General features: G+C 47.5%; 196 protein-coding genes, 2 tRNA genes and 2 pseudogenes. 69 read left to right on the forward strand and 131 right to left on the reverse strand.

From position 1 onward, the window contains the following. Nucleotides 1–373: 373 nt before the first annotated feature. Both MHN33_RS14670 and MHN33_RS14675 read right to left on the reverse strand, forming a co-directional pair. Entirely contained in the window at nt 374–1,303 is a 930-nt protein-coding gene (locus MHN33_RS14670; protein WP_239398820.1) for a porin, read from the reverse strand. A gap of 142 nt (nt 1,304–1,445) precedes the next feature. Continuing rightward, nucleotides 1,446–2,294: a LysR family transcriptional regulator gene (locus MHN33_RS14675; RefSeq protein ID WP_239398822.1), complete on the reverse strand. Its 849-nt coding sequence runs from the start codon at nt 2,292–2,294 to the stop codon at nt 1,446–1,448. A gap of 86 nt (nt 2,295–2,380) precedes the next feature. On the opposite strand from MHN33_RS14675, the gene MHN33_RS14680 reads away from it, so the two are divergent. Further along, a complete protein-coding gene (locus MHN33_RS14680) occupies nt 2,381–2,758 on the forward strand; it encodes a DUF413 domain-containing protein (RefSeq protein ID WP_125717175.1) in 378 nt (125 codons plus the stop codon). A 43-nt stretch (nt 2,759–2,801) separates the two neighbouring features. On the opposite strand, the gene rarD is transcribed toward MHN33_RS14680, so the two are convergent. Then, nucleotides 2,802–3,707 (reverse strand): EamA family transporter RarD, encoded by a 906-nt coding sequence (gene rarD, locus MHN33_RS14685; RefSeq protein ID WP_239398824.1) that lies wholly within the window; start codon nt 3,705–3,707, stop codon nt 2,802–2,804. Between the two features lie 150 nt (nt 3,708–3,857). On the opposite strand from rarD, the gene recQ reads away from it, so the two are divergent. The 5 genes from recQ (at nt 3,858) to MHN33_RS14710 (ending at nt 10,022) form a co-directional block, all read left to right on the forward strand. After that, the gene (recQ, locus tag MHN33_RS14690) at nt 3,858–5,672 is read left to right on the forward strand and encodes a DNA helicase RecQ (protein WP_239398826.1); all 1,815 of its coding nucleotides are present in this window, start codon (nt 3,858–3,860) and stop codon (nt 5,670–5,672) included. Between the two features lie 24 nt (nt 5,673–5,696). Then, a complete protein-coding gene (locus MHN33_RS14695) occupies nt 5,697–5,999 on the forward strand; it encodes a DUF3630 family protein (protein ID WP_239398828.1) in 303 nt (100 codons plus the stop codon). Between the two features lie 152 nt (nt 6,000–6,151). Further along, nucleotides 6,152–7,843: a ShlB/FhaC/HecB family hemolysin secretion/activation protein gene (locus MHN33_RS14700; protein ID WP_239399128.1), complete on the forward strand. Its 1,692-nt coding sequence runs from the start codon at nt 6,152–6,154 to the stop codon at nt 7,841–7,843. A gap of 57 nt (nt 7,844–7,900) precedes the next feature. Then, complete coding sequence (locus MHN33_RS14705; RefSeq protein ID WP_239398831.1) at nt 7,901–8,467, forward strand: mechanosensitive ion channel domain-containing protein; 567 nt, start codon at nt 7,901–7,903, stop codon at nt 8,465–8,467. Between the two features lie 319 nt (nt 8,468–8,786). Next, nucleotides 8,787–10,022: a tetratricopeptide repeat protein gene (locus MHN33_RS14710; protein WP_239398833.1), complete on the forward strand. Its 1,236-nt coding sequence runs from the start codon at nt 8,787–8,789 to the stop codon at nt 10,020–10,022. Here MHN33_RS14710 and MHN33_RS14715 read toward each other — a convergent pair. After that, on the reverse strand, nt 10,019–10,606 hold the full coding sequence (locus MHN33_RS14715) for a DUF6151 family protein (protein WP_239398835.1): 588 nt from the start codon (nt 10,604–10,606) through the stop codon (nt 10,019–10,021). The two genes, MHN33_RS14710 and MHN33_RS14715, sit on opposite strands and share 4 nt — an antisense overlap. 164 nt (nt 10,607–10,770) lie before the next feature. On the opposite strand from MHN33_RS14715, the gene yeiP reads away from it, so the two are divergent. Then, on the forward strand, nt 10,771–11,343 hold the full coding sequence (gene yeiP / locus MHN33_RS14720; protein ID WP_046006170.1) for an elongation factor P-like protein YeiP: 573 nt from the start codon (nt 10,771–10,773) through the stop codon (nt 11,341–11,343). A gap of 190 nt (nt 11,344–11,533) precedes the next feature. Then, nucleotides 11,534–14,197: an ATP-binding protein gene (locus MHN33_RS14725; protein WP_239398837.1), complete on the forward strand. Its 2,664-nt coding sequence runs from the start codon at nt 11,534–11,536 to the stop codon at nt 14,195–14,197. 33 nt (nt 14,198–14,230) lie between these two features. Here the strand turns inward: MHN33_RS14725 and rimI are convergent, their stop codons facing one another. The 5 genes from rimI to guaB all read right to left on the reverse strand — a co-directional run bounded on the left by rimI (nt 14,231) and on the right by guaB (nt 18,566). After that, nucleotides 14,231–14,704 carry a ribosomal protein S18-alanine N-acetyltransferase gene (rimI, locus tag MHN33_RS14730; RefSeq protein ID WP_239398839.1) on the reverse strand — a complete coding sequence of 158 codons (474 nt, stop codon included), beginning with the start codon at nt 14,702–14,704 and terminating at the stop codon, nt 14,231–14,233. After that, complete coding sequence (locus tag MHN33_RS14735) at nt 14,701–15,012, reverse strand: hypothetical protein (protein WP_239398842.1); 312 nt, start codon at nt 15,010–15,012, stop codon at nt 14,701–14,703. Before MHN33_RS14735 ends, rimI begins: the two co-directional genes overlap by 4 nt. Before the next feature lie 107 nt (nt 15,013–15,119). Then, nucleotides 15,120–15,196 (reverse strand) — tRNA-Trp (locus MHN33_RS14740). Between the two features lie 148 nt (nt 15,197–15,344). After that, complete coding sequence (gene guaA / locus MHN33_RS14745; RefSeq protein WP_046006173.1) at nt 15,345–16,919, reverse strand: glutamine-hydrolyzing GMP synthase; 1,575 nt, start codon at nt 16,917–16,919, stop codon at nt 15,345–15,347. A gap of 177 nt (nt 16,920–17,096) precedes the next feature. Further along, complete coding sequence (gene guaB, locus MHN33_RS14750; RefSeq protein ID WP_239398844.1) at nt 17,097–18,566, reverse strand: IMP dehydrogenase; 1,470 nt, start codon at nt 18,564–18,566, stop codon at nt 17,097–17,099. Nucleotides 18,567–18,697: 131 nt separating this feature from the next. Here guaB and xseA point away from each other — a divergent pair, with 131 nt between their 5' ends. Further along, nucleotides 18,698–20,062, forward strand: coding sequence for an exodeoxyribonuclease VII large subunit (xseA, locus tag MHN33_RS14755; RefSeq protein ID WP_239398846.1), 1,365 nt, complete (start codon nt 18,698–18,700; stop codon nt 20,060–20,062). Here the strand turns inward: xseA and MHN33_RS14760 are convergent. The 3 genes from MHN33_RS14760 to MHN33_RS14770 form a co-directional block, all read right to left on the reverse strand. Continuing rightward, a complete protein-coding gene (locus MHN33_RS14760; protein ID WP_239398848.1) occupies nt 20,059–20,709 on the reverse strand; it encodes a hypothetical protein in 651 nt (216 codons plus the stop codon). The genes xseA and MHN33_RS14760 overlap by 4 nt on opposite strands. Before the next feature lie 28 nt (nt 20,710–20,737). Continuing rightward, nucleotides 20,738–21,559, reverse strand: a complete 822-nt coding sequence (gene cysE / locus MHN33_RS14765) for a serine O-acetyltransferase (RefSeq protein ID WP_239398850.1) — start codon at nt 21,557–21,559, stop codon at nt 20,738–20,740. A 201-nt stretch (nt 21,560–21,760) separates the two neighbouring features. Further along, nucleotides 21,761–24,634 (reverse strand): M16 family metallopeptidase, encoded by a 2,874-nt coding sequence (locus MHN33_RS14770; RefSeq protein WP_239398852.1) that lies wholly within the window; start codon nt 24,632–24,634, stop codon nt 21,761–21,763. A gap of 301 nt (nt 24,635–24,935) precedes the next feature. On the opposite strand from MHN33_RS14770, the gene MHN33_RS14775 reads away from it, so the two are divergent. Next, nucleotides 24,936–25,892 carry a hypothetical protein gene (locus MHN33_RS14775; protein ID WP_239398854.1) on the forward strand — a complete coding sequence of 319 codons (957 nt, stop codon included), beginning with the start codon at nt 24,936–24,938 and terminating at the stop codon, nt 25,890–25,892. A gap of 60 nt (nt 25,893–25,952) precedes the next feature. Here the strand turns inward: MHN33_RS14775 and gpsA are convergent, their stop codons facing one another. From gpsA to MHN33_RS14795, 4 genes are all read right to left on the reverse strand, one after another. Next, a complete protein-coding gene (gene gpsA / locus MHN33_RS14780; RefSeq protein WP_239398856.1) occupies nt 25,953–26,960 on the reverse strand; it encodes an NAD(P)H-dependent glycerol-3-phosphate dehydrogenase in 1,008 nt (335 codons plus the stop codon). 3 nt (nt 26,961–26,963) lie between these two features. Then, entirely contained in the window at nt 26,964–27,443 is a 480-nt protein-coding gene (gene secB, locus MHN33_RS14785) for a protein-export chaperone SecB (RefSeq protein WP_138551382.1), read from the reverse strand. 71 nt (nt 27,444–27,514) lie between these two features. Continuing rightward, the gene (grxC, locus tag MHN33_RS14790; RefSeq protein ID WP_239398858.1) at nt 27,515–27,769 is read right to left on the reverse strand and encodes a glutaredoxin 3; all 255 of its coding nucleotides are present in this window, start codon (nt 27,767–27,769) and stop codon (nt 27,515–27,517) included. 8 nt (nt 27,770–27,777) lie between these two features. Continuing rightward, entirely contained in the window at nt 27,778–28,209 is a 432-nt protein-coding gene (locus MHN33_RS14795; protein WP_138545406.1) for a rhodanese-like domain-containing protein, read from the reverse strand. Between the two features lie 285 nt (nt 28,210–28,494). On the opposite strand from MHN33_RS14795, the gene gpmM reads away from it, so the two are divergent. The 5 genes from gpmM to MHN33_RS14820 all read left to right on the forward strand — a co-directional run bounded on the left by gpmM (nt 28,495) and on the right by MHN33_RS14820 (nt 33,720). Beyond that, the gene (gene gpmM / locus MHN33_RS14800) at nt 28,495–30,039 is read left to right on the forward strand and encodes a 2,3-bisphosphoglycerate-independent phosphoglycerate mutase (protein WP_239398859.1); all 1,545 of its coding nucleotides are present in this window, start codon (nt 28,495–28,497) and stop codon (nt 30,037–30,039) included. A 3-nt stretch (nt 30,040–30,042) separates the two neighbouring features. Continuing rightward, nucleotides 30,043–31,182 (forward strand): peptidoglycan DD-metalloendopeptidase family protein, encoded by a 1,140-nt coding sequence (locus tag MHN33_RS14805; protein WP_239398860.1) that lies wholly within the window; start codon nt 30,043–30,045, stop codon nt 31,180–31,182. A gap of 38 nt (nt 31,183–31,220) precedes the next feature. Further along, nucleotides 31,221–32,438 (forward strand): S41 family peptidase, encoded by a 1,218-nt coding sequence (locus MHN33_RS14810; protein WP_239398861.1) that lies wholly within the window; start codon nt 31,221–31,223, stop codon nt 32,436–32,438. 24 nt (nt 32,439–32,462) lie between these two features. Continuing rightward, nucleotides 32,463–33,212, forward strand: coding sequence for a divergent polysaccharide deacetylase family protein (locus MHN33_RS14815; protein ID WP_239399129.1), 750 nt, complete (start codon nt 32,463–32,465; stop codon nt 33,210–33,212). A gap of 88 nt (nt 33,213–33,300) precedes the next feature. Further along, on the forward strand, nt 33,301–33,720 hold the full coding sequence (locus tag MHN33_RS14820; RefSeq protein WP_239398862.1) for a CBS domain-containing protein: 420 nt from the start codon (nt 33,301–33,303) through the stop codon (nt 33,718–33,720). Nucleotides 33,721–33,763: 43 nt separating this feature from the next. Here the strand turns inward: MHN33_RS14820 and pepB are convergent, their stop codons facing one another. Further along, a complete protein-coding gene (pepB, locus tag MHN33_RS14825) occupies nt 33,764–35,059 on the reverse strand; it encodes an aminopeptidase PepB (protein WP_239398863.1) in 1,296 nt (431 codons plus the stop codon). Nucleotides 35,060–35,140: 81 nt separating this feature from the next. Here pepB and sfsA point away from each other — a divergent pair, with 81 nt between their 5' ends. From sfsA to MHN33_RS14865, 8 genes are all read left to right on the forward strand, one after another. Further along, nucleotides 35,141–35,848, forward strand: coding sequence for a DNA/RNA nuclease SfsA (sfsA, locus tag MHN33_RS14830; protein ID WP_239398864.1), 708 nt, complete (start codon nt 35,141–35,143; stop codon nt 35,846–35,848). Nucleotides 35,849–36,108: 260 nt separating this feature from the next. Continuing rightward, nucleotides 36,109–36,552, forward strand: coding sequence for an RNA polymerase-binding protein DksA (gene dksA, locus MHN33_RS14835; protein WP_046006190.1), 444 nt, complete (start codon nt 36,109–36,111; stop codon nt 36,550–36,552). Nucleotides 36,553–36,570: 18 nt separating this feature from the next. Then, on the forward strand, nt 36,571–37,515 hold the full coding sequence (gene gluQRS, locus MHN33_RS14840; RefSeq protein WP_239398865.1) for a tRNA glutamyl-Q(34) synthetase GluQRS: 945 nt from the start codon (nt 36,571–36,573) through the stop codon (nt 37,513–37,515). Between the two features lie 272 nt (nt 37,516–37,787). Continuing rightward, a complete protein-coding gene (gene pcnB / locus MHN33_RS14845) occupies nt 37,788–39,149 on the forward strand; it encodes a polynucleotide adenylyltransferase PcnB (RefSeq protein ID WP_239399131.1) in 1,362 nt (453 codons plus the stop codon). Continuing rightward, entirely contained in the window at nt 39,146–39,655 is a 510-nt protein-coding gene (gene folK, locus MHN33_RS14850) for a 2-amino-4-hydroxy-6-hydroxymethyldihydropteridine diphosphokinase (protein ID WP_239398866.1), read from the forward strand. The genes pcnB and folK overlap by 4 nt, the downstream gene beginning before the upstream one ends. Nucleotides 39,656–39,710: 55 nt before the next feature. Then, entirely contained in the window at nt 39,711–40,505 is a 795-nt protein-coding gene (gene panB / locus MHN33_RS14855; RefSeq protein ID WP_239398867.1) for a 3-methyl-2-oxobutanoate hydroxymethyltransferase, read from the forward strand. Further along, nucleotides 40,505–41,359 carry a pantoate--beta-alanine ligase gene (gene panC, locus MHN33_RS14860; RefSeq protein ID WP_239398868.1) on the forward strand — a complete coding sequence of 285 codons (855 nt, stop codon included), beginning with the start codon at nt 40,505–40,507 and terminating at the stop codon, nt 41,357–41,359. The genes panB and panC overlap by 1 nt, the downstream gene beginning before the upstream one ends. A 79-nt stretch (nt 41,360–41,438) precedes the next feature. Beyond that, nucleotides 41,439–41,681, forward strand: coding sequence for a hypothetical protein (locus MHN33_RS14865; RefSeq protein WP_046006195.1), 243 nt, complete (start codon nt 41,439–41,441; stop codon nt 41,679–41,681). A 244-nt stretch (nt 41,682–41,925) separates the two neighbouring features. Here the strand turns inward: MHN33_RS14865 and MHN33_RS14870 are convergent, their stop codons facing one another. The 3 genes from MHN33_RS14870 to phoB all read right to left on the reverse strand — a co-directional run bounded on the left by MHN33_RS14870 (nt 41,926) and on the right by phoB (nt 45,045). Continuing rightward, on the reverse strand, nt 41,926–42,894 hold the full coding sequence (locus MHN33_RS14870; protein ID WP_010383461.1) for a phosphate ABC transporter substrate-binding protein PstS family protein: 969 nt from the start codon (nt 42,892–42,894) through the stop codon (nt 41,926–41,928). Between the two features lie 76 nt (nt 42,895–42,970). Further along, the gene (gene phoR, locus MHN33_RS14875; protein ID WP_239398871.1) at nt 42,971–44,299 is read right to left on the reverse strand and encodes a phosphate regulon sensor histidine kinase PhoR; all 1,329 of its coding nucleotides are present in this window, start codon (nt 44,297–44,299) and stop codon (nt 42,971–42,973) included. A 56-nt stretch (nt 44,300–44,355) separates the two neighbouring features. Continuing rightward, nucleotides 44,356–45,045 (reverse strand): phosphate regulon transcriptional regulator PhoB, encoded by a 690-nt coding sequence (phoB, locus tag MHN33_RS14880; protein WP_010383464.1) that lies wholly within the window; start codon nt 45,043–45,045, stop codon nt 44,356–44,358. 41 nt (nt 45,046–45,086) lie between these two features. On the opposite strand from phoB, the gene MHN33_RS14885 reads away from it, so the two are divergent. Next, nucleotides 45,087–45,299, forward strand: coding sequence for a hypothetical protein (locus tag MHN33_RS14885; protein WP_239398873.1), 213 nt, complete (start codon nt 45,087–45,089; stop codon nt 45,297–45,299). 190 nt (nt 45,300–45,489) lie between these two features. On the opposite strand, the gene MHN33_RS14890 is transcribed toward MHN33_RS14885, so the two are convergent. The 8 genes from MHN33_RS14890 to MHN33_RS14925 all read right to left on the reverse strand — a co-directional run bounded on the left by MHN33_RS14890 (nt 45,490) and on the right by MHN33_RS14925 (nt 55,075). Continuing rightward, entirely contained in the window at nt 45,490–46,443 is a 954-nt protein-coding gene (locus MHN33_RS14890; RefSeq protein WP_239398875.1) for a porin, read from the reverse strand. A 444-nt stretch (nt 46,444–46,887) separates the two neighbouring features. Then, nucleotides 46,888–47,952 (reverse strand): class II fructose-bisphosphate aldolase, encoded by a 1,065-nt coding sequence (gene fba / locus MHN33_RS14895; protein WP_239398877.1) that lies wholly within the window; start codon nt 47,950–47,952, stop codon nt 46,888–46,890. Nucleotides 47,953–48,148: 196 nt separating this feature from the next. Beyond that, the gene (locus MHN33_RS14900) at nt 48,149–49,327 is read right to left on the reverse strand and encodes a phosphoglycerate kinase (protein ID WP_239398879.1); all 1,179 of its coding nucleotides are present in this window, start codon (nt 49,325–49,327) and stop codon (nt 48,149–48,151) included. 31 nt (nt 49,328–49,358) lie between these two features. After that, the gene (epd, locus tag MHN33_RS14905; protein ID WP_239398881.1) at nt 49,359–50,372 is read right to left on the reverse strand and encodes an erythrose-4-phosphate dehydrogenase; all 1,014 of its coding nucleotides are present in this window, start codon (nt 50,370–50,372) and stop codon (nt 49,359–49,361) included. 157 nt (nt 50,373–50,529) lie between these two features. Beyond that, nucleotides 50,530–51,147, reverse strand: coding sequence for a 3'-5' exonuclease (locus MHN33_RS14910; protein ID WP_239398883.1), 618 nt, complete (start codon nt 51,145–51,147; stop codon nt 50,530–50,532). Continuing rightward, nucleotides 51,144–52,982, reverse strand: a complete 1,839-nt coding sequence (locus tag MHN33_RS14915) for a DUF294 nucleotidyltransferase-like domain-containing protein (RefSeq protein ID WP_239398885.1) — start codon at nt 52,980–52,982, stop codon at nt 51,144–51,146. Before MHN33_RS14915 ends, MHN33_RS14910 begins: the two co-directional genes overlap by 4 nt. 93 nt (nt 52,983–53,075) lie before the next feature. Beyond that, complete coding sequence (locus tag MHN33_RS14920; protein ID WP_239399132.1) at nt 53,076–54,800, reverse strand: sodium:solute symporter family protein; 1,725 nt, start codon at nt 54,798–54,800, stop codon at nt 53,076–53,078. Nucleotides 54,801–54,811: 11 nt separating this feature from the next. Then, a complete protein-coding gene (locus MHN33_RS14925; protein WP_239398887.1) occupies nt 54,812–55,075 on the reverse strand; it encodes a DUF4212 domain-containing protein in 264 nt (87 codons plus the stop codon). A 366-nt stretch (nt 55,076–55,441) separates the two neighbouring features. On the opposite strand from MHN33_RS14925, the gene MHN33_RS14930 reads away from it, so the two are divergent. Beyond that, nucleotides 55,442–58,870: a PAS domain-containing hybrid sensor histidine kinase/response regulator gene (locus tag MHN33_RS14930; RefSeq protein ID WP_239398889.1), complete on the forward strand. Its 3,429-nt coding sequence runs from the start codon at nt 55,442–55,444 to the stop codon at nt 58,868–58,870. Between the two features lie 46 nt (nt 58,871–58,916). Here MHN33_RS14930 and MHN33_RS14935 read toward each other — a convergent pair whose 3' ends face one another. After that, a complete protein-coding gene (locus MHN33_RS14935; RefSeq protein ID WP_239398891.1) occupies nt 58,917–59,951 on the reverse strand; it encodes a sensor domain-containing diguanylate cyclase in 1,035 nt (344 codons plus the stop codon). 151 nt (nt 59,952–60,102) lie between these two features. Then, entirely contained in the window at nt 60,103–61,731 is a 1,629-nt protein-coding gene (gene panP / locus MHN33_RS14940; protein WP_239398892.1) for a pyridoxal-dependent aspartate 1-decarboxylase PanP, read from the reverse strand. Nucleotides 61,732–62,044: 313 nt separating this feature from the next. Between panP and MHN33_RS14945 the strand changes: the two genes are divergently transcribed. Then, a complete protein-coding gene (locus MHN33_RS14945) occupies nt 62,045–63,943 on the forward strand; it encodes a GGDEF domain-containing protein (protein ID WP_239398893.1) in 1,899 nt (632 codons plus the stop codon). A 43-nt stretch (nt 63,944–63,986) separates the two neighbouring features. On the opposite strand, the gene MHN33_RS14950 is transcribed toward MHN33_RS14945, so the two are convergent. The 7 genes from MHN33_RS14950 to rph all read right to left on the reverse strand — a co-directional run bounded on the left by MHN33_RS14950 (nt 63,987) and on the right by rph (nt 70,074). Beyond that, a complete protein-coding gene (locus MHN33_RS14950) occupies nt 63,987–64,652 on the reverse strand; it encodes a methyltransferase domain-containing protein (protein WP_239398894.1) in 666 nt (221 codons plus the stop codon). Nucleotides 64,653–64,759: 107 nt separating this feature from the next. Beyond that, nucleotides 64,760–65,527 carry an ABC transporter permease gene (locus MHN33_RS14955; protein ID WP_239399134.1) on the reverse strand — a complete coding sequence of 256 codons (768 nt, stop codon included), beginning with the start codon at nt 65,525–65,527 and terminating at the stop codon, nt 64,760–64,762. 2 nt (nt 65,528–65,529) lie between these two features. Next, the gene (locus MHN33_RS14960; protein ID WP_239398895.1) at nt 65,530–66,450 is read right to left on the reverse strand and encodes an ABC transporter ATP-binding protein; all 921 of its coding nucleotides are present in this window, start codon (nt 66,448–66,450) and stop codon (nt 65,530–65,532) included. 75 nt (nt 66,451–66,525) lie between these two features. Next, nucleotides 66,526–67,143, reverse strand: coding sequence for a flavin prenyltransferase UbiX (locus MHN33_RS14965; protein ID WP_239398896.1), 618 nt, complete (start codon nt 67,141–67,143; stop codon nt 66,526–66,528). Between the two features lie 4 nt (nt 67,144–67,147). Further along, nucleotides 67,148–68,497, reverse strand: coding sequence for a UDP-N-acetylmuramate:L-alanyl-gamma-D-glutamyl-meso-diaminopimelate ligase (gene mpl, locus MHN33_RS14970; protein ID WP_239398897.1), 1,350 nt, complete (start codon nt 68,495–68,497; stop codon nt 67,148–67,150). 193 nt (nt 68,498–68,690) lie between these two features. Continuing rightward, nucleotides 68,691–69,335 carry an orotate phosphoribosyltransferase gene (gene pyrE, locus MHN33_RS14975; protein WP_239398898.1) on the reverse strand — a complete coding sequence of 215 codons (645 nt, stop codon included), beginning with the start codon at nt 69,333–69,335 and terminating at the stop codon, nt 68,691–68,693. Between the two features lie 25 nt (nt 69,336–69,360). Beyond that, complete coding sequence (gene rph, locus MHN33_RS14980; protein WP_010383487.1) at nt 69,361–70,074, reverse strand: ribonuclease PH; 714 nt, start codon at nt 70,072–70,074, stop codon at nt 69,361–69,363. A gap of 226 nt (nt 70,075–70,300) precedes the next feature. On the opposite strand from rph, the gene MHN33_RS14985 reads away from it, so the two are divergent. Together MHN33_RS14985 and MHN33_RS14990 are read left to right on the forward strand one after the other, a co-directional pair. Then, entirely contained in the window at nt 70,301–71,161 is an 861-nt protein-coding gene (locus MHN33_RS14985; RefSeq protein WP_239398900.1) for a YicC/YloC family endoribonuclease, read from the forward strand. Between the two features lie 149 nt (nt 71,162–71,310). Next, a pseudogene (locus tag MHN33_RS14990) lies at nt 71,311–71,646 on the forward strand (tyrosine-type recombinase/integrase); the annotation flags it as partial. A gap of 77 nt (nt 71,647–71,723) precedes the next feature. Here MHN33_RS14990 and MHN33_RS14995 read toward each other — a convergent pair. After that, nucleotides 71,724–73,382, reverse strand: coding sequence for an AAA family ATPase (locus MHN33_RS14995; RefSeq protein WP_239398902.1), 1,659 nt, complete (start codon nt 73,380–73,382; stop codon nt 71,724–71,726). Between the two features lie 1,112 nt (nt 73,383–74,494). Here MHN33_RS14995 and MHN33_RS15005 point away from each other — a divergent pair. Beyond that, the gene (locus tag MHN33_RS15005) at nt 74,495–74,800 is read left to right on the forward strand and encodes a helix-turn-helix domain-containing protein (protein ID WP_046006216.1); all 306 of its coding nucleotides are present in this window, start codon (nt 74,495–74,497) and stop codon (nt 74,798–74,800) included. A 5-nt stretch (nt 74,801–74,805) separates the two neighbouring features. After that, on the forward strand, nt 74,806–76,146 hold the full coding sequence (locus tag MHN33_RS15010; RefSeq protein ID WP_239398904.1) for a HipA domain-containing protein: 1,341 nt from the start codon (nt 74,806–74,808) through the stop codon (nt 76,144–76,146). 137 nt (nt 76,147–76,283) lie between these two features. Here MHN33_RS15010 and MHN33_RS15015 read toward each other — a convergent pair whose 3' ends face one another. Together MHN33_RS15015 and MHN33_RS15020 are read right to left on the reverse strand one after the other, a co-directional pair. Beyond that, nucleotides 76,284–77,291 carry an SEC-C metal-binding domain-containing protein gene (locus MHN33_RS15015; RefSeq protein WP_239399136.1) on the reverse strand — a complete coding sequence of 336 codons (1,008 nt, stop codon included), beginning with the start codon at nt 77,289–77,291 and terminating at the stop codon, nt 76,284–76,286. 49 nt (nt 77,292–77,340) lie between these two features. Further along, on the reverse strand, nt 77,341–77,802 hold the full coding sequence (locus tag MHN33_RS15020; RefSeq protein ID WP_239398906.1) for a hypothetical protein: 462 nt from the start codon (nt 77,800–77,802) through the stop codon (nt 77,341–77,343). 340 nt (nt 77,803–78,142) lie between these two features. On the opposite strand from MHN33_RS15020, the gene MHN33_RS15025 reads away from it, so the two are divergent. Beyond that, nucleotides 78,143–78,745 carry a DUF4377 domain-containing protein gene (locus MHN33_RS15025; protein ID WP_239398908.1) on the forward strand — a complete coding sequence of 201 codons (603 nt, stop codon included), beginning with the start codon at nt 78,143–78,145 and terminating at the stop codon, nt 78,743–78,745. 184 nt (nt 78,746–78,929) lie between these two features. On the opposite strand, the gene MHN33_RS15030 is transcribed toward MHN33_RS15025, so the two are convergent. From MHN33_RS15030 to MHN33_RS15045, 4 genes are all read right to left on the reverse strand, one after another. Next, nucleotides 78,930–79,676: a hypothetical protein gene (locus MHN33_RS15030; RefSeq protein WP_239398910.1), complete on the reverse strand. Its 747-nt coding sequence runs from the start codon at nt 79,674–79,676 to the stop codon at nt 78,930–78,932. Nucleotides 79,677–79,681: 5 nt separating this feature from the next. Beyond that, entirely contained in the window at nt 79,682–80,554 is an 873-nt protein-coding gene (locus tag MHN33_RS15035) for an ABC transporter ATP-binding protein (protein ID WP_239398912.1), read from the reverse strand. A 461-nt stretch (nt 80,555–81,015) separates the two neighbouring features. Further along, entirely contained in the window at nt 81,016–81,552 is a 537-nt protein-coding gene (locus MHN33_RS15040; RefSeq protein ID WP_239398913.1) for a hypothetical protein, read from the reverse strand. Between the two features lie 3 nt (nt 81,553–81,555). Beyond that, complete coding sequence (locus tag MHN33_RS15045; protein WP_239398914.1) at nt 81,556–81,849, reverse strand: helix-turn-helix transcriptional regulator; 294 nt, start codon at nt 81,847–81,849, stop codon at nt 81,556–81,558. A gap of 304 nt (nt 81,850–82,153) precedes the next feature. Here MHN33_RS15045 and MHN33_RS15050 point away from each other — a divergent pair, with 304 nt between their 5' ends. The 6 genes from MHN33_RS15050 (at nt 82,154) to MHN33_RS15075 (ending at nt 89,087) form a co-directional block, all read left to right on the forward strand. Next, a complete protein-coding gene (locus MHN33_RS15050) occupies nt 82,154–83,326 on the forward strand; it encodes a MerR family transcriptional regulator (protein ID WP_239398915.1) in 1,173 nt (390 codons plus the stop codon). Between the two features lie 110 nt (nt 83,327–83,436). Next, complete coding sequence (gmk, locus tag MHN33_RS15055; protein ID WP_239398916.1) at nt 83,437–84,060, forward strand: guanylate kinase; 624 nt, start codon at nt 83,437–83,439, stop codon at nt 84,058–84,060. A 164-nt stretch (nt 84,061–84,224) separates the two neighbouring features. Next, nucleotides 84,225–84,500 (forward strand): DNA-directed RNA polymerase subunit omega, encoded by a 276-nt coding sequence (gene rpoZ / locus MHN33_RS15060; RefSeq protein WP_046006224.1) that lies wholly within the window; start codon nt 84,225–84,227, stop codon nt 84,498–84,500. 240 nt (nt 84,501–84,740) lie between these two features. Next, the gene (gene spoT, locus MHN33_RS15065; protein ID WP_046006225.1) at nt 84,741–86,843 is read left to right on the forward strand and encodes a bifunctional GTP diphosphokinase/guanosine-3',5'-bis pyrophosphate 3'-pyrophosphohydrolase; all 2,103 of its coding nucleotides are present in this window, start codon (nt 84,741–84,743) and stop codon (nt 86,841–86,843) included. Between the two features lie 10 nt (nt 86,844–86,853). Next, the gene (locus tag MHN33_RS15070) at nt 86,854–87,246 is read left to right on the forward strand and encodes a RidA family protein (RefSeq protein WP_010383501.1); all 393 of its coding nucleotides are present in this window, start codon (nt 86,854–86,856) and stop codon (nt 87,244–87,246) included. A 230-nt stretch (nt 87,247–87,476) separates the two neighbouring features. Continuing rightward, the gene (locus tag MHN33_RS15075) at nt 87,477–89,087 is read left to right on the forward strand and encodes a FapA family protein (protein ID WP_239398917.1); all 1,611 of its coding nucleotides are present in this window, start codon (nt 87,477–87,479) and stop codon (nt 89,085–89,087) included. A 42-nt stretch (nt 89,088–89,129) separates the two neighbouring features. Here the strand turns inward: MHN33_RS15075 and asnA are convergent, their stop codons facing one another. Beyond that, complete coding sequence (gene asnA / locus MHN33_RS15080; RefSeq protein WP_239398918.1) at nt 89,130–90,125, reverse strand: aspartate--ammonia ligase; 996 nt, start codon at nt 90,123–90,125, stop codon at nt 89,130–89,132. Nucleotides 90,126–90,304: 179 nt separating this feature from the next. Here asnA and asnC point away from each other — a divergent pair, with 179 nt between their 5' ends. Genes asnC through recG form a run of 3 tightly spaced genes read left to right on the forward strand, consistent with a single transcriptional unit; the run spans nt 90,305 to nt 93,602 of the window. Next, nucleotides 90,305–90,763 (forward strand): transcriptional regulator AsnC, encoded by a 459-nt coding sequence (gene asnC / locus MHN33_RS15085; protein ID WP_010383506.1) that lies wholly within the window; start codon nt 90,305–90,307, stop codon nt 90,761–90,763. Nucleotides 90,764–90,816: 53 nt separating this feature from the next. After that, entirely contained in the window at nt 90,817–91,515 is a 699-nt protein-coding gene (gene trmH, locus MHN33_RS15090; protein ID WP_239398919.1) for a tRNA (guanosine(18)-2'-O)-methyltransferase TrmH, read from the forward strand. Nucleotides 91,516–91,517: 2 nt separating this feature from the next. After that, nucleotides 91,518–93,602: an ATP-dependent DNA helicase RecG gene (gene recG, locus MHN33_RS15095; RefSeq protein WP_239398920.1), complete on the forward strand. Its 2,085-nt coding sequence runs from the start codon at nt 91,518–91,520 to the stop codon at nt 93,600–93,602. An 18-nt stretch (nt 93,603–93,620) separates the two neighbouring features. Here recG and MHN33_RS15100 read toward each other — a convergent pair whose 3' ends face one another. Then, a complete protein-coding gene (locus tag MHN33_RS15100; protein WP_239398922.1) occupies nt 93,621–94,016 on the reverse strand; it encodes a VOC family protein in 396 nt (131 codons plus the stop codon). A 14-nt stretch (nt 94,017–94,030) separates the two neighbouring features. On the opposite strand from MHN33_RS15100, the gene MHN33_RS15105 reads away from it, so the two are divergent. Beyond that, the gene (locus tag MHN33_RS15105; protein WP_239398924.1) at nt 94,031–94,306 is read left to right on the forward strand and encodes a ribbon-helix-helix domain-containing protein; all 276 of its coding nucleotides are present in this window, start codon (nt 94,031–94,033) and stop codon (nt 94,304–94,306) included. 134 nt (nt 94,307–94,440) lie between these two features. Then, nucleotides 94,441–95,124, forward strand: a complete 684-nt coding sequence (locus MHN33_RS15110) for a hypothetical protein (protein WP_239398926.1) — start codon at nt 94,441–94,443, stop codon at nt 95,122–95,124. 115 nt (nt 95,125–95,239) lie between these two features. Here MHN33_RS15110 and galU read toward each other — a convergent pair whose 3' ends face one another. The 6 genes from galU to rplU form a co-directional block, all read right to left on the reverse strand. Next, entirely contained in the window at nt 95,240–96,115 is an 876-nt protein-coding gene (galU, locus tag MHN33_RS15115) for a UTP--glucose-1-phosphate uridylyltransferase GalU (RefSeq protein WP_239398928.1), read from the reverse strand. A gap of 209 nt (nt 96,116–96,324) precedes the next feature. Beyond that, nucleotides 96,325–96,699: a DUF3718 domain-containing protein gene (locus MHN33_RS15120; RefSeq protein WP_125717107.1), complete on the reverse strand. Its 375-nt coding sequence runs from the start codon at nt 96,697–96,699 to the stop codon at nt 96,325–96,327. Between the two features lie 77 nt (nt 96,700–96,776). Beyond that, nucleotides 96,777–97,268 carry a type 3 dihydrofolate reductase gene (gene folA, locus MHN33_RS15125; RefSeq protein ID WP_239398930.1) on the reverse strand — a complete coding sequence of 164 codons (492 nt, stop codon included), beginning with the start codon at nt 97,266–97,268 and terminating at the stop codon, nt 96,777–96,779. Between the two features lie 90 nt (nt 97,269–97,358). Then, a complete protein-coding gene (cgtA, locus tag MHN33_RS15130; RefSeq protein WP_239398932.1) occupies nt 97,359–98,507 on the reverse strand; it encodes an Obg family GTPase CgtA in 1,149 nt (382 codons plus the stop codon). Between the two features lie 195 nt (nt 98,508–98,702). Beyond that, the gene (gene rpmA, locus MHN33_RS15135; protein ID WP_010383519.1) at nt 98,703–98,960 is read right to left on the reverse strand and encodes a 50S ribosomal protein L27; all 258 of its coding nucleotides are present in this window, start codon (nt 98,958–98,960) and stop codon (nt 98,703–98,705) included. Between the two features lie 19 nt (nt 98,961–98,979). Then, nucleotides 98,980–99,291, reverse strand: a complete 312-nt coding sequence (gene rplU / locus MHN33_RS15140) for a 50S ribosomal protein L21 (protein ID WP_010383520.1) — start codon at nt 99,289–99,291, stop codon at nt 98,980–98,982. A 358-nt stretch (nt 99,292–99,649) separates the two neighbouring features. Between rplU and ispB the strand changes: the two genes are divergently transcribed. Then, nucleotides 99,650–100,621: an octaprenyl diphosphate synthase gene (gene ispB / locus MHN33_RS15145; RefSeq protein WP_239398935.1), complete on the forward strand. Its 972-nt coding sequence runs from the start codon at nt 99,650–99,652 to the stop codon at nt 100,619–100,621. A gap of 269 nt (nt 100,622–100,890) precedes the next feature. On the opposite strand, the gene MHN33_RS15150 is transcribed toward ispB, so the two are convergent. Both MHN33_RS15150 and mutY read right to left on the reverse strand, forming a co-directional pair. Beyond that, nucleotides 100,891–101,163 (reverse strand): oxidative damage protection protein, encoded by a 273-nt coding sequence (locus MHN33_RS15150; protein ID WP_239398936.1) that lies wholly within the window; start codon nt 101,161–101,163, stop codon nt 100,891–100,893. Nucleotides 101,164–101,197: 34 nt separating this feature from the next. After that, nucleotides 101,198–102,256 carry an A/G-specific adenine glycosylase gene (mutY, locus tag MHN33_RS15155; protein WP_239398937.1) on the reverse strand — a complete coding sequence of 353 codons (1,059 nt, stop codon included), beginning with the start codon at nt 102,254–102,256 and terminating at the stop codon, nt 101,198–101,200. Nucleotides 102,257–102,386: 130 nt separating this feature from the next. On the opposite strand from mutY, the gene trmB reads away from it, so the two are divergent. The 5 genes from trmB to arcA all read left to right on the forward strand — a co-directional run bounded on the left by trmB (nt 102,387) and on the right by arcA (nt 107,360). Next, nucleotides 102,387–103,112: a tRNA (guanosine(46)-N7)-methyltransferase TrmB gene (trmB, locus tag MHN33_RS15160; protein WP_239398938.1), complete on the forward strand. Its 726-nt coding sequence runs from the start codon at nt 102,387–102,389 to the stop codon at nt 103,110–103,112. Between the two features lie 48 nt (nt 103,113–103,160). Next, a complete protein-coding gene (locus tag MHN33_RS15165) occupies nt 103,161–104,198 on the forward strand; it encodes a methyltransferase (RefSeq protein WP_239398939.1) in 1,038 nt (345 codons plus the stop codon). Between the two features lie 188 nt (nt 104,199–104,386). Then, nucleotides 104,387–106,009 (forward strand): ATP-binding protein, encoded by a 1,623-nt coding sequence (locus tag MHN33_RS15170; RefSeq protein ID WP_239398940.1) that lies wholly within the window; start codon nt 104,387–104,389, stop codon nt 106,007–106,009. Between the two features lie 5 nt (nt 106,010–106,014). After that, the gene (locus tag MHN33_RS15175; RefSeq protein ID WP_239399138.1) at nt 106,015–106,533 is read left to right on the forward strand and encodes a YfiR family protein; all 519 of its coding nucleotides are present in this window, start codon (nt 106,015–106,017) and stop codon (nt 106,531–106,533) included. A gap of 107 nt (nt 106,534–106,640) precedes the next feature. Further along, nucleotides 106,641–107,360: a two-component system response regulator ArcA gene (gene arcA / locus MHN33_RS15180; RefSeq protein ID WP_239398941.1), complete on the forward strand. Its 720-nt coding sequence runs from the start codon at nt 106,641–106,643 to the stop codon at nt 107,358–107,360. A gap of 7 nt (nt 107,361–107,367) precedes the next feature. Here arcA and arcB read toward each other — a convergent pair whose 3' ends face one another. Continuing rightward, nucleotides 107,368–109,695 (reverse strand): aerobic respiration two-component sensor histidine kinase ArcB, encoded by a 2,328-nt coding sequence (arcB, locus tag MHN33_RS15185; protein ID WP_239398942.1) that lies wholly within the window; start codon nt 109,693–109,695, stop codon nt 107,368–107,370. A gap of 271 nt (nt 109,696–109,966) precedes the next feature. Between arcB and folE2 the strand changes: the two genes are divergently transcribed. From folE2 to MHN33_RS15205, 4 genes are all read left to right on the forward strand, one after another. Continuing rightward, on the forward strand, nt 109,967–110,887 hold the full coding sequence (gene folE2 / locus MHN33_RS15190) for a GTP cyclohydrolase FolE2 (protein ID WP_239398943.1): 921 nt from the start codon (nt 109,967–109,969) through the stop codon (nt 110,885–110,887). Nucleotides 110,888–111,031: 144 nt separating this feature from the next. Further along, entirely contained in the window at nt 111,032–111,622 is a 591-nt protein-coding gene (locus tag MHN33_RS15195) for a DUF2726 domain-containing protein (RefSeq protein ID WP_239398945.1), read from the forward strand. A 126-nt stretch (nt 111,623–111,748) separates the two neighbouring features. Continuing rightward, nucleotides 111,749–112,456: a 5'-methylthioadenosine/S-adenosylhomocysteine nucleosidase gene (gene mtnN, locus MHN33_RS15200; protein ID WP_239398947.1), complete on the forward strand. Its 708-nt coding sequence runs from the start codon at nt 111,749–111,751 to the stop codon at nt 112,454–112,456. 88 nt (nt 112,457–112,544) lie between these two features. Further along, the gene (locus MHN33_RS15205) at nt 112,545–113,408 is read left to right on the forward strand and encodes a cobalamin biosynthesis protein (protein ID WP_239398949.1); all 864 of its coding nucleotides are present in this window, start codon (nt 112,545–112,547) and stop codon (nt 113,406–113,408) included. Nucleotides 113,409–113,465: 57 nt separating this feature from the next. Here the strand turns inward: MHN33_RS15205 and tyrS are convergent, their stop codons facing one another. Beyond that, a complete protein-coding gene (tyrS, locus tag MHN33_RS15210) occupies nt 113,466–114,665 on the reverse strand; it encodes a tyrosine--tRNA ligase (protein WP_239399140.1) in 1,200 nt (399 codons plus the stop codon). A 162-nt stretch (nt 114,666–114,827) separates the two neighbouring features. On the opposite strand from tyrS, the gene MHN33_RS15215 reads away from it, so the two are divergent. Further along, complete coding sequence (locus tag MHN33_RS15215) at nt 114,828–116,165, forward strand: peptidoglycan DD-metalloendopeptidase family protein (protein WP_239398951.1); 1,338 nt, start codon at nt 114,828–114,830, stop codon at nt 116,163–116,165. Between the two features lie 61 nt (nt 116,166–116,226). Here MHN33_RS15215 and MHN33_RS15220 read toward each other — a convergent pair whose 3' ends face one another. Together MHN33_RS15220 and radA are read right to left on the reverse strand one after the other, a co-directional pair. Next, complete coding sequence (locus tag MHN33_RS15220) at nt 116,227–117,144, reverse strand: hypothetical protein (RefSeq protein WP_239398953.1); 918 nt, start codon at nt 117,142–117,144, stop codon at nt 116,227–116,229. A gap of 14 nt (nt 117,145–117,158) precedes the next feature. After that, entirely contained in the window at nt 117,159–118,529 is a 1,371-nt protein-coding gene (gene radA / locus MHN33_RS15225) for a DNA repair protein RadA (protein WP_239398956.1), read from the reverse strand. Nucleotides 118,530–118,665: 136 nt separating this feature from the next. Here radA and MHN33_RS15230 point away from each other — a divergent pair, with 136 nt between their 5' ends. Then, a complete protein-coding gene (locus tag MHN33_RS15230; protein WP_239398958.1) occupies nt 118,666–121,170 on the forward strand; it encodes a PilZ domain-containing protein in 2,505 nt (834 codons plus the stop codon). Between the two features lie 44 nt (nt 121,171–121,214). Here MHN33_RS15230 and ampE read toward each other — a convergent pair whose 3' ends face one another. After that, complete coding sequence (gene ampE / locus MHN33_RS15235) at nt 121,215–122,099, reverse strand: beta-lactamase regulator AmpE (RefSeq protein ID WP_239398961.1); 885 nt, start codon at nt 122,097–122,099, stop codon at nt 121,215–121,217. Between the two features lie 11 nt (nt 122,100–122,110). Continuing rightward, on the reverse strand, nt 122,111–122,647 hold the full coding sequence (gene ampD / locus MHN33_RS15240; protein ID WP_239398963.1) for a 1,6-anhydro-N-acetylmuramyl-L-alanine amidase AmpD: 537 nt from the start codon (nt 122,645–122,647) through the stop codon (nt 122,111–122,113). Between the two features lie 189 nt (nt 122,648–122,836). Here ampD and nadC point away from each other — a divergent pair, with 189 nt between their 5' ends. The 7 genes from nadC to yacG all read left to right on the forward strand — a co-directional run bounded on the left by nadC (nt 122,837) and on the right by yacG (nt 129,428). Continuing rightward, on the forward strand, nt 122,837–123,676 hold the full coding sequence (gene nadC / locus MHN33_RS15245) for a carboxylating nicotinate-nucleotide diphosphorylase (RefSeq protein ID WP_239398965.1): 840 nt from the start codon (nt 122,837–122,839) through the stop codon (nt 123,674–123,676). A gap of 399 nt (nt 123,677–124,075) precedes the next feature. Then, a complete protein-coding gene (locus tag MHN33_RS23895; protein ID WP_275442833.1) occupies nt 124,076–124,531 on the forward strand; it encodes a prepilin-type N-terminal cleavage/methylation domain-containing protein in 456 nt (151 codons plus the stop codon). A gap of 54 nt (nt 124,532–124,585) precedes the next feature. Continuing rightward, nucleotides 124,586–125,818 (forward strand): type II secretion system F family protein, encoded by a 1,233-nt coding sequence (locus MHN33_RS15255; RefSeq protein ID WP_239398967.1) that lies wholly within the window; start codon nt 124,586–124,588, stop codon nt 125,816–125,818. A gap of 19 nt (nt 125,819–125,837) precedes the next feature. Next, on the forward strand, nt 125,838–126,713 hold the full coding sequence (locus tag MHN33_RS15260) for an A24 family peptidase (RefSeq protein ID WP_239398969.1): 876 nt from the start codon (nt 125,838–125,840) through the stop codon (nt 126,711–126,713). 4 nt (nt 126,714–126,717) lie between these two features. Continuing rightward, nucleotides 126,718–127,329, forward strand: a complete 612-nt coding sequence (gene coaE / locus MHN33_RS15265; protein WP_239398971.1) for a dephospho-CoA kinase — start codon at nt 126,718–126,720, stop codon at nt 127,327–127,329. A gap of 108 nt (nt 127,330–127,437) precedes the next feature. Further along, nucleotides 127,438–129,114: a type IV-A pilus assembly ATPase PilB gene (gene pilB / locus MHN33_RS15270; RefSeq protein ID WP_239398974.1), complete on the forward strand. Its 1,677-nt coding sequence runs from the start codon at nt 127,438–127,440 to the stop codon at nt 129,112–129,114. Nucleotides 129,115–129,185: 71 nt separating this feature from the next. Beyond that, nucleotides 129,186–129,428 (forward strand): DNA gyrase inhibitor YacG, encoded by a 243-nt coding sequence (gene yacG, locus MHN33_RS15275; protein ID WP_010383557.1) that lies wholly within the window; start codon nt 129,186–129,188, stop codon nt 129,426–129,428. A 60-nt stretch (nt 129,429–129,488) separates the two neighbouring features. Here the strand turns inward: yacG and MHN33_RS15280 are convergent, their stop codons facing one another. Next, entirely contained in the window at nt 129,489–129,998 is a 510-nt protein-coding gene (locus MHN33_RS15280; RefSeq protein WP_239398976.1) for a Spy/CpxP family protein refolding chaperone, read from the reverse strand. A 208-nt stretch (nt 129,999–130,206) separates the two neighbouring features. Between MHN33_RS15280 and MHN33_RS15285 the strand changes: the two genes are divergently transcribed. From MHN33_RS15285 to MHN33_RS15295, 3 genes are read left to right on the forward strand one after another with little or no spacing between them, the layout of a single operon-like run. Then, complete coding sequence (locus MHN33_RS15285) at nt 130,207–130,893, forward strand: response regulator transcription factor (protein ID WP_239398979.1); 687 nt, start codon at nt 130,207–130,209, stop codon at nt 130,891–130,893. Between the two features lie 31 nt (nt 130,894–130,924). Next, nucleotides 130,925–132,274, forward strand: coding sequence for an ATP-binding protein (locus tag MHN33_RS15290; RefSeq protein ID WP_239398981.1), 1,350 nt, complete (start codon nt 130,925–130,927; stop codon nt 132,272–132,274). Next, a complete protein-coding gene (locus MHN33_RS15295; protein WP_239398984.1) occupies nt 132,264–133,274 on the forward strand; it encodes an alpha/beta hydrolase in 1,011 nt (336 codons plus the stop codon). Before MHN33_RS15290 ends, MHN33_RS15295 begins: the two co-directional genes overlap by 11 nt. Here MHN33_RS15295 and MHN33_RS15300 read toward each other — a convergent pair. Next, nucleotides 133,235–134,125: a cation diffusion facilitator family transporter gene (locus MHN33_RS15300; protein WP_343224846.1), complete on the reverse strand. Its 891-nt coding sequence runs from the start codon at nt 134,123–134,125 to the stop codon at nt 133,235–133,237. The two genes, MHN33_RS15295 and MHN33_RS15300, sit on opposite strands and share 40 nt — an antisense overlap. Before the next feature lie 194 nt (nt 134,126–134,319). Between MHN33_RS15300 and trmL the strand changes: the two genes are divergently transcribed. Next, nucleotides 134,320–134,784: a tRNA (uridine(34)/cytosine(34)/5-carboxymethylaminomethyluridine(34)-2'-O)-methyltransferase TrmL gene (gene trmL, locus MHN33_RS15305; RefSeq protein ID WP_239398986.1), complete on the forward strand. Its 465-nt coding sequence runs from the start codon at nt 134,320–134,322 to the stop codon at nt 134,782–134,784. Nucleotides 134,785–134,834: 50 nt separating this feature from the next. On the opposite strand, the gene raiA is transcribed toward trmL, so the two are convergent. The 45 genes from raiA to MHN33_RS15530 all read right to left on the reverse strand — a co-directional run bounded on the left by raiA (nt 134,835) and on the right by MHN33_RS15530 (nt 187,913). Then, a complete protein-coding gene (gene raiA / locus MHN33_RS15310; RefSeq protein WP_239398989.1) occupies nt 134,835–135,191 on the reverse strand; it encodes a ribosome-associated translation inhibitor RaiA in 357 nt (118 codons plus the stop codon). Between the two features lie 207 nt (nt 135,192–135,398). Continuing rightward, nucleotides 135,399–137,513, reverse strand: coding sequence for a YjbH domain-containing protein (locus MHN33_RS15315; RefSeq protein WP_239398991.1), 2,115 nt, complete (start codon nt 137,511–137,513; stop codon nt 135,399–135,401). A gap of 288 nt (nt 137,514–137,801) precedes the next feature. After that, the gene (locus tag MHN33_RS15320) at nt 137,802–139,751 is read right to left on the reverse strand and encodes a nucleoside-diphosphate sugar epimerase/dehydratase (RefSeq protein ID WP_239398993.1); all 1,950 of its coding nucleotides are present in this window, start codon (nt 139,749–139,751) and stop codon (nt 137,802–137,804) included. Between the two features lie 420 nt (nt 139,752–140,171). Beyond that, nucleotides 140,172–140,957 carry a formyltransferase family protein gene (locus MHN33_RS15325; protein WP_239398995.1) on the reverse strand — a complete coding sequence of 262 codons (786 nt, stop codon included), beginning with the start codon at nt 140,955–140,957 and terminating at the stop codon, nt 140,172–140,174. A 56-nt stretch (nt 140,958–141,013) separates the two neighbouring features. Further along, a complete protein-coding gene (locus tag MHN33_RS15330) occupies nt 141,014–141,580 on the reverse strand; it encodes a sugar transferase (RefSeq protein WP_239398998.1) in 567 nt (188 codons plus the stop codon). A gap of 2 nt (nt 141,581–141,582) precedes the next feature. Then, a complete protein-coding gene (locus tag MHN33_RS15335; RefSeq protein WP_239399000.1) occupies nt 141,583–142,266 on the reverse strand; it encodes a PIG-L family deacetylase in 684 nt (227 codons plus the stop codon). An 8-nt stretch (nt 142,267–142,274) separates the two neighbouring features. Continuing rightward, complete coding sequence (locus MHN33_RS15340; protein ID WP_239399002.1) at nt 142,275–143,498, reverse strand: glycosyltransferase family 4 protein; 1,224 nt, start codon at nt 143,496–143,498, stop codon at nt 142,275–142,277. An 11-nt stretch (nt 143,499–143,509) separates the two neighbouring features. Then, nucleotides 143,510–144,658, reverse strand: coding sequence for a UDP-N-acetylglucosamine 2-epimerase (non-hydrolyzing) (gene wecB, locus MHN33_RS15345; RefSeq protein ID WP_239399004.1), 1,149 nt, complete (start codon nt 144,656–144,658; stop codon nt 143,510–143,512). A 3-nt stretch (nt 144,659–144,661) separates the two neighbouring features. Continuing rightward, entirely contained in the window at nt 144,662–145,777 is a 1,116-nt protein-coding gene (locus tag MHN33_RS15350) for an NAD-dependent epimerase/dehydratase family protein (protein WP_239399006.1), read from the reverse strand. Nucleotides 145,778–145,796: 19 nt separating this feature from the next. After that, the gene (locus MHN33_RS15355) at nt 145,797–146,813 is read right to left on the reverse strand and encodes a polysaccharide biosynthesis protein (RefSeq protein WP_239399008.1); all 1,017 of its coding nucleotides are present in this window, start codon (nt 146,811–146,813) and stop codon (nt 145,797–145,799) included. Next, nucleotides 146,800–148,092: a hypothetical protein gene (locus tag MHN33_RS15360; protein WP_239399010.1), complete on the reverse strand. Its 1,293-nt coding sequence runs from the start codon at nt 148,090–148,092 to the stop codon at nt 146,800–146,802. The genes MHN33_RS15355 and MHN33_RS15360 overlap by 14 nt, the downstream gene beginning before the upstream one ends. A gap of 75 nt (nt 148,093–148,167) precedes the next feature. Continuing rightward, nucleotides 148,168–148,902: a 3-deoxy-manno-octulosonate cytidylyltransferase gene (locus MHN33_RS15365; RefSeq protein ID WP_239399012.1), complete on the reverse strand. Its 735-nt coding sequence runs from the start codon at nt 148,900–148,902 to the stop codon at nt 148,168–148,170. A 3-nt stretch (nt 148,903–148,905) separates the two neighbouring features. Next, on the reverse strand, nt 148,906–149,565 hold the full coding sequence (locus MHN33_RS15370; protein WP_239399014.1) for an HAD-IA family hydrolase: 660 nt from the start codon (nt 149,563–149,565) through the stop codon (nt 148,906–148,908). After that, a complete protein-coding gene (locus MHN33_RS15375) occupies nt 149,549–151,171 on the reverse strand; it encodes an aldolase catalytic domain-containing protein (RefSeq protein WP_239399016.1) in 1,623 nt (540 codons plus the stop codon). Before MHN33_RS15375 ends, MHN33_RS15370 begins: the two co-directional genes overlap by 17 nt. Before the next feature lie 6 nt (nt 151,172–151,177). Then, nucleotides 151,178–152,428: an O-antigen polymerase gene (locus MHN33_RS15380; protein ID WP_239399018.1), complete on the reverse strand. Its 1,251-nt coding sequence runs from the start codon at nt 152,426–152,428 to the stop codon at nt 151,178–151,180. Beyond that, nucleotides 152,428–153,777, reverse strand: coding sequence for a surface carbohydrate biosynthesis protein (locus MHN33_RS15385; RefSeq protein ID WP_239399020.1), 1,350 nt, complete (start codon nt 153,775–153,777; stop codon nt 152,428–152,430). Before MHN33_RS15385 ends, MHN33_RS15380 begins: the two co-directional genes overlap by 1 nt. 9 nt (nt 153,778–153,786) lie before the next feature. Beyond that, complete coding sequence (locus tag MHN33_RS15390) at nt 153,787–155,469, reverse strand: ABC transporter ATP-binding protein (RefSeq protein ID WP_239399022.1); 1,683 nt, start codon at nt 155,467–155,469, stop codon at nt 153,787–153,789. 133 nt (nt 155,470–155,602) lie between these two features. Continuing rightward, nucleotides 155,603–156,742 carry a polysaccharide pyruvyl transferase family protein gene (locus tag MHN33_RS15395; protein ID WP_239399025.1) on the reverse strand — a complete coding sequence of 380 codons (1,140 nt, stop codon included), beginning with the start codon at nt 156,740–156,742 and terminating at the stop codon, nt 155,603–155,605. 470 nt (nt 156,743–157,212) lie between these two features. Further along, nucleotides 157,213–158,445, reverse strand: coding sequence for an N-acetyl sugar amidotransferase (locus tag MHN33_RS15400; RefSeq protein WP_239399027.1), 1,233 nt, complete (start codon nt 158,443–158,445; stop codon nt 157,213–157,215). Further along, the gene (gene hisH, locus MHN33_RS15405) at nt 158,435–159,094 is read right to left on the reverse strand and encodes an imidazole glycerol phosphate synthase subunit HisH (protein ID WP_239399029.1); all 660 of its coding nucleotides are present in this window, start codon (nt 159,092–159,094) and stop codon (nt 158,435–158,437) included. Before hisH ends, MHN33_RS15400 begins: the two co-directional genes overlap by 11 nt. Further along, nucleotides 159,091–159,849 (reverse strand): imidazole glycerol phosphate synthase cyclase subunit, encoded by a 759-nt coding sequence (locus tag MHN33_RS15410; protein WP_239399031.1) that lies wholly within the window; start codon nt 159,847–159,849, stop codon nt 159,091–159,093. The genes hisH and MHN33_RS15410 overlap by 4 nt, the downstream gene beginning before the upstream one ends. Next, on the reverse strand, nt 159,836–160,996 hold the full coding sequence (gene neuC / locus MHN33_RS15415) for a UDP-N-acetylglucosamine 2-epimerase (protein ID WP_239399033.1): 1,161 nt from the start codon (nt 160,994–160,996) through the stop codon (nt 159,836–159,838). The genes MHN33_RS15410 and neuC overlap by 14 nt, the downstream gene beginning before the upstream one ends. Continuing rightward, the gene (locus MHN33_RS15420; protein ID WP_239399035.1) at nt 160,986–162,032 is read right to left on the reverse strand and encodes an N-acetylneuraminate synthase family protein; all 1,047 of its coding nucleotides are present in this window, start codon (nt 162,030–162,032) and stop codon (nt 160,986–160,988) included. The genes neuC and MHN33_RS15420 overlap by 11 nt, the downstream gene beginning before the upstream one ends. Then, a complete protein-coding gene (locus tag MHN33_RS15425; RefSeq protein WP_239399037.1) occupies nt 162,025–162,714 on the reverse strand; it encodes an acylneuraminate cytidylyltransferase family protein in 690 nt (229 codons plus the stop codon). Before MHN33_RS15425 ends, MHN33_RS15420 begins: the two co-directional genes overlap by 8 nt. Before the next feature lie 35 nt (nt 162,715–162,749). Further along, nucleotides 162,750–164,981 (reverse strand): polysaccharide biosynthesis tyrosine autokinase, encoded by a 2,232-nt coding sequence (locus MHN33_RS15430; protein ID WP_239399039.1) that lies wholly within the window; start codon nt 164,979–164,981, stop codon nt 162,750–162,752. 14 nt (nt 164,982–164,995) lie between these two features. Continuing rightward, nucleotides 164,996–165,430, reverse strand: a complete 435-nt coding sequence (locus MHN33_RS15435) for a low molecular weight protein-tyrosine-phosphatase (RefSeq protein WP_239399041.1) — start codon at nt 165,428–165,430, stop codon at nt 164,996–164,998. 12 nt (nt 165,431–165,442) lie between these two features. Beyond that, a complete protein-coding gene (locus MHN33_RS15440; protein WP_239399144.1) occupies nt 165,443–166,558 on the reverse strand; it encodes a polysaccharide export protein in 1,116 nt (371 codons plus the stop codon). 462 nt (nt 166,559–167,020) lie between these two features. Further along, nucleotides 167,021–167,497: a transcription/translation regulatory transformer protein RfaH gene (gene rfaH / locus MHN33_RS15445; RefSeq protein ID WP_239399043.1), complete on the reverse strand. Its 477-nt coding sequence runs from the start codon at nt 167,495–167,497 to the stop codon at nt 167,021–167,023. A gap of 145 nt (nt 167,498–167,642) precedes the next feature. Next, on the reverse strand, nt 167,643–168,809 hold the full coding sequence (locus MHN33_RS15450) for a nucleotide sugar dehydrogenase (RefSeq protein WP_239399046.1): 1,167 nt from the start codon (nt 168,807–168,809) through the stop codon (nt 167,643–167,645). A gap of 476 nt (nt 168,810–169,285) precedes the next feature. Continuing rightward, entirely contained in the window at nt 169,286–170,029 is a 744-nt protein-coding gene (locus MHN33_RS15455) for a glycosyltransferase family 2 protein (RefSeq protein ID WP_239399048.1), read from the reverse strand. A 4-nt stretch (nt 170,030–170,033) separates the two neighbouring features. Beyond that, entirely contained in the window at nt 170,034–170,984 is a 951-nt protein-coding gene (locus MHN33_RS15460) for a sugar transferase (RefSeq protein WP_239399050.1), read from the reverse strand. A 323-nt stretch (nt 170,985–171,307) separates the two neighbouring features. Next, entirely contained in the window at nt 171,308–172,156 is an 849-nt protein-coding gene (locus tag MHN33_RS15465) for an ATP-grasp fold amidoligase family protein (protein ID WP_239399052.1), read from the reverse strand. Then, the gene (locus tag MHN33_RS15470; protein ID WP_239399054.1) at nt 172,153–173,337 is read right to left on the reverse strand and encodes a glycosyltransferase; all 1,185 of its coding nucleotides are present in this window, start codon (nt 173,335–173,337) and stop codon (nt 172,153–172,155) included. The genes MHN33_RS15465 and MHN33_RS15470 overlap by 4 nt, the downstream gene beginning before the upstream one ends. 68 nt (nt 173,338–173,405) lie before the next feature. Further along, the gene (locus MHN33_RS15475; protein ID WP_239399056.1) at nt 173,406–174,542 is read right to left on the reverse strand and encodes a hypothetical protein; all 1,137 of its coding nucleotides are present in this window, start codon (nt 174,540–174,542) and stop codon (nt 173,406–173,408) included. A gap of 25 nt (nt 174,543–174,567) precedes the next feature. Beyond that, a complete protein-coding gene (locus MHN33_RS15480; protein ID WP_239399058.1) occupies nt 174,568–175,548 on the reverse strand; it encodes a glycosyltransferase in 981 nt (326 codons plus the stop codon). Beyond that, nucleotides 175,532–177,010, reverse strand: coding sequence for an oligosaccharide flippase family protein (locus tag MHN33_RS15485; protein WP_239399061.1), 1,479 nt, complete (start codon nt 177,008–177,010; stop codon nt 175,532–175,534). The genes MHN33_RS15480 and MHN33_RS15485 overlap by 17 nt, the downstream gene beginning before the upstream one ends. Nucleotides 177,011–177,019: 9 nt before the next feature. Then, nucleotides 177,020–178,300 (reverse strand): polysaccharide pyruvyl transferase family protein, encoded by a 1,281-nt coding sequence (locus MHN33_RS15490; RefSeq protein WP_239399063.1) that lies wholly within the window; start codon nt 178,298–178,300, stop codon nt 177,020–177,022. A 7-nt stretch (nt 178,301–178,307) separates the two neighbouring features. After that, on the reverse strand, nt 178,308–179,573 hold the full coding sequence (locus MHN33_RS15495; protein WP_239399065.1) for an ATP-grasp domain-containing protein: 1,266 nt from the start codon (nt 179,571–179,573) through the stop codon (nt 178,308–178,310). Then, nucleotides 179,570–180,631, reverse strand: coding sequence for a DegT/DnrJ/EryC1/StrS family aminotransferase (locus MHN33_RS15500; RefSeq protein WP_239399067.1), 1,062 nt, complete (start codon nt 180,629–180,631; stop codon nt 179,570–179,572). Before MHN33_RS15500 ends, MHN33_RS15495 begins: the two co-directional genes overlap by 4 nt. Continuing rightward, nucleotides 180,628–181,491 carry a glucose-1-phosphate thymidylyltransferase RfbA gene (rfbA, locus tag MHN33_RS15505; protein WP_239399069.1) on the reverse strand — a complete coding sequence of 288 codons (864 nt, stop codon included), beginning with the start codon at nt 181,489–181,491 and terminating at the stop codon, nt 180,628–180,630. The genes MHN33_RS15500 and rfbA overlap by 4 nt, the downstream gene beginning before the upstream one ends. Next, a complete protein-coding gene (gene rfbB, locus MHN33_RS15510; protein ID WP_239399071.1) occupies nt 181,488–182,552 on the reverse strand; it encodes a dTDP-glucose 4,6-dehydratase in 1,065 nt (354 codons plus the stop codon). Before rfbB ends, rfbA begins: the two co-directional genes overlap by 4 nt. Nucleotides 182,553–182,599: 47 nt before the next feature. Further along, nucleotides 182,600–183,517 carry a Wzz/FepE/Etk N-terminal domain-containing protein gene (locus MHN33_RS15515; protein WP_239399073.1) on the reverse strand — a complete coding sequence of 306 codons (918 nt, stop codon included), beginning with the start codon at nt 183,515–183,517 and terminating at the stop codon, nt 182,600–182,602. Between the two features lie 27 nt (nt 183,518–183,544). After that, nucleotides 183,545–186,160: an SLBB domain-containing protein gene (locus MHN33_RS15520; protein ID WP_239399076.1), complete on the reverse strand. Its 2,616-nt coding sequence runs from the start codon at nt 186,158–186,160 to the stop codon at nt 183,545–183,547. 115 nt (nt 186,161–186,275) lie between these two features. Then, complete coding sequence (locus MHN33_RS15525) at nt 186,276–187,076, reverse strand: DUF481 domain-containing protein (RefSeq protein WP_239399078.1); 801 nt, start codon at nt 187,074–187,076, stop codon at nt 186,276–186,278. 21 nt (nt 187,077–187,097) lie between these two features. After that, the gene (locus tag MHN33_RS15530) at nt 187,098–187,913 is read right to left on the reverse strand and encodes a mechanosensitive ion channel domain-containing protein (RefSeq protein WP_239399080.1); all 816 of its coding nucleotides are present in this window, start codon (nt 187,911–187,913) and stop codon (nt 187,098–187,100) included. Nucleotides 187,914–188,100: 187 nt separating this feature from the next. On the opposite strand from MHN33_RS15530, the gene MHN33_RS15535 reads away from it, so the two are divergent. Then, nucleotides 188,101–188,176, forward strand: a tRNA-His gene (locus MHN33_RS15535). Between the two features lie 840 nt (nt 188,177–189,016). Here MHN33_RS15535 and MHN33_RS15540 read toward each other — a convergent pair. The 5 genes from MHN33_RS15540 to secA form a co-directional block, all read right to left on the reverse strand. Next, entirely contained in the window at nt 189,017–190,318 is a 1,302-nt protein-coding gene (locus tag MHN33_RS15540; protein WP_239399082.1) for a sugar MFS transporter, read from the reverse strand. A gap of 260 nt (nt 190,319–190,578) precedes the next feature. Next, nucleotides 190,579–193,164 (reverse strand): family 20 glycosylhydrolase, encoded by a 2,586-nt coding sequence (locus MHN33_RS15545; protein WP_239399084.1) that lies wholly within the window; start codon nt 193,162–193,164, stop codon nt 190,579–190,581. Nucleotides 193,165–193,339: 175 nt separating this feature from the next. Beyond that, complete coding sequence (locus tag MHN33_RS15550) at nt 193,340–195,409, reverse strand: M13 family metallopeptidase (protein ID WP_239399086.1); 2,070 nt, start codon at nt 195,407–195,409, stop codon at nt 193,340–193,342. 40 nt (nt 195,410–195,449) lie between these two features. Next, complete coding sequence (gene mutT / locus MHN33_RS15555) at nt 195,450–195,857, reverse strand: 8-oxo-dGTP diphosphatase MutT (RefSeq protein WP_239399088.1); 408 nt, start codon at nt 195,855–195,857, stop codon at nt 195,450–195,452. A 76-nt stretch (nt 195,858–195,933) separates the two neighbouring features. Continuing rightward, nucleotides 195,934–198,642 carry a preprotein translocase subunit SecA gene (secA, locus tag MHN33_RS15560; RefSeq protein ID WP_239399090.1) on the reverse strand — a complete coding sequence of 903 codons (2,709 nt, stop codon included), beginning with the start codon at nt 198,640–198,642 and terminating at the stop codon, nt 195,934–195,936. Between the two features lie 431 nt (nt 198,643–199,073). Here secA and MHN33_RS15565 point away from each other — a divergent pair, with 431 nt between their 5' ends. Beyond that, nucleotides 199,074–199,559 carry a DUF721 domain-containing protein gene (locus tag MHN33_RS15565; protein ID WP_239399092.1) on the forward strand — a complete coding sequence of 162 codons (486 nt, stop codon included), beginning with the start codon at nt 199,074–199,076 and terminating at the stop codon, nt 199,557–199,559. 38 nt (nt 199,560–199,597) lie between these two features. On the opposite strand, the gene lpxC is transcribed toward MHN33_RS15565, so the two are convergent. The 16 genes from lpxC to mraZ form a co-directional block, all read right to left on the reverse strand. Then, complete coding sequence (gene lpxC / locus MHN33_RS15570) at nt 199,598–200,521, reverse strand: UDP-3-O-acyl-N-acetylglucosamine deacetylase (RefSeq protein WP_239399094.1); 924 nt, start codon at nt 200,519–200,521, stop codon at nt 199,598–199,600. 96 nt (nt 200,522–200,617) lie between these two features. Further along, nucleotides 200,618–201,832: a cell division protein FtsZ gene (gene ftsZ, locus MHN33_RS15575; protein ID WP_239399096.1), complete on the reverse strand. Its 1,215-nt coding sequence runs from the start codon at nt 201,830–201,832 to the stop codon at nt 200,618–200,620. Between the two features lie 20 nt (nt 201,833–201,852). Continuing rightward, entirely contained in the window at nt 201,853–203,088 is a 1,236-nt protein-coding gene (gene ftsA / locus MHN33_RS15580; RefSeq protein ID WP_239399098.1) for a cell division protein FtsA, read from the reverse strand. Continuing rightward, nucleotides 203,085–203,864, reverse strand: coding sequence for a cell division protein FtsQ/DivIB (locus tag MHN33_RS15585; protein WP_239399100.1), 780 nt, complete (start codon nt 203,862–203,864; stop codon nt 203,085–203,087). The genes ftsA and MHN33_RS15585 overlap by 4 nt, the downstream gene beginning before the upstream one ends. Before the next feature lies 1 nt (nt 203,865). After that, nucleotides 203,866–204,774, reverse strand: coding sequence for a D-alanine--D-alanine ligase (locus MHN33_RS15590; RefSeq protein ID WP_239399102.1), 909 nt, complete (start codon nt 204,772–204,774; stop codon nt 203,866–203,868). Continuing rightward, a complete protein-coding gene (murC, locus tag MHN33_RS15595; RefSeq protein ID WP_239399145.1) occupies nt 204,771–206,180 on the reverse strand; it encodes a UDP-N-acetylmuramate--L-alanine ligase in 1,410 nt (469 codons plus the stop codon). The genes MHN33_RS15590 and murC overlap by 4 nt, the downstream gene beginning before the upstream one ends. A 38-nt stretch (nt 206,181–206,218) precedes the next feature. Continuing rightward, a complete protein-coding gene (gene murG / locus MHN33_RS15600) occupies nt 206,219–207,283 on the reverse strand; it encodes an undecaprenyldiphospho-muramoylpentapeptide beta-N-acetylglucosaminyltransferase (RefSeq protein WP_239399104.1) in 1,065 nt (354 codons plus the stop codon). Continuing rightward, complete coding sequence (ftsW, locus tag MHN33_RS15605) at nt 207,280–208,455, reverse strand: cell division protein FtsW (protein ID WP_239399106.1); 1,176 nt, start codon at nt 208,453–208,455, stop codon at nt 207,280–207,282. The genes murG and ftsW overlap by 4 nt, the downstream gene beginning before the upstream one ends. Beyond that, the gene (gene murD, locus MHN33_RS15610) at nt 208,449–209,774 is read right to left on the reverse strand and encodes a UDP-N-acetylmuramoyl-L-alanine--D-glutamate ligase (RefSeq protein ID WP_239399108.1); all 1,326 of its coding nucleotides are present in this window, start codon (nt 209,772–209,774) and stop codon (nt 208,449–208,451) included. Before murD ends, ftsW begins: the two co-directional genes overlap by 7 nt. Before the next feature lie 22 nt (nt 209,775–209,796). Next, nucleotides 209,797–210,879 carry a phospho-N-acetylmuramoyl-pentapeptide-transferase gene (gene mraY / locus MHN33_RS15615; RefSeq protein WP_239399110.1) on the reverse strand — a complete coding sequence of 361 codons (1,083 nt, stop codon included), beginning with the start codon at nt 210,877–210,879 and terminating at the stop codon, nt 209,797–209,799. Then, complete coding sequence (gene murF, locus MHN33_RS15620) at nt 210,873–212,276, reverse strand: UDP-N-acetylmuramoyl-tripeptide--D-alanyl-D-alanine ligase (RefSeq protein WP_239399112.1); 1,404 nt, start codon at nt 212,274–212,276, stop codon at nt 210,873–210,875. The genes mraY and murF overlap by 7 nt, the downstream gene beginning before the upstream one ends. Next, nucleotides 212,273–213,763, reverse strand: a complete 1,491-nt coding sequence (locus MHN33_RS15625; RefSeq protein WP_239399114.1) for a UDP-N-acetylmuramoyl-L-alanyl-D-glutamate--2,6-diaminopimelate ligase — start codon at nt 213,761–213,763, stop codon at nt 212,273–212,275. Before MHN33_RS15625 ends, murF begins: the two co-directional genes overlap by 4 nt. After that, nucleotides 213,753–215,567 carry a penicillin-binding transpeptidase domain-containing protein gene (locus MHN33_RS15630; protein WP_239399116.1) on the reverse strand — a complete coding sequence of 605 codons (1,815 nt, stop codon included), beginning with the start codon at nt 215,565–215,567 and terminating at the stop codon, nt 213,753–213,755. Before MHN33_RS15630 ends, MHN33_RS15625 begins: the two co-directional genes overlap by 11 nt. Beyond that, the gene (ftsL, locus tag MHN33_RS15635) at nt 215,564–215,884 is read right to left on the reverse strand and encodes a cell division protein FtsL (RefSeq protein ID WP_239399118.1); all 321 of its coding nucleotides are present in this window, start codon (nt 215,882–215,884) and stop codon (nt 215,564–215,566) included. Before ftsL ends, MHN33_RS15630 begins: the two co-directional genes overlap by 4 nt. Further along, entirely contained in the window at nt 215,884–216,819 is a 936-nt protein-coding gene (rsmH, locus tag MHN33_RS15640; RefSeq protein ID WP_239399120.1) for a 16S rRNA (cytosine(1402)-N(4))-methyltransferase RsmH, read from the reverse strand. The genes ftsL and rsmH overlap by 1 nt, the downstream gene beginning before the upstream one ends. Before the next feature lie 21 nt (nt 216,820–216,840). Then, nucleotides 216,841–217,299 (reverse strand): division/cell wall cluster transcriptional repressor MraZ, encoded by a 459-nt coding sequence (gene mraZ, locus MHN33_RS15645; protein WP_040644569.1) that lies wholly within the window; start codon nt 217,297–217,299, stop codon nt 216,841–216,843. A 444-nt stretch (nt 217,300–217,743) separates the two neighbouring features. Between mraZ and MHN33_RS15650 the strand changes: the two genes are divergently transcribed. Continuing rightward, nucleotides 217,744–220,731, forward strand: a complete 2,988-nt coding sequence (locus tag MHN33_RS15650; protein ID WP_239399122.1) for an EAL domain-containing protein — start codon at nt 217,744–217,746, stop codon at nt 220,729–220,731. Between the two features lie 259 nt (nt 220,732–220,990). Here MHN33_RS15650 and MHN33_RS15655 read toward each other — a convergent pair whose 3' ends face one another. Together MHN33_RS15655 and MHN33_RS15660 are read right to left on the reverse strand one after the other, a co-directional pair. Beyond that, nucleotides 220,991–221,311, reverse strand: a complete 321-nt coding sequence (locus tag MHN33_RS15655) for a hypothetical protein (RefSeq protein ID WP_239399123.1) — start codon at nt 221,309–221,311, stop codon at nt 220,991–220,993. Nucleotides 221,312–221,590: 279 nt separating this feature from the next. Further along, nucleotides 221,591–222,052 (reverse strand): annotated as a pseudogene (locus tag MHN33_RS15660) (transposase); the annotation flags it as partial. A 102-nt stretch (nt 222,053–222,154) separates the two neighbouring features. Between MHN33_RS15660 and MHN33_RS15665 the strand changes: the two are divergent. Then, a complete protein-coding gene (locus tag MHN33_RS15665) occupies nt 222,155–222,361 on the forward strand; it encodes an EAL domain-containing protein (protein ID WP_343224847.1) in 207 nt (68 codons plus the stop codon). A 297-nt stretch (nt 222,362–222,658) separates the two neighbouring features. Here MHN33_RS15665 and MHN33_RS15670 read toward each other — a convergent pair. Then, nucleotides 222,659–223,237, reverse strand: a 579-nt coding sequence (locus MHN33_RS15670) for an integrase core domain-containing protein (RefSeq protein WP_239399126.1), incomplete at its 5' end; no start/stop codon positions are given.

Below are 223,237 nucleotides of genomic sequence, written 5' to 3' on the forward strand. Positions count from 1 at the left end.
CCTGGTTAGTTACCGCAGCCTTGCTGCGAAGTGGAGCGCCATATTAACCGCTTCACTTTTAAAGTCAACTAGAAAATTTAATTTTTCTTAATTAAGCTTTCCGTTTGGCTTTCCCGTCACTTGGCGCCTTGCTTTTCAGCGTTGTGCCCCGTGTCGGTGGATGCGCATTATAGGGAAATCGAAACCCAGCGCAACCCCTTTTTTGAAGAAAAGTGAGAAAAACGGCGCATTTGGACGTTAATTGTACGAAATAGGTGTTTTTTGACATAAAACACCGCTAAACCAGCCTGATTTCAGGTCCATAAAACGCAAAAAGGCCAGTCAGAGCGTTCCGACTGGCCTTTATCAATCTGGTTTTAGGTCGTTTATAGACTTAGAACTTGTATTCGATACCTGCACCCAGGTAGTCTTCTTCTACACCATTGTCTTCATCAACACTTGAGTAGAAGGCGTAAAGCTTTGCAGCTTTGCTCAGCTTGTGGTCGATACCCACAGAAATACCATCAACCTTATCGCCCTTATCAAAGTCGATAACCTGATATTGCAGCTTCAGGGTATTTGCGCCGAAACCGTATGCTGCGTTTACCATATAACCGTCGGCCTCATCAGAGCCATCAACTTTCTCTTGCATCTGGTACATTGCGCCCAGTTTAAAATCTGCCACTTTACCCTGAACAGAAAAACGTACTGCATCATAGCCTTTTACTTCGCTGTCAGTTGCAACCGCGGCATAGAAGTTGGTTTTTTTCAGTTTAGCGTCACCATAAGTGAGCGCTGCTGAATAACCATTTTCACCATCTGTGCTGTCTTCTGCGATGAAAGTACCGAGTACTTTGAATCCATTGAAGCTGGCTGACTTGTAAGAGATAGAATCGCCAAGACGGTTTTCACCTTTAAACAGGTTCTTGATATCCGCTTCCAGGTCATTAAACAAGTCCAGCTTACCTTGTGACTGTTTGAAAGCCGTATCATTACGACCGATAACGATTTCACCAAACCCGCCTTTTAAACCCACATACTGGTTACGTGCCGTAATGTTGTCGTCTTCACCTTTTGAATCGGCATCAGATACGTCAACCTGGAACTCTAGTTTATAGATAACTTCAAGGCCAGAATCTAGTTTTTCTGCCCCTTTGAAACCAAAGCGTGATGCGTTGCTTTTCACCTCAGTGAATGAACCTTCACCTTCGTCTGAACTTTGTACAGACAAATTCGCTTTACCATATACATCAACATCAGCGTAAGCGCTTGCAGACAAAGCACCGAAAAGAGAAACAAATAATGCTGATTTAGATAATTTCATGTGTATTTCCTCAAGTATCACAACACGTAATTTTTTAGACAGGCGCAGTCTGCCAGCGATAAGTGACAGAAATATTACACACAAAATAAAACTGACATTAAATTGTCAGCTGACCATCATAAATAATTCAATAATCTGTAACCTAATCAGGTAAAGACGCCAACAGGCTGGCAATCGTTTCTATCTGCTCCAGTTGATCATTGTCCTTGTGATAAGCAACATAAATCTCCCGCGCATTCTGCTCCACCGATTCGATATGGAACAGCTGTTTCTTCTCTATTGATTCAACCGCCAGCGCACGGGGGATAAATGCGCAGCCCCCACACTGCATGATAAGGTCCAGCGCAATGCGGCCGGTACTGGTTCTGAAATAAGGCGGCGTGCTGCCAGTGAACTGTTTTGCATGCCACAATGAAAAGGCCGTTCCCCAGTCTACGTAAACATATTGCTTATCAAAAAAGTCTTCGCTTGTCGTTTGCGCCATTGTACTGACCGGGATGATGGCCAGGTGCTTAATTTGTTTGACCACCAGCTCATCCACTTTGGGTGGATCAAATAACACGGCAATATCGAGCGTGCGCTCCAGTAACAGACGCGTACTCTCCTGCTGGGCTTTGACTTCAGCCACCAGCGATACCCCGGGCATGGCGGCCACGATATGGTTAATCCCAAACTGTAAAAACGCGTCCCAAATGTTCGGGGTACCCGCCAGGGACAGCTGTTTATGCATGTTATTAGCCAGTGCCACGTCGACTTTGGCCCGCTGCATCCCGGTTAAGATCATATTGGCATGGGGTAACAAACGTTCGCCCGGCGCAGTCAGCTGAATATTATTGCGCTGACGGATAAACAAATTCACGCCAAGGCTTTGTTCTAACTGGCGGATCCGGAAGCTCACAGCGGATTGAGTAATGTATAAATTCTCGGCTGCACGACCAAAGTGACGGGTCTTTACTACTTCGACAAATGTTTTTAATAGATCTAGGTCCACATAGCCCCCTTACGATAAAAAAAACTCGTTTAATTATTTCCACACTATGGTCCATACTCCTGCCAAACAATGCTGAGGATTTCACCATGAGTCAAAATTTAGCGACCCTGAAAGAAGCTTTTGCTACAACAAAACACTTCTATGATGATATTAACTTTCCCCGGGGGTTTTCACGAAGCGGACACTTTACCCTGCAAGAGTCTGATATTCTGGAAAACCATGGTGCGTTACTTAAGAGCTTATACACTAAAGCCTGTGATCCGCAAAATGAATTTCAGCAACACTTTGTGGAGGTGATGGGGGGATTAGGAAGCCCGGAAAATGCCATGGAAAAGACCTGGGCCAAATACCTTAAACTGACAACCTGCAAAACCAAGTTTCATACTTTGTTTGGCCGCTCTAAGGTCAATGCAAATAAAGAAGAAGTCGAAGCGGTAGCCACAGAGGCAGACGACGACCTGTAAAACATCACAAGGAGCACAGGCAGTGCCTGTGCTCCCACCTTTATCATGCCGCAGCAAGACGACGCTGCGCCATACTCGCCCGATAAGAGTCAAAGCTAAATAGCGCTAACGCTGACCAGATAAACGCGAACGTTAACACCCGCTCTGCACTAAACTCTTCGCCATAAAACACCACAGCCAGCATAAACATCAGACTGGGTCCAATGTACTGAAAGAATCCCAAAGTAGAATAAGGGATGCGTTTTGCAGCCGCGGTAAAGCATAATAACGGCAAAGTCGTCACCACACCGGCGCTGATCAACAGCAGGTTGGTGAGCCAGTCATTCAGCATCATATTGCTGGTGTCGCTGGGTGTTAGCCACCACCAGTAACCTAATGCAATGGGCAGCAGAATCACGGCTTCAATCAGCAAACCGGGTAAGGACTCCACCGCCATGGTCTTGCGCAGCAATCCATAAATTGCAAATGACCCGGCTAAAGAAAAGGCGATCACTGGAAACGAACCAAAGCTCACCAATTGCAGCACCACCCCGACAAGGGCCAGCGCAACCGCAAACTGCTGGCGAGGACGCAGGCGCTCGTGTAAAAACAGCATGCCTAACAGTACATTGAGTAGGGGATTGATATAGTAGCCCAGGCTGGCATCCAGCATATGGCCATTATTCACAGACCAGATAAACAAGCCCCAGTTAAATCCCAACAATAAAGCCGTAACCGTCAGCATCAGCATCAATTTAGGCTGGCGCAGTACCGCAATGACTTTATGCCAGTTCAGCTTAACCGCGATGATCAAGGCGATAAAGAGCACTGACCAGACAACCCGATGGATAAGAATTTCAAGCGCATCAACCTGATCCAGTGATTTAAAATAGATGGGGGCCAGTCCCCACATCAAAAACGCTAAAACGGCAAAGGTATACCCCTGCTTCGTTTCACTACTCGTTCCCATTCATTTCTCCCAAGCACAACATAAATTGGCCTTCTGATTGTTCCCACAGATGCCAAGCGCGCAGTATACCGCAAACTGTACCCGCCAGTATGATTTTCCTGTGATCAAAAACAAAAGACATCTGACGTAAAACCCACTAAAATGCGCTCGATGGAAAATCTTGCAACTCACTCAATCGACACACCGCACGGCGTACTGAAAGAAGTTTTTGGCTACAGTGACTTCCGTGACGGGCAACTCGACGTCATTCAGGCGTGCCTGGACGGGCGCGACAGCTTAGTATTGCTGCCGACAGGCGGTGGCAAATCTTTGTGTTACCAGGTACCCGCTTTACTCTTACCCGGCACCTGTATTGTGGTCTCTCCCCTTATCTCTTTGATGCAGGATCAGGTTGCCCAGCTCAAGGCGCTAGGTATCTCAGCCGAGTTCATCAATAACAGCATTGACCGGGCACAGCAACAAGCCATTTATCAGCGTTTGCATCAGGGCGAGATCAAGCTATTGTACGTCGCACCAGAGAAAGTACTACAAAGTGAGTTCATAGAGCGTCTGAGCCACCTGAAGCTAGGTTTGTTTGCGATTGATGAAGCCCACTGCGTATCGCACTGGGGGCACGACTTCAGACCGCATTACTGCCGTCTGCATGAATTAAAACAACGCTTTGCCACAGTGCCTATGATGGCGTTGACGGCAACGGCCGATCTGGCCACCCGCAGTGACATTGTCACCCAGCTCGGCCTGCATACTCCGTTTATCCACACAGGCAGTTTTGACCGACCGAATATCCGCTACACCATCGAAGAAAAGTTCAAACCCCTGTCACAATTGATGCGCTACCTGCGTACGCAAAAGGGGCAAAGTGGTATTGTTTATTGCTCCAGCCGTAAGCGCGTTGATGATATCTCAGAAAAGCTGGTTGAGGCCGGCTTTAACGCCGCAGCATATCATGCCGGCATGACCAACGAGCAACGCCAGTTCGTGCAAAATGCCTTTGCCCGCGATGACATTCAAATTGTTGTGGCGACCGTAGCATTTGGTATGGGGATTAATAAATCGAACGTGCGTTACGTGCTGCATTACGATATCCCCAAGAGTATCGAGGCATATTACCAGGAAACCGGACGCGCCGGACGGGATGGCCTGGCAGCGGAAGCCATCATGTATTTCGACCCCGCCGACATTGGCCGGGTAAAACGCTTTTTTGAAGACATTGAGGACGAACACCGTCGCAGAGTTGAAGAGCAGCGTTTTAACTCAATGGCCAGCTTTGCCTCGGCACAAACCTGTCGCCGCCAGATCCTGCTCAACTATTTCAGCGAATATCAGCGTGAACCCTGCGGTAACTGCGACATTTGCCTGAACCCACCAAAGCGCTTTGACGGCACTTTGGTCGCTCAGCAAGCATTGTCCTGTATATACCGGGCTGAGCAGCGTTTTGGATTGGGCTACATTGTCGATGTCCTGCGCGGTGCCAACACTGCCCGGATCCGGGACAATCAGCATCACACACTGAGCACCTATGGCATAGGCAAAGAACACAGTAACGAATACTGGCTGAGTATCTTGCGACAACTGATCCATCACGGACTGGTCGCACAGGATATCACCCAGGGCGCGGCACTGCGCCTGACCGAAGGTGCCCGCTCGGTACTGCGCGGTGAGTATGCGTTGCAACTGGCGCAGCCGCGACTTGAAGCCAAGCACGTTTATCAGGATAAACTGGCACAGTTCAATTACGATAAAAAGCTGTTTGCCAAGCTGCGTAGCCTGCGTAAAGAACTGGCTGATCAGGACGATGTACCGCCCTATGTGGTATTCAGTGATAAAACCCTGGCGGAAATGGCCCAGTTGCTCCCGACCAACGACAGCGAGTTCCTGAAAGTCTCTGGGGTTGGCTTTACCAAGCTCAGCAAATATGGTGCGCCCTTTATGCAGCTGATCCGCAATTACCTCGACACCGATTAACCCGATATACCAAGTGGAGTCACAGTGACAACGCACATTGATCACCTGGCAGATCAGGATACGATCCTGATCACCCCCTCAGCACTGCCTGACGCGGATGAATTTGAACTGTGGGGGCAAGTTTTCTTGCACCTGGATGGCCTCTCTTTGCTGGAATTTCACCAGGGCGCCGACCGCCACCAGTGGCGATTTACCTGTGCAGGTCACCCCTATAATCTCAACTTTGAACACTACAGCGAGAGTATCTGGATCGCGCCGGAAGGCCTTGGTGCAACTGAACATTTGCCTAAGCTGGTTACATTATTACGGTTAAATTTACAACAATAATATAGACTTAGTTGAGCAGCTGTGGCTAACATAGGCCATAATAAAAAGTACGTTAATTAACGACAGGCTGTTCTATGGGTTGGGTTGTTCGCGCTTCGATACTCACAATTCTCACATCGGTGGCTGCCACCTCTGCGCCGATTGCGGCGAGCATGCCCGTGAGTGCATCTGAGCACTGCGGCAACAACCGCACCAATGCACCTGAGGACAATAACCTCCACCGCCAACTCGACAGCGAAGATCCCTTACCGGAATTACAAAATGCATCCGTGGTCAGTATTGAGCTCAAGCAATTAAATGTCTTTGATACCTCTTTACCTGAGGAAGACAATGCCGTGTTTCGTTTTGCTAACCGGGCTCACATCACCACCAAACCTGAGGTGATCCGCAATTTGTTGTTGTTCACTCAAGGTGGTGACTATGATCCCAAACTGCTGCGAGAGTCAGAGCGACTACTACGCCAGCAACCCTATATTTATGATGCCAGAATATTTGCCGAGCAAACCTGCGACGGAGAGGTGGCTGTCACCGTCGTGACGCGCGACCTCTGGACATTGCTGCCCGATATTAGTTTTAGCCGTAGCGGCGGTGACAATTCCAGCCGCCTCGGCTTTCGCGAGTCCAACCTGCTGGGCTATGGCAAACGTCTGTCACTCACCCATATTTCCGACCCCGATCGCAGTGGTTATCTGTTTGTCTATGATGACCCTCAAATATTATCAAGCCGCTATCAGGGACGCCTCGAATACGCAGACAACGATGACGGCAAAGTCCACTACATTGGCATTGAATACCCATTTTTTTCTATTTCCACTCCCTACAGTTATGGCGTCAGTAACTTAAGCAATCGCCGGGTTGAATCATTTTACAACCTGGGGGAAGAGATCTCAGAATACGAGCAGCTGAGTGAAGTCTCTAACCTCTACATTGGCCGCTCTTTTGCACTCAACAACGACTGGACGCGTCGGCTGCTGCTGGGCTATCAGGATGAAAAGCAAGAGTTCGCCCGCCTTCGAAATACCACCCTGCCCATCGCTGAAAATCGCACGCTCCGTTATCCCTATATTCAGGCACAATGGTTTGAAGATGCTTATATTAAAGTGCGTAACTTTGATTCTATCTACCGCACCGAAGATTTAAATTTGGGTTGGAATATTAACGCCCTGCTTGGCTACTCCGACGCAGCACTCAGTGATGACGACAGCCGCTGGATTATGTCATTCAATGCACACAAAGCACACTTCACCTCACAAAACAGTTTGCTGCGCTTTGCCTTTAACCTGCACGGATACTGGAACAAGCGCCAGGGCGAAGCAGAAAACCTGCTGCTAAGCTCGCGGGTACAATACTACCTCAATACCAGCTTGCGCCAGTCCTGGTACGCCCAGCTTGAAGTACAATATGGCAAACACCTCAGTGCCGACCAGCAGATCACCCTGGGCGGTGAAACCGGTCTCAGAGGGTATCCGAGTAATTACCTGCAGGGCAACCGTCGGATTTTACTCAATCTGGAAAAGCGCTATTACTGGGAGTACGATTTACTGCAATTGTTTAAAGTAGGCGGCGCAGCCTACTTTGATATTGGCCGGGTTGATGGCCGCCCCTTAGCGCCTCCTTTACCAGGTAGCCTCGACGAGCCACACACACTGACTCCCCAACAGCGACATGCATTAGCACACCAAATCCAGGGTCAGTTTTTAAAAAACATCGGCCTGGGGTTGCGACTGGCACCAAGTCGGGCAAATTCCGGTCTGGTCCTGCATCTGGATGTTGCCACACCGCTCGATGGCCCTGACAACATTGACTCAGTGCAATGGTTATTTACGGTTAAAAACCGCTTTTAACTGGTTAAATTTCCCTGATATCATCCCATTTTATTTGCATACAGACGGATATGCCATATGTCAGACACCCTTACGACATTTTTACTCGCTGAGTACAAACTGATCGTCACCCTGCTTTTTATTTTCCTCTTTCCTCTGCTCCTTAAACTGGCGATCAAAGTGCTACATAAGATCACCCGAGGGAAAATCGACCTGCACCGTCAGCAACGCGCAGAACTGCTGTTAAAAGGCCTGGTTGGTGCAGTATTACTGTGTCTGTTGCTGGTTTTCTGGGGCATTGAATTGCGTGGACTGCTGGTGCTGGGGTCTTCCTTATTTGCCATGCTGGGTGTCGCTATGTTTGCCGCCTGGTCTTTACTCAGTAACCTGACCGCCTTCCTGATCATGTTTGTGCAGAATGACTATCGCCTTGGTAATTGGGTCAGGATCATTGACGGCGCTAACTTCATTGAAGGCTGTATTGTAGAAATGGGACTAATGAACGTGGTACTTCGTCACGTCGACGGGCATAAAGTGGTCTACCCGAACAACCTGTTTGTCACCCGTCCGGTGTGGGTACTCACCGAAGCCCCGGTCAAGCCAAAACAAATTACTGAGCGGCGGGTGCTTGGTCCTAAAAAATAACCATCTGCGCCGGTTGTCATATAAGGGTGACATGGCGCATGATATACAATACCAATTCACTTAAATACACAATCAATGTGAGGGGTTAAATCTACCCCGTTCTGAGCCAGACGTTTCTCACTCAGTGGTCTGGTTATCGCTGTGGCGCCCTCGCTTCAAGGTTCGCTATTTTATTATGCGAATTGGGTTAATTTTCAAATTGAACAAGGAAGGAATGATGAATACCCCCAAATTGTGTGCTCTCTTAATCGCGGGCATATTGATACTGTCAGGTTGTAAAAGCTTAGTTCAGAAGGGCAACAAGTTATACGAAGCGGGTATGTATGATCAATCTGCTGAGTTTTACCAACAAGCACTGGCCGAGGATCCTCAGGATATCGAAGCACGCCAGGGGCTAACTTTAGCGCGTAACAAAATCATCGATCGAGGGCTGATTGATGTGCGTATGCTGCGCCTGTCAGGCAACCAAACCGGTGCGGCCCTCAAGTTGGAGCGCTTATTACGTAATCAGGTGAGCTGGCACATTGAACCTGTCGGCCCCATGGCCGAAACTCAAAATGAAGAATTGCGTTATGCAAATAGCTGGCTGCAGCAAGAAGCATTGTCGCTGTCGCGCTCCGCGTTTCCTGATCCATTTCGTTACTTTGAAATGCGCTATGCCTTTTTGATTGCCAACGCCAGACTGGGCAACACCTTCGCCCAATATCAGGCCCAGTTACAGGAAAACGCTGAGCGACAATGTCACAAACTTAAAGCGTCACAGGGTCAGGATCGCCTCTTTTTGCAACGTTTTTATCGCAAGTACTGTCAGGCCTGGAACATTACCAGTTCCGCAGACACACAGGTGAACGACAAAGCCCTGTACTCCGGGATCCGTATTACGCCAGAACTTACCGTACGTCTGCACGAAACCAGTACGCAAAAACACCGCCTGGAGACCGTCTTGTCTCAGCTAAATGAAGTCTTTCGGGACAGCCTGTGGTATCACCCACAAGGGGGCGAGCAATTCACACTCAGCGTCCGTGCTACCTTCAAGCACTCTCGGGATGCGAAGTTGGTGAACAGACAGAAACACTATACATTAGAGCAAGCGCGGCCCAACCCGGCCGAGCCAGGTTCTTTTATGAAGACTGAGGTGACCAAAACCTATCAGTACCCGGTTACTGAGTTTACGGAATACTTCAGTCTGGACATGATGTACCAGGGTCGTCTTGGTGGCCAGCAAATAGAGCACAAGGTCGATGATAGCCAGGTGCATTATACGCATAGCCATTATGCAGACTTTCCTGATCTGGATCTGGCTCCGCAAAAAGCGCAGTTTCTGGACGTCAGCACACGCTTAGACAAACAGTTGTCCGAGCTGCGTAACCAGTTTAAAGCCGATCTTGACAGCGTCTGGCAACAATCCTACTGTGAAGACAGGCTCGGGGCAGCCAATGGTGAGCATGTATTGCGCTGTGCCAAACTCGCACCACATCACGAATACGTCAATAACTGGTTTAATCAGCACTTTGGGTTGAATTATCAGGCGATGTCGAGCCTTTATTCGCTCTAATCGTTATCCACAGCAGTGCCGGACGCAAGCTGTTGTGGCATCACCCGCGGCTCACCGTTGACAAAGAATGCAGAAGGCGTGTTTTTGCCGCATAACTTCCAGGCCAGCAACTTTGCAATCAGGCGCAAAACCATCGCCTTGTGCGAGCGTGCGCCTTTGAGTTCATCTGGCACTCGACCTTGTGCATCGCGACAATAGACACTGCCAGAGCTCGGGCCCACCTGCTCATCCAGTGACCCAAGCACAAAGCTATGCACTACTCCGACCATAGGCCAAAAGGCACTAAAACAATTGCCAACAGGGGTATTGCAGCACTGGGTGTACCAGCGATAGACACCCTGCCTGGTCATTTGCAGACATGCCAGCTGGGCATGCCCCTGTAAAATAGTGACATGGGCCGGAGGTACCTGATAGATATCAGTGCCCCCGAACTCGTTTAGACAGTCCGTCCGCTCCAGGTGCTGTAAATAAGCCCGACAATCCTTACAATAACAGATCAGGCGATTTCCTTGCCAATGAGGATGCGCCGCGATGCGTCCGCTTACCTGACCACATCGGCAACCCAACTTAATTCCTTCAACCATGACTCACTCCGCTCATACTTTAATATATCTAACCAACTTCCCTGTGTTCAGTGTCTTTCCTGCAGGCCTAGCATGCGGAACCAGCAGATTGGGAACACAGTACTTGGCGAGATACCGACTTCATGCTAACTTCTCGCTCAGTTTAGACTAACAGGAAGCATTTTATGCCTAAAGCCAGTGAAATTAAAAAACACGCCGCGATTGATTACAATGGTCGCGTCATGATCGTCCGAGACATTGAACGCTCAGTACCACAAGGCCGTGCTGGCGGCAGTTTGTACCGTATGCGGATGTACGATGTGGTCAATGGCGGTAAAGTCGATGAAACGTTTAAAGCCGAAGAAATGCTGCAACTGGCAGATCTGACGCGTCGTCCTGCGATGCTGTCTTACATCGATGGCGAAGAATATGTGTTCATGGATGAGGAAGACTATACTCCTTATCATATTCACAAAGACTCGATCGCTGAACAGGTGCTGTTCATCAACGAAGAAACTAAAGGCCTGCTGATTGTGGTCGTAGAAGGCACACCGGTCTCACTTGATCTACCTTCAAGCGTTGAGCTGGTAATTGAAGAAACGGCGCCGTCAATCAAAGGCGCTTCAGCCAGTGCCCGCACTAAGCCGGCAACCTTAACAACTGGCCTAGTGGTACAAGTACCGGAGCATATTTCCAGCGGTGATAAAATTAAAATCAACACTGCGGAATCTAAGTTTATGAGCCGCGCAGACAGTTAAGTCTGTGGTGCCCGCAGCATTTGCTGTTGGGCACCAAATTTGGGTAAACAGAGTTCAACCAATTTATGAGATAGCATAGCCGTTTTGTGCAAAAATCGGTAACATAACCCACAACAAGACATTAATCGGACACGTTTGTGGTCATACTGGGGTGTTTCACCACCAAGTTGATAGATGGAATTGAACACGGATGAAAACAAGTAAGCTGAGTATCAGGCTGTTATGGTATATCACTCCTTTGGTGATACTGCCATTGCTATTGCTCGGCGGCTTTACGCTAACCAATGTCACCAGCTCGACCCAGAAGCAGGCGAAACTCATCGTCAGTCGCTTCGTTGAACAGCAACAACAGAAAATGTTCAACTACATGGAAATCTATCAGTCCACAACCAAACTGCTGTCTACCTCTCCGGTACTTAGTGACTTTTTAACTCTGCCAGAAAAAGAAAGCCTGGAAAAAACCCAGCGCTTAGGCGCACTCATGGATGTGTTTGCCAGTTACAGCGAAGCTTATCCGGATATCCTAAGCATTAATCTGGTGAATGAACATGGTCAGAGCCACGCTTTCTATGCCAGTAACCTCAACCGTGCACCTCAGTCTTATCCTTTCTTTGCCCAGGTCAGGCAAAGCAATTTGCGCCAGCAACAGTTTATGCAGGCATCGAGTAATGGTGGGACACAGCTATACTTTGTTCAGCAAATCTATGGGGTGGATTTCAGCCTTAACCGCCCGCAACGCGAAGGCTATATTATTGTTCAGGTTGCTCCGTCGCTCATCAGCAGCAGTATTCTTGAAGCCCCCTATGACAATACTTTAAACCTGCTGGTGTCGGCATCAGGTGAGGTGTTATTCAGCTCTGACAGCCATTTCAATCAAAGCTTTTTGAGTGTCGAGGAGATGGCTCAAATCAATACTCTGGCTGATAAAGGTAAACTGGACTCTCTGGTGTTACCATCCATTGATAACCTCAGACGGATGACCTACAGCGCGCAGCTCAGTGGCGGTTATTATTATATCTCGACCATTCCCAAAACCATTCTTTATCAGTCTGGTAAAGCCATCAGTTTAACCACGGCCCTGATAGTGATTCTGTCAGTAATTACGCTCCCTATCCTTATCTTTATTGTAGTCAGGAACCTACTTCTGACCCCAATCGAGCTACTTGGTGAAGCCAGTCACCGGGTCGGCGATGGCGACTTATCTGTTGCATTACCGGCGCACGACGATGACGAGGTGGGTATCTTGTTTGATGATTTTAATCATATGATCAAACAGATCCGGGATTTCCAGGGAGAGCTGGAAGACTACAAATTACACCTGGAAGAAAAAGTAGAAAACCGCACCCGGGCATTGGAAGAAATGAACCAGCAACTGGAGGTGGCGATTGCAGAAGCCGAGCAGGCCAGTCAGTTAAAGAGCCGTTTCCTGGCCAATATGAGCCACGAAATACGCACTCCGTTGACCGCCATTATGGGGTTCACCGAGCAGATGTTGCACTACCCCAGTGCCACCAACTCAGCCCTGCATTTAGATACCATCTTACGTAACTCCAAGCACTTACTAGAGTTAATTAATAATATTCTGGATCTGTCTAAAATCGAGGCCGAAAAGCTGGCCGTTGAGCAAGATCCCATTGAGCTGCTCCATTTACTCAAAGACGTGGAGTCGATCATTGCGCCTATGGCGGAGCAAAAACAGCTCGCTTTCACGCTTCACTATGCCTTGCCACTGCCTCAGCAACTGTACAGTGATGAAACCCGGCTCAAGCAGATCCTGCTTAATATCGCAACAAACGCGGTTAAATTTACTGAGACTGGCAGTATTGAGATCAACGCCCGTTACCGTTCAGACACCGCCCGATTCGAATTTGAAGTCAAAGACAGTGGCATTGGTATGTCGCAGGGCGAAATGTCGCGGGTATTTAAGCCTTTTGAACAAGCCGATTCAACCACCACCCGACGCTTCGGCGGCACCGGGCTGGGTTTGTGTATTTCCAAAAACCTGGCACAGTTGCTGGGTGGTGATGTCAGTGTAGAGAGTGCCCAGGGAGTAGGCAGTCGCTTTATAATTACCGTCGCAGCCAACCACCCGGCAACAGAATTTGCCTGGATTGAGGATCAGGCCCAGCTGACACATGATCACGTAGTGTCCGCACAGCAACTGGACCAAACTCAGTTAGAAGCCGACATACTGCTCGCCGAGGACAATCCGGATAACCAGGAACTGCTGACCTTACTGCTCGGAGCCTGGGGGCTCAGGCCAGATATTGCCAAAAATGGCGCCCAAGCCGTGGAGATGGCACTGGTCAACGATTACGACCTGATCCTGATGGATATGCAAATGCCGGTTATGGGCGGCCTGGAAGCCACAGAAATGCTGCGCCATGCAGCTTACGATGGCCCTATCATTGCACTGACCGCCAATGTGATGAAACATGACATAGACACCTATCTGGCGGCAGGTTGCGATGCAACACTGGCCAAACCCATTGACCGAGAAAAACTCGGTGCGGTGCTGCTTAAATATTTGCAGCTGGAAGAAGACAAAAACTCCCAATGGAACTCACTATTACAAAGTGAAAAATACTTACAGATCAGCAGAAACTATGTGGAAAAGCTACCCGACCAACTGACTCAGCTGGAGCAGCTGTTTGGGGATCAGGAATGGGAATCGCTCAGAGCACTGGCACACAGCCTTAAGGGCAGTGCCGGATGCTTTGGCTTTAGCAACATCCACAGTGCAGCCGGCGATCTGGAGACATGCCTGCGAGAAGACAACCCCACCAAGTGGGAATATGCAATGCTGACGCTCACACAAGCCATCAGATACACCCTGGAACAGGAGCAAGCCTGACTTTATTAGGTTGCAAGCATGCGCTCATCGCTTTCAGTCACTCACAAGTTCAGGGTCAAGCAGTACTTTTCCCATTAACAATGCATCTTCTTTACCCTGCGCCGTGGGGTAGTAATTTTTACGCACCCCCATCTCAGTAAAGCCCGCTTTATGGTATAAACCAATGGCAGCCTCATTGCTTATTCGCACTTCTAAAAAGATATTTTCAGCCTTGTCTTGCTCACACCTTGCCATAAAGTGCCCCAGCAGCTGCCAGGCCAGACCCTGTCCCTGACAAGCAGGTGCAATGCAAATATCCATCAGGGTAAAGTCCGGACCAGCCCGCTCACCGACATAAAAGCCAACCAGTTGCTCACCCCGATACAGGGCGGCATTAAAGTAGCGCCCGCTTAAGCAGGATTGCATGGTCTTACTGGTCCAGGGGTGTGTGTGACAGGCCTGCTCAATATCCATAATCTGTTGCAGTGGCAGCGTTGCCAGATGGTCCGCATGAATAGAGACAGTCATGATTGTCCACGCCAGATCTGTTGCCACAAGGCACGCTTTTGCGTCGCGCTCAGTGATGCTTCCGGTATAACCAGATGTGCCTGCTGCGCGCGTTGGGTCCAGCTCAGAGGCTCACCAGCAGCAACGCTGAGTTCGCTGACATTGGCAGCCAGGCAAAGATCCTGTTGTAACTGCGCGCTCAACGTTAGTACCGCCGCTGTGGGTTCAACTGCCTGAGGTGCAGACGCCGTGGGCTGCGGATTAGGATCAAAAGCCGATTTGAGTTTAAGTGGCATTATACCAAGTAACTGAGCCTGAGCTGCGTGCATGCAAAAACACCGGAAAAATTAAATGCTGTGGATTCTAGAATATGCGTGCAATGACTGCAATCTGAATTGTATTAAATATGGGAATAATCAGAAAATAAGAAAGGAAGTGGCAGGGGCGGCAGGACTCGAACCCGCAACCATCGGTTTTGGAGACCGCTGTTCTACCAATTGGAACTACGCCCCTGCAATGTCGACGCATTATAATGAGCAATTCGAAAAGGTAAAGAGAAAATATCAACTTTCTGACCGTTTGCTGTTTTTATCAGCAAAAAGGGCGAATAGTTACTCTATTCGCCCTTTTCTTAACCTATATCAGGTTACCTGATACGTGTTTATTCCCACTCAATCGTCGCAGGCGGTTTACCTGAAATGTCGTACACCACGCGAGAAATGCCGTCGATTTCGTTGATGATGCGGTTTGACACCTGACCCAGGAACTCATACGGCAGGTGTGACCAGCGTGCCGTCATAAAATCGATGGTTTCTACACAGCGCAGCGACACAACCCAGTCGTACTTACGTGCATCACCCATCACACCGACTGAGCGTACTGGCAGGAATACAGTGAAGGCCTGAGACACTTTGTGGTACAAATCAGCCTTGTGCAGCTCTTCAATGAAGATAGCGTCGGCACGACGCAGCAGGTCACAGTACTCTTTCTTGATTTCGCCCAGAACACGTACACCCAGACCAGGACCCGGGAATGGGTGGCGGTATAGCATGTCGTACGGCAGGCCCAGTTCCAGACCAATTTTACGTACTTCGTCTTTAAACAGCTCGCGCAGCGGCTCTACCAGACCAAGCTCCATATCTTCCGGCAAGCCACCTACGTTGTGGTGAGACTTGATCACGTGCGCTTTACCTGTGGCTGACGCCGCAGATTCGATCACGTCCGGGTAGATGGTGCCTTGTGCCAGCCATTTCGCGTTAACACGCTTGCCCGCTTCTTCGTCGAATACTTCAATGAAGGTATGGCCAATCGCTTTACGCTTGTCTTCCGGGTCGTCAATCCCTTTGAGGGCATTCAGGAAGCGGTCTTCCGCATCAACTTTAATGATGTTCAGGCCAAACTTATCGCCGAACATATCCATTACCTGCTGGCCTTCGTTAAGACGTAGCAGACCATTATCCACGAATACACATGTCAGTTTGTCGCCGATGGCACGGTTGATCAGCATAGCCACGACAGATGAATCAACACCGCCAGACAGGCCCAGGATCACTTCATCGTCACCTACCTGCTCTTTAATACGTGCAACCGCATCTTCAATAATCTGGCTTGGTGTCCACAGTTTTTCACAGCCACAGATATCCGTCGCAAAGCGCTCCAGCAGACGTAGACCTTGTTGCGTGTGCGTTACTTCCGGGTGGAACTGCACGCCGTAGAAACGTTTCTCTTCCCAAGACATGGCTGCATGCGGACAGGTTTCTGTTTTTGCAGAAGTGATGAACTGCTCAGGGATCTCGATGACCTTGTCGCCGTGGCTCATCCACACATCCAGTTTGCCGATGCCGTCTTCGATGTGATCTTCAATCGCTTCAAACAGGGCACAGTTACCCACTTTTTCAACTTTCGCGTAACCAAACTCTTTCTTATCCGAGCTGTGTACTTTACCACCCAGCTGCGACGCCATGGTTTGCATGCCGTAACAAATACCAAGCACAGGCACTCCGGCATTGAACACATATTCAGGCGCGCGCGGACTGCCTTCTAAAGTCGTAGACTCCGGGCCACCTGACAGAATGATACCCTGCGGATTAAATTCACGGATCTGCTCCTCGGTTACATCCCAGGCCCATAGCTCACAGTAAACGCCGATCTCACGGATCCGGCGGGCGATCAATTGAGTGTATTGAGAACCAAAATCTAAGATCAAAATACGGGAATCATGGATGTCTTTGCTCATTGATAATCTCGTTTGTTAGGAAGCGATAAAATTAGTAAAGCACAACAACAGTGCATTACCTAAATGACCGGGCAAGTTTGCCTGCCCAACGCATAATGTTTGTCTGTGCCTTGCCTGAAGGCAGACACTAAAATTAAGAAGGGCCGGCAACCGCCAGCCCATTTTTACCCGCCGGGATTAGCCCATGCGGTAGTTTGGAGCCTCTTTAGTGATCTGTACGTCATGGACGTGCGACTCACCCATACCAGCAGAGGTTACGCGGACAAACTGGGGTTTAGTGTTCAGCTCCAAAATGGTGCCGCATCCTGTCAGGCCCATGGCACTGCGGATCCCGCCCACTTGCTGGTGAATAATGGTGGCGATTGGGCCTTTGTAAGCCACGCGGCCTTCAATGCCTTCCGGAACCAGTTTTTCAGCAGAATTGCTTTTCTGGAAGTAACGATCTGATGAACCTTCTTTTTGGTTCATCGCGCCCAGTGAGCCCATACCGCGGTATGACTTGTAGTAACGACCCTGATACAGCTCAACTTCACCCGGTGCTTCTTCAGTCCCTGCCAGCATAGAGCCAACCATCACACAAGATGCACCTGCAACCAGGGCTTTAACGATGTCGCCAGAGAAACGAATACCGCCGTCAGCAATGACCGGAATGTCACGGCCTTTCAGGCCATCAACCGCATCCGAAATTGCCGTGATCTGAGGCACACCACAACCGGTTACGATACGTGTGGTACAGATAGAGCCAGGACCAATACCCACTTTAACCGCATCAACACCGGCGTCAGCCAGGGCTACTGCACCTTCAGCTGTGGCCACGTTACCCGCAACAATTTGCAAGTTCGGGTACGCTTCGCGGGTTGCTTTGACTCTGTCAATAACGCCCTGAGAGTGACCATGCGAAGTATCAATAAGTAGTACGTCAACGCCCGCAGCAACCAGCGCAGCAATACGCTCGTCGGTACCGGCACCCACACCAACCGCAGCACCTACGCGAAGACGGCCTTGCTCATCTTTACACGCGTTTGGTTTTTCCTGTGCTTTTTGGTAATCCTTAACGGTGATCATGCCTTTGAGTTTGAAAGCGTCGTCGACCACAAGGATTTTTTCAATGCGGTGTTCGTGCATCAGACCCAGGATCTCTTCGCGTGATGCGCCTTCTTTTACCGTCACCAGATCCGACTTTTGCGTCATCACAGAGGACACAGGCTTATCCAGTTTGGTTTCAAAACGCATATCACGGCTGGTGATAATACCTTCCAGCAGGTTGTTCTCACCCACGACCGGGAAGCCTGAGAAGCCGTTTTCTTCAGCCAGCGCCAGGGTATCGGCAATGGTTTTGTCCGCGGTCACAGTAACCGGGAAAGACACAATCCCCGCTTCGTACGCTTTTACTTTGCGTACATTGCGCGCTTGCTCTTCAATGGTCATGTTTTTATGGATGAATCCAAGGCCGCCTTCCTGTGCAAGTGCAATTGCAAGGCGCGCTTCAGTGACTGTATCCATAGAGGCAGAAACTAATGGCAAATTAAGTTCAATACCACGAGTCAGGCGGGTTTTTAAGTTCGCAGTGTGTGGTAGAACAGTCGAATGAGCGGGTACTAAAAGTACGTCGTCAAAGGTAAGGGCTTCTTTTGCAATTCTTAACATGTGTGCGGCATCTCTCAAGTGAAACTGAGTATAAGGAATTGCGAGCGCATTTTATCAGCGTTCCTTATGCGAGTAAATAAAATTTAGCAAAAATATGCTAGAGTATTCGTGAATTTTTTATGGAGCTGAGTATGTCGTTGCCACAACAAGAAAAAGTTTATTCGGTCTCGCGCCTCAATCGTGAGATCCGCAGTTTGCTGGAACAGGGGTTCGCTTCTTTACAGCTGACCGGCGAGATCTCCAACTTTGTCGCCCCGGCGTCCGGGCACTGGTATTTTTCTCTTAAAGATGACAAAGCCCAGGTAAAGGCAGCCATGTGGCGTGGCAACAACCGCTACTGCCGCTACCGGCCACAAAATGGTGAGCAGGTACTGGTTCAGGCCCGGGTGTCGGTGTATGAACCACGCGGTGACTACCAGCTGATCGTCGAACAGATGGCTCCGGCAGGCGAAGGGCTGTTAAAACAACAGTTCGAAGCACTCAAGCTGCGCCTGGCGGGCGAAGGCTTGTTCAGCAGCCAGCATAAACAACCCCTGCCTGCGCGCATCAACCGGGTGGGCGTTGTCACCTCCCCGACCGGCGCGGCGATCAGAGACATTCTGTCGGTCCTGAAACGCCGGGCACCGCAGCTTGAGGTGGTGATCTACCCAACCCAGGTGCAAGGTCAGGAAGCCCATCACCAGATTGGGGCACAAATTGCGTTGGCAAACAGCCGCAATGATGTGGATGTGCTGATCGTTGGCCGCGGCGGTGGTTCACTGGAAGATCTGTGGTGTTTTAACGAAGAAGCCGTGGCCAGAGCCCTGTTTGCCAGTCAGCTGCCGGTGATCAGCGCCGTCGGCCACGAGATAGATACCACCATCAGTGACTATGTTGCCGATTTGCGTGCACCAACGCCTTCTGCCGCGGCGGAGCTGGTCAGCCCCGATGGCGCGGAAATTCTGGCTCAGTTGCGCCAGCAAAAACAGCGTCTGACGGGAGCCATGCAGCGTTATGTATCCCAGCAAGGGCAGCAACTACACAATGTACACCAGCGCCTGTTACTGCAACACCCGCAAACTCAGCTGATGCAGCAGGCACAAAAAGTGGATGAGCTCAGCAGCCGTTTACACCGGGCAATGAGTCACCAGCAACATCGGGCACAAAGCCATGTTGCACTGACGCGGCAACGCTTAGCGCAATTTCATCCAGAGCAGAAACTGCGTTATGCCAGAGCGCATCTCGACGGCCTGAGAGATAAACTCATTCGCGCGATGCAGACCTCACAACAGCAGCACCAGCAACGCCTGGCGTTACTGGCGGCCAGGCTCGACAGCGTCAGTCCGCTGGCCGTTTTAGCACGTGGCTACAGCATCACTAAGTCTGGCGAGAAAGTGGTAAAATCCACTCAGGATGTAACTGCGGGCGATATACTCACTACAGAATTACACGATGGTCGTTTGCAAACCCAGGTTATAGATATCAATCCAGACAACCCAAATGGTGAAGACAGTTAATACTCTGTGGCCAGCTCACGCATACTTTTGGTGCTAAAATGCACCTGCATGCCGCGTGCTGTTTGCTGCGCGGCGCTGACCTTAAAGTACTTTATCCAGGCGCTGTTAAAGAGGCTGTCGTTCAGACGTTGCCATTGCATGGTATCAACATCCTCGCCGCGAGGTGTAAAACTGAGCTGGCAGATATGTCGCTTGCAACCATAACTGGCGTAGCTGAAATAAGTGCTTAAGTCGCTGGTATAAAGAAAGTCGCCAAGCTGTAGTTCAAGTTCGTCAGCCCAGACAGGGTCACGTGTTTCCGTGCGAAAAATATCAGCAAGCTGGTGATTAATATTACCGGATGAATTGGGCTTAAGCACTGCAGAGGTTGGCTCGGACGCTGCCCTGACTTGCTCACGAGCTGTTGCCAACTCGTCTTGCAACAGTAATACCTGCTGCTCCAATGCGCTCAACTCTGTACTGTTGTGCAGAGCGGCAGTTGCGTGCTCTGGTACTTCAAATGTAGCCTCGAAGGCTGAGTGTTGATGGTCGACTTGGGTAGGTTGTGAGGGGGTGTCTGCCATCTCTGAAGCTATCCACCATGTTAATGGGGCAGCCATCACCGCCCCCAATAACATCCAGCACAGTTTTTGGTTCAGGTTATCCATCTGTACCACCCCGCTGGTCACTCAGATACTACAGCATGGCGCTGGTATGGGATTCATTGCGGGCAACCAGATCTTCATCCAAAAAGTTCTGATCCATCGATTCGGCCGGGCAAGCACACGGCGGTTTGCCCACCACTTTGGCAGGTACCCCTACCACAGTAGTGTGTGGCTCAACGGCTTTAAGGACCACTGAACCGGCACCGATACGTGCCCCCTCGCCTACTTCAATATTGCCCAGAACTTTCGCCCCCGCTCCAATCAGAACGCCGGCGCGTATTTTCGGGTGACGATCCCCTTGTTCGTTACCGGTACCGCCTAAGGTCACCGACTGTAAAATAGAAACATTATTTTCGATTACCGCAGTCTCACCAATGACTATACCAGTCGCATGGTCAAACATAATGCCATGGCCGACTTGACAAGCAGGATGGATATCAACACCAAATACTTCGGATGTACGACTCTGGATAAAACGTGCGAGCTCTTTTCTGTCTTGTCGCCATAAGCAATGGGCGAGTCGGTGTGCTTGTATTGCATGAAAGCCCTTAAGGTTTGAGATAACGTTAAGATAGCTATCGGCAGCCGGGTCACGATCTTTAACCGCTTTAATATCATGCGCGACATGCGTGAGCATCCGGTCACAATCCACAAAGGCCTGATCGAACAGCTCACGAATGGTGAACGCAGACACCACGGCGTCTGCCAGCTTGTTCGCGACGATAAAGCTTAATGCCGCACCCAGACATTCGTGATTTAAAATACTTGAATAAACATGGGTGGCGAGCAGCGGCTCGCGGTCTACTAGTTCGGTCGCTTCCCGACGAAGCTTTTGCCAGATCTCGTGTCTCATATACTGCACTATTTCAATTATTCCAAGGCCTTTGCCTATCTTACCCTGCAACTCAAAAAATTAGCAGTGATAGTCAACGGCTTCTTGCATCAATTTGTTATTAATTATAACCCGAAATGGTGAACTGGGGTGCAGAGCCTGACGGATCAACAGATCCGCCGGGCCGATCACTGAGTCCAGCAATGGGACTCAGTCTGAGGGCTACTTAAATACCTCTGTTGCATTCATCACATCGATGTTCGCACCAGGAATTGCCAGCTTGTAGTTGGCAATTTGCTTATCTTCATCAATCAGCACTTGAGGCTTTTCAGCATTATAATGCATTGGTGACTCTGTCTGATTCACTAAACGTGCTTTCATGTCATCCGCATCACCCGTTACAAACACATAGTGAATATTGTCACTTTGCAAGTTTTCACGGATCACCCGGTTAACGTCTTCCACACTCAGCGAAGCCAGTTGATCACGCACATAGCTGACAAACTCATCAGTGTTATAGAACTGACTATCCAGTGCATAGCCTAACTGACGATCCTGGCTGGCTACCATCTGAGGCACGAAGTTACTCAGGAAGTTACGGGTCGCCTGGAAGTCCTCTTCCGTCATCCCTTCGTTGATCAGCTTATCCAGCTCAAACTGTGCAACCCGCGTTGCAAAGTGGGCGTCGTTATTAGAACGCAGCGGACGTAACCATACCTGGAAGATTTGCTCTGAGCGGCCCAAGTTGGCATCCGGCTTAGTCTGGAACATACCGCGCGGGAAATACTCAATGTAAGCATAATCTCCATAGTTCATACCCCGCACCTGACGAATACGCTGGAACAGGTATGCATTTGAGTTACGGTGCTCACCAAAGTAAGAGCGCACCAGCCACAAGGCGGTCCAGTCTTTACTGCTGCGGATGGTATCGATTGGGAAGCCAAATGACACCGCCGTCGATTTCGCACTTTTCTCAATGATGGTGGCATGACGACCCGCCAGTGCTGGCGCATCCGGGATACTCAGACGCGCTTCTTCGCCTTTAGGTAACTGGGCCAGATCGCTCAGCATACGTGCTTTCAGTTGCTCATTCAGCGCCCCGGTGATCCCCACATTCAGTTTTGCCTGAGTAAACTGGCTGCGATAGAAAGCTTTGACATCATCGAGCGTCAACGCTTCGAGATCGGACAAATCGCCCAGGTTATAGCTCTCGTACGGATGACCCTGATAGAGCTTATGGTAAAGTACCTCTTTCCCCAGCTCTTCATCGTTAGACGCCTTAAGGCCTGCCTTGATATTATCGATCAGCTCTTTTTTCAGGCGCTTGAAGTCATCTTCACGAAAGCCCGGGTTTAGTAACTGCTCACTGACTAAGGCATACCACTGAGCTGCATTGTCTTTGTGCACCCGACCACGCAGTGACAGCATTTCTTTATCAATCTGATAATCAAAGCTACCTGCAATGGGGTATAGCGCTTTTTGGATCTCTTTATAAGACTTGCTTTGTGACCCCCCATTAGCAATCATTGCTGCAGTCAGGGCTGCTACCCCTTTTTTGCCTTTCGGATCAGCCGCAGCACCGGTGTAAAATAACAAGTTCACATCCACCAAAGGCGATGCATTGGTGTTATCCAGTACGGCAAAATGGCGCTGTTTTGGCTCACTTTGCTGTGCAACCAGGGTATCCAGTTCAACTTCTTTGTCGAAACCCTTCACTTTGGTCAGATCCGACATAGTTACAGTGGTTCGACCGCTGTCGACAAAATAACGATTTGCCACATCACGAATGTCTTCAGCCGTGATTGAATCACTGGTCGCATAAAGGGTATTGATGACTTCCGGGTCACGTTCAAAGTGCATGTACTGAGCCAGCATACTGGCGATTGCCTGCGAAGAGTCTAAATCGTTGGCAAAACTGTATTTCAGGTTTGACTTCAGTGCCGCCAGTTTATCACTGTCGACCAATTCAGTGCGTGCCGTTGCATACGTACGATTGATGGCGTCGCGGACCACAGCCAGATCGCTTTCTTCGTTGACCTTCACAAAGACATGCAACAAACCCGGATCTTTGGTCTCGGCGTTGTAAGTAAACATCTGACTGGCAATTTGCTTGTCGACCACTAACTCCTGATATAGCTCGGAGTTTTCAGAGAAGTAAAGTTGTGAGATCAGATCCAGTGCTGCCCGATCTTTTTTCTCCGGCTGCCACGCTGCCCCTTTGTACGAGACCAGCAACCAGTGGCCCGGCAGACCTTCATAATGTTCATGCACATACCTGGCCTGTTGCTGCTTAGGCTCGACCGGAATATCGGCCTCATAGTTGCCACGTTGCCAGCCGCCCCAGTGTTTTTTCACCATCTCCATGGTTTTTTGCGGATCCACATCACCCACAATCACGATAGAGACGTACTCAGGCTTATAGAAGCGCTCAAAAAAGATCTGACCATATTCCATTTGATCGGGCATGGCTTCAATGTCTTCGAAGAAGCCCATGGTGGTGTGTTGGTAGGTGTGCTGGTCAAAGGCTTCTTTGCGCACTGCGCTCAGTAACTTGCGGATCGGACTGGCGTTGTTCTTTAGGTACTCCCCTTTAACGGTCAGTGCTTCGGTGCGGAACTGAGATTCGCTGTAGCTGAGGTTCTGAAAGACATCCGCTTTGATCTCCAGTACTTTATCCAGATGCTCTTTAGAGAAATTCAGATGGTAGTTGGTGTAATCATTCGTGGTATAGGCGCGGTTATCCACTCCAGAATTTTTCATAATGTCGGCATATATGTCCTGTGGGAACTTCTCCGATCCCTTAAACATCATATGCTCGAAAAAGTGCGCGAAACCGGTGCGCCCCGGCTCAACTTCGTTACGGGATCCAACAGACACCGGGATCTGCAGCGAGACCACATCCGGATAATCGGTTTTCACCACCATCACGCGTAAACCATTGTCCAGCTCTTCCAGCACATAGTCCTGAGCAAATACTTTGTTGTTTGCCTGCGCCTGAACCTGGGTTGGCGTCTGCTGAGTCGATTGCGACGTGGCTGCGCAGCCAGCCAGTGCCAGTGACACCGCCAGGCTGGTCGCCAGTAATTTAAATTTCATATGCTTCCCTAAATCTGTAGTGATTATTATTGTTGGCCTCGCTTGTGTGAGGCACATGGTTCCCAATTATGCCGCAATCCCGCCTTAATTCATCTTTGCGCGCTTATTTTATGTAAAAAAATATGAACTGCATCATGCCCAATAAACTCATCAACAAAACAAAGGCTTGATTCAATATCGTGAAAGCACCATGAAAGAAATTCACTGGCATTGAATTTCTTTCAATAAAAAAATCTATCTAGACGTCTAAATGGCTGCTATATTAGATCTCAGACACTGAATTTTTGCCGGAATCAAGACCATGGCGTTATCACTACAAGAGAAAATCTTAGACCCGAACCAAGGGGTATATTTGATTGGTACGACTCCGCCCAAATCTGGTACGGAGCAGGACAAAGTGAAGCGTATTGCCACTAAGCTACTCGATCGTTTACACGAAATTGAATACGATGGCGTGGTCGTTTATGACATTCAGGATGAAAGCAGCCGCACTAATGTGCCACGCCCTTTTCCGTTTAAAGAAACCGTCGATCCCTGTGAATACAGCCGTCTGGTTAAATCGTTGTCGCAGCTGGATGTGATCACCTATAAAAGTGTCGCACAGCGTGACAGCACAGAGTTTTCCCAGTGGCTTAACACCACGAAGCAGGAATTTGGCCTGAACAACCTGGTGTTGGTTGGTTCTCCTTCCTCGCAGGGGAAAATCAGCTTGTCGCTGCCCGATGCCTATCAGGCGCTAGCCAAACATGATGAACGCTTTTTCCTCGGGGGAGTAACGATTGCGGAGCGCCATGCCTCAAAGCGTAATGAACATGAGCGCCTGATTGAAAAAACCACCCAGGGTTGTGAATTCTTTATTTCTCAGGCGGTTTACAATGCCCAGGCCACGATAGATTTAATCACCAGTTATGCCCGTACCTGCAAACAACAAGGGATTGCACCAAAACGCCTGATCCTGACCTTTACCCCCTGCGGTGGTGAAAAAACGCTACAGTTTATGGAGTGGCTGGGGATCTCTGTGCCTGAGGCAACCAAATGGCGTATGCTGGATGCAGATAACACACTGAGTGAGTCGATCCGTATTTGTCGTGAGAACCTGGATTCAATTTTGCTCAGCTGTGCCCACCTGGATGTGCCGCTGGGTCTGAACATAGAAAGCCTGACCAACCGAAAAGAAGAGATAGATGCGTCCATTAATCTGTATCGATTACTAAAGGCCACCATGGAGCTGACGCTGGCAGAAAAGCAGATCGCTTGAGCGATTCACAAAGACATAAAAAAACCGAGCTCATGCTCGGTTTTTTTATGTGACATCGATTTATTCCGACTTTTGCTCTCTGCCAAGCAGAGCCATAGCCGCTTCTTTGACGTCTTTTTGCTGATACAGCACCTGATAGATCTGCTCCGTGATCGGCATTTCAATGCCACTACGCTTGGCCAGTAAGTACACTTCTTTGGTATTGCGATATCCTTCAACCACCTGACCAATACTCTGCATGGCCGCTTCGACATTTTTGCCCTGGCCCAGTGCCAGGCCAAAGCGGCGGTTGCGTGACTGGTTGTCGGTACAGGTCAGGATAAGATCGCCCAGACCCGCCATGCCCATAAAGGTTTCAGAGCGTGCACCCAGTGATAATCCCAAGCGACACAACTCGGCAAGCCCTCGGGTGATCAATGCAGTTCTCGCATTCGCACCAAAACCGAAACCATCGGACATACCCGCGCCAATGGCAATCACATTTTTCACCGCACCACCGAGCTGAATACCAATAAAGTCATCGTTGCTGTAGACCCGGAACGAACGGCCACAATGCAATAGCTTGGCCAGCTCAGCTCGAAATGCTTCACAACGGGACGACACCGAAATCGCCGTTGGTAACCCGGCTGCCATTTCTTTAGCAAAGGTCGGGCCGGACAAAACCGCCAGCGGTACCTGCTCACCGAGTACGTCCAGCGCCACATCCTGCAGTAAACGCCCCGTATCAGGCTCCAGCCCTTTGGTGGCCCAGGCAACTTTTGCACCAGGTAATAAATGAGGCTTAATCGACTCCAGCGTCTGCGCAAATGCATGGCTGGGTACCACCACCAGCACCAACCGACTGGCCTGAACAGCCTTGGTCAGTGAAGCTTCCAGCTGCAACGAGGCAGGGAAATCAATATCCGGTAAATAACGGGCGTTTTGACGCGAGTTGTCCAGCTGCGCAATTGCAGCGCTGTCACGCCCCCAGAGAGTAACCTGATGACCGTTGCGGGCGAAACAAATAGCAAGGGCGGTGCCATACGACCCCGCCCCTAATACGGTCACAGCTGACTGTGCTGTATTCATCACTTATGCGTCAGCAGGTTGCTCTTGCGCGGCACGTTGCTGCATGTACTGAGCAAATAGCGCGTCAAAGTTAACGGGTGCCAGGTTCAGTTGCGGGAAGGTGCCACGATTAACCAGGCTAGCAACCGCTTCACGCGCATACGGGAACAGAATGTTCGGGCAGAATGCACCCAGCATATGTGCCATTTGCAGCTCTTCCAGTTCCCCAATTGAGAAAATACCAGCCTGCTGGATTTCACACAGGAATGCCGTTTCTTCGCCCAAAGACGCAGTCACAGTCAGTGCCAGAACAACTTCGTATACACCTTCGTCCAGCTTGGCAGAACGCGTGTCCATGTCCAGCTTCACTTCAGGCGTCCACTCTTTTTGGAAGATTGCCGGAGAGTTCGGCGTTTCGAACGACACGTCTTTAGTGTAGATACGCTGAATGTTAAATTGTGGACCTTGTTCTTCTGCAGCAGCTGCGTTGTTTTGCTCTGTCATTGTTCTTCCTAATTATTCGTCTTTATTTAAAGTGGGGCAGCACTGCGGGCCCGTACCCGAAGTGCCAAAAATTATTTCAGTAATGCGTCTAGCTTACCTTGTGATTCAAGCGCCATCATGTCGTCGCAACCACCAATGTGCTGCTCTTTGATGAAGATCTGTGGCACTGTGTAGCCACCATTTGCTTTATTGATCATCTCTTCACGCAGCTCGGGTTGAACGCCTATATCATACTCGGTATATGTGACACCTTTACTATCCAACAACGCCTTAGCGCGATGACAGTAAGGACAGTAATCCTTTGTATAAATAACAACTTGGCTCATATTTACTCCTATTTACCCGACGCGGTTGGCAGACCGGCTGTTTGCCAGGCGCCAAAGCCACCCGACAATACATACACTTGCTCAAAACCGGCTTTGTACATATTGCTGGCAATACCAGATGCGGTCATGCCGGTGTTACACACCAGTATAATGGGCTTGGTTTTGAACTTTTCAAGTCCTGCGAAATCATTTTGTTTGGCTTTTTCCACATTCATGTGCTCGCTGCCCGCAATGCGTGAATTGTTAAACTCTTTTTGCGCACGCATATCAAACACCTGACCATCCTGACGGTTCACCAGAATGGTAAGCTGCTGAGGATTGATCTGACGGATTTTGGAAAACATGCCTTTTAACCAGCTTGAAACCAACATAGCCGCCAAAACCAGCCAGATGATGCTGAGAATGGGGTTTCTACCTAAAAATTCGATGTATTGTTCCATATTGTCTTTACCAACCAGGAAAATGAAATTGCTCGCGAGTATACTTTCTTACGGGCGCTGGTACAAACATCTGTGCATAATGCGTAGCATAATGCACGGCATAGTCCCTGAGCTCAATGGCACAGTGCGGCTTCACTGATAACGAGCAGGGCGGTACAACTCAGCCCCCCTCCCTGGCTTCTATTAATTTTAAAGTGTTGAGGATAAATCACGCTTATAGGGCTGAATAATCGTATAAAACAAGGTATCCTATGGCCAGATTTCGTGCATGTTTCAGGAGCCCAAATGACTGCGAAGAAAAAACCTCTGGTATTAATAATCCTAGATGGCTGGGGATACCGTGAAGACGCTCAGAGCAATGCTATTCTGGCGGCCAACACCCCGGTACTGGATGAGCTTTGGCAAACACGCCCGCGTACGCTGATCTCTGGTTCAGGCATGGATGTGGGACTACCGGACGGTCAGATGGGTAACTCCGAAGTCGGCCATGTCAACCTCGGTGCTGGTCGTATTGTTTATCAAGACTTTACGCGTATTACCAAAGCCATTGATGATGGCGAGTTTGAGCACAATCCAACATTGGTCGACAACATCGACACAGCGGTCGCCGCCGGTAAAGCCGTTCACCTGATGGGACTGTTAAGCCCAGGCGGTGTGCACAGTCATGAAGATCATATTGTTGCAGCCATCAAGTTAGCAGCCAATCGTGGTGCCAAAGCCGTTTACTTCCATGCTTTTCTGGATGGCCGTGACACGCCGCCACGCAGTGCCCAGGCTTCGATTGAACGTATTGAAGCACTGTTCGCAGAACTGGGATGTGGCCGTCTGGCTTCGATCGTAGGTCGTTACTACGCCATGGACCGTGATAACCGCTGGGAACGCGTTGAAGCGGCCTACAACCTGATGGTATGTGGTCAGGCTCAGTATCGTTTTGCCGATGGGGTCAGTGGCCTGAACGCCGCTTATGAACGCAACGAAAACGATGAATTCGTCAATGCCACAGTCATTGCGCCAGAAGGCCAGGAGGCTGCCACTATCAATGATGGTGATACGCTGATCTTCCTCAACTTCCGTGCTGACCGCGCGCGCCAGATGACCCGCGCCTTTGTTGATGCCGACTTTGACGGTTTCAGCAAGCAAAAAGCTCCGGCACTAGGAGGTTTTGTGATGATGACGGAATACGCGGCCGACATTAATGCCCCCATCGCCTTTGCACCTCAAAAGCTCACTAATGTGCTGGGCGAATGGCTGGCGAAACACAAAAAAACTCAGCTACGTATTTCCGAAACCGAAAAATACGCCCATGTGACATTCTTCTTCAGCGGTGGACGTGAAGATCTGTTCGACGGCGAGAAACGCGAGCTGATCCCCTCGCCTCAGGTCGCTACCTACGATCTCCAACCTGAGATGAACTCAGCTTTACTGACCGATAAACTAGTTGAAGCCATCCACAGTGGTGAGCATGATGTGATCATCTGCAACTATCCGAATGGCGACATGGTTGGCCACTCAGGGGTATTTGAAGCCGCCGTGAAAGCCTGTGAAGCGGTAGATGCCTGTATTGGTCGTGTTGTGACTGCACTGGAAGAGGCCGGCGGTGAAGCCCTGATCACCGCAGATCACGGTAACGCAGAACAGATGGTAAACAGCAAAACAGGTCAGGCCCATACAGCGCACACCAGCGAGCCTGTACCATTCATTTACATTGGCCGCGATGCAGAACCACAAACGGGTAAAACCCTAAGCGATGTGGCCCCCACTATGCTGCACCTGCTGGGTATGCCACAACCCGAGGAAATGACTGGCTCACCTGTCATGCGGCTGAAGTAATTGATGCGCCGAACGCTTGCTGTACTCTCGGTCTGTTTGCTGCTGCCCTATTGTGGGCAGGCAAACGAAATCCGCACCAAAGCCGACCTGGCCGCGGTGCAGGCCGAGCTCAAAAAGAGTCAGGCCGCTTATCAGCAACAACAGGCCAGCTTCAGCGCCTTGCAAAGCACCCTGCAATCGTTTGAGCTGGAAATAGCCAAAAGTGCCAAAGCACTGGCACTGACCGCGCAAGGGATCAGCGAAAACAAACAACAGCAATACACGCTACAACGTGAAGCTGAGCAGCTAAACCTGCAAAAAAAGCGCCTCCAGCGCTTACTGGCCGCCCAACTCAAGAGTGCCTATGTGACGGGTAGTCATGATTATTCAAAAATGCTCTTAAATCAGCAGCATGCAGCAGCTTTGGAACGCACCATCAGCTACTACGATTACTTTAACCAGGCCCGTATCACTCAGCTCGAGGCGCTCAAGTCGGTATTTGCCAAGCTCGCTGAAAACCGGGCTCAACTCGAGCGTAAAAAGAAGCAACTACACGCCTTGCAGGGGCAACAGAAAGCCCGTCAGGACGAATTACTGCTGGCGCAAAACGCGCACAAGACTCACCTGGCAAAGCTTAACGATAAACTCAGTCAGGCAAAAGCCGCTATCGCCTATCTGGAAGAAAACGAGCAGACCTTAATTTCCACCCTGGAAACCTTAGCCACTGAGCAAGCCGCCAGTCCCGAGCACTATGTCGCACAACTACAGGGACTACAAAGACTCAAGGGCAAACTGGCCTGGCCCCTTGATGGTCGTTTGAAGCATCGCTTTGGTCAACGTAAACACGTCGGTATGAACTGGAAAGGCGTTGTGATCCGTGGCAGCAATGGCACACCGGTTAACAGTGTGGCACCAGGCCAGGTGGTCTACGCCGACTGGTTGAACGGTTTTGGCTGGGTCATCGTATTAGATCATGGAGAAGGCTTTATGAGCCTCTACGGTCATGCCCAGACCCTGCTCAAAGACGTAGGTGATCAGGTGATGCCGGGCGAGCCCATTGCCCTGGTGGGGCAAAGCGGCGGACAAACCGATCCTGGTCTATACTTCGAAATACGGCATAAGGGAAGCGCTGTTGATCCAGTAAAATGGTGCAGATCCAGTTAACTGACTAACCGATGCTGCCCCCCAGTGAGGAGCAGCATATGATGACTCCATGTGTTCAACCGACAAGATCCCCTCTGTGGCACTGGCTGTTTGCATTCGGCCTGATGCTCAGCTTGCTGTGCCTGCCGCTCAGCGCCAGGCAACTTTCCAGTGAGCAAATTGATGAGATCCTATATCACATACACACCTATTATGTAGAAGATCTGCCGCTCAGCCACGTCAAAAAAGACAACTTTGGCGAGTTACTCACTCAGCTTGATGATTATTCAAAGTATTTGGATGAACACGAGCTTGAAGCCCTGTTCAGCGCCGCCAATGGTCGTTATACAGGGCTTGGTATTGAAGTAGAAGAAGTCGACGACGGCGTTGTGATTGTGGATACTCTGCCCGGTTCACCTGCGGAAGCCGCCGGTATTGAAGGCGGTGACAAGCTGCTGGCCATCAATACTCATGATGTAAAAAAGAAATCCATTGCAGAAGTCTCTAAACTGCTGCGCGAAGCCCAGTTTTCAACGATTCAGCTCACCGTAAAACGCGCCAATGCGGAAGTTACCCTGGCCTTAAGACGTCAGGAGATCACCTTGCAGAGCGTCTCCAGCCAATTGTTATCTGGCGGCATCGGGTATGTGCTACTGAGTAGCTTTAATAACCACAGCTATCACGACATTGCTCGTCATATTAGTATGCTCAATAGCCATCTGGGTGAACCACTTAAGGGGCTGGTTATCGACTTAAGGGACAACCCTGGCGGTACCCTCAACAGCGCAGTGGCCATCTCAGATTTGTTTTTGCAAAGCGGCACCATCGTCAGTACCCGGGGTCGTTTTTACGATGCCAATCAACGCTTCTTTGCCGCTCAGGGCGACATACTCAATGGCGCGCCGATGCTGGTACTGATCAATGAACAATCCGCGTCAGCGGCCGAGATACTGGCTGGCGCACTACAAGACAACAGCCGCGCGCTGATCCTGGGTAACCGCTCGTATGGTAAGGGTTCAGTGCAATCGTTAATTCCCATCGGCAATGGCACCACCGCACTTAAGTTAACCACAGCGCGCTACTTTACGCCATCGGGCCAGTCCATTGAAGGAACCGGGATCCAGCCGGATGTCATTTTTAGTAAACAAGTACTTTTAGAACTGGACAAAGACGCTATAATGGCTGGTGAAAAAAAGGTCAGGCAGACCTTTGTTGCCAACCTAGATAAACATTGGCAAGAAGCGGTACAACTATTACAAAATCATAATTTACAATAATAATTCAGGATAGTGCGCTTACTTATAACAAGCTTTTTGGTGCTTTTTCTCTGCGCAGCACCAAGCTATGGCAATCAGGTTGCCATCGTCATCGATGACATTGGATATCACGAACGTGACTTAGAACTGCTGGATTTGCCCGGCCAGCTTAGTTATGCCGTTTTGCCACACACCCCGTTTTCCCAGCGCTTTGCTTATCAGGCCAGTCACAAACGCCGAGAATTGCTGCTACACATTCCCATGCAGGCCCTTGAAGACAAAGCACTGGGGCCAGGCGCCCTGACACTGGATATGCGTAAATGGCAGCTGCAAACCACCCTGGGACACGCGCTCGCCACCCTGCCTCAGGTCAAAGGCGTCAACAATCATATGGGCTCGGCATTGACCCAATACGTTGAGCCGATGAAATGGACCATGGAGCTGCTGAAAAAACGCGGGCTGTACTTTCTTGATAGTCGCACTACTGAGCTCAGTCAGGCCCAGCACGTAGCTAACTTGTATGGGGTTGCCAACGTCGCCCGTCATGTTTTTTTAGACAACCAGACGCACCCGGATGCACTGCGTAAGCAGTTTGATCAGCTCAAGACAATAGCCCACCAGCAAGGCTACGCCATTGGAATAGCCCACCCCTACCCGCAAACCCGGGCGTTTCTCACCACAGCACTCGATGAGTTGGCAACCGAGGGCATTGAACTGGTTCCCTTGTCGCAACTGGTTGAGCAAAAGTACATTCAACTGGCAGCCATCAAGCCTCCGCCACAAAGCTCAGAATAAAAACGACAAATTTGATCTGACACCACTCACGCGCCACCTGCGTCGGCTAGACTTAACAAAGATATTATGTTCGCTTAAGGAAGTGCTTATGTTAACCACAGTTGCCGATTTAATGACCCCGGATCCGCTGGCAGTCAGTAAAACCAACACCCTCAACGATGCGCATAACCTGATGCGCGAAAAGAACATTCGCCATATCCCCGTGATTGACGACGACGGCATGCTGGTGGGTATGCTGACACAGAAGATCATGATTGCGAAAGTCATGGGGATCATTGCCACCTATGGTACCAATGCACTGGAACGTAAAGAAAAGCAACAGCAGGTTGCCGAAGTCATGGCCACCGACTTTGCCAGTATACGACCACAGCAAAGCCTCCGGGAAGTGGTGCGCTTTTTTGTTGATAATCGCCATGGCTGCATGCCGGTCACAGACGACAATGGCAAGTTGCTGGGGATTCTGACCTCCTCAGACTTTGTCCGTCTGGCCGCGGCCTTACTGTCATAAAAAAAGCCCCATCACGGGGCTTTTTCATCGCTTTAACTGGCTATCAGGCTTTTGCTTGCAGCGTGCGTGCGACGGTACGCATCCCTAAGGTTGTTGCACCTGATGCCCACTGAGAGCCGGCATTGTTCTGGAACGAGGCCGCCAGATCGATGTGCACCCAGCCTTGCCCTTCGTTTGGCACAAAGCGAGACAGGAAGCCTGCCGCATTAGAGGCACCACCGAAGCCGCCGCCTTTTTGCGCCCGGCTGTTCGCGGTATCTGCATAGGCAGAAGGGCAGTTGTTCTGGTGCCATTTTTCCAGAGGCAACGGCCAGGCCGCCTCAAACTCTTCCTGAGCAAATTGCTGTACATCGGCGACCAGCTCTTTGTCCAGGCCAAATAAGGCATTGTATTCCTGGCCAACCGCCACCAGCGCAGCACCTGTCAGGGTAGCCGCATCAATGATCAAAGGCGCACCCGTTTCGCCAGCAGCCATCAGACCATCGGCCAGAACCAGACGTCCTTCAGCATCGGTATTGACGATTTCAACCGTCGTGCCGTTTTTGTAAGTCAGGATATCTCCCAGCTTGTATGCATGCCCAGAGATCAGGTTTTCAGCACAACACAGGAACAGCTTGATGCGCTTGTTGATACCACGCTGAATGGCAATGGCCAGACCCGCTGTAACCGTCGCTGCACCGCCCATGTCGCATTTCATGGTCAGCATGCCTTCGCTTGGCTTAATTGAGTAACCACCAGAATCAAAAGTGATCCCCTTGCCAACCAGCGCCGCCGCAACCGGTGCGTCCTCATCGCCCGTTGGATTAAAGTCCAGCTCCAGTAATACCGGTGGGCGCTCGCTGCCACGGCCAACTTCATGGATCCCGATCCACTGATGCTCAAGCAGCGCTTTACCCTTGATGATTTGGTAGCTTACATGCTCTGGTGCCAGAGACTGAATGAACTCTGCCGCTTTACCGGCCAGGCTTTCAGGGTAAATGTCTTCTGCCGTGCCATTGATCATCTCACGCGTCCAGACAGCTGCAGCTTTCAATGCCTGCAACTCAGCCAGGTCAGATTGGGCATTGTCACAGAAGGTGATCCCATCTAGTTGCTTCGGGCTTACAAAACCCTGATAAAATGCCCACTGAGATTCAGTGCACCAGGCATCACCCTGTAATTCAACCGCCTGGATCCCTTGCTGTGCCACGCTGCGGCCCGCTTTTTGGATCGTCTTCAGAGTTTCCTGCTCGCTCAGATGCACCAGTGCACCATCCTGATCGTAGGATAAAGTCGCATTGCCACCCCAGTGTGCCGCCGGGGCCTGATCCGTCAGTCGAACAATAAATTTGTCAGCCATATTTGATTTCACTCTTGCGCTTATTAGTAACCAGCAGTGTACACTAGCGAGCAAAATGCCCCAAACGAATGCGATTAATCTATGAAGTTTTCCGCCCCACTGGCTAAAGCCACTTTAATTAAACGTTACAAACGCTTTTTGGTTGATTTACGCAACGACACGCAGCAGGAATTCACAGTCCATTGCGCAAATACCGGTAAAATGACCGGTTGCGCTGATCCTGGTTTCAACGCGTATTACTCAACCAGCGACAACCCGAAACGTAAATACCCACACTCGCTGGAGCTGACAGAAAACCAAGATGGTGCGCTGATCTGTGTCAATACCGCACTGGCCAATAAGGTCGCCATTGAAGCGATTGCGCACGATAGGATCCCTCAGCTTGGCGGCTACCGAACCCAACGCAGCGAGGTAAAATATGGCACGGAGAATAGTCGCATCGATATCCTGCTTCAGGATGAAGGCAAACCTGATTGCTACATAGAAGTGAAATCCGTTACGTTGCTTGACCAAGGACAGGGCTATTTTCCGGATGCCCAGACGCTGCGAGGTCAAAAACACCTGCGCGAGCTGATGCAGATCCGACAACAGGGTATGCGCGCCGTGCTGCTGTTTGTCGTCATGCACAATGGCATCACCAGTGTCAAGCCGGCAGCGCACATTGATAGCCAATATGCCACGCTGATTGAGGAAGCACAGACGCAGGGCGTCGAGATTTATGCCTGCCGGGCTCAGGTATCAACGCAAGACATCACACTGACCGAAGCACTGCCCTTCGCAATACGTTAGGCAGGTACCGTGCCCAATAGTGATCTGGCGGCATAAATTGTGCAGTATAATGAGTATTAAGCTTGAAAGTGAAAAATTTGCCTCCATATAGCTGCAAATGTCAGTGTGACCCCCGTCAGTCGCGCTTTTGTGATTCCGATCATGCCTTCAAACCGGGAGTGGTCTAATAAGCAAAAAGTGTTTGCCAAGGGGTAAAGATTTTGCTATCTATAGCCGCCGGCGTTAGCTGGGGTTGTTTATTAAGGATTTAGGAGAATGCTATGCCAGACCAGAAAAAACTAGGGTTGTTGGCTCAAGCCGGTTTAGAACCTTATCAGGAAAAGCCGGGTGAAGAATATATGAATGACGCACAACGTGCGCATTTCAAAAAATTACTGGAAGCGTGGCGTAGCGATCTTCGTAACGAAGTTGACCGCACCAAAACGCACATGCAAGATGAAGCGGCAAACTTCCCTGATCCAGTCGATCGTGCGGCACAGGAAGAAGAGTTCTCGCTGGAGTTGCGTACACGTGACCGTGAACGTAAGCTAATCAAGAAAATTGAAAAAACACTGCAGTTGATCGAAGACGACGACTTCGGTTACTGTGATTCATGTGGCATTGAAATTGGCATTCGTCGCCTTGAAGCCCGCCCGACAGCGGACCTGTGCGTAGACTGTAAATCAATTGCAGAAATAAAAGAAAAACAACAGGGCCGAGGCTAACGCACGTTTGTCTTAGCTATGCTACCCCAGTTTAATAGCGATTATCTGTCCGGGAGCTATCGAGGTCGATTTGCTCCCTCTCCCTCTGGTGCATTGCACTTCGGCTCTTTGATAGCCGCCCTTGCAAGTTTCCTGGATGCCAAAATCAATCAGGGCCAATGGTTGGTCCGAATGGAAGACATCGACACGCCTCGCGTGGTTGCCGGTGCTGCCGACGACATTCTCCGAACCCTGGAAGCCTATGGCCTGCACTGGGATGGCGAAGTGGTTTATCAAAGTCAGCGTCACGACTTATATCAGGATGTGCTGACACAACTCAGTGCAGCAGATCTCACCTACCCATGCAGCTGTACCCGCAAAGCGCTTAAGCAACGTGGCGGAACCTATGATAATCATTGCCGGGAACGCCAGTTGACACCCGAAGGCAATGCGCTGAGACTTATTCAGACTCAGCCGGTTTATGCGTTTACCGATATACTCCAAGGTGAAGTCCACCTGAGCCGCGCGCTGGCCGAGGAAGATTATATAGTAAAGCGCCGCGATGGCCTGTTTGCCTATCAGTTAGTGGTGGTCCTCGATGACATTGACCAGCAGATCACCCGCATTGTACGCGGTGCCGATCTTTTAGAACCCACCGCGCGCCAGATAGGCCTGTTCAGGCAGCTCAGCGGCGCAGCACCAGACTATGCCCATGTTTCGCTTGCTGTAGCCAAGCCTGGCTTTAAATTGTCAAAGCAAAATCATGCGCCTGCAATCGACAACGAACGGCCACAGCCTGCGTTGTGTGCCGCATTGGGGTTTCTGGGTCTCGCTGTTCCAGCCGACGTGCAGCGCGACTCTGTCGCGCACATTCTGCGCTGGGCCGAGCAGCATTTTTCATTACAGGCTTTACCGCGTCACCGCGAGATCCAGGTCTCACTGCACCAAGACGGCCACTATGATTTTACCGGGTTAACGGTCTGAGGCCACCAGCCTGATTTCAGCTAAACCCGAAGGCACACTGCCATGTTGGATTTTTAAGCATGAATCCGCCCCCGCTCCTTCAATTTGACCCCATTTGAGTATATGATAGCGGGCCTCGTTAATTCGCCTACACTATACAAACTAAAATAAGTTCTATGGCCGTATGGCGAGTGTGCATGCATGATTGCAGGCATTTTTACACGCATTATTGATTGTTCAGGGTCGTTAGGAGAGTGGTTATTATTTCCAAAATTATTAAGCTTTGCCGTCAGATAGTTAAAGGCAAAGATCCGGTAGGAACCGTGACATGCAGCACTACACCTGTGTTAATTCCACGCAGTGAGCATGCTATCTCGCGCAAACAATTTAGCCCCAATGCAATCAAAGTATTATACCGACTGAAAGACGGAGGCTATGATGCCTACCTGGTCGGTGGTTGTATTCGTGATATTTTGTTAGGGATTGAGCCCAAAGATTTCGATGTGGTGACCAACGCAACGCCTGAACAAGTTAAAAAGCTGTTTCGTAACTGCCGATTAATCGGCCGCCGCTTTCGCCTTGCGCACATTGTTTTCGGCCGTGAGATCATCGAAGTAGCGACCATGCGCGGGCACCACCAGGCTCAGGACAACCCGGATCCGACCAGTCAGTCAAGCGATCAGGGTCAGCTGCTGCGCGATAACGTCTATGGCACCATTGAAGAAGATGCACAACGTCGCGACTTTTCAATTAATGCACTTTACTACTCAATTAACGACTTCAGCATCCGGGACTTTGCCGGTGGTATTGCAGCCATTGAGCATCGTAAAATCGAACTGATCGGCGACCCTGAAACCCGATACCGCGAAGACCCAGTCCGTATGCTGCGCGCTGTACGCTTTGCCACTAAGCTGGATATGAGCATTGCCGGTCCGACCGAAGCACCGATCGCTGAGCTGGCGCCTTTACTGGGCAACATTCCTGCGGCGCGCCTGTTTGAAGAAACCCTGAAACTCTTTTTGGGTGGTAAGGCCGAAGCCAACTTCCTGATGCTGAGAAAATATGGCTTGTTTAAACAGCTGTTTCCGGCCTTAGACGCCATTTTGGATAACCCGCAGAGTGAGTTTGAAACGACCTTTATCCGCAAAATGTTTGCCAATACGGATGAGCGTATCAATGCCGATAAAAAGGTCACACCGGCCTTTATTTATGCCGCCTTATTATGGTTCCCGTTGCGCGACCGTTGCAATACGCTCGCAGCTGAAGGCATGAATGAATATGATGCCTTTATGCAGGCAATCAGTCAGGTGCTGGCGGACAATGCCCGTCATATCGCCGTGCCAAAACGCTTTACACTGGGCGCGCGCGATATCTGGCATATTCAGCAGCGACTCGACAAACGCGGCGGCCAACGTGCTTACCGCCTCAGCCTGCAACCCAGATTCAAAGCGGGCTACGACTTCCTGCTGCTACGGGTGGAAAGCGGCGAAACCGAACAGCAAGAATTGGCAAACTGGTGGACCGACTATTTACAACAAGATGTGTCTGGGCAAAAAGAGATGGTGAAAGCCCTGGGTCAGCGCTCAGGAAACTCGGAAAGACGTCGACGCCGTCCCAGAAACAAACCGCGCAGAAAACCTAATCCTGAATCATGAACACCGTTTATATTGGACTGGGGGCGAATCTCAACGCCCCTGAGGCACAGCTACGTAATGCGCTTGATGCCCTGAGCACATCACCTGTGTGCTCGCTGGCACAGGTGTCCAGCTTTTACGCCTCAAAACCTATGGGTCCGCAGGACCAACCCGACTACGTGAATGCCGTTGCCAAACTCATCACGGCACTACCTGCCATTGAGGTACTCGATTTGCTCCAGCAGATTGAACACCAGCATGGCCGGGTTCGCAAAGCCGAACGTTGGGGTCCACGCACCTTAGACTTAGATATTCTGCTGTACAACGATACACAGATAGCAACGCAACGATTAACCGTGCCACATTATGGTTTGTGTGAACGTGAATTTGTGGTCTTTCCACTTTTAGAGATTGCACCCGAGCTTACTTTACCGACCGGCCAGGTATTGGCAGACATCGCTGCATCACTGCCGCGCAACGGGCTGACTGCCATTAGCCATTACCATGATGCGGCATCGCTTGTATAGCAAGCCCTGAGCGACACGGAGCGCTCAGCATCGAATTGATCATAAAGGGGGAAATATGGCTAAAGTAACTGTTTCAACATTGGCCAAGAAAAAACGTGAAGGAACAAAAATCACCGCACTAACCGCATACGATGCCAGCTTTGCCAAACTGTTTTACGACAATGGTGTTGACATCGTTCTGGTGGGTGACTCTCTGGGGATGGTGCTGCAGGGCGGTGAAGATACACTGGCTGTTACCACCACAGATATTGCTTATCACACACGCTGTGTTCGTGCCGGCAGCAAAGAGCTGTTTGTGGTAGCCGATATGCCCTTCATGAGTTACGCCAACCCGGCACAAGCGTGTGAAAATGCAGCCACTTTGATGCGCGCTGGCGCAAATATGGTCAAGCTGGAAGGTGGTGAGTGGCTACTTGATTCTATTCGTCTGCTAACGCAACAAGGTATTCCGGTGTGCGGCCATTTAGGCCTGACTCCCCAGTCAGTCAATGTCTTTGGCGGATTTAAAATTCAGGGCCGTGAAGACGCCCAGGCAGAAAAAATGGTTGCAGATGCCATAGCTCTGGAACAAGCGGGTGCTCAGTTATTAGTTGTAGAGTGTATACCCTCTGCTCTGGCAAAACGGATCAGCGATGCGCTGAGTATTCCTGTCATTGGTATCGGCGCAGGCAAAGACACCGATGGACAGATCCTGGTTATGCACGATCTGGTCGGTATTTCAGCGGGCTATATTCCTAAGTTTTCGAAAAACTTCCTCGCGGAGACGGGCAACATGCCAGCAGCGGTCGAAAAATTCTGCACCGATGTGAAAAGCGGTGCCTTTCCCTCTCAGGAACATGAGTTTAACTAATGCAATCAATTACAGAAATAAAATCTCTGCGCAGTCAAATTAAAGCCTGGCGACAACAGGGGCAGAGCATTGCCTTTGTGCCAACCATGGGCAATTTGCACCAGGGGCATTTTTCACTGGTTGAAAAGGCCAAAACCCTGGCAGACAAAGTCGTAGTCAGTATTTTCGTCAACCCGATGCAATTCGGCGCCAACGAAGATCTGGACAACTACCCGCGTACGCTGACGCAAGATAAGCAGGGACTGGCCGAACTGGAAACTGACATCGTCTTCACTCCCAGCATCGAGGTTATCTATCCAAATGGCCTGGCTACACAGAGCTATGTCGATGTGCCGGGTGTCTCCGAAGGCTATTGTGGTGGCAGCCGCAGCGGTCATTTCAGAGGTGTTGCCACGGTCGTCACTAAGCTATTTAACCTGGTACAGCCTGACTTTGCCTGCTTTGGTGAGAAAGATTATCAGCAGCTTCAGGTTATCAAGACCATGGTGCGGGATTTGTCCATGCCGATTGAAATCATTGGTGTCCCTACGCAGCGAGAAATTTCAGGGCTGGCAATGAGCTCGCGTAACGGCTACCTGTCAGAGCAACAAAAAGACACGGCGAAAGTACTCTACCAGGTATTGAGTGACACGGCCCGGCAGCTCCGGGAAGGCGCACGCGATTTTTCAGCACTGGAGCAAACAGCAAAATCGCTATTAGAAGCTGCTGGCCTCAAGCCTGATTACTTCTCTATTGCACAAAGACAGAGCCTAAAACCTGCTACACTGGAAGACAGCGAATTTGTGATCCTGGCTGCCGCTTACCTGGAAAACGTGAGACTAATCGACAATATCCAGATCATCGCTGACGCATAACAATGTAAAGGATCCCGGCGCTTGGCAAAAATACGTGATGGGATCCTCACTTTACTTACTCTCTTGCAGGGACTGTCTTATGAAACCACAGATATCGATTATCGCCTTGCTACTGGCAGCAGGCTGCAGCAATACCAACTCTCCGGAGCTGAATCAGTGCGCACAGCAAAACTATCAGTGTGAGCAAAGCTGTGAGCAACGGGCTAACCCGCAATCACTGGCCATGCAAGTGTGCAGTGATCAGTGCATCGAATCCTTTAACCAGTGCAAAGCGCAGGCTGAACAGCTCACGCAGCAGTCTCGCAACAGTTCCTTGTATTGATACCAATTTTACTTAATACTTGGTCAATTTGAAGGAGCAAATATGACGCTAACTGTGTTAAAAATTTTTCATTTATAACAATAAATAGCAAAATTTTTGCCTGGTTATCGACCATATTTTCTCGCCTCAAAATAGAACACTTAATTAAGCAAATTGGTATAACGTACTTGTTTTAAAATACGTGTATTAAAAAACAGACATAAAAAAACCGCTCTTTGAGCGGTTTTTTCTTTCCATGCAATGCTTATAGCAGGCCTAACTTTTTAAGCTCTTTGCTTGCAAGCTGGCTTGAAAGTGGTACATAACCATCTTTCTCTACAATCTTTTGACCTTCTTTTGACAGCACCATTTTCAGGAATTCCGCTTCGATAGGAGACAACGGCTTGTTCGGGTGCTTGTTCACGTAAAGGTAGAGGAAACGAGACAGCGGGTATTTGCCCTTTGCAACATTATCCAGTGTTGCATCAACAAAGTTATCGCCTTTCTTCGACAGTGGTACAGTACGCACACCTGATGTCTTATAACCAATACCTGAATAACCAATCGCATTCACTGAAGAAGAGATTGACTGAACCACAGACGCAGAGCCAGGCTGCTCATTTACATTGTTACGGAAGTCGCCTTTACACAGGGCTTTTTTCTTAAAGTAACCGTAAGTACCTGATACTGAGTTACGTCCATACAACTGGATGTCCTTGCTGCCCCAGTCACCAGACAGACCTAAGTCGCTCCAGCGCTCGACTTGCTCAGACGCGCCACATTTACGTGTTGATGAGAAAATTGCATCCACCTGGTCAATACGCAGACCCTGGATTGGGTTATCTTTGTGTACAAAGACTGCCAGGGCATCGATAGCAACACGTACTTCAGTCGGCTTGTAACCATAACGCTTTTCAAACGCTTCGATTTCCTTCGACTTCATCTTACGGCTCATCGGGCCGAAGTTCGCTGTCGCTTCTGTCAGAGCCGGTGGCGCTGTTGAAGAACCCGCTGCCTGGATTTGAATGTTTACGTTAGGGTAAATACGTTTGTATTCTTCTGCCCAGAACGTCATCATGTTAGCCAGTGTGTCAGAGCCCACAGATGAAAAGTTACCAGAGATACCGCTGGTTTTGTTGTACTCAGGTAGATTCTTATCAAGTGCAGAAGCTTGAGCAGATACCAGTGTTGTTACAGCCACACCCATTGCGGCAACTAAGCTTTTAAATTTCATTGGGGTCACTCCAATTGTTCTTCCCATTTAATTTCTGAGCACATTGTGCAGAAAACAAATGACAATAAAATTACTCTCAAATGACACTTTTATGACTTTCATTGCTTGTCATAAAAATGCGTTTTTCTTTTTCGAAGGCAAATGAAAAACATGATCCCTTGCCCAGTGTACTGTCAATTTCCAGATGAGAATCATGGCGTGACAGAACATGTTTAGTGATGGCCAAACCCAAACCGGAGCCACCGGTTTTACGGCTACGCGCTTTGTCTACGCGGTAGAATCGCTCGGTGAGCCGGTTGATGTGCTCCGGGGCAATCCCGTCACCGTTATCAATCACAGTAAAGCGTGGTCGTTCACCCTCTAAAAACCAGTTCACGGTAATTTTTCCGCCAGGTTTGGTGTAATGAATGGCATTGAACACCAGGTTAGAAAAGGCACTACGCAATTCATCCACACACCCTTTAATGTCCAGGGCCTGATCGATGTTAAAAGCTATTGTATGATGCTTCTCCTGATTCAATGAATTGGCTTCGGTCTGGATTAGCTTCAGCATCGCAGGCACATTCACCGCTTTGTCATTGTCCTGATTGCGCTGGCCTTCAATACGCGACAAAGAAAGGAGCTGATTAACCAGACTGTCCATTCGCTTGCATTGCTCTATCATGGTGTGATGGGCTTTGTTCCACATCGCCGGAGGTGGCATCTGATCGCCTTCCATCATTTCCAGGTACCCGGTGACGACGGTAAGCGGGGTGCGCAGTTCATGAGACACATTGGCAACAAAATCTTTGCGCATCTGTTCGAGTTGCTTCAGTCTTGAGATATCACGCACCACCATCATTAACTGCTCGGCATAAGGCATGACCCGGAACTCCAGCACTCGCTCTCCACCATGCCCAGACTCCATCTCCAGGGGATCATGAAAATCGTGGGCCTGCATATATTTAACGAACTTAGGATCACGGATCAGGTTATCAAGTCGCTGGCCATGATCGGTTGGCCATTGCAAACCCAATACCTTTAATGCAAGCTGGTTACACCAGACTATGCTGAGATCCTGCTGCATGACAATGACAGCATCGGGCACCGCTTCGGCCCCTTCGCGGAAACGTCGGATCAACTCTGCCAGCTCATTACGCTTTTTGCGGTTGCGATGTTGTAGCTGGTAGATCCCTTCAAAGATCTGCTCCCAGGCACCCGATCCTTCCGGCGGGTTAAAACTGCGCTGATTGATCAACCAATCACTCAGTCGGTACAACTGTTGATAATGCCAGATCAGCAATACCATGGCACCGATAAAGAGCAAGACAAACGGTGCGCCTAACAAGATCCCAATCAGAGTTAACGGCAGAAAATACAAAAACAGGCGTTTTAATAACGCCTGTTTATCAATCACCCTATACATACAAAATGATCCTAAAGAGAATGCGCCGTGGTTAGCCTACCATAGCGCCAGATGCTTTACAGCTTGCTTGAGAAGCGATAACCAGCACCGCGTACTGTTTGTACCAGGCGATCATGCCCCAGCGGCGCAATCGCTTTACGCAGACGACGAATATGAACGTCGACAGTACGATCTTCAACATATACATTAGTGCCCCAAACATGATCCAGTAATTGCTCACGGCTGTATACACGCTCCGGGTGAGTCATAAAGAAGTGAAGTAATCTGAATTCCGTTGGACCCATTTCCAGCTCATTACCGGCTGAGGTCACTCGGTGTGAAATTGGATCAAGGCGTAAGCCATGTACTTCTATGGCCTCTTCCAGTGACGTTGGAGAAACCCGGCGCATCACCGCTTTAATACGAGCCATTAATTCTTTTGGAGAGAAAGGTTTAGTAACGTAGTCGTCTGCACCCACTTCCAATCCCTTGACCTTATCTTCTTCCTCACCACGTGCTGTCAGCATAATAATGGGGATTTGTCTGGTGTATTCGCTTTGTTTAAACTTTTTGGCAATCTGAATACCACTGCCACCTGGCAACATCCAGTCCAATAACACCATATCAGGATAAGGCTCAACCATAGCTGCAATTGCAGAATCATAGTCTTCAGCTTCAATGGCCTGAAAACCATTTTGTTCCAACACAAACACCAACATTTCTCTGATCGGCGCTTCGTCATCAACTACCAGTACTTTACGTGACATTCCCATTTATCTCTTACGTTACCGAAGTGGGTTTCATTATTATGACTAAGTATGACAGTTTTATGAAATACCAAGTGATAAAAGATGACAATTGGGAAAAAAATAGGGCCAATCTAGCGCAAGGCTATGATACTGAAAAAACGGAGGTTTCGCTGAAAAGTAAATATAAATTGTCACAAAATCAGGGTAAATCCTTGTTTAGTCAGGTTTGTTTTGCGATAGCGTTAGTAAATAGCCCGGTACAGCCGCTGTAAAAAGGCGTAATGTCTGACATACAGGGTAATAAAGTTCATTTACAAACCCTGACGTTTACTCGGTAATAAACTGTACAAGCATTCACTTCATCAGAGTGGTGCAAACTCACCGTCTGCACCGTACAGTTACGCTCACTCAGTAAAAGCAAACTCGTTAACATCACAAAACCCAGTTAATAAAGCATTTACGCTAAAAGTCATAGCGTAAAGTCAGCGCCATATGGTCCTGATCCGGATCGTTGTCGAGATCGATCTTGGTGTACCACAGGTACATTCTCGCTTGCTTGGATAAGCTTTTTTCCACCCCTATAGACGTTGCATCCCCTGAATCTTTGAGCTTGCCAGAGGCACCATCAGAGTTTTGATATTGCGCCAGCAGTTTGTAACCATTGTCTAACTTGAGCGCGGCACTGACCACATAACTGTCAACAGTATCATTGCTGCCAATCGCTTCACTTTGCTGGTAACTGGCACCTAAAGTAACCTTGGCCACTTTACCCTGTACAGTAACCCGGGTTATGTCCTGACCTGCAACCTCTTCATCACGCGCCACACTGGCGTAAATGGCAGTTTTTTTCAGTTTACTGTCACCATAAGCAGCGGCCATCGACAAGCCACTTTCACCATTTTGCTTGCTGTTATCTTCGCTAATATAACTGACTGTAAATTTCAGATGGTTGAGTGAGGGTGTAGTGTATTGCAAGGTGTCCCCGAGGCGATTTTCGCCCACAAAGAAACTTTTAATATCGGCATTGAAATCATTCATCAGGTCGACTTTGCCCTGGGATTTTTTCATCGGCGTATCATCCCGCCCCACCAGAAGCTGGCCAAACCGACCTTTTATCCCGACATATTGAGAACGTGCGGTGATGTTTTCTTCCGATTTACCGTCATTGTCGTTTTCAGACATCTCGACCTGAAATTCCAGCTTGTAAAAGGCTGAGATCCCGGTGTCGATATCTGATGCGCCTTTGATCCCCATTCGTGAGGCGTAGCTTTCTACTGAGGTGTCTGAACCACTTCCCGTATCACTGTTTGCGACACCCAGATGCGCGCGTCCGTAAACCTTGAGTTCTTCAGCCTGCACTTGCATACCAGCCAGCACAGAGCCCCCAAAAAGGGCAGCCAAAAAGCATTTCTTCATACTTTGACCTTAATAAAAACCAATGTGAGCAGAATAGAGTACTCTTTAAAGCTAGACGCTCTGTTTCAGAGATCAAGTGACAAACCGCTGGATCAAAGTTTTTCTAAGCTGAGTTGCCTGAGATCAAATTTATACCAAGGGGATCCTTGCCGGATCATATTTTTACTAACATTTGTGGTCTGCTGTCACGCACTCAGCAGCTATTTAGAACTAACTCCTTGATTTTAGATCCATTCTATAAAGAGACAGACCCAGATCCAGACCATGACTTAGTAAGATCCCGATCCCAGAATACCCGCCCCAGCTGTCAGTTAGTCAAGATCTGATCCCGGCGCTCGCAGGTAGGTAAAATTCTGATCCCAACAGGATCAAATGCAGATACAAAAATGCCGCAGAATCAGCACTGCGGCATTAAACATTCACCTGATTTTACAAGGTTAGTATTTATTTGATCTGAGGATCCAACTCACCAGTCAGATATTTCAGGTGCATATCATCCAAAGAGATAGGCTGAATACGGCTTGCCTGACCAGCTGTGCCAAACGCTTCATAACGCGCAACACAGATCTCTGTCATCGCTTTTGTTGCCTCAGCAAGAAATTTACGCGGGTCGAAGTTCGCCGGATTATGTGCAAGATGGCGGCGGATCGCGCCCGTCGCTGCCAGACGTAGGTCTGTGTCGATGTTAACTTTGCGCACACCATGCTTGATGCCCTCAACGATCTGCTCAACAGGCACACCATAAGTCTCTGGGATCTCGCCACCAAATTCATTGATCACCGCCAGCCACTCCTGAGGTACGGAAGATGATCCGTGCATTACCAGGTGCGTATTCGGAATACGGGCGTGGATCTCTTTGATGCGGTTAATTGCCAGAATGTCGCCTGTTGGTGGACGCGTAAACTTATAAGCACCATGTGATGTACCACACGCGATTGCCAGGGCATCAACACCCGTTTTCTTGACGAAGTCTGCGGCTTCTTCCGGGTCGGTCAGCAGCTGGTCGTGCGTTAGCTTGCCAACAGCACCAATGCCATCTTCTTCGCCTGCTTCGCCCGTTTCCAGTGAACCCAGCACACCCAGTTCACCTTCCACTGATACACCACATGCGTGTGCCATATCAACCGTACGACGTGTTACATCCACATTGTACTCATAGCTTGATGGTGTTTTGCCATCTTCCATTAAAGAGCCATCCATCATGACAGATGAAAAGCCAAGCTGAATTGAACGCTGACACACGCCCGGCGACGTACCGTGATCCTGGTGCATAACAACCGGAATATGTGGCCATTCTTCGACTGCGGCCAAAATCATATGGCGAATAAACGGTGCCCCTGCATACTTACGTGCGCCTGCCGAACCCTGAACAATTACCGGACTGTTGGTTTTATCTGCCGCTTCCATGATAGCGCGCATTTGCTCTTGGTTGTTTACGTTAAAGGCAGGAACGCCGTAACCATGCTCCGCGGCATGATCCAGCAGTTGACGCATACTGATTAAAGCCATTGTGCTTTCTCCAATTGTTGATGAGTGAAGCTGATTTTTGCATCAGCGCTCGTGCTCATCGATTTGAACGGGATAGATTTTAAGTGCTACACACTCAGTTTGTTTCGGGAGTAAAATGTGAGAGAGTCCCAAAACCGGACCGAACTGTCGGCCCGAAAACATGCTGCTGCGACCTGCGCCGCAGCATAGTGTCAGATTACGCTTGTGCTCTTTGTTCAAGCATAGCGACTGCTGGCAGTTTTTTCCCCTCAAGGAACTCTAAAAACGCACCACCACCGGTCGAAATGTACGAAATCTCATCGGCTACGCCATATTTGTCGATGGCCGCCAGAGTGTCACCTCCCCCAGCGATAGAGAATGCGTTAGACTTTGCAATGGCATTAGCAATCGCTTCAGTACCGTTACCAAATTGGTCAAACTCAAACACACCAACCGGGCCATTCCAGACCACAGTACCCGCATTGGCGATGATTTTTGCTAGCGTGTTCGCCGTGTCAGGACCAATATCAAAGATCATGTCAGTGTCACGTACTTCCGTCACATCTTTGATCTCAGCAACGGCTGATTCAGAGAATTCGTCACCAACAACCACATCCGTTGGTACAGGAATATCGCCATCATTGGCACGTGCCGCTTCGCTGAGTTTATTCGCTTCATCAATTAAGTCAGGCTCATACAAGGACTTACCAACCGGGTTGCCTGCCGCGGCAATAAAGGTATTGGCAATACCACCACCGGTGACCAACTGATCAACCACTTTTGACAATGAATCCAGTACCGTCAGTTTAGTCGACACTTTAGAACCACCAACGATAGCAACCAAAGGGCGTGCCGGATTATCAAGGGCTTTGCCCAGTGCATCCAGTTCAGCGGCCAATAGCGGGCCTGCACAAGCCACTTCGGCAAATAAACCAACACCATGTGTCGATGCCTGAGCACGGTGTGCGGTACCAAATGCATCCATGACATATACGTCGCATAATGCGGCCAGCTTCTTCGACAGGGCTTCATCGTTCTTTTTCTCACCGACATTGAAGCGCACGTTTTCAAATACCACGACCTCGTTATCTGCGATATCAACGCCATCCAGATAGTTATCAACCAGACGCACATTTTGCTCCAGCGCGTCGTTCAGGTAATCTACAACCGGTTGTAGTGAATACTGCACATCGTATTCCCCTTCCGTTGGACGACCCAGGTGAGACATCACCATGACCTTGGCACCTTTTTCAAGGGCAAGCTTGATGGTCGGTAAAGACGCTCTGATACGGGCATCTGATGTGACCTTACCTTCTTTCACCGGTACGTTAAGATCTTCACGGATCAGAACGCGTTTGCCGTTTAAATCTAAATCCGCCATCTTAATGACTGACATTGACATCTCCTTCAAGAACGATACTTGGTTGTTAATTAACTTGTGTCATTGCTGCTGCGGTATCGAGCATGCGATTCGCAAAGCCCCACTCGTTGTCGCACCACACCAGCAATTTCGCCAACCGTCTCTGGCTGACGCGCGTTTGGGTACCATCTATGATACTGGAATGTGGGTCATGATTAAAATCCACCGAGACCAACGGCTCTTCTGTGTAGTCCAGTATCCCACGTAACGGACCGCAAGCAGCCTGTTGTAATGCATTGTTCACCTGCTCAATAGTGACATCACTGTTCAGGGTCACACTCAAATCCATTGCCGTCACATTAATGGTTGGAACCCGCACCGCAATGGCTTCGAAACAGCCATGAAACTTTGGCAAGATCCGCTCGATCCCACGGGCCAGCTTAGTGTCCACAGGTATAATGGACTGACTGGCTGCCCGGGTACGTCGCAGATCCGGATGGTAGGCATCAATCACCTGCTGATCATGCATAGATGCGTGGATCGTGGTAATGGTGCCGGAGCCAATCCCAAAAGCATCATCCAATACATTTATGACAGGGACAATACAGTTCGTGGTACAAGAACCATTGGAAACGATGGTGTGCTTAGCACACAGCTCTTGGTGATTGATACCATACACTATGGTTGCGTCTACATCTGCATCTGCGGGATGCGAAAACAGGACTTTCTTAGCACCTGCGCGCAAATGAGCCTGAGCATGAAAACGGGAATGAAATACACCGGTACATTCTAAAACAACATCGACGTCCAGGGCATGCCAGGGTAAATGGCTGGGATCGGCTTCGCTAAACAGCTGGATTCTATCGTCTCCCACTGTCAGGTAAGGCGCTTCCAGGTGAACAGGATAAGAAAAACGCCCATGCGAGGTATCGTATTTCAGCAGGTGAGCAATGCCCTGCGGATCGGCAAGTTCATTTATTGCGACGATTTGAATGTCTCGCTGGCGACCAGATTCATACAAAGCCCGCACTATATTGCGACCAATACGACCAAAACCATTTATTGCCAGTTTGATAGTCATTAAAGTGAAGATCCACCACGTTTTGAAAAATTGGGCTCAATCCTGCCTCACACACAGTGCATAGGCCGCATGCGAATAAATTTCCCAAGCTTTCCGTATTAAGATGGCGCTATTGTAATCGACCAGGCACAAATGTGTAAGAGATATGCAAAAATAATTACGTCAGTTGCCTGAGTAACGCCCCCTGAGTCCCACCAAGCTGACTGTTCTGCGCCAACAATAGTTCAGCGGTACTCAGTGCATCACTGAGCGCATGATGCTCGCAAGCCGACGGTAAATCATAACGCTGTCGGCAGGCAGACAATGTCAGGCAATCTGCCGCAAGCGTTTGTCCCTGCCTGAGCAATCGCTGTCTCTCAATCTGCATAGTATCGAGGATCCGCTCCGGACGCATCACTATCTCATGCTGAACAAACGCCCGTTTGAGAAACCCCCAGTCGAGGATAGCGTTATGACAGACCAGCATACTTTGCTCCAACACCTCAGCCAGTTGCTGTAACAAAGTACGTAAGCTACAGCCCAGTGCCAACGCCCTTTCATCCACCCCATGGATCACCGGGCTTTGTCCCAGCTGGCGCACTTCCTTATTCACTACATGCCGGGCGGTACCGAGGATAATTCGGCCTTGCCGGATCTCCACCCAAGCTGCCGAGACTATTTCGTCTCGTTTAGGATCCAGGCCGGTCAACTCCAGATCCAGCACTACCAGATCAACATCAGCCAACCGCTGGTGCCGATAGGCATGCCAGTTGCGTAGACGCGTTAACCAGTTCACAGGCTACCTCGGGCAAATTTGAAGGCACAGGCTTGCTGTGCTTGCTTGACCAGTTGAAAAGCTTCTTTGAGCTGATGACGCTCCAGAGAACTCAGTTGCTCAGGGTTAATACAGTTTTCAGGCAAACCTTCGCGGTCAATTTGCGTTCGTAAGCGCAATTGAGTTAAAAATCGCCAGCAATCTTGCAAATTGGCAATGTCCTCACTGCTGAGTACCTGATGGTTTTTGAGCGCCCGTAAGCGCTGCAGTGTATTGGGTTTGCTGATCCCCGCTTGCAGTGCATAGAGGCGAACAATATCGTTGATGATCACCACCCCGCGTTTTTTTAGATCCAAATATTTGTGCTTGTGCTTGTCCTGCTGCAACTTAAACTGCTGGAACAATCCGATCGGCACAGTATTGACGTTGATATCGGCTGCCATTGCGGCGTAGAACAGTTCATTTTTCGGGATCTCACTCAAATGATGTAAAAATTGCCCGAACAGAACGTCCGATCCCGCTATAAAGCGCAGATCAAAATAGATTTTACAGTTGAGCATGGCATGGGGCGTAGGCGCATGGGTCCAAGTGGTAAACCGATCGCACCACTCGCTCAGAGTACCCCGGCATTGCGGGTTGCTCGCCATGATGTTCCCCGGACAAGTTCGGATCCCACATTCATCCAGCTGTTGGCAAACAAACCCACCGAGCTGTGCAAAGTAACCTCTTTGCTCATCCGTTACGCCTTCAGGCAACAGCAGGCCGTTGTCCTGATCGGAATGCAGGGTTTGTTCCTCCCGAGCTTGCGAGCCAAAACAGATCCACGCAAACGGGGTTGGCGCTGTACCATGCTGCTGCTGATATAAGTCGATCAAGCGTCCGGTCAGCGCGTCGCTCAGACCGCTGAGCAGCTGACCTATTAAGGAAATGTCTTCGATTTTATTCGCGAAATCACTCAACAGATCCGGGATTTCTTTGGCCAGCTGCTGTACTTCACCATAGCTGCGCGCTTTGTAGATCCTGCCAATCAACTGCACCGGATCGCTTTTTTGCTGACGCAGCAGATCGGTGCTGGTGATCATTCCCATCGGGGTGCGATCTTCATTGAGCACCGGCAGGTGGTGAATGTTGTGCTTCAACATCAGATGCAATGCAGAAAAGATCCGGTTGTTCTCATATATGTACTTCGGCCTGACCGTCATGATCTCCCGGATCGCCCGCGCGGGATCTAAACCTTCGGCCAGCACCCGATTGCGCAGATCGCGGTCAGTCACAACCCCCGCAAGCTGGTCATTTTCAGTCACCATAATTGAGGAAACCCGATGTTTCTTCATCACTTTGGCCGCTTCCTGAATGCTAGCCAGGGGCGTTAGGGTCACCGCAGCCCGACTCATCAATTCGCTGACCCGATGTTCAGACCAGCCACTTGCCGATTCTTTATAATGACTGGACAACAGGCGCTTCGCATGGGCGCGCACAAAGTACTGTTCAAAAGGTTTGTATTCATGACGAAGAAAATCAAACGCACTTTGCGGCAACACATAAACCAGCCCAGCCTGCACCACTTCCAGCTGATTGCTGATCGGCTCACCGGTTAACAATGAGGGATAACCAAAGTAATCGCCTTCTGCCAGCCGGGTTATCAGTTCCCCACGCTCTGAGCGCAAATCGAAATGACCGGAACGCACCAGATACAAATGAGGCTGTTCGCTTTTGAACCACTGAGTCTGATTCTGTGCACTCACATAGATGATTTCTAAGTGTTCAACAAAGTAATCCGTCGCGCTGTAGGCCAACTGGCCAAACGGCGCCTGTTGCTGCATAAAGGTCAGCACATCCTGTACTTGAGCCGTCATAGCACCTCTCAAAATGACAACTACTCCACAGCTTACGCTGTGAAGTAGTTGGTTTCTGTGTGATCGGACCGATTCACAATCGGCCACTTCATATTAGTGTGCGTGTGCCGCAGAGGACCCCTTCGGGTTACGGATCCCATCCACCATTTGTTTCACTTCAAGTGGTGTTTGTGCTGTCAGCTTCATCACAATGGCCGCAATACCAAAGTTCACCAACATACCGACAATACCAATCCCCTCTGGTGAGATGCCAAACAACCAGTTAGCCGGCGTATTCAGTTCCGGACTGACAAACTTAAAGTAGATAATATAAGCCGCCGTGAAACCAATACCACACACCATACCGCTGATGGCCCCTTCTTTATTCATGCGTTTAGAGAAAATCCCCATGATGATCGCCGGGAAAAAGCTTGCCGCCGCCAGACCAAAGGCAAAGGCCACCACCGACGCCACGAATCCAGGCGGGTTAATACCAAAGTAGGCGGAGATTGCAATGGCCACCATCGCCGACAAACGTGCCGCCAGCAGCTCTTGCTTATCACTGATATCCGGTTTGAGGGTTCGTTTGAGTAAATCATGAGAGACCGAGGTAGAGATAACCAATAGCAGACCCGCAGTTGTCGACAGCGCCGCTGCAATACCACCTGCTGCAACCAGCGCAATCACCCAGGCTGGTAAATCTGCAATTTCCGGATTCGCCAGTACCATGATGTCACGGTCGATTTTCACTTCATTGCGGCTCGTCGGGTCGTCAATCTTACCCGCTGAGTAGAACATTTTGCCATCGCCGTTCTTATCATTGAATGTGATCAGGCCCGTTCTTTCCCAGTTTTTCACCCACTCAGGTGCTTCGGCATAGGCCGTACCGCTACCGTCTTTACCGTTAATCGTATCAATCATGTTAACCCGCGCAAATGACGCAACAGCTGGTGCAGTGGTGTAAACAATGGCGATAAACACGAGAGTCCAGGCCGCAGAAATACGGGTGTCTTTTACTTTTGGTACGGTAAAGAAGCGCACAATGACGTGTGGCAGACCGGCTGTACCGACCATCAGGGCTGCTGTAATCGCAAAGACGTCAATCATGCTCTTGGACCCTTCGGTGTATTGCGCAAAGCCGAGTTCGGTACTGAGCCCGTCGAGTTTATCCAGCAAATAGGTCCCGGAGCCGTCCGCCAGCGTACCACCAAAACCGGTTTGTGGTAGCAGGTGACCCGTCATCATCAAAGAGATAAAGATAGCAGGTACCAAATAAGCAAACACCAGTACGCAGTATTGCGCAACCTGAGTATAAGTAATGCCTTTCATGCCACCCAGTACAGCATAGAAGAATACGATCACCATCCCGATATACACACCGGTTTCGATGTCAACTTCGAGGAAGCGGGAGAATACCACACCCACACCACGCATTTGTCCGGCGATGTAAGTAAAGCAGATAAAGATTGCACACAGTATGGCCACAACCCGTGCCACCTGCGAGTAATATCGATCGCCGATAAAATCCGGCACCGTGAATTTACCAAATTTACGCAGATAAGGTGCCAGGCACAGTGCCAGCAGCACGTACCCACCGGTCCAGCCCATCAGATACACGCCACCGTCGTAACCGGCAAATGAGATGATCCCCGCCATGGAAATAAACGACGCTGCGCTCATCCAGTCAGCAGCTGTTGCCATGCCGTTTGCCAGAGGTGGCACACCACCACCAGCAACATAGAATTCGTTGGTTGAACCGGCACGCGCCCAGATGGCAATACCGATGTACAGGGCAAAGCTCAGCCCCACAATTAAAAAGGTGAGAGTTTGAACATCCATCATAGCGCTCCTTATTCATCCACGCCGTACTTTTTGTCCAGCGCATCCATTTTGAATACATAGACAAAAATCAAAGCAACGAAGGTATAAATTGCGCCCTGCTGCGAAAACCAAAAACCCAACTTAAATCCAAAGAAGCGGACCTCGTTGAGTACATCAACCAGCAGAATGCCGCATCCAAAAGACACCACAAACCACACTACTAATAGCTTAAACATTAAGGCTAGATTCTCTGACCAATATGCTTTTGCTTGTTCTTCACTTCTAAAAGCCATGATAAGTCCCCTTTCACACACCTGTCGCCGATGTGCTGGTGTTAATGACCTTTTGACTGTAGCAATGGCCCGTCAATAAGAAATTGAGACCTTAGTCGTAACAGTGAGGTTACGTTTACGTAAACTGTAACACACAATAAATACAGGTATCATTAAACTATTTAAATTCATAAACTTAGATAAAACTCATTCAGAAATTAGCAAATTCAGGAACACTTCTTTCAGGGATAAGACATTAGTCTAATTAATTCAATAAACATCGAATAATTTTTTAAAATCAGATGATTATGTCACTTTGGATTATCTGTAAGTGATGCTACTTTAAAGGCATAGAGACAATAACTAGAATTAACACAAGGGCTCATCATGACGGCTGCACTGTTCCTCGTTGCCATCGCCTATATCGGCTTACTATTCTGGCTCGCTAACTGGGGGGACAAAACCACACCCGTTGCTACCCGGATCAGCCATCACCCTTTTGTCTACGCCCTGGCACTCGGTATTTATTGTACCTCCTGGACCTACTATGGCTCGGTAGGTACAGCTGCCACCAGTAGCTGGCATTACCTGCCCATTTTGCTTGGACCGGCGTTACTCTTTGTGTTTGGTCAGGGATTTTTGCGCAAGCTAATTCTGGTGAGTAAAAAACAAAACATTACCACCATCGCCGACTTTATCTCAGCGCGTTATGGTAAACGTCAGACCACCGCTGTCATGGTCACTATGATAGCCTTGCTGGCCACCATTCCCTATATTGCGCTACAACTGAAGGCGCTGAGTAGCAGCTTTTTACTGTTACAGCAGGGCACACCGATCTCTGGCGGTATACTGGCCATGACAGGCACCTTACTGATGGCTCTGTTTGCCATCTTTTTTGGCACCCGTAAGGTTGACGTCACTGAGTATCGCTCCGGCCTCATGCTCGCCGTCGCGTTCGAATCATTGATCAAATTACTGGCACTGATGGCCGTCGCCGTCATCGCCATCCAAGCACTGTTATCGCAAGACGGCCCCACATCTTTGACATTTACTCACTGGCAGGGGTTTGACTTTACCAATTTCAATTTTATTGGTCAGACATTGATGGCTGCGGCAGCGATTATCTGCCTGCCCCGGCAATTTCATGTCACTGTGGTCGACAACCAGGACAGTCGCCATTTGCGCACTGCTCGCTGGGCGTTCCCGCTGTATCTTATCCTGATAGCCGCTATGATCCTGCCCATTGCCAGTGCCGCCATTCACGCTGATATCGGTCAGAACGTGACGGCAGACAGCTTTGTCTTGGCTCTGCCTATGATGCAGGGCCACCCGTTGATCACCACCTTTGTATTTATCGGTGGTTTATCGGCTGCGACTGCCATGATAGTTGTCGCAACCCTGACACTCAGTACTATGCTCTCTAACGATGTTGTGTTGCCTCTGCTGCTCAAGCGCAAGTTTAAGAAAAACCGCCTCACCAGCAACTATAAAACCCGAATCCTGCTGATCCGTCGCTTTATCATTGCTGCGATTCTGGTCCTGGCCTTTCTCTATCAGCAGTGGTTTGGTCATGGCGAAGCGCTTGCTAACATGGGCCTGGTGGCCTTTTCGCTGGTTACTCAGTTGTTACCTGCCATTGTCGGCGGACTATACTGGCGCAAAGGGCATGCTTACGGCGTGTATGCCGGACTACTCGCCGGTTTTTTATGCTGGATGTTATTCCTGATGTTCCCGGTGATAGAAGCGGGCAGCAGCCTGGACTTTGAAACCCGCCAGACCATCATCACTCGCGGTACCTTGCTGGCGCTGCTGGCCAATATCTGCTGCTATATCAGCTTCTCACTGGGCGCATATGAGCGCCTTATTGATAAGATCCAGGCGGCCGCATTCGTTAGCCCCTGGGAGCAAGCCAGTGCCGCTAAACGCCTCAACAAGAACGTCAAAGCAACGGTTTATGATTTTACAGTGCTCCTGCAAACATTTCTGGGGATCCAGCGCAGCCAGCAGTTACTCAGCCACTATGCCATCAATCATGACATTGAAGACAGCAACGCCTATCCAAGTGCCGACTTTATTGCCTTTTGTGAGCGAGCCCTCACCGGCGTGCTCGGCGCTTCCTCCGCCCGGGCACTGATCCACGCCGTTTCCTCGGGCAAACAACTCGCCTTTGAAGAAGTCGTGAACTTTTTTGATGAAACCACCCAGGCTCTGCAATTTAACCAGAACCTGCTGTTCACCTCCCTGGAAAACCTCAGTCATGGTATTTCTGTGGTAGATAAAGATCTTAAGCTGGTTGCCTGGAATCGCCGTTACCACGAAATGTTTGAGTACCCGGATGGTTTTTTACAGGTGGGTCAGAGCATTGAGGAAGTGATCCGTTTTAACGTAGAGCGCGGAGAATGTGGCCCCGGAGAACTGGAAAAGTTAATAGACAAACGTGTACAGCATTTGAAAAATGGCACACCACACCACTTTATTCGTCACCGCAGCAATGGCCAGGTGTTCGAAATGACGGGGAACCCACTGCCAGAAGGCGGCTTTGTGACCAGTTTTTCAGACATTACCAGCCACATAGACACACAAAATGCGCTGGAGGAGGTCAATATGGATCTCGAAAACCGCATCGAGGCACGTACTCAGGAGATCCGCCTGATCAACCAGGATCTGAAAGCACAAATAGCCAGCCGGGAAGAAACCGAGCAAGCCCTGGTTGCCGCAAAAAAAGAGGCGGAACGTGCCAACGACAGTAAAACCCGCTTTCTGGCGCTGGCCAGCCACGATATTTTGCAGCCGCTCAATGCCGCACGCCTGTACCTGGCCGCGATCAATGAAGACAAGTTGCAAGACAGCGACCGCAGTAACCTGGAGAAACTTGGTGCCAGTCTGGACTCGACCGTTCATCTGATGTCGGCACTGCTGGACATCGCCAAGCTGGAACAGGGCGCGATGAAACCGTCGCCACGCCACTTTGATATTGACGACATCATGTCGCCGCTGGCCAGTGAATATGCCATTTTGTGTCAGGAAAAGGGCCTGGCACTGCATGTACGTACCCGCCATCAGGTGATCCACAGTGACATTACCTATCTGCGCCGTATCGTGCAGAATCTGGTTTCCAATGCGGTAAAATACACCGAGCAAGGTCGGGTGCTGTTGGCCTGTCGCCGCCGCAGCCATAGCGTGCGTATTGAGGTCTGGGACACCGGCCCTGGCATTTCGGAGCATGAACAGCAAAAGATATTTAACGACTTTTATCGCATCCAGAGCGGTGATAATAAAGGCGTTGGACTCGGTCTCGGCGTTGTAAAGCGACTCTGTGAGCTGCTCAGTATGCCACTGGAAATGCACTCAATCCCAGGTAAGGGCAGTCGCTTTTGTGTCGAGGTCCCACTTGGCGATCTGCAGCAGATTCAGCAAAAAACCACACACTCAGAGCAAAAGCCCAGCGCTAAAGCCAATCTGAATCTGGTTGTGGTTGACGACGATCCTAAGAATCTGGCTGCCATGGCAAGCCTGCTCGATAAGTGGCAATTTAGCTATCGGATGTTTGAAAGGGCAGACAAAGCCCGACAACATGCCATTGACAATCCGGCCCCTGATTTTATTCTGATGGACTATCAACTCGATAATGATGAAAACGGGGTAAACCTGATCACAGAGTTAAGGCAATACTGGAACGCCCAGATCCCGGCGGTGCTGATCACAGCGGTACGCGACGAGCCTTTAAAATTGCAGGCAAAACAGGCCCAGATCCACTATCTGAGTAAACCGTTAAAGCCCGCCAAGCTTAAAGCGCTGCTTAACCACAGCACCTGAACGCTTCACAGTATGACAGCACTGCCCGCTGCATCTGCGGGATTCACTAATAGGCAAGCTGGATCTGATCGCGACCATTGGCCTTCGCGCGATAAACCGCCTGATCGGCCATCTTCAGGGCATGACTGAACGGCATGCTGGTGTTAACTTCGGTTACCCCGAAACTGGCGGTCACAGAGATCAAGCCACTCTCCTGTCGAACTTCCATCTCCCGCGTGGCAGAACATAACCGGTTTGCCACCATATGTGCATCGCTGACCGAGGTTTCCGGCAGTAAGACCACAAACTCTTCTCCGCCCAGGCGACAAAAACAGTCTTCAACACGCACCACATCCAGACAACATTGAGCAAACTTCTGTAGTACTTTATCGCCGGCATCATGACCAAAATCGTCATTGATCCGCTTAAAGCGATCCAGATCCACCATGATGAGGCTCATAGGCCGTTCCGTACGCTGATGACGGCTCATTTCACGCTTCGCGTGCTCCATCAGAAAGCGGCGGTTATTCAAGCCTGTCAGCATATCCTGAAATGCCATTTTGGTAAGCTTTTGCTGCATCTGGTACAACTCATGCACCAACAAGCGTCGACTGCAGCAATCGGCCACCATTTCTGTTATGGACACTTCCCATTCCTGCCACTGGCGCACAGCAGCACGCCCTTCACAGCACACCACCCCCAATGCGATACCATTTTTAAAAATAGCGGTATCCAGCATAGCTGCGATGTTATTAGGCTTGAGGTAGATATCGGTAAATTCGCTGGTACGAGGATCTGAACAGGCATTGTCTGCCGCAATAGACTGGCCACTGATAATCGTAGAAAAATACACGGGAAAGTCATCAATACTCAGCACTGGCAGCTGTTTTGGTACATCCTGCCAGTCGGTATTGGCATAGTTGAGCAGTTTGCCAGGCTGGTGCATGTCGTCAAACAGCCACACCGATACACGATCAACCTGAAGCAAAGACTTTGCCTCAAAAATAATATCGTGCAAAAAGTGCTGATGTTCGCCGGAAACATCGACTTCTTGCGAACTGATCCGCCGTAATTTTTGCGTGCTCTGAGTTAATCGATTCAAAGGTACTACCAAGTCGCAAAGCTGATGAATTAGGGCATCGACTTAGCCGATGCCATGCCGTTGTATTAATCTAATAATATCTCGCCTGCGACAAAATGCACTGTTTTCTTTGCACCGGGAAGCGGTCATGTCCAATGCAGTAATAGTCACATTAGGCCATGTATTTTGCCAGATACTTTTTAAACACCGGATCGCTTTGTGCTAAGCCTTTTTGCTCAGTCAGGATCTCTTTTAACATCTGCTTTGACGTTAGCGGATTGGCCAATACAACTCTGAATACCACCGTTGGCTGGTGTTGATACTGAGCGGGGGTTAAGCGTGTCCGTGACACAAAAGAGCGTCCCGATTCGCGCTGACGTTTTTGCATACTGGCAGTAAAGCGGTTGAGTGCGGCATAGATGTCAATGCGTTCCTGCGCATCTGCGCGCTCAATTGCCTGACGGATCTGCTTTGGTATATAGCGATAGGTTAACAAGCACAGTTCCGGCTCCGAAACCAGTTCAAAATCCTCTTCTGCTTGAATAAGCTCGGCAAAATACTGGGCTTTTTCTATACCTTTGTCGATCAGCATTTCGTACCCTTTACGGCCAATCACCCGCAAACACGCATGCACTAACATAGCCATACCCGGACGACTCCCCTCAAGTGTATGGCTACCCAGGTCTTTAGAGCCTTTACGCAGAATATACTCTGCGTGATGTTCAATGGCATCCGTTGCGGTGGGATCTTTAAACAGCACAATACCCGCCCCCATTGGCACGTACATCTGCTTATGTGCATCTATGGTGATTGAATCCGCCAGTTCAATGCCTTTAAGTAAGTGACGGTAATTGGCAGACAGCAAAGTTGCACCACCCCAGGCTGCATCAACATGGAAATGACAACCCAATTCCTGAGCAAGCGCCGCCATTTCTGGCAAGGGATCAATATTGCCCGTTTCTGTGGTACCCGCAACACCTACGATCGCCATAACCTTAATGCCAAGCTCACTCAGTTCCTGTGCTTTGGCACGCATCGCCGCCACATTCACTTTGTTGTCATCGTCAGTTTTTACGGCAATGAAGTTGTTGCGGCCAATCCCCAGTACATCGGCAGCTTTGCCCAACGAGTAATGACCACGCTCGGACACCAGCACGGCCAAACCTTTGAAGCCATAATGCAGCATCGCAGCCATGATCCCTTCACTGGCAAGCCCTTTAAAATCGCCATCCGGACCGAGTAAGCGGTTACGCGCAATCCACAAAGCCGAAATGTTGGCAATGGTACCGCCTGAGCAAAATGCGCCGAGTGCGGTCTTTGCGCTGTGCATCCACTTTTCATAAAACTCATCGTTTTCGCCATAGGCAAGATGATGCATCATGCCCAGCACCTGTCGCTCCAATGGCGTAAAAGCCTTTGAAGTCTCAATTTTTACCAGGTTCTGGTTCAGTCCGACCATCAGCTTTGACAATGGCAGAACAAAATGTGGCAGTGCTGAGGTCATATGCCCGATAAAGCTTGGCGAAGCAGTGTGCACAGAATGTGCCACCAGCTGCTCCATAATATCCTGAGCATAGTCAGAGACAAACATCGGTTCTTCCGGGATCATTGCCGATTGAAAGTCTTTCTCTATCTCATGCAATGGTTTTTCAATTGCTGCGATATTTTCATTCAGAAAGCCCGCCAGATTACTGGAAATTTCCTGCTCTATTACACTTAACGTGGAGCTGGGTGCTTCTGGAACGGTAAAGATACGCATTAAGCTTTCTTCAGAAGCGACTGCACAACGCTTTGGACCCATTTTAATACCTAATCATGCGTGGGTAACTGATGTGGGGAGTTACCTTGCCAAGTTGATACGAAATGACTAACTTTACTGTAAAGCGATGGGAAAGTCTGCAATGCAGTCAAAAAAAATGAACTCTGCTTGATAATTTAATGAACCTCTGATGACATAACGTGGTCAGCCAAACCCAGCATTTAGTATGGTGAATGTAAGGATTGGGGTTCGAAAACAAGGCAAATTCGTTAAATATTTTGTCAGCCTTGTCAGAAATGGATAGTATTAGGGACAATCCTCCCCACCAGACTTAAAGACTCAAACGGAAACTGACATGAATAAACGGAATTTTGCGCTCAGAGCGTTATCACTGACCTGGATAGTCATCGGCTTTGTGGTGTTTATTGCGTCTTTATCAGCTTATGTACTCTATACTTACCATCAGACCCGCACCACTATAGTCAAGAGCATAGATCAAAAGCTACTCATGGCCGCACGCAGTACTCAGCTGATTTTAGGTGATGATTATCATGACAGACTCAACGAAATAGATAACGAAGAGTATCGCCATAAAAGCATGCAACTGTCCGAGCTGGCGCGACATCTGGGCGTTGAATACGTTTATGCCATGGTTTACGATGCCCCCTATGTACGCTTTAGCGCCTCCAGCTATACTCAAAGCGATGTGTTACAGGATAAAGTAACCCGTTTACTGGACCTGTATTCTGAAGCCACTGCGGTCAACAAAAGTGCATTTCGCTCAACACAACCCTTGTTTGAAGTCTCTGAAGACAAGTGGGGCCACTTTAAAACCATTTTTATCCCCCATGTAACACGTGACGGACGGGTCTATCTGACTGGCGCAGACATCAAAACATCACACATTCAAACCGAGCTGGCCAAGAGCGTTAAAGAGGCGCTGTTCACCGCTTGCTTCTTCTTTGCCATTGCCTTATTGGTGGCAGGGATGTACTTACTGATATTGAGGAAAACCCTGACAACGGATGCGCGTACCGGTTTTCCTAATCGCCTGGCATTGGAACAGGATCTGGCGAAAAACCCCAACCAGCATCTTAGTCTGGCAATTGTTGCTATTAATGAGCTGGAAGAGATTGTCAGCTTTTATGGCACTGACGTCGGCGATGAGATAATCCGCCGCGTCATGAACCACTTCAGTGAGTTTACTGTGCCATTTAAGGTGTATCGCCTCGCCACTGCCAAGCTGGTGCTACTGAGCGACGCCAATAAGGGAGAGCATTACCTGAGCAGCCTGATCAATGAGTTCCCTACCACGACCCCTATCTTACAGCATCCGCATTTATACATTCAGATCACTGCGGGCATCGCCAACGGCAATAAGCGCCTGCTACTGGAAAATGCGTTTATTGCCTGCCGCCAGGCGCAGCAAAAACAACAGCGGGTGTGTCTGTACGGACAAGATCCAACACAGATCAAAACCATTCAGGAATCCCACATTGCCATCGCTAAAACAGTGCAAAGCGCTTTTGAACAGCACCGAATTCTGCCTTATTTTACGCCGCGAATGGGTACTGAGAGCCAAGCCATCGAACAATATCATTGCACCCCGAGAGTACTCACGGAGCAGGGCCTGATCTTACGTCCTGAATCTTTCTCAGAGGTGATCCGCCACTCCAGGCTGAGCTCTCAACTGACCAAAGTCATGCTTGAGCTGTGCACCGCACATTTTCGAAAATCACATCATGCCTGGAGCATGCAATTGAGCTGGCAGGATCTGGCCGATCCGCAAATAATGGAGTTTATTTTTGCGCAGCTCAGACGTTACCCACAACCTGCCAAAATTACCTTTGAACTGGAAGAGCAAGAAGTGATTGAGCATTTTGCCGACATGCGGGTCTATATCAATGTGCTTAAAAGCAAAGGCGTGAATATCATGGTGGCGTCGAGCAACAGTGGTTTGCTGACCATCAGCCGGGTTCTTAAGCTTACCATAGACAGCGTCAAGCTTACCTCCAGCGTCATTGAGCAGCTAAGTGAAGAGACTGAACTGCATGAGTACATTGAACACATTGCCAGGCTCTGCCATGAGCGCCAAATCACTTTGCTGGTAGACGGTGTACACAGTAAATATCAACTGGAGCAATTGTTAAGCTGTAATGTTAAGTTGGTTGAAGGGAGCCTGATTGGCACGCCCGGACCACATATCAACATCAACCCGGGCAACATAGGAAAAGATTTTCAGGCCAGCGCCTGAACACCGCGCTGTATCGTCTGTGAGCGCACCAGTGATACTGCGCCTATAACTGAGCGATCAGGCGGGTACTTTGTTGCCCGCTGGCCCAGTATTTACGCTCAAACGGGGTCATCGCCGTATCGCTTTCATAGGCACTGACCTCGGCCTTTTTACCAGCCAGCGTCAGGCTGCGGGCAAATTCCTCAACATAAATTGACCAGTTGCTGCGCAACTCAAGTCGCCCACCCAGCTCAACGATATAGGGGAAGACCGCCGCGCCATGCCAGCGCCTTTGCAGGTGTTTGGCTTTCGGCCAGGGGTTGGGATAGAGCAAATAGTGATGACTTGGCTGCCAGCTGGCCTCACAGGCCAGACGCCAAAAGTCATTCAGATCTGCCTGAACCAGAATATACTGGCCAGACTCCGTCTGCTTGTATTCGATGTCGTGTTTTTCAAGACGATGTTCTGACTTATCGATACCTATGACTAAGGCATCCGGATGCCGCTTTGCCAGATTCGCCGTGCTCTCGCCTACACCACAACAGGAATCCAGAATGATGGGCCCATCAAATGCCTGTACTTTTTCGTTAACCTGCTCAAAGGCTTGTTGCGTATGGGCTGCAATGGGCTTTTTGAACGGCGTATTAAGGTGTTTCTGGACCACCTCGTCTAACTTTTCGTGGAGTCCGTCCTGGTTACTGGTGATGCTTCTGGAGTTTGCGTCTGACATAACAGCGAATTGTGGCTCATAGTCTGAAATATAATGGGGGTATTTTATCTCAGTCCGCCGGATTAAGTAAGCGGTTGTGTGGCAGAGTCCCCCTGCCACTTTTCAGATCAATGGCGTAAACCAACACCACGCTTGATCAGATTCAATGCCACCGCAAACAGCACAGTGATAAAACCAATTAACACACCAAAGGCCAGCGTGATATCGACATCAGAGACGCCCAGGAAACCATAGCGGAAGGCATTCACCATGTAGATGATTGGGTTTATCTGAGACACGCCCTGCCAAAACTCTGGCAATAAGGTGATGGAATAAAACACCCCGCCCAGGTAAGTCAGTGGTGTCAGCACAAAAGTCGGGATGATACTGATATCGTCAAAACTATTAGCAAAGACCGCATTGATAAGACCACCCAGCGCAAAGACCGCCGAGGTCAGCAACACGGTCAGCATGATCACTGCCAGGTTATGAATTTGAATATCCACAAACAGCAGGCTCACCAGCGTCACTATCAAACCTACCAGCATACCACGGGCCATGCCGCCACCAATATAACCCAGCACTATGATATAGTTTGGCACTGGCGCCACTAGTAACTCTTCAATGCTTTTTTGAAACTTAGTGGAATAAAAGCTCGATGCCACATTGGAATAAGAGTTGGTGATCACCGACATCATGATAAGCCCCGGCACGATGAACTCCATGTAACTGAAGCCACCCATCTCGCCAATGCGTGAGCCGATCAGTGAGCCAAAAATCACAAAGTATAAGGTCATGGTGATGGCCGGTGGCACCAGGGTTTGCACCCAAATGCGTAAGAAGCGGATACACTCTTTGATCCAGATACTTTTCAGTGCTACGCCGTAGTTTAAGATTTTCATTCGCTGCGCCCCTGTTCCAGTAACCCGACAAACAATTCTTCCAGCCGGTTTGCCTTATTTCGCATACTCAGCACCGTATTGCCCTGCTCATTAAGCTGGGTGAATACCCCATTCAGACCCTGAGATTTCGCTACTTCGACTTCCAGCGTGTGGTCATCAGTGAGCATAAATTCATAACCTTCAAGTTTAACCGGGTTGATGGGCGCTTTGAGGTCCAGCACAAAGGTTTCTTTGTCCAGCTTTGCCAGCAAGGCTTTAATGGTGGTGTGTTCAACGATTTTGCCCTGATCGATAATGGCGATATTTCGACACAGCAGCTCAGCTTCTTCCAGATAATGGGTGGTCAGGATAATGGTGATCCCCTGCGCGTTGATCTCACGCAGGAAGTCCCACATAGAGCGGCGCAGTTCAATATCTACCCCGGCAGTGGGTTCATCCAGGATCAGTAATTTTGGTTCATGCATCAGCGCCCGGGCAATCATCAGACGACGTTTCATACCGCCCGATAAAGTACGTGCCTGTTTGTCTTTTTTGTCCAGCAAGCCCAGTTGCTTCAGGTATTTTTCGGCGCGCTCATGGGCCAGCGCACGCGGCACACCATAATAGCCGGCCTGATTGACCAAAATCTGATTGAGGGTTTCAAACTGGTTAAAGTTGAACTCCTGCGGCACCAGACCAAGGTGAGATTTAGCCGCTTCCAGGTCGGTATCTATGCTGTGGCCAAATACTTCAACCTGGCCCGCGGTTTTGTTCACCAAAGATGAAATAACCCCAATGGTAGTCGACTTACCCGCGCCATTTGGCCCCAGCAGCGCAAAGAAGTCGCCCTGCTCGACCTGTAAATCAATCCCTTTAACGGCTTCAACGCCGTTACTGTAGACCTTACGCAGGCCAGATATATTTAATGCCTTTGTCATCTTATTGTTTTTCCTCACATCCCCATGTTGTTGTTTTCACTTGTTTGTACCGATACGCTGTTTAACCGAGCTGCATCAATCGCCATAGCCCCAGCGTTTCGCCAGCTGATGCGCTATACCTAAATGGTCTAAAATGCGCGCCACCATAAAATCGACGAGATCCTCGATGCTTTGTGGCTGGTGATAAAACCCGGGCGCCGCGGGCATAATGGTGACCCCAAGGCGGCTTAGTTTGAGCATATTTTCCAGGTGAATAGCACTGAATGGCGTTTCTCTGGGAACCAGAATAAGCTCGCCGCGCTCTTTGATCACCACATCAGCCGCGCGCTCTAACAGGTTGTCGGATGCCCCCATGGCAATCGCCGACACACTCCCCGCACTGCACGGGCAGACCACCATTTTCTTGGGCGCCGCAGAACCCGACGCCACCGGGCTGAACCAGTTGTCTTTACCAAATACCTGGATCTGCCCAGCCCTGGCCTGATAGAGCTCACTGAGCTGTGCTGTAGCTTTGTCCTCATTACCAGACAGTTTGATGTTAGATTCGGTGTCCAGCACCACTCTTGCGGCACTGGAGATCAGCACATAAACCTGATAATCCAGCGCCACCAGCACTTCGAGTAAACGCAAACCATATGGCGCGCCCGATGCGCCGCTAAATGCCAGCGTAATGGCCGGCTTAAATTGTGACATAACTTTATGACCTCTTTTCGCGCAGTGCACTTAACACTGCGGTATGGATCCCATTAAATCCACCGTTGCTCATGATCAGGATATGCTCACCCGATTTTGCCTTAGCCGCCACCGCCGCGACGATGTCATCGGTACTGTGATAGCAGTCGTAGCCTGCCTGCTTTGCAGCCTCTTGCAGTGACCAGCTCAGATTCGGCGGCTCAAACAGCATCACCTCATCGGCTGCCGCCAGTGAATCCATCAGGGTTCGCTGATGGACCCCCATTTTCATGGTGTTAGAGCGCGGCTCCAGAATCGCAGTAATGCGGGCATCGCCCACTTTGGCGCGTAATCCCGCCAAAGTGGTTTCAATGGCCGTGGGATGATGAGCAAAATCATCATACACACACACACCGTTTACCTCTCCGAGCAATTCCATACGTCGCTTGGGTGAGATAAATTTACCGAGCGCCTCAATGCTGACGGACACAGGAATACCGACATGACGGGCAGCCGCAATGGCCATCAGGGCATTTTTGACGTTATGCTCGCCAATGGCCTGCCAGTTCACTGTGCCCTGGCTTTCGTTATTCAGTAACACCTCAAACTGGCTGCCATCGGCTTTACACAGGCGGTAATCCCAGTCGCCACCCAGCGTTTCCTGCTGGCTCCAGAAGCCTTTGTCTATCACTTCGCACAGGGGTTTATCCGCTGCCGGGTAAATCGCTTTACCCTGCGCAGGTAAGGTACGAAGTAAATGATGGAACTGGGTCTGAATTGCGGCCAGATCGGCAAAAATATCGGCGTGATCAAATTCCAGGTTATTCATGATCAGGGTGCGCGGCAGGTAATGAACAAACTTACTGCGCTTATCAAAAAATGCCGTGTCGTACTCATCGGCCTCAATGACAAAAAACGGGGTATCACTGGTGCGTGCCGACACGCCAAAGTTTTGCACTATGCCGCCGATCAGAAAGCCCGGCCGCAGCCCTGCATATTCCAGCAACCAGGCCAGCATACTGGCGGTGGTGGTTTTACCATGCGTACCAGCCACCGCCAGTACCCAGCTGTTTTGCAGCACGTGATGTTTCAGCCACTCAGGGCCTGAGGTATAAGGTAAGCCACGCTCAAGCACATATTCCACACAGGCATTCCCCCGGCTCATGGCATTGCCAATCACCACCATATCGGGTGCCGGGTCCAGCTGGGCCGGATCATAGCCCTGGGTTAATTCAATACCAAGCGACTCCAGCTGAGTGCTCATAGGTGGATAAACGTTTTGATCGGATCCCGTCACCTTGTGGCCCAGCGACTTCGCAATGGCCGCAATGCCACCCATAAAGGTGCCGCAGATCCCAAGAATGTGAATATGCATGATTTAATTAACTAATTAGCTGACTAACCCGCTTAGGTTATCATACTCGTCTGAACCTTGGCTGGTTTTGTGAGCGGATCTCTACAAAACACTTTTGCAGCTGGTACAAAGTCACCACAGCAGGCATAAAAAAACCGGCTTAAGTGCATCACCTAAACCGGATTTTTAGATACGATTTTAACGGGCTATCTGATTAAGCAACACCATACTGGTCGCGATACGCTTTAACCGCTTCCAGATGCTCGGCCATATCGCCTTGTTGCTCAAGGTACGTGATCAGATCAGCCAGTTTTACGATAGACACCACCGCGGTGTTAAAGTCGCGCTCCACTTCCTGAATGGCGGACAGCTCACCTTTGCCTTTTTCCTGACGATCAAGGGCAATTAATACACCGGCCAGATCGGCCTCATTGGCTGCGATGATCTCCATCGACTCACGGATAGCCGTACCCGCCGTGATCACATCATCCACCAGCATGATACGACCAGCTAGCTCAGAGCCAACCAGGTTGCCGCCTTCACCGTGCTGCTTTTTCTCTTTACGATTAAAGCAGTAAGGTACGTCTTTGTCGTAGTGATCCGCCAGTGCCACAGCAGTGGTGGTCGCAATGGGAATGCCTTTATACGCCGGGCCAAACAGCACATTGTACGCAATGCCGGCATCTTCCAGTGCAGCGGCATAAAAACGCCCTAAACGCGCCAGGTCGCGACCCGTATTGAACAGGCCCGCATTGAAGAAATAAGGGCTGGTACGGCCAGATTTAAGCGTAAATTCACCAAACTTAAGCACCTGCTTTTGCAGGGCAAATTCAATAAAGTCTTTTTGATACTGTTTCATACGATACCTTTTTATTTACGAATGCTTATGCCAGCGCCTGTTTTTGCAGGTCAATGATCTCACGGATTGAATGCTTAGCCAGTGCCAGCAGCTCGTCCAGCTCTTCAAATGAGAAAGGTTCGCCCTCGGCTGTACCCTGTACTTCAATCAGTTTGCCGGTTTCGGTCATAATCACGTTCATGTCGGTTTCGGCTTCTGAATCTTCCAGATATTCCAGATCGGTAATGGCTTCGCCGTTGTAAACGCCCACAGAAATAGCCGCAATCATAAACTTAAGCGGGTTCGCGTTGATCATGCCCTTGGCACGCATGTGTGTCAGCGCATCAACCAAAGCCACACAAGCACCGCTGATAGACGCAGTACGTGTACCACCGTCAGCCTGCAGTACATCACAGTCGATAGTAATGGTGTTTTCACCCAGCGCGCTCAAATCAACCGCAGCACGCAATGCACGGGCGATCAGACGTTGGATCTCCATGGTACGGCCGCCCTGCTTGCCTTTTGCCGCTTCACGGCCATTACGCGTGTGAGTAGAACGCGGAAGCATCCCGTATTCTGCAGTGATCCAGCCTTTGCCCTGGCCTTTCATAAAACGCGGTACACCCGCTTCAACCGTAGCAGTACACAACACCTTAGTGTTGCCAAACTCTACCAGCACCGAGCCCTCGGCATGCATAGTATAGTTACGTGTAAAAGTTACCGGTCTGATTTGATTTGCAGTTCTTTCGCTTGGACGCATCCACCTTCCCCTATGATCAAAGTTTCGCGATATTATAAAGGGTTCCCAGGCGCTATGCCATGCGGATCGCGAATAATTCACACCCAGCCACTAGAGCTGGCCGATGTTTCAGCTATAATGGCGGAGTTTCGTTCATGGCGATGTGTGTGTTCAGCAACGACAGCGCAGACCCTTAAAGTCACCACATGCAGACGCGCCACAACCTTAAATTAGATTAGGAACTTATATGATCCATAGTATGACCGCTTATGCCCGTAAAGAGATCAAGGGCGACTGGGGCACCGGTGTGTGGGAGATCCGCTCCGTCAACCAACGCTATCTTGAAACCTTTATCCGCGCACCGGAGCAGTTCCGTGGCCTGGAGCCGGTTATTCGCGAGCGCCTGCGCAAACACTTACAGCGCGGTAAAGTGGAAGTATTTTTAAAGTTCACCGCCAACCCGGCGCACGTAGGTCAGCTGTCGATCAACGAAACCCTGAGCAAGCAGCTAATTGAAAATGCCAAGTGGGTGCAGTCGCACAGCGGTGGCGAGATCAATCCAACCGACATCCTGCGCTGGCCGGGCGTCATGGAAGCCGAAGAAGTGGATCTGGACACGGTGAATAGCGAGTTGTTAAAAGGCTTTGATGCCCTGGTTGAAGACTTTAAAGCAGCACGCGCCAGTGAAGGTAACAACCTGGAAACCATGATCACCACCCGCCTGGACAGTATTCTGGAGCAGGTTGCCGTTGTTGAAGGTCACATGCCAGAAGTCACCAAATGGCAGCGTGAAAAACTCACCGCTAAGCTGGAAGACCTGAAAGCCGAAATCGACGAGAGCCGCCTGGAGCAGGAACTTATCTACCTGGCGCAAAAACAGGACGTGGCAGAAGAGCTCGACCGCCTCAAGTCACACGTTAAAGAAACCCATAAGATCCTGAAAAAAGGCGGCGCCTGTGGCCGACGCCTGGACTTTATGATGCAAGAGTTCAACCGCGAGTCTAACACCCTGGCGTCGAAGTCCATCAATACCGAGATCACCAACGCCGCCGTTGAGTTGAAGGTATTGATTGAGCAAATGCGCGAGCAGATCCAGAATATTGAGTAATGTTTCAGGCTGTTTCTCTGCGTTAAAATAGTCTTTAATAAAAACGATTAAAGTAGGCAATTGCTCAATAGTGAATTGCCTCTATATCCGGATCAGCGAAGGGCGAATGAGTATCGTAACTAAGCCCCATCGTTATTGAATGGCTCAAAGAGTCGCAAATACGCGCCTTTGGCTCTGACTATGTTTTTCCAAACCGCAGAGCCAGCAAGCGCTTTGGACATATCAGCCCCGACACACTCAACGCCGCCATTCAAAAGCTATTCCGTGAAGACAAAATGCCCGTGCCCCACTTTACCGTTCACGACCTACGCCGTACCTGTCGAAGCCTACTTGCAAGCAATGGTGTAGCTGGCCATATCGCCGAACGATGCTTAAACCATAAGCTAAAAGGGGTTGAAGGTATCCATGATAGGTAAGATTATTTGGATGAGCGAAGGGGGGCATTAGAAATGATTGCAAAAAATATAGAGCCTCTAGCAGTATAAAATGAAACTTGACGGTCAGTTCCCTGACCGTGACTGTCATGTCATGTCATGTCATGTCATGTCGTAGTAAACTTACTTCAATTGGGCTTATCCACCATCGCATCAAGTTGAGCCACAGTGTCATATAGTCCTGTATGAGTTTCATTAATTATTGAATTTAATGACTCTCTTAGTTCTTTATATTTATCACTAGTCTCAAAATCAGTTGCGGTTAAGTGAGTAAAAAGATTGTAAGGCTTATCTTTGGTAGGTGACTCATTGAGATAGAATCCTTCAAAATCTGGATTATGTACAACAGTTTTAACGCGACCATTTGTTGTATCAGCCAATTCACGAATATTTAAGTTGATTGTCCACATCCCATTTGCGGCACCGTCTTTTCTTAGCTTAGTATCAAGATCATGAACAGCAATTGCGTTTGCATTGAATTGGTTGAATATCTTGATAAAGGTGGGGATATTTGCTTTTCCTCTACAATTGATAACACAGTAACTTCCTTCCAAACCATTCTTTTCGATTATATATTGATACGCTAAATACTCAGTATCTCCCTCAACTAATATTGCATGAGGATAGAAAAAGAACTCATTAACTGTGGGACAGCATCGGTTTAACATTTTTAGATTGTCTTTTTCATTATCGTCAAACTTGGCTTTGTCTGTTTGAAAGTAGTAAACCCCCTGCTGGGTGTTTGAAACCTTGATCAGGGTTGTATGATCTTGGGTAAGGTCTATAAATATAGGAGAATGTGTAGTGCATATAACCTGCCATCCAGCCAAATCTGCTAAAGCGTATATTGCTTTTCTTGCCGAACGAATTATAGACGGGTGCAAATTAATTTCTGGTTCATCAATCAACAGTACTTTTGGGGTTTCACCTCGTATTAATTTTTTTCCTTTTTTAAACAAGCCTTCACTACATAATGCATTTATCGCTGACCATAAAAATGCTCTCTTCAGCCCTGTTCCTTGATGTTCCAAAGAGGATGGATGGTTGCTTGTTTTAACGAAGAACTTACTACCATCTTTGATCGCATCTTCGGCTTTAAACTTACCTACTCCTGTTTCAAAACTAACGGTTGTGCCCTCAAATAGCTTATTCAACTCTAATTCAATTTTTCCACTTAGTTGGCCTATGCTACCAGCCAGCTCTTTATCCACCTCTTTGGCTAACTTTTCAATTTCAGAAACAATGCCAGCAACCTTACTTTTATCGTCTTTTAATTGCTGAGCTGCATTTTTTGACGCTAGATCTTTCACTACTTTTTCGAGTGCATCATAGCCATCATTTGGATTTAACCTGATTGGTGTCGGTAGCCTACTTTGAAGTAAAGTATCCCATCCTCCTGCACCACCTTTTTTCCAATCCATAGTCTTGTTACTAAAGCTATATTTAGCGCCATTTTCTTCAGGTGTTTCCCAACGTATCTGAAATTTCGCACAGTCTCCAAACTCAGGATCATTTTGTAAAAACCACTCTTGCCCTAAAGTATCTATATCTTCCTGCGTAACATCGGTGAATATCCCTGTAATGATAATTGGAGTGCTTGGATCACGGCCATGAAAATAATCCAAACTCAACGCTCCTCCCATTGAAACATAAGACTCATAAGCATCCAAAATAGTGGATTTGCAACTGTTATTCGGGCCGACTAAAACAACTATGTTATCGATAAGAATTTTGATCTCATCTTTAATACCTTTGAAGTTTGAGATTAATAGCGCTGATAATTTCATAAAGTATCCTTTTAACGGATTTTCAATAGAAAGACATTCAAGGAACGCTTTGTCTTTCTAAAATAAGTCCAAAATAGGCTCTGGAACAGAGTAGATTAAAACTATGTAACTAACTGATTAGAATAGTAAGCTCGCCTTCCAGTAACTACTTTGTTTTACTGGAAGACTGACCATAATTTTAGTTACTATGGGGTATACTCAGTATGATGACACCGTGGGCAAGGTGGTAATCTATCGTCGTGATCATCCAACGTAACTTGCTCACCACAGTTTTTGCAGGTGTAAGTACCTGTTCCGGGCTTTTCACCAGTTGTAGACATAAATAGTCTCCTTAATAATCCCTGATTGTAAGGTAACTACGCTTGCCTAGGCGGGATAAGGCAAGTACCAACATTTTGATACTGCTATTTAGAGCTAAAATAATTTAGTCTAAAAATCCATCATGCGTGAGTTGTAAAATTCTGTCAACGATGAATTTGTATAATAATTTCAATACCATACAAATAAAAGTGCGAAAGATATCTACTTGCATTTCTGTACCTTTGAGTAAAATAATCACAGCCAATACTTTTTAACTTACCGCTATGTGACCAAAACCCAGAAGTGTGCAGTTTTGACAAGAAAACATCGCGATTCAGCTTGAGTTTTTCCAGTCAACTAAGAGGCTCAACCTTTGTGAAACCTACGAAGCGATTCCAAAAGATGTGTCGCCGAATGACCCGCTTATCACATGGATCAACGACGGTGTGGCAGAGTCTGTAGAAAGGCCATTTACGATTGACGGGAAATCGTTTGTTGCTGAGATCTCACCTGCCAACTTTAAGAATAAGAAAAGTAAGAAGTTTCAGAGCCATTTTCCGCACCTCAGAGAGGCGCGTATTGAATATGCGATTATTTCAATGGCTTCCAAGCAATGTAAGTTCAACCCAGCCGTAGCTTTGCCGGCGAGCTGTCACAAATCATGATATTGTATTCTATAATTCACCGATAGCGGTGAATTATAGAGTTACAGCTAACACCAACACGTAAAATCACCATTAACGGTGAACAAACTTGTTATTTATTCACACTCCCCTATAATCACTGATATTGATGAATATTGGTGCAAAGCGATGGCAAAGAAGGTGACTATCTCAGAAATGCCTGAGACAGAATTTATTGAGAACGCGAATATATTAGGGCAACTGATTAAAGCAAAGCGTACGGCAATGAACATGAAACTCGTTGACTGTGCTGCGCTTTGCAATGTGGGGGTCAACACCTTGTCGCGCATTGAGAATGGCAATGACAATTGCACCCTTGCTGCTGTGTTTGCAGTTCTCCACGGACTAGGCATCAAACTCACGTCACCGTCGCTTTCCCCTCTATCTACAGCGCAAGATGATAGTCTCCCGGTCAGTAATGATGAATGGATATGATGACTATGGCAGCAGAATATACCTTGTTTGTCTATTTGGCAGAACGTCGTATCGGCACCTTAACCCTAGATAAAAATACAAACCTGCTCAAACTAGAATACGAACCAGATTGGAAACAGACAGGCTTCCCACTTTCTCCAGCTTTAACGCTGGACAATACGCACTCACCAGAAGTCGCCTACAACTATCTCGATAACGCGCTACCAGAGGGCGAGGCACGAAAGCTTTTGTCAGAACATCTCGGAGTCTCAGAAAAAAATGTTTACTCACAGGTCCGAGCAATCGGCAATGATCTGGCTGGGGCTATTTCATTTGCGACAATGGAACATGGACCAAATACCTCAGCAGAAGCAGCATGTGAACCGCAATTTAGAGTGATCGAACCTGAAGAGTTGACTAAACGACTGGATTTCAAGGAAGACATTGGCCTATTAACATGGGACGACCAACCACGACTAAGTGTGGCAGGGGTCCAGGATAAGCTCAATATATTCATAAATGAGACAGGGCAAATAGGATTTGGCGATGGAACTTTATGTTCAACGCATATCCTTAAGTTTGAAAAACGCAATTGCCCCAACCTAGTAATAAACGAATATTTCTGTATGAAGCTTTCAAAAGCAGTAGGGCTGCCTACCGCAGAAGTGCAGTTCGCTCGGTTCGCGCACTACCCGGCTCTTATTGTTGAAAGATTTGATCGCAAATATAAACATGAACAGCGAAGAGTTTTTCGAAGGCACGTAATAGACGGCTGCCAAGCACTAAATCTGCCACGTGATCACAAATACGAGCGAAACTTAGGTGATGGCAGAGATGTACAACATATTCGAGATGGTGCAAGTCTGCCTCGACTCTTTGAACTTGCACGAACCATGACGTCACCTGTTGAGAGCCTTCAGTGGCTCATTAACTGGCAGCTGTTCAACCTGATGATAAGCAACTATGACTCTCATGGAAAAAATGTCTCGCTGTTTTTTGATAAGCGTAATAATCGATTCACTCCTGCCTATGACTTAGTGAATGTGGCTATGTTTCCACAGTTTAAACATATGCTGGCGATGGGCATGGGTGATGAGTTTGAACCTGAAAGTATCAACGCCTACCAGATGGCTGATTTCGCTGAGACTTGCGGGGTAAACAAAAAGCTCTTGTCTCGCCAGTTAATCAACTTGGCAGATAAAGTCATCGAAACTCTAACACAACAGCAATTTGTCGAGGCAATTACTCAAGCGCCTCATTTTACCGAAGACGATAAAAGTTACATCACAAAGGTGAGAGCGCATATTTTGAAAAGAACGCAGCATCTGAAATCACAGGCACCAGACATACCAAATATCGAAGTATGACAATTGAAAGTAACAGAAAAAGAGTATCAGACACACTCAATACGAGTGCGAACTTTTGATAGCACGCAAATTGTCCCTAACTGTTATAAATAACCCTCAAAACTCGTTGACCCCCAGCTATTGGGGCTTTTTTATGATTACGCTATTGAAAACTGGAAAGTATCTGCCAACAGCGGCAATAGGGTGACTTTTCTGGGCTCACTCTTTTCAGAAAAGCTCCATTTTGGTTCTAAAACTGCGAAGCCCCAGAACTGTAAAAACCGCTCGATGAAGCGCGATTCAGTCACGATGCGTAAGTACTCCGGTGGTGATAAGTAGCGATCAATAGGCAGTGACAGGAGCAAGTCGGGGAACGCTGTATTCAACTCGTCAATCAGCTGCCCGACATTAGCATGGCTTTGCAGACGCCAAAGCATAAACAGCCAGAAGGTGCGTAAATCAAAATCTGTATCAAAGGCATCGAGATAAGCCCAATTGTAGCGACTGACAGCAGCTTCCAGCATAGGTTTAAAAAATGCCTGAATACCGTGTTTTTGATAGTCCTTTTGCGTCGTCTTTTTCACATGGTATTTGCCACTGCGGCGATAAATGATACCTGCAATTTCAGCCAGAATGCGGGTGTAATGCAGTGCATTGAATTTATCCTCATTGCTACCTGCAAACTCGCAGATGCTGATATTTTTTACATAGGGCGCTTTTCCTACAGTAAATTCATCTCTTAAGTCATTGGCCTGCTTGACCAGCTTCATCGGTAAGTTGCCTTTGCTAGTTGCTTTAAACGCGCCATCATTTTGCATCGCTTCATCGAGGATCAAGGTTAAATAGCGCATTACAGGACTGGCAGAAACGTCTTCTGATGTGTTGATCTTCACCCTTTGCAATTCATCGAACGGCGCATAGAGCCAGTTCTGCATTTGTGTGGGCGATAAACCACAAAAATCCGAAAGAGGCTGATTATTTCGCTCATTGGTTTTGTGCTGTAACGCGACATTGAGCTCTTCCATCGTCAAATCAGGATTCATGGCTATTAAGGCTTCAACATCCTCAGACACTTCACCGTGCAGCATAGCAGTGTTATTCATACAACACCGTTTGTACTTTTTTCCACTGCCGCAGGGGCAAGGGTCGTTACGACCAGTTTTCATCATCCGTTACTCATTATTTTATTGCTGCCATATATCAAGCATATCGTCATCAGGCTTGGGAGTAAAACCGCCCTGCACCGCCAAACTGATAGGCTTCCAGTGTATCTAGCAGGTTTTGCGAGAATTGAATTTCAGTCGAAGCGGCACCACTGGCTTTTGCCGTAGCAACACGCGCTTTTTGCATGGCAATCACATCGACTTTGTCGTTTTCTGCTTTGGATAATGCACTCAGGGAAACTTGTCCGTCTCCCTGATTTAACCCTGTTTTTGTCGCGGTATAGTGTAATGACAAAGAGGCATGTTGCCCCAAAGTAAGTACGCCCTCGTCATACAAAGTTTTTGATGCATCAGACAGCTCTTTCAACGTCATGCTGGTAAAATCAAATTTATCACCATCCTTACTGCCTGCTGTCACCTCAGATAGCGGCAAAATCTTGCCTGCTTTTTCATCACTTTGAATCGGTTGTGCCTGATACAGGCTTTGTACACTTACCTGACTTTGAACCTTCATTCGCTAAATCCTTTTTAGTTATCACCCACTCTATTGAGCAAGTTAGCAAACTTTATGCCTGAAGTTGCCTATCGGCTCAGAAGTAAAAGCACACAACCCCATAACTCCCTCTCTCGACTAACTTTGCCATACTAAGGTAAAAGTTCAGATATCATCTGCTCCACCTGGTGGAGTTCAAAATAATGTGTGTCTGCAGAATGACTAAGGGTCATCCTGGCCTGGCAGGAAGTGACAGCTTTACATGCAGCTTTTTTATTCGATTCAGATAGCCACACCAATTGAAACACAACCGGGGTACAGCTAACATCATCGTGTAGTCAAACAAAAAGGGAATATGGACATGACAAAAATGACATTACTCAGCAGGCAAGCTCTCATCTCCAGCGTGGCGGTGCTTTATCTCGCAGGGTGCGGCTCATCAGACTCCAACGCAGCACCATCGTTACAGAATAAAAATGAGCGTGCAGAAACAAAAACACAGGTTTGGAACATTGATGCTTACGCTCAACATTGTACCGGAGTAGCACAGCAACTATGTCTCAGGGTCAAACCCTCTGATGAGGAAAGCTATTCATTGCATTATGGCTTGATTGAAGGGTTTGAATATCAATGGGGCCACCATTACCAGCTAGAGGTGACAGAGTCTGAGGTCAATAATGCGCCTGCCGACGCTTCAACCAAAAAGGTGCAACTCAAAGCCATTAGCTCGGTAAAAGAAGATAGTATTGGGACTGAATATATTCTGTCAGATGTAAATTTACAGCCAGATACACTGGTGTATGATGACAAAGAGCAAGGCTATCGTTTCTTGGGTAAACCCTTCAGCTGCACCGAATACGTAGACTGTGACCATTTATATTCTATGCGATCCACAGGTGCCAAAGTAAATCTAACCTTCCGTTACGAAGGTAACGCCAATATCGCTCTGCTCAACTGGAATTAATAGCTGTGGCATCTACATTAGTCGATGCCATATTATTTTAAGCGCAGAGGTCCACTTTGACTCCATTGACTTCACCATTGCGGTTGAGGATATCTATTTACGCGTACAAAACGAAGATATGCAGGCCTATCTGGCAGAGCAAAAAGCCCAGTAAACTTGGGCTATTTTGCGCTGGTTTTACCCGTTACAGCTGAGTGACCACATCCCGGCGCTTGGCCTGTTTATACATAAAGTGGAAAAACAGCGAACTCAGCATAAATAAAATGACACTGGGCAGGCTTGCGAGCACCATCAGGCTTGCTTCGACAGGTATGCCACTGGCTAAAGATCTGAGCAAATACATAGAGCCACTGACAGGGATATAAAGGCTTAGCTCGCTTTCTATTGGTACCAAAAACACCATGATCAGGAGCAGCTGAACAAAAGCAACAAAGGTACTCATCTGTTTATTTACCAGGGCAATGGCGCCTAACAGGTAAGACACCGCAAACCCTGCTACAACTATCTGCAAAAAGACCCACAGCATCATAGGATGAAAGCGCACTTGCAGGTCAAAATACCAATGGATAAATACAAACCCAACACTCACAACCAACAACTGATACAGCACCAACACCACTTTGCGTGCCAGCAATACACTAAATAAGCTTGTCGCTGACGTTAAAATATGTGGCAGCGTGCCTAGCTTGGCGTCTTCAACAATCTCTTCAGCGGCGGTAGATGAAATACCAACCGTCATTGTCCACAGGTAATACCCCAGTACCAAAGACTCCATACGCTGCAATGATAATGCCCCGCCAGACAGATAAGAGGCGCCCGAAATAATCAGGATGAGAATGACGGCAGCAAAAACAATACTGGCATAAAAGTTCAGCGGGTATCGCTTTGAAGTCACCCACTTTCGGTGCAGCTCCAGTCCGAGCAAGGTCATAAAATTTATGATAAGTCTAACTCCCTGCGGATCAACCCTTCCAGACTGGCCTGATGTTTTTCAACGGTGACAATATTAAATCGCGTGAGCAATGTCAGCATCTCATTAAGACTGCTCACAGCGGTGTCAAACCTGAGTGACTGTTCAGACAATCGCTCACACTGCATAGGGAGCACCTCAGGAAGCGGGTGTTGTGTTGTAATGGTGTACTGCTCACCGATAGTGCTGGCCAGCAAGGTTTGTGTATTGCCAAAGCGCACCACTTCCCCGTTATTAAGCAGCAATGAATAATTACCAAGTCGCTGCGCCGTATCCATCTGGTGCGTCGCTATCAGAACAATGGTGCCAGCCTCTTTAACCTGTTCAATACATAGTTCAAACTCTTTCTGACTCTCAATATCCAGCCCTAAGGTAGGCTCATCAAGCAACAAAACTTTAGGGCTGGAGATCAGTGAAAGACACAATGCGAGGCGCTGCTGCATACCTCTGGATAGCAGTTGCACCTGCTGCTGAGCTTTGTCTGATAAGTTAAACTTCAAAAGAAGTTGCTGCGCTGTGTCTTTTGCAACCCGCCGTGATAACCCTTTTAAAACGCCAAAGTAGCGAAGGTTTTCAAATGCCGTCAATTTGGGGTAAAACGCCCTGGAGGAGCCAAATACAGACCCGATATCATGCGCCTGCAACTTTTTGTCCGGGCCAAAACAGATGCTGCCATGATAGTCGTGAGATAAGCCGGCCAGTATTTTAAACAACGTGGTTTTGCCAGCGCCATTGGGGCCTAAAATGGTTAATACCGAGCCCGGCTCTACTGAAAACGTAACCTGCCTGAGCGCACAATGGGTGCCATAGTACTTAGATAAATCAGTGATGGTTAGCATACTTCACTCATCCCAGCGTATTTGTTCAAAGCCTGCGGAGGCTGCTTTGTAGCCTACTACTGAAAGTATTTCTAATCGTTCATAAGCGGTCTATAAAACAGGTTATTAGCTGATTGTCCAGCGCTTATCATAGGTCCAGGTGCAATTATGTATATCTTCATAAAAAAAGCGCTGAACGCGCTTTTTGTTTTAGCAATTAAGCTGGCTTTAGCCACCACAGCTCTTTTTAGGAACCGGGTGAGCTATTTGGACTCGACTAGGTAAATCAGGGCTACCAATCCCCGCCCCACCTTTCACACTTTTCAATTTGTCTAAGTGTAATTGCTCCATATTTAATAACGCCTCCGTAAATACTCGACTCAGTCAGTCGATGTTTTAGATGATCATGCAAAGCAGACACAAGGCCTGTACCAAACATGAATAAGCCGACCACATCAGTCAATGTGGGACAAGAAACACTCTTAAAGAACACTCTCTCGCTCAGCGTATTTTTCTCTTACCTGTGCATTCATAGCAAACGCAAACATGCTCAGACACAACACGATATGGGCCACCAACATAAAGTTATCTCTGATATAAAGTTTGAAAGGTGCAGAATCAATAACGTAATATTTGTAGGCTAAAACTTCTAACCAGGTGATTAAATTAGCAAGACACATCAAGGCAATAAGCAGTAATATTGTACATTCCTGCGCTGACAATGTTTGCAGCCTGTACACTCTCTTAAAATACTGACTACCCGACAATACATAAAGCCGCAATGCCAAATTTCTGCGATACACAATAGGTATGATGAAAATCAAACTCATGCCAATGTCTGCAAGATAGTAATGCGTACTCCACTGTAATGTGATGGGAAGCGTCACTAAGTCGATAATTTCGAACACACCATAAGCCAGTAAAAACCAGCGGGCAGTGGCAATATTCCAACTAATCGCCAACCCCAAACAAATAACGAAAAGAGGTGCATATTCCATGATGGCGTATACTTCCTTCATAACCTACTCCTTTTCTGGCTTTTCATCGGGTGAAGGACTTTGCTCTTCAAGATCGGTGAGTTTAAGTACACCAGTTAAATCTTTACCAAAAACCAGAAACAGTTCGAACATCTGAGCATAACTCATATCGGTTTTGCCAGATTCGTAGTTACTGATGGTTGCCTGGTCAACACCCAGCCGCCTGGCCAGCTCTTGCTGGGACCAGCCTCTGTGGTGCCTTAACTGACGAATTGAGCGCTGCACATAGCGCCTGAAATTCTCCACTTTGTGATTGCGCTTGTCAGGACTGTTTTTCACGCGCATGCATCTCCCTATTTAATCCTGCTGCTAACCTAGCAAGCAGAATTACAAATAGCAACATTTTAGAAACAAAGTTAACACCGATACAAACCCTTTATGAATACTTTTATAAGCCCATTCGATAGTGCTGCTTGTGATATTGCCTCAGCTTGCTGTGCTTAAACTCACACCACACACTTTATCTGCGGATAAATTTTGCCCCCGACCATTGACCTGTCTATAACTTCATAGTTTATCGTTTTCATTCATTGACACCTGACTGGGTTTTACAGAATCAGGCAGACAGGAGAGGCCGGATTTGATGTATCGAATTTCTGAACTGGCAGCGCAGCTGGGTTTGTCGCGATCGACTTTATTGTATTACGAAAAGCGCGGACTACTCTGTGGCCGTCGCGCCAGTAATGGTTATCGACTATATGGCGAGCAGGACCTACAAAAGGTACGATTGCTACAACAGTTGCAGGCTGGCGGGCTGACGCTGAGCGAGTGCAAACAAGCGCTGGAGGCCAAACTAGACCGCACGGTACTGAGCCGCAGGCTCGCCGAGTTGGAAGCCGAGATAGCACACAAGCAACAGGCGCATAGCTTGTTGTCAGCGCTGCTTGGCCGTGGCTCGCTGCGCGACTGGCATACACAGGCCGACAAACTGGCACCCGATGCACATCGAAACTGGCTTGAACAACAAGGCTTTGATGAACAGCAAAGCCTCTACTTAAAATGGTTATCAAAAGACATGAATGAACACGATACCTATATGGCCGACTTTATGGCGGTCTTTCATCAGTTGGAACGCTGGGGACCGGGCAATGATGCCGATACGCGCAAGGCGTTAGCGCATATTCCCTTTGCCCCACAAAATGTGCTGGATATCGGCTGCGGTAAAGGCTTTGCCAGCGAGTTGCTCGCCCGTGAAACGCAGGCGCAGATCACAGCGGTGGATAATGAAGCTGAGGCAATCCAGAGCCTGGCGCAGCGACTAAAACATAAAGGGCTGGATAAACGCGTCACGCCGCTGTGCGCCAGTATGACCGCACTGCCCTTTGCACCCGGCAGCTTTGATCTACTCTGGGCCGAAAGCTCCGCTTATATCATGGGCTTTGCGGCGGCGCTGAGTGCCTGGCGCCCGCTTCTGAGTGCAGCCGGTTGCTTAATGGTTAGCGATCTGGTGTGGCTAAACGATACGCCCTCAGAACAAGCACGCTCATTCTGGCAACAGGAGTACCCGGATATGCAAGCCATTGCGATACGGCTGGCACAAATTGAACAGGCAGGCTTCGAGGTTCTGGCGCACTTTGCGCTGAGTCAGCAGGCCTGGGCGGATTACTATGAGCCGCTCAAAACCGAAGTCACGCGCCGCCTCAGCCACCAGCCCAACTCTTTGGCACTGCAGAATATGGCCAGGGAAATTGCCATCTATGAGCAGTACCTTGGCGAGTTCGGCTATCAGATGTTTGTGTTGCAACGCACGGATTGAGTACCTAGGTGCTGGTAAGTTAAACGATATGGCATTAAAATAACGCTTTTGGACAACCAGCGGTGTGCTCAAGCGCACATCGCTGCATTGCAACCTGATAGGTCTGACGTATGCCACATCAAAATCGCGGTAATTTGTTTATTCTTTCAGCGCCTTCTGGTGCTGGAAAGTCAAGTTTGATTAAAGCCCTGCTGGAAAGACAAGATAAGGTCCGGGTCTCGGTGTCACATACAACCCGTGCGCCTCGTCCGGGAGAGAATAACGGCGAGCACTATCACTTTGTCTCGGTCGATGAGTTTAAAACCTTAATCAACCAGAATGACTTTTTTGAATGGGCACAGGTATTCGACAACTACTATGGTACCTCTAAACAGGCGATTGAAGCCCAGTTAGCTGCCGGTATCGACGTGTTTCTCGACATTGACTGGCAAGGTGCCCGTCAGGTGCGCGAGCTGATGCCTGAAGTAAAAACCATTTTTATCCTGCCACCTTCTAAACAGGCGCTGGAAGAGCGTCTTAATAGTCGCGGTCAGGACTCTCAGGAAGTCATAGCCTCGCGCATGGAGCAGGCTAAATCTGAGTGCTCTCACTACAATGAATTTGACTACCTGCTGGTTAACGATGATTTTGCTACCGCGCTGAATGAACTAGAGCATATTGTGGTGGCAGCACGACTGGAGCTGAAAAAGCAGCAGCTGAGCCAGCACACGTTGATTGCTGAGTTATTGAAATAACCCGCTTTTATCGTGCCCTGTAACGAGTTTAGGTCTGAGGCCTGCCCGCACGGCGACCCCAGCCCCTGATGACCCGATATTTTTTAACCATATACTTGGCGAATCCGGTGCTTTTTAGTAGACTAGCCCTTTGCTAAATGTATTGAATTTTTTGGAGTGCTTCGATGGCTCGCGTAACAGTAGAAGACGCAGTAGATAAAATTGGTAACCGTTTCGACCTTATTCTTGTTGCAGCGCGTCGCGCTCGTCAGATTGCAGTCGGTGGTAAAGACCCTATGGTTGAAGCTGAAAATGACAAGCCAACCGTAATCGCATTGCGCGAGATCGAAAAAGGCATGGTCACCAGCGATTCACTGGACATGATCGATCGCGAAGAGCAACAAACTCAGGAAGCTGCTGAGCTTGCTGCTGTTGCTGCAATTGTGGGTGGCAATCGCTAATCCACTGCGACCTGTATAACAATAACGCCAGCTTTTTTAGCTGGCGTTATTGTTTCTGCGCCACAGGCCGCTGACCACCTCATTTTCAGGCTAATAAATTGGTTAGTCGATTGGCTTCGAAGTCAATTCATCGTATATTCAGTACTTAACTTATTACTAATACCAGTCAAGCAACATAGCCTGAGCGCAGGTTATGCTATTGCGTCATTGGTGTAACTTCGCTGGAACATTGGAGTGTGAATGTATCTGTTTGAAGGCTTAAAGAAAAAAATATCAGAGTATCTGCCACCCGAAGATGTGGAACTGGTGCAAAAAGCCTACGTGGTTGCCCGCGAAGCGCATGAAGGGCAGACCCGCTCCAGCGGCGAGCCTTATATTACCCACCCGGTTGAAGTCACGCAGATCCTGGCCAGTATGAAGCTGGACCATGAAACGCTGATGGCGGCCCTGATGCATGATGTGATTGAAGACACCGATTTCAGCCAAAAAGACCTGGCCGAGATCTTCGGCGATACCGTTGCCGAGCTGGTGGCCGGTGTCAGTAAGCTGGATAAACTCGACTTTAAAGACAAAAAAGAGTTTCAGGCCGAAAACTATCGCAAAATGATCATGGCCATGACCCAGGATATTCGGGTTATCCTGATCAAGCTGGCTGACCGCACACACAATATGCGGACCCTGGGTTTTTTACGCCCGGAAAAACGCCGCCGGATAGCACGCGAAACCCTGGAGATCTTTGCTCCCATCGCCAACCGCCTTGGTATCCACGATATTAAGAACGAGCTGGAAGATTTAGGCTTTGCGGCTTTATATCCAATGCGTCACAGAGCACTTAAGTCAGAAGTCGCCAAAGCACGCGGTAACCGTAAGGAAGTGATCAGCAATATTCAGTCTGAGATTGAATCACGCCTGGAAGAAGCTGGTATTGATGCCTCGGTCAGTGGCCGCGAGAAGCACCTCTACAGCATCTACAAAAAAATGCTCAACAAAGAGCTGTTGTTCAACGAAGTGATGGACATTTATGCTTTTCGCATCAACGTCAACAGCATAGATACCTGCTATCGGGTGCTGGGTGTGGCGCACAACCTTTATAAACCTATTGAAACCCGCTTTAAAGATTATATCGCGGTACCCAAAACCAATGGTTACCAGTCTTTGCATACCTCTTTGGTTGGGCCACACGGTATTCCGGTGGAGATCCAGATCCGTACCCACGATATGGACCATATGGCCGACAAAGGGGTTGCTGCGCACTGGATGTATAAAAAAGCCGGTGACAGCTCGGGACACACCGCGCAACAACGCGCCAGACAGTGGATGCAAAGCCTGCTTGAGCTACAGCAAAGCGCCGGCTCGTCGTTTGAATTTGTTGAAAACGTTAAAACTGAGCTGTTCCCGGAAGAGATCTATGTCTTTACACCGGATGGACGGATCATTGAACTGCCTATGGGCGCCACAGCGGTCGACTTTGCCTATGCTGTTCATACCGACGTAGGAAACACCTGTGTTGGCGCACGCGTTAACCGCAAGCCTTATCCACTGAGCAAGGCACTGGATACCGGCCAGACCGTTGAGATTATTACCAGTTCGGGTGCACACCCGAATGCCACCTGGCTCAACTTTATTGTCACGGGTAAGGCGCGCCTGGGCGTACGCAACTACCTCAAGAGTCAGCATCAGGAAGAATCAATCCTGCTGGGCCGACGCTTACTTGACTCTGCACTGGGTGAGCATAAGCTGGACGATATTCCCACCGAGCAGATAGACAGAGTACTGGAAGAGCACGAGCTCAATACCGTACTGGAGCTGTTGGTAGAAATTGGCAACGGCAATATCATGAGTATGCTGGTTGCAAAACGCCTGCTGCAAGCCGATGATGCCATTGAGAGCCTGGCACAAAAAGCCAAAGCGCCCATCATTGGTACTGAAGGCATGCTGGTGACTTATGCCAAGTGTTGCCGCCCGGTGCCGGGTGATGACATTACCGCCTATGTCAGCCAGGGTAAGGGCTTAATGGTCCACCGTCAGGAATGTAAAAACATCAAAGGCTGGCGTAATGAACGCGCTAAGTACTTTGTGGTAAAGTGGGAAGATAACCCCGAAAAAGAATACATCGCAGCACTGCGGGTTGAGATAATCAACCACCAGGGTGCGTTGGCCAAATTAACCAATGTGGTTGCAAGTACACAAGCCAATATTGTGGAGATAGCAACCGAAGAAAAAGAGAGCAACCTGTACGTGATAGACCTGGGTGTCACCGTTAAAGACAGGATCCATGTGGCGAACATTATGCGCCGGATCCGGGTGATGCCAGATGTACAACGTGTAACCAGGAAGCGATGAAGGAAAGACTATGAATAAAGCCATTATTTCAACCGATCAGGCGCCAGCGGCAATTGGCACCTACAGTCAGGCAGTTAAAGTCGGTACGGCGGTTTACCTTTCGGGGCAGATCCCTTTGGTGCCTGAAACAATGGAAGTAATCTCTGAAGACTTCGCTGAGCAAACTCAGCAGGTGTTTAAAAACCTGACGGCCGTATGTGAAGAAGCAGGCGGTCAGCTGCAGGACATGGTTAAGGTAAATATCTTCCTGACCGATCTGAGCAACTTTGCCACGGTGAATGAGATCATGAGCCAGCACTTTAAAACACCTTACCCGGCGCGTGCTGCCATTGGTGTGAAAGAGCTACCCAAAGGCGTACAAATTGAGATTGATGGCATCATGGAGCTGCCTTCAACCAACTAATGCCCTTACTCAGGCTGGACAATAACTAAGCCCGCTTTTTGCGGGCTTTTGCTTATCTGTAAGACGAATTTTCATAGTCTTAACTTTGATCTTAAACACTTGACCGCATACTATTAATTTAGCAATCTGGTGATATGCAGAGCGCTTTGTGCGACTCTGTTATGGCCGCATATTTTGGCAATTTGAGGTATTTAGTATCCTGGTAGGTGATAAGCAATAAGGATAAGCCTGTGTTTAAACTCGCAAAAAATGGCAATATATTGATGGACGTCGCAGCCGCCTCGCCCCCCAGTGCAGCGTTTGTGGTTGAAGCACTCGAGCGCTCACCTTACGCGGACTGCGCAATTGATCACGAGTCCATTGCCGCTTACTTTAAACAAGATACGCCCACGGCGCATTTGATTGTGGCTCAGCAAAAAGATGCACACATAGAAGTGGCGCTCAGCGAAGACAAAATGCAAGCCATCGCCAGACTCACCACAGCTCGGGGTGGCAAGATGATCAGCCTCGAAGATGCCAAACGCGCCATTGTTAAAGTGGGCGTGACACGAGGCTATAAACAGGTCTACCTCGAAAACTTACTCAAGCAGCAGCTGGAATCCCCGCCGGGTAGTGAAGTCACCGGTATTGTCGCCCAGGGGCGGCCACCCGAAAATGGCATCCCGGCCAAGCTGATGCCACATGTTCAAACGCTCAAAGAACGCCTGAAACAGCCTAAATTACGTGAAGATGGCACCGTAGATATGAGAGATTTTGGTGCCCTGGCCAGTGTTGCCCCCGGCACCTTACTGGTCACTCAGCGCCCGGCAACCCCAGGTAAAGAAGGCTTTACCGTTACCGGCGACAGCATTGCACCTAAACCCGGAGACAGCTTTCAGCTGGTGGCCGGTGAAGGCACAGAGATATCACCTACGAACCCGCTGCAACTGGTCTCGACCATTGCGGGCTGCCCGTCCGACATTCCCAATGGTATGCGGGTAGACGATATCTTTACCATTGCCGATGTCAATGTGCGCAGTGGCCACATTGAGTTTAGCGGCAGTGTGCTGGTTACCCGCAATGTCGATCCGGGTATGAAAATAAAAGCCCATGGCGATATCACAGTAATGGGCACCGTAGAATCGGGTGAGCTCATTTCAGATGGCAATATCGAAGTGCGGGGAGGCGTTATTGGCCACCTGGATCACAGTAACGACGATCAGGGGCTGACCTGTCGCCTGATAGCCAAAGGCGATGTTCAGATCACCCATGGGCAATATACTTACCTCGAAGGCCAGAATGTCTTTGTCCAGAAACAGAGCAATCACTGCGATATCAAAGCGCGTAACCTGTTGCAGGTTGGCCTGGATGACTCGCCTAAAGGCAAGCTCATTGGCGGTACTATTTTTGATGCTAAGAAACTGGTGGCTGGTGAGGTCGGCAGCAGCTCAGGCGCAACTATGGCAATCAACCTGGCACGCAGTGGCATGGAGATCACCGAACGAACCGATCTGTGTCTGAAAGAATTAAGTCAGACCGATGAACAGATCAATAACCTGCAAAAGGCGGTTGAAAAAGCTGATAACGTAAAAGATGCCGAAAAGAAAAAAACCTTGCTGGCCAAGATAGGCGCTACACAGCAACATTACTGCAAACAGGCTGAGGCACTGGAACATCAGTTATCGGAATTAGATCATACCCTGCACGATTTACTCGATAACACCCAGCTGGTCGTTAATACCTCTTTGCACTCGGGTGTCGAAATCCATATTTTCGACAAAGTGTATAAAACCACCCGCAGCTACCCCCCGTGCAGTGCCAGACTGATTGAAGGCAAAATCGAAATTGAATTTAAGATGTAAGGGAGCCCAACCGGGCCCCCTTACCGTGTGTCGCCATCGCGTCTAAAGTAACCCAGAAACTTCAGCTTTAATGTGCTCAGGCCACACACCAACCTGGACCTGACCAATATGTTGCTTTTGCAGTAACAGCATCACCAGACGAGACTGGCCAATGCCGCCACCAATGGTTTGTGGCAGCGATCCCGCCAGTAAGCTCTGATGCCAGTCCTGCTCCAGTCTTTGTTCATCCTGAGTCAGGCTCAGCTGGCGCTGCAGGCTGTCCGGGCATACCCGGATCCCCATGGACGAAATTTCAAAGGCATCTTCCAGTACCGGGTTCCAGACCAGAATATCGCCGTTGAGGCCCTGGTACTGATCGCACGTGGGTGTCGACCAGTCGTCATAGTCCGGTGCTCTGACGTCATGGATTTTGCCATCGCCCAGCTCACCGCCAATCCCAATCAGGAACACCGCACCATATTCCTGAGCAACCGCTTTTTCCCTTTGCTTGGGCGTAAAATCCGGATACATACGACGCAGCTCCTCGCTGTGCACAAAGGTGATGTGCGATGGCAAAAACGGCGTCAGCCCGTAATCAGAAGCCAGTTGCTGCTCGGTTTCACGAATGGCGCCGTACAGGGTCTCAACCGTTTCTTTGAGCTTATCCAAAGAGCGCTCCGACTGCGCGCAGATCACCTGCTCCCAGTCCCACTGATCAACGTACACAGAGTGGATGGGTGACAGCTTGTCTTCGTCCGGGCGTAACGCTTTCATATGCGTATAGAGCCCCTGCCCTGCGCCAAAGCCATAATCGCCAAGTGTTTTACGCTTCCACTTTGCCAGTGAATGCACGACCTCAAAGTCGCTGTCACTCAACGTTTTCACCTTCACCTTAACGGCTTTTTCGGTGCCGCTGAGGTTATCCTGGATCCCGTCTCCTACTTTTGCCAGGATAGGTGCCTGGACTTCAATCAGACCTAACTTGTCAGTCAGTTGTTGTGAAAAAAGTGCTTTTGCACGGGCTATTTGCTGTTGTGTTTGCAGATACTGTTGCAACATATCGGTTTCCTCATTCCCAATGGTGTTGAATCACGGTGCAGGCTTGCTGCGTTAAATCTATCCTCAACAAAAATCGGAAAAGATTCAATACTCCACAACAAAAACACCTTTACACTATTTTTTTCGTTAAAAATCCGCTTTAATAATTATCGAATCAATAATTAGCGTGCAAAATATCCATGGAAAATTATCAAATCGATAATCTCGACCGTTCTATCCTTCATGCCTTAATGGACAATGCCAGAACCCCCTATGCTGAACTGGCCAAACGCTTTGCCGTCAGTGCAGGGACCATTCATGTGCGGGTCGAAAAGATGAAGCAAGCCGGTATTATCGTCGGCACCCGGGTCAGTATAGATGCCAAACAGCTGGGCTATGACGTCTGCTGTTTTATTGGCGTAAACCTCAAACATGCGCGGGATTACCCCGCTACTATTGAACAACTGGAAGGATTTGAAGAAGTCGTTGAAGCCTATTACACCACAGGTAATTACAGCATTTTTATCAAAGTGATGGCGCGCTCTATCGATCACCTTCAGGATGTGCTGATCAACAAGATCCAAACCATAGAAGCAATTCAGTCAACCGAGACCCTGATCTCCTTGCAGGCACCAATCATGCGTGAAGTAATGCCTTAGGGAGGCGCTTTTTGTTATAATCGCGACAATTTTGTAGTTAAGAGCTGTAATTGATGGAAGAAAACCGTTTTCAGCGCGTGAAGCGCATTTTGGATCAACGCCAGACTGATTTAACTGTGTGCCTGGACGAAGTCCATAAACACCACAATCTGTCGGCCATAGTGCGTACAGCCGATGCGGTCGGCTGCCATCATGTTCATGCGGTATGGCCGCAGGAACAAAGACGCCTGACCAATAACACCTCAGGTGGCAGTAAAAACTGGGTAGAAACCCATATGCACGACGACATAGATCAGGCCGTTGCCGCTATCCGTGCACAAAACCCGGGTATTCAGCTACTGGCAACCAACCTCAGTGATACCGCCGTGGATTTTCGCGAGATTGATTATACTAAACCAACTGCCGTTATTGTTGGGCAGGAACGTTTGGGGATCTCAGACCGGGCACTGGAACACGCCGATCAGCATATCGTGATCCCAATGGCAGGTATGGTACAGTCATTGAATGTCTCAGTGGCTGCAGCCTTGATCTTATATGAAGCACAGCGTCAGCGTGAAGAAGCAGGGCTGTATCAGCGCAACGATATGCTCGACCCGGCGATTAAACACAAGCTATTGTTTGAAGGCTGTCACCCTATCATTGCCAATCGCTGCGTAGAGAAAAGCCTGCCCTACCCGGCGCTGGATGAGTTTGGAGAGATCGTTGCTGACGAGGCTTTCTGGAACACACTGAAATTCAGCCAAAAAGGATAATTATGTCGCACCCCAATTTAGCCCAGTACGCCATTACCGATCTCAAGGGAGTCGGCCCTAAGGCCGCAGAGCGGCTGGCCAAATTGGGGATCCGCAGTGTGCAGGACATGTTGTTTCACCTGCCATTGCGCTATGAAGACAGAGCCAGAACTTATCGTATCGCCGAGCTGATGCCACACCTTCATGTAAGTGTGGAGGGCGAAATTGAGCAGGCTAATATCACCTTCGGCAAACGCCGTATGCTGGTGTGTCAGATAAACGATGGCACCGGTCGTATTACCCTGCGCTTTTTCAACTTCAGTGCAGCGCAAAAAAACGCCATGCAAAGCGGTAAAATCATGCGCTGTTTTGGTGAAGTACGCCGTGGCCGGGTTGGCCTGGAAATGGCGCACCCTGAATACAGTATTCGCGATGAACTGAGTGACACACCGCAAGGCGCCGATACCCTCACCCCGGTTTACCCGACCACAGAAGGGCTTAAGCAACTCAGTATTCGAGCCATTGCCGAACAGGCCGTTGCTTTGCTGCACAAATACGATATTGACGATCATTTGCCGCCGCAGTTCCGCCCTAACCAGCTGAGCTTAAAAGAAGCCCTGCTGACGCTCCATCAGCCACCTCAGAACGTAGCACTGGACCAGCTGGAACTGGGACAGCACCCGGCACAGCAACGCCTTGCGTTTGAAGAATTACTGGCACAAAACCTCAGCCTGCTGCAACTCAGGCAGCAAGGCCAGGCCGTCAAGGCCGTCTCTCTGCCGCCCAATAACCTGTTGGAAACCGAATTTCTTGCTCAGCTGCCCTTTAAGCCCACTGCGGCCCAGAGCCGGGTGGTGGCAGAGATCAAAGGCGACTTGCAACAACCCTACCCTATGATGCGTCTGGTGCAGGGTGATGTTGGCTCAGGTAAAACTCTGGTCGCGGCCCTGAGTGCGCTTACGGCCATTGCCAAGGGCTATCAGGTAGCATTAATGGCACCAACTGAGATTTTATCCGAGCAGCACAATATTAATTTCCAGAACTGGTTTGCGGCGCTGGGTATTGAAGTCGTCTGGCTGGCGGGTAAAACCAAAGGAAAGGAGCGTGAACGGGTGCTTGAGCGCATCAGCTCTGGTCAGGCACAAATGGTGGTGGGGACACACGCACTGTTTCAGGAGCAGGTGCAGTTTAGCAATCTGGCACTGATCATCATTGATGAACAACATCGCTTTGGCGTTCATCAGCGCCTCTCATTGCGCGAAAAGGGCAAGTTCAACGACTGCTATCCGCATCAGTTGGTTATGACGGCCACGCCGATCCCACGTACTCTGGCAATGACTGCCTATGCCGATCTGGAAACCTCAGTGATCGATGAGCTTCCTCCCGGACGTACCCCCATCACAACCGTTGCCGTTCCGGATACCCGCCGCGAACAAGTGATCGAGCGAGTAAGACGTGCGTGTATCGAGCAACAGCGACAGGTGTACTGGGTCTGTACTTTGATTGATGAATCCGAAGCCTTGCAATGTCAGGCGGCCGAAGACACCGCAGAGCAGCTCACCAAAGCCCTGCCGGAGCTGAATATAGCCCTGGTTCATGGCCGTATGAAAGCGCAGGAAAAGCAGCAGATCATGCAGGACTTTAAGCAGGCACAAAGCCATGTGCTGGTTGCAACGACTGTCATTGAGGTAGGTGTCGATGTGCCCAATGCCAGCCTGATCATCATAGAGAATCCCGAGCGTTTGGGGCTGGCACAGCTACACCAGTTGCGTGGCCGGGTTGGTCGTGGTGATATCGCATCGCATTGCCTGCTGCTTTATCATGCGCCTTTATCGGCAACGGCACAAAAGCGCCTGGGCGTGCTGCGCGACAGTAATGACGGCTTTGTCATTGCCGAACGGGATCTGGAGATCCGCGGCCCGGGTGAAGTACTCGGTACTCGCCAGACCGGTCTGGCCGAGCTAAAGATTGCCGATCTCAGCCGGGACAAAGTGCTACTGCCTCAGGTGCGCAGCCTGGCCTTCACCCTGCTGCAACAGCATCCACAAGCCGTTGAGCCATTGATACAGCGCTGGCTGCCCAACCGCAGTGAATTTGCCATGGCTTAGCCACGGATTAGCCATGGCTTACTTAAACGTTTCTGAACGTTCGATCACTTCAATCTGGTAGCCGTCAGGATCGGTAATAAAGAAAAAACGTGCTACCAGCGTATCGCCGTTGTAAAACGACTTAATCTCTTTAGGCTGATAACCCAGTGCCTGTGCCTTTGTATGCACAGGCGCTAAATCATCCACCACTACAGCAATATGACCATAGCCGTTACCCAGCTCATAGGGCTGCCCGGTATTATGATTCCAGGTCAGTTCCAGTTCAAATTCAGCTTCTTCATTGCCCAGGTAGACCAGGCTAAAGTCATCAAATTCAATCCGCCTGCGCTCGCCCAGTGCCAATACGTCGTGGTAAAATGCCAGGGACTTTTGCAAGTCCATTACCCTAACCATGCTGTGAATGAGTTTTGCCATCAAGGAGTCCTCTTATGTGTGAATTATATGCTTCGGCCGATCCCGCCCGCTATGAGGTCATACGCCGCTCAGTGCGTATTCAGGGAGTCGTGACCAGTCTGGCGCTGGAACGTCAGATCTGGGATCTGCTACAAGAAATATCGGCAGGTGAACAGATCAGCGTGGCCGAATTTGTCTCCACCCTCTATCAGGAGGTGCTGGATCGTCAGGGTGAAGTCAAAAACCTTGCCTCTTTGTTGCGGATCACCTGCTTAACCTACCTGACCGATCATACTCCTGGTCGTCACTAGAGAGGTAGTATCTGGCTACTACATTGATATTAGGCTTTTGCTTATTGCTAAAAGCCGATAAACTTATCTCAACTCATTCTAAGTAATCCTTTGAATTGTGTGAACTATTTAGGCACAAGGTATAGCGCTATCTTATGAAATCTCATTTAGGCCGACGCGCATTTTCCAATATGGAGCTGTACACCCTGTTTAACGGCTACATTTATGGTGATGAAAAGCAAAAGCGTGAACAGCCGAAGCACTGGCACTTCTGGTTACCGGTGCTGGCATATTACACCGGTGCCTACAGTGACGAGATTGGTAACTTAACGCTCTCAGATATCGGCAAACAAGAGCAGGTTCGCGGTTTTACCTTTGATACCCATGGTAAGTTACAGGCCAGGTTTGTGCCTATCCATCCTGCGCTGTGGCACGCCGGACTACAGGATTATCTGCACTTTGTGGAACGCCAGGGTCACACCCGGCTGATGTTTGATTTACCAGCTAAATCAGGTCGCTTCAGTGAAAAAGTCAGGATCTGGTTTTCCGGAGAGGGAGAACGACTTGGGTATTTGCAAAAGTGTGGTCTGCCCAATGTCGACCAGCAAGGCATGAAAACCGCTATCAGCAGCCTGAGGTTAAACTTTGAGCAACAGATCCATATCTCTGCGATTCAGCAGGGCAACAAGGCCGCCATGCTGTATTTGCTGGGTCTGAAAAATGATGGCACTGTCATTCCACAGCCCGGAGCCCAACAAATGAAACAAGTGATCACCCAGGTGAGAGTGATAAACCCCAATATCCACTGGCAACGGTTTACGGAGCGTCATGGGCAATAAGTTGACAAGCACTGTGCGCTCAGCCTGAGCCGAATACCAAACACAGTGCTGATAGCGTAATATAAACACAAAAAACCCGACGTTATGTCGGGCTTTGGTATCATGAGAAATAAGGTTACAGTGCCTTTACAAACTCACTAAAGTCTTCGCCAAGCTTATCATCACGCATCGCATACTCAACGATGGCCTTCAGATAACCCAGTTTGTCACCGCAATCATGAGAGCGACCGCTCATGTGAAATGCTTCAACGGTTTCATTTTCCATAAGCATATCAATCGCATCGGTCAGCTGGATCTCACCACCGGCTCCCAGTGGCGTGCGCTGCAGTAATGGCCAGATGTTACGTGACAGGACATAGCGACCAACAACTGCCAGGTTAGAAGGCGCTTTATCTGCGGGAGGCTTCTCAATCATATGCTTGATTGGGGCACTTTCGCCCGGTTTAAGTGCAACTCCCTGGATATCTGCAATACCGTACTTATTCACATCTTCCTGAGGAACCGGTTCAAGCATGATCTGACTAAGCTTGGTCTCAGAAAATCTATGAACCATGGCTGCCAGGTTTTCCTTGCTCTGATCTGCGGTATACTCATCCAGGATCACATCAGGTAAAACAACCACAAAATCATCATCACCAACAATAGGCTTTGCACATAACACCGCATGACCTAGCCCTTTCGCTTCGCCTTGCCTTACATGCATGATGGTTACACCATCTGGACAGATTGAGCGAACCTCTTCCAGCAGGGTGCGCTTAACACGCATTTCCAACGTTGCTTCCAGCTCAAAGCTGGTGTCAAAGTGGTTTTCAATCGCGTTTTTTGATGAATGAGTGACTAAGACGATTTCGGAAATGCCCGCCGCTGCGCACTCTTTCACTATGTACTGAATAAGCGGTTTATCGACCAAAGGCAGCATCTCCTTGGGGATAGCCTTTGTCATAGGTAACATACGTGTACCAAGCCCAGCGACAGGTATTACTGCTTTCATAGTTCATCCATTGCATTGAGATGGTGGAATTTTCCCCCACCATATAAATATTCACGTGACAGACTATTTTAATAGAATAAGCTGACAGTGCAAGTTTAGTTATATGCCTTGAATATTAGGACATTAATAAAAAATGCCCGAACACATAAGGTGTCGGGCATTTCTGGAAATATTTTATTGCTGTCAGATACTAAGGTCTGTATACGCTCTTAAAGACCAGCGCGCTTTTTGATGGCTGCAATCAGCGCAGAGCCACCATGGCCATTGCTTTCAGCCCAAGCGATATCTGCACCATCCTCTAAAGCACTTTTAGGCAGACTCTTAACGATAAACTCGCCCGCATCTACTGCATTGTTAGCGATGGCATGACGCAGCATGTTGTTACCATTACACTGAACTGAATCGTATACGTTACGGATTTTAACCCGTGAACTCTTTAGTGTACTACGGATACGTCTTTTATCGTCAGCCGCGATGTATTCACACAAAGACACGGCTAACTGATCGTTTGCTTTGCTCGCAAAACTTACTGTTAATGCAGAAACGCCAAGACTCACACCAATAACTAAAGGAATTACTTTCATCACCAATCACCTAGTACTTTTTTCGTAAGAACAAACGCTCAATATTGTATCAACCAATACAATTGTTAGCAACAAAGTTATATTCCTTTATTTAGAGTTACGAACTTATAACTATACAAATTTTTCTCATCTGCTTCAAAAGCTTCGCGCGCCACTTCATGCCATTCACCGGCCTGTGTATGGTCAGGGAAGCGCGTATCACCTGAAACATCCAAGTCTATGTATGTTAAATAAAGCCGATTACTTAAGGGTAGAAACTGTTCATAAATATTTCCACCTCCAATGATCATAACTTCTTCACACCCGTCAACCAGGGATAAAGCGTCTTGTGGAGATGAGACCACTTCAATTCCCTCAGCACCGTAATTTAGATTACGGCTGATCACGATATTTCTTCTGCCAGGAAGAGGGCGGCCGATAGATTCAAATGTTTTGCGCCCCATCACGACAGGTTTATTTAGGGTAACAGCTTTAAAATGTTTCAAGTCAGCAGGTAAATGCCAGGGCATGGCGTTATCATCGCCAATGATACGTCCGTTTGCCATCGCTGCAATCATTGATATTATCACAACACACTCCTCTCATACTTTTATACTAAAAAAGGGCCAAAGGCCCTTTTTGTGCCAATCCGATTAGTCAGGCTCTAATACGGATTGCGCTTATCTTTCGTAGACGACTTCGACATCGTAGTCATCTTCATCCCAGTCATCCCAGTCATCATCGTTATCCTGGGTTGCCTGGCGGTGGTATGTATCCCACTTGAATTCGACTTCTTCCTGTTCCTGCTCCTCGAACTTATCGCGAGGCATACTGTCCAGCAGGCCCTGAATGTCGTAGCACAACTGCTGAGTATTAAACTTGTTTGCAGCTGAAATGCGGTATACATGCTCTGCATCTAACTCTTCTGCAATGCGCTGGCAAACTTCTTCCAGCTCGTCTTCTGCGAGCAGATCAATTTTATTCAGCACCAACCAACGCGGTTTGTTAGCAAGTTTTGGACTGTACTGGTGCAACTCGTTGATGATTGCAAACGCATTATCAACCGGATCCGTACCATCCACCGGCATTACATCGACAATATGAAGCAACACACGGCACCGCTCCAGATGCTTCAGGAAGCGGATCCCAAGACCCGCACCGTCTGACGCGCCTTCGATCAAACCGGGAATATCGGCAATGACAAACGACTTGTTCGCTTCAGGGCGAACTACACCCAGGTTAGGCACCAGCGTTGTAAACGGGTAATCCGCCACTTTAGGTTTAGCGGCAGAGACACTACGAATAAAGGTAGATTTGCCTGCGTTTGGCAGCCCTAGCAAACCAACATCAGCCAGCAACATCAGTTCCAGCTTCAAATTGCGTACTTCACCAGGCGTCCCCAGTGTTTTCTGTCTCGGTGCCCGGTTTGTGCTTGACTTAAATCGCGTATTACCTAAACCATGATAGCCGCCTTTAGCGACCAGCAGTTTTTGTCCATGCTTAGTCAGATCGCCCAGGCATTCCTGCGTATCAACATCGGTCACGCGCGTCCCTTCCGGCACTTTCAGGATCAAGTCCACGCCTTTTTTACCTGTCATGTTACGGCCATGACCATTAGTACCACGCTCGGCACGATGGAAGCGCTCAAATTGATAGTCAATCAGGGTATTGAGGTTTTCGTCTGCTTCAAGATAGACGCTACCTCCGTCCCCGCCGTCCCCTCCATCCGGGCCACCGTCGGGTACAAACTTTTCGCGGCGAAATGAAACGACACCGCTTCCACCGTCTCCGGCTTCCGCGCGGATCTCTACTTCATCGACAAACTTCATGGTTACTCTCTTACTGGTTGTTCAGCACCTGCTATTATAGCAAGTTCATAGCGGCTTGATCAGCATGGTCAAATGCCTAACTACCGGTCTGTGGCGCGTATTTGACAGGAATAAGGTTAGAGCAAAATTCAGGCTCTGCTCTATAAAAACAAAAAACCCCGCCTAAGCGGGGTTTTTCAGTATTCTTTTTACCGATTACTCAGCAATGATGCTAACGTATTTACGGTTTAAAGGACCTTTCTGCTCAAAAACGACTTTACCGTCTGCTTTTGCGAAGATTGTGTGGTCTTTACCGATACCTGCGTTAGTACCAGCGTGGAACTTAGTACCACGTTGACGAACAATGATGTTACCCGCAAGTACTGATTCGCCACCGAAACGCTTAACACCTAAGCGTTTACTTTCTGAATCGCGACCGTTACGAGTACTACCAGCTGCCTTCTTATGTGCCATCTTTCTGTACCTCTAAAAATTAAGCGCTAATGCCAGTGATTTTAACTTCAGTGAACCACTGACGGTGGCCCATCTGCTTGCGAGAATGCTTACGACGTCTAAATTTAACGATCTTAATTTTCTCGCCACGACCGTGAGATACAACCTCAGCTGTAATCTTACCACCGTTTACGAACGGCGCACCGATCTCGATTTTTTCACCATCAGCTACAAGAAGTACTGAATCAAATTCAATTGATGCACCAGTCTCAACGTCTAGTTTCTCTAGACGAATTGTTTGACCTTCAGTCACACGGTGCTGTTTACCACCACTTTGGAAAACCGCGTACATAATTAACTCCGTCTGTGCGCCCTCAAATCGACGCAACTTAATATTCTTCAATAGGGCGCGAAGTTTACGCTAATGTGCTACTTCACGCAAGCCCTAGATCGCAAATAAACGAATAAAAAATAGCTAACTTGAGGGCGTAATAATATTTTCATTTATTCTAACGAAAAGGTGTGATAAGCCAAGCTCTTTTTTGCTTTTTACACACTGGGGTTTTAATCCGAAACAGACAAACAGAACAAAAAACAAACAAAAGCTCTGATTTTTTAACCTCTATTACGCCAAGTTATCGAGTCACGGTGATTTTTAATGTACACTTGCGATTCGAACATCCCTGAATGAGGCTTTAGCTCGGAGCGTTATGGATATCAAAGCGATCCAGAGATTGATTGAGCAAGACATGCTTGCCGTTAATCAACTTATCAGCGACCAAATGCAATCTGACGTCGCACTGGTTAATCAACTTGGCTTATATATAGTCAATAGTGGTGGCAAACGGATCCGCCCTATGCTGGCACTTTTGGTTGCCAAGGCACTGGGGTATCAGGGCGATAAACACGTTACACTGGCAACCATTATCGAATTTATCCACACCGCCACTTTATTGCATGACGATGTGGTTGATGAATCGGCGTTACGGCGTGGCGAGCCCACGGCCAATGCCGAATTTGGTAATGCCGCCAGCGTACTGGTTGGTGACTTTATATACACACGCTCTTTTCAGTTGATGGTCGGACTGGAAAATATGGAAGTGATGCAGATACTGGCTGATGCAACCAATGTGATTGCGGAAGGTGAGGTGTTACAGCTGATGAACTGTAATGACCCGGACACTACTGAGCAAAGCTATATGCAGGTAATATATAGTAAAACTGCCAAGCTATTTGAGGCTGCAACTATGCTACCGGCTGTCGTGTTAGATAAACCAGCAGAAACCAAAGAAGCCCTAAAGCTGTATGGTATGCACTTAGGTACCGCTTTCCAACTCGTCGATGATGTCCTCGACTACAGCGCCAATGCCGAACAGCTTGGTAAAAATATCGGTGATGATTTAGCTGAAGGTAAACCAACCCTGCCTTTAATTTACGCAATGCGCCACGGTAATGAAGCCCAGGTTACGCAGATCCGCGATGCTATCGCCAACGGTAATGGACTTGATAATCTCACCGAGATTCTGGCAACTCTTGAGCAGACGCAAGCGCTTGAACATACCATGGAGCGTGCCCGTCACGAATCACAAAAAGCCATAGATCAACTCAGTACTTTACCCGAGTCAGAGCACAAAACGGCCCTGATTTCACTGGCTAAGCTGGCGGTTGATCGCAGCTACTAAGACTGTAAACAGACATTAAAAAGGCTGCAACTGCAGCCTTTTTTAATGTCTGTACCAATATGTTTAGTTAAGTGCTCTACTTTGAGGCAGAAATATGGTCGATAACATCGCTCACTCGCCCAACTCTCGCTGAGACACCTACGTACAGGTAGGCGAGGCAAAAATGTGTGAGCCTATGTCTAAGGTATAGGCTCTAAATGAGAGATTTTTAACACAGTTAGCGCCATATTTGCTCCTTCAAATTGAACAGATAATAAGTAAAATTGGTATTACCCTTCTTTTGGACGGTAGCCTTCAATCTCAACGTCTTTGCCTTCAAACAAAAAACCCACCATTTGCTCTTCAAGCTGCTGACGGTGTTCAGGGTCCATCATGTTTAAGTGCTTTTCGTTGATCAACATTGTTTGCTTATACTGCCACTGCTGCCACGCTTCTTTACTGATGTTATTAAAGATACGTTCGCCAATCTCACCCGGATAAAGTTGAAAATCTAACCCGGGAGCTTCTTTTTGTAACTTTTGACAAAATACGGTACGTGCCATCTCTTTACCCTTTATGCATTTGTTGTAACTAAGTTTACCCCATTGCCTTTAAGACTTTAACCAACTTTTTAGTCGGTGCAGCTAAACCCACCTCAGCAGGCTGTGGTAACGAGTACCAGAGCAATGGATTGTCATGAACACAATCCGGTGTCATATTCAGTTCAACAATCACAGGTGTGATAGTCAGCTCAAAGTGCGTAAAAATATGCACAAATGACGACAATGTTTGCCGACTACCCGTAATACCTTGCTGTGCCAGGAAGGTTTCCAGTTCAGTCAATTCACTAAACTCAAAAAAACCAAACAACCCGCCCCAGATGCCACTACTTGGCCGTTTTTCCATCAGCACCTTATCATCCGCTCGTACTATTAAATGATAAGTGGCTTTTTTGGGTTTAACTTTTTTCGGCTTAGAGTTTGGAAATTCTTTCACTCTGCCTTTTTGACAGGCCTGACAGCGGCTGACCAAAGGGCAAGCCTCACAGTCAAAGTTACTGCGACTGCACAGGCTCGCCCCTAAGTCCATCATCGCCTGGTTATATTCCGAAACACGATCAGTTGGGGTCAGCGCATCCGTCAGAGCCCACAATTCATTTTCGACCTTCTTGACGCCGTACCAGCCTTCCACCATAAAAAAACGTGCCAGTACACGCTTTACATTACCATCCAGGATCGGGTGGGGCTGATCCAAAGACAAAGAAAGTACGGCCCCTGCCGTAGAGCGGCCAATCCCCGGTAGCGCCATCACGGCTTCTAACGTTTGCGGAAATTTGCCCTGATATTCATCGCGCACAATTTTGGCGGTTTTATGTAAGTTACGCGCACGAGCGTAATACCCAAGGCCGGTCCAGTGATGCAATACTTCGTCTTCGGGTGCATCGGCCAGGTCGATTATGGTCGGGAAACGCGCCATAAAGCGTTCAAAATACGGGATCACAGTCACAACCTGAGTTTGCTGTAACATTACCTCGGACACCCAAACTTTATACGGGGTCTTCTCAAGTTGCCAGGGCAGTGTTTTACGCCCATGTAACTGGTACCAGTCGACAACTTGCTTGGCAAACCACTGGGCCTGCTCATTATTTACTGTCATTGCGAGACTCTGCTTTTACTTGCTAATACACGCGCCAGTGTATGAAGCTTTTTTCAAAGGTCAAGCTCTTGTACTTGACGCTGCGAATAGCGATAATGTGCGCCCATTTTTTACACCGAAGATGAAGACCATGAACGAATCGAGTAAAACCGCTCTGGAACAAGCCGAGCAGGAAGGCAAGTACATTCGCAAAGTACGCAGCTTTGTAAAACGCGAAGGCCGCCTGACCAAAGGGCAAGCTGCCGCCATTGAAAAATGCTGGGCAACGATGGGCCTGGAGCACGCTCAGGGTCGCCTGGACTTTACCGAGGTGTTCGGCAACGACAATGATGTTGTGGTTGAAATTGGCTTTGGCATGGGTAAATCTCTGGTTGAAATGGCGAAAAACGCGCCAGATCAGAATTTTATTGGTATTGAAGTACACCGTCCGGGTGTCGGAGCCTGTTTAATGGAAGCCGACGAACAGGGCGTCACTAACCTGCGCGTCTTTGAGCATGATGCAGTTGAAGTACTGGCAGATTGCATACCGGACGGCAGTCTGGCAAAACTTCAGCTGTTTTTCCCTGATCCCTGGCACAAGAAGCGCCACCATAAGCGTCGCATCGTTCAGGCCGAGTTTGTTGAGAAACTTCGTACTAAGCTGCGTATCGGTGGTGTTTTCCATATGGCAACAGACTGGGAAAACTATGCAGAGCATATGCTGGAAGTTATGCAGTCAGCGCCTGGTTTTGCTAACCAATCTGACAGCAACGATTATGTACCACGCCCGAATTTCCGCCCCCTGACTAAATTTGAGCAACGCGGTCACCGCCTGGGTCATGGTGTATGGGATCTGATGTTTGAACGTACAGCCTAACCTGTCATTGCTACCGGGGCACCCTGCCCCGTCTATTGTGGACCTCTGATGCAAAAATTAACCAACCCCAGCTTATTATTGTTGCGCAACGAAGAAGAGCTGACAGGCCAGCATATTTTGGTGATCAACCACCAGCGTGACGGCTTTTTATCTGAACTAAAGCAGTTGGCTGCGCAGGCAACCATCAGTGCCTTCAGCTATGACTTTGCCGATCATCAGGCTGCCACTCAGGTCGCTGACATCAATAGCTATGTCTCGCACAGCCTGCCTGCGCTTAATGATCTCGATTTGATCATTTATTACTACCCAAAGTCCAAGCCCGAAGCACAGATGATGTTCGATAATATTCGTGCACTGTGCACTGACAAAACCCGCTTACTGGTCGTCGGAGAAAACAAAGGTGGCGTTAAGTCTGCTGAAAAGCAGCTACAAGATAAATGCGCAGCACACTATAAGCTGGATAGTGCCAAGCATTGTATTTTGTACGAGTTTGCCCAACTGCAACCTGTGTCCCACTTTGACATTGCCAGCTACCAGCAAACCTTCACCATAGCGGTTGCCGGGCAGCAGTTTGAAGCCGTCAGCGTCCCGGGCGTATTTAACCATGGTAAGCTGGATCTAGGTACTAAACTGCTGCTGGAGCACCTTGAGCTGCCCAGTCACGGTAACATGCTCGACTTTGGCTGTGGCGCCGGAATCATCGCTACCTTTATACTCAACCAGTCTCCCAAAGTTCGATTTAGCTGTCTGGATGTCAATGCACTGGCGTTACACGCCTGCGAGCAAACCTTAAGCCTGAATGGTCATGAGGCTGAACTGGTGCTCAGCGACGGCCTTAAACAGTTGCAAGGTCGCTTTGATGCCATTATCAGTAACCCGCCTTTTCATACCGGCATTAAAACAGACTATGACATTGCCGAAGGGTTTATCCAGGGGGCTGCTGCTCACATGACTAAAGGGGCGCAGCTACGCATAGTTGCAAATAGCTTCCTGAAATATCCCCCGATTATTGAAGCACGCTTTGGGCACTGCCATACGCTGGTAAAAAATACTAAATTTGCCGTCTACCGAGCCTGTCAAAATTGAGTTATGGCCAGTTCAATCTCGCTATTGGGCTGGCTATATTCACACAACCTGTATCTCCTGACGCATTATTAAACAAATTATCGGCCAGCAAAGTGCTGAATCGTTTCGTAAAATGTGAGCTTTTTTGTGTTCTATACTGCTAAACTAAGGTGAGTGAATAGCAGGCAAGCGGGATTTGTGGTCTCCCAATGGGTAAATACGCAACAAAAACAAGTATAAGAAAAGTACTGATCAGTGCAGTCATGCTAGTTACGGCGCTGTCTTTGTCCCTGTCTATCTCAATTTCAACCTACCTCGACGTTAAAAAGCAAAAGCAGCTGATCATCAATAAGCTGGAAATGATCGCGGAGATCATTGCGTTTAACGCCCAGGTAACGCTGATTTTCGACGACAGAAAAACCGAAGAGAAACGCCTTAAATCATTCGATAAAGTGGATTTAGTGAAAAACATCCACATCTATGCAATTGACGATGTCACGAATCGGCCGGTCTTTTTCACCAGCTACAACGCCAGCAAAACGCCTCCGGTACCACTGAAAGTCAACCAGATTGAGGAACTCAGAACGCCCAAAATATCTGAAGACTATATAGAGTTAATCCTGCCCGTCGAGTACGAGGGCAATATAGAAGGTTACGTTTACCTGCGTGGTGGTCTTGAGCATCTGGCCGAGTACATCAACAGAAAAATATTGGTTGATATTGCGCTGACTCTGTTTGTACTGGTGCTGGTGATGTTTGTCGCCCGTGGGATCCAAAAGCGTATTGCCAGTCCGATAGAGGGCCTTTCTATTCTGTTACAGGACGTTTCGAAGAATCACAACTACGCGACCCGGGCGGAAAAAAGTGACATAGAAGAGATTAATATCCTCGCCAACAACCTCAATATCATGCTTACCCGGACGCAAAACCAGCTTGAGCGACATCAGGCAGATAAACAAGAAATCAAACAGCTCAACCAAAGCCTGGAAGAAAAAGTCAATCAACGTACTATAGCGCTCAGAGAAGCGAACCAGGAGCTGCTCAATACACTCGAGCGTATGCATCAGTATCAGAACCAGATTGTTGAGAACGAAAAGATGGCATCGCTGGGCCAGATGGTTGCAGGTGTCGCGCACGAGGTCAACACCCCCATAGGTCTGGGCGTAACAGGCTCGACATTATTGCGCGATAAACTGAGTGATATCGAAGTCGCCTTCCAGCAAAAAACACTGACTTCAAAACAGCTGGAACGGTTTATAAAAGAAGGGATCGAAAATCTGGATCTCATTTATCGTAACCTCAACCGGGCAGCTGATCTGATCTCAAGCTTTAAAAAGGTTGCGGTCAGTCAGGACATAGAGATCAATTCAGATGTCAACATCACCAAACTGCTCAATGCAGTGATGGGGTCAATGCGTACAGAGCTGGAACTGAAATCACCTCAGATCCATGTTGACTGTCCCGAAGAGCTTACCATCAGAAGCAAGTCGGGTTTACTGCAACAGGTGTTTGAACAACTCTTTTCAAATTCACTGTTACACGGTTTTGTAGGTAACGAAAATAACGAAATTGCTATAAAAGTGAACCGCGAAGAGTCGCAATTAACGATTGTGTACAGTGACAATGGTGTTGGCGTGCCCAATGGCATCAAAAAACGTATATTTGATCCATTTGTTACCACTCGCCGGGGAGAAGGCGGCAGTGGCCTGGGTATGCATTTGGTATACAACCTGGTCACTCAGGCACTGGGGGGAAGCATCACACTACAGGAAGACTATCAATCCGGTACTCAGTTTGTGATCAGCTTGCCTCTGAAAGGAGGTACACAGTGAGATATATGTACCTACTGATTTTTTGTTATTTTACGTTTTTTTCTACGTTTAGCTATGCAAAATCGCCCGAGGAAATCCGCTCAGCCTTTTTATATCAAATGGCAAAGTTCATTGATTTTCCTGAGCAAAAAAATAAGAAGACCACTCGTTTTTGTTTTTATGACATCAAAAACGGACCAGGCGCTGTTTTATATAGTAACCGTACCTTAAAAATACGTTTAAAGCCGATAGAAATAATAGAAGTAAAAAAGTCTGACTCACTTAGGGAACTTTCCCTGCGATGTGATATCACATACATTGATGAAACATTGGAAGATGATATACTGTCCGCTTGGACCGATACAATGGCACTAAGTATGGTAACTGTGGGCGAAAGTATCGAATTTTTGGAAGGGGGTGGGATTGCGTCCTTGGTCCAGGAAGGGAGTAAGATAAGGCTTTATATAAACAAGCAAGAAGTCACTCAGCACAACTTTAAAGTGCTTTCACGGTTGCTTGCCGTCTCCAAGTTTTATCCTAACTGATTTTACTTGTTAACAATTGAATATACTCCTATAATCGTTAACATTCGGTTTTATTATATAACGCCGAAGATTTTGTAAATACAATATTCCGAAAAGGTTAATTAATAATGCAAACGCCAGTCATTCTAATTGTTGAGGATGAAGACGTAACTCGACTGAACCTCGTTAGTTTATTTGAAGCCGAAGGTTATAAGGTAATTGAAGCCATTGATGGCGATGATATGCATGAAAAATTGACATCAAATGATGATGTCAACTGTGTGATCATGGATATTAACCTGCCTGGTAAAAATGGCCTTATCCTGGCTCGTGAGTTGCGCCAGAAGAAAAACATCGGCCTGATTTTCCTTACAGGTCGTGACAACGATGTCGACCGTATTCTGGGTCTTGAGATCGGTGCCGACGACTATGTTACTAAGCCTTTCAACCCACGTGAGCTTACTATCCGCGTGCGCAACCTGATTTCTCGTACCGGTTCAACCCCGGAAGAGTCTAGTATTGACAGCAATGGTGTCATTACGTTTAACGGTTGGGAGTTGGATGAGAACAGCCGCTGCCTGACTTCACCTACAGGTGAAGCTAAACGCTTACCGAAGGGCGAATACCGAGCATTACGTCTGATGCTTGATTCACCAGGCCGTATCTTCAGCCGTGAGCAGCTGATCAAGCACATGACAGGTCGCGAACTACGTGCTAACGACAGAACGGTAGACGTAACCATTCGTCGTATTCGTAAGCACTTTGAAACCGACAACAATACTCCTGAACTGATCAGCACCATTCATGGTGAAGGCTACCGCTTCATCGGGAAGATTGATAGCCAGTAAGTTTGCGTTACGAGTTTTCAGCGAGTTTTGCAATTAATGAGTGAAGGGCAGATTGCCCTTCTCTTATTTTAACTTCCAGTTCATCCAACCAATCTGCGCGCCGCCCGGTATCAGCCTTAGCCCCTTCAAGCTCCATTGTTTTGGCATGTAACTGTACGTTTTGCAGACCCACCGAGCCTGCGGCTCCTTTAAGCTTGTGTGCCACAGACACATAGACCTCAGTATCACCACTCTGATTCGCTTCATTCAGCTCATTGCAGTAAGTCGGATTGAGGCGGGTAAACAAATCACAGCTGCGTTTAAATGCCTCTATGCCCATGGATGAAACAAAGTCGGTGATGGTTTCTACATCCAGCAAGGCTTGCTCCTGCTCACTCAGTTGCAGCGGTTCTGCCTGCGGTAAAGCTTGCTTATCTTTGCTTGCTTCGATCCCAAACAGCTCTGCGAGCATCTTATCCAGTTTGGTGGTGTTGATAGGTTTAGCCAGCGCCCCCTGAATATCTATCCCCTGTAACTCTTGCTCGGCACTGCGTACATTGGCGGTCAGCGCAACGATAGGTAACTCATCAAAATGGCTGTCGGCACGGATCTGCCTTGCCACTTCATCGCCATTAATATCTGGTAACTGCATATCAAGCAGGATCAGATCTAATTCATCTTCCGTTTCAACCATAGACAAGGCATCTTCACCGGTTTCCGCCCAGACGACTTCATGGCCACGCTGCTCCAGTAAATTAGTGGCAATTTCAGCGTTCAGCGGCACGTCTTCAACCAAAAGTATATACAGGCTGCGGCCCGCGTAGCTTTGCTCGTTGGGGGCTGTGCATAGCTCCAGCGGCAACTCAACATCGAAGCGACTGCCCTCGCCTTGCATACTGCTGACATGAATGGTGCCTTTCATGGCGTGGACCAGGGCTTTTGTCACCGCCAGGCCAATGCCCGAGCCTATGGCATTATTACCACTTGCATCTGGCGCTTTGTAGTACATATCAAAAATACGATCTTGCTGGTCGGATGGAATGCCAACGCCTGTGTCGATGACACTGATCGACAGCCAGGGACCGTCCGCACGATTTTCACGGCGACATTCCAGAGTGACTCCCCCTCTGTGGGTAAACTTCACCGCATTATTGATCAAGTTCCAAAGTACTTGCCGCAGTCGGGTCGGGTCTAAGAGTGCGTAGATATCCAGCATGCCTGTACGCTTGATGTTAAATTCAAGGCCTTTTTGCTCAGCAATCAGCCCTGCAAAGTTGACCACATCATTAATGAAGTCCGACACATTGATGCTGTCTGTAGCTATGTCCAGCTGCTCTCTGTCTATCTTGTCCAGATCGATAATGTCATTGAAGATATTCCCCAGCGTTTCGGCACTGGAGAACACGGTGTTACACCAGCTCTTTTGTTGCTTGGTCAGCTCAGTGTCCAGCAACATGCGTGTTAACCCAACAATCCCATTGAGTGGCGTGCGTAGCTCGTGACTCAAAGTGGCAATAAATTTCCCTTTGTCTTTATAGGCCGTTTCCAGCGCCTGCTCCGCTTCTTTACGGCTGGTTATATCACGACCAAACGCCAGCAAACCGATGTACTCGCCGTCATCGTTAATAAAGGGCAACTTGCGCATCTCAAACCAGCAGTTTTCGTTTGCAACCGGGTATTCTACGTCAACATTAATTGATTGCTGAGTTTCTATTACTTGCTCGTCGGTCTGTAACACCCTGGGAATGTCTTGTTCACCAAACACTTGCTGTACTGTATGGCCAATCAGCTGTGCACTGGTTTTACCAATAACTTGCTCGAACTTCTTATTACAGCCGGCAAATACACCACGCTCATCCCGGTAATAAAATAGATCCGGAGAAGAGTCCACGATACTGCGCAATAACATGCTCTGCTGCGCCAGCTCTTGCTGGGCTTTGCGCCGCTCCGAGATCTCTTTGCGCAATTCTGCAATCGCTCTGTGCTTAGCATGCAAGGCCATTTTCCGCTCATCTATCTCATTGTTGAGTCGGTTAATATTGTCCTTGAGAGTCTGGTTAAGCAATTTTTCTTGCTGTGTAGCGGACTCCAGATACTCTTTCGACGCGTCCAGTTGGCGCATTGCATAGATAGCAACAGAGAGTAGCAACGGAGAGGTCAGTGCGGCAAACACCACTACTGACAACACATTGACCAGTGTGACTTCGCCGAGCGCAACATAATAAAACATGCACGCTAACACCAGAGACACCACCAGCACAAACGCGTAGGCGACAGCCCCCGCCCAGCGGTCTCCGTAATTTTTAATCAAATTAGATAGAATTCGGGCCCAGGTCCCAAATGAAGAGTCAAGCATAATAAAATCACCCAGTTAACGCCTACATTATACCTGACCCAAACACAGAAGCGAGTCACCAAAAGTCGCAAGCTATCTTGCATAAACCAAAATGACCACCAAAGCCCGCAATTTCTCTGCCTTTTAAAGGTGTTTAGAAAGTCGACACCAGCGTATGAATATTTGCACACTTGGGCGATTTTTTTACCAGAATTCTTCGTGCGGGCTCGGCAAGCTGTGACATTTTGGTGTAACATGCCCCACCCTGATAGTCGTGATTAAGAGAGTTCAAATGCCAACTTCAATGCCTGACATTGCACATTCTGCAGACGCCTTACGAGAAGGTAAGCTGGACTGGGTCGGAATGGGAAATATCGAGCTACCTTTGTTGTTATCCAGCAAAGGGTTAAATGACACCCCGGTAACCGCCAAAGCGGATGCGTTTGTCAGCCTCGACAGGGAAGATGCCAAAGGCATCCATATGTCACGACTATTTTTGGCACTCGATACCTTATCCTGTGAACAAACACTCACACCGGGCACTATTCGCTCTGTGCTGGACAGTTTTATCACCAGTCATGAGGGGCTCAGCCATAACGCCAAAGTAACGTTTCATTTCGAGCTGCCGTTGCGCCGCGCATCACTGCTGAGTGGCAAGCAGGGCTGGAAAAATTACCCAATTAATATTACTGCCAACATGGTCGATGGCCAATTTAACCTGGAGCTTGCCGTTGATGTCACCTACTCATCGACCTGTCCCTGCTCAGCTGCCCTGGCGCGTCAGCTGATCCAAAACGCCTTTGAGCAAAAGTTTGCCGGTCAGTCGCTTGACCATGCCAGTGTGCATGCCTGGCTGGGCACCACAGAAGGGATTTTAGCCACGCCACACTCACAGCGCTCTGTCACTAACATCAAAGTCAAACTGGATGAAAACTGTCAGGCATTTGACATCCTGGGCCTGGTCAACCTGATTGAAGATGAGCTAAAAACCCCGGTACAGGCTGCGGTTAAACGCGAAGACGAGCAGGAGTTTGCCCGCCTGAATGGACAAAATCTAATGTTCTGTGAAGATGCCGCGAGAAAGCTTAAAGCCTTGTTTGAAGAAGAAAATTATCAGGACTACTATATAAAGATAAACCATTATGAGTCTTTACATGCACATGATGCGGTTGCATATGCTGTAAAAGGCCTGAAAGACGGCTATCGCGTTTAATCCATTATAGTCCCGCTCTTTTCTCCGGCACGCTCGGCGTTCTCAACGCCGCCGAGCAAAATTGCTCACTCCCCAAAAAATATCACTTTAGGCACGCTCTTTGCTTAATATTCACAAAGTCAAATTGTTGTCGTGGAGTGATTTATGGAACTAACATTACTATCTATTCTGGCGCTGGTCGTTATTGCTTCCATTGTTATTTCAAAATATACGGATAGCGGCGGTAACCCCTATCCATTTAACCGCAAGGATTCCGTGTTTACCACAGTTGAGGCCTCTTTCCTGCAACTGTTGGAGCGCTCGGTGGGTGATAAGTTTAAAGTTGTCAGCCGGGTTAAGCTGATCGAGATCATTGAATGTAAGCCTGGGTTGTCGAAAAAAGCACGCCGGGCAGCCATCACCAAAGCGCAAAACAAGCAGCTCGATTATGTGCTGGTTGATAAAGAAACGCTCAATATTGTTGCTGCCGTTGATCTGGTTAATAACGCCAATAAAAACGGTCATAAGGCACAAAAAGACTGGTTTGTCAGTGGCGCACTTGAATCAGCCGGGATCCCGCATATTCGTATGAAGGTTAAAAGTGGCTACAAAAGTGCTGAAGTACGGGCCGCTATCCTGTTCAAGCTGGGCAAAAAACCGGAGCCACAAGGCAAGCCACGTAATCGCAGTTACAAACCTGCGGTACTTTCACCTTCTCAGGCCAAAGCAGCCGCTACACAATTGGCAGAGATCTAGCTTACTCCACTCGCTGTCGGTCCTCACGGGACTGACAGCAATACCCACATACCAGCCTAACGTCATATTTTCTAAAGCCAGTTTTGATATATAATGAGCAACACTGTTAAAAAATAAGAGAATATTATGAAAGTAGGCATTATAGGCGCAATGGAGCAGGAAGTGACCATTCTGCGTGGCGCAATGAACAACATACAAACCGCAACCAAAGGCGGCTTCACTTTTTATCATGGCGATCTGGGGGGTCACGAGGTCACGCTGGTTCAGTCAGGAATTGGTAAAGTGGCAGCAACGGTTGCAACCACACTACTTATCGACAACTATACACCGGACTGTGTGATCAACACCGGTTCCGCCGGCGGCTTTGATCCTGAGCTGAATGTTGGTGATGTGGTGATCTCGTCACAAGTAAAACACCACGATGTTGACGTGACTGCTTTTGGCTACGAGCTGGGTCAGGTACCGCAGATGCCAGCCGGCTTTAGCGCACACTCCGCTTTGGTAGAGGCTGCGCAGCAGAGTGTCGGTGAACTGGCGGATATTCAGACAAAAGTTGGGTTGATTTGTACCGGAGACTCTTTCATGTGTGACCCGGTGCGTATTGACAAAACGCGTCAGGAATTTCCACAAATGCTGGCCGTTGAAATGGAGGGCGCAGCCATCGCTCAGGCATGCCATGTGCTAAATACCCCGTTTGTTGTGATCCGCTCACTGTCAGACATCGCCGGCAAAGAATCACCGCAATCATTCGAAGCCTACCTGGAAGTCGCCTCTGTGAACTCTTCTAAACTGGTGACTGCCCTGTTGGCAAAACTGGATCAGGTTTCGCTGTAAAGTGTTAGCTGAGCATTTGCAAGCCCATACGGGCTTGCTGATTTTTTTGCTGGCAACACTCTGCGCAGTTGGGTTCAGAACGTCCAGCATGTACCACCCACATGTGATTATGACACTGCTGTTTACTAATCTTGCTCAGAAAGTTTACCGCCCAAAAGCCCCAACCAGTTACCTGTGGTTGTCCGGCAGCCTGGCATTTGTCCTGCCAATATTGCTCACCCTGCTGATCCTGGCCACACTGGGTTATTTGTCTTTCTATCCTCAGTGGCTCGGTGGCCTGGTTTTATTTCTGTGCCTCGACATTCAGCATGAACGTCGAGCCAAACGTATTGCTATTTTACTAAAACAACAACAGAAAGCCGCCGCGCGTCAACTAGTTAGCGTTATGGTAAACCGGGATGTCGAAAAACTGTCTGCCATGGGCATTTGTAAGGCGTGCCTGGATAGCCTGGCCTTGCGGGGAATACGGCATTTTTATCTGGTGATTGTGTTTTACCTCATAGGCGGCCCTTTGCTGGCACTGGGTTATAAACTGATGTTGCTCTGTGATCACGCCTGGCGCAGCAAAATGCGACCGGACGCGTCATTTATCAGACCCCTGCAATTAACTCTGGCAATTTTGGAATGGTTGCCCGTCAGGGGGCTAGTCATTGTGATGGCGCTGACACAAAACCTGGGGAAAACCCTTCACTACCTTAAACATTATGGCCAATTTTACCAACCAGCCAGTTCAGGCTGGATCCTGACTTTGTTCGCAGCCAGCCTCAATACACAACTTGCTGGGCCACGATTTTATCAACAACAACGCTTTGACAATATGCGCATAGGCAGCGACACGCCGCCTGAATCCGAAACCATCAGCCTGATGCTCAGGCTACTGGCAACCATGCGTTGGTTTTTCCTGTGCGCACTGTGCTTGTGCTGGCTAACGGTGAACGTTCTCACCCATTAAAAAGGGCGACCCGACGGCCGCCCTGACTATGTATACTCGCTAAATTAACTCTGGCGATTATTCCACACTGATTTTAGCGAACTTACGTTTACCCACCTGATAAATCGCTGTAGAGCCCTTCTCAACGCTGAGCTTAGAATCTGTCACTTTTTCTTCGCCATTGAGTTTCACCGCACCTTGCTTAATCATCCGCATCGCTTCTGAGGTACTGGCTACCAGGCCTGCTTCTTTGAGTACATTGGTAATAAAAGTCTCAGACTCTGCAATAGTGATGGTTACTTCAGGAATGTCATCAGGTAAGGCATTTTTCTGAAAACGCTTGATAAAATCCTGGTGTGCTGCTTCTGCGTCTGCTTCGCTATGGAAACGGGCAATCATCTCTTTGGCAAATTCAATCTTGATGTCTCTGGGGTTGCGACCGCCAGCCACCTCTTCTTTAAGGCCGGCAATGTCTTCCAGTGACTTAGCGCTCAACAACTCATAATAACGCCACATCAGCTCATCAGAAATCGACATGACTTTACCAAACATGTCATTTGGCGCATCTGTGATTCCAATGTAGTTACCCAGTGATTTAGACATCTTCTGCACGCCGTCGGTGCCTTCAAGCAAGGGCATCATCAGCACAGTTTGAGGCTTCTGACCTTCTTCTTTTTGTAACTCTCTTCCCATCAACAGGTTAAAGCGTTGATCGGTCCCGCCAAGTTCGACATCCGCTTGCAACGCCACAGAATCCCAACCCTGAACCAACGGATAAAGGAACTCATGAATGGCAATTGACTGGCCACCAGCATAACGCTTTTTGAAATCATCACGTTCGAGCATACGCGCAACCGTTTGGCGCGCTGCAAGCTTGATCATGCCTGCGCTGCCTAATTTCTCCATCCACTCGGAGTTGAACGCCACTGTGGTTTTAGCCGGATCCAGGATCTTAAATACCTGCTCTTTATAAGTTTCAGCGTTGGCCAGTACGTCTTCACGGGTAAGCGGTTTACGGGTGACATTTTTACCCGTCGGGTCGCCTATCATGCCAGTGAAATCACCGATCAGGAAAATCACCTCATGACCTAAGTCTTGGAAAGTCTTTAGCTTGTTAATAAGGACGGTATGACCCAAGTGCAGATCCGGGGCTGTTGGATCGAAACCCGCTTTGATCCGCAATTTTTTACCTGACTTGAGTCTTTCTTTTAAATCTTCTTCAATCAGAATTTCTTCAGCACCGCGCTTTATCTCTGCCAATGCCGTTTCTATATCCACAGTTGTCACGCCAACCTCACTCCAACAATTTAATCAGTTAATCGCCCGATTTTAGCTTATATTCGGGGTAGTTTAAATGTATAAAAGACTGGTATTTGCGCATTATTACGTATATGCTGCACTATTATTTGCAATAATTCTTGACAGCGGAAAAGGCACGTTATGGTACATGCAGTGCACAAACTCCCAAAAAAACACAAGTTGCTGATCCTGGGCTTGCTGTCAGCAATGGTCGCTATTGCACTCATTCCGTCTGAGAAGGCAACAGCCTCCCGAGATCACGACAAAGACGCACTCGAAGTGGGCAAGCGTTATGAGTTACCTCTGAATGTCAGTGAGCAGCAACCCGAACTGACAGAACTCAGTGAAGCGCCAGCCGTCATCGAAGAACCTCTCTCCACAGAGTCGATCCAGTATGACTTCGTCGACCACCAGATTCGCAATGGCGACAGCCTGGCGGTGATATTTAAACGCGCCGGTTTTTCAGCGCAAACGCTTCACAAGCTTGTCAATACCAACGCCGAAACACGTAAGCTTACTAAGATCCATCCCGGTGAAGTGCTTAGTTTTGCCAGTGATGAGCAAGGCGAGTTACTGCAGCTGAAATATGTGTTGTCTAAAACCGATACTCTGCTGGTAAGCCGAACAGATGAAGGCAATTACGCCACACGTATCGAGAGCAAAGAAATTGACACCGTTGAAAAATCAGCGGGCGGTGAGATCAAATCCAGCTTCTGGACTGCGGGTATTACCGCGGGCCTGTCTGAGCGTCAGATCATGAACTTTGCCCATATATTTGGCTGGGATGTCGACTTTGCCAACGATATTCGTAAGGGCGATCGCTTTACCCTGATCTACGAGTCACACTTTGTCGATGGCGAAGAGATTGGCACAGGTAAGATCATTGCCGCTGAGTTTATTAATCAGGGCGAGCGTTACACGGCTGTGCGCCACTCTGACGGAGACTTCTACACGCCGGAAGGCCGCAGTATGAAGAAAGCTTTCTTGCGTGCCCCCGTCGACTTCAAGTATATCAGCTCCAACTTTAATCCACGCCGCCTGCACCCAGTCACCGGTCGTGTATCTGCACACAGAGGGATAGACTATGCCGCCAGAACCGGCACACCTGTGGTATCAGCGGGTAATGGTAAAGTGATTAACTCTGGCTATAACCGTCTCAATGGTAATTACGTGTTTATTCAGCATGGTAGTCAGTATGTGACTAAGTATCTGCATCTGCACAAACGGCATGTTAAACAAGGCCAGAAAGTCAAACAGGGCCAGAAGATTGGTACTGTCGGCGCGACCGGCCGTGTTACTGGTGCGCACCTGCACTATGAGTTTCTGGTCAACGGGGTGCATCGTAACCCGCGTACCGTCAAGCTGCCAAAGTCACAACCTTTACCTGCAGCGGAGCTGGCAACCTTTAAGCCGCTGGCACAACAGATGCTGGCAAAGCTGGAGCGTAATCGTGAGCTAATGCTGGCACTGAATAACTAGCCGGTTCGCTGTGCCACAAAAAAGCCACCTTCGGGTGGCTTTTTACGTTCACAGACTCTGATTAAGAGCCTGTTACTTTCAAGTTGAGGAATTTCTCCAGCCCCTCAGGATCGGCCGCCAGAGATTGCACTTGCTGAGAAAATGCATTGAAGTCCATTGCATCATCTACAGACACATTGACTTCTAATGCATTCAGACCTGATGCAAAGTCGCGAAGCCCCTGCTTGACCTCATCAGAGACAGGCACCTGCATAAGTTGCATTGACAACATTTGCTGGAACTGCTCTTTAGTCAATCCTTTGTTGGCAAGCAACTCATTAACCAGTGCGCCCAGCCCGGGTTGCCCGGCAACCGCAAACGTCAGCTGCTGTGGCTGCAACGACTGAATCGCTGAAATAAGCTTGCTCTGCATTTGCAACTCCTGTTCCAGCGTCATATCTGTGCCCTGCTGTTGCATCTCCAGCGAGGTTGTCATCAACCCAGCACTGTTGCCCAGATCAAAATCAAATGTGAGCCCTACTACACCCGCCGCCTCAACAGACGATTTAAACTCGCTGTTGCCGCTGTCCGGGTTGTAACGTAAGGATGACGTAAGCGCGTAGCTGGTATCAGCCAAAGTGGCGGCTTGCTGCTCAAGCTCCGCTGCCAGTACCGGGCTCAGCGTCACATTGGTTAGTTTAACCTCTGTAAACTCACTGATTTTGTCTGCTTCATAGCCCTGCAAGCTGAATTCACCAATGTTTAACAGCGTCTGCTGTTCAGTGGCTTCTTTGATCACCAGAGACTGCACTTTGATAGTGTTAGTAAACAGATTATAGGATGATCCCTGATGCTCAATAAGCAGTTCAGATTGCTCCGCAAATTGCGCGATCTGCTGCTGCACCGCCAATTCTGCCTGCTGATTTGCGTAGAGATGTGCGCCAACAACAACGGCTGACATCGCACCCCCTAACGCCAGCATGATGGTAGATTTTTTCATTTGTGTGGATTTCCTTAAAACAAGGCTTCGAGCGCATCACTGAGGCTGGCAACGGCGACCACCTCCATTCCCTCAATGGCGTCCTTTGGTTTATTCGCGATTGGTACGATAGCACGTTTGAAGCCATGTTTCGCGGCTTCCCGTAGTCTTTCCTGGCCACTGGGTACCGGACGGATCTCTCCACCAAGACCAACTTCTCCAAATACCACCATTTGACGTTCCAGCGCGTGGTTTTTAAAACTAGACACCAAAGCTGCGATCAACGCTAAGTCGGCACTGGTTTCAGACACTTTCACACCACCAACCACGTTCACAAACACGTCCTGATCCGCCACTTGTAGTCCACCATGACGATGTAGTACCGCAAGTAGCATCGCCAGACGATTTTGTTCCAGACCGACCGTGACGCGACGCGGATTCGCCAGTTGAGAGTAATCCACCAGCGCCTGAACTTCGACCAGCAAAGGCCGAGTGCCTTCCCAGATCACCATCACCAGAGAGCCGGGCGTCTGCTCTTCACCTCGATTAAGGAAAATAGCCGATGGATTACTGACCTCTTTCAGGCCCTGGCCTGTCATGGCAAAGACCCCAAGTTCATTAACCGCACCAAAGCGGTTTTTATTACCACGCAGGGTTCTGAACCGGCTGTCGCTGCTCCCTTCAAGCAAAATAGAGCAGTCGATACAATGCTCCAGTACCTTGGGACCCGCCAGTGATCCGTCTTTGGTCACGTGCCCCACCATGATAATCGCGACCTGGTTTTGCTTGGCAAAACGGGTCAGGTAAGCGGCACTTTCACGGACCTGTGATACACTACCAGGCGCGGACTGCACATCACTCATGTGCATCACCTGAATTGAATCAATGACCATAATGGCCGGCTTTTCACGTAAAGCCAGCTGGCAGATGCTTTCAACATTGGTTTCGGCCAACGTGCGTAGTTTGTTCGTTGGCAGGCTCAGTCGTTTTGCCCGCATAGCAACTTGCTGCAAAGACTCCTCACCCGTCACATACAAGGTGGGCATAGATTCGGCCAGTAAACACATGGTCTGCAACAACAAGGTACTTTTACCGGCTCCCGGCTCACCGCCAATCAAAATAGCACTTCCCGGCACCACGCCACCGCCGAGCACGCGGTCGAACTCTTTGAATCCAGTGGAAAATCTAGGCAAAGATTCGAGGTTAACTTCGTCCAGGGTCTGGACCTTGGCCTCCACAACACCGGCATACCCGGCCATCGTTCCGGCACGTGGTGCAGCTTTCACAGAGGGGACTCTGAACTCAGTAATCGTATTCCAGGCTTTACATTCAGAACATTGCCCTTGCCATCGAGCAAATTCCGCTCCACAATCACTACAGACAAATGCGGTTTTCTTTTTTCCCATAAAAATCAAGGCATAGTTATTGCTTAATTTAAAACTCAATTAAGCTTAGTTCAACAGTAAGCGTTAATACTGACATAAATTTGGCAAAGGCTGAAACAATAACCGGGTAAGATCTGCTGATTTAAAATGTGTACCTATGGCTGAAGATAAATTACAACAATACCAAGACTTAATAGATGAATTAAAGATTGATCTCGGCGATCCTAATTTTGACTTTATCTTCAAGCAAAAAACGGCACAGCTTAGTAAGCCAGACCAGTTTCTGCTGAAAATGGAAATGACCCGCCTGTCGCAACCTGTTGCGCGCTTTATCGATCTGCGTGGTCAGGTTTCAGGTCAGGTTAAACCTTATGAACATGAGGGCAAGCAGCACTTTATGGATGATGTTGCGATCCGGGTATTTGAGCAAGAGGTAGCGCGTTATGGCGGCTATACCTTAGCCGTTTACGAAGCGGTAATGAACACCGACAATAACTTTAAGGTAATGCAGAAACAAGCTGCTCAGCAGCAAAGTGACGATACACCCAGGCTAGATGTCTCTCAGGCAACCCAATACATTCGCTTTGCTTCTTACGAAAGTCGTATAGAAGAGCGAATGAATTACTCCATCAAGATCACGGTCGAATTTGGTAACCAGCGGCTTGCCAACGCCAGCACGTCTGACATCTCCCTCAGTGGCGCTAAAATAAAACTGGCACCCAACTACCATTTACACAAAGGCGATCTGGTGTCACTGCGCTTAGTTGGTCTGGAACAGGATTTTGAACTTGGCCTGAAAAGCGGGATCCAGTACGAAGTGGTCGCCGTCGACCCCGTCTCTAATGAATACAACCATATTCGCCTGAAGCGTACTTTTGTGGAAAACAACAGCGGCTTTGATGATTTTCTGCAAAGCTTTATCCACGGCAATAAACGACGTTATAAGATTAACCTGGACAACACCATGGATGCGGTCGTATGTAAGGGTTACGAGCAATATTACCTGCCCCGGGTAAATTCGTTGTTCGTGTTTTTTAGTCAGGCTAAAACCATGCTCTACCCAAGTATGGTACTGACTAATGAAAATAACGCGTATATCAACTATTATTTTGAGGATGAACGCAAAACCTCTTCTTTGTACAGTGTCTTCAACCAGCAACGCCTGGATACGCTGCTTCAGCGTCCGGAGGCTGTGAAAGAAGCCTATTGTTACACCTTCACCCATGGCAAAAATGGGAAGATTTATTTTTACTCGGCGTTTGACTGGGAACTCAAAAAATCAATCGAGTTGCAGCAATTATTTATGGGGTTTGGCAGTCAGAAAGACAGCTGGCGGATCTTTAAAGTTCAGCTAATGCCCAGCCACCATGAAGATGCCTTTATTCCCCTGTCTTTGCCTTCCAGCGCAGGAAAAAATATCGAGAAACTGAATAAGCGTCCAACCCCCAGAGTGCAGGGCTTGATTGAGAACGTCAAATATCTGATGACACTCAGCGATATCACCACGGAGCAGCAAACGGCTTATTACCAGACACAACAATACCCAAAAGAACAGGTTAACCTGATTAAGCAGTTTGGCCATGGCAAAGCCAAAGTGCCACCGCCACTGGAAGTCGTTGCACTTGAATATGTCAATCTGCGCTCGCACAAACGCTACCTGTATAAGACCGCTGTGACTGTTGTTATGGAGAATGGTCAGGCACTGCATGGCCATACCCGGGACTTTTCCGTCATGGGCTTGCAGGTGGCACTGGACGAGCCGGCCACACTGGAAAAAGGTGATATCGTGCACCTCGACCTGCCCGAGCTGCAAAAAATTACCAAGCAACATAACCTGACCAAGCTCAGATATGAAGTTATGGCACTCAACAAAGCAAAGACCATCATCAACCTGAAGGTCAATATTCTCAGCAACATGCAACATACTGCCATTACCTTCTTTAAGGTCCTGATTGAAAACAATAAGAATAAACTGCAACCCTGCGAAGAAGCCCCCAGGATCCCAGGTCTGTCACATGCACTGCGCAATATGGTGACAAAAAGTATTTGCCAGTTTCCTCTTTATCTGCACAAAGCTGCAGCCCACTTTAAAATTGGTGCGATTGGCCAGGGACTCTATCCCACCACACTACACAAGATTTTACTCACTGAACTGATCCACCATAACAATCAGGAATATGTTCAGCCCCATGGATTACTGCCCAGCGATTTCATTGGCGAGTATCTGAGTGAACGGCTGCGTAAACAGTCACGTCAGGACAAGCCTTTGCAATATACGGTTTTCCTACGTTTTGACCCTCAAGCCCAAACGCTCAAAGAGGCACTGAAAAGTCAGTGTGTTGCCGCCGGGGAGTCACTGGATCCATTGTTTTTGTTTATTAAGCGGGCACTTAAAAAAGAATTACTGTTTGTATTTCATCTTTATATCTCCAAAACTGGCCGTCCTGATATGGATCACCTGGCCAACGAGCTGAGATACGTCAGCCACTATGCAATACACAAGGCAAAGGGGCTTGAAGAGGCACTGTGGAATGTCGCAGGTGTATGCGATCTGATTGAAGTGACAGAGCAGCTTCTGCCCACGTTGGATGTTGATCATAGTCAGCTGGATGCCATGCTTGAGCGCAGACGCGCCTGGCTGACCACTCAGCCGGGTTCATAATCTCCTGACAGGCAAGTTCCCTCAACCTGTCAGGTGTTTTTCAGTTAACTCAGACCACCAAACAAAGTCAGCAGCGCTGTCAGTACCAAAAAGAACAGGATGTTACGCTTGACCAGGCGCATCATGCAGGTCGCTTCATAGGTACAGCCAAAAAATTGCTGCTCTATCTGCTCCGCGGCCAGTGCAATATCACTTACCACCTGCCTGTTTGGGGTATCAAAGTCCAGCAAGTATTTTAACCAACATCCGGTGCCCTGAGTAAAATTACCTATGATCAGATAACCAAAACTGGCTACCCTGGCAGGCAACCAGTCAAGCCAGAATAGTAACCTGGAGAATCGTTGCGTGTGCGCGCCAAGCAGACTGCGCATCAGACTCACCTGGGCCGGCAGTTCATCTTCCTGGCGCTCAGTAAGCGTCGAAACCAGGTAGCGTGCGCTTGCATAGAGTACGGCGCCAGGCGCGCCCAACACCACAAACCAAAACATCACCGCACAGTAATGCTGGAAATTAATCCAGACCAAAGTTTGCCCAAACGTTTCGCCATTTTGCTCTGTTTCAGTCCGCTCCTGTCCCATTTGCAACGCATACAGGGTGACCGCTTCCGAGTCACCTCGCGTTAATGCATTAAGATAACCTTTATACAGGCGGCGATACCGACCACAGCCAAAGCAAACCAACAAGATCAATACATTGAGTATCAGCTGAAATAACACAAAGTCTGAAAGATGGTACACTACCGCCACCAGTACAGTAGGCAGCACTAACCAAATCATTACCCCAAGATCAGAACAAAACAGGCCCTTATCACTGAGCTGTTTTTTGCTCCAGGCCAGGTATTTACCTAAATAGAAGTCAATCTGCCAATGTTCTGAACGGGCACCCAGGCGCTCGATCACTAAAGCAATTATGATAGAAATTAACATCATGTCCGTTACTCTTATCTTATCAATGCAAAATATTTGTCCCAATCGAACCCTACCCCCGGGTCATACTTGCGACCTGGGGCAATATCACTGTGACCAACAATACGCTCCTCGGTCAATGACGGGAGCTGTTGCTGCAACCAGAGTGTGAGCTGAGCCAGAGCCTGATACTGTATTTCAGTGTACGATGTCGTGTCTGTCCCTTCCAGCTCCACACCGATACTAAAATCATTGCAGTTGTCTTGCCCCGCAAACTCCGATACCCCGGCGTGCCACGCCCGCTTATCGAACGGCACATATTGAACAATGGTGCCGTCACGACGGATCAGACAATGTGCCGATACCCTCACACCACGCAGGGAATCAAAACTGGAGTGAGCCTGACAGTCTAAAGTTCCCATAAATAAATCATCAATGTAATTGCCGCTGTACTCGCCAGCCGGCAACGAGATACAGTGCACCACCAGTAATGAGGGGGTACACCCTGAGGGACGCTCATTGTAGTGGGGGGAGCGCCGTTTCTGTACACCGGGATACCAATTTAACTGCATAAATAGAAATACTTAGGCCTGTCTAGCTGTGCTATTACCTTAGCAAGTTTGGCATACTTTCACTATGTTATTTTGACACCTCTATGGACCTTCGCAAAATATGCCGTTTTTACCTGTGATAACGAGATTGTCATTAACTGGCGTAACACAGTAGAATTAGGTTATTGAATAGCAAAGCCAAGATAGCCCATGTTAAATGAACAGATCCCCCAGCTGGTTAAGCTGGCACTTGATGAAGACCTGAATAATCAAAGCGCAACCGATGGTGATATTACCGCTGCCCTGATCCCTGCCTCGCAACAGGCAAACGCCTATGTGATCACTCGAGAAGCCTGCGTGTTTTGTGGTAAAGACTTGATCCTTGAGGTATTCAGACAGGTTGATCCCAGTGTTAAGGTGAATGTCCTGGTTGAAGACGGCGATACACTACAGCCAAACCAGCGCATTTTTGAAGCGACGGGAAGCGCCCGGGCGATCCTCACCGCAGAACGCACTGCTCTGAACTTTGTACAAACCCTGTCAGGGACTGCCACCTCCACTGCCCATTATGTGGCAGCACTTGCCAATACCAGTACGCAATTACTGGACACCCGTAAAACCATTCCAGGTCTGCGCGCATTACAGAAATATGCAGTGACCTGTGGGGGAGGCAAAAACCACCGTATTGGATTGTTTGATGCTTTTCTGATTAAAGAGAACCACATTGCGGCCTGTGGTGGCATTGCTAACGCGGTTGCACAAGCCAGGCAGAACCACCCCGATAAGCCCGTAGAAGTGGAAGTAGAAAGCCTGGATGAACTGCAACAGGCGCTCGATGCTGGCACAGATATCATTATGCTCGACAACTTTACCGTTGAAGACATTCAAATTGCCGTTAAACAAACTGCCGGTAGAGCTAAGCTGGAGGTCTCGGGTAACATGACCTTAGATAAACTGGCAACCTATGCGCAAGCTGGCGTTGACTACATTTCAAGTGGTGCGTTGACGAAACACCTGCAGAGTATAGACTTGTCTATGCGCTTCGAGTAACAGGTGTAACGGCTTTGTAAGAAAATACAAAGCCGCTTCGTTGACAAGAATGAGAAAACACTTTTTAATACGAACAAAGAATTAGCAGCTAAATAATACGTTTTCTCAATCCTATACTAACTTGTTGTGTTAACAGTACATGTAACAAATTCAGTCATATATTATGACTAGAATAAGGCGGGAAAATACCAGAATTGCAATCTTATTGTCGTAAACTGGTGGAGCAATTCCAGTATACTGGACTACTCAAAAAGAATGATTATCCGCTTTGATTTACAACAAATTTATTATAGGAATAAAGGCCTATACTGGGTCTGAATACGAATAGCACAAGATTTAATAAACCCCTGGTGTGAGTGGTTGCTGGCATCGGGTCTAACATCCCTTAGGAGACACATCATGACGCAAAGACAACAGGGTGGTTTTACCCTTATCGAATTAATGATTGTAATCGCAATCATAGGTATTCTTGCTGCCGTTGCCCTGCCGGCATACCAGGATTACATCAACCGTGCTAAAGGCTCTGAGCTGATGGCCGCTTCAACCATGCCAAAAGCGTGTGTAACTGAAGTATCTCAGGTTGGTGGCGATCCAGACAACTGTGCGACTGGCGTTGATGCCACAGAAATGGTTGCCAGCGTAGTCGTAACAGCTGACGGCGCAATCCAAATTGATGGACAAAATGACATGGCTGGCGTTGACGTCGTCGTAACGCCGTTTAACGGTAACGCAGCAGCGACAGATGCTAACTTTGCAGCTGGCTTCACAATCTCTGAGTGGCAATGTACAGCAACGGTAGATGACGCAGTTAAAGCGGCGTGGCTACCAGCAACGTGCACTGTGACAACACCTTAATAACAGAGCACAATCATATGAGGGAGCCTGGCTCCCTCTTTGCTTTCAAATCTTATGAATCAACCCGACAAAAACTCTGCCAAAGTCGATACCTTTATCTGGGTCGGCGTAAGTGCTCGTGGTAAACGTCTTCAGGGCGAGCTCACTGGTACCAGTGTGGCCCTGGTCAAAGCACAATTGCGCAAGCAGGGGATCACGCCCTCTAAAGTAAAGCGCAAACCTAAACCCTTGTTCGGGTTAAGTAGTACACAAAAAATCACGCCCAAAGACATTGCGGTCGTCACCCGGCAAATTGCCACTATGCTGACAGCTGGCGTGGCCTTGGTTCAGGCATTGGATATGATAGCGTCAGGGGCCAAGAACAAAAGCCTCAGCAAGCTTATTACGCACATCGCCGATGAAGTGAAAGCCGGTCAGCCACTGGCCAAATCACTGCGTAGCCACCCCAGATATTTCGACGAGTTATATTGCGATCTGGTTGAATCGGGTGAACAGTCAGGTGCATTGGACCGTATCTTTGACCGGGTTGCTCTGTATAAAGAAAAAGCCGAAGCACTTAAATCCAAGATTAAGAAAGCGATGTTTTATCCTATTGCGGTACTTTCCGTCGCCCTGATCGTAACCTCCATCTTATTGATCTTTGTTGTTCCCCAATTTGAAGAAATTTTCACCGGGTTCGGTGCTGAGTTGCCAGGCTTTACCCTGATGGTACTGGGTATTTCTGAATTTATGCAGGAGTACTGGTGGCTATTCCTGATTGGACTTGGCGGTGCCGGGTATGCTTATAAAGAAGCCCTGCAACGCAGCGCCGCAGTGCGTCACTTTAATGACCGCATGGTGCTGCAGATCCCAGCTATTGGCGAGATCCTGAAAAAAGCGGCCGTTGCGCGCTACGCCAGAACTTTATCAACCACTTTTGCGGCAGGCGTCCCTTTGGTGAATGCACTGGAATCAGCGGCCGGTGCCTCAGGCAATATCATTTATAAAAATGCCATTTTGGACATTAAAGGTGAGGTCAGCTCAGGTAACCAAATGAACTGGGCCATGCGCAACGCTAAGATCTTTCCAGATATGGTGGTACAAATGGTGTCCATTGGCGAAGAATCTGGTGCACTCGACAGCATGCTGGCAAAAGTGGCCAGTATTTATGAGCAGGAAGTAGATGATGCAGTCGATGGGCTGTCTTCATTACTTGAACCTATGATCATGGTAATTCTGGGCGTGCTGGTTGGTGGCTTGATTGTTGCTATGTATTTACCTATATTCCAGCTCGGCACCGTCATTTAACAATAACAAAGACATTATTATGCAAGAAGTTTGGCACCTTATGGAGCAGCAAACCTGGTTTTGGCTGCTGACTGTCGCACTAACCAGCCTGTGTATTGGCAGCTTTTTGAACGTTGTGATCTACCGCTTGCCTGTCATGATGCAGCGCAACTGGCAGACAGAATGCCGGGTCATTCTGGAGCAGCCTCCCCAGCAACCTGATCCTGCCACGCTCAACCTGATGACACCGGGCTCAACCTGCCCCAAGTGCAACAGCAAAATTAAATTCCAGCACAATATTCCGCTACTCAGCTGGGTATTTCTGGGGGGCAAATGCGCTTACTGCCAAACCCCCATTGCAAAACGTTATCCGCTCGTTGAGCTGTTGACAGGCGCAGCGTCACTCTGGCTGGCCTGGCATTTCTCCGCCACCCCACAGGCACTGGTGTATTTGCTGGTGACCTGGGTACTGATAGCTCTGATCTTTATCGATATTGACCATATGCTGCTGCCCGATCAGCTCACCTTACCATTACTCTGGTTTGCACTGCTGGCCGCCGTCGCGGGTATCACTATTCCCCCTTCTGAGGCCATCTTAGGTGCAGCCGTTGGTTATCTGAGTCTGTGGAGTATTTACTGGGCGTTTAAGCTACTTACCGGAAAAGAGGGCATGGGCTTTGGCGACTTTAAACTGCTGGCAGTCTTTGGTGCGCTGATGGGCTGGCAGTCACTGCTCATTATTGTCTTGCTATCCAGTGTGGTTGGCGCCGTCATTGGTGCAACGCAACTGGCCGTGCAGGGCAAAGACAAGGCGACCCCAATCCCCTTTGGTCCTTACCTTGCCATTGCCGGATGGCTGACGCTGTTATATGGTGAACAATTGAGTCGCTGGTATCTTTCGTTGTTAGGAGCATAGTCCCATGGCCAACTGGATCTTAGGCTTAACCGGCGGTATTGGTGCCGGCAAAACCACAGTGTCCGACCATCTAAACAAATTAGGGATCTGTGTTGTGGATGCCGATGTTGTCGCAAGAGAGGTAGTCGAGCCTGGCAGCAATGGACTAAATGCCATTGTGGCTTACTTTGGAAAGCAAATTTTAACTGATGACGGCACCTTAGATCGCCAGGCGCTGCGCGGTATCATCTTTGCTGACAAAGATAAGAAACACTGGCTGAACAACTTACTGCACCCGCTGATCCGTACCCGACTACTGGCACAACTGGCGCACGCTGACAGCCATTATGTGATCTTGTCGGCACCTTTGTTATTTGAAAACGGGCTGGATAAATACTGTGATAAAACTCTACTCGTCGATGTGCCTGTTGAAGTGCAAGTAGCGCGCACCTGCGCGCGAGACAATGCCCACCAGCAGCAGGTTGAGCAGATCATTGCAGCACAAATGAGCAGAGCCGATAAACGCGCAAAAGCCGACTTTATTCTTAACAACAACCAACCCCTTGACGCAATGCAAGCACAGCTTGCTACCTTACATCAGACCTTTTTACAGCTTGCTGAGGCACATCATGCTTAATACGTGCCGCACTCGTTCGAACAAAGCCTGGTTTGCTGCCAATTCGCTACCCGGATCGAAGCATTCTTTGCTACATTTAGTGTAACTCGTTGAAGTCTTAAGAGCATTATGGAACATCACTCGCCATTACTGAGAAAGTTTATTACCCTTGGCAAACTCACTGCCGAGCAGGTCAAAGCCAAACAAGCCGATGCCCACTCAACGGCTGAACTCATTTGTCTGTGTAGTGGCATGAGCAGCCAGGAGATGGCCGAACAGTGCCTTGACTTGTTCAGGGTACCCTATTTTGATCTGAGCGGCTTTGACATCACCCAGGTTCCCAAAGAGCTTGTTAAAGAAAAACTGATCCGTCAGCACCATTTATTGCCGTTGGTAAAAAAAGATCGCAAACTCTTTATTGCGACCTCAGATCCGACCGACTATGGAGCCTTCGAGAACTTTGAGTTCAGCACAGGCCTGCAATGTGAAGTAGTCGTTGTAGACTATAAACTACTCGATCAGAAGATTGATCAACTCTTTGACGATAATAGCAGCCTCAGCCTGAGCGAGGACGAATTTAAAGAGTTTGCCAGCCTGGATGTCGAAGACGAACCCAAAGCACAAAACAACGATGAAGAAAAAGACGATGCCCCTATCATCGTGTATATCAATAAGATCCTTATGGATGCGATCAAAAAAGGCGCTTCTGACCTCCATTTTGAACCTTATGAAAAGAAATATCGGGTGCGCTTTCGCATCGATGGCTTGTTGCACGAAATGGCCAGCCCACCTCATGCTTTATCCAGCCGCTTGTCGGCCCGTATCAAGGTCATGTCTCACCTTGATATCGCAGAAAAGCGCAAGCCACAGGATGGCCGGATCAAGCTAAAAATTTCGGAGCGCAAAAGCATCGATTTTCGTGTCAGTACCCTGCCAACCATGTGGGGTGAAAAAATCGTAATGCGGATCCTAGATTCATCAGCCGCCAAGCTGGGGATTGAAGCTCTGGGTTATGAAGCAGAGCAAAAAAGTATGTACCTTAATGCACTCGACCAGCCACAAGGGATGATCCTGGTCACCGGACCAACCGGTTCAGGTAAAACGGTATCGCTTTATACCGGTCTGAACATACTCAATAAACCAGAGCGTAACATCAGCACCGCAGAAGATCCGGTGGAGATCAACCTGGAAGGCATTAATCAGGTTCAGATCAACACCAAAGCAGACATGACCTTTGCCAATGCATTGCGGGCATTCCTGCGTCAGGACCCCGATGTCGTGATGGTGGGTGAGATCCGCGATCTGGAAACGGCTGAAATCGCCATCAAAGCGGCACAAACCGGCCACCTGGTGATGAGTACTTTGCATACCAACTCAGCCTCGGAAACATTGACCCGATTACTCAATATGGGGGTGCCAGCCTATAACGTGGCCAGCTCAGTCAGCCTGATCATCGCTCAGCGCCTTGCCCGTCGATTATGCCCTAAATGCAAAGAGCCAGAGCAACTACCAGCAGAAGAGCTACAACGCCAGGGCTTTAGTGCAGAGCAAGTTCAGAATATGACCCTCTATGCCCCAAAGGGGTGTGACCACTGTACGGACGGCTATAAAGGTCGGGTCGGTATATATGAAGTGATGAAGATCACACCCGAAATATCGCATGCGATTATGGAAGGCGGTAATTCACTGGAAATTGCCGAGCTCGCCGCAAGCCAGGGCTTTGCTAATCTGCGTCAGTCTGGATTGAAAAAAGCTGCAGATGGGATCACATCTCTGGCAGAGGTCAACCGGGTAACTAGCTACTAATTGCTCTGGGGCCAGTGACTGCCTGGCCACCACACAGTACAATGAGGGAAATTAGTCATACAGAGGTGCTTATGCCTGTTTCTGTAAAATGCCCTACCTGCCAGGCCGCAGTTGTCTGGTCGGCACAAAGCCCACATCGTCCATTTTGTTCTAAACGCTGTCAGCTTATAGACTTAGGTGAGTGGTCAGAAGAGAACAATAAAATCTCAACACCACTCAACAGTGCGGATCTGTCTCCGGAAGCAGCCCGGGATATGGTGGAGGATCTGGAAGCAATGCTGGCTAAAAACGACGATAGTTTTTTTAAAGAATAAGTCGCCGTGCCACAGGGAAGCCCGGCGATTTGCCGTGCTTTACCCTTGCTGGAGCGTCTTTCAGGATGACTGGTGTTGATGGTGCTTTTTGGCCATGCGCTTGTGACGCAGCTGCTTGAGTTTGGCGCGCTGCTCTTCAGTTAAAATATGATATACCTTGTGCTGTGTTTCCAGTCGGATAAGCATCATTTCACGCTTCTGTGGCTGAAATTGCTCCAGCAACAATTGTGCCTGTGCTTTGTCGAATTGTTCTGCCTCAATCAATGATTTAAACGCCTCATGGTGCTCACCTTTGCCTTTGTCACCGCGCAAGCTTTTCACCTGCTCACGCTGCGCGTCAAAAAGACTTTTTAACTCATCCTGCTGGCTTTGGGTCAGACCCAGATGCTTTACTGCACGCTTTGATAGCAGCATATGGCCCATGCTTTTCATCGGCTTCATACCCGCATTCTGTGCAGGTGTTTGTTGCGCATCAGTCTCTGCCAATACGACGGGGCTGCCAGCCATCACTGCAGCCAGGAATAGTGCTTTTAATGTGTGGCGAACGTTTGTCTTAGTGTGGGTATTCATAATAGCGTCTCCTGTTAAGTTGAGTTCAACTTTAGCAACGCCTGAGCAAAGCAACGTCAAGACTGTGTAAAGTTTTGTCAAGCGCTGTGTCAGCCCCCACACATTCTGAGATCCCGCATAACATCCTGAGCGTAAAGAAGTGTAAAGTCAGTCACCTTACTTCTATAGTAAGGTAAGATAGAAGCAGGAACAGAGACTGAGTAACCGTATGAGTGCGAATGTACTGATAATCGACGATGATCGGGGCCTATGTGAACTTTTGCAAGACTATTTGCAGGGCGAAGGATGTAAAGTCTATACGGCTTATACCGGCCCGGAAGGGCTGGATATGGCGTTAACCAGAGAGTTTGATGTGATCCTGTTGGATGTGATGCTACCCCAACTAGACGGCTTTGAAGTACTCAAAGCATTACGTACGAAAAAAATGACACCGGTGATTATGCTAACGGCCAAGGGCGATGACTTTGATCGCATTTTTGGCCTTGAACTGGGCGCAGATGACTATATTCCTAAACCCTTTAACCACAGAGAGCTACTGGCGAGGATCAAAGCCATCACTCGCCGTGTCGCACACCTGCTTCACAGTACAGTAGCGCCGAGTTTCAAATATCACGATCTGGTCTTAGATCTGCCTTCTCGAACCGCCAACATCAAAGGCACACCGTTGCCATTAACCGGAACGGAATACGAAATGCTGTACCAGTTGGTAAAGTCAGCAGGCCAGACTGTTACCAAGCAAACTCTATCGCAAACTGTACTGGGGCGCCCTCTGGCTCCCTATGATAGATCGGTTGATATGCATGTCAGCAATGTGCGAAAGAAAATTGCGCAATATAGTTCGCACACTTATATCAAAACTTTACGCGGCTCAGGCTATATTTTCCTTAAGGCATAGAATGAGGAAGTACTTACTAATAAAAGTTTTTATGTGGTTTTGGGGAACCATTGCCGCCACTTTAATGCTGCTAATGAGTGTCAGTCTGTTACAACCCGGCATACTGGAAACTCGCCAGATCAGCCCGCCAATGCTGAAGAATCTGCATCACCTGCAACGTACACTGGAGCGCCGGGTCGAAAACCGCCCAGGCCAGCCGCTGGCGACCTTATTACCAGGTCGTCATCGCAGTCATGGGCCAAAAATTTACTTACGTCACAGCGACGATCAGCAAAATATACTGAGCCACCCTGCCTTGCAGGCATGGGACTTGTCTTTACTGAATTTTACCACCAACGCTCCAGCACAGGTTGTCGACACCGAGCAATATCGCGCTTATGGGCCAATAGATATTCGGCTACGGGGCGAGCCGTACCAGCTTTTTCAGTTGATGGACCACCGCGACCCTCAAGTTCTGACAAAGATCAGGTTGCTGCCAGTCTGGGCGAAGATACTCATCCTGATACTAGCCAGTTTTGGCTTTAGTCTGTGGTTTACGCGCGGCTTACTAAAGCCCGTAAAGCAGCTGCAACTGGCCGCCTCTGCACTGGCACAAGGTAAACTGGATACCCGAGCAAACATCGATGCCGCACGCCAGGACGAGTTAGGGCAATTGGGTAAAGACTTTGACCTGATGGCCGGTCACCTGCAGGCACATGTCACACAACAAAAGCGTTTGCTGGCGGATATATCGCATGAGCTCAGATCCCCACTTACTCGCCTGCAGATGGCAAATGGGATTGCCAGTGATAAAGCACCTGAGCCGCTTATGCCTTACCTGCAAAGAGTCGAGAAAGAAGCACATCTGCTTGAACAGATGCTGAGTGATATTTTGCAACTGTCCCGGCTGGAATCTCAGCAACAGCAAGTGAGTCTGCATGCAATATCACTGGCTGATTTACTTGGCCCCATCCTTGACGATGCCAGCTTTGAGAGCCAGCAACTGGGCAAAGAGGTTAACTGGGAAACGTTACCCGACCTTACCCTGATGGTGGATGACATGCTACTTGGTCGCGCGTTTGAGAACATATTGCGTAACGCCATAAAGTACGCAAACAAACAAGTTACCCTGAATGCGCAGTGCGACAATAACCGGCTGGCCGTGACGATTTGTGATGATGGGCCGGGAGTCAGCGACGCCATGCTGGAAAAACTCTGCATTCCTTTTTTCAGAGCTTCAGAGGCACGCACGCCAGAGGGGCTCGCAGGCTCAGGCGGATTTGGCCTGGGACTGGCAATTGCGCAACATGCCATAAAAGTGCATCATGGCCGTATTCAGTTTAGTAATCACCGTGGTCTGCGTGTCACCGTAGAGCTGCCAATAGACAAGCATGTTTTATAGCGAAAGTAAGCACTTACACAATAATCTAGCGCAGATAGAAACGCACTGGCAAGAGTGCAAAAAAGGCACCTTTGACAGCCCAGTCGGACCGCTTTTTTATGCCTGCCATATCCCCGAGCGAGCGCGGTTTGCCGTCCTGTTGATCAATGGCCGGATAGAATCGGCACACAAGTATCAGGAGTTGATCTGGGAGTTAAGCCGCAATCAGATTGCCGTTTTTACCTATGATCATCCTGGTCAGGGCCTGTCTGGCCGCCTACTTGCTAACTTACACATCGGCTATATTGAACGTTTCGCACAGTATGGTGATTGTCTTGATGCTTTCGTCAATCAGGTCGTCTTACCTCAGTGGCGCGGGCAAAGCGTTATTCTGGCGCACTCTATGGGCGGTGCTGTCACCTGTGATTACCTCACACGTTACAGCAGTCCTGTCGTTGGGGCCTTTCTCAGCGCCCCCATGTTTGCGATTAACACAGCGCCCTACCCGGCCTGGCTTGCTCAGGGGATTGCCACAACAGCCTGTACACTGGGGCTGGGACAACGTTATGCCATCGGTCAGGCGGATTACCTGCCAAAAGCTTTTGCTGACAATGAGCTGACACACTGTGAGCAGCGCTATTCGCTGTTCAGGCAATTGTATCAACAGCATCCCGGATTACAGCTGGGAGGAGTGAGTTTTCGCTGGCTACAGCAGGCACTGGGATCTACACACAGCATGACACAGCAACGTATTGATCTGCCACTGAGCATTGCCAGCGCACAACACGACAGCATTGTTTGCTCCGCCGCACATGCACATTTTGCGGCCAATAACGCCGCTTGCCAGCTACACCATTACCCGGGCAAGCATGAGCTACTGTGTGAGGTGGACTCAATCAGACGGGCTGTGCTGAAGCAGTTTTATGCGTTTGCCCACCAGCTCATCAGCCAGGACGCTGCAACAACCCCCTCTTCATCGGACTATGTGGCCGGTGATACTGCCAGCGACACCGGATCCTGATGGATCAGAATATCCATTTCCGACTCAAACGCCGCTTTAATATGGGCCACTACTTCATCACTGATCTGATGTGCACGGGCCAGCGGAATATGGTCATCCAGTTCCAGGTGCAGTTGTACAAACTTCACTTTGCCACTTTGCCTGGTCCTCAGGTCGTGTACCCCATAAACCTCTTCATGGCTGGACGCCAGCAAGATAATCTCGGTTTTTTCTTCATCGGGTAACTCTTTGTCCATCAGGTGATCCGCGCTCTCCCGGGCTATTTCCCAGCAGTTATAGAGTAAGTAAGCTGCAACCCCTATGGCAAATAAAGCATCCGCGTGCTGCACCTGCCAGTGGCTCAGCAACAAGGCCGTCAGCACAGCCAGATTAAGGAGAATATCCCCCTTGTAGTGTAAGGAGTCGGCTTTGATAGCGATCGACTGGGTACGTTTCACAACCTGATGCTGTACAGCCACCACCGCAAATGTACAGGCGACTGCAAACAAACTAACCCAGACACCCAGCAGGCTGTGCTGAATGGTCACCGGATTAAATAAGCGCTCGATACCATGAAATGTCAATAAACAAGCCGAGCCTGCAATAAACGCGGCCTGCCCGAGCCCAGCCAATGCCTCTGCCTTACCATGGCCGAAGCGATGGTCGTCATCAGCAGGGCGAAGCGCATAGCTCAACACCAAAAAACTCATCATGGATGCACTGACATCGAGCAGGGAATCTGTGAGAGAGCCCAGCATCGCCGCGCTGCCGGATGCCAGCCATGCCCAGGCCTTCGCCACTATCATCAGCGCCGCCATAACCAGCGTGAAGATACTGGAAAATCGAACTAAAAAGTCATAATTATGGGTCACCTATTACCTCTACAACCTCGTTAAACTCCGGGTTAGGCTTATCTTATATTGTAAGTCATGAAAATGAAAAATTAGTGACATTGGTTTGAATAGTTAGACAGACAGTTCTGCTTCAACTGGCCAAATATCACCATCGCTTTTGGCCTATATGCTGGATGCGCTATACTGCGGGCAATATTATTTTGAGGTTTGCCATGTTAGACATTGTATTGTATCAACCTGAAATTCCCCCCAACACGGGCAACATTATTCGCCTGTGCGCAAACACCGGATTTTCATTGCACCTTATTGAGCCTCTGGGCTTTGACTGGGATGATAAACGCGTCAGGCGTGCCGGTCTGGATTATCATGAATTTAGTGAGGTAAAACGCTACCCCTCTCTGGATGCCTATTTGGAAACACGTAAACCAAAGCGGGTATTTGCCTGTACCACAAAAGGAACGCGCTATCACCATGAGCCAGACTACCAGAGCGGAGATTGCCTGTTGTTTGGCCCCGAAACACGTGGCTTGCCCGAAGAGCTCATTTTCTCTTTACCACCTGAGCAACGCCTGCGGATCCCAATGCGACCGGACAGCAGAAGCATGAACTTGTCTAATGCGGTGTCGGTTTTCGTCTATGAATCCTGGCGTCAGATGGGCTTTGAAGGGGCTGTGTGAATCATTTTACGAATGAAGCCACCGCTTAGGTGGCTTCGTTGTCTGTACTGCTAATTCAGGTTCATTTCCTGAATGATCTCATGGGCGATCGGTGGGGTCGTGCTCACAGGTTTTTCGTGTTTGTTAGCCTTTAGCTGGCCTTTTCTGTGTTTCAGTGCTGCATCTAACTTTTTAGCGGCACTTGCGATAGCCGGATACATGACGTCATCTTCTCCTCTTACGGATATCCGGGCTCCTGAATAATTTGTGTTGATCTCAGTATAAAATTTCTTGTGTTCCTTACTGACTATGACATCTATCGACAACAGCGACGGGAAGTGATTAGCGACTTTGGCAAACTTTTCATCAACGTGTTGCTTTACGGCTTCTGTCATATCTACATGGTGGCCTGAAAGGTTAATTTTCATAAGCGCTCCCTTTTGTTGTTTACCTATAACTAAGTATTGGAGCGAAAGACACAATTCTCAAGCATAAATTTCAGATTTTTGTCATCAAACTGAATTTATTTGTGATAGATCACAACCAGCGATGTGTTGCAGATAAAGTGTACAAAGGGGCGGCGGGTCTGAACATGCGCCAGATTGTATACGTTAGCAACCTGGCGCTCCCTGGTATTATTTGTATGTCAGATATGCTTCACGTAATCTGGCGAGATTTGCAAACACATAGCTGCCAGACAACCGCCCCTGATTAAGATATGTACGATCCAGGCTGATTGATGTTTCCGGGACATATGCTTTTTTGTATACCAGTGCGTTGGTATCATCGCTGATACGCGTACTAACACCATGACGCCATGCCTGGTTACCTTTCAGCTGACCATACTTAGATACATTCATGTCCTTTCTGGGAGTCAATGGAATACTAAATGATACGCCAGCAACCTGTACATCTGTATCATAGGCATACAGCGACACATAGCTATCACCAAACCAGAATTTGGTCTCCACTTTCATGCCTTTATCATTTCGCCAGAACTCTCCCCCTGAGACATGGAATGTAATGTCCTGCTCAACCCAGTGATACTGATACCCCATCACATGGTAATCACGATCACCATCAAAGTCTTCGTAGTCAAAGAAACCGTAGTTGTTGTAAAGCTTATGGCGACCAGAAGGGCTCACCCAGGCCGTCTCATTTATCAGCCCGGTATAGTCATAGTATTCTCGGAATAATCCAACCTGAGTTTGGTTGTAAAAACCGAAAGGCAGGTCAAATGTTTGGTAGAAAACAGCACGTTCCAAACCATTTCGCTCGCGGCGTGATTCAAACGTATCGCCTGGTTCAAAATCTTCCGTATCTGCAACCACTGTTTGCGCGGTAATGTTAATACCCGCACCACGCCAAACAGGGATCTCCAGGTCCGCTCTCAATGCTAACGAGAAATCATAAACCCCCAGTTCAGTCGCGTATGTGGAGCTCAAAGCAGGCCCAATTGTCAGGCGTGGTTTGAAATACGGACTATTGGCTTTTCCATCACCTATCCAAGCAACGCCGCCCGGGATATCCATCGCACCTTGGCGAATGGTTAAACCTGGTGCACTTCCCTGAGTAATAAACTGCCTATAGTTAGCAACTTTGCCAGACAATGCCAGCAATGGGATGTCATGCTTACCTAATTGCACCACAAACTGCGCTGACTCATCGCTAATGTATTGTGCGACCCGTCCCAGCACAACACCAATTGCATCAAGGTCATTACGGTTAAACACCGGGTTTTCAAACTGCACGATAATACTTGGCTCACGATTCAGACCAACCTGCACATTCTCAAACCCGTCTCTGACTAAAGCCTGTTTTAAAGCCCGCACTTCAGCGTTTAAATCTTTGCTCACCTCTCCTCGTGGCGGAGCCGGTTTAGGCTCTGAATCACTTATTGGTTTAGATTGCTGCGAAGGTGTTTGCATGATCTGACGCTGAGATACCTGCGCCATAACAGCAGCATTGTCTGGTGCAGCCTTAATCTCCTGATAATTACTTTTAGCCTGCTCAGATAGCGGCATAGAGAAGTTGATACCCACATAAGTATCTTCATCGCTGTTATCTGTATTGCTGTAGAAGCGACTTGTCAGCGTTAGCGTTCCCAGATCGTACAGCCAGTTACTCGGCACTATCAGTCTCGCAGCGGCATTGACTGCCTCAGCATCGTGCTCAAGTTGTAGTGCGAACCATTCAAGAGGTTGCCACTCCACACCAGCAAAAACGCCATCCATCATACCGGTTTCATGCTTACTCGATGCCACACCTGCCGAAAACCGAAAATCCCGCCAGCTTTTTGATGCAACCGCAAAGTAGGTTTCGTACTTGTTTACTGAACCACCAATATCTTTCGCACCGATCGCTAAGTCAAACCAGTCCTCAGGGATCATCGTCAGTGAATATTTGGCGTTGAAAGATAAATCGCGGATACGCTCTTGCGCCTTAACATCCGGATGGAAAAAGTTGTCATGCATCGTATTTGCAGCAATTAAGCCACTTACTTCCAGTCCTGACCATAACCCTGCTGAAAAGACGTAGTTGTATCCATCCGTCATACGCTCGCCGTCAAAGTCCAGCTGATTATTGTAACCAAAGTCAATAACACCTCTGTCTAGCACACCAGCCGTTGGAGTGTTAATAATACCTGTAAACCCAGCAAAGTTTCTGTGATTTTGTGGTGCCTCTGTCGCTGCAATCGGCAGCGAGAACGTTATCAGACTTCCAGCGATTATTGTGGGGAGTTTGGGCATAGTTAATATCCGATTAAACTGTTAAATTTATTATAAGATTTGTGTCAAGTATACCTTTGACTGTGATTGGAAGCAGCATAATTCAGCACAGATAAGCGCTATACAGAGAGGCTAAGAGCCTGTTTAAAATGCACTGTTTGCGAGAGCGCTTCCCTATTTAGGTTTCCAGCATGCAAGTTTACAGGCAACTTGTTTCAAGTGTGGTAGTACAACCAAAACCACTGCAAATTATCTCTCACCGCCCTGCTCAATGGTTTCAAAGCTTCAGACGGTGATAGTTCATAACTCTTACTTGATATTCACAACGTTACTATCAAGTACGTGGGTCTCTTGTAGCTTTCTCGCATTCCACACAAGGTCACAGATACCATCTGTTGGATTGAACCCTGTTGGCGCTTCAAGCAGGAGCTTGCGGATTAACTCGTGATCAAACTTGTGACAAGCCCGGTCGAGTGTTTCCAGCATTGGGTTTAGCTCATTCATGGGCAGCATGACTTCATTCGCAGTCATAATACGAGTATGTGAGGTAAATTGTACATTTTCGCCAATCAACAACTCTTCATAAAGTTTTTCACCAGGCCTTAATCCCGTACATTTAATCTCGATGTCTCCGTGAGGATTGGCTTCAGATTTAACCTCTAACCCTGACAAATGGACCATTTTTGTCGCCAGATCTTTAATCCTTACTGACTCTCCCATATCCAACACAAACACATCGCCACCTTTGGCCATTGCACCTGCCTGGATCACCAGCTGTGCCGCTTCAGGGATTGTCATGAAGAATCGTGTAATATCCTGATGAGTAAGGGTAATTGGACCGCCTTCCTTTATTTGCTTTCTAAATAACGGAACCACAGACCCACTTGAACCCAAGACATTACCAAAACGGACCATACAAAACCGCGTTTTCTTGGCGGTTACTTTGCTTTCTGACAGCCCTTGCAGTACCAGCTCAGCAACACGTTTGGTAGCCCCCATCACATTGGTCGGACGCACAGCCTTGTCCGTTGAAATGAGCACAAATGTCTCAACACCGGCGTTAATCGCAGCCTTGGCCGTATAGTAGGTACCGAACACATTATTGCGAACACCCTCAACAACATTCTGTTCAACTAAAGGCACGTGTTTATAAGCCGCAGCATGATAAACTGTTTGAACACCAAATGTTTTCATACACGTTTCAATGCGATTTATGTGCTGTACTGAGCCAATCATGGGAATTATTTCAACAGCAATATTACGGCTTTCAGCTAACTGTACAAGTTCCTTTTCAATGCTGTACAAACCAAACTCCGACAGTTCAAACAGCACCAGTTTACTTGGTGATAGCTGAACAATCTGCCGGCATAATTCCGAGCCAATCGAGCCAGCTGCGCCGGTTACCATGATGACCTTACCTGTGATATTGGCAGCCATCAGATCAGGTTTGGGTTCGACAGGATCGCGACCAAGCAGGTCTTCAATTTCAACTTCTTTGATTTCGTTAAGTTGTGCCTTGCCATCAATCACATCTGCCATCCCGGGAACAGTCATCACTTCTAGGGGTAACTTCTCAAGCTTAGTCAGTATCTCTTTACGGCGAGATCGGGGTATACACGGCATGGCCAGAAAAACTTTCTGAATACTTTTCTTGTCTATTAATGCATAAATATCATTGAATTCAACAACAGGGATCCCCTGAATAATGGTGTTGTGCTTAGTACTGTCATCATCTATATAAGCAACGACACAGTAATTAGGACCTGTCGCTATTGCAGTCGCAAGTTGACGGCCAGCATCACCAGCCCCATAAATCACAACAGGTGTTTTGGCTTCAGAGGTGAGACGCCAGATAAACGTTCTGACAATAATTCGGGCTCCCCCAACAGTGAGGATCAGCAGCCACGCATAAATAAGCGGCATCGTTCTGGGAATAGGAGTCTGGGTAAAAAATGCAGCCAACACGAGCACCGCAGTACTTATCACTGTGCCCAGGACGATAGCGCCAATCGCGTTAGTGCCAACATACCTCAAAATAGCTCTATACAGTCCGAGCCTGATAAAAACAACCAAACTGACAGGTAACAAGATAGAAAGTAAAATCCAGTTTTTTACAATTAGGAGTGGAGAAAAGCTATCAAGACGCACAATGAGCGCTAGCCAAAACGCAATAACGATAAACGCAGAATCTACGATTAACGTTATAAGTCGTTTGCGCGAGCGTGATGCACTGAGCAGAGTATGAAACCAACTATCCATTGTGTTCCCTTGTTATTACATTCCAAACTAAAAACTGCAGATGACCCAAAGTGTAGTACATACAGCAGTATAAACAAAAGCAATTAAAATACTTAACCTTAATAGCCGGGAGACCTTATAGCATATTTCTCATTGCCAGGATACATTATCAACATTTTAACAATAGTAAGCACATTTCGTACTCAAAGCCATAAATTAAAAGCGATCTCAGGCAACCTCAACGTGCCAGTTAAACACGTGCCAATCCAGCATACCTGTTAAAATAAGAAAAATACGCCGAAAACCCCCAACCAATTACACCAATTTTTTCAACAGCGATTCAAAGCGGGTACTCAGCCAGACTAAGCCAATCCGCGTACTTAGAAGCGCCCTGGCTGATTACACCTCTCGCCGCTTTAGCGCACCATGCGCCTGAATGGCTTAACTGACTACCTCACTCTCAATAACTTCCAGCAGGCCATCGTCAAAAGTCAGATATTTCCTTGTCGCATCATGACGCTCACTTACAGGGCGAGCCTGCCAAACAATCACTTTCTGACCATCTTCATAAAAGTAAGCACCCGGGTAAGGGCGTGTGACACCACGAACCAGCCGGTAAGCATCTTCACGACGACCATTTAAATCAATTTCACCATCCTCAGGCTTTCTCCCTTCCCACACGGTCGCCTGAGACTCATCCTGCACACGCAGTTCAATGTTGCCAGAAGCAATAGATGAGAATGAACGCTCTATCAAAGTGACATGCGCCTGGTCAACTTGCTCGTATAACCAGGTTGCCGTTGTTTCATCAGTCAAAGCGATTTCAAGTTGAGCCAAAATATCGCCCGTATCGACGCCTGTATCGAGTTTAAACAGGGTCACACCCGTTTTATCCAGTCCTTTAATGATTGACCAGGGGATCGGAGCTCTCCCTCTGCCAACAGGCAATAAGGTAGGGTGTATGCCTAACACCCCTTTTTTCGGCGCATCAAGCAACGCTTCATTAGCGATCTGAGACCAGCCGATGATAAATAGCCAGTCAATCTCCATCTTCTTAATGAGATCAATACAGTCCTGATTATTAATATGTGTCGACTTATGTAAGTGGATGGCATTTCTTTCACAAAACTCATCCAGATAAACTCGACCAGATTTACTTTTTGCGCGCTCATCCGGCAGCGTAATGGCCAGCTCAAGGCTTCCACCAACTTTGTATATTGCTTCCATACATGAAAGCCCTAGCTGAACACAGGTGACAAACCCAAACTTCATCTTAGTAACCCTTAATATACTGGTGGTGGCCTGAACAAATAAGCCACTGTGTTTAAGATAATTTTGACATCACCGAAGAAAGTGATTCTCGCGGCATACTGACTATCAAATTCTGCTTTTTGCGCAACACTCATGCCATCGAAGGCTTTGATCTGAGCTAACCCTGTTAGGCCAGGTCTCACAGCGATGGCTCCATTTGCTTTTCTCGCTTCGATTAACTCGACCTGCGATGCAATAGGAGGTCGTGGACCTACAATGCTCATATCTCCCTTGAAGATGTTAAAGAGTTGCGGTAATTCATCAATGTTAGTTCTTCGGATCAATTTCCCAACCCAAGTCAACTTAACCTGACCCACCTTATCGGATGGGATATCCCCGGTATTGACAGGCATACTACGAAATTTGTAAAACTTGAATTGTACCCCATTTCTACCAATACGTTGTTGAGTAAATATCAAGGGGCCGGGATCAAAAAGGCAGATCAAGACAGCCACAACAGCCAGTAATGGTGACAAAATGATAAACGCACAAATGGAAAGGAAAATATCCGAAAACCGTTTAATAAAACTGCTGTACACGTTTAAAACCCTTGCTGGAAAATCGTCTGGAAAGACTCTGAGTATTTCTGTCCTGCTTGCGCACCTCGATATGCCGCTAGACCTGTGATTGCTTCAACACTGCGAGGATGAGGGTACGGTCTCATGACGTTTCGGTACATACCAAGAGCCTGTAATTTCATTTCCAGGGTGTCTTCGACTTCAACATAATGGTTCGGTTTAAAAGAGTCTCCTGATGACTCAAACCCCCAATCCGTTGCAGATTGAATTTCTAAGTAACTTAGAGATTTTAGAGGAGGAATATCTTCTCTTCTCTGGAAATACCTGGCGGCTGCAAGGCACGCAGCAGAAACTTGCTTATGATCGTCGTTCAGATCTGCCGGGTGATGCGTGAAAATACGCGTTGGTTTGTATTTTTCTATCTGCTTTTCTATGAACTGAACAATTTCAAGATGAGGCACCGTATTCATCTGAATATTCGGGAAGCTACCAAGTTCAGGGGTTTCAAAACCAAGCAACTTATTTGCATTTAACATGTCTTGATACAATTCATCACAGGATGGGCGCTTATAACGCACCTGCACATTACCACACAGAATAACGGCCTGTACTACCTCACCTTCTTGTACGAGTTTAGCCCCCGTGGCACCAAAGCCAAGCACTTCGTCGTCTGGGTGTGCGACAACGACCAAATTAACGTTTTTCACAATTCAACCTATTTGCCTGTTACAATTTCAAACTTTCCAATGAGGGTCTTTATCAGACGATCTCTGTCAAAGTGCTGCTGGGAATATTGCCGGGCTTTTTCACCCATTTCCTGCAGCTGTCCTTTATTTAGTGCCGACATTTGCTCAATATTTTGCGCCAGAGCATGCGCATCACCAGATGCAGACACTAATCCACACTCAGCGTTTTCTATCACTTCTGCGCCGTCGCCATTTAATACAGCCAGCGTGGGTTTGCCAGCGGCAAGATAAGACTGCACCTTGCCTGGTATTGTCATAGAAAATGCCGGGGAATTCGCCAAGGTAACGAAACACACATCCGCTTCACTGTAAAACTGTGGCATTGACTCAAGAGGGTGTCGACCATAGAAAACAACTTGTTCTTCCAGCCCATACTCTGCGACACGCTGCTTAGTGTCTTGCAGCGCACGTCCGTCACCAACGATGTGCAACCGTGCAGAAATGTTGTTTTCTTTCACGATCTTCATAGCATCAACAACATGCTCGAAGCCCTGAGACCAGCCGACATTACCAGCAAACAGAATATTGATTTTGCCTTCATCTCTATCTAACAATGCGCCGGCTTGATGGCTCACCGTTGAAAAAATATCTTCAGCCCAGTTAGGAAAGAAAGCGACTTTATCGGACACTGTACGACGCGCTAATTCTTTAGCAAACGACTGCGATTGCGCCAGCACCAGATCCGTATTTCGATAGATGAACTTCATCATCATACCAGCACCCGACAACACAAATTTGTTGTTAATACCACCGGCTTCTGACAAAGATTCAGGCCATAGATCCAGAACCCACATTACAATCGGCGTTTTGCGGAACCACTTATATAGGATCGCGGGTAGTGCCACCGTTGCCGGAGAAAGTTGACAAACAAACACAACATCAAACTCTCTCTTTCTAAGGTTAAATAGCACCTCTTTGCTCGCTGAAAACACATAACTCAAATAATTAGCAATAAGCTTGAGTTTGCTTCCTTGCCCTCTGGGCACAAGATTACAACGAATAATCTCACACCCTTTATACTCACCGAAGGCACCAGGCTCATTGGCAAAATCAGTGTAGACTTCGCCTTCCGGGTAGTTTGGCACGCCTGTTAGCACTGTTACCTTGTGTCCTTCTGACACTAGCTGCTCACAGAGGTCATTGATCCTAAAGGGCTCAGGCCAAAAATACTGACTAACAACTAAAATGTTCATGCACTCATTCGCTACCAGTCATATCTTGAAAACGAATCCAGGTTTCTCCAACGATTCGTGAGACTCGCTGTACCCAGTATCAGCTTTAACACTCTTAGTGACGTATTCTCAACCTGATATTCACTTGGCACCTCGCGATTTGCGTAGAGCTCACTCTCTTTAGTAACAAGGTTCACTGCATTCAAAAACACATCAACATCCAGACCTGTCAACATAATTGAACCTGAATCTAAGGCTTCAGGTCTCTCAATTGATTGACGAATTGTGACAGCCGGGAAGTGCAGCATGGCTGACTCTTCACTGATGGTGCCACTGTCTGACACGACGCAGTATGAATTCATTTGCAGTTTGTTGTATGCAAAAAACCCAAACGGTTTAAGAAAACGGATATCGCGCCCTGCAAAATCCAGGTTTAGTTTGTCCAGGCGGTTGCGCGTTCTCGGGTGCGTAGATACGACTACCGGCATCTTGTATTGGTCATACAATGCATTGAGACAAGCGACGACTTTACGTAAGTTGTCCGGGTTATCTACGTTTTCTTCCCGATGCACACTCACAACAAAGTACTTATTCGCTTCCAGATTTAACTCATCCAGGATCTGGCTATTCTTAATTTGTTCCAGCTTGGAATCCAACACCTCCAGCATTGGTGACCCGGTCACGTAGATATGGCGGTGTGGCAGACCCTCGCTGATCAAATGCCTTCTGGCATTTTCGGTATAAACCAGATTAAAATCGGCCAGATGGTCCACTAACTTACGGTTGATTTCCTCCGGCACATTGGCATCAAAGCTGCGATTGCCCGCTTCCATATGATAAGTAGGCACCTTCATCCTTTTCGCCATCATCACCGAGACTGCACTGTTGGTATCACCCAGTACTAATACCGCGTCAGGCTTTTCTTCCAGAATGACCTGTTCAGTTTTAATTAGAATTTCACCTAATACTTTGCCCAGTGACGAGGTATCCACTTCAAGAAAATAGTCCGGTTCACGAACACCTAACTCATCAAAAAAGACCTGATTAAGTTCGTAATCATAATTCTGGCCTGTGTGAACCAAAATATGATCTGAAAACTCTTCCAACTTTTCCATCACCGAAGCTAAACGAATTATTTCAGGCCGCGTACCCAAAATAGTCATAACTTTAAGCTTTTTCATTTTCTAAACCTTGTGAGCAATTGTGTCTGGCATTTCAGGGTCGAAGATCTCATTTGCCCATAGCAATACGCGCATGTCTTCTTTGCCAATGTTCGTAATATCATGTGACCATCCAGGTACCGTTTCGACGACTCGAGGCTCGTCTCCCTGGGTGATCAGTTCATAAGTTTCATCTGTATGAATATTTCTAAATTTGAACTTAGCCGTACCTTGGATCACTAAGAACTTTTCATTTTTACTGTGATGGTAGTGACCACCGCGAGTCACGCCCGGGTGAGCAGTGAAGAACGAGATTTGTCCTGAGTCTTTTGTTTTCAGCATCTCAACGAACACCCCTCGCGGATCTTCGTGCTTTTTAAGTGAGTAGCTAAACTGCTCTGGCTCGTAGTAACTGATATAAGTAGAATATAGCGCTCTAACCAGTCCGGTACCGACACGCTCAGTTATGTGTGTTTCGCGACTCTGTTTAAAGCTATATAACAACTCCGCAAGCTCGCCAACTTTGGCCTGATAGACTGGCTCAACGCGAACACCGAGGCGTACCTCACCTTGATCGACGTTGTAACTCTTTATAACTTTAATAAATTCATTGACCACATCGTCAACATAAACCAGGTTAACGACATGATCCGGGTCATGTATATTGATTGGCAAATCATGTGCGATATTAAAACAAAAGGTCGCGATCGCTGAGTTATAGTTTGGCTTACACCACTTACCAAATACATTGGGTAACCTGTAGTTTAGGATGGTGTTGCCATTTGACTCGGCTAGCGCATCAAAGGCATCTTCAGCCATTCTTTTACTATCACCATAAGGGTTATTTCTTCCCGCCTGGATCGAAGATGAGAAAATAATCGGGCACTGGTTCCCGCACTCTTTAGCGAGCTCTGCTAAGCGACGGCTTAGGTTAGTGTTACCTTCTAAAAACTCAGCATCATCTTCGGGCCTGTTAACGCCAGCAAGATGCACGATGAATTTTGCGCGGGTAACTTTCTCTTTCAGCGAGCTAAGTGAATCGGATCGAGTAAATGTTTCATACTCGATCAATTCTTCACGCAGGCGGATTTGAAGGTTTTTACCGATAAAGCCATTCGCTCCGGTGATCAATACGCTCATGAGCTCTCCTCAGTGGTCTCTATTTTTTCCATGCTGATAATTCGTCTTGAACTTCCTGTAACGACAGTAAGACCTCTTTAACCTGCTCAACTGACAGTCTCTCAGTATTGTGAGAGTGATACCCTTCTGGCGCCACATCTTGTTTCTGACCTACGGTAAAGTATTTTTCGTAGTTCAGATCGCGATCATCCATTGCAACACGATAATAGCCTTCAAGGTCTTCTGCACGTCCTAACTCTTCAACCGACGCCAGCGTTTCATACAGCTTCTCACCATGACGAGTCCCAATTACTTTAACACCCACTTCAACATCAAAGAGTTCCATGAGTGCTGTTGCGAGATCATCGACAGTACAAGCTGGTGCTTTCTTGATAAAGATATCGCCCTGCCTTCCGTGATTAAACGCATATTCTACCAGCCCAACAGCTTCCGACAGCGCCATTAAAAAGCGAGTCATTGCACCATCGGTGACCGTGATTGCATTGCCACTTTTTATCTGTTCGATAAATCTAGGGATTACTGAACCGCGAGAGTACATGACGTTACCATAGCGAACACAAGTTACAACTGTATTAGATTTTTGTCTTGCGTATGATTGAGCAACCTTTTCCATCATCGCTTTACTGATACCCATGGCATTGACTGGATATACAGCCTTATCAGTAGACAGACATACAACTTTAGACACATTATTAGCAATTGCCGCTTTGATCACATTGTCACTGCCCGTAATGTTTGTCATAACAGCTTGCATGGGAAAGAATTCACAGGAAGGGACCTGCTTCAGTGCAGCCGCGTGAAAGACATAATCGACGCCCTTTAGCGCGTTGTAAATAGAGTCATAATCACGAATATCACCGATATAAAACTTGACTCTGTTATCATCCATGTACTTTGTGCGCATCAGGTCTTGCTTTGCTTCGTCCCGGCTAAATACCCTAACTTCGCTACATTCCTGACTCAGAAGGTAGCTTGTTACTGTTTTTCCGAACGAACCGGTTCCGCCCGTTACTAAAAATACTTTATCTTTGTACACTGTTTAAACCCTTTAAAAAAGTATCCAACTCGTTCAAGTTATAAATTCGGTTAATTTTGTCATCAGATAAGGAAGGAAAAAGCTCTTCAACATAGAGCACATCTTTCTTATTAAACAGAGTGGAGCACGCCACACTGCCATGATAAACACATTCAAGGAGTATTGTTGAGCGCCTGGCTAAACAAATATTCTTCTTCAGCGCTTGTTTTAAGTCTTTAATGTAAGACCCCCGGCCCAAAATATCGGCATAGTTGCTTTCACTATCAGCGGGATGCAACTTGAGATAAAAATCAAGGTCAAGACGAGAGAGGTTCTTGATAACTTCTCGATTGATGTCTATATCTCTGGACTCAGGAAAGAATACCACTTTAGCGTTAAAACCTTTACTGTCTTCTCTGCTGACACCAAACATACTTTCAACGACTTCCTCGTCAAAAACAAAATTCTGATCAGGGTAGAGGTCCGAGTAAAGTTTGCTTGCTTTAGCTGACAAGCAATAAAATGTTTCACCAAACACACCTCTTGGCATTCTAAAACCATATTCAAGACCGTGTGGGATACACACTGACTGCAACATATGCTTTTTAGACAGCCGGTATTCAAGCATCGCAAACCGATCTTCTTTATTGCCGGAAAGCAATATCTCGCCTTTAAATAAAGACAAATGTCTATCCAGGAACAGTTGATAGACTATTTTATGAGACATTCTAGGTAAGAAAAAACGCGTTAATTTAAGGTAATCTACGTAATTTCTTATTACCAATACGTCGTGGAGAAAATACCCAGCATCCAGCAACGTCGTTGCCAGTGTTCCGAGTAAACACCTTACCTTGGATAACATCGGCAGTGAATAAACACTGGGGCCGTTTGCATTTTTCAGAAACAAGTGGTCATAGGTAAATACCGTTTCTTTACTGATCGCCTGATTTTGAATTTTGTCCTGAGATGCGAAGGTTCTTAAAAAGCAAATCGCTTTTTTATCATAGCTCAGTTGCCCCTTACCCTTCACACAGGCGAACACACAAAACAGTACAACAGCAATAAACAGACAAGGCAGAAACACTGTCAAAAACAGCAAGCTGTAAGCCATGCCAGCGATCAGGTTAGTTATGTTTTTAAACGTGCTCTTATCGGGCGACCCAGTATTGTCACTCAGGTGCATCTTTTCTAAGAAAGGCACGCAATAGTAAAGAAAAAGCTCATTCCCGTAATCACTTTTAAAATTAAACGTGTTACATAAGGAATTAACATCTGCAGAAAAAGAGCTAGATTCACGCATACAATACCGGGCTATTTGCTTTTGTTGGTCAAAAAATAATGACAGGGAGAGACCTGTTCATTATGATGAAATAAATTACAGCTCATCTGAACCTTGCAGCTTTTCCAGCACACGTTCAACGTCTTCAGGCACATCAATTGCCAAAGAGCCCGCGTTTACCTCAACCAGATCGACCTCATAACCATTCTCTATAAACCTCAGGATTTCAATATCCTCTACTGCTTCATGACGAGATTTCTCTCCTCTGCCAGCAAAGAACTCAAGATGTTCGCGTGAAAACGCGTAGATACAGACTTGCTTGTATCCAAACTTAAATTCATCAGATTTACTAAGTGGGATGCCCGCTCGACTCATATAAAGTAACCGGTTCGAATTGGAAAACACCACTTTAGGCACAGTCAGAGAGCGAAACTCCCGCTCACTTGAAATGGGACACATAGCGTTTGTCACATTCCCTGTTTGCTTGAACTTTTCTATAACTAAGTTGATGTGAGCCGGCTCTATTAAAGGCTCATCTCCTTGCACATTGACGACAAAATCACAGTTTAATGCTTGATTGGCCTCTGCCACTCGATCTGTACCGGTCAGGCAATCAGAGCTGGTCATAACAACCTGACCACCGAACCTCTCGACGTGGCTACGGATCCTGTCATCGTCCGTTGCGATATAAACTTTACTTGCGTCAACCGCTTTGCAGCAACGCTCCCACACCCTCTGGATCATAGATTTACCAGCTAAGTCCACCAAAGGCTTTCCTGGAAAGCGGCTGGACTCATATCTTGCCGGAATTAAGACAGCGTATTCATTCATAACTTATAGTAACTCTGAAAAATGGTTGATAACAGGAAAATCATGCTCTTTACTCATTTCAAGCATCTTATCTTTCACATTGGAAAATGGGCTATAGAACAGAAAGTCGATGCCATTTTCGGCGGCAGCCGAAAAGTCGGATACAGCATCTCCAATCATCAGCGTCTGACTGTTGCCATTTTCCTCTATTATCTGTCGCACGTTATCTTTCTTTTGTGTTGGTGATCCTAAGATTTCGACAAAGTGCTGATGGAGCTTCCGGCGTGCAAAAACACGCCGTAGCTCATCCTGATCAGAGCCGCTCGCAACATATAGCTTTTTACCGTTCAGCTTCTCAAGCAACTCGTCGATTGCAGGCGTCAAAGACGCCTGTAAATACAGCTGCTCACAACTTTGGGCATAGTCATTTAAAATACGCGCTTCGAATTGTGCCGATTCCGCCCCTGTTAATTCAAAAAACTGTTCGGCAAAGGCGGCAATATGGTGGTATCTGGACTTACCAAAATTGGCTCTAAAGTACTCTACCGAGCGAGCAATTGCTTGTTGGTTATCCGAATAAGCTTCCAATGCTAACTTCATCGCGGTGATTTTGAGCTCATTGGAGTCAAGAATGACCCCATCACAGTCAAATATCACCACATCATAACTATCCAACTTCAGCATAGACTGACCCTTCGCTGATCTGATAGGTTGTTGGCGTAAGTGACTTAAGCGGAAGTGCGCCTTCGTTTCGACTGTAAAGATCAAAAATCGCTGCCATTTCCAGCTGTCTTGGATCCGTCGACGGATAACCGTCAAACCCTATCAATGAGATGGAGTTTGGTTTTGACTGCAACAGCATTGCCAAAATGTATGCCGCGGTAATATCAGACGGTATAACCACTGAACGCTTGCCTGCTGAAAGCTCGCCTTTTTTAACCTCAACACCTAAATCACAAATCTCTAGTCCACTCAAAGACTCAAGCTCTGAAGGTGAGAAACGGTGCCTGGGTAATATCACAGGTTTCTTCAAATCGACATAGCGAGTCATATCTGACAGAAACTTCGAGTTATGAGAAATGACATAATAATCGATGTTTTCTTGAGCTATATCTTCAACGATATTCAGCGATATAACCAGTGGTTTGCGTGTGCGAATGTAAGAATCAATCGCGGTCGCATATTTTTTTGTTGCAGGGCCATTGGCAATCAAAAGTACGTCTTTGCCTCGAGCAAGTGTCGTGGTTTTCTCGTCACCTGATACGACGGTGGCTTTGCTGTTGAATGATACAGCGGTATCAAGTACGCCACCGTTGTAACTCGTTGAGTCTTCCAGACGACTTAAGTAGTCAATGGCACCCACAATTTCATCGGTTCCATAATGCGTGTTTGACAACAGGTTCTGAATATAAGTCGGATGAACATTATTCTGCGCGCCGAGGAAGTACAGTAAATTGCTACCCCAACCATATGCTTTTTGCATAGGCTCAAAGTAACGGATCACTAACTCATATACGGCGCTTGGTTTGTACTTTTTGTTCAAACCATCAAATACAGCAAGCAAGTTTTCAGTCTGCGTATTTCCTGCGCCACGCCCCATACCTGATACCGTACAGTCCACCCAGGTAACGCCAAACTCTAATGCTTTAAGTGTATTGCTTAGTCCTTTGCACATATTGTCGTGAGTATGAATACCAATTTCACCTTTCCACGCACTACGCAAAGACTCATAGATTCGATGTACTTCCTGATCGTCCATGTTTCCGAGTGAGTCGGCAAAGTAAAGTACATCCACGACCCCCCAGGAAACAACCATTTGCGCTTTTTCAGAGATCACCTCGCCAGGTTTACCGCCAGCTTGCATTAAGTTAAAGCCAACTACATAGCCCAGCTCTTTTAGCCTTTGAACGATAGGGCCACAATGTTCTACTTCCCTAAAATGTGCCGCAACCCGAACAAAGGTCAACACACTGTCTTGTGCGGGCGCAAATAGCCTATTAACACCATCTACAGAATCATAACCACTTTCCAAGATCGTTTTCGCATCAACCATCACGCCATAAGAGGGGCCTTCAGGCAAAGACAAAGAGCGTAAATGTTCTTCTGTGGTATATGCATATGCACCCAAGAATCCTTCCTTAGGAAAGTTTCTTAGACCGAGTTCAACATAATCAATGTTAGCTTGAGCCATAGCGTTGAGGTAACTGTCTACAACATGAGATTCAAAATCCCATTTATTGTAATAACCACCGTCTCGCAACGTACAGTCTAGAACTTTTTCTGTATTCATAATAACCTATATCTTAAAATATTTTGTTTTACAAAGCTTTAGCAAAACAAAGCAAATAACTAAAGCAGCAGAAAAAAAGAAGTAAGAGAATATATTCCCAGCAAAAAACAATGCAAAGTACTGAGACACAAATATGGTTTGCAATACCTGTGTAGAAAAGTCAATTCTAGTACTCTTTTGAACGACCCGAAATATCACCAACCCTACTAAAAAGAACAACATGCCGAACACGCCCATGTCAAAGAGTGTGTCCAAAAACAATCCTACAAATAGAGTTGAGTATTCGTTAAAGTATGATGCCCACACATCTCCTTTCGATGCAGTCTCGACCCCCACTATATTTACAATATGATAAGGAAGAGAGAAATAGCCAGTGAACTGACCCAAAAGCGGCGGAGCCACTTCATTCAATAGGTAAATTGTATTATCTATCCAGGAAGTAAAGTAATAAATTACTGAGAACAAGACGATATCTACATTACTACCTGACTGTTCATATATCCACCAATAGTCATAGTTTGAAAATCGCTGGTAAGTTATATAGTAGAACATGGCTAATATAAAACCAAATAGAACCATGAAAATTCTTTTCATCATTCTGGCAAAAACAGGTTCCATATCCTTCTCGAAAGTCAGCCAGAGTATAAAGATAGAAAATACATAATATATTATCCCAGATCTGGAAAAGCCGATTAGCCCAAGTAACGGGATGTTCAAAGTACCTATAAATGATAACAGGCTCAGGTAGTACTTCCTTTTAATGATATTGATCACCAAAAGCACCATACAAAACCAACCCAGTAAAGAGAAGAGACGTATGAATGGTGTTACAAAAGATGGGAACATGGAGGATACCAATGTCGTTGCATGACCCTCATTTTTAAATGAGGTCATAGACATGTCACCAGCCATGATAAACAAATACGAGTTGTATATTATGTAAAGGTTAATAATTACAACCGGTATACACCCCAAAAGTACTAACTTAGAAACACTCAACTTTCCAAGTGTTATATTTGCGAAATCATCCCTGACTCGCAAATTAGGAAAAAGGCAAAATATCAGCACCGTAAAAAAAATGCCGACACAAAATAAAGCAAATAATGAAGAAAGGCTTTCAAATGTTACGTCATCAGCTATAAGCAAGTTCAAAAAACAAGATGCCGAAAGCATGAAAAACAAAAAAGCTCTTACCCTTGAGACTTTCCTTTGCGAAAAATAAAGTGCAAAGAAATATATAGCTAATACTAACTTCATCACTTTCCTATTTGAATGAAACCGCTGCCTACTTTGATTGCGTTTTTATCACCACCGAGCTCAATCCATTTTTGTACGATTTCCTTTTTAGATGGCCACATATTTTTCTTACTCACATTTCTATACTTGTACTTATTCTTTAAGTTTCTTAGCTTATTAAAGACATTCACTTTAAAAGCATGCGTATAGTTTTTGTTGTAAGCACTCGTACTACTATTGAAATATGCATCTAAATCCTGAGCCAAAATGTCAGTTGCTTTCCCCAGCTCATTTAGATTCGATATATAGTAGTCAATTTCACGCTCATTATTTTCAAGCGCAGGCTGACCCTGTTTTTCAGTCTTCAAAAAGTCATCAATCGCTGACAAAACGCCTTGCGTCTCGTGACAAACAGTACCGATAGAGCGCAAACCAACGACCCCTTCTCCACCATCGTCTGGGAAAGGAATAAAGTTAACAGTCGGGATCTTCTGTAAATCAGCTTCAAGTCCAGTTGTACATTCGGAATGGATCAGCAACTTAGTTCGCTCGAAAATGTGCTTTACATCACCCGTATTATCAATCGTTAAGTTTTCCAGCAATTCAAAGTTCTTTCTGTACCATTCCACATCTTCAGCAGGATGAGGGCGTAACACAAACTGTTGTTCTGGATGACTGAGGCATACCTGGGCAACCATATCCGTGAACTCGATGAAATCACGTGCAGACGTTTTCCATCGATAATACATATTTGAGATAATCTCCGGCTTAGACTTTTTATCAAGTTCACCACCTTCGATCCGGATCTCAAGCATACGTTTACTCAATGCTGTAGGGTCATCTTTAACCGTTTGGACGTTTGAAAATCTCGTATTAAACAAAATGATTTTATCAGCATCTTTGACCTGTTCGCGTTTTTTAGCCGCATTTTTATACAAGTCAAACCGCGGCGAACCGATAGGCTGTGTCTTCGTAATCCAGCTCTCTTTATCGAAAATATCTCGTTGCGCCTGTCCCCAGAAGTAGACTTTTTCAAACACAGGCTTATCACACAGGTCCGACGGATAGGCTAGGCGAGACTCCCGCTCATAACCATTGACACGAAATGCACCGCCTTCATCATGGAAGTAGAAGATTTTACCACCAAGCTCTTCGATTTCTTTGAGAAATAGTTTGTCGAACCGAGAACGTCCTGACGTGCCTCCCAAGCGTCCGACCAGCACTCCACCATGCAGCAGAAACTTCGAACGAATATTTTGCGCGCCGCCAATATAACTTGAGATACCCATTTTTGACAGCTTATAGGCCAACAACAGACGCCATTCTAAATCCCGCTTTGGGGAGTCAACAATTTGGAAAGTGCTTTTCAAAATAAGTCCTTACAGTAACTGCTTTGAAATGAGTTTATTTAAGTAAGATCCTTCATTTTCTGTTAAGTCCATGTAAGTACCTTCTTCAACTATTTCACCATCTTTAAGTACGAATATTTTATCAACGTTTTTAATTGTACTAATACGATGCGCAATAACAATGATAGTTTTCTTCGATTTTAATGAGTTAATATACTCATTTACAATACTCTCAGTTTCAGAGTCCAGAGCGCTCGTTGCCTCATCAAAGATCAATAAGGATGGATCTGCATAGAACTCGCGTGCCAGTGCAATTCTCTGCTTTTGACCACCGGAAAGAGTTATACCGTTCTCACCCACTCGCGTTTCATAGCCTTCATTTTGTTTCATTATGAAATCATGCGAGTGTACATTTTTGGCACATTCAATAATTTTTCCATGCTCGGCCTCATTCGCCTGCGCATCAAACGTCATCGTAATGTTGCGCGCGATTGAGTCGTCATACAAATAAGGACTTTGAGTAACATATCCAATGCGGTCTTGCCAGCGATTACAGGTGCCTTTGACAGGCTGTCCATCATATAAAATCTGCCCCTCGCACGGCTCAAGCAAATTACTGATCAAGTCGATAATCGTCGTTTTACCCGAACCGGATGCCCCTATAAATGCGACCGATGTATTCCTCTTAATCGAAAACGACACGCCCTTGAGAATATGGTTCTCATTTGACTTGTACTTGAACTTTACGTTATCGAATACAATGGCATCTTCATGGCGAATTGGTGCTTGATCCGATAACTCAGTATCACTCGTCATATTGCCGCTTTCTGCCAAAACCCCTTTTACTTTAAGCACACCACCAGAAAACTCGAGTACAGACTGACGATGGCGCTGAACAATGAAAAAAGAATTGACTGACTTATAGATCAGGATCGTTGATATCAGCAATGATTCTGCGCTTCCCTCAAAGTAAGCGAGGTATAAATACGAAATCAGGAACAGTGAAACAATCAAGAACGGCTCTCGAATCGAAAGCGTAAATGCTTCAGCTTTACCCGTTTTATGCTGAAATACCGAGTATTCTTCCAACCGTCTATGAATAAGGCTTTCGATTTTGTTCAGGTTGTTGGTTACTTTTAAGTATTTAAAAGACGTAAAAAACTGCGTGATTAGACTCGCCGTATTCGATGAGTTGTCTACCATAGTTCTTGAATAGCTTAATACTCGTTGATTGATCCTTCTAAACAAGTACATCACCAATACACCGGTCAGCAGCATCAAAGAACCAAATATGTAGGAAATGTAGAAGGTTGCAATCAGGAAAGTAATGCTGATTAGCATATTTGAATAAAATTGACTGATCAGATAGAAGCAGTATCCAGCCCGGGTGCTTTGCTCATTGACTATATTAATGAATTCACCATTGTCCTTCTTAACATAGTCTTCATAGCTCATCCCTCTCAGGTTATGAATTATTTTTTGCCTGATATTCAGAATAAATCCAGCTCTCAGATTCGCTGCATAGCCAAATGCAAAGTAGGAGAACACCGCTTTAAGCATAAAGGCTGTGATAATGAATAATATCAAGACACCTTTTTCATCCAGTCCAAGTTTATCCCCGACATAACTTAAATAGGTGAAGGCCTGCTCAAAATAACCGATGTTAAACATGGCATTACCATCTGAAAGTAACAACTTGATCAGTGGCAACATACTAGCCAAACCTATCACTTCCAGGATCGAGGCCAAAAATATACAAACGTAAGAGATCAGAATTCTATTCCCAGTGACGGAATAAATATACCGAGTTATCTCAATTAACTTATTGTTCAACACGACTAACCTACTAGATGTTCTCTGCTAACCAGCTACGCAACACGACCTCTGTCCGAGCACGCATATCGCTCACGATCTCTTTAGAGCGATTGTCAGCAGGCTGCGCCTCTCCAGCTAATACAGCCAGAGCTTTTGCTTCCAGCTGTGCTGAAAACCCAGGGATACGTACGTCAACCAACCTATCTTCGAGGCTTAAACCTTTATACAAGTTTTCAATCTGCATGTAATTTAGCAACCCAATGCTTTCCACGCCCAGAGACAGTGCACACACATTAGAATGAAATCGAGAACCCAGGATAAGATCACATTTTGTATAAGCACCAAACGTGTTGTAAGCCGCACGATCACCCGTTGAATACTCAAACACGGTCAGATCTTTCCGTCTTAGTTCATCTGGCAGGTGATTGATAATTTTGTTGATGACGTCAAGATCTCTAAAGATATGTGGGAAGAAGACGAAGTCACAGCCACCGAGTGATTCTGAAATAGTGACCATAGACTTGGCAAACTCTACACAGAAGTCTTCCAACCCGTTCTCAAAGCCTTTAAACCTCACCTCTGGCATGTCAGACGCCACATTGATGCCAATCACTTTTCGCTTGTTGTTTTCATCACGCTCAGACGCAATACAATCGTTGATGAAAAAACCACCATCCGGAGCTTCATGAAAATGCGCTAAAACATCTTCTCCGACATGATTTCTCACATTCGCGAGTGCGCCGTCATTTCTTACTGTGATCAGGCCTTTTGATGCGACAATCGCCTCAATAAATGCTCTGAATTTACCCACAGAGGATTCTGTCGCCCCTTGTCCCGGATCGACACCCAGAGCATTAAAGTAGACTGGCGTATTAATTTTCTTATAGAGCTCAAGAGGGATCTCAATGGAAGTGCCTGTCGGTGATTTATCGACCCACAGCTCAAAGTAATTACCACCACCAATAATAAGTAAATCAAATGAATTCGCGAACTCTACAAACTCAGAGTCCCACTCGCGATTTTTCCAATAGAACTCCCTAATCTCTTGCTCTGTCCACTGAACCTCTACTTGAGCTACCGACTCAAACCAACGGCGAAAACCCAAGTGATTAGCATTGTCTCCAATATTTCCGGTGAAACTTGCGACGTGTAATACATTTAATTTCTTCAACTTTAGATTCTCTCTATATTTAATACTGACACCTTATCAAACCCCAACAGGATCACCTGTATTCTCTGTTGTCATGATGACAGGTAAGCAACCTCTGGCTATACAAACCTCAGGTGCATCAAAGACGGTGCGATTTTAAAGACGAACTACTACATCTCTATGCATATGGAGCGACATTTCCATTATATGACAAACTACATTACCAATATTCATCCTGAATCCAGTACTTTGTTTATAGATACTTTTCAGCAGTTCGCGCTGTGATTGGTCAACTGGAGGCGCTCTAGATAAGCCCTTCCATGCAGTTCAATAATAGAGCGGGAGTGCGCCTTCCGGCATCAACCTCATTTAGCTGATAGCTGCCACTCTGGGCAGCCTGATTCCCGCTAGCCTGATAAACTTTTATCGAGCGCGTATTATCCGTTGAAGCGTAGTCAGACCTAATCTTCAACGGATCTTTAGGGGGGAGCTTAGTCGTCTAAACCTTTACCATTAATGGTGTGACGCAACTTCCAGTTCCCTTCTGCATCTTTCCCCCAGACATGCGGTGAACGATGCTTATCAATTGTCTGCCAGAACTCTTCCTCTGTCGTATCGATGTACTTTAAAAATTCAGGGAAGTATTTTGCAGGGAACTCTGTGTCGTACTTTTCAACCAGGTACGCGGCTTCTTCACGAGTGATTTTGCCATTACGTACTTCCTGAGCAGCATCATAAGTGCATCGACCAATACCGAATTTTGTCAGTGTGGTGAAATAGTGGAACGGATCAATTTTGTCATCGATACTGCTGTACTTGGAGTAAGTACCTTCAGTTCTTTCAGGGTTCGCCTCGAAGCCAGTGTTTTCTACGGCATAGTAATAACACTCTTGAGGATCCCACTTCACATAATAACCCAGATAGTGCACTTCGACACCAGCATCAATAAGATCCTGCTTCTCTGGAGCAATATAAGGTGCAAAGTCATCTTTTGTATAGCGACCGCTGTCGATATACTCTTGCATGGTTACCCCACCAAACTTCATCTCAAGCGCGTCATCAGCAGAGAAGAAGTCCATGTTCATAATTGGGTTAGAGTTTTCTTCGATAGCATTACCGTATTCAGCCTGGTTTTCACCATACATTACAAGTTTTACGCCAAACTTTTTCGCCATTGCCGGACCAATAATGCGCTGACCTACAATAAATGGCTGGAAAGGGTGCAACAAGTTGTGAAATGCATTTTTTGTCATTTCTCTGTGTAGCTTACCATTTGGAGTGTACAAGATATTATCCAGTCCACCAGTATGCATCCACTCCTGGAAGTTTTTCATACCAATGTCAGTATACAGGTGAGGAGCCCAGGTCACGGTTAGTGGATTCATACCATACTTGTACTTCAGCAGGTGAGCCGTGAATGCACTATCTTTACCACCACTACCAGGTACAATTACGTCATATGAGCCATCATTACTTCTAAATTTAGCAAGCAATTCAACCAACTTTTTGTCACGGGCTATCCAATCAATGCCCTCTTCCTTTTCTTCATGGTAAACACATGCTGAGCAAACACCATCTTCATTGAAGTTAATAACTTTTTTCGCTTCGCCTTTATCGCTCTTAAATTCAATTGTAGAGCTAGGTCTTTGATTAGAAATCACACATTTCTTGCAAAACTTAACTTCATTCGGAAGCCCATAATACGCTTCATGCTTACTTGCCATTTTTACTTTCCTCACAGATTTTGACAAAATTCTTCATTATAGATAGCCCCTCGACTGCACTTTTCTCAGGGTGGAATTGGCAGCCATAGATGTTCCCTTTCTTTACGGTAGAGCAGAATACATAATCAGAATATTCCGTTGTAGACAGAATATGCTCTTCATGCAGCGGAGACGCTGCAAAGGTATGAACGAAATACATATTCGCTTTATCATTCAAACCATCGAGTATTGTATTATCCCATGCTTGTGCATCGGGTTGTGCAATTTCATTCCAGCTAACGTGCGGCAGCTTTTCATAACCCGGATTCAGGGTTTTCAGCTTTTGAATTTTACCCTCGATTAAATCAAGTCCAAGCGTAAGGCCAAACTCTTCACTCTCGGAAAACAGCATTTGCATTCCAAGACAGATACCCAGTAATGGTTTATTCATGCCCGCATAGTCTTTGATCACGGCATCCAGGCCATTTTCTTTGAGCTTAGCCATACCATGAGAAAATGCGCCGACACCCGGCAGCACAACGCCATCAGAATTAAGAATGGTCTCTTTGTCGTTGCTGACCACGACCGACGTCGCTCCTACTTTCTCTAACGCATTAATAATGCTTCTGACATTACCTACGCCGTAGTCTACAATTGTTACTTGGCTCATACTCTTACCTTAATATTCTTACTTTCCAGGTCAGCTTTCACTTCACCAACATTTAGCAGGTCGTAGTGCAAGACAGAAGCCAGCGCCACTGCATCCGCATCTGACTTTTGCAGTAGTTCAGATATATGTTCCGCATTTCCCGCGCCGCCACTCGAAATAACAGGAATAGACAGCACTTTGGTTACGGCGTCGTTAAGTGCAAGATCGAACCCTTTTTTGGTTCCTTCGGCATCAATGGAGGTCAGTAAAACCTCACCAGCTCCCAGGCTTTCCGCTTTCTTGGCCCATTCAATTACGTCCATTCCAGTCGGCTCTCTACCATTGTCGTAATATACTTCCCAGCCACCTGTTGCAGTTTTCTTTGCATCAATTGAAATAACAATACACTGTGAACCGAATACCTTAGATGCCGTAGTGATAAACTCAGGATCTCTGATCGCCTGTGTGTTAATAGCAACTTTATCTGCGCCGGCATTCAACGCATTCTGGATGTCTTCAATGGTTCTGATCCCGCCACCTACTGTGATAGGTACAAACACATCTTTACACGCATCTTCAATGATGTGACTTAAGCTGTTTCTGTCATAGTAGGCCGCAACGGCATCCATAAAAATGATTTCGTCGATGCCACTTTCATAGTACTTAACAGCCATATCGTTTGGCTTACCGACTTTACGCAACCCTTCAAGGTGAATCCCTTTAATAACGAAGTCGTTTTTAACGTCAATTCTTGAAATAATTCTAATCTTTTTCATTTGTCAGCTCTTGAAATTGTTTTTGACAGTTAATTTGCCAAACCAGCTTAGAGTCTAGGATCTGCTTGAACTTCACATCACTATTGCCAGAACCAAACTCGTGCTCTTCCTCACCCATTGTTTCAGTGGGCATACCTAAAACCTTATCAATGCCTGACAAAATCTCTTGTACTGAATAGCCTGTATTAACGATTAACTCTGAACTTGACCGATTGCTCTGTCGAGTGCCCACATCAACCACCGGCACGTTGTAGAAAGGCGCTTCTCGAACTCCTGCGCTCGAATTTCCAATAATAAAATCGGCATTCTTTAGCAAAGTCAGAAAGTACTCAAATCGGAGTGAAGGGTATACTTTAAAACAAGCGTTATTTTCTAGAGCGCTATATTCATGAATAATCTCGATACTACCAAGATCATTATTGGGATAAATAACCAGATAGTTTTTACCACTTTCAACAAGCGCCTGACGGAAATGCTTTGCATACTCAATGATACTGCTGTATTCAGTCGTCACCGGGTGGAACATCGCTATCGCATAGTTTTCGAAATCAATCCCATAGTAGTCTTTGACCAACGCTAAACTTGGAAGCTTCTTAGGATCCATCAGGTCTAAATCCGGCGAACCTATCACAAATATGGACGATTCAAGCTCACCTAACTGCACCAAACGCTTTTTAGCAATGTCATTGGCCACAAAGTGAACATGTGACATTTTACTCACAGCGTGTCTTATCAGCTCATCAATAGTGCCCGATATCTCACCCCCTTCGATGTGAGCAACCAAAGTATTATTGATGCTGCCTACAATCGCTCCGGCAAGCGCTTCTACACGATCACCATGAACAATTATCAGATCAGGTTGTATCTCTGCAATATAATGCGAAAAGCCATCTATGGTCTTTGCCAATGTACGATCCATATTTTCGATCGTATCATGGTTAATATAGCAATAGATATTCGAGAAACCGGCTTTGTAAATTTCATCCACAGTGCGACCGTATTTACTGTTCATGTGCATACCGGTGGCGAACACATGAACCTCATAATTACTGCTGTTCTGCGTTATATTAATCAGAGATTTCAACTTACCAAAATCAGCTCTCGTCCCTGTTAAGAATACTATTTTCTTTACTGAATTATCTGACATCGTTTCTTTTCAGTTGTTGATTGTTAGGAATATCTTGGCTTGCTTGTTTACCCAGCAGTGATTCATATTCTTCTGCTAAAAACTCACCTGTACCGGGTCGTTTTACCCACAGGTTATCTTTTGTAAACACATCGCCGGCTTTAATTTCTGCAATGGTGACAACACTCGCGTATGCGAAATCAATCGTTACCTGCTCCTCTGCCACGGCGCATTTGCGCCCTCCACGCATTTTCTTCATACGCTTTGATTGAGCAATCAGCTCCGCACATTCAGCAGGGTCCATAGAGCAACAAATATCTGGCCCGGTACGCGTCTCTTTACAGTCAATGAAGTGTCTCTCCAGGATAGACGCGCCAGCAGCAACGGCACCCAAACAGGCTAGGTTATCAATACTGTGGTCGGAAAGGCCGACAACCGCATCAGGAAAAGCTTCCTGTAGCTCTTCCATCGCGCCAATACGAATTAAATGATCTTCAGTCGGATACAAATTTGTTGTGTGCAGCAGACTAAATGGCGTTTCGTGCTTTCTGAAAATTTCTACCGCCTTTCTGATTGACTCAATGTCATTCATACCAGTGCTTAAGATCACTGGCTTTTTAAAGCTGGCGATCAGATCAATTAGCGGGTAGTTATTGCATTCACCAGACCCAATTTTATAAGCCTCAACACCCATGCGCTCAAGTCTTAGTGCCGCGGCTCTGGAAAAAGGTGTGCTAATGAAAATTGCACCTTTTGACTCAATATAGTGCTTGAGTTTTGCCTCTTCTTCTTCATTTAATGCGCACCTTTCCATAATTTCATATATGGATACATCGGCATTACCAGGAATGACATTTTTTGCTTCCTGGCTCATTTCATCTTCTACGACGTGTGTCTGGTGCTTAATAATCTCTGCGCCAGCACTGATAGCCGCGTCGACAATCTCAAAAGCCGTTTCTAGCGAGCCTTCATGATTAATACCAATTTCAGCAATCACTAATGGATCATAATCTAGGCCGACTTTACGCCCTGAAATTTCAAACACTGGATTAGTCATATTCATTACTCTTAATTAATTTTTCAACATTTAATAAATCTTCTAACGTATCAATATCTGCTGATTCACTATGTGACATAATGAAAGGGAACACATCCGTTCTTGGAAATTGGCTCCTTTTCTTAAATTCATCAACGTTGAAAACGTATATCGCACCATTGGGCTGAAATGCTCTGGGAAGATCTTGCCGTCGACTATAAGGCGCCTCAGCGCTATATAACCCCACAATATGACCGCCTTCTGTTTCTACATAGGCTTTAACCGGCGTATGGTGGGGCTCGAATACACTGAGCACTAAGCTGGCATTTTCCTTTTTATACGTCTCAATAGCACTTTTGATATGTGAAGACGTCCTGAGTGGTGAAGTTGGCTGCAGTAACACCATAGTATCAAAATCGAGACCTGTCTCTTCCAGCACCGATATGGCATGAGCAATTACCGGCTCACTCCCTGCGGTATCTGACGCAAGGTCACCAGGCCTTACGATTACTTGTGCACCATACTCTCTGCTCACCTCAGCGATTTCATTGTCATCAGTTGATACATAAACACCACTGAATTGATGAGAGTCTAACGCAGCTTTAATAGTCCAACCGATCAGCGGTATTCCATTTAAGGGGTAGACGTTTTTTCGAGGCAGGCCTTTGGACCCACCTCTTGCCGTTATCAGCGCAATACTCATGTGAACTCTATATCATTGTATCTTCAAGCAAGGAGCTACTTTTCAGATTTATACTCGTAGTTGTAGTAACCGTAATAACCGTAGGCATTTGCAGACTTACGTACCACACCATTAAACACCACGCCCTTAACATCAATGCCGTTTTGTTCAAATCGGTTACGGGTGATTTCTAACTCTTTTGCATGGTTCTGACCAAAACGAGAAACAAGCAACGTAGTACCCGCGTGTGCACTAACAATAGCAGGATCTGTTACAGCGAGTATGGGTGGGGTATCTACGATTACCAGATCATAGGCAGCACTGACTTCTCCAATGAGTTTGGTGAAGTTTTCATGCATCAACAGTTCTGACGGATTTGGTGGGATCTGCCCACGAGTAATCACCTCAAGTCCCTCAACCTGTGTTTTCTTAACAACCTGCTCCAGCGTTAAGCGGCCTGATAAATAGTCACTTAAACCATTGTCCCACTTCATACCAAACTGAGTTTGCAGATACCCTTTACGCATATCACCGTCAATCACCAACACACTTTTACCACTTTGCGCCAAGATCGTTGCAAGGTTAACAGTGACGAATGACTTACCTACGCCCGGACTCGGGCCTGATATTGCAATGACGTTGTTTTTTGCTTCTAACATTGCAAAGTGAAGACTGGTACGCAGACTTCGTAATGCTTCCACCGACAAGTCAGCAGGATTGTCTATTGCAAGTATCGATTTTGCTTTTGCAACTTTACCTTTACGCGCCTTTGCAAAGCCAGTTAGCTTCACCTGGTACTCAGAAAACGGAATACTTGCATAGACAGGTAAACCGAGTGCCTCAATTTCTGCGGGATCCTCGATACCCTTATGTAATGCTTTGCGAATCAAAACAATTGCGACAGCACACAGTCCGCCCAGCAAAGTGGCCATTACTACGATGAGGGCTTTTTTCGGCTTAACTGGACGCGTAGTGTTGGCCTGAGCGTAATCAACGATACGGACGTTCCCAACGGTGCCGGCGCGCACAATATCCAATTCCTGAGTTTTTGCTAGCAGCAACGTATAGATTTCATTATTAACTTCAACGTCTCGCTTCAGTCTCAGTAACTCTCTTTGCGTTTCAGGTAAGTCCTGAACTTCTCCTGTCAATTCATTGCGCTGACGTTTAACAGTATCTATTTGCTCTACAACACCGCGATATGACGGGTGCTCACGCTTAAACTTACGACCCAGTTCTAAGCGACGAAGCTCTAGTTCCTGTAACTTTGTTTCTAGTGCCACAATTTGCTCAAGTACACCTTGAGTTTCTAAACTGATATCGATCGATTCTTGGCGGATCTGATAATTGTTAAATGCTTTTTCAGCTCTCTCAAGACTTCGCTTAACCTCTGGTAGTTGAATTTCCAGGAATTCCAGCGACTTCTGAGCCTCAGCACTGTTGCGCTCAACGTTTCGACGAACGTAGATAGCTGCGACTTTATCCAGTACCATCTCAGCATACATCGGGTCTTCATGCTGGAAAGAGAGATTGATAATACCTGAGTCTTTGCCTTTCTCCGAAGCGGAAATCCAGCTTTGTAGATCTAAAATAGTCTGCAAACGGTTGCGCTTAACGATTGAAAATTCAGTCCCTTCTCTGGCAACTAGGGTTCTGATTGCAATTTCAAATGTCCCTTGTTTTACTTCCTCGCCCACTTTGCCGGATAGCACTTCTTGCCCATCGGCATCGAGCAAAGTGAAGCCATTGCCCGCTGTTACACGTATCACATACTCCATTCCCAGGGCCCGGTTTGGTACGTTGAATCTGTGTACATCGATTCTTTCACCACCCCATGCAAAAGATTCAGCACCAAACGATGGCTCTGCAATTTCATTCTCTTCTGTGGCCACGAACTTGCGAAAGCTTCTTCCACCAATCACCGGGAATAGTTTCGGCTGGACAACCATATCGAGCTTTAACTGATCAACGGCTTCTCCAATCACACTCCGGGACTTAAGTAGCTCGATCTCCGTCACCGCTGCTGATGTACTTTCAAACATACCTGACACATCATCAAAACCAGGCACGGAACTGCCTTTTTCTTCGACCTGAACCATTGCAGTTGCTTGATAGATTGGCGTACTAAAGACCGCATAGCCAACCCCCAGGAGCATAAAGAGTGTCGTGATTCCAACGATAAACCACTTGGCATCGAGTAAAGCACCGAACAATGCCATAAGGTCGAACTCTTGAATATTATCGCTTTCCGACTTCTGTTGGGTGATTAGATTTGGCTGAGCATTCATATACTCACGATTCCTTATAAATACTGTTGCCAAGCGCTACAAGCGCTTTCAATAAGACCATACACGTGCTCAAACGCTTCTCGCGACTGTCTGTATGGATCCGGAATTTCTTTATCGCCGATCCATTTACCAAGCAAAAAAGTTTTGCCCCGCGCTTGTGGAAATCGCCCACAAAGATCGGTCATATGTCTGTGTTCCATCACCAAAATAAGGCTGTTCTCTGACACAACAGAGGCCGTCAGTTGGCGCCCTTGATGAGCGCTCATATCTATGCCATGCTCATTAGCCAGTTTCTGCGCCATGTTATCTGCAGACTTACCCGCCAGTGCAGTTAAACCTGCCGATGACACCTCAATGTTCTTTCCTTCGAGTTTACTCTTTAACAGATATTCCGCTGTCGGACTGCGGCATATATTCCCCGCACAAACCATTAATACACTATCGAACATGAATACTCACAATTATTGATTGTCTATATCTTGGATGGCATCGACTGTTGACAGCGATGGCAATAATAGGCTAATAACCTTGTTCCAACGAGCAAGAGGTGCACTCGTCACGTAAACAATATCTTGTGGCTGAAGCTCGAACTGTTCAGCAAGTACCAATGCCGCTACATTTTTGGCGTGAAGCTGATAAACATCCGCTAGCACTCCATCTTGATCCATATCCCGTTTTCTCAAGACAAACACACCATTCGCATCAGCCGTTCGCTCGTTAAAGCCTCCTACTTCAGAAAGTGCTTCTGCCAGGCTTAAACCATAGCGATTTACTGGTACCTTGCCCGCCTTGGAGACTTCACCCAATACATATACATTGCGTTTGTCGTTACGCCCAATATGGATGAGGTCACCGTGCTGCAGCAATCTATTTTGTGAAATATCGCCCTTGGCATAAAAATCATCTAAGCGAATAACTTCTGTTTTTGCGCCTCGGGAAAAAGTGACCGTTTGCCAGTCCGCACTTTCGGTTAAGCCACCGGCCTGATTGATGGCATCAACCAAGGTTACTGGAGTTTCAGTGATAGGATAAACACCGGGCTTAGTAACTTCGCCTGTGACATAAGTCTTTTGGCTTTTAAATCCGACAACCTTAACATCGATTTGTGGTTCTTCAATAACACGGCTTAAACGCTTTACAAGCTCATCCCGCAACTCGGTCACGGTTTTGCCTGCTGCGGGCACTTTTGGCGCGTATGCGAAAGTAATTGTACCGTCTGATTGAACTCTGAAACCATCAAACTCAGCGGTCCTTTGAACGGCCGCTGGAATCGTCAATTCTGGGTGATCCCAAACGCCGATAGTGATCACATCTCCGACACCCAGACGATATTCATATTCAGATAGATCAAGGCCGGTTAAATTAGAATGTAAAGGTGAGTCTGAATTGCCAGCCTTATGCTCTTTAACGAGTTGAGCATCAATAAGGTGGATATTGATTTTCTCCAGGTCTTTTTCTAAGTTAGCTGACTGTTCATTTGAGCTTATTCCCTCAAAATGGCCACCTGGAATGATCGAACAGCCACTCATTGCAAGCAATACCGTAGCCGCAATGATGGTTTTACAGCTTGACGCCATTATTTCTTCCCAACAATTTGAATTTTTCTTTTGATTACTTAGTAAAAACTTAGCAGGGCCAATTAAAGCATGCGCGATTGTTAATCGCAAGTATCAACCCTTGTGAAGTTACTGCCCGTTAAAAGGAGATGTGTTAAAAATACAACTCTCAGCTAAAAACCAATCGTGCTGACTGAAATTGGGCCGGTTAGACACGCTTCCGCCCTTGGGTTACAGCCCCCCAATTACCGTTTTTACTTAGACTACGCCTAGTCTGTTACCTCTTAAAGACTGTCTAAATATCCATTGTGATGAGGTATTGTATTCGTTTATGTTAAAGGACAAAAAGTACCGGCTCGTGCACTAATGAAGCCACTTTAAGGACAGATGCAGCTATGTACATCCGTTGTTGCTGACAACATAAAGAAATAGAATACACAAATTATTTAAAAAATAAATAAGCATAAAGGATTGCTTTCCTGTTCAGGATCTGGCAACAATCCCATTATCAACAACAATTTTTGCCTGCTGATTAAGTAGTTTCACTAACAATATAGATCGACTATCACCATCCGATTGCTGATAAATCGCATGAAGATCTTTGAAACAGCCTTCAGTTAGCAGCACGGTATCCCCTCTGTTTAACTCACATCGTTGCTCCCTTTTCGCTCTGTCCTTTAATTCAACAATCAGTGCTTCCGGAACCATTTGCAAGCGTATACCACAGCGCACAAAGTCAGAAATGCCCCGAGTATTTCGCACTGCGGAAATTTGTATAGAAAAGGGATCGAGACGTACAAAAAGATACCGAGGGAATAGTGGTTGCAGCGTAACACGGCTGCATGCCGTCTTACGTTTTGAGAGTCTTGGTAGATAAGATTCAATACCTTGACTTCTAAGATTATCTTGAGCTCTCTGTTCCTGTTTAGGTTTACAGTAGAGTAGATACCAGCATTCCATGCAATAGCTTCCCAATACTAACGATGACGATATGAAAAAAGTATTATACCGGTTTTATCAAGTGAGTCCAGTTCCTAACAGGTGAGTTCTGCGTGAATCTCCCCAGTGGCGCTTGATGTGAAAAGTGCCACCGGGACAGAACAAGTTAGTCACTACCAAATAAATCTCGGGTGTAAACCTTCTCTGCAACATCTCGAATGTCTTCAACCATTCTGTTTGATACGATCACATCCGAGATTTTTTTGAACTCATTCAGATCATTGATAACCCGAGAATGGAAAAATTCACTCTCATTCAGGACCGGCTCATAAATGACAACCTCTATACCCTCAGCTTTGATTCGCTTCATGACGCCCTGAATAGCCGAAGCTCTAAAGTTATCGGAGCCACTTTTCATGATCAGACGATAAATACCCACAACTTCAGGCTTGCGCTTCAAAATTGACTCAGCGACATAATCTTTACGTGTGTCATTGGCGTCAACAATGGCACGGATAAGGTTATTCGGTACATCCTGATAGTTGGCTAACAATTGTTTAGTGTCTTTTGGCAGGCAGTAACCACCGTAGCCAAACGAGGGGTTGTTGTAATGTCTACCAATGCGAGGGTCCAATCCCACTCCTTCAATGATTTGCTTAGAGTCTAGCCCATGCGTTTCAGCATAAGTATCAAGCTCATTGAAATAAGCCACTCGCATTGCCAGATAGGTATTTGAAAACAACTTGATGGCTTCTGCTTCGGTAGAGTCCGTGAACAGCACATCCACGTCTGCCTTAATAGCCCCCTCTTGAAGTAAATGGGCAAAACTTTCCGCGCGTTCTGAGCGTTCACCGACGATGATCCGCGAAGGATACAAATTATCGTAAAGAGCCTTCCCTTCTCGTAAAAACTCCGGGGAGAAGAATATGTTATCTATACCAAATTGCTTTTTTACGCGTTCAGTATAGCCAACTGGAACCGTCGATTTGATTACCATTACGGCATTTACGTTGTACTCAAGTACATCGCTGATCACCGCTTCGACTGACTTCGTATTGAAGTTATTGGTTTCAGGGTCGTAATCGGTGGGTGTCGCAATAACAACGTAATCAGCATCCGCGTATGCAGTAGCCTTATCAGTCGTAGCGTGTAGCTTAAGCGGCTGGGAAGTAAGATAGTGAGATATCTCAGGATCGACTATTGGCGACTGTTTGTTTTTTAACAGGGATACCTTGTTTTCATCGATATCTAATGCAATAACATCATTGTTCTGTGCAAGCAAAATAGCATTGGAAAGTCCTACATAGCCAATGCCCACGATAGTGATTTTCATATCTGTATTTACTCCCGGCCCTTGCTGAAACTAAACGAAAAATAACGATTGTAGGGCTTACATATATTGCGCCATTCTATCATAGCAGCCTCTACTCTGTAAGCTTTGGAAACCAAGACAAAGATAAGGAATATACCCTACAAAGCGATGCCCTCTCTGATTGTAACCGCAGAGCAAAAGGCGCTTACACTCAGTTCAGAGGACAGGACAAAAACGAAACCTAGTGTCGATTTTTTACTCCATATAGTACGCAGATAAAAATATGGAGCTACTTTATATTAGCAAAAATGTTAATGTGCCACGAACACAGCTTTTGAGTGGGTCAGTTAGATAACCTGATAATGTTCATATTCTTAATTAGTTAGGTTTTTCACATTAAATATGAAGCATACTAAACTGGCTATTTTGTAGCGGCTGGACAAGCCGTCGAACTTGACTAAGGGTTACCGATAAGCTTTGAGTAACTTAAACCAGCATTACTTTTTGTATTTGAGATAGCCTTTGAGCAAATATTCCAAAAAATAACGAGATGACAGCAAGACGTTTAACCCCATCACTTCTCTATACAACCGCCACTGCCAGACAATGATCTTGAATTTGTTTTTCGACATGCCTGAATCAGTTCTGTAAAGCGCGAGAGGCTCTTGCAACGATGCCGCCATGGGGATCTGTTTCAGAATTGTCAGCCAAAGAGCATGATCTTGCCTTTTCCGGATCGAGGGCATATAAACTTTGCCCAGCTTTTCAGCGTCATACATAGCGGTCAGGCAGCCAATGACATTACTTCCCAACAATTGTTTAAACGTGACTGATTTAGGCGGGATGACCAGCCCAAGCTTCGCGTCAGTCGTAAATTTCTGGTAAGCTGTGAAGGTAAGCGCATGATCGTTCTCAAGCGCAAACGCCACCTGCTTCTCAAGCTTTTCGGGAAGCCATAAGTCATCGGAGTCAAGAAAAGCAATAAAACGCCCCTCAGCACGGCTTATTGCATTATTTCGTGCCAACCCTGCTCCGCCGTTTTGACTCTGAACACACAGTTTGATGCGAGGATCTTTCTTTGCTTCTTCTTTAATTAACTCGACGGTACCATCCGTAGATAAATCGTCTGTAATCAACAGTTCCCAGTTTTGGTAGGTCTGTTCAATAACCGAGCGAATACTCTCTACTACATACTTTTCAGCATTATAAGTTGGCATGATAACTGAAACTAAAGGTTCCATTACACTAACGCCCCATACCCATAATGACGACCTTTACGGTTTTAAGCATGATTTTAATATCAATATAAGTGCTATGATGTTTGATATAGTGAATATCGTATTTGTGCTTCCAAATCGCATCTTGCACAGATGCCCCATATGGGTAGCTGACCTGAGCTAAACCAGTAACACCAGGTTTTACTGCATGACGGAATCTATAATACTTAATTTCGTTTTCAAGGGTTTCAATGAAGATTTCACGCTCGGGACGAGGGCCAACCATGGACATCTCACCTTTCAAAACATTCAGTAGCTGAGGAAGTTCATCTATACGTGTTTTACGAATAAACTTGCCGACCTTAGTTACTCGGCTATCATTCTTCGTTGCCCATTGCGCGCCTCCTTTCTCGGCATCTGTGCGCATAGAGCGAAATTTAATAACGTCAAACTCAATATTATATTGTCCGGTTCTTCTTTGTTTATAAAAGATTGGACCAGCTGATTCGAGTTTGATCATCAATGCTGCAATAATGGAGATAGGCGCAGTGAGAACTAATAGTATCAGAGCAGAGAAAATATCGATGACCCTTTTTGCTCGTTGAGTACGCTTCGTAGATAGAATTGAAAACGCTTTCTGATGTAAAAAGTAACTACTTTTCAATAAAGAAACTTCAGTGTAGCCACATCTCTCATCTAAATAGCTAACCAGCGGCTCAACCCAAGCACCATATTCGGTTGCAGACACTAAGAATTCTCTTTCGTCATCACTTAGCCTTGTATTTTCGAAGTGCGTAATTACTTTTTGATCCAGGTTAGTCAACTGATAATCATTAAAAATAACTTTGACGTCACTACCAGCAAGAACTTCTCTGATAACATCAACCTGATCATTCGGACAATATACATAAATTTCTTTTGCTTTATAAGCATATTTTGGTGCTTTAAAAGACTTACTTTTTTTAAATTTATTTACCATGATTAAGTCGAACAGTTCCTGACGGTTATTGAAAAAACTAATAACGTATTTTTCTCATAGAAAAGGGAAGATTTAGCATACCTCGCGACGGTATAGTGCCCGCGTATTGCACAAAAGCAATTAGGAGGGAGATGATAACACACTAGCCGATCTACGAACAGTACCAACTCTGTTAATTCTTGTAAATATAGTGGTTAGTATTGTCTTTAAGTGTAAGCAAGATCAGTCGCGGTCACAGATAAAGGGAGCATATGCTGCTCCCCTCTTGATAGATTGCACTTAAGGCAAGAGAGTACTTTTTGTGACTAACGTCAGACTATCTCTCACGACAAAGATTTTGCGTAAAGATCACCCCACAGCACTTCTGCTTTACGGCAGGAGAATGCTTCGAAGCCACTTCCAGGAGTCAAGGTAAGCTCACCAAAATAGATCTGCCCTTCTACAAGGTACAAATCGACTCTCATGTATTCGCTATCTCCAAGCAATGCAATGGCTAATTCCGCCATTTTATTTACTTCTTTGCTGGTTGGAAGTGGGTAGTCACCTTTTGCGTAAAGCACTTCCAAATCAAGCAGGTTCAACTCACTGTCGTAGTAGTTTCTTTTATGATCTGTAAACCTATCAAAATCAACTTGTAAAAACCAAACTGGATCACCACCATTCCTGAAAACGTGGAATTTGAAGTCTTCCGGAACAGACCCGCTAACGCCAATTTTTTTTTCAACAATCACTCTACGTTCAATTTCTTTGTACTGAACCTCACCTAACAAGACACCTCGATAATCTTGCTTCAGTGCGTTATTAAATTTATTGCTAATTTCCTCTGCCGCCTTCTCCGTGGGGAATATTTCAAGATGCCCGCTACCGCTTCCATGGTTTGTTTTTACTACTATGTCATCTCTCGACGTATCTATGTCATCAGGCCTAAGCTCTTCATATACACCGATTAAAGGGATCAAGTATTCACTGCCTATTCTTTCTTCAACGTACTTTCGCACCGCGTATTTATCAGCATATATGCTCTCTTTCTTACCCAAACGAAGCTTTCTTAATTGGATATATTCGCTAAAAGACTTAGGGTTACTCCAGCTCATAAAATAGCCATGCTTAATAAAGAAGTATAAAAATACCCTGATTTTTAAAGGTAAAATCTTTAATACTGTATCTATCATTTCGAAACGTTGAACCTCTTTCCTGCGATCTCAGTAATGACTTCATGCCAATACTTTTGTAAAGTCATTGGCTGTACTTTTGCAACGTGTTGAAAAAACTCTTCCCTCGCCTCAACATCCAGCATAGATTGGATCGCCTCTTGCAGGCCTTTATCATCCCCTGGCCGAATGATAAGACCGTTTTCTCCATCTTTGACAAATGCATGGATCCCCCCTACATCAGAGACAATGACAGGTTTGCCTAAGCTCCACGCTTCCATTATAACCCTTGGAAAACCTTCATAATTATTTTTAGAAGGTACAAGCACAACATCACTCTGTGCATAGAGCTTTGCCACATCCTGATTACGGACCTGACCATAAAGCGTCACACTGTCAGACAGACCATGTTCCTTAATAAATTGCTCCAATGAAGCTTTAATTTCTCCACCGCCAGCGATATGGAAGTGAACAGCTCCTTTAAGCCTCTTGGCTGCTTCCATGATCTCCAGAATGCCTTTATCTTCAGTCAGCCTACCTACGAATAGGCAATTAAGCTTTTGCTCTTCTTTAGTAACATCTGATTTAGAGAAGCTCTGCACCATAGTATCTACGAACTGGTGCGTGTTATTGGGGTTATAATGAGCGCTAAAATCGTACATTGCCTGCCCAGTACAGACATTTTCAACAGTATCTCCGGCACAAATTTTTGCCATATAGCGCTTTATCACTCGCGAAAAGACATAGGCCAGGAACTTGTTTACCCCTTTATATTTCTTGTCACGCCAGGTATTGAATCCATCTGCACAGATATGGTTAAACAATGGCTTTTTATGTCTCATCACTCTCAGAGCGAAGACAATAGCCCCCATCGAAGGAGTTCTTGCCCAAAAAATGGCGTCGTCATGCGCCAAGATGACTTTGTCACACTCCGCCTTGAAATTGCGAAGGTAACCGGGCTTAATCAAAGCAAATTTCGCAAATTGCATCGTTGAGTCATACCAGGGAGACTCATAAAAATGGGCTTCACTGACTTCTGTACTCGCCCCTTCAGGCATAACACTACCATTACATGCTTGAGACATAACATAAACATTCTCTTTCCCTACCATATTTTGCAAGAAAGCCGCGGATGTTTGTCTAGTATAATAATGATCACCAAACTTAGTGTAAGGTTCTCCCAAAAAAGCTATGATTTTCATTGTGTACCTTATAAAAATTCAGGGCTACCAAACCTTCAGTATGGTGCCGTATAAGCAAGTATTATATCCTATTTCTCGCTTTGGATTGCACTGGAATACCTGTAGCTTAGGCCTATCGCAATGCCATTACATAAGAAAATGGTTTCCAGAAAAGGGTGGAGATAAGACAGTCCAACGACATTCGCAATGAAGAAAATACACATTCCTTTACTTTTCAGCCCCATCCCATAGAGCAAGAAGAATAGGAAGTAGCATGCAAACCCAATGAGGCCAAAATGACCAATCAGCATGGTTATTAATAGATGACTGTATTTACCCTCTTCATAAGAGTAGGCGAAATTACCCTCATTGATACCAAATCCAAACAACAACTCCTTTATCGAGTACTGTGCGCTCAATGTTGGCAGGCTCTGTAGAACCCCCAATTTGGTTGAACCACTTCCGTCACTTGTCAGCACCTGAAAAATGGTTGGTGACAGGAAGCATACTGCAATCAACCCCAAGACGATCAACTGTACTTGATTAACCATGTCACGCCGGAAAAAGAACAAATATAAATATAATACAAGGCTTGACGCAATCGCAGCCCGGCTCAAAGTGAGAAAGATCAAGACCAGGAAAGTGGCACTGATCACTTTTCTGAAACGCTGATTATCAGAGAAATAGGCAAAATAAACTTTGTGAATTGCAAAATAAAACAATGCATATAGCCCCACTGCGTTCGAGTCAACCATAAAGGGACTATCCATTTTAAGGGCATAGAAGTTTTGCAAAACCTGGCTTGGATCTGAAATAATAGACAGAGAGCGTAAAACAAATTCCAGGCTCAAGAAAATCAAAGCAAATACACTCATTAAGAGCATTGCACTGTGAATTTCACTTTTGCGGGTATGGCAGATCAAATAAATTGCCAATAGAGACATCAAAACAGGCAAGATGATCTTCACCGTATCGAACAGAGCTTCAGATGCAGAAGAGTTACCTATAAACGAGCAGACTACCAGAGAAAAGAACAAAAATGCATGCAGGCTGAAGTCTGTTCGCAGGCGTAGCTTACTGTTTGTGTCAATCCTGGAGGCGAATAAGCTCCATACGACTACGAGCACACCAAATAATGGGACGAGAAAGCGAGTGCCCGTATATGATCCATACTGGATCGTACTCGCAACAAGTAAAATAGTGAGAAGTAAACCGTACTTAGACATCAACTTTGCTTACCTAAGAGAGAATTTACAAGAATTTCTTCTTGAGACTATGCAGCCTACGTAGCAATGGCAATGCATGTTTAAACATGCTCAATATCTTCTGGCTTGAGTTGACCCCTTTATAAAGTGCTTCCGACTCAGTTAAAAACTGCTTTGTGAGGTCATAATGACGTGACTTAAGTGCAGAAATGGCTAAGTAGGCCAATTCCCTTGCAATACAATAATCAATAAGTTCAGATGTTACGCCAAGTTTCTCTACACGCTTTAAAGACATGACAAATGCATCACGCTCTTTTAGAAGATGCGCTTTAGCAAGCCCTGAGCGTTCACTAGACCAGGAGTTTTCAGCTTCCCGACGATACATCGAATAAACACCAGGCACATAGATAGCACCTCCCTCAGCAGCGGCCACCATCTGGATAAACATATCACCGACTGGGGCACCTTCAAGGTAAACGGGTAAATCAGTCATCGCACACCGCTTGAACATCAGAGTCGCAGTTGCCATCAGACCGCCACCACCTTTTATAACCTCTTCAAAAGACAACAGCTTAATTTCATCGCCAAGATTAACATTATTCGTTTTTTTACCGTCAGGGTACAAATTGATCGCAGGGTGAAAACTCAAAGCAACATCAGGATGTGCCTGCATAGCTTGATACTGAGCTTCCAACTTGTCTTCAGAATCCCAATAATCATCGCCTTCACACATCGCTATGTAGTCACCTTTGGCTGCACCAAGCGCAGTAATAGTCGGCAAGGTCCGCATTTTTGAGTATTGGTTTTCGTCGGGAAAGAGTAAACGAATTTTCTCAGGGTGCATCTGCGCGTATCGTGAAATTATCTCACGAGTCTTATCAGTCGAACAGTCATCGTATACGACTATTTCAGTATTCAGAGTGGTTTTTTGATTCAAAAAGCTTTTTAGGGCATCTTCAATATAACCTTCCTGATTAAACGCGATGCAGACCACACTCAAGTCTATACTGTTACCTGGATTCAACATTTACCAAAGTCTCTTTATTTAAAAGTTTAGCTAAAACCAATGCCCCTAAAACGATAGCGGCGTATAGTAAAGCCATTGTGATAAGTAGAACAAGAGTTGTAAGCTGGATTTTATTTATACCAAAAAACACAGTGAGCCCACTCACCAAGCAGCACATAAGCAGCGAAGGTAAAATACTACAGCTAAACCAAGCTTTATGCGTAACAACACGGGTTTTGTGATGAACATACCATTGCCACAGCAAAAATGACGCTAGCTTAAAAGAAAATGATAGAAAAGCTACATATAACACATCATAGAAATAGGCAAAAAAGAATATAAGAGGTATATACGTTACTAACAAAAGCTTGTTGTATCTAACATGCTCTTTTAGATCTCCAATAGCGACCTGGAGATAATATTGAAACGCCGTAACAATTGCGACACTGTTTCCTAAAATATATAAAGTGAGGATAGTTTCTCCCCATTCTGCGGCTACCGGATCTGAAGTGAATAACAGCAAAACCTGCCTTGAGAACAGCGCGACTAACACACCTACAGGCAACAACACAGCCGCGACAAACATCGCACTCTTATGATACAGACTGAGAAACTGCTTTTGTTGATTACTTGCGTATAATTTGGTCAAGCGCGGGATCAGAACAGCTCCAATAGGAAAACCAAGCGTAATCATGGCAGAAGAGATAGTGATACACATAGTGTAATAACCATATTCTTCAGGAAGAAGTATGTTTGAAAACAGCAACTTATCTAAGTGCAATGTAGCAGCGCTTACTAACGCTGTAAATGCTACACTCAGGATGTACTTTCTATTTTCGCTCAGTTCAGCTATGTAGAACCGTCCCGGTAGCCAAAACGAAAGCGACAATCGATTGGCAACCCGTAGTCTGAAAATTAATAACTCTAAGACAGTCGCAGCGACATGGATCTGAAAGTACAATTCTAAGCTGGGTTCTCTGTACATAATATATGTACATACTGGGTATTTAATAGTATTAAATAGTATTGTTCCAGCATTTAGCCATAGAAAGTCTTCTTTGCCTTGTAATGCAGCCCTGTAGATCGAAGCTATCAGGCGTGAGGAAACAATAAAGAACAACAAAGCAATTATAGTTTCAGTAATTATCTCATTCCCTTTGAACCAGTACTTCAGTATCTGGTCGGATAGGAGATAGCTTGAAAAAAAGATAACGGCAAAAACAAGTAAAGAAATAGTTTCAAAACTCTTCAGCGTCCTAGTCGTAGTTTTTGTGTTGCCCGAACTGGCCGCTATGACACGACAAAGTGTAGGACTCAAACCTGAGTCCAACACATTTATAAATATCTGTATAACTGTGTAAAAGCCGATAATACCAAATGCCACAGGGCCCATAATGTTATATAAAAAAGGCATAACAAGTATGCCTATTAACATTGAATAACCCTGATTTAGGTAAGTCAGCAATGCATTACGTTTCAGCAAGCTTTGAACCTATTTTGTCAGATACTTTTTAAAGTAGTCTTTTCTTTTTTCGCCCAATGTACGCTTATTAAGATCAAACTCTTGCGATTGATAAAACTCACAGTATGTCTCTTTCAATTGCGAAAGGTTACTGCCGATGTCTTCAAGCACTTCTAAATAATCGGTCCTCAGAATCGTAGATGCATCATACGAAGTCCCCGACAGTGCATTCTTTAACAAACCATAATTCTTATTAAAGTAGTACCTTAAGTCATAAACTGGCTTCATGACATTCACAACCGGAACCTTGTGTGAGATAGAGATAACAAGTGCATGATAGCGATTACAGACAACGAACTCTGCGTTTCTGATGATCGATACGGCATCTTCTAATTTCAAATAAGAACCAGTGCTTTGAAAAACATGGAAAAAGTCAAACTTAATATTCTCTTTTAGGTAATCAGAGACATCATTGTTATCGAAGGGCATGTATACCACATGAAAACCATGCTCCTTGTTAATGCGTTCGATGAACCCCTTCACGGCTTCAAAATGTTCCTTAAGCCAAGAAAGAGGATAATAAAACTCAATAACAATATATTTTTTGTCAAAGTGCCTTACATTATCAGCTTTGCGGCTTAACTCATCATTTAGCAGGTACAAGTCATCAGGCAACTTATGCAGCTGTGCATTATCTACCCCCAACTTCTTTAAATAAGTTGATGACATTACAGTGTCTCGAACTGCTATTGGAGTGTCATCGAGAAAACCGAATATTTCGCTATAAAACTTTTCACTTTCATCAAACGGACCAAATCCATTAGCAGTGAAAACAACCTGTTTTCCTAACATTTTAGCGACGATAATGGGGGCTACAATTTTAAATAAGTCGTCCTTCCTACCCCAGTCATACCAAAGCTGATTAAAGTACCCCCCCCCGGATACCAGCAGCACATCAACATCTGCAAGCTGCTTCTTGATCTCATCAATATTTTCAATGGAGTCAGCAATTTCAATTGGTGTAGGTACAATGTCTACAGGATTAATTTTGAAATTAATAGATTTCAGCGCGAACTTAACAAGTCGCTCTATAAACTTAGGCTTTCTGTAAAAAGACTTAGATAACTTAACCTCAACATACTCACAGTTATAATCGTCAAAGTAGTCGTTATCAAGTTCAGCAACAAACCCTTTTGAGTAGTTGAAGATAACATATTGGTTATTCTCGCCCATATCGTAAATATTATTTACAAACATAGCGTAATCACCAAGGTTTCTATCGGCCAGAGGGCCAGTTAAAGCTATTTTCATCATTGACCTATAGTAAAGCTTCTACACTATCTATAGAGAACGTCGCAACACCTAGCTGCTGCACATCGACACGCTCTCTGAAAGAGTCATCGATAAATATCGCGTTCTTATGTTTTATAACTGAAGACTTAGGTGAGCCATCTGTAATATGATAGATAGTGTCAAACAAGTTTGTCAGTCGGTATTTATTCAAAGATTCTGTCAGATCATATTCGTGACGTGTTACTAAATGTACCTGACAACCATCAGAAATCGATTTGTACAGCAAAGCAATAAGCTGTTCATTGACTCTGTTATTGATAATAATACAGTCATCAAAATCAACATATATATGCTTATAATTTAGCTGCAAATTGTATCTATTTGAAAGGTTCCTTTCTTGTTTAACCTCAAAGGAATTTGGGTTTACTTGGACAGATATTCCATCATGTGCATACAGTGACAACTCAGCAAAGTTCACACCTTTTACCCGGTTTGTTGACATTGAACCGGCAATGCGTGTTGCAACTTCCATCAGGACTAGCTCACCAGAATCACTTTCTTTTACCTGGAAAAACCAAGCCCCCAGCATTCCAATACTGTTATTTAGCTTTTCAGCGAAACTAAAAAATTTCTTCGTTGGATCTGAAATTGTCTGGGTACCAACTGCAATTCCATTCATGATCCTCGTACGCACGCGCGGGCCTGCGTACTCCAGAGTACCTTCAGCGGATGTATAACAGTCAATGGTATACTCTTTGCCAGGTAAATACTCACACACGACATGCGTTTCAAAATCAACCTGCTCTAAAGCTTCCAGGCTATCGGCCCTGAAAGCGCCCTTACTACCCTGCCCAACATCAGGCTTAACAAAAACGGGGAGAGCAGATGGCAAAACCTCATCTAGCTTATTAAACAGGCGAGGTAAGGCAACCGCCCCCTTTAACTTACTGTAGGTTGCTTTTTTTGAACGGCAAATTCGATTAGCTTCTACACTAGACGTGATAACTTTTGCATCGATATTTTCTCTGTTCTCTGAAAGTAAAAGCGCTGCGTCATCATGTGCCGGAAAAACATGGGTAATGTTATGTTCTTTAACAAAACGATTTACATGCTCCAAGAAGGATTCATCTCTGATGTACGGCGCACCACTATAAAAGTGCTCGAATTCATAGGCTGATGAGTCCTCAACAGAATTTAGACCTATAACTTTAAGCCCTTTAACACCTTTCAATGCTCTGTTTATCTCTAAGCCAATTTCCGTACCACAGGGCACAACTAATACATTTTTCATAATTTACTTTCTTTTAAAACCTTACATACACGCTCTACATCTTGCACTGTCATATAGTAGTGTAGAGGAAGGCATAACACCTTAGACACGCGATCTTCCGCAATAGGCATACTTTCAGCATCTTCAAACTGCGTATTAATAGCGGGTTCAAAGTATCGCCGACTTTGAATACTGTTTTCTTGGAGTGCGCTTTCTATCTTGCTTCTTTCCTCAGAAGAGGCACAGCCGATTACGAAGTAAGCACCATTTTTTGATGCTTTGTCGTGCCATTCGGGAAGAATAAAGTCATTTTTCAGGAGTTTAGTGTAGGTCTCAAACAGGTGAGTTCGATGACTCAATACATCATCAATGATATCCAGATTAACCAGTCCAACAGCAGCCTGGTATTCATTCATTTTAGCATTGATACCAATCTCACCATGATGTTGAGAAAAATTAATTAACCGTTTTGCTATGTCAAAATGCTCTTTCTTCTTAAAGCATATTGCACCGCCTTCCACGGTATGAAACAACTTGGTCGCGTGAAAACTTAAAGTAGAGGCATCTCCAAATGTCAAAACCGAACGTTCAGCTACACGCACTCCAAAAGCATGTGCCGCATCATAAATGACATTCACACCTGAAGGTTGCTGCACTTCTATCAGCTCAACATCACATGGGTTGCCATATACGTGTGTTGCGACAATCGTGTCAAAGCCATCCTGCTGATTAACGAGTTCAATTGCTTCAGGCGCGGCCAGATTCCAACTTTTGCCATCGACGTCCGAAAACAGAACCTTGTGACCTTGCCACTTCAATGCACTGGCTGTCGCAACGAAACTGAATGGTGTGGTAACCACCCCGTTTGCCGAAAGCGCTTTAGCAGCTACCTGGAGCGCACTGGTGCCATTATTTACAAGCAGTAAATTCTGTACACCCAAATAGGCCTCTAGACGCTCTGTTAGCTGTTGATGCAACTGGCCAAAGTTCGTATACCAGGCGTTGTCTTCGACCTGCTGCAAGTACTTCGTAAGTTTCTTCAGATCCGGTTTTATCGGATTATTCAGGTTGATATTCATTTCAACAGACTCAACAGATACTTACCATAATCGTTTTTCTTCAATGCTTCACCCGCGCTGCGTAACTCTTCTTCACTCAACCAGCCATTGATAAAGCCAATCTCTTCCAAGCACGCAATTTTAAAGCCTTGTCGTTGCTCTACGGTATGTACAAAGTGACTGGCTTCAAGCAGGCTCTCATGAGTACCGGTGTCGAGCCAAGCAAATCCTCGCCCAAGCAATTCAACATTCAGTTTGCCTGCTTCCAGATATCGCTGGTTAACGCATGTGATCTCAAGCTCACCACGCGGTGATGGTTGCACCGACTTGGCAATTTCAACAACATCGTTGTCGTAAAAGTACAAACCAGTCACGGCATAAGAAGACTTGGGATGTTCAGGTTTTTCTTCAATTGAAGTCGCTCTTTGATTTTCATCAAAACCAACAACACCAAAACGTTCAGGGTCTTTGACCTGATAACCAAATACCGTTGCGCCCTCAGCACGCTCTGCTGCTTTTTTTAGTTTTGGGGAAAAGTTTTGACCGTAAAAAAGATTATCTCCCAATACAAGGGCAACAGAATCATCACCAATAAACTCTTCACCAATAATAAAGGCTTGCGCTAAGCCATCGGGTGAGGGCTGTACTGCATAAGACAAGTTAATTCCAAAGGCCTGCCCATCGCCCAATAAGTTCTGAAACAATGATTGCTCTTCAGGTGTGGTGATCAAAAGAATATCCCTGATACCAGCCAACATCAGGACTGAAATTGGATAATACACCATTGGCTTATCATAGACAGGCAACAACTGCTTAGACACACCTTTCGTCACAGGGTATAAACGAGTGCCAGAACCACCGGCTAATATAATACCTTTCATTCTGTGCCTCCCAGTCTTTCCAACCGATAACTGCCATCAAGAATTGCACGCCACCATTGTTCATTACACAGATACCATTGCACTGTTTTTCTTAATCCCGTTTCAAAGGTTTCACGCGGTTTCCAACCTAGTTCACGCTCAATTTTTGAGGCGTCGATGGCATAGCGCAGGTCATGTCCGGGTCTATCCTGGACAAATTGGATTAGCTCTTTATAGTGCTTAACATTGGCATGCTGACTTGGCTGAAGTTCATCTAATAGTGCACAAATCGTCTCTACCACTTCAAGGTTGGTCTTTTCATTATGGCCGCCAATGTTATAGGTCTCGCCAATTTCACCTTGAGTTGCAACCAGATAGAGCGCTCTGGCATGATCTTCAACAAACAGCCAGTCTCTAATTTGCTGACCATCTCCATACACAGGTAAGGGTTTACCATCCAACGCATTTAGTATCATGAGCGGGATCAGCTTCTCTGGGAAATGAAAAGGTCCATAGTTGTTTGAACAGTTTGTAATCACAACCGGTAAACCAAAGGTTCTTCGCCATGCCCTGACCAAGTGATCACTCGACGCTTTAGATGCCGAATAAGGCGAGCTTGGCGAGTAAGGCGTTGTCTCAGTAAATAGATCCGTTGTACCCTTCAAGTCACCAAACACTTCATCGGTGGAAATATGATGGAATCTAAACTTGCTCTTTTGCACATCAGAGAGCGTGCCATAGAGCGTACGACTCTCTTCCAGCAAATTGTATGTACCAACAATATTCGTTTGAATAAACTGACCAGGCCCGTCGATGGATCTATCAACATGGCTTTCGGCTGCCAGATGCATCACGATTTCCGGCTGATGCTTTTTAAAGAGTTCATGAAGCGCGGCTCGGTCGCATATATCGACCTGCTCGAAAGTGTATCTCTGTGATCCAGAGACACAGTCAATCGAAGACAAATTGCCGGCATACGTTAATTTATCAACATTGATAATTTCGTGTTCTGTTGACTCATGAAGGAAACGAACTAGTGCGGAGCCAATGAAACCCGCTCCGCCTGTAACTAAGATTCTCATTTAAAACACCCAGATGTGATTACATCTTAACCAGTCTAATACAATAATCACTTAAAGCTTCTGGTTACGACAATAAAAATAGATAAAAGAAATCCGATAAAGGTTGCCAATATACAAATCAGTGCCCTGCTAGGTTTTGACTTGCGTTCGGCGACAATAGGAGGCTCTATCACTCTAAAGACATATTCATGATTGACTTCAGCAAGCATTTTTTTACGTACTTGCTTTTCAAACAACCCATGCAAACTGGTCCTCAGTTCTTCAAGCTTAGTCGTCTCCAACTGCTCTGACAGATAATTGATGCTTTTCTCAGCCTGAGCTATGTCTCTTTTTCGCATTTCCAAATTAATTTGCGCCACAAAGTAATTCGCCCATTCAAATGCAAGATGCGGCGAATAATGCTCTATGGTCAGTGTGTATAAACCGCTTTTTTCTTGCTCAATATAGAGCTTTTTAAGCAACTCACTGTGAGATTTTTGCAATGACGGTTTAAGTGAAACCTCATCTTCTTCCAGCCATACTTTTTGCTCACTATTAAACAGGGCAGGGTCATAGATCACTTGGTTGGTTTCTTTATTCCAGTCTTTTGCAGCCATCAGGTTTTCAATCACACCATCTTGTTGCAAAAAATTTTTCGAAAAAGTAAACGATCGCATGATTTCTACGGCCAATGCAGCCTGCTCAATTTCATTTGAGGCTAGATTAATACCAGCCAAGCTAGCCACCCCCCCAAGAGAACCGGCCATGCCTGCACTGTCAGAGTTCGACGAGGGAGCCATAAGTACTTTCGACTGATATACATTGGGTAAATTGATTGAAATCACCACTGCAGATACTGCAAAGAGTGAAGTCACTGCAATAATAAACCATTTGGCTCTAAAGCAAGCTGAGATTATGCTTCTCAGATCGATATATTGATTGTTATACCCATTTGTTACATTTTGCATTGGCTCTTTAATACTCATTTCAGGCTCCTAACACGCTATTGCCAGTTAAATTCTGGCAATAGCCGCGACACCAACACCCAATTGATAGAAGATCTGCGTTGCAGTACTCCAAAGTGTCAGGTTGTCCATGTAAGAAGCATCCATTGGAACCACAATGGTGTCACCGGCTTCCAGGTCTACTTGATCATTAACGGCAAACCAGCTTCCTCTATTCGGAATAAACACCGCACCATTCGCTTTGATCACGTATATTCTTTCACCATCTGCACGCTCTCTTAGCCCTCCGCTAAGGTTGATATAATCCTCAATAGATGTCCCTTTTTTGAACAAGTGCGAAGAGCTATAATTCACTTCACCGATGATAGAAATAGAGTCTTGCTTGCCTGGGACATAAAGAGTATCACCATCTTGCAATCCTAAAGATTCCGAATTACTAAGCACACTAGGTAAATCTATAACCAATCGACCAACAGCTTCTACACTTGCCAAGTCTTTCAGCAACTTATTCGTTTCGTTATAGCTTAAAGATGTGTTAGTGCCGATAGATTTTTGGAAGCTCTTCGCTGCGATATCCTTTCTCAGTTCATCTGACAATTTGGCCAATTGTTTTCTTTCCTGAACCTTGATCGCTTCTCTGGTAAATATTGCGGCACGAGGATCGGCGTAATGTGTTAGCCCACCAGCACGTTGAATCACATTCTGCAGCGTCTCATCACGCTTTACGATATATGTCCCTGGAAATAGCACTTCTCCTTTGAGCTCAACTCTAAAGCTTTCTTGCCAATTGGGCTGCAAAAGAACATTGACGATATCTCGACTTTTAAGTTTCTGTTCAGTGAACCCGTCACTTCCAGCAGTAAGAGAAGACTTCATATGCAGAACATCACCATTTGTATTCACACGTGTAACTTCTGCAAACTCGGTATACGCAGACTCAAGCAAGCCACCAGCAGCCTGAATAGCCTTAGAGGTAGGCATGTTTTCAATTAGCGGATAGATTCCCGGGAAGCGAACCTGACCACTCACCTCAACTACCTGAGTTCTGACCATAGATGAAGATTGATACTCTAACTGAGCTAAAATGGGTGCTAGTAATGCTTCGCGGCCAAATACGCTCGGGGTGTAATCTAGCTCTTCTTTGTCTTTATCTTGTTCGCTGCGTTTCTTATTCTGTAATTTGTCCATCGCCACATCAAATGACACTTTTTTCTCAAACTGTCGCTGTTCATACATGTGCCAGAGTTTGACACTTAGTTGCAGCTCTTGTTCTTGTGCCGTCATAGCCAGATCTCTGAGTGCATTATCTTCTTCTTCCTGGCTCACGAAACGGCTAAAGACGTAAACAGCGTCATTTTTTTGTAGAACGACTTCTGAGTTCTTTAATGAATCAGCTAGCGAAAACTGAATAACTTCAATTTCGCCTAGTTCATCACTTTCACGCACAATGATTGAATAATTCAAGTCTGCTTGAGGGAGCAAATCAGTTTTCAGATTGCCAATCAGAGATTTCACGGTCATACCACTGTGCCATTCAAAATAACCAGGGCGTGCGACTGCACCAATCAATGATACAGCACCAACAAGCTGCTCATTTACAGGCTGTACTTTTATCTTATCTCCACCTTGCGGTTGATAGTTATTCTGGCCTTCACGAAAGTCAACCGAGACAACAGACTTCTCAGCATTGTTGACGACTCGCTTAACCTGAACCTGTTGCAGAAATGCGTTTTCCTTGAACCCACCAAACATCTGAACGAGTTGCTCAACCGTATCACCTTCTTTGAGTTCAAAAATGGCTGGGCGTTTGACCAATCCCCCCACAGATACTTGAGGACCAACAGAGGGAACAAAGACAACATCACCAGTCTGCAGTACAACGTCAGAACTCGTATCCCCCTTCAATAGCAGGTCATACAAATCAAGCGTTGAGATGGTCTTACCTTGTCGCTTAACCTCGATATTTCTCAATGACGAAATCTCGGTCAATCCGCCGCTAGCAAATAGAGCATGTGTGGCACTAGACAGGGGCGACAAAGTGTAGCTACCCGGACGATAAATTTCTCCAACAACCAGCACCTGCACAGAACGCAGCTCGGCAATGGAGATATATGCCTGTAAACCAATTGCCTCATTTTTAATTTTTTTCGTGACTAACGACTTTAGCTCTGCGTAGGTCAACCCTACTGCATCTATGGGAGAAAACCCAGGGATATTCAATCTTCCCTCACGGTCAACAACCACATTATGCGTTGCCGTTTCTTTACCATAAAAGCTAACCGAAAAACTGTCCCCCCCTGCAATCACATAGTCATTTGGTACAGACAATGACTCCGACGGGGCAAAACTGCTGGGCTCTCCAGAGAAAATACTGTAACCAAAGGGTTCCAGCTTTTCTTCACGCGGCTCCAGCGGATCTGTAGCTTCATCAGGCTCCTTCTCCTGCCGTGGGTACACACTAGGTTGGCTTTGTGTTGGGGTCGTTCCGCCACTGATTGACTGAGGTAAATCAGATATATTGATGCCATATTGTTTTGCCAGCGCCTGCTGCTGACTTTTTGGCAATTTTTTAAACTGTGCTATTTGTTGCGCTGTCGGTGTAAAAGCAATTGAAACCGCACTAAACACCAGCATGGTTGCTGCAAAAATACGTTTAAACGACATCCGGTTTTGTTTCCTGTTTTACGATAAGCCAAAAAGATTGCGTATTTTACATAAAAATGACGCCATAAAAAAAGGGCTTGGTGCCCTTTTTTTGATATATCTTTAGTTAATTATGTTAAAAGCTGTAAACCAAAGTCAATGATGTTTCCGTATCTGTACTTTCCTTGCCTTCATCGACTGTTGAGTTATGGGTAATATTGTACGCCACCTTCATTTGTAAAGAACCATTGATCTTCGTCAACAGTGCCGACTCTGATGTCGTCTTAGTGTTGGTATCACCGTACTCAACCCCGACCAGTTGAGTAAAACGCGCGTTATCCGATACCTGCCATTCGAAATCTACTTTGGCAACACCGATAACCTCATTATCCGTCGTACCTGCAAGTGGGTTGCCGTTTTCATCAAGTTCTGTACTGTCATCCTGATATTCAAAGCGCTTCACACCGGGACCGATTTCAGCATCTAAATACATAGTATCCAGGTTCAGTAAGCGTAAGCCATAACCCACAGAGACAACGGTTTCACTGCGGTAGGCACCAAAATAGTCAGAGTCGTAAGAGCCATAAATAAACAGGTGACTGTGATCTTCGTTAAGCTTGTAGTTACCTTGCATTGAAACTGAATACTTCTCGTTGGTTCGCTCGCTTACTCGTTCACCATCGTCGTTTTCAATTTCATCTTCTTTGTAGATCCCGTCCAGCTTATACTCATTGCGCCAGTTCTTAAGGTTGTGCTTAGCCTTAAGTGCGCCCTTGAGGGTCGTGGTTTCAGTGTTACCACTGGTGATAATGGCACCCACTTCACTGGTGATATCCCAGGTTTTTTTCTGTTTTGGCTTCTTTGCCGAAGCTTCTTCTGCAGCAGCATTCACACTAACGGCTGCCAATATGCACAGAGATAAAAGTTGTAATTTCATTGCCTATAAACCTGTCATTAATTAGTCTTTGTGAAGGTGAACATCCATTTGCGGGAATGGAATTTCGATATTAGCATCGTCCAGCGCTAATTTTATATTCTCAACAAGATCAAAGTAAGTCGGCCAGTAGTCTGATGTTGCAACCCAGGGGCGCACAACAAAATTGACACTTGAATCTGCCATTTCTAATACGGCGACTGTATAAGCCGGCTCTTTCAGGATCCGCTGATCTTTGTCCAGCACGGATTTTAACACATTTTTCGCTTCTCTGAGGTCCGCGCCATAACTCACCCCGATAACTAAATCGATGCGACGTGTTTTTTCACGAGAGTAATTGACAATTGCACCTGACATAATCGCCGAATTAGGCATAATAATGACTTTGTTATCCGGTGTTCTCAGCTCAGTTGAGAAAATCTCAATACGCTGAACACTACCTGCTTTTCCTCCGGCTTCAATATAATCACCCGACTTAAAAGGGCGAAGAATAATGATCAGAACACCAGAGGCGAAGTTCGACAGCGAGCCTTGCAAGGCCAAACCGATTGCCAGACCAGCCGCACCCAATATAGCCACAAACGAGGTTGTTTCTATACCTACCTGAGACAACGCCATCAACAACGTCGCTGCAAACACAATACTGTAGGCAATATTACCAACAAACGCGCCAACCGCTTTATCCACTTTGCGTTTACTAAACGCTTTCTCCGTCAGGTTTGCTGCAAATTTTGCCAGCTTCATACCAATAAAGAAGATAACCAGGGCTAGCAGCCCCTGAAATAGGTGGTGTATGATCAAGGATGAGTTATCATCGACCCAATGAACAATCGTTTCCATAGTGACTCCTGTAAGCACTTGAGTGAGATAGCGGGGCGATTTTACCCTGCCTGTATGAATATTAGCTGTACAAGCCGGAGATACTCAACGAACTTCTTTGAGATTTTTTTCAGTTTAACCCTTTGCAAAGCCCATGTTTTTATGTATTATGCGCGCCACACCAACAAAGGTGGTGTTATCTATTATGGCGGCTGTAGCTCAGTTGGTAGAGCCCCGGATTGTGATTCCGGTTGTCGCGAGTTCAAGCCTCGTCAGTCGCCCCATTTCCTCTCCTTGTTATATTTAGTGCACCTCATCAGCTAGTAAACTCATCTTAGTTCTGTTTTTTCTCTCTGAAATGAATCGAATCTGCACACTAAACTGCGGCATTTAAACGACCTCAACGACTACCGCAGGGAGCCTGATATTATAAGGTTAACTGGTTACACAATTTGTACCAACACTGTACACGGTATGTGTGGCACTCGCTGCAGCACCGGCTACCTTTAAGGTGGCTCGTACATTCAACTCTGAATTGATAAGGTGGCTCGTACATTCAACTCTGAATTGATAAGGTGGCTCGTATACATCCAACTCTGAATTGATCAGAGACATCTTTTTGAGTGTTCTCTTTTTTACCTGAAGTTTCATATTTATCAATTCTTAAAAGTAATACCAATTTCACTTAATACCTGTTCAATTTGACGGAGCAAATATGGCGCTAACGGTGTTAGAAATTTCTTATTTAGAACCTTATACCTTAGACATAGGTTCGCAAATTTTTGCCTCGCCTAAATGGATGTAGGTGCCTCAGCGATAGCAGGACGCGGGAGCGGTGTTATCAACCCTATTTTCTTGCCTCAAAATAGAACACTTAACTAAGCAAATTGGTATAAAAATGCGTTTGTTTTAACACCCACAAAGTTAACTTTTTTATTACATCAAGAATATTGAGAAATTTTCTACATGCTTTTCAGTAAAGCGAGTTCGCACCTGAATACGTCGATAATTCAAGTGAAGGAATGAATAAGCATATAATCGGTAAAAAATGGCATAAAAAATGCCACCTTACGGTGGCATTACACACGGGATTATTTCTACTTTACAGATAGAAATTCTTTTCGCTATTTCCAGCTTCTCATCTTATGCCCTTTCAGGGCATAGAATAGAATAAACAGATAGCTGGGTAGCATTAAACTGTACGCGCCCTGAGCACCTAGCCCAGCCACGTTACCAACACCAATCAATAGAGGCCCTAACGCACCACCTGCAATACCCATGATTAACAAGCCTGAAGCGGTACCAGTGAGGCGCCCCAATCCATCCAGAGCCAATGGCCAAATAGCAGGCCAAACCATAGCGTTAGCAAATCCCAGCAAAGCAATACACAGCAGGGGATCCGGCAATTGAGGACCACCAAAAGGTACGAGCAATATATTTGCCAAGGCTGTCGATTCATTGTCCCCTAAAACTACAGCAAAAACGGTAACAATACCAGCAATTGCAGACATGACCAGCGCATTTTGTTGCGACATGAAGCGTGGGATCAAAGCGATACCAATTGCATAACCAATGAGCATACAACCCATCGTATAAGAAGTCATAACAGAGTAATCAGCAATCCCTAATTGCAGAGCGTAAGAGCCAATCGTGTCAGCGGCAATGACTTCAACGGCAACGTATAATGCGATACCAATCACACCTAACGCCAGATGAGGGTGACTTAAGGCTTCTTTAACCTCCCCTTTACCCGTCTGCCCTTCTTCTTCAAACACAAGATCAGGTAATGGAGAAAACTTAGCAAATGCTGCAAACAGGAAAATCAATCCAGCAATCGCCAGGTAAGGCGCAATCAGACTATTTGCCATCATATCTTTCTGAGCCTGGCTAAGTGACTCCCCTTCATTTACAACACCGCTGACAACGACTGCAGCAAATACAATGGGTACAATTACGCCGGCCGATTTATTTAGCAATCCCATGATACAGACACGTACTGCTGCCGAACGCTCAGATCCCATTTTCACTACATACGGATTGACCGCGGTTTGAAGTACCGTCTGCCCAACCCCTATCATAAGTTGTGCAAACAAGAAGATTTCGATCATTTGCATCTTGGCTGCCGGAATATACATAAGCGCAGACAACGCCATTACAGCACAGCCAATCGCCATGCCGTTTTTATATCCAACCCGCTTTATCAGCATCGCAGAGGGGATCCCCGCAACCGTCACGGCGATATAAAATGAGGAAATAATGAAAGAGGCCTGTAGCGGACTCAGTTCCAGCATTTGCTGCAGGAATGGCGTGATAGCACCATTTAACCAGGTGATACAGCCCAATATAAAAAACATTGAGCCAGCAAGTGTCATAGGTAACCAGACACTTTGCTTTTCGAGGTCATCTTTTTCCACTGTCGCTTCCATAAAACTCTTCTTGTTGCTAATTAAGATTAATACAGGTCGGATTAAAACGAATTAAAAGTAATCCGGATTATAATTTTCTGTGCTATCGGCCCAGACAGTCGCATCATCAGGACAGCTGCTTTACAACTCAGACCCAAAAATGACAGCGCTGACATTTAACTTTACGTTAAAATTTAGCCTTTTTCTAGTTAGTTTTGTAATCAAATGTCCTCACTCTGGGGAGAGAGAATCGCCTACCCCAGAATGAGATAAATTGACAATTAGTCTAACCCAGTGGTACGACTGAACTTTTTATCGCCTAAACGGGTACGTAATAATACGCTATCTGACTTGCTCACACTCATCGGAGCTGTGTAAGTTTGCCAGCTACTGCCACTATCGAGACTGACTTCAATCGTTAAATACTCAAATGCACTGTTGGCGTACAATTGACCTTCGATCACTTTTGCCCCTGGCACCGGCAAATTCACATTGACACCGGCCTTGTCCAGCTTAGTCAATTCCTTTAACGCCAGTGCAGCTGAGAACCCATACCAGTCCTGAGCAAAGCGCTTCTTATCAAGGCGCGCCCCTTCCCAGCCGGCTTTATGCCAGGCACGTTCAGCCATTGCCAGTAAACGAGGAAAAACCATCGCCTGCATCTGCGCTTCAGTGCGAATGGTTTCACTCCAGACCTGCCCCTGAATACCAAAAATATTTTCCGGCTTTTCAAGCTCGGGCAGCGGGCGACCAACCAGGGCTTCTAAATTTTCAATAACCTCGCCACTGCGGGTAAAGTCGGCATTGGCATAGACATCATCCGGCATATAACTAAAGGTTTTCTTACTGTCCGTATAGCGGGCAGCCCAATAATAGCCGCGCTCAGCCGGGTGTGGCTCATAAGGGTGGTCAAAGTACAAGTGCGTACCATGGGACAGCACCACCTGGTAGCCATCATTGGCCAGACGATGCGCTCTGTCAGCAACACCCCACTCCCAGATATTGTCCCAGACATTGGCGGTAAAGACCGCATTGGGAAATGCATCGCGGTTAAACGGATTGACCTTGTCGTACATCAGACCATCTTCCCATGCGCCCGGCGCAATTCCTCGTTTTGCCAGCAAAGTGGCGACTCGCTGCGTAAAATAAGGCTTGAGGTCGGTCGGGCCAGCAATGCCATTGTTAGGATCAGCAAACAATGCCTGGCACACAGGCGAATCCACCCAGGAGCCGGCGCCCACTTCGTCACCGCCAAAGTGCAAGTTGGTCAGGCGCGTACCGGCTTCACGATACATGCCTTGTAACTCATAGGTGACCTTTTCAATGAAGGCATAAGTCGAATCCTGACACACATTCATGGAGTTATCGGTATAATTCTGTACTGTGATGTACTTAGAGGTGTCCTGCGGATCGCTGAGCAAATAGGCTTTTGCCTGCTCCGGTTTGCCCGCTTCCATCAGTGTATGATAGCGCGCTTCCATGGCCTTAATCGAGGCACGAGCATGGCCCGGACCTTCTATCTCTGGAATGATCTGAACATGACGCGCCTTGGCAAACTTGAGCAGTTCAACAAACTCATCCCGGGTCAGATAACCATTGCCCGATCCCGATTTATGCGGACCAGTACCAAGCTGAGTCAGTAAACACTCACGCTCCTGTAAGTCAAAGCAACGATAGCCGCCAATATCCGTCAGCTCTGGCAAACCAGGGATCTCAAGCCGCCAGCCTTCATCTTCAGAAAAGTGCCAGTGAAACTTGTTCAGCTTGTAACGGCCCATCTGTTCAACCAATTTGAACAGCGCCTCTTTGCCATGATAGTTACGGCCGTTGTCGTAGTGCATACCACGCCAGCCAAAACGCGGGGCATCTTTAATCTCTACATTAGGCACCTGTATCTGGCCTTGTTGATCTGCCGGGAATAACGCAAGCAAACTCTGGATACCGTAAAATACGCCTGCATTGTCATGGCCTGTGATCACAATTTTGTTGTCGTCTACTTCCAGCTGATAGCCTTCGCTGCCCAAATCGCTCAGGTCCGCGACTTGCAAATAGATTGTTTTGGCTTTGCCGGCGCTAATATGATCCGGCTGTGCTTCCAATGTCAGAGCATAATCGGCCAAATCTTCCTGAAATACGGCAATTTCACTTTTTAATCTGCCCGCATAACGGATCTGCCACTGACTGGACAAGTCTGCATAGCCTCGGTTGAAATCAACATCCATCGGCTTAGGGATGATGCGTTTCAGCGCGTCTTCACGAGACAACTTGCCGGTCTGCTGGTTTTGTTCATAACGCCATGCCGCGGTTGCACGCGGAGATAAGTCTTTTGGCTCTCCGTGACGATCCAGTTGGTTATCACGTACAATCGGTGCGACAAAGTCCAGCATGTTTTCGCTGTCTGTATTGGCGAACACGGCCGGTTTTGAATTGCCACTGACCATAAATGCACGCGGCATAAAGTCGGTATAAGCGGCTATCCAGGCGGCGGCTTCATAGGGAATGGTCAGAGTTTCGCCCGGTTTTAATCCGGCAAACTCCTTAGTCGGCACTAAACGGTGTAAGTCGCCATTCACATGCTCAAACTTCAATCCACTTACCTGCTCAGTGGCCACTTTTCGGATTGAATGAAAGTAAATCTGCCAGTCGCTTTCGCCAGCTGGGAGCGCTAACTTTGAGTCATTTTGTAAGGTGATAGAAGCCAGAAAGCTGCTGCTGCCATTGTGATGATTGCTTTCTACTGCAAATGTGAAGGTGGTGTTGTCAGTAAAGGCTTGCAGTTGCGAGCTATCCCAGGCGGCTTGTGCCATCATCGGGACTAAAAGCGTGGCCGCGATGGCCCGGGTGAGCAGTTTTTTCTGTATTTTCATTCCGGCTCCTTAACCTGCGCTGAGCGCAAACTTCAAATTGTTGTAAATACCATCATATAGAAGAAAAAATGACAGCGCTATCAATTTTTCCTTACAAGATCTCTATCGCCTTTTTTATCATAGAGTTAATACAAAAAAGCCGCCAGAAACTGGCGGCCATGATAGCAGTAAACACTTACCAGATTTTGACCCGCTCTTGCGGTTTAAGATACATTTTATCGCCTTCTTTGACATCAAACGCATCGTAAAACGCCGGCATGTTGGGCAGTACACCAATAACACGATAGTGACTCGGTGAATGCGAATCCGTCATCAAACGATTACGCAGTTCTTCATCACGGTAGTTGCGACGCCAGATCTGCGCCCATCCCATAAAGAAGCGTTGCTCACCAGTGTAACCATCAATGACTGGAGCTGGTTTGCCTTGCAGAGACAGCTGATACGCTTTAAGCGCCACACTCAAACCGCCAAGGTCACCAATGTTTTCGCCTAATGTTAGCTCACCGTTTACACTGGCATCTTCAAACGGTTGATACTGGTTATATTGCTCAACCAATTTTTGGCTGCGCGCCTGAAACTGAGCCAGATCTTGCTCACTCCACCAGTTACGCAAGTTGCCATCACCGTCATACTTGGCACCCTGATCGTCAAACCCATGGCCCAGTTCATGACCTATGACGGCACCAATGGCACCATAGTTAACGGCATCATCGGCTTCCAGGTTGAAAAATGGTGGCTGTAATATCGCAGCAGGGAAGACAATTTCGTTATTAACCGGGTTGTAGTAAGCGTTAACGGTTTGCGGCGTCATAAACCATTCACTGCGATCGACTGGCTTATCGACTTTACCCACCATATCCTGATAGGCCCACTCATTGTAGCGCACATAGTTACCAACGAGGTCATCAGCATTGATCTGTAGTCCTGAGTAGTCCCGCCACTTGTCCGGGTAACCAATCTTAGGTGTAAACTTGCTGAGTTTTACCTTCGCAGCCTGCTTAGTTTCTGCGCTCATCCACTCCAGCTCTTCAATGGATTGCTCAAACCCTTTGATCAAGTTGTCGACCAGCTCCCCCATGCGTGCTTTCGCTTCTGGCGGAAAATACTCTTTGACATAAATTTTACCCAGCAGCTCGCCCAGCACATCGTTACTGGCATTCACCGCTTGCTTCCAAACCGGCGCTTGCTCTTCGAGGCCACGCAGCGTCTTGCCATAGAAGTTGAACTTCAAATCAACCGCCGTCTTGTGCAGCAGCTGCGCATAATCGCTGGCAAAGTGAAAGGTCAGATAGTCACGCCAGGCGGCGACTTCCGTTTTGCCAATCAGCTCCGACAACCCTTCAAGATAGCTGGGCTGAGTCACAACCAGCTCTTTGGTATTTAAGCCGAACGCTTTCAGATACGCCGCCATATCAAAATGTGGCAGCTTTGCATTGAGCGTATCAACCTGAAACTTGTTATAGGTTTTATCCGCATCGCGACTTTCAACCCGTGACCACTGAATTTCAGCTAACGCGGTTTCAAGTGCCATAATATGCTTGGCCGCCTGTTCAGCACTGGGTTGATCATAGCCCATCAACTGCATCAGGCGCTCAATATATTGACGATACTCAGCGCGAATGCGGGTGAACTTTTCAGTGTCCTGAAGGTAGAAATCCCGGTCCGGCAAACCCAAACCCGACTGCCACAAATAAAGCGTATTCATGGTAGAATTTTTGGCGTCATTATTTGCATACCAACTCAAAGGCGTAGTGCCACCCTGAGACAAGGCACGGGCAAATAAGGCGGGTAGTTCAGATTTACTCTGTAATGCCTGGAAAGGGGCCAGATACGACTGCAGAGGTGCAGTGCCTAGCTCTTCACGTGCTAATTCATCAGTGTAGCTGCGATAAAAATCGCCCAGTTTAGCCTCGTCTGAGCCAGGTTTTGCCTGATCGTTACTGGCTGCCTGCTCCAGCGTTTTACGCAATGCTTTTTGTGATGCATCGTACAGCTCAGTGAATGAACCATAATTAGACTTATCTGCCGGTATTTCGGTGCGCGCTAACCATTTACCGTTTACATGGTAATAGAAATCATCCTGTGCCCTTACCGCACTATCGATATTGTCCAGTGCGATCCCTGAGTTTAGAGTACTCTCTGCTTGCATCACTTCAGCTTGCGAGTCTGTTTTCACCTGCTCGTTACACCCGGTCAGACCCAGTGCCAGTGCAACCGCTGCGGCAGAGACGGCTAATTTTTTCATCTTTATAATCCTTAACATCAAGTTTGCTCAACGGCCAATGCTACTGAAGCACGTCATAGTATTGTGCCAGTGCGTCCAGAATAGCCACATTAGCTGCGGGAAAAGCCAATTGCTTTAACTCACACCAGCTGACCCACTGGCTGGGCTGCCCTTCCAGCCCAGTTGCTTGTCCCGAAAAATCTTCGACCTTATGCACTTCCAGTTTAACCTGTTTATCGCCATAGTCATGTTCAATTGTCAGTAAATGTTCAGAACCGTGGACGTCAATACCGATCTCTTCTTTCAGTTCTCTGGCTAATGCCTGAGTCACGCTTTCCTGAGCTTCAATCTTGCCACCAGGAAACTCCCACAGGCCCCCCTGATGTTGCTCTTTCGCCCGTTTACATACAAAAAACTGCGCATCCCGCACGATGACACCCACTGCCACATTCACTACTTTTTTTGTCATATCTAACTCAAATAATCTATTTTTCTGAGATAAAAAAAGCGACACAAGGTCGCTTTTTCATAATGTCGCTGCAAATTTAAGAGAGTTTACCGCAACATTGCTTATACTTTTTGCCCGATTTACACGGGCACGGCTCATTGCGGCCGACTTTAGGTTCAGTGCGTGCCGCGACCGCAGCACCCTGGGGCGCTTCTCCACCGACTGGCGCTGACTCTTCATGCTGATACTGACGCGGTGCCTGCTCGCTGCGACGATGTTGCTCTTCTACTTTTTCAACATCTTCTTCAGCACGTACCTGCACTTTGCTCAACACACCAACGACATCCACTTTAAGGTTTTCAAGCATTTCCGAGAACAACTCAAACGACTCGCGCTTGTATTCCTGTTTCGGGTTTTTCTGTGCATAACCACGCAGGTGAATACCCTGACGTAAGTGATCCATCGCAGCAAGGTGGTCTTTCCAGTGCTGATCCAGGCTTTGCAGCATGACTGCCTTTTCGAATTGACGCAGTACCTGAGCACCCACCATCTCTTCTTTTTGCTTGTATGCGGCTTCAATCTCTTCGCCGATACGCTCACGCAAACGCTCTTCGTATAGTTTGTTGTCTTCCTCAAGCCATTTGGCAATTGGCAACTCAACCATAAAGTCATTCTTCAGACGCTCTTCCAGACCTGGGATATCCCACATTTCGGCCAGGCTCTGCGGCGGAATATACTGATCAATGGCACTGTTGATCACATCACCACGGATAGCAGAAATAGTTTCTGAAATATCGCCCTCTTCCAGCAGTTCGTTGCGCTGTTCATAGACCACGCGACGCTGATCGTTGGCTACATCATCGTATTCAAGTAGTTGCTTACGAATATCAAAGTTACGTGCCTCTACTTTACGCTGCGCATTTTCAATGGCTCGGTTAACCCAAGGGTGCTCAATGGCTTCGCCGCGTTGCATTCCAAGCTTACGCATCATGTTAGTCATGCGTTCGCCAGCGAAGATACGCATCAGCGCATCGTCCATTGACAGGTAGAAACGGCTCGAACCGGCATCGCCCTGACGACCAGAACGACCACGTAGCTGGTTATCGATACGACGAGATTCATGACGCTCAGTACCGATAATATGCAGACCCCCTGCTTCCAGTACATCATCGTGGCGTTTCTGCCACTGCGCTTTAATTTCATCAATCTGCGCATCGCTTGGATTGTCGAGTTTAGACACATCATTCTGCCAGTTACCGCCCAGCATAATGTCCGTACCACGACCCGCCATGTTAGTGGCAATTGTCACTTTACCCGGTAAACCCGCATCCGCAATGATATCCGCTTCCTGAGCGTGGAATTTCGCATTCAGTACGTTGTGCTCAATTTTTTCTTTACGCAGGAAGTGCGACAGATACTCTGAGCTTTCAATTGAAATGGTACCGACCAGTACTGGCTGACCGCGTTTCTGACAGTCGCGGATATCGGCCAGAATGGCTTCAAACTTTTCGTCCTGCGTCAGGTAAACCAGATCAGCACGATCATCACGGATCATTGGCTTGTTGGTCGGAATAACCACGGTATCCAGGCCATAAATTGACTGGAATTCAAACGCCTCGGTATCAGCAGTACCTGTCATCCCCGCCAGTTTGTCGTACAAACGGAAATAGTTCTGGAAGGTGATGGAGGCCAGCGTCTGGTTTTCATTCTGAATGCGGACATTTTCTTTGGCTTCCACCGCCTGGTGCAGACCTTCCGACCAGCGACGTCCTTCCATCGTACGACCCGTGTGCTCATCAACAATGATGACTTCATTGTCTTTGACAACATAGTCGACATCTTTCTGATATAACTTGTGTGCACGCAGGGCGGCATAAACATGGCTCAGCAGGGTAATGTTACCTGCTGAGTAGAGCGAATCGCCCTCTTCAATCAGGCCATTGTTAACCAGCAATTCTTCCACTTTAACCTGGCCTCGCTCGGTCAGATGTACCTGCTTACTCTTTTCGTCGAGCGTAAAGTCGCCATCGCCTTCAACCCCTTCCTCGTCTTCCTTCTCCTGTAAAACCAGCTCAGGTACGATAGTGTTGATCTTGGTGTATAGCTCGGAGCTGTCTTCGGCAGGACCTGAAATAATCAGCGGCGTACGGGCTTCGTCGATCAGGATGGAGTCTACCTCATCCACCACGGCATAATGCAGTGGACGCTGAACACGTTCTTCAATACTGAACGCCATGTTGTCGCGCAGATAGTCAAACCCGAATTCGTTGTTGGTGCCATATGTAATGTCGGTCGCATAGGCTTCTTTTTTCTGGGCTGGCATCATACCCGGCACGTTGCAGCCGACAGTCAGGCCTAAGAACTCAAACAGTGGGCGGTTATTTTCTGCATCTCGCTTCGCCAGGTAGTCATTCACGGTAATGACATGTACACCTTTACCTGTCAGACCATTTAGGTATGCCGGCAATGTCGCGGTGAGTGTTTTACCTTCACCGGTACGCATTTCTGAAATACGGCCCTGATGCAGCACAATACCGCCAATCATTTGTACGTCGAAGTGACGCATGCCAAAAACCCGCTTGGAGGCTTCACGTACCGTCGCAAAAGCTTCCGGCAGCATGTCATCCAGGCTGGTACCTTGCTCAAATCTTTGTCTGAATTCCGCGGTTTTAGCTTGCAGTTGTTCGTCTGACAGCGCCTTGTATTGTTCTTCTAGGGCGTTGATCAGGGCGACCGTTTTTCTCAGATTTTTAATCATTCGGTCGTTGCGGCTACCAAAAATCTTGGTAAAAATTTTCGTTATCATGTTTAAACCATTTCACTCATCTATTTGCGAGCTCCTACTGGGGTAACGCGGTTATCACGCTCGCTCGTCCTGTTGGCGACAAAGTCGGACCTTGCTGTGTGCCGAGTTAAATTTGTGCCCTATCATACCAGACTATGCGCGTCTGCAAACCATCAAAAAGTAATCTGTTCCTATTTAACCATACAAGTCTGGGGAAACACACCCATACCCATCCAATGACACACCGGCAGCGCCGTACAATCGGCTTCCAGCTAAAGAAAGTAGACACGGTTTTCGACGTATTGTTTGTATACATGTGGTCTGCATCGGGGTATTTCAAGCCCGACCTGTGACCACACGTGTAATGTGCTATCTGTAATGGCGCGTACGCGTTATACTGGTCGGTGAAATGGCGAAATACGTGTTAAGGCTGGCGCGAGTGAGTTATTGCTATGAGTAAAAACCGATTTGATCCTAAACCCCTCGACGAACTGGCTGGCAGCTGGTCGGATAAACTACATGGTTATATGCAAAAAGCCCAGGGCATCGCTGAACTGCAACAACCCCTGCACAATGCATTGGGCCCGGTCCTCAGTAAAAAATGCCGTGTAGCCAACTACCAGGACGGCACCCTGTACGTTGAAGCCGCATCAGCAACCCTGGCAACGCGGTTAAACTACCTAAAGATGGAGATCCTCAGCAGCTTTCGCGCTGCGGGCTTGCATGATTGCTGTCAGGTTAAAATAGGCACCAATCCGGAAGCACAACAGCGTCTTACGCCGCAGCAAAACCAGATCAAAACACCCGAGACTGCTTATAGCGGGCGCCACATGAGCGCACAAACAGCGGGTGATCTGATGGCACTTGCCGAACACGCTCCGGCCGGATTAAAAGAAAAACTCATACGTCTTGCCAAACATGCTGGACAAAAAAAATGACGCTCTTCGGCGTCATTTTTTTCATCTTTTCGTGCAACTCAGGCCGTTGCTAATGCTGTATCGACTTCCATGCCAGGTGCTGGCATAGTGACAGGCTCGTCGAATGTCGCCCATTCCCAGGCAGACTCAGTCGCCATGATCTGACGCAATAGCTTATTGTTCAGGCCATGACCCGATTTGAAGCAAGTGATCTTACCTAAAATGTTGTGGCCAGCCATAAACATGTCACCAACACAGTCGAGAATTTTATGTTTAACGAACTCATCTTTATAGCGTAGCCCATTTGGATTCAGCACTTTAAACTCATCCAGCACCACCGCGTTATCCATACTGCCACCCAGAGCCAGATTATTGGCATGCATGTACTCAATGTCTTTCATAAAGCCAAATGTACGCGCACGACTGATCTCTTCAGTAAAGCTCTGTGCCGTAATGTCCAGGCCAATACGCTGCCGACTGGCGTTAATTGCCGGATGGTTAAACGCAATTTCAAAGTCAATATGGAAGCCGTCGTAGGGATCAATTTCAGCCCATTTGTCGCCGTCTTCCACACGCACTTTTTCTTTGATGCGAATAAAGCGCTTCGCCTGGTTCTGTTCAGCGATGCCACCTTTTTGCAGCAAGTAAATGAAAGGTAATGCACTACCGTCCATAATCGGTACTTCTGCACTATCCAACTCGACTACCAGATTATCAATACCCAGTGCCGCAACGGCCGCAATCAAATGCTCCGTTGTTGACAGACGAACACCATCTTTGTTTGTTAAACAAGTACACAATTGCGTGTCGCCCACAGCTTCGGGGGTTGTTTCAAAATCGACAACCGGGTCGAGATCTACGCGACGAAATACGATCCCCGTATTTACGCTCGCAGGTCGGAGAGTGATCGTGACCTTTTCACCTTTGTGTAATCCTACACCTGTGGCTTTAACGACTTCAGCAATCGTTCGTTGTTTTATCATAGGTTCGTCCGCTTCTGACTGGTTAATGACTAAAATAGACCGCGAATTCTATCACAGATAGAACCAGCTGCCAATCGTTTATTTTTTAACCTGACGTTAATCAGATTGTTTGCGTAAAAACGCAGGGATATCGAAATAATCCCCTTTTTCTTTACCACCAGCGCTGCTAGACGGTGCAGATGTACCAGCCGGTTTAGGCTCAGAAGGCGCGACACTACCTTGCTCTGGTTCATGCCCTTCGCCTGATGTTTGTGTAAAGCTTGGGACAAACATATTCTGTCCTTTACCGCCTTCACTGTCAGAACCAACCGCCTTTTTCAGGCCATTGTCAACAATACCAAATTGCGGTTTACGCTCACCACCCAAACCCGTAGCAACCACAGTCACACGCAGCTCTTCGCTCATTTCCGGGTCGATTACCGCACCAACCACCACTGTTGCATTTTCAGACGCCAATGCTTTCACATGGTTCCCCACAATCTCAAATTCTTCAATTGTGATATCCATACCAGCCGTGATGTTCACCAGAATACCTTTGGCACCGGTCAAATCAACATCTTCAAGTAGTGGGCTGGAAATCGCAGCTTCTGCCGCTTCCTGTGCCCGGTCTGGACCACTGGCCGCAGCCGTGCCCATCATCGCTGTGCCCATCGCTGACATAACAGTACGTACGTCCGCGAAGTCCACATTGATTAAACCTGAGCGTGTGATCAGCTCAGCAATGCCCTGCACCGCACCGTATAATACGTCGTTTGCTTTAGCAAAGGCATCTAATAATGTAGTGCCTTTGCCCAAAACTTTAAGTAACTTGTTGTTAGGAATTGTGATAAGTGAATCTACAATTTCTGACAATTCGCCAATCCCCTGATCGGCAGCCGCCATGCGCTTTTTGCCTTCCAGATCAAATGGGCGCGTCACCACCGCCACAGTCAGGATCCCTAACTCCTTGGCAACACGGGCCACAACCGGTGCTGCACCGGTACCCGTTCCGCCACCCATACCGGCAGCAATAAATACCATGTCAGCCCCTTCCAGACTGGCCTTGATAGCATCTACATCCTCTTCCGCTGCACTGCGGCCTACTTCGGGATTCGCGCCAGCACCCAGACCTTGTGTTATCTGAGTACCCAGCTGCACAGTCACATCGGCTGAGGACTTGCGCAGAGCCTGCGCATCGGTGTTCGCCACAATGAAGCGAACGCCTTCGATTTCCTGCTTTACCATGTGTTCTACGGCATTACCACCGCCGCCACCGACGCCGATGACTTTAATAACGGCTTCTTCGCCGTGTTGTTCCATAATATCAAACATCTTCACTCTCCGACTTGAGCTTAAAACTCACCTTGGAACCACTTCGTGACCCGGTTCCACCAACCATCTTCGGCATCCGCTTTTGTCCTGTGTGCATTCTTGACTTGCAGCGTTCGGCCGTATTGTAACAAACCTACCGCTGTTGCGTATGCCGGATCATCAACATAATCGGTTAACCCTGTTATCCCTACAGGCTTACCAACACGAACGGGCATCTGGAAAATGTCTTCTGCCACTTCCAGTGCACCTTTCATTTTTGCACTGCCGCCGGTCAGTACGATCCCTGCGGCAATTTGATCTTCAAATCCAGAGCGTCGGATCTCTTCAAGCACCAGCTCAAACAGCTCACGAAACCTGGGCTCGACCACCTCAGATAAAGTATGCCGAGACATAATTCGCGCAGGTCGTCCCCCTACGCTGGGTACTTCAATCGTTTCTTCATTGCTGGCCATCTGGCTGCTCGCATAGGCGTATTGTACCTTCAGTGATTCCGCGTGAGAAATAGGGGTGCGGAAAATTTTTGCAATATCCCCTGTGACCTGGTTACCCGCAACCGGAATTACGGCGGTATGACGCAATGCACCATTAACATAAATGGCAATGTCCATGGTGCCACCACCAATATCGACAACCGCAACCCCCAGCTCTTTCTCATCTTCCGTCAGCACCGAGTAACAGGATGCCAGTGCCGTAAAAGTCAGCTGATCGACCTGTAAACCACATCGTTCTACACACTTTTCGATGTTTTTCGCCATGTCGTTTGAACAAGTAATAATGTGCGCCTTGGCTTCCATCCTCACGCCACTCATGCCCAGTGGGTTTTTAATGCCTTCTTGCATGTCCACACTGTATTCCTGCGGCAGCGAATGCAGCATCTTTCGTTCGGCAGACATAGGCACTGAGCGCGCAATGTGGATCACATTGGCGATATCGTCGTCTGTGATCTCTGCATTGTTGTTAATGGCCACGACACCACTTTCGTTCTGGCACTGAATATGTTTACCCGAAATACCGAGATAAACAGAGCTTATCCGGCAGTCAGCCATCAGCTCCGCTTCGTCAACAGCACGTTTGATCGAGTCAGATACCAGATTAAGGTCGTTGACGCCCCCCTTATCCATACCATGGGCAACCTGATTCCCGACCCCCACTATACTCAGCTGGTTGTCTGCGGTGATCTCTCCAACCGTTGCAACCACCTTAGAGGTGCCCACATCCAGCCCAATCACTAAGTTTCTCTCTGCCGACTTGGTCATGCTTTACTCTTATCTTTATTGTCTTCGTTCTGGCTGAATTTCCAGCTAACCGCCAGTCCCGTATCATATCTCAGGTCAATCACATCTATCCGAGCGCCTTCAGGCCTTTCCAGCCTCGGATAAACATCTATAAATCGTTGCACACGCTGTGCTTTATCTTCCCGACCCAAATTGAGCCGAATGCCATTGTCCAGCCACAGCTGCCAGGCAAAGCGCTCTGAGAGTGCCAGGCTGACCAGGTCAAACTGGTTTACAGCCAGCATTGCTTTCAATTGTAAAAACGTCTGCCAGGCTTCTACTTCACTGCCTTCCGGACCATATAGCGCTGGCAAACTCTTTGGCAGCCGATTACTGTTAGCCTGAAACACACCACCCGCATTATTTAACAGCAGGTCACTATTCCAATAGGCCACCGGTTTATGTTCAACAACATACACCTGCAGGGCGTCCGGCCATTGCTTCCTGACCGAAACTGTCGCCACCCAAGGCAACGCCTGCACCGCATCGTGCACCGCCTTAACGTCCAGCTCAAAAAAACTCGACAGATCCGTTTTGCGGATCGCTCTCACTATGTCGTGCTCGGCGGTATAGTAGGGCTGACCCAGCACCGTCAATGTCTTGATCTGAGTATCTCTGTGCTGGGTTAACCAGTCACGCGCCCACATTCCACTTTGCATCAAACCAATTAGCACAACCAGAAAAAAGCCGACTCCAAACAACAGAGACCAGTTGACACTGTCTCTTAGAGTGGTGATTTTTCCCAAAAGAGCACGCATATTAAAGGGTTTGCTCCAAAATGCGAATAACTAATTGCTTAAATGACAACCCATTTTGCTTTGCCGCCATCGGCACCAGTGACTTCTCCGTCATGCCAGGGACCGTATTTACTTCCAGCAAGTAAAACTGACCATTACTATCTTGCATCGCATCTACTCTGCCCCAACCCGTTGCACCAACCAACTCGAAAGCATGCTTTGCCATCACCTGTAACTGCTCAGTGTGCGCTTTACTGATATCTGCCGGGCAGTAGTACTCCGTGGTGTTAGCCTGATACTTTGCCTGATAATCATAAAACCCCCGAGGCGTGCGCATCTCTATTACAGGTAGCGCCTCTTCTGCCAGCATAGCCACGGTAAACTCGCGACCTTCAATCCACTGCTCAACCAGGATTTCATCGTCATACTTAAACGCTTCATTCAGCGCGGCTTGTAGTTCCTGCGCCGACGTCGCCTGGGTCATACCGATGCTGGAGCCTTCGTGGCTTGGCTTGACCATTACTTTACCAAAATCGGCCATAAGTGCCGCTGTATCTATGTCCTGGGATACCTTGACCACACAGTAACGCGCCGTACTTAGCTTGGCAGACTCAAACAGTTGCTTGCAACGAACCTTATCCATCGCCAGTGCACTACCCAAAACACCACTGCCAGTATACGGCAGCCCCATAAACTCCAGCGCCCCCTGAATGGTGCCATCTTCACCGCCACGGCCGTGTAAGGCGATAAACACCCGATCAACTTGTAGCGCTTTGAGTTCCCACAAGTTGCGCTCTGCAGGATCGAATGCCACAACCTCAACCCCTGCATCCTCAAGCGCATTGATAATTGCCTGGCCCGACTTCAACGACACCTCTCGCTCGGCAGACAAGCCACCGAGCAATACCGCAACTTTGCCAAACTCATTCATAGCACACCTTGCTTCAACTTTTCGACCGACAGCTCAGTGGCCGCCAGTTGTTTTACGATTTGCCCGATATTACCGGCTCCCTGGGTGATCACCAGATCGTTGTTGCGCAATACGTCCGCCAATACTGCTTGTAAATCCTGACCGTCTGCAACATGGATTGGTTCTACACCACGCTGTCTCAGACTGCGACATAAACTCTTACTGTCGGCACCAACAATCGGGTTTTCCCCGGCACTATACACATCTAACAACAACAATTGATCGACTTCGCTGAGCACTTTCACAAAGTCTTCATAAAGATCCCGGGTACGTGTGTAGCGATGCGGCTGATACAACATCACCAGACGTTTGTCAGGCCAGCCTGCACGCGCTGCACGGATAGTCACCGCCACTTCCGAGGGATGGTGACCATAATCATCAACCAGCATCACTTCACCACGCTCATTCTGGAACGAGCCATAGTGCTGAAAACGCCGACCTATGCCCGCAAACTTTTCCAACGCTGCTAAAATCGCTTCGTTACCGATATCATGATCTTTTGCCACTGCAATCGCCGCCGTTGCATTCAGCGCGTTGTGTTTGCCTGGCATGCTGAGCGTCACGTCGAGCTGTTCGCCTGACTTATGCACGACCTTAAAGCGGCTGCGGCTTTGGGTTTGTTCAAAGTCCACCATGCGATAGTCAGCCTCAGAATTTTCCCCATACGTGATGGCAGGTCTGGCAAAACGTGGCAGTAATTCTCTGGCCACGTCCGAGTCAGTGCATACCACAGCCAGACCATAAAATGGCAGATTGTGAATGAATTCAACATAGGTGTCTTTCATCTTTTCAAAGTCACCATCATAAGTATCCATATGGTCGGCTTCAATGTTTGTGATCACCGATACCATGGGCTGTAAATGCAAAAATGACGCGTCACTTTCGTCGGCCTCTGCAATCAGATAGTCGCTGCTGCCCACCTTGGCATTACTGCCCGCACTATTTAACAAACCGCCGATAATAAAGGTCGGGTCTAATCTCGCTTCAGCGAAAATACTGGCGATCAGGCTGGTCGTTGTGGTTTTACCATGAGTGCCGGCAACCGCAATACCATGGCGAAAGCGCATTAATTCAGCCAGCATCTCGGCGCGCCTGACTACCGGCACCCGGGCGCGTTTTGCCGCCACAATCTCCGGGTTGCTGGTATCAATGGCACTGGACACCACGACTACATCAGCATCTTTAATGTTATTTTCGTCATGGCCAATAAAGACTTCAGCCCCAGCACGGATAAGCCGCTCTGTCATCGCATTCTGGGCAATGTCAGAGCCGGTAATTCGATACCCTTCAAAGGCCAGCACCTCAGCAATCCCGCCCATGCCTGCACCACCGATACCAATGAAATGGATGGTATTAATGCGCCTCATGGCTCTGCGTCTGTTAATTTCTTTCACTGTTTTCTCTTTCAATTCGTTACTTCTTCGCAAATGGCTGCCACTGACTGGGTTGCAGACAGCTGAGCACAGGCTTTTGCTTTATTCGCCTTTTCCCAGATCAGTGCCCGATCTCGACAATAAGACACCAAAGTCTCGCACACATGCTGTGCAGATAATTCTGCCTGCGGGATCAGCAACGCCGCCGACTCGTCCACCAAAAATCGCGCATTGGCAGTCTGGTGATCATCTACCGCGTGCGGCAAAGGCACAAAGATGGCCATCTTGCCTGCGGCGGCAATCTCGCTCACCGTCAGTGCACCCGCACGGCAAATCACCATATCGGCCCAGTCATAAGCCTGATCCATATCATCAATAAACTCGGCCACTTTGGCCTGTAATCCAAAACGCTGGTAGTCACTTTCTACTGCAACGTGATTGCCTTTACCGCTTTGGTGCCAAACCTGTATGTCACAGGATGTTGCCTCAGTCAGTAATGCCATAGCCTCAGGGACCGTATCGTTGAGCACTTTCGCGCCCAAAGAGCCGCCCACAACCAGCACATTAATGACGCTCCCCGGTTGTTTTGGCTTAAGCTGTGCCACACTTGCACGCACAGGATTACCCACAACATCATGCGCACGCTCGGCAAAAGCCTGCGGAAATGCAGCCAATACTCTGCTGGCAATGCGTGCCAACAATTTATTACTTAAGCCGGCAACCGCATTTTGTTCATGGATCACCAAAGGCACCCCAGTCAGCTTAGCTGCCAGTCCAACGGGGCCTGTGACATAACCTCCCATCGCCAGGATCACGTCCGGACGGCGATTTCGAATGATGGCTCTGGCAGCAAAAATGGCCTTTATCACCATCCAGGGTGCAGTCAGCAAGCGTTTTACCCCGTTACCGCGCACCCCTTTAACTGCTATAAAGTCGATGTCTATACCATGTGCCGGTACGACATGCGCTTCCATTCTGTCTGCGGTGCCGACCCAGGATATTTGCCAGCCCTGCGCCTCAAGTGCTTTGGCCACGGCGATACCCGGGAAAATATGTCCACCGGTGCCACCGGCCACAACCAGTAATCGTTTGGTCATTTTTTTCCTCCCCGGGAGGTGGCCTGACGGGTCGACAGCTTAGTTTCGAAATCAATGCGCTGTAATAACCCTGCGGCAATGGTCATGATCAATAAACTCGATCCCCCGTAGGAGATAAACGGCAGTGTCAGACCTTTGGTTGGCAACATGCCCGCACTCGCACCGACATTTACTACAGTCTGAAAAGCGAACCAGATGCCGATCCCAAGCGCCAGATACCCCTCGTATTCCTTGCCCGACTTAAGCGCTTTTTGACCTATGAGCAAAGCCCGGAATACTAAAGTAGCCAGTGTCAACAGCACACAAATCACGCCAACAAAGCCCAGCTCTTCGGCTACCACGGCAAAAATAAAGTCATTATGTGCTTCCGGTAAATACTGCAACTTCTGAACACTGTTGCCCAGACCCTGACCGAACCAGCCGCCCTGACCGTATGCCATAAGAGACTGGACCAGCTGATAGCCCTTACCAAAGGGATCTTCCCAGGGCTCCAGGAAACCAACCACCCGGGCCATCCGGTATGGTTCAAAAATAATCAACATCACCACGAGCAACACGCCAGTCAGCATCAAGGCAAAAAACTGCCAGAGCTTTGCGCCCGCCAAAAATAACAAACCAACGGTAGTAACAAACATCACCACCACAGTGCCAAGGTCCGGTTGCATCAGAATTAAAAAGGCGTAAACCGCAAAGACAATAATGGGTTTTGCAAACCCCTTGAGGTTTTCCTGCACTTCATCGCGCTTGCGCACCAGATAACCGGCAATGTAGCTAAAGAAAAACAGTTTCGCGGCTTCTGCTACCTGAAAGCCAATCGGGCCAACTGGCAGCCAACGCTTGGAACCATTCACTTCACGGCCAACAACCAGCACGACGGCCAACAGCACGAGTCCCAGCAACAAAAGATACGGGTTAAACCGTTTCCACCAGGTCATTGGGACTGAGGTGCTAAGCCAAAACAGCACCATTGCCATGACCAGAAACATGCTGTGACGTGTCACGATATGGTAGGGATTATCGTACAGGCGTTCAGCCACAGGCATAGAAGCACTGGTGACCATCACGAAACCAATTCCCACCAGGCACAACATGGCGTACAGCAGTGGCACGTCGAATAACGAGTCCGAAGGGGTTGGGGTGAAGGTGCGCCGCAGTGCGGTCATGCTCAGCATACTTGTCCCTCAACAAGCCGGCAGAATTCTTCGCCACGGGCCATATAGTTGGCATACATATCAATACTGGCACAGGCTGGTGCCAGTAATACCAGATCGCCTGGTTTTGCCTGCTGAGCCGCCAGCGCGACGGCCTCACTCAGATTGTTGACCATCTGACTGTGCGGGTGCAATGGCATAAAGTCAGCGCCATCCTTACCAAAGCAAAACACGGTTTTACAGTGGCGCTGCAAAGGTACTTTGAGTGGGGACAAGTCGGCCCCTTTGGCATCGCCGCCCGCGATCAACAAGATCTGGGCTTGCTCACCAGCCAGACTTTCCAGCGCCGCCACCGTCGCACCGACATTAGTTGCTTTGGAGTCATTGAAATAACGCACTCCCTGCACATCGGCGACCAACTGACAACGATGCGGTAACCCTTTGAACGCCCCAAACGCCGCAATGAATGCGCTGTCTGGCAGTGCCAGCGGCGACAACAATGCCATTACCGCCAGAGCGTTAAACTGGTTGTGTTTACCCGGCATGGCCAGCACATCGACCGGACACAACTTGTTGCCATGCAGCGAAAAATAGGTCTGCCCATGGTCTTGCGTTAAGCTGCAAGTCGCGCCTTCAAGCGCCACACTCAGTGCGTTATCATGAGGCAGGAAGGTACGCGGATCGTCGGCGTTATACACCAGGCAATCGACCTGCTGATAGATACGTAACTTTGCTTCGCAGTAGGCGGCAAAATCCGGATACCTGTCCATGTGATCTTCGGTAATATTGAGGATCATGGCACTCAAACAGTGCAAACTGTGCGTGGTTTCGAGCTGAAAACTCGACAGCTCCAGCACATACACATCAAAATCTCGCTCGAGCAGATCCAACACAGACGTGCCAATGTTACCGCCCAGCCCGACCTTTAAACCCGCCTGCTGACACACCTCCGCCGCTAGGCTTACCACAGTTGATTTGCCATTTGAACCGGTTACAGCGATCACAGGTTTGTCATTCAGACGAGCAAACAATTCGACGTCACCTATGACTTCGACCCCGGCTGCGACTGCCTGGGCCACATAGGTTTCATACAAAGGCACACCGGGACTGATCACCACCAAGTCGGTTGCACTTAGTGCCGCCTCTGCAAGCGGGCCAAACACCGCCTCACATTCAGGCAAGTTGTGGTTCATCCAGTCGGCACCAGGAGGCACAGGGCGAGAGTCGACCACCTTGGGCGTAATGCCATGACGTACCAAAAAACGCACTATGCCCAGACCGGTGACACCCAGTCCGAGCACGGTAATGTGTTTATTTTTTAAGGTGTCTAAATAACCCATATCATAACCTTAGTGTACTGCTTTAGCGGATCTTTAAGGTTGCCAGTCCCGCTAGCACCAAAATGATCGAAATGATCCAAAATCGCACAATCACTCTGGGCTCCGGCCAGCCTTTTAGTTCATAGTGATGGTGTATCGGCGCCATACGGAAGATCCGCTGACCACGCAGCTTATAAGAACCAACCTGTAAAATCACCGATAAAGCTTCCATCACAAAGACGCCGCCCATAATAAGCAGCACCAGCTCCTGACGCACCAAAATAGCGATGATCCCCAGAGCACCACCGAGTGCCAGTGAGCCGACGTCACCCATAAATACTTGTGCCGGATAAGTATTGAACCACAAGAACCCCAGCCCGGCGCCGACAATTGCGGTACAAACCACCACCAGTTCGCTGGCAGCGGCGATATGCGGGATATGCAGATAGTTGGCAAACACGGCATTGCCGGTCACATAAGCGATAATCGCCAGTGCTGATGCCACCAAAATGGTCGGCACAATAGCCAACCCATCAAGCCCGTCAGTCAGATTCACGGCATTAGACGTCCCTACCAGCACAAAATAACTCATCACCAGATAAAACAGCCCAAGCTGAGGCAGCACGTCTTTGAAAAAGGGCACCACCAGCACGGTTTCAGAGGGATCGGTCGACGTGAAATAAATAAAGGCAGCAACAGAAATGGCAATCACTGACTGCCAGAAATATTTCCACCGGGCTATCAAGCCTTTGCTGTCTTTACGAATAACTTTACGGTAGTCGTCCACGAATCCGACGATACCCAGTGAGCCAATCACAAACAAAGTGATCCAGACGTATTTATTGCCCAGGTCGCCCCACAGCAAGGTGCTGGCAAAAATAGCGCCTAAGATCAGCAATCCGCCCATAGTGGGCGTGCCTGATTTTGATAAATGTGATTCCGGACCGTCATCTCTGACCGTCTGACCAATTTGCATTCTCTGTAAGCTTCGGATCAGCTTAGGTCCGAAATACAAAGAGATCATTAATGCAGTCAGGATCCCCAGGATCGCACGCAGCGTCAGGTAGGAGAAAACATTAAAGCCACTGTAATATTGCGTCAGATATTCCGCTAACCAGGCTAACATGAGCTTTCCTCTTCACTATCTGTGTCGCTTTTTTGTGCTTTTGAGGCATTGACCAGATCGGCGACCAGCAGCTCCATACGCGCACTGCGAGAGCCCTTCACCACCACTGTGCACACTTCATCACGTTGCGCCAGTAGTTGTACAATCGCCTGCAACATATGCTCTCGCTGCGAAAAGTGACGATTCACAGTTTCAAACACATCGCTGGCATAGCGGCTCAACACCCCCAGAGAAAACAACGCGTCAATGCCTTTTTCTTTGGCATAGTCACCGACTTCCTCATGATACTGCCGTGCTTCCTCACCCAGTTCGCCCATATCTCCCAGCGCTAACACCCGATAGCCCGGCATACTGGCCAGTAAGTCTATGGCGGCTTTGACAGAGCGCACATTGGCGTTGTAGCTGTCATCTATTACCCGCAGCATATCCGATACTTCAATCAGGTTAACGCGCCCTTTCACCTCAGCCATGCTTTCAAGCGCAGCTTTGACATCTTCCAGGGTTGCCCCCAGTTGTACCGTGCAAGACGCTGCGATCAAGGCATTCATGACGTTATGCTCGCCCGGCAAAGGGAGTGTGATGGTGACGCGCTGCGCGCCCTGGCACAATGCAAAAGTGGCACGGCCCAGTGTATCCAGGTGGATGTCCTCTACCCACAGATCAAGCTGCTGTGCCATAGAGAAGCGACTGGTGCGCTGAGTCGTTAAGCTTTGCTCCCACATCGGTGCAAAGCGACAGTCACAGTTCAATACCGCGACACCATTAGCTTTGAGGCCGGAGAAAATTTCGCCTTTCGCCTGGCCAACGCCTTCTATCGAGCCAAAACCTTCGATGTGCGCTGGTGCCACATTACACACGACGGCGACATCCGGTTTAACCAGCGCGCTGGTATAGGCAATTTCACCTATGTGGTTTGCACCCAATTCAATGACCGCAAATTCATCGTCTTCACTCAGGCGTAACAAGGTCAGCGGAACGCCTATGTCATTATTGAAATTGCCTGCTGTGGCCAGCACTTTGCCCAGTCGGGATAAAATAGCCGCCGACATTTCTTTCACAGTGGTCTTGCCAACACTGCCGGTGATTGCCAGCGTTTTAGGTGATACCTGCCGGATCACAGCCTGACCGAGTTGCCCCAGCGCCAGTCGCGTATCTTTGACAATCAACTGAGGAATATCCACGTCGACCGGATAATCGACAATGGCCGCAATTGCGCCTTTTTGCTGTGCCTGGGCAACGAATTTATGACCGTCAAAATTAGGTCCTTTTAACGCCAGAAACACTTCGTTTTCGCTAATTGTACGTGTATCTGTATTTATATTTGAAACACTGCGGTTTTGCCCGTCAAAAGGGGCCTTCAGTACATCCGCAAGCCAAGAGAGATCCATCTTGATCATGCACTTTCCCCTGATAATATTTTCTGAGCCCAGCTGATATCGCTAAAAGCCAGGCGTTGGTTACCTATGATCTGATAGTCTTCATGCCCTTTACCGGCGATCAGGATCACGCTGTGTTGATCAGCGCCCCGGATTGCCTCACGTATGGCACTCGCCCTATCAGGCTGACAAAGAGCATACTCAGGCTTACTGAGCCCAGCCTTAATGTCATTAATAATGTCGAGTGGATCTTCCCCACGCGGATTGTCGCTGGTGATCACTACGGTATCCGCATAACGCTCCGCAGCTTGTGCCATCAGCGCACGCTTACCTTTATCGCGCTCGCCACCACAGCCAAATACACAGGTCACTTTGCCTGGTACATGCTGCTGTAACGCCTGCAGTGCCAGTGCCAGCGCATCCGGTGTGTGGGCATAGTCAACCACACAGGTGGGCTGCCCGGCTACTTCGATTGCCTGCATCCGACCGGTGACGGGCTTTAGTTGCGCAGCACCTTCAACCAGTTGTGACAAAGCGATCCCCTGAGTCAGCAACACAGCAAATGCCGCACTCAGGTTATACAGGTTAAACTCGCCGAACAAAGGTGTGCTAACCTCGGCATTACCCCAGCTGGTGTGTAATCTGACATGTATACCCTGGCTGTCAAACCGTGCATCACTAAAATAAACAAACTGCTGCACAGTCTCGCTCAGCGTGTCATCCACAGGCTTACGACCAAAGCCGACCGGGCGCGTTATCTTGCCTTCTTTTAGCCAGCGCTGTGCCCAGGGGTCATCAATGTTGACCACCCCATAGTTTGGCTGACAGGCGCTGAATAATTGCAGCTTGGCCTCGGCATAGTTTTCCATCGTGCCATGATAATCCAGATGGTCACGGCTCAGGTTAGTAAATACCGCCACCTCAAACTGACACTGCGCCACCCGCCCCTGTACCAGCCCATGGGATGACACTTCCATCGCAGCCAGCGAATAGCGGTCACGCAGCTCACTTAAAATGCGCTGCAGATCGACGTGAGACGGGGTGGTGTTATTCAAAGGCGTTAGCGAGTCTGGTGCCCCGTAACCGAGCGTGCCTATTACGGCACCTGGCAATCCACAGGCACTGGCCAGATGCGCTATCATGGCCGTGGTGGTCGACTTACCGTTGGTGCCCGTTACACCTACCAGCGTCATCGCGCGGCTCGGCTCGCCATAAAACGTCGCAGCCAGCATGGCCACTTTGTCGGCCAGTGCGTGGATCTTAATAACCCGCGAGATAATCCGAGAGTCTTGAAAATCAACAACGCAGTTTTCATCGGCCAGTACCAGTGCCGCACCACGCTCAAGCGCAGAGCCCACATACTGACCACCATCCTGCTGGTGACCCCGTAGCGCAATAAAGCAATCGCCCGGACCCACTTCCCGGCTGTCCAGGCGCAACGCGTTAATCTCTATACTTGGGTGTGAAACCCCAATGTCAGCCAGTGCCTGGCTCAAATCACGAGTCATTGTCCGGCCTTGTCAAATAAGCAACCCGATCTTTGTCCGGTGCCACATTTAAAATTCTCAGTGCATTAGAAACAATTTCGGCAAACACAGGTCCCGCCGTATGTCCGCCATAATACACATCCCCTCCCGGTTCATTAATCATGACGACCACGGCAAGGCGAGGATCGCTGACCGGTGCAACACCGGCAAAATACCCCACGTATTCGTCACCATATCCGCCTGCAATGGCCTTTTCAGAAGTACCGGTTTTGGCCGCAGCCCGATATCCATCCACAATCACATTCGATGCGGTGCCGCCTTTTTCAAAGACCGATTCCATCATTTCTACCACGGCCAGCGCATCTTCTTCACGGAACAGGCGCTCGCCCGGTACCGGCCCCTCCTGCTTCATAATGGTCAGCGGACGAGAAATACCACCAGCACCAAAGGTCGCATACAACCTGGCCACCTGAGCGGTACTGACAGACACAGCGTAACCGTAAGACAAAGTGGCAATTTCAAAGTCCGACCAGCGACGGTTGGGATAAAACAAGCCAGAGCTTTCGCCGATCATCATAGTGCCGGTGTCTTCGCCAAAACCAACCTGCTGATACAGGCCAACAAAATACTCTTTGGGCAGCATCTGGCTAATTTTAGCCACGCCCATGTTACTGGATATCTTTAGAATTTCGCGCAAGGTCATTTCACCATGGTTACGCTCGTCTTTAACCAGCCCGCCATTGAGACGCATCCAGCCTGGGTAGGTATTTATGGTGTCATCCGCCTGAATAACACCATGATCCAGTCCGGCCAACACCGCCAGCGGCTTCAGAGTTGATCCCGGCTCGAACAGATCGGTAATGGCCCGGTTACGACGCTTATAAGGTGCCGCATCGCTCATATCATTGGGATTAAAGCTTGGACTGTTGACCATAGCGAGGATCTCACCAGTGTGCACATCCACCACCATGGCCGAACCAGAAGTTGCCTGATAAGTCAGGACCGCCGATTTTAACGCCTGATAGGCAATCGCCTGGATCCGCAAGTCAATACTCAGGTGAACGTCTTCCGGCTCAACCCGCTCTTCCTCTGCTAACACCTGAACCTCACGCCCCTGGGCATCTTTACGAATAGTCCGACGCCCTTCGGTACCTGTCAGCGCCTTATCATAGAGTTTTTCAATGCCTTCGATGCCGATGCCATCAATGTTGGTGACACCCAGTACATGGGCCGTCACCTCGCCATTGGGGTAATAACGTTTAGACTCGTCAAGCAAATGGATCCCAGGCAGGCGCATCTGGCGTATATAGTTGGCCACCGCAGGCGTTACCTGGCGTTTTAAATACACAAAACGGCGTGCGGGATTGTCGCGCAGGCGCTTGTCTATTTTTTGTTGTTTGATTTGCAGCACATCTGCCAGTTCACGCCAGCGCAGTTCATCCTGATAAAAAGCCTGTTTACGGGCACTGAGCTCGGCGGCATTATCGGCCAATGCCTGAGCATCCTCTCCATTACGACGTGCCTTTTTCAGCACTTTTTTTGTCAATGCCTTATCCAGTGCTTTGGGGTCGGCATAGACACTAACCACAGGGACACTGACCGCCAGCTCTTTACCATTACGATCGAAGATCATCCCGCGCTGCACGCGTACAGTTTCAACCCGCACTGTGCGCTTGGCATTTTCCGAACGCGCTTTGTCGGGCTCAATCACCTGCAAATAAGCAGCACGGGCGATCAGCGCGGCAAAAACCAGCACCAGCATCACGCTGACCAGCGCAAAGCGCCAGCTGATTAAATTGACTGAGGTCTTTTTCGCCGGACTCATGGTAGTACAATCACCTGCTCTTCTTTACTGGTTGGCCGTTTCATCTGCAACTGGGTTCTGGCCACTTCTTCAATACGCGCATGCTGAGAGTAAAACTCTTCCTCCACCAGCAAATAGCGCCATTCCAGATCCAGCTCATCCCGTTTCTGTAAGAGTTTATCCTGCTCTATCAACTGCTGGCGTGTCAGGTGTGTCACCTGCACCACCGCAAGCGCAGAGCCTAAAGTCACGGCCAGCAGCATAAACGTCAGCTTGTTTGCCAGTAACAACTGGCACATTTCTAGAAATAACCTGGGCTGACGCTGATGCTTTTTCATTACAGTTTCTCGGCAATTCTCAGTACTGAGCTGCGCGCGCGCGGATTGGCATCAATTTCAGCCTGGCTGGGTTTGATGGCTTTACCCACCGCCTTCAGTGTCAGGTTTTGCTTAAGCTGCGCATCCGTCAGCGGCAAACCACGTGGCACAGCCTCCCCTTTACTTTGTTTTTTAATAAACTGTTTAACAATGCGATCTTCCAGTGAATGGAAGGAAATCACCACCAGACGACCACCCGGCTTTAATACCGCAAGTGCGGCCTGCAATGCTGTTTGGATCTCTTCAAGCTCACTATTGATGTAAATGCGAATGGCCTGAAAAGTGCGCGTGGCCGGGTGCTTATGCTTGTCTTTGACTGGCACCGCTTCATCAATTAGATCTGCCAGTTGCTTAGTCGAGGTGATCTCTGTGTGCTCGCGGGTTTCAATGATCTTGGTCGCAATACGGCGGGCAAATTTTTCTTCACCGTATTTTTTGATCACAAACACCATATCTTCGAGCTCGGCTTCTGCCAGCCACTGTGCAGCACTGCGACCGGCCGTCGGGTTCATGCGCATATCCAGCGGGCCATCTTTCATAAAGCTAAAACCGCGCTCGGCGTCATCAAGCTGGGGTGAAGACACGCCAATATCCAGCAAAATACCATCTACCTTGCCCAACAAACCGGCATCACGGGCCACGCTCTCAATGTGCGAAAAGCGATTGTGGGCAATACTAAAACGCGGATCATCGGCGAACTTCTGTGCCGCCGCAATCGCTTGCGGATCCTGATCAATGGCCTGTAATTTGCCCTGCTCATTCAGCCGCTTGAGTATTTCACCCGAGTGACCACCGCGGCCGAATGTACCGTCGATATAAGTGCCATCGGGTTGGATATTCAATGCATCCAGCGTTTCAGCCATCAACACTGAAATATGTTGCCATTCTGTCGCCATAAAATTTGGTTTTCACCCCAGTTATAAAGAAAAGTCATCCAGCTCAGGGCACGCTTCTACGTCACCACTGCGCTCAATCTCGGTATCGGCCTGCATTTGCTCATACCAGCGCGCTTCGTCCCAGATCTCAAACTTATTGAGCAATCCGACCAGCATCAGCTTTTTGCCCAGGCCAGCATGGGCACGCAATGTGGGCGCCAGTAAAATTCGACCATTTTTGTCGAGCTGGTATTCTTCCGCATGTCCTAATAGCATGCGCTGCCAGCGTCTGACTCTGGGGTTGGTGTTGGATAGTCGTTGTAATCTGGATTCAATTTCGCGCCACTCAGACAACGGGTAAAGCCACAGGCATGGTTCATTGATCGCAATAGTGCAGATTACGGCGCCCTGTTCTTCAGACAGCAGCGGCTGGCGATACCGGGTTGGTATCGAAAAACGCCCTTTGTCATCAAGACTCAGAGAATTTGCGCCGCGGAACATAACTACTCGCTCGGCCTGTTGCGACAAGCTAATCTTTGATCCAATTTGATCCACTCTAACCCACATTTTCCCACAGGATGACAGTCTAGGGCTTGACAAGCCTTTTTGTCAAGTTGGATCACACGGCTTGATTCGCCTGCAGGCCAGAAAAATCGCGGGTTTTGCGGAACTCCATGAAATCGGTGGGAAAATGTGGGCAGACAAATAATGTGGGATCTTTTCACGTAAATTAGTCCCTTTTTTGATAACTGTGGAATATTTCATTCATGAAATTTTTACGCGCCGGGGTGTTACCAAAAAGCCGAAAAATTAATAACTCTCGACTAGTATTTAGCTTAAACGGGTTGGTTAAAGCGCCCTGCGCTTGTATTATGCCGCCACCTTAAACCCAGGCGAGTTTTTATTATTAAAGAGATATCAATAAAACAGCGATTCTACCGATTGATGCTGGTACTCAGTCTGCCTGGCTTTTTGCTGATCCTGGCCCTGTTGTTCGCGCAGCGTAGTAATATGCTGCAACTGCAGGAACAACAAGCCCTGATGTATGCCAATCAGGTTGCAACGCTGCAACATGCTGAAGTGGCTGCCACACGCCGACTACTGCAACAACTGGCCTACCAGCCCGACAATCTGCAACACCACAATGGTCGCTGCCCGCAACTGCTGTCTAATGCACAGCATCTGTCGCCCAGCTTTGCCAACTTTGGCCTGGCCACACCAGATGGTAACGTCACTTGCTCTTTGTCTAAGATATCGGGGCCGATCTCCATTGCCGATCGCCCCTATTTTCAACAGGCCATTGATGAAGGCACCTTTAGTATTGGTGAATATCAACACGACAGAAGCATCAATAGCGCCACACTGAACTTTGCTCACCCGGTTTATCAGAATGGCCAGCTCACTATGGTGATCATAGCCGTTAAACGCTTATCACACTGGAGTCGCTCACTGTCCAGGCTCACGCTGCCCCAGGGCACCCGTGTGATGATTGCCGATCATACCCGTGCCATAGTCGCCGAATACCCATACAGCACTGAGCCACTGGGCAGAGCTGTCAACGAAGACTGGCCAGATGACCTGAACGAACAGGCTGCGCTGCTTAACGATGTCAACGGTCATCACTATGTGTATATTCGTCTGCCCTTGCTGGCCGCACGCGGTGAACTGAGCATCTATTTTGCTTTCCCTTTTGAAGCCGCCTGGCAGCAAACTCAGCGTCACTTTGCCTTGGTTTTAAGCAGCTTTTTTATCTTATTATGCCTGCTTATCTGGCTGGCGCGTTATCGTCTGCACAAAACCCTGCTGCAACCGCTGACCCAGTTCAGACAAGCCATTGCGGCACTGGCACAGGGACGTACGCTGGATCTCACCCGCCACACCATGCCACAGGAATTGGCTGTGCTGGGTGAGCACTTTGAAAACATGGCCAGCGTGCGCCTGCAAACTGAGCAACAGTTAACCCATAAGCACACTGAACTGCAAACTCTGCTGTCGGCATTACCCGACAGCTATCTGCGCGTCGATGCACAAGGGCAGGTGCTTGCCAAACACGGCAACCTGGTGCAACAGGGCAATACGCTGAGCGAACTGTTTCCACATCATATTCATAAACGGCTCCGGGTTGCGCTGACACTGCTTAAGGAACAGCCCCAGCTGCTGCTGGAATATACCCAGGGCGAGCAACAGCAAGGCTATGAAGTGCGCGTTCAGGGTATGCGCCATGGCGAAGAAGCCGTGATAGTGATCCGCGATATCAGCCACCGTAAGCGTCAGGAAGAAGCACTCAACCTGGCTGCTCTGGTGTACAACAATTCCAGTGAAGGCATGGTCATTACCGATGCCCACGGCTATATCCTGGATGTTAATCGTGCGTTTGTTGAAGTGACCGGATTCAGTGCGCAGGAGGCTGTTGGAAAAACCACCGCCATCCTGAACTCAGGAAAACACGACCGCGCCTTTTACCGCCAGATGTGGCATGCACTCAATGACACCGGACGCTGGCAGGGCGAGATAGTCAACCAACGCAAAAATGGCGAACTGTATACCGAATGGTTGACCATAGACACGGTCTATGACGAACAAGCCGCCCCTTATCGCAGAGTCGCTATTTTCACCGATATTACCGATAATAAACTGAAAGATGAGCAACTTTGGCGACAAAGCCACTATGATTCACTGACCGATCTGCCCAATCGTACTAGTCTGAAAAAGCACCTTAATACATTGCTTGAGGCGCCTGATACACCACTGGCCATCCTGCTGCTGGATCTCGATCACTTTAAGGACATTAACGACACCTTAGGTCATTATTATGGCGATCAACTACTGGCCCAGGTTGCCAAAGCACTGCAATCTCTGGAGCAGCCCGGCCTGACTTTATCGCGGATCGGTGGCGATGAGTTTGTCATTATCTGCGAACACTGCCGCACTGAAGCCCATGCTATCACACTGGCAGAGCGTGTCCTGAGCGTATTTAAGCAAGATTTTATTCTGGAAGGTGAACACTGTCAGATAGGCGCCAGTATTGGCATAGCACTCAGCCCCAGAGATGGCGATAGCAGTGAGTTGTTACTGAAGGCCGCCGATCAGGCCATGTACCGGGCTAAAAGCCTCGGCCGCAACGGCTATGCCTGTTTCGACTCAACCCTGCGCCAACAGAGCGAACAGCGCCTGCTCATGCTCAGAGACATGCGCCAGGCATTAACCGACGCACAATTTGTGATGTACTATCAGCCGATAGTGACCATGCAAACCCGGCAGATCCACAAAGCCGAAGCCCTGATCCGCTGGCAGCACCCGGACAAGGGGATGATCAGCCCGGGCCACTTTATACCCCTTGCTGAGGAAACCCAGCTGATCCATCAACTGGGAGAGTTTGCCTTCCAGCAAACCCTGCAAACACTCAGCCGCCTGCAACAGCAACATGGCGCATTTCAGATCAGCCTGAACGTGTCACCGGTACAGTTTAACGCCAAGCATACCAGCTTGCTGACGTGGCAGGCACAGCTCAACGACGCCAATTTGCAACCCGAAGACGTGGTCATTGAAATCACTGAAGGCTTAATGATGCAAGGGGAAGGGCGCAGCCAGGCGCGTCTTGGCCAGCTGATCCAGCAGGGGTTTTCGATTGCGCTGGATGATTTTGGTACCGGTTACTCCTCCCTTGCCTATCTTAAGCAAATGGACACCGACTTTATCAAGATAGATAAACGCTTTGTCGATGGCATTGAGCATAACGAAGACGATCTGGTCCTGTGCGAAACCATGATCATGATGGCACACCAGTTGGGACTCAAAGTGATTGCAGAGGGAATAGAAACCGCCACGCAACATGAGCTGCTCAAACAAGCTGGGTGTGATTATGGTCAGGGATATTTTTATGCCAAGCCTGCGCCCTTGGCTGAGTTAGAAACACTATTGAAAGGTTTATAAATTGAACGTCTGTCAGGGCATAATATCAAAGTCTTATCGGCTACAAACACCCTTGATATCGTCAACCTGATTAAGTGTACTCTGCTATTATGAAAGAGTTTTACGATAATTTTATAAACAAAAATGAAGCGGATATACGCCGAAGTACGACATTTTCTGCAAGCAGAGCCCGATTTAAGACGTGGATATTGAACTCTGTTTGCCCGTATGCCATAAACGCAAAACACCGCTTTTAGAGGGTTACATATACTGAAACGGCTTATCTGAGCCAGACATTAATAGCAAGCTGGTGTGAGAACCAAAAATTAACAGGCACTTGTTTATCATCATAATATGAAACATCGACAGGAAGACCGGCTACCTTGGCAGTTAGCAAAGCGGAATACTTTTCCTGTCCGCCTGGTTGCGTTAAATCGAAGCAGAGTGAGGGGGAGTCTGCCTCTACGGTGAAGCAGGCGTACTGGGAAAACCCGCCACCATAGGTTCTTAACGCTTTGACTTTGGTATGCCAGTGCCAAACTTCACCAGCACTAGCGTTGAAAGCAGACAGTGCTGTTAGCAGTAACAATATTTTTTTCATATTTGATCCAATAGTTAGAAGTGACGAAATAATCTCAATGCAGATTGTACCTGATATTAATAAATTAGAGTAATGCAGGAAAAATTAAAACTTCATTGCTGCCTTAAAGCAGCTCATGACATCCACAAACTAGACAAACAAAAAAGGCCACTGCTTGGCTGTGGCCCAATAAGATCTGATGATCTTTTACTTAGTTTTTAAGTGACACCCACTCCAATATATGCAGGACATAGCATACAGTCCACACGCCAATTTTAGGTGGCTGTCCATGTAACTCCTTTGTTCATTAGCTTTGCGGGCAATGTCTTCATTAAGCACCCGCATAAACCAGCAGATGCTCGCTAGCCGGAGTCTGAATTCAGCGATATCAGCTGCCAGCATGCTGTACTCGGATGCACTCAGCTCATCACCACAAATGAACTTGTGCGTCAGCCAGTTGCCCTTAAACAACTTATGCCAGCGAAGCACTATCGCTTTATCTGATAACCTTTGTGCTTTCTTATCATCCACATACAACACAATATGCGTATGATTGCTCATAACCGCATAGCCACACACATCAATGCAAAACACCTTCGCAAGGGTCAGTAATTTTTCCTCAACCCAGTCTCGCCGATGTTCATAAGACTTGCCCGTGACGCGGTCGTTGCCGCACAGAAATGCCCGACGAACACACCGGGATATGCAGTGGTAGTACTTAGTGTCTGATAAGCTGACCTGTCTCTTCCTTGCCATTGGCATAATTTGTCACCCTCAATCCATTGAGTATTACCTAAAGGTAGACGGCGTACAGTCTGCACGCCAATTTTAGGTGGCTGTCCATGTAACTACTTTGTTGACGGCATAGAACACAACGAAGATGACCTGGTGCTGTGTGAAACCATGATCATGATGGCACACCAGCTGGGGCTCAAAGTGATTGCTGAGGGAATAGAAACCGCCACGCAACATGAACTACTCAAACAGGCAGGTTGTGACTTTGGCCAGGGCTACTTTTATGCCAAACCTATAAGTCAGGCAGATTTAGTAGAAAAGTCACAGCAACGATAAAAAGGCACGACTGTGACTCACTTTAAAGCGTGTCCGTAAGAACGAATGAGGAAGGGGTATGAGTGCGCGTAGTCGTGCAACACAGCCAAAGTAAGGGATTTAATTGACAGCAAGCCCGACAAAGCTCAACCACGCGCGGGATCTCATCCATAAAACATTGTGGACTGTTCACCGCCATGAAGCACAGTCCACAATCTGACGATAGAGCGAGACATCACACACCCGCTCTGTGACAGTAGTTGTACTAGCTCAGACTTGACCTGACAGTTACCCGTTTTTCAATCGGTGACTGTCAGCTTAGATTTGGGCTAAATTCTTTTCAACCCAGATCGATTTTCCATCTAATAATGTTTCAAGCGGCGTTCTTCCGCAGCATTTTTTACCTTGATGAGTTCGGTCATTATTGTAGTAATTTATCCACTCGTCCAGGTCCTTTTGGAGCTCTTCCAGAGAGCTGTACAATTTTTTGCGAAATGTCACTTGGTAAAACTCTTGAAGTATCGTTTTGTGGAAGCGTTCGCAGATACCGTTTGTCTGCGGCGACATCGCTTTGGTTTTAGTATGGTCTATGTCGTTGATCGCTAGGTAAAGCTGATAGTCATGGTGCTCAACCTTACCGCAGTACTCAGTTCCCCGGTCTGTGAGGATCCTTAGCATAGGCAGCTCGTGCTGCTCAAAGTAGGGTAAAACTCTATCATTCAGTAGATCTGCTGCTGTGATCGGTGTTTTAGTGGTGTAGAGCTTTGCAAAAGGAGGGTGTTCATAATTCTGTGTCAGCCTACTGAGCTCAAAGCTCGATGTAGTCATCCAAGCGCCCTGGAAAGTGGATGGCCATCTGTGATAGCGTGAGATTCCAGTTCTGGATAGGATGCGTCC

It is taken from the genome of Pseudoalteromonas sp. OOF1S-7 (assembly GCF_022347765.1).
Lineage (GTDB): Bacteria > Pseudomonadota > Gammaproteobacteria > Enterobacterales > Alteromonadaceae > Pseudoalteromonas.

Bases quoted from the DNA above. Each gene is read 5' to 3' on its own strand.
- gpsA (WP_239398856.1), bottom strand. From the start codon at position 26,960: ATGAATACAGCACAGTCAGCTGTGACCGTATTAGGGGCGGGGTCGTAT.
- rimI (WP_239398839.1), bottom strand. From the start codon at position 14,704: ATGACTGTCTCTATTCATGCGGACCATCTGGCAACGCTGCCACTGCAA.
- coaE (WP_239398971.1), top strand. From the start codon at position 126,718: ATGGCCAACTGGATCTTAGGCTTAACCGGCGGTATTGGTGCCGGCAAA.
- MHN33_RS15410 (WP_239399031.1), bottom strand. From the start codon at position 159,849: ATGAAAAAGATTAGAATTATTTCAAGAATTGACGTTAAAAACGACTTC.
- murG (WP_239399104.1), bottom strand. From the start codon at position 207,283: ATGACCAAACGATTACTGGTTGTGGCCGGTGGCACCGGTGGACATATT.
- MHN33_RS14810 (WP_239398861.1), top strand. From the start codon at position 31,221: ATGATGACTCCATGTGTTCAACCGACAAGATCCCCTCTGTGGCACTGG.
- ftsL (WP_239399118.1), bottom strand. From the start codon at position 215,884: ATGAAAAAGCATCAGCGTCAGCCCAGGTTATTTCTAGAAATGTGCCAG.
- pyrE (WP_239398898.1), bottom strand. From the start codon at position 69,335: ATGAAACAGTATCAAAAAGACTTTATTGAATTTGCCCTGCAAAAGCAG.
- MHN33_RS14920 (WP_239399132.1), bottom strand. From the start codon at position 54,800: ATGGATGTTCAAACTCTCACCTTTTTAATTGTGGGGCTGAGCTTTGCC.
- MHN33_RS14710 (WP_239398833.1), top strand. From the start codon at position 8,787: ATGTATGATCAATCTGCTGAGTTTTACCAACAAGCACTGGCCGAGGAT.
- MHN33_RS15540 (WP_239399082.1), bottom strand. From the start codon at position 190,318: ATGGAAGCGACAGTGGAAAAAGATGACCTCGAAAAGCAAAGTGTCTGG.
- spoT (WP_046006225.1), top strand. From the start codon at position 84,741: ATGTATCTGTTTGAAGGCTTAAAGAAAAAAATATCAGAGTATCTGCCA.
- recQ (WP_239398826.1), top strand. From the start codon at position 3,858: ATGGAAAATCTTGCAACTCACTCAATCGACACACCGCACGGCGTACTG.
- MHN33_RS15490 (WP_239399063.1), bottom strand. From the start codon at position 178,300: ATGAAAATAGCTTTAACTGGCCCTCTGGCCGATAGAAACCTTGGTGAT.
- gpmM (WP_239398859.1), top strand. From the start codon at position 28,495: ATGACTGCGAAGAAAAAACCTCTGGTATTAATAATCCTAGATGGCTGG.
- MHN33_RS15170 (WP_239398940.1), top strand. From the start codon at position 104,387: ATGGGTAAATACGCAACAAAAACAAGTATAAGAAAAGTACTGATCAGT.
- MHN33_RS14700 (WP_239399128.1), top strand. From the start codon at position 6,152: ATGCCCGTGAGTGCATCTGAGCACTGCGGCAACAACCGCACCAATGCA.
- ampE (WP_239398961.1), bottom strand. From the start codon at position 122,099: ATGATGTTAATTTCTATCATAATTGCTTTAGTGATCGAGCGCCTGGGT.
- MHN33_RS15030 (WP_239398910.1), bottom strand. From the start codon at position 79,676: ATGACCTTGCTCGGACTGGAGCTGCACCGAAAGTGGGTGACTTCAAAG.
- cgtA (WP_239398932.1), bottom strand. From the start codon at position 98,507: ATGAAGTTTGTCGATGAAGTAGAGATCCGCGCGGAAGCCGGAGACGGT.
- MHN33_RS14900 (WP_239398879.1), bottom strand. From the start codon at position 49,327: ATGTCAGTCATTAAGATGGCGGATTTAGATTTAAACGGCAAACGCGTT.
- mtnN (WP_239398947.1), top strand. From the start codon at position 111,749: ATGAAAGTAGGCATTATAGGCGCAATGGAGCAGGAAGTGACCATTCTG.
- yacG (WP_010383557.1), top strand. From the start codon at position 129,186: ATGCCTGTTTCTGTAAAATGCCCTACCTGCCAGGCCGCAGTTGTCTGG.
- MHN33_RS15020 (WP_239398906.1), bottom strand. From the start codon at position 77,802: ATGAAGGTTCAAAGTCAGGTAAGTGTACAAAGCCTGTATCAGGCACAA.
- MHN33_RS15255 (WP_239398967.1), top strand. From the start codon at position 124,586: ATGAATCAACCCGACAAAAACTCTGCCAAAGTCGATACCTTTATCTGG.
- MHN33_RS15165 (WP_239398939.1), top strand. From the start codon at position 103,161: ATGCAAAAATTAACCAACCCCAGCTTATTATTGTTGCGCAACGAAGAA.
- guaB (WP_239398844.1), bottom strand. From the start codon at position 18,566: ATGTTAAGAATTGCAAAAGAAGCCCTTACCTTTGACGACGTACTTTTA.
- MHN33_RS14930 (WP_239398889.1), top strand. From the start codon at position 55,442: ATGACGGCTGCACTGTTCCTCGTTGCCATCGCCTATATCGGCTTACTA.
- MHN33_RS14985 (WP_239398900.1), top strand. From the start codon at position 70,301: ATGATCCATAGTATGACCGCTTATGCCCGTAAAGAGATCAAGGGCGAC.
- trmH (WP_239398919.1), top strand. From the start codon at position 90,817: ATGGAAGAAAACCGTTTTCAGCGCGTGAAGCGCATTTTGGATCAACGC.
- MHN33_RS15525 (WP_239399078.1), bottom strand. From the start codon at position 187,076: ATGAAATTACAACTTTTATCTCTGTGCATATTGGCAGCCGTTAGTGTG.
- rfbA (WP_239399069.1), bottom strand. From the start codon at position 181,491: ATGAAAGGTATTATATTAGCCGGTGGTTCTGGCACTCGTTTATACCCT.
- asnA (WP_239398918.1), bottom strand. From the start codon at position 90,125: ATGTTGCAACAGTATCTGCAAACACAACAGCAAATAGCCCGTGCAAAA.
- lpxC (WP_239399094.1), bottom strand. From the start codon at position 200,521: ATGATAAAACAACGAACGATTGCTGAAGTCGTTAAAGCCACAGGTGTA.
- MHN33_RS15455 (WP_239399048.1), bottom strand. From the start codon at position 170,029: ATGGAACCTTTAGTTTCAGTTATCATGCCAACTTATAATGCTGAAAAG.
- MHN33_RS15430 (WP_239399039.1), bottom strand. From the start codon at position 164,981: ATGAATGCTCAGCCAAATCTAATCACCCAACAGAAGTCGGAAAGCGAT.
- MHN33_RS15435 (WP_239399041.1), bottom strand. From the start codon at position 165,430: ATGTTCGATAGTGTATTAATGGTTTGTGCGGGGAATATATGCCGCAGT.
- grxC (WP_239398858.1), bottom strand. From the start codon at position 27,769: ATGAGCCAAGTTGTTATTTATACAAAGGATTACTGTCCTTACTGTCAT.
- rfbB (WP_239399071.1), bottom strand. From the start codon at position 182,552: ATGAGAATCTTAGTTACAGGCGGAGCGGGTTTCATTGGCTCCGCACTA.
- MHN33_RS14715 (WP_239398835.1), bottom strand. From the start codon at position 10,606: ATGGTTGAAGGAATTAAGTTGGGTTGCCGATGTGGTCAGGTAAGCGGA.
- guaA (WP_046006173.1), bottom strand. From the start codon at position 16,919: ATGAGCAAAGACATCCATGATTCCCGTATTTTGATCTTAGATTTTGGT.
- MHN33_RS14890 (WP_239398875.1), bottom strand. From the start codon at position 46,443: ATGAAGAAATGCTTTTTGGCTGCCCTTTTTGGGGGCTCTGTGCTGGCT.
- epd (WP_239398881.1), bottom strand. From the start codon at position 50,372: ATGACTATCAAACTGGCAATAAATGGTTTTGGTCGTATTGGTCGCAAT.
- MHN33_RS15400 (WP_239399027.1), bottom strand. From the start codon at position 158,445: ATGGCAAGTAAGCATGAAGCGTATTATGGGCTTCCGAATGAAGTTAAG.
- MHN33_RS14805 (WP_239398860.1), top strand. From the start codon at position 30,043: ATGCGCCGAACGCTTGCTGTACTCTCGGTCTGTTTGCTGCTGCCCTAT.
- MHN33_RS14915 (WP_239398885.1), bottom strand. From the start codon at position 52,982: ATGACGGCTCAAGTACAGGATGTGCTGACCTTTATGCAGCAACAGGCG.
- MHN33_RS15315 (WP_239398991.1), bottom strand. From the start codon at position 137,513: ATGCCCAAACTCCCCACAATAATCGCTGGAAGTCTGATAACGTTCTCG.
- MHN33_RS15470 (WP_239399054.1), bottom strand. From the start codon at position 173,337: ATGAAAATCATAGCTTTTTTGGGAGAACCTTACACTAAGTTTGGTGAT.
- MHN33_RS15475 (WP_239399056.1), bottom strand. From the start codon at position 174,542: ATGTCTAAGTACGGTTTACTTCTCACTATTTTACTTGTTGCGAGTACG.
- ispB (WP_239398935.1), top strand. From the start codon at position 99,650: ATGGATATCAAAGCGATCCAGAGATTGATTGAGCAAGACATGCTTGCC.
- recG (WP_239398920.1), top strand. From the start codon at position 91,518: ATGTCGCACCCCAATTTAGCCCAGTACGCCATTACCGATCTCAAGGGA.
- panC (WP_239398868.1), top strand. From the start codon at position 40,505: ATGCAATCAATTACAGAAATAAAATCTCTGCGCAGTCAAATTAAAGCC.
- MHN33_RS15040 (WP_239398913.1), bottom strand. From the start codon at position 81,552: ATGAAGGAAGTATACGCCATCATGGAATATGCACCTCTTTTCGTTATT.
- rplU (WP_010383520.1), bottom strand. From the start codon at position 99,291: ATGTACGCGGTTTTCCAAAGTGGTGGTAAACAGCACCGTGTGACTGAA.
- murF (WP_239399112.1), bottom strand. From the start codon at position 212,276: ATGATCAAGATGGATCTCTCTTGGCTTGCGGATGTACTGAAGGCCCCT.
- MHN33_RS14950 (WP_239398894.1), bottom strand. From the start codon at position 64,652: ATGTCAGACGCAAACTCCAGAAGCATCACCAGTAACCAGGACGGACTC.
- MHN33_RS15655 (WP_239399123.1), bottom strand. From the start codon at position 221,311: ATGAAAAAAATATTGTTACTGCTAACAGCACTGTCTGCTTTCAACGCT.
- MHN33_RS15220 (WP_239398953.1), bottom strand. From the start codon at position 117,144: ATGAAAAAATCTACCATCATGCTGGCGTTAGGGGGTGCGATGTCAGCC.
- trmB (WP_239398938.1), top strand. From the start codon at position 102,387: ATGAACGAATCGAGTAAAACCGCTCTGGAACAAGCCGAGCAGGAAGGC.
- mutY (WP_239398937.1), bottom strand. From the start codon at position 102,256: ATGACAGTAAATAATGAGCAGGCCCAGTGGTTTGCCAAGCAAGTTGTC.
- mraY (WP_239399110.1), bottom strand. From the start codon at position 210,879: ATGTTAGCCTGGTTAGCGGAATATCTGACGCAATATTACAGTGGCTTT.
- MHN33_RS14995 (WP_239398902.1), bottom strand. From the start codon at position 73,382: ATGAAATTATCAGCGCTATTAATCTCAAACTTCAAAGGTATTAAAGAT.
- MHN33_RS15350 (WP_239399006.1), bottom strand. From the start codon at position 145,777: ATGAGCGTATTGATCACCGGAGCGAATGGCTTTATCGGTAAAAACCTT.
- MHN33_RS15005 (WP_046006216.1), top strand. From the start codon at position 74,495: ATGGCAAAGAAGGTGACTATCTCAGAAATGCCTGAGACAGAATTTATT.
- MHN33_RS15070 (WP_010383501.1), top strand. From the start codon at position 86,854: ATGAATAAAGCCATTATTTCAACCGATCAGGCGCCAGCGGCAATTGGC.
- MHN33_RS15195 (WP_239398945.1), top strand. From the start codon at position 111,032: ATGGAACTAACATTACTATCTATTCTGGCGCTGGTCGTTATTGCTTCC.
- MHN33_RS15500 (WP_239399067.1), bottom strand. From the start codon at position 180,631: ATGAATATCAACCTGAATAATCCGATAAAACCGGATCTGAAGAAACTT.
- secB (WP_138551382.1), bottom strand. From the start codon at position 27,443: ATGACAGAGCAAAACAACGCAGCTGCTGCAGAAGAACAAGGTCCACAA.
- raiA (WP_239398989.1), bottom strand. From the start codon at position 135,191: ATGAAAATTAACCTTTCAGGCCACCATGTAGATATGACAGAAGCCGTA.
- MHN33_RS15010 (WP_239398904.1), top strand. From the start codon at position 74,806: ATGGCAGCAGAATATACCTTGTTTGTCTATTTGGCAGAACGTCGTATC.
- MHN33_RS15280 (WP_239398976.1), bottom strand. From the start codon at position 129,998: ATGAATACCCACACTAAGACAAACGTTCGCCACACATTAAAAGCACTA.
- radA (WP_239398956.1), bottom strand. From the start codon at position 118,529: ATGGGAAAAAAGAAAACCGCATTTGTCTGTAGTGATTGTGGAGCGGAA.
- MHN33_RS15320 (WP_239398993.1), bottom strand. From the start codon at position 139,751: ATGGATAGTTGGTTTCATACTCTGCTCAGTGCATCACGCTCGCGCAAA.
- mutT (WP_239399088.1), bottom strand. From the start codon at position 195,857: ATGACAAAAAAAGTAGTGAATGTGGCAGTGGGTGTCATCGTGCGGGAT.
- MHN33_RS15480 (WP_239399058.1), bottom strand. From the start codon at position 175,548: ATGTTGAATCCAGGTAACAGTATAGACTTGAGTGTGGTCTGCATCGCG.
- panB (WP_239398867.1), top strand. From the start codon at position 39,711: ATGGCTAAAGTAACTGTTTCAACATTGGCCAAGAAAAAACGTGAAGGA.
- neuC (WP_239399033.1), bottom strand. From the start codon at position 160,996: ATGTCAGATAATTCAGTAAAGAAAATAGTATTCTTAACAGGGACGAGA.
- ampD (WP_239398963.1), bottom strand. From the start codon at position 122,647: ATGCAGTTAAATTGGTATCCCGGTGTACAGAAACGGCGCTCCCCCCAC.
- ftsW (WP_239399106.1), bottom strand. From the start codon at position 208,455: ATGCTGAGCATGACCGCACTGCGGCGCACCTTCACCCCAACCCCTTCG.
- MHN33_RS15325 (WP_239398995.1), bottom strand. From the start codon at position 140,957: ATGGAAGCAATATACAAAGTTGGTGGAAGCCTTGAGCTGGCCATTACG.
- wecB (WP_239399004.1), bottom strand. From the start codon at position 144,658: ATGAAAAAGCTTAAAGTTATGACTATTTTGGGTACGCGGCCTGAAATA.
- MHN33_RS15340 (WP_239399002.1), bottom strand. From the start codon at position 143,498: ATGAACATTTTAGTTGTTAGTCAGTATTTTTGGCCTGAGCCCTTTAGG.
- arcB (WP_239398942.1), bottom strand. From the start codon at position 109,695: ATGCTTGACTCTTCATTTGGGACCTGGGCCCGAATTCTATCTAATTTG.
- MHN33_RS15370 (WP_239399014.1), bottom strand. From the start codon at position 149,565: ATGCTGAAGTTGGATAGTTATGATGTGGTGATATTTGACTGTGATGGG.
- MHN33_RS15015 (WP_239399136.1), bottom strand. From the start codon at position 77,291: ATGAAAACTGGTCGTAACGACCCTTGCCCCTGCGGCAGTGGAAAAAAG.
- MHN33_RS15530 (WP_239399080.1), bottom strand. From the start codon at position 187,913: ATGGAAACGATTGTTCATTGGGTCGATGATAACTCATCCTTGATCATA.
- MHN33_RS14770 (WP_239398852.1), bottom strand. From the start codon at position 24,634: ATGAAATTTAAATTACTGGCGACCAGCCTGGCGGTGTCACTGGCACTG.
- MHN33_RS15550 (WP_239399086.1), bottom strand. From the start codon at position 195,409: ATGAAAAAATTAGCCGTCTCTGCCGCAGCGGTTGCACTGGCACTGGGT.
- MHN33_RS15230 (WP_239398958.1), top strand. From the start codon at position 118,666: ATGGCTGAAGATAAATTACAACAATACCAAGACTTAATAGATGAATTA.
- yeiP (WP_046006170.1), top strand. From the start codon at position 10,771: ATGCCTAAAGCCAGTGAAATTAAAAAACACGCCGCGATTGATTACAAT.
- murD (WP_239399108.1), bottom strand. From the start codon at position 209,774: ATGGGTTATTTAGACACCTTAAAAAATAAACACATTACCGTGCTCGGA.
- rpoZ (WP_046006224.1), top strand. From the start codon at position 84,225: ATGGCTCGCGTAACAGTAGAAGACGCAGTAGATAAAATTGGTAACCGT.
- MHN33_RS15545 (WP_239399084.1), bottom strand. From the start codon at position 193,164: ATGAAAATACAGAAAAAACTGCTCACCCGGGCCATCGCGGCCACGCTT.
- MHN33_RS15625 (WP_239399114.1), bottom strand. From the start codon at position 213,763: ATGACTCGTGATTTGAGCCAGGCACTGGCTGACATTGGGGTTTCACAC.
- pilB (WP_239398974.1), top strand. From the start codon at position 127,438: ATGGAACATCACTCGCCATTACTGAGAAAGTTTATTACCCTTGGCAAA.
- MHN33_RS23895 (WP_275442833.1), top strand. From the start codon at position 124,076: ATGACGCAAAGACAACAGGGTGGTTTTACCCTTATCGAATTAATGATT.
- MHN33_RS15205 (WP_239398949.1), top strand. From the start codon at position 112,545: ATGTACCACCCACATGTGATTATGACACTGCTGTTTACTAATCTTGCT.
- MHN33_RS15360 (WP_239399010.1), bottom strand. From the start codon at position 148,092: ATGCGTGAATCTAGCTCTTTTTCTGCAGATGTTAATTCCTTATGTAAC.
- MHN33_RS14865 (WP_046006195.1), top strand. From the start codon at position 41,439: ATGAAACCACAGATATCGATTATCGCCTTGCTACTGGCAGCAGGCTGC.
- MHN33_RS14795 (WP_138545406.1), bottom strand. From the start codon at position 28,209: ATGGAACAATACATCGAATTTTTAGGTAGAAACCCCATTCTCAGCATC.
- MHN33_RS15365 (WP_239399012.1), bottom strand. From the start codon at position 148,902: ATGAATGAATACGCTGTCTTAATTCCGGCAAGATATGAGTCCAGCCGC.
- ftsZ (WP_239399096.1), bottom strand. From the start codon at position 201,832: ATGTTTGATATTATGGAACAACACGGCGAAGAAGCCGTTATTAAAGTC.
- MHN33_RS15380 (WP_239399018.1), bottom strand. From the start codon at position 152,428: ATGAAGTTAGTATTAGCTATATATTTCTTTGCACTTTATTTTTCGCAA.
- gmk (WP_239398916.1), top strand. From the start codon at position 83,437: ATGCCACATCAAAATCGCGGTAATTTGTTTATTCTTTCAGCGCCTTCT.
- MHN33_RS14945 (WP_239398893.1), top strand. From the start codon at position 62,045: ATGAATAAACGGAATTTTGCGCTCAGAGCGTTATCACTGACCTGGATA.
- gluQRS (WP_239398865.1), top strand. From the start codon at position 36,571: ATGCTACCCCAGTTTAATAGCGATTATCTGTCCGGGAGCTATCGAGGT.
- MHN33_RS15450 (WP_239399046.1), bottom strand. From the start codon at position 168,809: ATGAAAATCACTATCGTGGGCATTGGCTATGTAGGACTTTCCAATGCT.
- fba (WP_239398877.1), bottom strand. From the start codon at position 47,952: ATGGCTTTAATCAGTATGCGTCAACTGCTGGATCATGCCGCGGAGCAT.
- MHN33_RS14960 (WP_239398895.1), bottom strand. From the start codon at position 66,450: ATGACAAAGGCATTAAATATATCTGGCCTGCGTAAGGTCTACAGTAAC.
- rsmH (WP_239399120.1), bottom strand. From the start codon at position 216,819: ATGGCGACAGAATGGCAACATATTTCAGTGTTGATGGCTGAAACGCTG.
- MHN33_RS15175 (WP_239399138.1), top strand. From the start codon at position 106,015: ATGTACCTACTGATTTTTTGTTATTTTACGTTTTTTTCTACGTTTAGC.
- MHN33_RS15585 (WP_239399100.1), bottom strand. From the start codon at position 203,864: ATGCGTGCTCTTTTGGGAAAAATCACCACTCTAAGAGACAGTGTCAAC.
- MHN33_RS15290 (WP_239398981.1), top strand. From the start codon at position 130,925: ATGTGGTTTTGGGGAACCATTGCCGCCACTTTAATGCTGCTAATGAGT.
- MHN33_RS15420 (WP_239399035.1), bottom strand. From the start codon at position 162,032: ATGACTAATCCAGTGTTTGAAATTTCAGGGCGTAAAGTCGGCCTAGAT.
- MHN33_RS15460 (WP_239399050.1), bottom strand. From the start codon at position 170,984: ATGGTAAATAAATTTAAAAAAAGTAAGTCTTTTAAAGCACCAAAATAT.
- phoB (WP_010383464.1), bottom strand. From the start codon at position 45,045: ATGTCACGTAAAGTACTGGTAGTTGATGACGAAGCGCCGATCAGAGAA.
- rfaH (WP_239399043.1), bottom strand. From the start codon at position 167,497: ATGGAATGCTGGTATCTACTCTACTGTAAACCTAAACAGGAACAGAGA.
- MHN33_RS15295 (WP_239398984.1), top strand. From the start codon at position 132,264: ATGTTTTATAGCGAAAGTAAGCACTTACACAATAATCTAGCGCAGATA.
- MHN33_RS15590 (WP_239399102.1), bottom strand. From the start codon at position 204,774: ATGAATGAGTTTGGCAAAGTTGCGGTATTGCTCGGTGGCTTGTCTGCC.
- MHN33_RS15440 (WP_239399144.1), bottom strand. From the start codon at position 166,558: ATGGCGTCAAGCTGTAAAACCATCATTGCGGCTACGGTATTGCTTGCA.
- xseA (WP_239398846.1), top strand. From the start codon at position 18,698: ATGTCGTTGCCACAACAAGAAAAAGTTTATTCGGTCTCGCGCCTCAAT.
- MHN33_RS15425 (WP_239399037.1), bottom strand. From the start codon at position 162,714: ATGAGTATTGCGCTGATAACGGCAAGAGGTGGGTCCAAAGGCCTGCCT.
- MHN33_RS15495 (WP_239399065.1), bottom strand. From the start codon at position 179,573: ATGAAAAATGTATTAGTTGTGCCCTGTGGTACGGAAATTGGCTTAGAG.
- MHN33_RS15515 (WP_239399073.1), bottom strand. From the start codon at position 183,517: ATGAGTATTAAAGAGCCAATGCAAAATGTAACAAATGGGTATAACAAT.
- panP (WP_239398892.1), bottom strand. From the start codon at position 61,731: ATGGGTCCAAAGCGTTGTGCAGTCGCTTCTGAAGAAAGCTTAATGCGT.
- MHN33_RS14760 (WP_239398848.1), bottom strand. From the start codon at position 20,709: ATGGATAACCTGAACCAAAAACTGTGCTGGATGTTATTGGGGGCGGTG.
- MHN33_RS15260 (WP_239398969.1), top strand. From the start codon at position 125,838: ATGCAAGAAGTTTGGCACCTTATGGAGCAGCAAACCTGGTTTTGGCTG.
- galU (WP_239398928.1), bottom strand. From the start codon at position 96,115: ATGAAAGCAGTAATACCTGTCGCTGGGCTTGGTACACGTATGTTACCT.
- MHN33_RS14735 (WP_239398842.1), bottom strand. From the start codon at position 15,012: ATGCACGCAGCTCAGGCTCAGTTACTTGGTATAATGCCACTTAAACTC.
- rpmA (WP_010383519.1), bottom strand. From the start codon at position 98,960: ATGGCACATAAGAAGGCAGCTGGTAGTACTCGTAACGGTCGCGATTCA.
- MHN33_RS14680 (WP_125717175.1), top strand. From the start codon at position 2,381: ATGAGTCAAAATTTAGCGACCCTGAAAGAAGCTTTTGCTACAACAAAA.
- MHN33_RS15025 (WP_239398908.1), top strand. From the start codon at position 78,143: ATGACAAAAATGACATTACTCAGCAGGCAAGCTCTCATCTCCAGCGTG.
- MHN33_RS15565 (WP_239399092.1), top strand. From the start codon at position 199,074: ATGAGTAAAAACCGATTTGATCCTAAACCCCTCGACGAACTGGCTGGC.
- MHN33_RS15630 (WP_239399116.1), bottom strand. From the start codon at position 215,567: ATGAGTCCGGCGAAAAAGACCTCAGTCAATTTAATCAGCTGGCGCTTT.
- mraZ (WP_040644569.1), bottom strand. From the start codon at position 217,299: ATGTTCCGCGGCGCAAATTCTCTGAGTCTTGATGACAAAGGGCGTTTT.
- MHN33_RS14670 (WP_239398820.1), bottom strand. From the start codon at position 1,303: ATGAAATTATCTAAATCAGCATTATTTGTTTCTCTTTTCGGTGCTTTG.
- MHN33_RS14870 (WP_010383461.1), bottom strand. From the start codon at position 42,894: ATGAAATTTAAAAGCTTAGTTGCCGCAATGGGTGTGGCTGTAACAACA.
- MHN33_RS15390 (WP_239399022.1), bottom strand. From the start codon at position 155,469: ATGTTGCCACTGATCAAGTTGTTACTTTCAGATGGTAATGCCATGTTT.
- hisH (WP_239399029.1), bottom strand. From the start codon at position 159,094: ATGAGCCAAGTAACAATTGTAGACTACGGCGTAGGTAATGTCAGAAGC.
- MHN33_RS15650 (WP_239399122.1), top strand. From the start codon at position 217,744: ATGCTGGTACTCAGTCTGCCTGGCTTTTTGCTGATCCTGGCCCTGTTG.
- folE2 (WP_239398943.1), top strand. From the start codon at position 109,967: ATGCCAACTTCAATGCCTGACATTGCACATTCTGCAGACGCCTTACGA.
- MHN33_RS15035 (WP_239398912.1), bottom strand. From the start codon at position 80,554: ATGCTAACCATCACTGATTTATCTAAGTACTATGGCACCCATTGTGCG.
- MHN33_RS14775 (WP_239398854.1), top strand. From the start codon at position 24,936: ATGGCGTTATCACTACAAGAGAAAATCTTAGACCCGAACCAAGGGGTA.
- MHN33_RS15110 (WP_239398926.1), top strand. From the start codon at position 94,441: ATGAAATCTCATTTAGGCCGACGCGCATTTTCCAATATGGAGCTGTAC.
- mpl (WP_239398897.1), bottom strand. From the start codon at position 68,497: ATGCATATTCACATTCTTGGGATCTGCGGCACCTTTATGGGTGGCATT.
- cysE (WP_239398850.1), bottom strand. From the start codon at position 21,559: ATGAGACACGAGATCTGGCAAAAGCTTCGTCGGGAAGCGACCGAACTA.
- MHN33_RS15150 (WP_239398936.1), bottom strand. From the start codon at position 101,163: ATGGCACGTACCGTATTTTGTCAAAAGTTACAAAAAGAAGCTCCCGGG.
- MHN33_RS15375 (WP_239399016.1), bottom strand. From the start codon at position 151,171: ATGAATACAGAAAAAGTTCTAGACTGTACGTTGCGAGACGGTGGTTAT.
- MHN33_RS14705 (WP_239398831.1), top strand. From the start codon at position 7,901: ATGTCAGACACCCTTACGACATTTTTACTCGCTGAGTACAAACTGATC.
- MHN33_RS15105 (WP_239398924.1), top strand. From the start codon at position 94,031: ATGTGTGAATTATATGCTTCGGCCGATCCCGCCCGCTATGAGGTCATA.
- phoR (WP_239398871.1), bottom strand. From the start codon at position 44,299: ATGTATAGGGTGATTGATAAACAGGCGTTATTAAAACGCCTGTTTTTG.
- MHN33_RS15285 (WP_239398979.1), top strand. From the start codon at position 130,207: ATGAGTGCGAATGTACTGATAATCGACGATGATCGGGGCCTATGTGAA.
- arcA (WP_239398941.1), top strand. From the start codon at position 106,641: ATGCAAACGCCAGTCATTCTAATTGTTGAGGATGAAGACGTAACTCGA.
- secA (WP_239399090.1), bottom strand. From the start codon at position 198,642: ATGATAACGAAAATTTTTACCAAGATTTTTGGTAGCCGCAACGACCGA.
- MHN33_RS14965 (WP_239398896.1), bottom strand. From the start codon at position 67,143: ATGTCACAATTTAAGCCGGCCATTACGCTGGCATTTAGCGGCGCATCG.
- rarD (WP_239398824.1), bottom strand. From the start codon at position 3,707: ATGGGAACGAGTAGTGAAACGAAGCAGGGGTATACCTTTGCCGTTTTA.
- MHN33_RS15215 (WP_239398951.1), top strand. From the start codon at position 114,828: ATGGTACATGCAGTGCACAAACTCCCAAAAAAACACAAGTTGCTGATC.
- MHN33_RS14725 (WP_239398837.1), top strand. From the start codon at position 11,534: ATGAAAACAAGTAAGCTGAGTATCAGGCTGTTATGGTATATCACTCCT.
- MHN33_RS15520 (WP_239399076.1), bottom strand. From the start codon at position 186,160: ATGTCGTTTAAACGTATTTTTGCAGCAACCATGCTGGTGTTTAGTGCG.
- folK (WP_239398866.1), top strand. From the start codon at position 39,146: ATGAACACCGTTTATATTGGACTGGGGGCGAATCTCAACGCCCCTGAG.
- MHN33_RS15050 (WP_239398915.1), top strand. From the start codon at position 82,154: ATGTATCGAATTTCTGAACTGGCAGCGCAGCTGGGTTTGTCGCGATCG.
- ftsA (WP_239399098.1), bottom strand. From the start codon at position 203,088: ATGACCAAGTCGGCAGAGAGAAACTTAGTGATTGGGCTGGATGTGGGC.
- asnC (WP_010383506.1), top strand. From the start codon at position 90,305: ATGGAAAATTATCAAATCGATAATCTCGACCGTTCTATCCTTCATGCC.
- murC (WP_239399145.1), bottom strand. From the start codon at position 206,180: ATGAGGCGCATTAATACCATCCATTTCATTGGTATCGGTGGTGCAGGC.
- MHN33_RS15120 (WP_125717107.1), bottom strand. From the start codon at position 96,699: ATGAAAGTAATTCCTTTAGTTATTGGTGTGAGTCTTGGCGTTTCTGCA.
- nadC (WP_239398965.1), top strand. From the start codon at position 122,837: ATGTTAAATGAACAGATCCCCCAGCTGGTTAAGCTGGCACTTGATGAA.
- rph (WP_010383487.1), bottom strand. From the start codon at position 70,074: ATGCGTCCAAGCGAAAGAACTGCAAATCAAATCAGACCGGTAACTTTT.
- MHN33_RS14820 (WP_239398862.1), top strand. From the start codon at position 33,301: ATGTTAACCACAGTTGCCGATTTAATGACCCCGGATCCGCTGGCAGTC.
- MHN33_RS14885 (WP_239398873.1), top strand. From the start codon at position 45,087: ATGACTAAGTATGACAGTTTTATGAAATACCAAGTGATAAAAGATGAC.
- MHN33_RS15100 (WP_239398922.1), bottom strand. From the start codon at position 94,016: ATGGCAAAACTCATTCACAGCATGGTTAGGGTAATGGACTTGCAAAAG.
- MHN33_RS15465 (WP_239399052.1), bottom strand. From the start codon at position 172,156: ATGATAGATACAGTATTAAAGATTTTACCTTTAAAAATCAGGGTATTT.
- sfsA (WP_239398864.1), top strand. From the start codon at position 35,141: ATGAAGTTTTCCGCCCCACTGGCTAAAGCCACTTTAATTAAACGTTAC.
- MHN33_RS14925 (WP_239398887.1), bottom strand. From the start codon at position 55,075: ATGGCTTTTAGAAGTGAAGAACAAGCAAAAGCATATTGGTCAGAGAAT.
- pepB (WP_239398863.1), bottom strand. From the start codon at position 35,059: ATGGCTGACAAATTTATTGTTCGACTGACGGATCAGGCCCCGGCGGCA.
- trmL (WP_239398986.1), top strand. From the start codon at position 134,320: ATGTTAGACATTGTATTGTATCAACCTGAAATTCCCCCCAACACGGGC.
- dksA (WP_046006190.1), top strand. From the start codon at position 36,109: ATGCCAGACCAGAAAAAACTAGGGTTGTTGGCTCAAGCCGGTTTAGAA.